183 protein-coding genes and 1 riboswitch (1 of these 184 only partly in view) are annotated in these 197056 nt (G+C 72.0%); of the genes, 98 read left to right on the forward strand and 85 right to left on the reverse strand.

Annotated elements, in window-relative coordinates:
- Together ACOJV9_RS09845 and ACOJV9_RS09850 are read left to right on the forward strand one after the other, a co-directional pair.
- On the forward strand, window positions 1-329 hold the 3' end of the coding sequence (locus ACOJV9_RS09845; protein ID WP_420185205.1) for a ParA family protein. The gene continues 937 nt to the left of window position 1, outside the view; 329 of the gene's 1266 nt are visible here — the last part of the coding sequence; its start codon lies beyond the left edge, outside the window; its stop codon occupies window positions 327-329.
- Window positions 326-1465: a ParB/RepB/Spo0J family partition protein gene (locus tag ACOJV9_RS09850; protein WP_420185029.1), complete on the forward strand. Its 1140-nt coding sequence runs from the start codon at window positions 326-328 to the stop codon at window positions 1463-1465. The genes ACOJV9_RS09845 and ACOJV9_RS09850 overlap by 4 nt, the downstream gene beginning before the upstream one ends.
- Before the next feature lie 252 nt (window positions 1466-1717).
- Here the strand turns inward: ACOJV9_RS09850 and trxA (ACOJV9_RS09855) are convergent, their stop codons facing one another.
- The 6 genes from trxA (ACOJV9_RS09855) to ACOJV9_RS09880 all read right to left on the reverse strand — a co-directional run bounded on the left by trxA (ACOJV9_RS09855) (window position 1718) and on the right by ACOJV9_RS09880 (window position 7280).
- A complete protein-coding gene (gene trxA / locus ACOJV9_RS09855) occupies window positions 1718-2044 on the reverse strand; it encodes a thioredoxin (protein WP_420185030.1) in 327 nt (108 codons plus the stop codon).
- A gap of 54 nt (window positions 2045-2098) precedes the next feature.
- Entirely contained in the window at window positions 2099-3145 is a 1047-nt protein-coding gene (gene trxB, locus ACOJV9_RS09860; protein WP_420185031.1) for a thioredoxin-disulfide reductase, read from the reverse strand.
- A 101-nt stretch (window positions 3146-3246) separates the two neighbouring features.
- Window positions 3247-4002, reverse strand: a complete 756-nt coding sequence (locus ACOJV9_RS09865) for a hypothetical protein (protein ID WP_420185032.1) — start codon at window positions 4000-4002, stop codon at window positions 3247-3249.
- Window positions 4003-4087: 85 nt separating this feature from the next.
- On the reverse strand, window positions 4088-4651 hold the full coding sequence (gene sigM / locus ACOJV9_RS09870; protein WP_420185033.1) for an RNA polymerase sigma factor SigM: 564 nt from the start codon (window positions 4649-4651) through the stop codon (window positions 4088-4090).
- Between the two features lies 1 nt (window position 4652).
- Window positions 4653-6737 (reverse strand): hypothetical protein, encoded by a 2085-nt coding sequence (locus ACOJV9_RS09875; RefSeq protein WP_420185034.1) that lies wholly within the window; start codon window positions 6735-6737, stop codon window positions 4653-4655.
- A 60-nt stretch (window positions 6738-6797) separates the two neighbouring features.
- A complete protein-coding gene (locus ACOJV9_RS09880) occupies window positions 6798-7280 on the reverse strand; it encodes an NUDIX hydrolase (RefSeq protein ID WP_420185035.1) in 483 nt (160 codons plus the stop codon).
- Between the two features lie 75 nt (window positions 7281-7355).
- Here ACOJV9_RS09880 and ACOJV9_RS09885 point away from each other — a divergent pair, with 75 nt between their 5' ends.
- The 11 genes from ACOJV9_RS09885 to ACOJV9_RS09935 all read left to right on the forward strand — a co-directional run bounded on the left by ACOJV9_RS09885 (window position 7356) and on the right by ACOJV9_RS09935 (window position 32188).
- Window positions 7356-8807 carry a CCA tRNA nucleotidyltransferase gene (locus tag ACOJV9_RS09885; protein WP_420185206.1) on the forward strand — a complete coding sequence of 484 codons (1452 nt, stop codon included), beginning with the start codon at window positions 7356-7358 and terminating at the stop codon, window positions 8805-8807.
- 181 nt (window positions 8808-8988) lie between these two features.
- The gene (locus ACOJV9_RS09890) at window positions 8989-9468 is read left to right on the forward strand and encodes a hypothetical protein (protein WP_420185036.1); all 480 of its coding nucleotides are present in this window, start codon (window positions 8989-8991) and stop codon (window positions 9466-9468) included.
- Window positions 9465-10280: a PP2C family protein-serine/threonine phosphatase gene (locus ACOJV9_RS09895; protein ID WP_420185037.1), complete on the forward strand. Its 816-nt coding sequence runs from the start codon at window positions 9465-9467 to the stop codon at window positions 10278-10280. Before ACOJV9_RS09890 ends, ACOJV9_RS09895 begins: the two co-directional genes overlap by 4 nt.
- Before the next feature lie 10 nt (window positions 10281-10290).
- A complete protein-coding gene (locus ACOJV9_RS09900; protein WP_420185038.1) occupies window positions 10291-11724 on the forward strand; it encodes an FHA domain-containing protein in 1434 nt (477 codons plus the stop codon).
- Window positions 11721-13211: a serine/threonine-protein kinase gene (locus ACOJV9_RS09905; protein WP_420185039.1), complete on the forward strand. Its 1491-nt coding sequence runs from the start codon at window positions 11721-11723 to the stop codon at window positions 13209-13211. Before ACOJV9_RS09900 ends, ACOJV9_RS09905 begins: the two co-directional genes overlap by 4 nt.
- Window positions 13212-13215: 4 nt before the next feature.
- The gene (locus ACOJV9_RS09910) at window positions 13216-13908 is read left to right on the forward strand and encodes an FHA domain-containing protein (protein ID WP_420185040.1); all 693 of its coding nucleotides are present in this window, start codon (window positions 13216-13218) and stop codon (window positions 13906-13908) included.
- A 315-nt stretch (window positions 13909-14223) separates the two neighbouring features.
- Window positions 14224-15192 (forward strand): AAA family ATPase, encoded by a 969-nt coding sequence (locus ACOJV9_RS09915; protein ID WP_420185041.1) that lies wholly within the window; start codon window positions 14224-14226, stop codon window positions 15190-15192.
- Between the two features lie 2 nt (window positions 15193-15194).
- Complete coding sequence (locus ACOJV9_RS09920; RefSeq protein WP_420185042.1) at window positions 15195-16865, forward strand: DUF58 domain-containing protein; 1671 nt, start codon at window positions 15195-15197, stop codon at window positions 16863-16865.
- Window positions 16862-19267: a transglutaminase family protein gene (locus tag ACOJV9_RS09925; RefSeq protein WP_420185043.1), complete on the forward strand. Its 2406-nt coding sequence runs from the start codon at window positions 16862-16864 to the stop codon at window positions 19265-19267. The genes ACOJV9_RS09920 and ACOJV9_RS09925 overlap by 4 nt, the downstream gene beginning before the upstream one ends.
- Complete coding sequence (locus ACOJV9_RS09930) at window positions 19264-25662, forward strand: Ig-like domain-containing protein (RefSeq protein ID WP_420185044.1); 6399 nt, start codon at window positions 19264-19266, stop codon at window positions 25660-25662. Before ACOJV9_RS09925 ends, ACOJV9_RS09930 begins: the two co-directional genes overlap by 4 nt.
- A gap of 115 nt (window positions 25663-25777) precedes the next feature.
- Complete coding sequence (locus ACOJV9_RS09935; protein WP_420185045.1) at window positions 25778-32188, forward strand: Ig-like domain-containing protein; 6411 nt, start codon at window positions 25778-25780, stop codon at window positions 32186-32188.
- Between the two features lie 12 nt (window positions 32189-32200).
- On the opposite strand, the gene ACOJV9_RS09940 is transcribed toward ACOJV9_RS09935, so the two are convergent.
- The gene (locus ACOJV9_RS09940; protein ID WP_420185046.1) at window positions 32201-32416 is read right to left on the reverse strand and encodes a biotin/lipoyl-binding carrier protein; all 216 of its coding nucleotides are present in this window, start codon (window positions 32414-32416) and stop codon (window positions 32201-32203) included.
- Window positions 32417-32576: 160 nt separating this feature from the next.
- Here ACOJV9_RS09940 and ACOJV9_RS09945 point away from each other — a divergent pair, with 160 nt between their 5' ends.
- Window positions 32577-33350 (forward strand): hypothetical protein, encoded by a 774-nt coding sequence (locus tag ACOJV9_RS09945; RefSeq protein ID WP_420185047.1) that lies wholly within the window; start codon window positions 32577-32579, stop codon window positions 33348-33350.
- Window positions 33351-33457: 107 nt separating this feature from the next.
- On the opposite strand, the gene ACOJV9_RS09950 is transcribed toward ACOJV9_RS09945, so the two are convergent.
- The 3 genes from ACOJV9_RS09950 to ACOJV9_RS09960 all read right to left on the reverse strand — a co-directional run bounded on the left by ACOJV9_RS09950 (window position 33458) and on the right by ACOJV9_RS09960 (window position 36174).
- On the reverse strand, window positions 33458-34549 hold the full coding sequence (locus tag ACOJV9_RS09950; protein WP_420185048.1) for an inositol-3-phosphate synthase: 1092 nt from the start codon (window positions 34547-34549) through the stop codon (window positions 33458-33460).
- Between the two features lie 86 nt (window positions 34550-34635).
- Window positions 34636-35232, reverse strand: a complete 597-nt coding sequence (locus tag ACOJV9_RS09955; protein WP_420185049.1) for a PadR family transcriptional regulator — start codon at window positions 35230-35232, stop codon at window positions 34636-34638.
- Between the two features lie 252 nt (window positions 35233-35484).
- Window positions 35485-36174, reverse strand: coding sequence for an alpha/beta fold hydrolase (locus tag ACOJV9_RS09960; RefSeq protein ID WP_420185050.1), 690 nt, complete (start codon window positions 36172-36174; stop codon window positions 35485-35487).
- Window positions 36175-36278: 104 nt separating this feature from the next.
- Between ACOJV9_RS09960 and ACOJV9_RS09965 the strand changes: the two genes are divergently transcribed.
- The 11 genes from ACOJV9_RS09965 (at window position 36279) to ACOJV9_RS10015 (ending at window position 48091) form a co-directional block, all read left to right on the forward strand.
- Window positions 36279-37256: a helix-turn-helix transcriptional regulator gene (locus ACOJV9_RS09965; RefSeq protein WP_420185051.1), complete on the forward strand. Its 978-nt coding sequence runs from the start codon at window positions 36279-36281 to the stop codon at window positions 37254-37256.
- 110 nt (window positions 37257-37366) lie between these two features.
- Complete coding sequence (locus tag ACOJV9_RS09970; protein ID WP_420185052.1) at window positions 37367-39598, forward strand: transglycosylase domain-containing protein; 2232 nt, start codon at window positions 37367-37369, stop codon at window positions 39596-39598.
- A gap of 3 nt (window positions 39599-39601) precedes the next feature.
- Window positions 39602-40852: a hypothetical protein gene (locus tag ACOJV9_RS09975; protein ID WP_420185053.1), complete on the forward strand. Its 1251-nt coding sequence runs from the start codon at window positions 39602-39604 to the stop codon at window positions 40850-40852.
- A 138-nt stretch (window positions 40853-40990) separates the two neighbouring features.
- On the forward strand, window positions 40991-41278 hold the full coding sequence (gene rpsF / locus ACOJV9_RS09980; RefSeq protein ID WP_420185054.1) for a 30S ribosomal protein S6: 288 nt from the start codon (window positions 40991-40993) through the stop codon (window positions 41276-41278).
- An 84-nt stretch (window positions 41279-41362) separates the two neighbouring features.
- On the forward strand, window positions 41363-41956 hold the full coding sequence (locus tag ACOJV9_RS09985) for a single-stranded DNA-binding protein (protein ID WP_420185055.1): 594 nt from the start codon (window positions 41363-41365) through the stop codon (window positions 41954-41956).
- Window positions 41957-42048: 92 nt separating this feature from the next.
- Window positions 42049-42285, forward strand: coding sequence for a 30S ribosomal protein S18 (rpsR, locus tag ACOJV9_RS09990; RefSeq protein WP_035904052.1), 237 nt, complete (start codon window positions 42049-42051; stop codon window positions 42283-42285).
- A gap of 34 nt (window positions 42286-42319) precedes the next feature.
- Window positions 42320-42766, forward strand: coding sequence for a 50S ribosomal protein L9 (gene rplI / locus ACOJV9_RS09995; protein ID WP_420185056.1), 447 nt, complete (start codon window positions 42320-42322; stop codon window positions 42764-42766).
- A 207-nt stretch (window positions 42767-42973) separates the two neighbouring features.
- A complete protein-coding gene (gene radA, locus ACOJV9_RS10000) occupies window positions 42974-44365 on the forward strand; it encodes a DNA repair protein RadA (RefSeq protein ID WP_420185057.1) in 1392 nt (463 codons plus the stop codon).
- A gap of 259 nt (window positions 44366-44624) precedes the next feature.
- Window positions 44625-45677, forward strand: coding sequence for a DNA integrity scanning diadenylate cyclase DisA (gene disA, locus ACOJV9_RS10005; RefSeq protein ID WP_420185207.1), 1053 nt, complete (start codon window positions 44625-44627; stop codon window positions 45675-45677).
- A 15-nt stretch (window positions 45678-45692) separates the two neighbouring features.
- Window positions 45693-46607: an HhH-GPD family protein gene (locus ACOJV9_RS10010; protein WP_420185058.1), complete on the forward strand. Its 915-nt coding sequence runs from the start codon at window positions 45693-45695 to the stop codon at window positions 46605-46607.
- A complete protein-coding gene (locus ACOJV9_RS10015; protein WP_420185059.1) occupies window positions 46604-48091 on the forward strand; it encodes an MFS transporter in 1488 nt (495 codons plus the stop codon). Before ACOJV9_RS10010 ends, ACOJV9_RS10015 begins: the two co-directional genes overlap by 4 nt.
- Before the next feature lie 26 nt (window positions 48092-48117).
- Here the strand turns inward: ACOJV9_RS10015 and ACOJV9_RS10020 are convergent, their stop codons facing one another.
- The 3 genes from ACOJV9_RS10020 to ACOJV9_RS10030 all read right to left on the reverse strand — a co-directional run bounded on the left by ACOJV9_RS10020 (window position 48118) and on the right by ACOJV9_RS10030 (window position 51018).
- Window positions 48118-48609: an amino-acid N-acetyltransferase gene (locus tag ACOJV9_RS10020; RefSeq protein WP_420185208.1), complete on the reverse strand. Its 492-nt coding sequence runs from the start codon at window positions 48607-48609 to the stop codon at window positions 48118-48120.
- Window positions 48610-48772: 163 nt separating this feature from the next.
- Window positions 48773-49342: a zinc metalloprotease gene (locus tag ACOJV9_RS10025; protein ID WP_420185060.1), complete on the reverse strand. Its 570-nt coding sequence runs from the start codon at window positions 49340-49342 to the stop codon at window positions 48773-48775.
- A gap of 251 nt (window positions 49343-49593) precedes the next feature.
- Entirely contained in the window at window positions 49594-51018 is a 1425-nt protein-coding gene (locus tag ACOJV9_RS10030; RefSeq protein WP_420185061.1) for an LVIVD repeat-containing protein, read from the reverse strand.
- Between the two features lie 179 nt (window positions 51019-51197).
- Here ACOJV9_RS10030 and ACOJV9_RS10035 point away from each other — a divergent pair, with 179 nt between their 5' ends.
- On the forward strand, window positions 51198-51881 hold the full coding sequence (locus ACOJV9_RS10035) for a DUF305 domain-containing protein (RefSeq protein ID WP_420185062.1): 684 nt from the start codon (window positions 51198-51200) through the stop codon (window positions 51879-51881).
- A gap of 159 nt (window positions 51882-52040) precedes the next feature.
- Here the strand turns inward: ACOJV9_RS10035 and ACOJV9_RS10040 are convergent, their stop codons facing one another.
- The 4 genes from ACOJV9_RS10040 to ACOJV9_RS10055 form a co-directional block, all read right to left on the reverse strand.
- Window positions 52041-54554, reverse strand: coding sequence for an ATP-dependent Clp protease ATP-binding subunit (locus ACOJV9_RS10040; RefSeq protein ID WP_420185063.1), 2514 nt, complete (start codon window positions 54552-54554; stop codon window positions 52041-52043).
- A gap of 412 nt (window positions 54555-54966) precedes the next feature.
- A complete protein-coding gene (locus tag ACOJV9_RS10045) occupies window positions 54967-55803 on the reverse strand; it encodes an Fpg/Nei family DNA glycosylase (RefSeq protein ID WP_420185064.1) in 837 nt (278 codons plus the stop codon).
- Window positions 55804-55806: 3 nt separating this feature from the next.
- Window positions 55807-56736 carry a non-homologous end joining protein Ku gene (ku, locus tag ACOJV9_RS10050; RefSeq protein ID WP_420185065.1) on the reverse strand — a complete coding sequence of 310 codons (930 nt, stop codon included), beginning with the start codon at window positions 56734-56736 and terminating at the stop codon, window positions 55807-55809.
- A gap of 42 nt (window positions 56737-56778) precedes the next feature.
- Window positions 56779-57117 carry a hypothetical protein gene (locus tag ACOJV9_RS10055; RefSeq protein WP_420185066.1) on the reverse strand — a complete coding sequence of 113 codons (339 nt, stop codon included), beginning with the start codon at window positions 57115-57117 and terminating at the stop codon, window positions 56779-56781.
- Window positions 57118-57163: 46 nt separating this feature from the next.
- On the opposite strand from ACOJV9_RS10055, the gene ligD (ACOJV9_RS10060) reads away from it, so the two are divergent.
- Together ligD (ACOJV9_RS10060) and ligD (ACOJV9_RS10065) are read left to right on the forward strand one after the other, a co-directional pair.
- Window positions 57164-58105, forward strand: a complete 942-nt coding sequence (ligD, locus tag ACOJV9_RS10060; RefSeq protein ID WP_420185067.1) for a non-homologous end-joining DNA ligase — start codon at window positions 57164-57166, stop codon at window positions 58103-58105.
- Window positions 58098-58979, forward strand: a complete 882-nt coding sequence (gene ligD, locus ACOJV9_RS10065) for a non-homologous end-joining DNA ligase (RefSeq protein WP_420185068.1) — start codon at window positions 58098-58100, stop codon at window positions 58977-58979. Before ligD (ACOJV9_RS10060) ends, ligD (ACOJV9_RS10065) begins: the two co-directional genes overlap by 8 nt.
- A gap of 9 nt (window positions 58980-58988) precedes the next feature.
- On the opposite strand, the gene ACOJV9_RS10070 is transcribed toward ligD (ACOJV9_RS10065), so the two are convergent.
- The 7 genes from ACOJV9_RS10070 to ACOJV9_RS10100 all read right to left on the reverse strand — a co-directional run bounded on the left by ACOJV9_RS10070 (window position 58989) and on the right by ACOJV9_RS10100 (window position 63956).
- Window positions 58989-59360 carry a (2Fe-2S)-binding protein gene (locus tag ACOJV9_RS10070; protein ID WP_420185069.1) on the reverse strand — a complete coding sequence of 124 codons (372 nt, stop codon included), beginning with the start codon at window positions 59358-59360 and terminating at the stop codon, window positions 58989-58991.
- 287 nt (window positions 59361-59647) lie between these two features.
- On the reverse strand, window positions 59648-59986 hold the full coding sequence (locus ACOJV9_RS10075) for a histone-like nucleoid-structuring protein Lsr2 (protein ID WP_420185070.1): 339 nt from the start codon (window positions 59984-59986) through the stop codon (window positions 59648-59650).
- 43 nt (window positions 59987-60029) lie between these two features.
- Entirely contained in the window at window positions 60030-60206 is a 177-nt protein-coding gene (locus tag ACOJV9_RS10080) for a lysyl-tRNA synthetase (RefSeq protein WP_420185071.1), read from the reverse strand.
- Window positions 60203-61723 carry a lysine--tRNA ligase gene (lysS, locus tag ACOJV9_RS10085; protein WP_420185072.1) on the reverse strand — a complete coding sequence of 507 codons (1521 nt, stop codon included), beginning with the start codon at window positions 61721-61723 and terminating at the stop codon, window positions 60203-60205. The genes ACOJV9_RS10080 and lysS overlap by 4 nt, the downstream gene beginning before the upstream one ends.
- Window positions 61724-61766: 43 nt before the next feature.
- On the reverse strand, window positions 61767-62297 hold the full coding sequence (locus ACOJV9_RS10090) for an OsmC family protein (RefSeq protein ID WP_420185073.1): 531 nt from the start codon (window positions 62295-62297) through the stop codon (window positions 61767-61769).
- Window positions 62298-62570: 273 nt separating this feature from the next.
- On the reverse strand, window positions 62571-63122 hold the full coding sequence (locus ACOJV9_RS10095) for a helix-turn-helix domain-containing protein (RefSeq protein ID WP_420185074.1): 552 nt from the start codon (window positions 63120-63122) through the stop codon (window positions 62571-62573).
- 93 nt (window positions 63123-63215) lie between these two features.
- Window positions 63216-63956 carry a GntR family transcriptional regulator gene (locus ACOJV9_RS10100; protein WP_420185075.1) on the reverse strand — a complete coding sequence of 247 codons (741 nt, stop codon included), beginning with the start codon at window positions 63954-63956 and terminating at the stop codon, window positions 63216-63218.
- Between the two features lie 90 nt (window positions 63957-64046).
- Here ACOJV9_RS10100 and ACOJV9_RS10105 point away from each other — a divergent pair, with 90 nt between their 5' ends.
- Genes ACOJV9_RS10105 through ACOJV9_RS10140 form a run of 8 tightly spaced genes read left to right on the forward strand, consistent with a single transcriptional unit; the run spans window position 64047 to window position 73252 of the window.
- Entirely contained in the window at window positions 64047-65075 is a 1029-nt protein-coding gene (locus ACOJV9_RS10105; protein WP_420185076.1) for a Gfo/Idh/MocA family protein, read from the forward strand.
- Window positions 65072-66019 (forward strand): TIM barrel protein, encoded by a 948-nt coding sequence (locus tag ACOJV9_RS10110; RefSeq protein ID WP_420185077.1) that lies wholly within the window; start codon window positions 65072-65074, stop codon window positions 66017-66019. The genes ACOJV9_RS10105 and ACOJV9_RS10110 overlap by 4 nt, the downstream gene beginning before the upstream one ends.
- A complete protein-coding gene (iolC, locus tag ACOJV9_RS10115; protein ID WP_420185078.1) occupies window positions 66012-66971 on the forward strand; it encodes a 5-dehydro-2-deoxygluconokinase in 960 nt (319 codons plus the stop codon). The genes ACOJV9_RS10110 and iolC overlap by 8 nt, the downstream gene beginning before the upstream one ends.
- On the forward strand, window positions 66971-67849 hold the full coding sequence (locus ACOJV9_RS10120) for a Cgl0159 family (beta/alpha)8-fold protein (protein WP_420185209.1): 879 nt from the start codon (window positions 66971-66973) through the stop codon (window positions 67847-67849). Before iolC ends, ACOJV9_RS10120 begins: the two co-directional genes overlap by 1 nt.
- On the forward strand, window positions 67846-68757 hold the full coding sequence (gene iolB, locus ACOJV9_RS10125; protein ID WP_420185079.1) for a 5-deoxy-glucuronate isomerase: 912 nt from the start codon (window positions 67846-67848) through the stop codon (window positions 68755-68757). Before ACOJV9_RS10120 ends, iolB begins: the two co-directional genes overlap by 4 nt.
- Window positions 68750-70693 (forward strand): 3D-(3,5/4)-trihydroxycyclohexane-1,2-dione acylhydrolase (decyclizing), encoded by a 1944-nt coding sequence (gene iolD, locus ACOJV9_RS10130; RefSeq protein WP_420185080.1) that lies wholly within the window; start codon window positions 68750-68752, stop codon window positions 70691-70693. Before iolB ends, iolD begins: the two co-directional genes overlap by 8 nt.
- Window positions 70690-71721 carry a Gfo/Idh/MocA family protein gene (locus tag ACOJV9_RS10135; RefSeq protein WP_420185081.1) on the forward strand — a complete coding sequence of 344 codons (1032 nt, stop codon included), beginning with the start codon at window positions 70690-70692 and terminating at the stop codon, window positions 71719-71721. The genes iolD and ACOJV9_RS10135 overlap by 4 nt, the downstream gene beginning before the upstream one ends.
- A 28-nt stretch (window positions 71722-71749) precedes the next feature.
- The gene (locus ACOJV9_RS10140; protein WP_420185082.1) at window positions 71750-73252 is read left to right on the forward strand and encodes a CoA-acylating methylmalonate-semialdehyde dehydrogenase; all 1503 of its coding nucleotides are present in this window, start codon (window positions 71750-71752) and stop codon (window positions 73250-73252) included.
- Between the two features lie 72 nt (window positions 73253-73324).
- Here the strand turns inward: ACOJV9_RS10140 and ACOJV9_RS10145 are convergent, their stop codons facing one another.
- From ACOJV9_RS10145 to ACOJV9_RS10250, 22 genes are all read right to left on the reverse strand, one after another.
- A complete protein-coding gene (locus ACOJV9_RS10145) occupies window positions 73325-73828 on the reverse strand; it encodes a hypothetical protein (RefSeq protein ID WP_420185083.1) in 504 nt (167 codons plus the stop codon).
- Window positions 73825-74166, reverse strand: a complete 342-nt coding sequence (locus ACOJV9_RS10150) for a type IV toxin-antitoxin system AbiEi family antitoxin domain-containing protein (RefSeq protein ID WP_420185084.1) — start codon at window positions 74164-74166, stop codon at window positions 73825-73827. The genes ACOJV9_RS10145 and ACOJV9_RS10150 overlap by 4 nt, the downstream gene beginning before the upstream one ends.
- A 133-nt stretch (window positions 74167-74299) precedes the next feature.
- Window positions 74300-74803 carry a DUF427 domain-containing protein gene (locus ACOJV9_RS10155; RefSeq protein WP_420185085.1) on the reverse strand — a complete coding sequence of 168 codons (504 nt, stop codon included), beginning with the start codon at window positions 74801-74803 and terminating at the stop codon, window positions 74300-74302.
- Window positions 74800-75579, reverse strand: a complete 780-nt coding sequence (mnhG, locus tag ACOJV9_RS10160) for a monovalent cation/H(+) antiporter subunit G (protein WP_420185086.1) — start codon at window positions 75577-75579, stop codon at window positions 74800-74802. Before mnhG ends, ACOJV9_RS10155 begins: the two co-directional genes overlap by 4 nt.
- Window positions 75576-75869, reverse strand: coding sequence for an MrpF/PhaF family protein (locus tag ACOJV9_RS10165; protein ID WP_420185087.1), 294 nt, complete (start codon window positions 75867-75869; stop codon window positions 75576-75578). Before ACOJV9_RS10165 ends, mnhG begins: the two co-directional genes overlap by 4 nt.
- Window positions 75866-76390: a Na+/H+ antiporter subunit E gene (locus tag ACOJV9_RS10170; protein WP_420185088.1), complete on the reverse strand. Its 525-nt coding sequence runs from the start codon at window positions 76388-76390 to the stop codon at window positions 75866-75868. The genes ACOJV9_RS10165 and ACOJV9_RS10170 overlap by 4 nt, the downstream gene beginning before the upstream one ends.
- Complete coding sequence (locus ACOJV9_RS10175; protein ID WP_420185089.1) at window positions 76387-77988, reverse strand: Na+/H+ antiporter subunit D; 1602 nt, start codon at window positions 77986-77988, stop codon at window positions 76387-76389. Before ACOJV9_RS10175 ends, ACOJV9_RS10170 begins: the two co-directional genes overlap by 4 nt.
- Entirely contained in the window at window positions 77985-78476 is a 492-nt protein-coding gene (locus ACOJV9_RS10180; RefSeq protein ID WP_420185090.1) for a Na(+)/H(+) antiporter subunit C, read from the reverse strand. Before ACOJV9_RS10180 ends, ACOJV9_RS10175 begins: the two co-directional genes overlap by 4 nt.
- Window positions 78473-81328 (reverse strand): Na+/H+ antiporter subunit A, encoded by a 2856-nt coding sequence (locus tag ACOJV9_RS10185; protein ID WP_420185091.1) that lies wholly within the window; start codon window positions 81326-81328, stop codon window positions 78473-78475. The genes ACOJV9_RS10180 and ACOJV9_RS10185 overlap by 4 nt, the downstream gene beginning before the upstream one ends.
- A 220-nt stretch (window positions 81329-81548) precedes the next feature.
- Complete coding sequence (locus tag ACOJV9_RS10190) at window positions 81549-82580, reverse strand: ribonucleotide-diphosphate reductase subunit beta (RefSeq protein ID WP_420185092.1); 1032 nt, start codon at window positions 82578-82580, stop codon at window positions 81549-81551.
- Window positions 82577-84967: a ribonucleoside-diphosphate reductase subunit alpha gene (locus ACOJV9_RS10195; RefSeq protein ID WP_420185093.1), complete on the reverse strand. Its 2391-nt coding sequence runs from the start codon at window positions 84965-84967 to the stop codon at window positions 82577-82579. The genes ACOJV9_RS10190 and ACOJV9_RS10195 overlap by 4 nt, the downstream gene beginning before the upstream one ends.
- Window positions 84968-85122: 155 nt before the next feature.
- A riboswitch (cobalamin riboswitch) is annotated at window positions 85123-85350 on the reverse strand.
- A 140-nt stretch (window positions 85351-85490) separates the two neighbouring features.
- Window positions 85491-86804, reverse strand: a complete 1314-nt coding sequence (locus ACOJV9_RS10200; RefSeq protein WP_420185094.1) for a fatty acid desaturase family protein — start codon at window positions 86802-86804, stop codon at window positions 85491-85493.
- 78 nt (window positions 86805-86882) lie between these two features.
- Window positions 86883-87995: a ferredoxin reductase gene (locus tag ACOJV9_RS10205; RefSeq protein WP_420185095.1), complete on the reverse strand. Its 1113-nt coding sequence runs from the start codon at window positions 87993-87995 to the stop codon at window positions 86883-86885.
- 71 nt (window positions 87996-88066) lie between these two features.
- Entirely contained in the window at window positions 88067-88954 is an 888-nt protein-coding gene (locus ACOJV9_RS10210; protein WP_420185096.1) for an alpha/beta fold hydrolase, read from the reverse strand.
- Between the two features lie 40 nt (window positions 88955-88994).
- The gene (locus ACOJV9_RS10215; RefSeq protein ID WP_420185097.1) at window positions 88995-90566 is read right to left on the reverse strand and encodes an ABC transporter ATP-binding protein; all 1572 of its coding nucleotides are present in this window, start codon (window positions 90564-90566) and stop codon (window positions 88995-88997) included.
- Between the two features lies 1 nt (window position 90567).
- Complete coding sequence (locus ACOJV9_RS10220; protein WP_420185098.1) at window positions 90568-91557, reverse strand: ABC transporter permease; 990 nt, start codon at window positions 91555-91557, stop codon at window positions 90568-90570.
- Window position 91558: 1 nt separating this feature from the next.
- The gene (locus ACOJV9_RS10225; protein WP_420185099.1) at window positions 91559-92761 is read right to left on the reverse strand and encodes an ABC transporter permease; all 1203 of its coding nucleotides are present in this window, start codon (window positions 92759-92761) and stop codon (window positions 91559-91561) included.
- Window positions 92762-92920: 159 nt separating this feature from the next.
- Window positions 92921-93970, reverse strand: coding sequence for a BMP family lipoprotein (locus tag ACOJV9_RS10230; RefSeq protein ID WP_420185100.1), 1050 nt, complete (start codon window positions 93968-93970; stop codon window positions 92921-92923).
- Window positions 93971-94064: 94 nt separating this feature from the next.
- Complete coding sequence (locus ACOJV9_RS10235) at window positions 94065-94514, reverse strand: cupin domain-containing protein (protein WP_420185101.1); 450 nt, start codon at window positions 94512-94514, stop codon at window positions 94065-94067.
- Between the two features lie 5 nt (window positions 94515-94519).
- On the reverse strand, window positions 94520-94990 hold the full coding sequence (locus tag ACOJV9_RS10240) for an amidohydrolase family protein (RefSeq protein ID WP_420185210.1): 471 nt from the start codon (window positions 94988-94990) through the stop codon (window positions 94520-94522).
- On the reverse strand, window positions 94897-95910 hold the full coding sequence (locus tag ACOJV9_RS10245) for an amidohydrolase family protein (protein ID WP_420185102.1): 1014 nt from the start codon (window positions 95908-95910) through the stop codon (window positions 94897-94899). The genes ACOJV9_RS10240 and ACOJV9_RS10245 overlap by 94 nt, the downstream gene beginning before the upstream one ends.
- On the reverse strand, window positions 95907-96680 hold the full coding sequence (locus tag ACOJV9_RS10250) for an S-methyl-5'-thioinosine phosphorylase (protein ID WP_420185103.1): 774 nt from the start codon (window positions 96678-96680) through the stop codon (window positions 95907-95909). Before ACOJV9_RS10250 ends, ACOJV9_RS10245 begins: the two co-directional genes overlap by 4 nt.
- Window positions 96681-96716: 36 nt before the next feature.
- On the opposite strand from ACOJV9_RS10250, the gene ACOJV9_RS10255 reads away from it, so the two are divergent.
- Window positions 96717-98243 (forward strand): gamma-glutamyltransferase, encoded by a 1527-nt coding sequence (locus ACOJV9_RS10255; RefSeq protein WP_420185104.1) that lies wholly within the window; start codon window positions 96717-96719, stop codon window positions 98241-98243.
- Here the strand turns inward: ACOJV9_RS10255 and ACOJV9_RS10260 are convergent.
- Window positions 98240-99598 carry an MATE family efflux transporter gene (locus ACOJV9_RS10260; RefSeq protein ID WP_420185105.1) on the reverse strand — a complete coding sequence of 453 codons (1359 nt, stop codon included), beginning with the start codon at window positions 99596-99598 and terminating at the stop codon, window positions 98240-98242. The two genes, ACOJV9_RS10255 and ACOJV9_RS10260, sit on opposite strands and share 4 nt — an antisense overlap.
- Before the next feature lie 107 nt (window positions 99599-99705).
- On the opposite strand from ACOJV9_RS10260, the gene ACOJV9_RS10265 reads away from it, so the two are divergent.
- The 4 genes from ACOJV9_RS10265 to ACOJV9_RS10280 all read left to right on the forward strand — a co-directional run bounded on the left by ACOJV9_RS10265 (window position 99706) and on the right by ACOJV9_RS10280 (window position 108035).
- Window positions 99706-99981 (forward strand): DUF2277 domain-containing protein, encoded by a 276-nt coding sequence (locus tag ACOJV9_RS10265; protein ID WP_420185106.1) that lies wholly within the window; start codon window positions 99706-99708, stop codon window positions 99979-99981.
- A 407-nt stretch (window positions 99982-100388) separates the two neighbouring features.
- Window positions 100389-104276, forward strand: coding sequence for a replicative DNA helicase (locus ACOJV9_RS10270; protein ID WP_420185107.1), 3888 nt, complete (start codon window positions 100389-100391; stop codon window positions 104274-104276).
- Between the two features lie 481 nt (window positions 104277-104757).
- Complete coding sequence (locus ACOJV9_RS10275) at window positions 104758-105777, forward strand: NAD(P)H-binding protein (RefSeq protein ID WP_420185108.1); 1020 nt, start codon at window positions 104758-104760, stop codon at window positions 105775-105777.
- Window positions 105778-106340: 563 nt separating this feature from the next.
- Window positions 106341-108035 carry an amidase gene (locus tag ACOJV9_RS10280; protein WP_420185109.1) on the forward strand — a complete coding sequence of 565 codons (1695 nt, stop codon included), beginning with the start codon at window positions 106341-106343 and terminating at the stop codon, window positions 108033-108035.
- A gap of 135 nt (window positions 108036-108170) precedes the next feature.
- On the opposite strand, the gene ACOJV9_RS10285 is transcribed toward ACOJV9_RS10280, so the two are convergent.
- From ACOJV9_RS10285 to gntA, 6 genes are all read right to left on the reverse strand, one after another.
- On the reverse strand, window positions 108171-109169 hold the full coding sequence (locus ACOJV9_RS10285; RefSeq protein ID WP_420185110.1) for a YeiH family protein: 999 nt from the start codon (window positions 109167-109169) through the stop codon (window positions 108171-108173).
- Between the two features lie 360 nt (window positions 109170-109529).
- Entirely contained in the window at window positions 109530-109955 is a 426-nt protein-coding gene (locus ACOJV9_RS10290; protein WP_420185111.1) for a hypothetical protein, read from the reverse strand.
- A gap of 171 nt (window positions 109956-110126) precedes the next feature.
- Window positions 110127-110903 (reverse strand): isocitrate lyase/PEP mutase family protein, encoded by a 777-nt coding sequence (locus ACOJV9_RS10295; protein WP_420185112.1) that lies wholly within the window; start codon window positions 110901-110903, stop codon window positions 110127-110129.
- Between the two features lie 72 nt (window positions 110904-110975).
- Window positions 110976-112295 carry a DUF2252 domain-containing protein gene (locus tag ACOJV9_RS10300; RefSeq protein ID WP_420185113.1) on the reverse strand — a complete coding sequence of 440 codons (1320 nt, stop codon included), beginning with the start codon at window positions 112293-112295 and terminating at the stop codon, window positions 110976-110978.
- Window positions 112296-112600: 305 nt separating this feature from the next.
- Window positions 112601-113227 (reverse strand): DUF1989 domain-containing protein, encoded by a 627-nt coding sequence (locus tag ACOJV9_RS10305; protein WP_420185114.1) that lies wholly within the window; start codon window positions 113225-113227, stop codon window positions 112601-112603.
- Window positions 113224-113922 (reverse strand): guanitoxin biosynthesis heme-dependent pre-guanitoxin N-hydroxylase GntA, encoded by a 699-nt coding sequence (gntA, locus tag ACOJV9_RS10310; protein ID WP_420185115.1) that lies wholly within the window; start codon window positions 113920-113922, stop codon window positions 113224-113226. Before gntA ends, ACOJV9_RS10305 begins: the two co-directional genes overlap by 4 nt.
- Before the next feature lie 160 nt (window positions 113923-114082).
- On the opposite strand from gntA, the gene ACOJV9_RS10315 reads away from it, so the two are divergent.
- Both ACOJV9_RS10315 and ACOJV9_RS10320 read left to right on the forward strand, forming a co-directional pair.
- On the forward strand, window positions 114083-114304 hold the full coding sequence (locus ACOJV9_RS10315; RefSeq protein WP_420185116.1) for a hypervirulence associated TUDOR domain-containing protein: 222 nt from the start codon (window positions 114083-114085) through the stop codon (window positions 114302-114304).
- Between the two features lie 3 nt (window positions 114305-114307).
- Window positions 114308-115222, forward strand: a complete 915-nt coding sequence (locus ACOJV9_RS10320) for an Fpg/Nei family DNA glycosylase (RefSeq protein WP_420185117.1) — start codon at window positions 114308-114310, stop codon at window positions 115220-115222.
- Here the strand turns inward: ACOJV9_RS10320 and ACOJV9_RS10325 are convergent.
- Together ACOJV9_RS10325 and ACOJV9_RS10330 are read right to left on the reverse strand one after the other, a co-directional pair.
- Window positions 115154-115393, reverse strand: a complete 240-nt coding sequence (locus ACOJV9_RS10325) for a YqcI/YcgG family protein (RefSeq protein ID WP_420185118.1) — start codon at window positions 115391-115393, stop codon at window positions 115154-115156. The genes ACOJV9_RS10320 and ACOJV9_RS10325 overlap by 69 nt on opposite strands.
- Before the next feature lie 59 nt (window positions 115394-115452).
- Window positions 115453-115674: a hypothetical protein gene (locus tag ACOJV9_RS10330; protein ID WP_420185119.1), complete on the reverse strand. Its 222-nt coding sequence runs from the start codon at window positions 115672-115674 to the stop codon at window positions 115453-115455.
- A 131-nt stretch (window positions 115675-115805) separates the two neighbouring features.
- Between ACOJV9_RS10330 and ACOJV9_RS10335 the strand changes: the two genes are divergently transcribed.
- Entirely contained in the window at window positions 115806-116342 is a 537-nt protein-coding gene (locus ACOJV9_RS10335; RefSeq protein WP_420185120.1) for a glycine cleavage system transcriptional repressor, read from the forward strand.
- 9 nt (window positions 116343-116351) lie between these two features.
- The gene (locus ACOJV9_RS10340) at window positions 116352-116858 is read left to right on the forward strand and encodes a 2'-5' RNA ligase family protein (RefSeq protein ID WP_420185121.1); all 507 of its coding nucleotides are present in this window, start codon (window positions 116352-116354) and stop codon (window positions 116856-116858) included.
- A gap of 2 nt (window positions 116859-116860) precedes the next feature.
- Here ACOJV9_RS10340 and ACOJV9_RS10345 read toward each other — a convergent pair whose 3' ends face one another.
- On the reverse strand, window positions 116861-117301 hold the full coding sequence (locus tag ACOJV9_RS10345; RefSeq protein ID WP_420185122.1) for a cytochrome b/b6 domain-containing protein: 441 nt from the start codon (window positions 117299-117301) through the stop codon (window positions 116861-116863).
- Between the two features lie 81 nt (window positions 117302-117382).
- On the opposite strand from ACOJV9_RS10345, the gene ACOJV9_RS10350 reads away from it, so the two are divergent.
- The 10 genes from ACOJV9_RS10350 to ACOJV9_RS10395 all read left to right on the forward strand — a co-directional run bounded on the left by ACOJV9_RS10350 (window position 117383) and on the right by ACOJV9_RS10395 (window position 126991).
- Complete coding sequence (locus tag ACOJV9_RS10350; protein ID WP_420185123.1) at window positions 117383-118942, forward strand: fused MFS/spermidine synthase; 1560 nt, start codon at window positions 117383-117385, stop codon at window positions 118940-118942.
- 114 nt (window positions 118943-119056) lie between these two features.
- A complete protein-coding gene (locus ACOJV9_RS10355; protein ID WP_420185124.1) occupies window positions 119057-120148 on the forward strand; it encodes an acyl-CoA dehydrogenase family protein in 1092 nt (363 codons plus the stop codon).
- Window positions 120145-121515, forward strand: a complete 1371-nt coding sequence (locus ACOJV9_RS10360; RefSeq protein WP_420185125.1) for a PIG-L family deacetylase — start codon at window positions 120145-120147, stop codon at window positions 121513-121515. The genes ACOJV9_RS10355 and ACOJV9_RS10360 overlap by 4 nt, the downstream gene beginning before the upstream one ends.
- Window positions 121512-122246, forward strand: coding sequence for a glycosyltransferase family 2 protein (locus tag ACOJV9_RS10365; protein WP_420185126.1), 735 nt, complete (start codon window positions 121512-121514; stop codon window positions 122244-122246). The genes ACOJV9_RS10360 and ACOJV9_RS10365 overlap by 4 nt, the downstream gene beginning before the upstream one ends.
- A gap of 69 nt (window positions 122247-122315) precedes the next feature.
- Window positions 122316-122858: a hypothetical protein gene (locus tag ACOJV9_RS10370; RefSeq protein ID WP_420185127.1), complete on the forward strand. Its 543-nt coding sequence runs from the start codon at window positions 122316-122318 to the stop codon at window positions 122856-122858.
- Window positions 122855-123241: a hypothetical protein gene (locus ACOJV9_RS10375; protein ID WP_420185128.1), complete on the forward strand. Its 387-nt coding sequence runs from the start codon at window positions 122855-122857 to the stop codon at window positions 123239-123241. Before ACOJV9_RS10370 ends, ACOJV9_RS10375 begins: the two co-directional genes overlap by 4 nt.
- A gap of 13 nt (window positions 123242-123254) precedes the next feature.
- Complete coding sequence (locus ACOJV9_RS10380) at window positions 123255-124325, forward strand: glycosyltransferase (protein ID WP_420185129.1); 1071 nt, start codon at window positions 123255-123257, stop codon at window positions 124323-124325.
- The gene (locus ACOJV9_RS10385; protein ID WP_420185130.1) at window positions 124322-125389 is read left to right on the forward strand and encodes a glycosyltransferase; all 1068 of its coding nucleotides are present in this window, start codon (window positions 124322-124324) and stop codon (window positions 125387-125389) included. The genes ACOJV9_RS10380 and ACOJV9_RS10385 overlap by 4 nt, the downstream gene beginning before the upstream one ends.
- The gene (locus tag ACOJV9_RS10390; RefSeq protein WP_420185131.1) at window positions 125382-126299 is read left to right on the forward strand and encodes a glycosyltransferase family 2 protein; all 918 of its coding nucleotides are present in this window, start codon (window positions 125382-125384) and stop codon (window positions 126297-126299) included. Before ACOJV9_RS10385 ends, ACOJV9_RS10390 begins: the two co-directional genes overlap by 8 nt.
- Entirely contained in the window at window positions 126296-126991 is a 696-nt protein-coding gene (locus ACOJV9_RS10395) for a helix-turn-helix transcriptional regulator (RefSeq protein ID WP_420185132.1), read from the forward strand. The genes ACOJV9_RS10390 and ACOJV9_RS10395 overlap by 4 nt, the downstream gene beginning before the upstream one ends.
- Before the next feature lie 15 nt (window positions 126992-127006).
- Here ACOJV9_RS10395 and ACOJV9_RS10400 read toward each other — a convergent pair whose 3' ends face one another.
- The 3 genes from ACOJV9_RS10400 to ACOJV9_RS10410 are packed head-to-tail and all read right to left on the reverse strand — an operon-like array spanning window position 127007 to window position 131346.
- Entirely contained in the window at window positions 127007-128014 is a 1008-nt protein-coding gene (locus ACOJV9_RS10400; RefSeq protein WP_420185133.1) for an SDR family NAD(P)-dependent oxidoreductase, read from the reverse strand.
- The gene (locus ACOJV9_RS10405; RefSeq protein WP_420185134.1) at window positions 128011-129189 is read right to left on the reverse strand and encodes a zinc-dependent alcohol dehydrogenase; all 1179 of its coding nucleotides are present in this window, start codon (window positions 129187-129189) and stop codon (window positions 128011-128013) included. The genes ACOJV9_RS10400 and ACOJV9_RS10405 overlap by 4 nt, the downstream gene beginning before the upstream one ends.
- Window positions 129190-129240: 51 nt before the next feature.
- Window positions 129241-131346 (reverse strand): catalase, encoded by a 2106-nt coding sequence (locus ACOJV9_RS10410; RefSeq protein ID WP_420185135.1) that lies wholly within the window; start codon window positions 131344-131346, stop codon window positions 129241-129243.
- 202 nt (window positions 131347-131548) lie between these two features.
- On the opposite strand from ACOJV9_RS10410, the gene ACOJV9_RS10415 reads away from it, so the two are divergent.
- From ACOJV9_RS10415 to ACOJV9_RS10425, 3 genes are all read left to right on the forward strand, one after another.
- On the forward strand, window positions 131549-132004 hold the full coding sequence (locus tag ACOJV9_RS10415) for an SRPBCC family protein (protein WP_420185136.1): 456 nt from the start codon (window positions 131549-131551) through the stop codon (window positions 132002-132004).
- Complete coding sequence (locus ACOJV9_RS10420) at window positions 131997-132485, forward strand: pyridoxamine 5'-phosphate oxidase family protein (protein WP_420185137.1); 489 nt, start codon at window positions 131997-131999, stop codon at window positions 132483-132485. Before ACOJV9_RS10415 ends, ACOJV9_RS10420 begins: the two co-directional genes overlap by 8 nt.
- A gap of 61 nt (window positions 132486-132546) precedes the next feature.
- Window positions 132547-134151, forward strand: a complete 1605-nt coding sequence (locus tag ACOJV9_RS10425; protein ID WP_420185138.1) for a phytoene desaturase family protein — start codon at window positions 132547-132549, stop codon at window positions 134149-134151.
- 24 nt (window positions 134152-134175) lie between these two features.
- On the opposite strand, the gene ACOJV9_RS10430 is transcribed toward ACOJV9_RS10425, so the two are convergent.
- The 5 genes from ACOJV9_RS10430 to ACOJV9_RS10450 form a co-directional block, all read right to left on the reverse strand.
- Window positions 134176-134655, reverse strand: coding sequence for an SRPBCC family protein (locus tag ACOJV9_RS10430; RefSeq protein WP_420185139.1), 480 nt, complete (start codon window positions 134653-134655; stop codon window positions 134176-134178).
- 2 nt (window positions 134656-134657) lie between these two features.
- Complete coding sequence (locus ACOJV9_RS10435; protein ID WP_420185140.1) at window positions 134658-135620, reverse strand: SDR family NAD(P)-dependent oxidoreductase; 963 nt, start codon at window positions 135618-135620, stop codon at window positions 134658-134660.
- A 72-nt stretch (window positions 135621-135692) separates the two neighbouring features.
- Entirely contained in the window at window positions 135693-136214 is a 522-nt protein-coding gene (locus ACOJV9_RS10440) for an SRPBCC family protein (protein WP_420185141.1), read from the reverse strand.
- Window positions 136215-136359: 145 nt separating this feature from the next.
- Entirely contained in the window at window positions 136360-137274 is a 915-nt protein-coding gene (locus ACOJV9_RS10445) for an NAD(P)H-hydrate dehydratase (RefSeq protein WP_420185142.1), read from the reverse strand.
- Window positions 137267-138019, reverse strand: coding sequence for a histidine phosphatase family protein (locus ACOJV9_RS10450; RefSeq protein WP_420185143.1), 753 nt, complete (start codon window positions 138017-138019; stop codon window positions 137267-137269). The genes ACOJV9_RS10445 and ACOJV9_RS10450 overlap by 8 nt, the downstream gene beginning before the upstream one ends.
- Window positions 138020-138098: 79 nt before the next feature.
- Between ACOJV9_RS10450 and ACOJV9_RS10455 the strand changes: the two genes are divergently transcribed.
- The 3 genes from ACOJV9_RS10455 to ACOJV9_RS10465 are packed head-to-tail and all read left to right on the forward strand — an operon-like array spanning window position 138099 to window position 139279.
- A complete protein-coding gene (locus ACOJV9_RS10455; protein WP_420185144.1) occupies window positions 138099-138488 on the forward strand; it encodes a DUF1304 domain-containing protein in 390 nt (129 codons plus the stop codon).
- A gap of 2 nt (window positions 138489-138490) precedes the next feature.
- Window positions 138491-138853 (forward strand): UBP-type zinc finger domain-containing protein, encoded by a 363-nt coding sequence (locus ACOJV9_RS10460; RefSeq protein ID WP_420185145.1) that lies wholly within the window; start codon window positions 138491-138493, stop codon window positions 138851-138853.
- Between the two features lie 15 nt (window positions 138854-138868).
- The gene (locus ACOJV9_RS10465) at window positions 138869-139279 is read left to right on the forward strand and encodes a PPOX class F420-dependent oxidoreductase (protein ID WP_420185146.1); all 411 of its coding nucleotides are present in this window, start codon (window positions 138869-138871) and stop codon (window positions 139277-139279) included.
- Here the strand turns inward: ACOJV9_RS10465 and ACOJV9_RS10470 are convergent.
- The 3 genes from ACOJV9_RS10470 to ACOJV9_RS10480 form a co-directional block, all read right to left on the reverse strand.
- Complete coding sequence (locus ACOJV9_RS10470) at window positions 139251-139733, reverse strand: SRPBCC family protein (protein ID WP_420185147.1); 483 nt, start codon at window positions 139731-139733, stop codon at window positions 139251-139253. The genes ACOJV9_RS10465 and ACOJV9_RS10470 overlap by 29 nt on opposite strands.
- 33 nt (window positions 139734-139766) lie before the next feature.
- The gene (locus ACOJV9_RS10475) at window positions 139767-142697 is read right to left on the reverse strand and encodes a helix-turn-helix transcriptional regulator (protein ID WP_420185148.1); all 2931 of its coding nucleotides are present in this window, start codon (window positions 142695-142697) and stop codon (window positions 139767-139769) included.
- 67 nt (window positions 142698-142764) lie between these two features.
- Complete coding sequence (locus ACOJV9_RS10480; RefSeq protein WP_420185149.1) at window positions 142765-142953, reverse strand: hypothetical protein; 189 nt, start codon at window positions 142951-142953, stop codon at window positions 142765-142767.
- A gap of 240 nt (window positions 142954-143193) precedes the next feature.
- Here ACOJV9_RS10480 and ACOJV9_RS10485 point away from each other — a divergent pair, with 240 nt between their 5' ends.
- The 9 genes from ACOJV9_RS10485 to ACOJV9_RS10525 all read left to right on the forward strand — a co-directional run bounded on the left by ACOJV9_RS10485 (window position 143194) and on the right by ACOJV9_RS10525 (window position 151155).
- Window positions 143194-143772: a TasA family protein gene (locus ACOJV9_RS10485; RefSeq protein WP_420185150.1), complete on the forward strand. Its 579-nt coding sequence runs from the start codon at window positions 143194-143196 to the stop codon at window positions 143770-143772.
- A gap of 144 nt (window positions 143773-143916) precedes the next feature.
- Window positions 143917-144495 carry a signal peptidase I gene (locus tag ACOJV9_RS10490; protein ID WP_420185151.1) on the forward strand — a complete coding sequence of 193 codons (579 nt, stop codon included), beginning with the start codon at window positions 143917-143919 and terminating at the stop codon, window positions 144493-144495.
- Window positions 144496-144654: 159 nt separating this feature from the next.
- Window positions 144655-146469, forward strand: coding sequence for an Ig-like domain-containing protein (locus tag ACOJV9_RS10495; RefSeq protein ID WP_420185152.1), 1815 nt, complete (start codon window positions 144655-144657; stop codon window positions 146467-146469).
- Entirely contained in the window at window positions 146469-146834 is a 366-nt protein-coding gene (locus ACOJV9_RS10500; RefSeq protein WP_420185153.1) for a hypothetical protein, read from the forward strand. The genes ACOJV9_RS10495 and ACOJV9_RS10500 overlap by 1 nt, the downstream gene beginning before the upstream one ends.
- A 28-nt stretch (window positions 146835-146862) precedes the next feature.
- The gene (locus ACOJV9_RS10505) at window positions 146863-147573 is read left to right on the forward strand and encodes a response regulator transcription factor (protein WP_420185154.1); all 711 of its coding nucleotides are present in this window, start codon (window positions 146863-146865) and stop codon (window positions 147571-147573) included.
- On the forward strand, window positions 147566-148828 hold the full coding sequence (locus ACOJV9_RS10510) for a HAMP domain-containing sensor histidine kinase (protein WP_420185155.1): 1263 nt from the start codon (window positions 147566-147568) through the stop codon (window positions 148826-148828). Before ACOJV9_RS10505 ends, ACOJV9_RS10510 begins: the two co-directional genes overlap by 8 nt.
- 126 nt (window positions 148829-148954) lie before the next feature.
- Entirely contained in the window at window positions 148955-149749 is a 795-nt protein-coding gene (locus ACOJV9_RS10515) for a hypothetical protein (RefSeq protein WP_420185156.1), read from the forward strand.
- An 11-nt stretch (window positions 149750-149760) separates the two neighbouring features.
- Complete coding sequence (locus ACOJV9_RS10520; RefSeq protein ID WP_420185157.1) at window positions 149761-150501, forward strand: class F sortase; 741 nt, start codon at window positions 149761-149763, stop codon at window positions 150499-150501.
- 75 nt (window positions 150502-150576) lie between these two features.
- Window positions 150577-151155 (forward strand): NADPH-dependent FMN reductase, encoded by a 579-nt coding sequence (locus tag ACOJV9_RS10525; protein ID WP_420185158.1) that lies wholly within the window; start codon window positions 150577-150579, stop codon window positions 151153-151155.
- Here ACOJV9_RS10525 and ACOJV9_RS10530 read toward each other — a convergent pair.
- Window positions 151152-152015, reverse strand: a complete 864-nt coding sequence (locus tag ACOJV9_RS10530) for an SDR family oxidoreductase (RefSeq protein ID WP_420185159.1) — start codon at window positions 152013-152015, stop codon at window positions 151152-151154. The genes ACOJV9_RS10525 and ACOJV9_RS10530 overlap by 4 nt on opposite strands.
- Before the next feature lie 65 nt (window positions 152016-152080).
- On the opposite strand from ACOJV9_RS10530, the gene ACOJV9_RS10535 reads away from it, so the two are divergent.
- The 3 genes from ACOJV9_RS10535 to ACOJV9_RS10545 are packed head-to-tail and all read left to right on the forward strand — an operon-like array spanning window position 152081 to window position 154633.
- Window positions 152081-153571, forward strand: coding sequence for an LLM class flavin-dependent oxidoreductase (locus tag ACOJV9_RS10535; RefSeq protein WP_420185160.1), 1491 nt, complete (start codon window positions 152081-152083; stop codon window positions 153569-153571).
- Window positions 153540-154220: a DUF2461 domain-containing protein gene (locus ACOJV9_RS10540; protein ID WP_420185161.1), complete on the forward strand. Its 681-nt coding sequence runs from the start codon at window positions 153540-153542 to the stop codon at window positions 154218-154220. Before ACOJV9_RS10535 ends, ACOJV9_RS10540 begins: the two co-directional genes overlap by 32 nt.
- Window positions 154220-154633 carry an MmcQ/YjbR family DNA-binding protein gene (locus ACOJV9_RS10545; RefSeq protein WP_420185162.1) on the forward strand — a complete coding sequence of 138 codons (414 nt, stop codon included), beginning with the start codon at window positions 154220-154222 and terminating at the stop codon, window positions 154631-154633. Before ACOJV9_RS10540 ends, ACOJV9_RS10545 begins: the two co-directional genes overlap by 1 nt.
- Window positions 154634-154670: 37 nt before the next feature.
- Here the strand turns inward: ACOJV9_RS10545 and kynA are convergent, their stop codons facing one another.
- On the reverse strand, window positions 154671-155540 hold the full coding sequence (kynA, locus tag ACOJV9_RS10550; RefSeq protein WP_420185163.1) for a tryptophan 2,3-dioxygenase: 870 nt from the start codon (window positions 155538-155540) through the stop codon (window positions 154671-154673).
- 54 nt (window positions 155541-155594) lie between these two features.
- Here kynA and ACOJV9_RS10555 point away from each other — a divergent pair, with 54 nt between their 5' ends.
- Both ACOJV9_RS10555 and ACOJV9_RS10560 read left to right on the forward strand, forming a co-directional pair.
- A complete protein-coding gene (locus tag ACOJV9_RS10555) occupies window positions 155595-157373 on the forward strand; it encodes an ABC transporter ATP-binding protein (RefSeq protein ID WP_420185164.1) in 1779 nt (592 codons plus the stop codon).
- A 59-nt stretch (window positions 157374-157432) separates the two neighbouring features.
- Window positions 157433-158104, forward strand: coding sequence for a sirohydrochlorin chelatase (locus tag ACOJV9_RS10560; protein ID WP_420185165.1), 672 nt, complete (start codon window positions 157433-157435; stop codon window positions 158102-158104).
- 165 nt (window positions 158105-158269) lie between these two features.
- Here ACOJV9_RS10560 and ACOJV9_RS10565 read toward each other — a convergent pair whose 3' ends face one another.
- Window positions 158270-159355, reverse strand: coding sequence for a GNAT family N-acetyltransferase (locus tag ACOJV9_RS10565; RefSeq protein ID WP_420185166.1), 1086 nt, complete (start codon window positions 159353-159355; stop codon window positions 158270-158272).
- Window positions 159352-160113, reverse strand: coding sequence for an HAD-IIA family hydrolase (locus ACOJV9_RS10570; protein ID WP_420185211.1), 762 nt, complete (start codon window positions 160111-160113; stop codon window positions 159352-159354). Before ACOJV9_RS10570 ends, ACOJV9_RS10565 begins: the two co-directional genes overlap by 4 nt.
- Window positions 160114-160196: 83 nt before the next feature.
- Between ACOJV9_RS10570 and fumC the strand changes: the two genes are divergently transcribed.
- The gene (gene fumC, locus ACOJV9_RS10575) at window positions 160197-161600 is read left to right on the forward strand and encodes a class II fumarate hydratase (protein WP_420185167.1); all 1404 of its coding nucleotides are present in this window, start codon (window positions 160197-160199) and stop codon (window positions 161598-161600) included.
- 22 nt (window positions 161601-161622) lie between these two features.
- Here fumC and ACOJV9_RS10580 read toward each other — a convergent pair whose 3' ends face one another.
- A complete protein-coding gene (locus ACOJV9_RS10580) occupies window positions 161623-162048 on the reverse strand; it encodes a DUF5990 family protein (protein ID WP_420185168.1) in 426 nt (141 codons plus the stop codon).
- A gap of 64 nt (window positions 162049-162112) precedes the next feature.
- Between ACOJV9_RS10580 and ACOJV9_RS10585 the strand changes: the two genes are divergently transcribed.
- Both ACOJV9_RS10585 and ACOJV9_RS10590 read left to right on the forward strand, forming a co-directional pair.
- Window positions 162113-163930, forward strand: coding sequence for an alpha-amylase family glycosyl hydrolase (locus ACOJV9_RS10585; RefSeq protein WP_420185169.1), 1818 nt, complete (start codon window positions 162113-162115; stop codon window positions 163928-163930).
- 44 nt (window positions 163931-163974) lie between these two features.
- Entirely contained in the window at window positions 163975-165126 is a 1152-nt protein-coding gene (locus tag ACOJV9_RS10590; RefSeq protein ID WP_420185170.1) for a polyprenyl synthetase family protein, read from the forward strand.
- On the opposite strand, the gene ACOJV9_RS10595 is transcribed toward ACOJV9_RS10590, so the two are convergent.
- A complete protein-coding gene (locus tag ACOJV9_RS10595; RefSeq protein WP_420185171.1) occupies window positions 165095-165454 on the reverse strand; it encodes a lycopene cyclase domain-containing protein in 360 nt (119 codons plus the stop codon). The genes ACOJV9_RS10590 and ACOJV9_RS10595 overlap by 32 nt on opposite strands.
- The gene (locus ACOJV9_RS10600) at window positions 165451-165798 is read right to left on the reverse strand and encodes a lycopene cyclase domain-containing protein (RefSeq protein WP_420185172.1); all 348 of its coding nucleotides are present in this window, start codon (window positions 165796-165798) and stop codon (window positions 165451-165453) included. The genes ACOJV9_RS10595 and ACOJV9_RS10600 overlap by 4 nt, the downstream gene beginning before the upstream one ends.
- A gap of 33 nt (window positions 165799-165831) precedes the next feature.
- Here ACOJV9_RS10600 and ACOJV9_RS10605 point away from each other — a divergent pair, with 33 nt between their 5' ends.
- Genes ACOJV9_RS10605 through ACOJV9_RS10625 form a run of 5 tightly spaced genes read left to right on the forward strand, consistent with a single transcriptional unit; the run spans window position 165832 to window position 170816 of the window.
- On the forward strand, window positions 165832-166704 hold the full coding sequence (locus ACOJV9_RS10605; protein ID WP_420185173.1) for a YihY/virulence factor BrkB family protein: 873 nt from the start codon (window positions 165832-165834) through the stop codon (window positions 166702-166704).
- The gene (locus tag ACOJV9_RS10610; protein WP_420185174.1) at window positions 166701-167384 is read left to right on the forward strand and encodes a hypothetical protein; all 684 of its coding nucleotides are present in this window, start codon (window positions 166701-166703) and stop codon (window positions 167382-167384) included. The genes ACOJV9_RS10605 and ACOJV9_RS10610 overlap by 4 nt, the downstream gene beginning before the upstream one ends.
- Entirely contained in the window at window positions 167381-168184 is an 804-nt protein-coding gene (locus ACOJV9_RS10615) for a carotenoid biosynthesis protein (protein ID WP_420185175.1), read from the forward strand. The genes ACOJV9_RS10610 and ACOJV9_RS10615 overlap by 4 nt, the downstream gene beginning before the upstream one ends.
- Entirely contained in the window at window positions 168181-169332 is a 1152-nt protein-coding gene (locus ACOJV9_RS10620; protein ID WP_420185176.1) for a glycosyltransferase family 2 protein, read from the forward strand. Before ACOJV9_RS10615 ends, ACOJV9_RS10620 begins: the two co-directional genes overlap by 4 nt.
- Window positions 169329-170816, forward strand: coding sequence for a phytoene desaturase family protein (locus ACOJV9_RS10625; protein WP_420185177.1), 1488 nt, complete (start codon window positions 169329-169331; stop codon window positions 170814-170816). The genes ACOJV9_RS10620 and ACOJV9_RS10625 overlap by 4 nt, the downstream gene beginning before the upstream one ends.
- Here ACOJV9_RS10625 and ACOJV9_RS10630 read toward each other — a convergent pair.
- From ACOJV9_RS10630 to ACOJV9_RS10645, 4 genes are all read right to left on the reverse strand, one after another.
- Complete coding sequence (locus tag ACOJV9_RS10630; RefSeq protein WP_420185178.1) at window positions 170770-171525, reverse strand: CDP-alcohol phosphatidyltransferase family protein; 756 nt, start codon at window positions 171523-171525, stop codon at window positions 170770-170772. The genes ACOJV9_RS10625 and ACOJV9_RS10630 overlap by 47 nt on opposite strands.
- Window positions 171526-171533: 8 nt before the next feature.
- Entirely contained in the window at window positions 171534-173180 is a 1647-nt protein-coding gene (gene crtI / locus ACOJV9_RS10635) for a phytoene desaturase family protein (protein ID WP_420185179.1), read from the reverse strand.
- A complete protein-coding gene (locus tag ACOJV9_RS10640) occupies window positions 173177-174106 on the reverse strand; it encodes a phytoene/squalene synthase family protein (RefSeq protein WP_420185180.1) in 930 nt (309 codons plus the stop codon). The genes crtI and ACOJV9_RS10640 overlap by 4 nt, the downstream gene beginning before the upstream one ends.
- A 76-nt stretch (window positions 174107-174182) precedes the next feature.
- On the reverse strand, window positions 174183-175550 hold the full coding sequence (locus ACOJV9_RS10645; RefSeq protein WP_420185181.1) for an aspartate aminotransferase family protein: 1368 nt from the start codon (window positions 175548-175550) through the stop codon (window positions 174183-174185).
- Window positions 175551-175774: 224 nt separating this feature from the next.
- Here ACOJV9_RS10645 and trxA (ACOJV9_RS10650) point away from each other — a divergent pair, with 224 nt between their 5' ends.
- Window positions 175775-176152 carry a thioredoxin gene (gene trxA, locus ACOJV9_RS10650; protein WP_420185182.1) on the forward strand — a complete coding sequence of 126 codons (378 nt, stop codon included), beginning with the start codon at window positions 175775-175777 and terminating at the stop codon, window positions 176150-176152.
- A gap of 33 nt (window positions 176153-176185) precedes the next feature.
- A complete protein-coding gene (locus tag ACOJV9_RS10655; RefSeq protein ID WP_420185183.1) occupies window positions 176186-177163 on the forward strand; it encodes an SGNH/GDSL hydrolase family protein in 978 nt (325 codons plus the stop codon).
- Between the two features lie 66 nt (window positions 177164-177229).
- Here the strand turns inward: ACOJV9_RS10655 and ACOJV9_RS10660 are convergent, their stop codons facing one another.
- Window positions 177230-177403: a hypothetical protein gene (locus tag ACOJV9_RS10660; protein ID WP_420185184.1), complete on the reverse strand. Its 174-nt coding sequence runs from the start codon at window positions 177401-177403 to the stop codon at window positions 177230-177232.
- 93 nt (window positions 177404-177496) lie between these two features.
- Between ACOJV9_RS10660 and ACOJV9_RS10665 the strand changes: the two genes are divergently transcribed.
- Complete coding sequence (locus ACOJV9_RS10665; protein ID WP_420185185.1) at window positions 177497-178417, forward strand: LysR family transcriptional regulator; 921 nt, start codon at window positions 177497-177499, stop codon at window positions 178415-178417.
- 37 nt (window positions 178418-178454) lie between these two features.
- On the opposite strand, the gene ACOJV9_RS10670 is transcribed toward ACOJV9_RS10665, so the two are convergent.
- Window positions 178455-178808: a DUF952 domain-containing protein gene (locus ACOJV9_RS10670; RefSeq protein ID WP_420185186.1), complete on the reverse strand. Its 354-nt coding sequence runs from the start codon at window positions 178806-178808 to the stop codon at window positions 178455-178457.
- Between the two features lie 71 nt (window positions 178809-178879).
- Between ACOJV9_RS10670 and ACOJV9_RS10675 the strand changes: the two genes are divergently transcribed.
- The gene (locus ACOJV9_RS10675; RefSeq protein ID WP_420185187.1) at window positions 178880-179386 is read left to right on the forward strand and encodes a GNAT family N-acetyltransferase; all 507 of its coding nucleotides are present in this window, start codon (window positions 178880-178882) and stop codon (window positions 179384-179386) included.
- Between the two features lie 40 nt (window positions 179387-179426).
- Here ACOJV9_RS10675 and ACOJV9_RS10680 read toward each other — a convergent pair whose 3' ends face one another.
- The 5 genes from ACOJV9_RS10680 to ACOJV9_RS10700 form a co-directional block, all read right to left on the reverse strand.
- Window positions 179427-180581, reverse strand: coding sequence for a luciferase domain-containing protein (locus tag ACOJV9_RS10680; RefSeq protein ID WP_420185188.1), 1155 nt, complete (start codon window positions 180579-180581; stop codon window positions 179427-179429).
- Entirely contained in the window at window positions 180578-181087 is a 510-nt protein-coding gene (locus tag ACOJV9_RS10685) for a VOC family protein (RefSeq protein ID WP_420185189.1), read from the reverse strand. Before ACOJV9_RS10685 ends, ACOJV9_RS10680 begins: the two co-directional genes overlap by 4 nt.
- A gap of 164 nt (window positions 181088-181251) precedes the next feature.
- The gene (locus ACOJV9_RS10690) at window positions 181252-183324 is read right to left on the reverse strand and encodes an NAD(+) synthase (RefSeq protein WP_420185190.1); all 2073 of its coding nucleotides are present in this window, start codon (window positions 183322-183324) and stop codon (window positions 181252-181254) included.
- 311 nt (window positions 183325-183635) lie between these two features.
- On the reverse strand, window positions 183636-184601 hold the full coding sequence (locus ACOJV9_RS10695; protein WP_420185191.1) for an NADPH:quinone oxidoreductase family protein: 966 nt from the start codon (window positions 184599-184601) through the stop codon (window positions 183636-183638).
- A 105-nt stretch (window positions 184602-184706) separates the two neighbouring features.
- Window positions 184707-185141, reverse strand: a complete 435-nt coding sequence (locus tag ACOJV9_RS10700; protein ID WP_420185192.1) for a hypothetical protein — start codon at window positions 185139-185141, stop codon at window positions 184707-184709.
- Between the two features lie 130 nt (window positions 185142-185271).
- Between ACOJV9_RS10700 and ACOJV9_RS10705 the strand changes: the two genes are divergently transcribed.
- From ACOJV9_RS10705 to ACOJV9_RS10755, 11 genes are all read left to right on the forward strand, one after another.
- Entirely contained in the window at window positions 185272-186210 is a 939-nt protein-coding gene (locus ACOJV9_RS10705; RefSeq protein ID WP_420185193.1) for an ArgP/LysG family DNA-binding transcriptional regulator, read from the forward strand.
- Window positions 186211-186235: 25 nt separating this feature from the next.
- On the forward strand, window positions 186236-187426 hold the full coding sequence (locus ACOJV9_RS10710; RefSeq protein WP_420185194.1) for an MFS transporter: 1191 nt from the start codon (window positions 186236-186238) through the stop codon (window positions 187424-187426).
- Window positions 187427-187456: 30 nt separating this feature from the next.
- Complete coding sequence (locus ACOJV9_RS10715; RefSeq protein WP_420185195.1) at window positions 187457-188269, forward strand: crotonase/enoyl-CoA hydratase family protein; 813 nt, start codon at window positions 187457-187459, stop codon at window positions 188267-188269.
- Between the two features lie 4 nt (window positions 188270-188273).
- A complete protein-coding gene (locus ACOJV9_RS10720) occupies window positions 188274-190406 on the forward strand; it encodes a molybdopterin-dependent oxidoreductase (RefSeq protein WP_420185196.1) in 2133 nt (710 codons plus the stop codon).
- On the forward strand, window positions 190403-190627 hold the full coding sequence (locus tag ACOJV9_RS10725; RefSeq protein ID WP_420185197.1) for a hypothetical protein: 225 nt from the start codon (window positions 190403-190405) through the stop codon (window positions 190625-190627). The genes ACOJV9_RS10720 and ACOJV9_RS10725 overlap by 4 nt, the downstream gene beginning before the upstream one ends.
- An 80-nt stretch (window positions 190628-190707) precedes the next feature.
- On the forward strand, window positions 190708-192135 hold the full coding sequence (locus ACOJV9_RS10730; protein ID WP_420185198.1) for an HNH endonuclease signature motif containing protein: 1428 nt from the start codon (window positions 190708-190710) through the stop codon (window positions 192133-192135).
- Window positions 192136-192181: 46 nt separating this feature from the next.
- Window positions 192182-193450, forward strand: a complete 1269-nt coding sequence (locus ACOJV9_RS10735; protein ID WP_420185199.1) for an acyl-CoA dehydrogenase family protein — start codon at window positions 192182-192184, stop codon at window positions 193448-193450.
- Window positions 193447-194238 (forward strand): SDR family NAD(P)-dependent oxidoreductase, encoded by a 792-nt coding sequence (locus ACOJV9_RS10740; protein WP_420185200.1) that lies wholly within the window; start codon window positions 193447-193449, stop codon window positions 194236-194238. Before ACOJV9_RS10735 ends, ACOJV9_RS10740 begins: the two co-directional genes overlap by 4 nt.
- Window positions 194231-195349, forward strand: a complete 1119-nt coding sequence (locus tag ACOJV9_RS10745; protein WP_420185201.1) for a phosphotransferase family protein — start codon at window positions 194231-194233, stop codon at window positions 195347-195349. The genes ACOJV9_RS10740 and ACOJV9_RS10745 overlap by 8 nt, the downstream gene beginning before the upstream one ends.
- On the forward strand, window positions 195346-196035 hold the full coding sequence (locus tag ACOJV9_RS10750) for a histidine phosphatase family protein (RefSeq protein ID WP_420185202.1): 690 nt from the start codon (window positions 195346-195348) through the stop codon (window positions 196033-196035). Before ACOJV9_RS10745 ends, ACOJV9_RS10750 begins: the two co-directional genes overlap by 4 nt.
- Window positions 196036-196066: 31 nt before the next feature.
- Entirely contained in the window at window positions 196067-196822 is a 756-nt protein-coding gene (locus ACOJV9_RS10755) for an SDR family oxidoreductase (protein ID WP_420185203.1), read from the forward strand.
- The last annotated feature ends 234 nt before the right edge of the window (window positions 196823-197056 follow it).

Genomic DNA, 197056 nt, shown 5'->3' on the forward strand with positions numbered 1-197056 from the left:
TGTCGCAGCTGCTCAAGAACATCGAGCTGATTCGCGACCACCTCAACCCGACGCTGCACGTGTCGACGATCCTGCTGACGATGTACGACGGGCGGACCCGGCTGTCGGCGCAGGTGGCCGACGAGGTCCGCAGCCACTTCCCCGACCAGACGCTCAGGGCCACGGTCCCGCGCTCGGTGCGGATCTCCGAGGCCCCGAGCCACGGCCAGACCGTGATGACCTATGACCCCAACAGCAGCGGCGCCCTCTCGTACCTCGAGGCGGCGTCCGAGATCGCGGAGCAGAACGTCGCGACCCCTGCCGCAGAGAAGAACGAGGAGCGCTCATGAGTGACAAGCGACGTGCCCTGGGCCGAGGCCTCGGAGCGCTCATCCCGCCCGGCGGCGCCGGCATGGGGGCGACCCGACCGACGGACGTCTTCTTCAAGGAGCGCACCGACGGCGAGGCCGCCGCCGACGTCGCTCAGCGCCCCGCGGACGAGCCGCGGGACACCGGGCATGGATCGTCCCCGACGCCACCGGCGACGAGCGCCGACGGGGCATCGTCGCAGGTCAGCGCCCAGAACGGGACCCCGCCGTCCCGCGACCAGGAGTCCTCGAAGGACGCCCTCTCCGTGGGACCCGAGCTCCTCGCCGTGCCCGGTGCGCAGTTCGCCGACGTTCCGCTCGACGCCATCCTTCCGAACCCCCGCCAGCCACGCACGGTCTTCGACGAGGACGACCTCGCCGAGCTGGTCCACAGCATCCGTGAGATCGGCGTGCTCCAGCCGATCGTCGTCCGTCGCGTCCCCGAGGACGCCACCGACGTCCCCGAGGGTGTGCAGTTCGAGCTCATCATGGGCGAGCGCCGCTGGCGGGCCAGTCGCGAGGCCGGCAACACGACCGTCCCCACGATCATCAAGGCCACCGAGGACGACGACCTCCTGCGGGACGCCCTCCTCGAGAACCTCCACCGCAGCCAGCTCAACGCCCTCGAGGAGGCGGCCGCCTACCAACAGCTCCTCGACGACTTCGGGTGCACCCAGGACGAGCTCGCCACCCGGATCGGCCGCTCGCGGCCGCAGATCAGCAACACGCTCCGGCTGCTCAAGTTGCCGCCGCTGGTCGCGCGGCGGGTCGCCGCAGGGGTCCTGTCCGCCGGCCACGCCCGGGCGCTCCTCGGTGTCGGTGACGGCGCCGCCATGGAGCGGCTGGCCCAGCGCATCGTCGCCGAGGGCCTCTCGGTCCGCTCGGTCGAGGAGATCGTCTCCCTCGGCGTCGAGGACGAGAAGCCGGCCCGGCGTCGCCCCCGAGCCGGGAGCCGCCACCCCCAGCTCGACGACATCGCCGCCGGCCTCTCGGACCGCCTGGAGACCCGCGTCGGCATCACCCTCGGCAAGTCGCGCGGCAAGGTCACCATCGACTTCGCCTCCGTCGAGGACCTCAACCGGATCCTCGACGCCATGAACCTCCGCTCCTCCGGTTGACCGCCCGTCTGGCAGGCTTCGTCGCTGCCCACGTCGCGCTCACACGTCCGTTCGCCGCAGTCCCATCCGCCGCTCGCGCGCTACGCGCACTCCCGGCTCCCGCCAGGCCCAGCCAGCGGCGAACGGACGTGTGCTCGCTCCGCTCGGTCGTGTCCTGCTCGCCAGAAGCGTTGGGACACAACGGTATTCGCTTCGCCCATGACGAAGCCCCCGGCCACTGGTCGGGGGCTTCGTCTCTGTGCTGGGGCTGCGTCAGGCGAGGAAGGGCTCGAGCTCGCGGAGGAGCTTGGGCTTGGGCATGGCGCCGACGATGGTCTTGACGATCTCGCCGTCCTTGTAGACGTGCATCGTCGGGATCGAGGTGATGCCGAGCTTGCCGGTGACGGCGGGGTTCTCGTCGGTGTTGAGCTTGACGACGTCGAGGGTGTCGGCGTGGTCACGCGCGATCTCCTCGAGGACCGGGGCGATCGCCTTGCACGGGCCGCACCAGGGCGCCCAGAAGTCGACGAGCGTGACCTTGCTGTTCTTGATGACGTCGGCGTCGAACGACGCGTCGTCGGTGGTGCGGGTGGCTCCCATGTCGGGGGTCCTTCCTGGGTTGGGGCGGGTCAGGTATGAGGGGAAGCAGGAGGGTCAGGGGGCGACGAGCGTCGCGACGAGCGCGGCGTCACGCGCCGGAACGTGGTCCTGCTCGAGGGAGGCGAGGAAGCGCTCGGCGTCGAGGGCGGCCGCGCACCCGGAACCGGCGGCGGTGATGGCCTGGCGGTAGGTGTGGTCCACGAGGTCACCGGAGGCGAAGACACCCGGCAGGTTGGTGCGGGTCGAGCGACCCTCGACGAGGACGTAGCCCTCGGCGTCGAGAGCCACGCGGTTGACGTCGTCGGTCTTCTGGAGCAGCTCGTTGCGGGGGTCGTGGCCGATGGCGACGAAGAGGCCGGTGACGTCGAGCTGTCGTGTCTCACCGGTCTGGGTGTCCCGCAGGGTGACGCCGGTGAGCTTGTCGTCACCGTGGATGGCCGCGACCTCGCTGTTCCAGGCGAAGCGGATCTTGTCGTTGGTCAGGGCCCGCTCGGCCATGATCTTCGAGGCCCGCAGCTCGCCGCGGCGGTGCACGATCGTCACGGTGCGGGCGAACTTCGTGAGGAAGGTGGCCTCCTCGACGGCCGAGTCGCCACCACCGACGACAGCGATGTCCTGGTCGCGGAAGAAGAAGCCGTCACACGTCGCACACCACGAGACGCCGTGACCGGACAGGCGCTTCTCGTCCGCGAGGCCGAGCTCGCGGTAGGCGGAGCCCATGGCGAGGATGACGGAGCGGGCGCGCCACGTGCGGCCCTCGCCGTCGACGACGCTCTTGACCTCACCCTCGAGCGTGACGGACTCGACGTCGTCGGTCACGAGCTCGGCGCCGAAGCGCTCGGCCTGCGCACGCATCTCGTCCATGAGGTCCGGGCCCATGATGCCGTCGCGGAAGCCCGGGAAGTTCTCGACCTCGGTCGTGTTCATCAGGGCGCCACCAGCGGTGACGGCACCCTCGAACAGCACGGGCCTGAGGTTGGCGCGCGCGGCATACACCGCAGCGGTGTAGCCGGCCGGGCCGGAACCGATGATGATGACGTCGCGGACGTCCTGGTCGTCGGTCGCGATCGTGGTCGCGTCGGCGGGGGAGCTCACGAACACCGTCCCTTGTGTCTGATCTGGAGGATCACCGCTACATACGGTGGTCTGGTTCAACCGATCCTAGGCGCTCGGGATTCCCGACCCGCGTCCCGACCCGCGGGTCAGCCCACCGGGACGGGACCCGCGAGGAGCGCCGGGTTGCCCGTGGTGCACTCACGACGCACGGCGTATGCCGTCCGCTTGCCGTCCGCGCTCACGAGGAGGACCGCCCCCGGTGTCCCGTCGACGCTGGCGAGCTCGACCTCGGCAGCCGTCTCGCGGGGCAGCCCCAGCGCCTCGAGACACGAGCGCACCCCGAGCTCGGTGCCGATCGGCCCGATGCCCGGCGACTCCGCGGTGAGGGGGAAAGCCACGGGACCCTTTCCTGCCTCCGCCGGCCGGTCCTTCAGCTCGGCCGCCAGGCCGCTCGAGGTGTAGTCGCGGTCGGAGAGTCGCACGACGACCGCGCCGGGCACCGCCGCTGCTCCGGGCGCGCCCTGACCCGAGTCCTCACCGGAGTCGCCGGCCGCGGCTCGCTGGTCCTCGCTGCTGCCGCCGGCCGTCGACTCGCTCGACATCCCCGAGCCGGCGAGCAACCCGAGCTGGCCGCTCGCGACGGCGCCGCCACCGACGACGACGACCGCCGCCACGGCGAGCTTGCCGCCGTGCCGGGCCAGCCAGGAGCTCCGGCTCGACCCGTGCGTTTCACGTGGAACGACGCCCGAGGAGGTGTCGCCGCTGTCGTCGAGGGGGTCGAGGTCCGCCAGCGACGCCTGGATCCGGGCCACGAGGTGGTCCGGCATCGGCCCGGGGTCCGGCAGGGACCGCAGGAGCCGGCGCATGCCCGTGGGGTCGGGCTCGTCGTCGTGCATGCTCACCACCTCCTCCTCGCCCGGATGCCTCGTGCCTGCACCGGGTCCGCACGAAGGCGTTCGGCGGCCCGGAGCTGTCGGAAGTAGGACGTCATAGGCTCGCTCCTGGTTCCCGCACCGCTCCGAGCAGCTGGGCCAACGCCTCGCGGCCCCGGGCGCACCGGGACTTGATCGTGCCCTCGGCGACGCCGAGCGTGGCAGCGGCCTGGCTCACCGGCATACCGTGCATGTCGACGAGCACGAGCGCCAGCCGCTGGTGCTCAGGGAGGCGGGCGAGGGCGGCGCGCACGTCCAGCCCGGTCTCGGCCTCGCCGTGCCGGTCGTGCAGGTCCGCGATGTCGAGCTCCGCCGCGTCGCCGGCCCGCCGCAGGACGTCTCGCTCGCGCCTCAGCCGGTCGATGCAGGCGTTGACGACGATGCGGTGCAGCCACGTCGACACCGCGGCATCCCCGCGGTAGGACCCCGCGCGCCGGAAGGCGTTGACGAAGCCGTCCTGGACGGCGTCCGCCGCGAGCTCGCGGTCGCCCGTCGTACGGACGGCGACGGCCCAGAGACGGTCCCGGTGCCTGCGGAAGATCTCACCGAACGCGTCCGGGTCCCCGGCGACGTGGCGGGCCATGAGGTCGCGGTCGTCGGCGTCCTCGAGCCCGGCCATGTCAGTTCTTGACCTCGACCTCACCGAGAATGGCGCGGTAGCGGCCGTTGTCGTCCTGGGTCAGGCTGGTGAACCAGACGATGACGTACTGGCCCGTGGTGCCGGCGGCGACCGGGAAGGTGACGGTGCCGTCGGCGCCCGCCTTCTCACCGACCTTGGTGGCGCCGCGCAGCCGGCGCTCACTGCTGACGTAGACCTCGACGTCGGCCTCGTTGCCGAGGGTGAGGCTGATCGAGCGCGCGGTCACGTTGGGCCCCAGGTCGACGCTGACGCCGACCCCGGACTTGAGCCCGCCGAGCCGGGCGGAGCCGTAGCCCTCGGACTGCCAGGCGGTGGAGGGGTTGCCGTCGAAGACGCGAGGAGCGCGGGTGCCGTTCTCGCGCCCGTCGCCCTCGGGGTCGAAACCGTCGGCCGCAAGGATCTGCAGCGCCTCGCCGGTGGTCGCGCTGGCGCTCGGGGTGGGCGTGCCGCTGCCGGGGCTGGCGCCGGCGGACGGTGAGGTGCTCGCCGAGCGGCCGGGGACCCCGCCGAAGTCGAGGTCGGTGTTCGACCCGATCTGCAGGACGCCCTTGATGCCGATGAAGAGGGCCAGGATGAGGAAAGCGGCGACGATGCCGAGCGCCAGGCGGGACTCCCGCCGGTTGAGCGGCTGCGCGGGCACGAGGGGCGCGGGCGGCTCCAGCGTGGTGTCCCGGCCGGTGCCCGGGCGGACCCGCTCGCCGTCCGTCGTGAACGCGGGGGCGTTCGGGGCGGTGATGCGCTCGCGGAAGCCACGGCGCTCGGCAGCCTTCTCGGCCGCCCGCTCGCCGACCTGGCGGCTGAGCGAGCCGACCCGTGAGCCCGCGCGGTTCACGGCGCCGGCGACGACCGAGCTCGCACCGGCGAGTGCGGCTCCGGTCGCGGCCGCAGCCGCCGCGGCGCTCTCGGCGGCCCGGGCCCCGTTCTGCCTGGGGACGTCGGGTGAGGAGCCCACGTCGGCGTCGGCGTCGGGGGCCTCGCCCGTGTCGGGCAGGACGACCGGAAGGGTCTCCGTCGGCTGGGGGTCCGCGGTCGGGATGACCTCGGTGGCGCCCGTGCCGACCGCGGGGCGGTGCATGACGCGCGTCGGCACGTCGGCCTCCGGGTCGTGGTCGTCGTCCTCGTCGTCCTCGTCGTCACGCCGCTGCGGCTCGAGGGCCCGGGTCTCGTCCTCACCGGGCTCCGGCTCGGGCGCCCCAGGCGCCGGCGTGGCCGGGGACAGCGCAGCGGGCGTGAGCGCGGGAGGCTCGCTCGGCCGGTTGACCCGGGGGTCCTGCGCCGCGGTGGTGGTGAGGGTGGACCGGCCGGCGACCTGCCGCGAGGGCCACGGCGCCACCTGGCGGGCGAAGTCGCCGGGGGAGGTCGGCCCCTGGTCCTCGCCCAGGGTGAGCCGGCACAGGGTGTCGAGGTCCCGCGGCACGCCGGCGGCGATCTCGGACGGCGCGGCCACGCCGCCCATCACGAGGGGGGCAGGGCCCAGCGAGGTCTCACCGGCACCGGGCCACAGACCGGTGAGGCCGGCATACGTGAGGCAGACGACGCCGATGGCGTCGCGACGGGACGCGACCTCGGACTCGAGGTCGTCGAGCTCGATCAGGGCCGCGCTCGTGGCGACACCGCGCAGCCGGATCTCGCCGTCGATGGTGCGCAGGACGTCGTCGGGGCGCAGGTCGAGGTGGTGCAGGCCGCGGTGGCGGGCCGACTCCAGCGCCGTGGCCACCTCTCCGACGATGCGCCGGACCTCGTCGGCGGGCAGGCCGCCCTCGTGGACGAGCTGGGTGAGGGTGCGGGCCTCGGAGTCGTCGGACTCGACGACCCAGGCGACGCCGTTCTCACGACCGACGTCGAGGACCCGCTGCAGGGTCGGTGCGTCGAGGCCTGCGGCGCGGCGGGCGGCGTCGAGCAGGGCGCTGGCGCGGTGGTCGTGCTCGGGAAGGCAGAGGACGACGACGGAGCGGCCCAGGGTCGTGTCGTCGGCAGCCCAGCGCTCAGCGCCGCCGCGCTGCTCGATCCTGCGCTGAGTGGTGTACCGCCCGTCGAGGGTGGTTCCGGGTCCGACGCCCTCCAACGGGTGCCCCTTCCGATCGGTGTCGGCCCATCCTAGGCGGGGACACCGGCCATCCCGGGCTCACTCTCCGGCGAGCCGCTGCCACGCGAGACGGGCGATGCGCCGCTCGTTGGGGAAGGTCAGGTGGCGGTGCGCTTCGCGCAGCAGGAACCACGCCACGTCGATGGCCTCGTGGTCGGGGTCGTTCTCGATGGTGAGGTCGCCGCCGACCGCCTCGAGGAGGTAGTGGTGGACGTACTTGTGGATGCGCCGGTCCCCGACCGCGAACCAGTAGTCGATCGTCCCGAGCTCGATGAGGACCCTGCCCTCGATGCCGGTCTCCTCCGCGACCTCGCGAGCCGCGGTCTGGGGCAGCGTCTCGGCGCCCTCGATGTGGCCCTTGGGCAGGCACCACTCGACCCGACCGGCCCGGTTGCGCCGCGCGATGACGGCGATCCGGGCCTCACCCTCGTGCACGTCGACGACCACGCCGCCGGCCGAGCGCTCCTCGACCGCAGGCAGCCGCCGGGTCACCCGGGGCGGCTCGGCGGGGGCATGGCTCATGCCGTCACTGTAACCACGCCGTCTGGACACCTACTCTTGTTCCTCGTGTCATCCTCCCCGCCGTCCGCGCCGCTGATGAAGCAGGCCGTCGCCCGTCTCGCGCCGGTGCTGCCGCTGCTCACCGAGCTCGGCGGGTGCTTCTCCCGGGCGGGTCACGAGCTGGCTCTCGTCGGCGGTCCCGTGCGGGACGCGTTCCTCGGGCGGACCCCTCCCGACCTCGACTTCACCACCAGCGCGTCACCGGACGAGACCGAGGCGATCCTGCGCGCGTGGGGGTCGGCGACCTGGGACATGGGGCGCGACTTCGGGACGATCGGGGCGGTGCGTCGCTCGGACGGGTCGGAGACCACCGTCGAGGTCACGACCTACCGCGCCGACGCCTACGACGGGGTGACCCGCAAACCGGTCGTCGCCTTCGGCGAGTCGCTCGAGGAGGACCTCGTCCGGCGCGACTTCACGGTCAACGCGATGGCGATGCGGCTGCCGTCGCTGGAGTTCGTCGACCCCCACGGAGGGCTGGCCGACCTCGAGGCCGGGGTCCTGCGCACGCCCTCGACCCCGGAGGTGAGTTTCGGGGACGACCCGCTGCGGATGATGCGTGCCGTGCGGTTCGTCGCTCAGCTCGGGCTCGTGCCGGCGCCGGAGGTGTATGCCGCAATGCAGGCGATGGCGGGCAGCCTCGCCATCGTCTCCGCGGAGCGGGTGCGCGACGAGCTCGTCAAGCTGCTCCTCGCCCCCGCGCCGCGCGCCGGGCTGGAGCTGCTCACCGAGAGCGGGCTCGCCGCCCACGTCCTGCCGGAGCTGCCGGCCCTCAAGCTCGAGGTCGACGAGCACCACCGCCACAAGGACGTCTACGACCACTCGCTCATCGTCCTCGACCAGGCCATCTCGCTGGAGGGACCGGCCGGCGGCCCACCAGAGTCGGTGCCCGGGCCCGACCTCGTGCTCCGGCTGGCCGCGCTGCTCCACGACATCGGCAAGCCGGCCACCCGCCGGTTCGAGCCGGCCGGCGGCGTGAGCTTCCACCACCACGAGGTCGTCGGCGCCAAGATGACCGCCAAGCGGCTCAAGGCCCTGCGCTTCGACAAGGACACGGTCAAGGCGGTCGCGCGGCTCGTCGAGCTGCACCTGCGCTTCCACGGCTATGGCGACGGGCAGTGGACCGACTCCGCGGTGCGCCGCTACGTCACCGACGCCGGGCCGCTCCTGCCGCGGCTGCACCGGCTCACCCGCGCGGACTGCACCACCCGCAACGTCCGCAAGGCCCAGCGGCTCTCCCGCACCTACGACGAGCTGGAGCGACGGATCGAGGTGCTCCTCGAGCAGGAGGAGCTGGCCGCCGTGCGGCCCGAGCTCGACGGCAACGAGATCGCCCAAGTGCTGGGCATCTCGCCGGGACCGGTGCTGGGCCGGGCGTACAAGCACCTGCTGGCGGTGCGGCTCGACGAGGGCCCCATCGGCAAGGGGGCCGCCGCCGACCGGCTGCGCACCTGGTGGGCCGACCAGCCCGAGTCGAAGCAGGGCTGACCGGCGCCCCTGCCGGTCCCGTGGGGAAGATCGCGGGGTCGGGGCACCGGTGACCCTCCCCACGAGGCTGCGCCGACCGGGGAAGGCTCCCCATCGCGACCCCCTCCAGCCGGGGATAGGGTTGTGCGGTCCACGCGGGCGCCCGGTTCGGGCGCCCCCACCAACCCCCTCGGAGGTGGCCATGCCCACGGTGGGCCATCCCAGCGCAGTGAGCCCGGCGATCCCCCACCTCGAGCTCGAGCTGCCCGACGACTGGGTCGCCGAACCCGGCGGCGACGCGCTCTTCCTCGCCCACCGCAGCAGTGGTGGGGACAGCGCACCGCGGCTCACGGCATACGTCCACACGTCGCGCGAGGTGAGCACCGACCACCTGCTCGACGTGCTCGCGGGCGAGGCCACGGCGCACGACGAGGGTGAGTCCGACCCGGCGTTCGAGGTCGACATCGCCGACCGCACGTGGACCGGTCTCAACGTGTCGTGGCTCGAGGACGGGCAGCCCGTCTACGTGGTCCACCTGGTCACGCCGATGGAGGCCGGCGCGGTCACCCAGCACGTGCGCCTCACCGGGCGCGTGGCCGGCCCGGACTCCGAGAGCGACTACGAGCTGATCCAGCAGGTGATGGAGACGACCCTCGTCACCCCGATGGGCGGCGGCGCGTGAGCGGTGGTCACCATGCGTCGCTGACCGGCCCCGAGGTCCGCATCCGCCACGGCGCCGCCACCCACGTGGGCCGCGTCCGTGACCACAACGAGGACAGCCTCCTCGCCCAGGGCCGCGTCTACGTCGTGGCCGACGGCATGGGCGGCCACGCCGCGGGAGAGGTCGCCAGCGGGATCGCCGTGCAGACGCTCGGGGAGCTCAACGCGCGCGACCGCGTCCGCTCGGAGGACGTCGTCTCGCTCCTGCGCACGACCAACGCCCGCATCCTCGAGTCGGCCGCGCAGAACCCCGAGCAGACCGGGATGGGCACGACCGTGGCCGGGCTCACCGTCGTCGACGCCGGGGGAGCCGACCACTGGATCGTCTTCAACGTCGGCGACTCGCGGGTCTACCGCTTCCTCGGCAACCGGATGAGCCAGGTGACCCAGGACCACTCCGAGGTCCGCGAGATGGTGGACGCCGGGCTCATCACCGCCGAGGAGGCCCTGCGGCACCCGCTGCGCAACATCATCACCCGCTCGCTGGGCACCGACCCGGGGCCGAACCCCGACGTCTGGGTCTTCCCGCCGCACCCGGGGGAGCGGTTCGTCCTGTGCAGCGACGGCCTGTCCAACGAGATCGACGACCGCGCGATCATGGTGGCGCTGCAGCGTCACGACGACCCGCAGGACGTCGCGGACGCCCTGTGCCATGCTGCCGTCGAGGCAGGGGGCCGTGACAACATCAGTGTCGTCGTCGTCGCGTTCGACTCGGACGAGGACGACGGCGACGAGGCCGACACGGCTCCACGCCACACCCTGTTGCCGACCTGAGGACGACATCGTGAGCAGCACCGAGGTCACGACCCGGACCCTGCGGGGGTGGGTCGCCGTGTCCGCGGACGAGCGCCACCTCCTCGTCCAGGGTCCCGCCTCGGTCGCCGACGAGCTCCGGGGGCCGCTCGAGGCCGGGCTCGTCCAGGTGCTCGACGCCCTCGCCCGCGACGGGCTCGGCGGGCTGCCGGACTTCGCCCTCGTCGACACCTCCGGTGACCGGGCGCGCGTCCTCGTCCGTGGCGCCGGTCTCGTGCGTGCCGACGGTTCCGACGTGGCCGCCGACGGTCGTGTGCCGTGGCGTGACGTCGACGTCGACGCTGCGGTCCTCGAGCTGACCGCCGCCGGTGCCCGGGGTGGGTGGCGGCGGCCGAGCCGGCTGGGCCGCCCGGTTCCCGCCACCGCCGATGACGCTGCCGCCGTCGCTGCGGCCCCCGAGCCGGAGGAGGCGGTCGCGGCGGAGGTGTCGCCCTCGGAGGACGTGTCGCCCCAGGCGGACGTCGAACCCGACGTCGCCCCCGAGGACGTCGTCGCTCCCGCCGCCGAGGCCCCCGTCGTGCCACCGGCCGACCTCACACTGCCGCCGTCCGAGGAGTACGCCGGCGCGCCGCCGGCCGAGCGCATCCCCGAGCCGGAGCGGCCGGTCCCGGCCAAGAAGGTGCTCATCGACAGCGTTCCGTGGCGGACGCTGCCCGACGACTCCGGCGCTCCCGAGGTCGCGCCGCCACCCCCGGCCGCGCCCGCAGCACAGGAGCCCGCCGGGTCGCCGGCCGACGGGCCGACCGGTCCCGACAACTGGGGGATGACCGGACCGGCGCCGCACCAGCAGGCGTCCCCCGTTGCACCCGACGAGCCAGAGGCCGGCTCCGCCCCCGAACCGCCCGAAGGAGACTCCGCGCCGTCGCCTCCCCCCGTGCCGGTTCCGGACGTGACGATGGACCGCAGCTCGCTCTCGCCCGGCCTCGACGGACCGGCCGACAGCCCGATCGTCCTCGCCGTGCTCTGCCCCGCGGGCCACCACTCCTCGCCGCACGCCAGCACCTGCCGGGTGTGCGAGCGCGACATCCCGACCCAGCAGCCGTTCCAGACGCCGCGCCCCCAGCTCGGCGTCCTGCACGTGTCGGCCGGGGGCCAGGTTCCGCTGGACCGGGGCATCCTGCTCGGCCGCTCGCCCAAGGTGAACTCCGACCTCCCGCCGAGCAGCCGCCCCCACCTCGTGCGGCTGGCCTCGAAGGACAACGACATCTCGCGCAACCACGCCGAGGTCATCCTCGAGGGGTGGCACGTCCTCGTGCGCGACCTCGGCTCGACCAACGGCACCACCGTCACCCTCCCCGGGCAGGAGCCGGTGCGGCTGCGGCCCACCGAGGACTTCGGGATCGAGCCCGGAGCCGTCGTCACCCTCGCCGACGAGGTCTCCCTGACCTACGAGGTCTCCGAGTGAGCCGAGAGGCCCCAGGCACGCCCCCGGAGATTCCCGGGCTCGTCTACCGGCAACCGCTGGGGTCCGGCGGCTACGCCGACGTCTTTCTCTACGAGCAGCAGCAGCCGCGCATGCCGGTCGCCGTCAAGGTGCTCAAGCGTGAGGGGCTGACACCGGCCATCCTGCGCCAGTTCGTCGAAGAGGCGAACACGATGGCCCAGCTCGCCGACCACCCCTACATCGTCCAGGTGTTCCGCAGCGAGCAGCTCGCCGACGGCGGCGCCTACCTCGTCATGAAGTACTACCCGCCGCCGAACCTCGCCACCCGCGCCAAGCGCGAGCGGCTCGGCGTCGAGGAGGTCCTGCGCACCGGCATCCAGCTGGCCAGTGCGGTCGAGACCGCTCATCGGGCCGGCATCGTCCACCGTGACATCAAGCCGGCCAACGTGCTGGTCAGCCAGTACGGCGCCCCCGGCCTCACCGACTTCGGGATCGCCGGGCGCGCGGTGGGCCAGGAGGAGCACGACGAGGACGTCGGCGTCTCGGTGCCGTGGTCCCCGCCCGAGGTCCTGTACGGGCAGAGCAACGGTGACGCCCGCAGCGACGTCTACTCGCTGGCCGCGACGCTGTGGCACCTGCTCGTGGGACGCTCACCGTTCGAGCAGCCGGGAGGTGACAACTCGGCGTACGCCCTCATGCCGCGCATCCGCGCGACGCCGGTGCCGCAGACCGGTCGGGCGGACGTCCCGCTCAGTCTCGAGCGGCTGCTGGGCCACGCGATGGCCAAGAAGCCGGACGCCCGCCCGCAGACGGCCATCGACCTGGCCCGCGGGCTGCAGGCGATCGAGCAGGAGCAGCGGTTCGCGCGCACCCCCATCGTCGTGCTCGACGAGTCCGGCCACACGACCGTCGCCGACAGCCGCCCGACCCGGGCCGCGGCCGAGCAGCCGGACCCCGAGCGCACGAGCGTGCGCGCACCCAAGGTCGCCTCCGCGCAGCCGTACACCCCCGCCCCGTCCTCCCGGCCCGCGACGGACGCCACGGTCGACGACGGGCCGCAGCCGGCGACGATCAGCGGTGGCGCGCTTTTCGCCGGGGTGGGCGTCCTCGTCCTCGTCCTCGTCGGCGCCCTCGTGTGGGCGCTCGGGCTGCGTGACGGCGACGGGTCGACCGAGGCCTCGACCCCGGCGCCCTCGGCCTCGGTGCCGTCGGGCGTCGGCGGGCCCGTGGTGGACATTCCCGACCCGCCGGCGATCGACGGGCGCCCGGTGGCGGGTGGCGTGGCCTTCACCTGGCAGTACGCCGGGGTGCGCAAGGGCGACTTCTACCGGATGCGGATCGCCACGAGCGAGGCCGAGGTGGCGAACGCCGAGGTGACCACGGTCCGCACGCTGCCCCACACGGTCACGGCCCGTGCGGGGGACCAGGTGTGCGCCCAGGTCGCCGTGGCGCGCACGGCAGGTGCCACGTCGGCATACTCACGCATCAAGTGCGTGACGGGAGGGTGAGCACATGTCCGTGACCGTCGAGTTCTGTGGCGAGGAGTTCCGGGCGTCGCAGGACGCCCCCCTGACGATCGGCCGCGTCGCCGACGTCGAGATCGACGACAACCCCTACCTGCACCGCGTCTTCCTGCAGGTCCACCGCGAGCACGACCTGTGGTGGCTGACCAACGTCGGTTCGACGCTCACCGCGACCGTCGGTGACCGGCAGGGCCTCTTCCAGGCGTGGCTCTCGCCCGGTACGCGCATCCCGCTGGCGCTGGAGGCCTTCACGGTGTGGTTCACGGCGGGCCCGACGACCTACGACTTCGACATCACCGTCGAGGACGCGACGTTCACCTCGATCGTCACCGAGCCGGAGCCCGAGCCCGAGGAATCCCCCGGCGAGACGACCGTCGGCCGCGTCTCGATGACTCCCGACCAGAAGCTGCTCGTGGTGGCCCTGTGCGAGAGCTTCCTGCGGACCACGTATGCCGGCCAGGGCCAGATCCCGTCCTCCGCCCGGGCCGCCGCCCGGCTGGGGTGGACGACGACCAAGTTCAACCGCAAGCTCGACAACGTCTGCCAGAAGCTCGCGGACGCCGGCACCCGCGGCCTGCACGGTGGTCCGGGCAAGCTGGCCAGCAACCGCAAGTCGCGGCTCGTCGAGCACGCCCTCTCCACCCGCATGGTGACCGAGGCGGATCTCGTCCTGCTGGACTGACCTCCGAGCCGAGCGGACGGCATACCGCAGCCGCTACTGCACCGTATGCCGTGGAATCCCCCCGCCTACGGTGCAGTAGCAGGGGGGAAAGGCGCCGAAAAAGCGGACCTTTCAACCACCTCGTTTCCGCGGAAGCGTGGGGGGAAGCGGCGTGAGGCACCCGGTAGCATTCGTGGCGGCATACGGGGCACTGTGCGACAGGGGGCTCTGCGTGCCGAGGCACCCACGGGGGGTGGCGCCACCCGGCGCGGGGCCGAGCGGTCCGGGACGGGTGCGAGGTTCCTCCCACCACCGCGAGGAGAGGACCCGGACCCGATGACGGTCACCCACGACCAGGCTGCCTGGTTCACCACGACCTTCGAGGCGATGGTCAGCAACGTCGACAAGGCGGTGCTCGGCAAGGAGCACGTCATCCGGCTGGCGCTCACCTGCATGCTCTCGGAGGGGCACCTGCTCCTCGAGGACTTCCCGGGCACGGGCAAGACCCAGCTCGCCCGCGCGGTCTCCAGCACCGTGCACGGCACCAACAGCCGCATCCAGTTCACGCCGGACCTGCTGCCGAGCGACGTCACGGGCGTGACGATCTACGACCCCAACATCAAGAAGTTCGAGTTCCACCGGGGCCCGATCTTCGCGACCATCGTCCTCGCCGACGAGATCAACCGTGCCTCGCCCAAGACGCAGTCCGCGCTGCTCGAGGTCATGGAGGAGGGCAAGGTCACCGTCGACGGCGTGCGTCACGAGGTCGGCGAGCCGTTCATGGTGATCGCGACGCAGAACCCGATCGAGCAGGCGGGAACCTACCGGCTCCCCGAGGCCCAGCTCGACCGCTTCCTCATGAAGACGACGCTCGGCTACCCCGACCACGAGGCCACCGTCCGGGTCCTGCGCGACGCCAAGACCCGCGACCGCACCAAGGCGCTCGAGGCGGTCGTCACCTCGCAGGTCGTCCTCGACATGGCCGAGCTCGCCGACGAGGTGCACGTCGACGACGCCATCCTCGACTACGTCTCGCGCCTCGCCGAGGAGACCCGGCGCCACGTCAGCGTCCGCCTCGGCCTGTCCGTGCGCGGCTGCCTCGCGTTCATCCGCTGCGCCAAGACCTGGGCCATCGGTCAGGGCCGCACCCACGTCATTCCCGACGACATCAAGATGCTCGCGCACCCGGTCCTCAACCACCGCCTCCTCGTCACCGCCGAGGCGCAGTTCGCGGGCATCACCGTCGACCAGGTCATCGACCAGATCCTCGGCGAGGTCGCTCCTCCGACCGAGCGGGTCGCCTGACGATGTCCGACCCGGGGGGGCCCGACCACGACGAGTTCGCGACGGTCCGGCGATCGGACCTGCGCGGGTCGTCGGCGGCTGCCCCTGCCCCCGTCCGCACCACCGACCAGGACGAGTCGACCGTCTCGCGGTCCTCGCTCAAGGTGCGCCCCGCGCAGGACCAGCCCGGCCGGCGCCGGTCCTCCGGCGCGACGGCCACCGGCGGCTCCCGCTGGCGGACCCTGCTGGGCCGACGCCCCTCGGACGAGGACACCCGGTCCGTGCGGCGCAACGATGCCCGGCCGGGCGGCCCGGGCGGCCCAGGTGGCCCGAGCAGCCCGAGCGGCTCGAGCGGCTCAGGCGGCTCGGGCAGCCCCGGCGGCCGCTCCACCCGCAGGCGCCCCGAGCTCCCGACGATCACCCTCCCGCGGGTGCAGATCCCCACCACCATCACGCAGACCGGCGCCCGCCTGCTCGACCTCACCGGCGACCGCATCCGCCCGCTGGCCGAGCGCTCCGAGCCGGTCTGGCGCCCGGTGCTGCGCACGATCGCCTGGGTCTCGGCGCTGGGCTGGACCGTGTTCGCCCTCGGGCTGCTCGCGTGGTTGCTCGCCAGCCGCTACGAGTGGACCGAGCTGGCGATGATCGCCGTCGCCTGCCTCGTGCTCTTCCTCGCCTGCGTCGCGCTCGCGGTGGGTCACGCCAAGGTCGAGATCCGCACCGACGTCGACCCGACCCGGGTCACCGTCGGCGACCCCGCGACCGGCCGCATCGAGGTCCGCAACCTCTCCGGCCGCGGGATGCTCCCGCTGCTCGTCGAGCTCCCCGTCGGCCGCTCCGCCGCCCGCTTCACCCTGCCCTCGCTCGGCTCCGGCTCGTCGCACGAGGAGCTCTTCGTCGTGCCGACCGAGCGCCGCGGGGTCATCCAGGTGGGTCCGGCGACCACCGTGCACGGCGACCCGCTCGGCCTCGTCCGCCGCACCATGGAGTGGACCGAGCAGACCGAGCTCTTCGTCCACCCACTGACGACCTCGCTCGAGCCGCTCGGCGCCGGTCTGCTGCGCGACCTCGAGGGCCAGGTCACCCCGGACCTGTCCATGTCGGACCTCGCCTTCCACGCCCTGCGCGAGTACCAGCCCGGCGACGACCGCCGCTACATCCACTGGCGCTCGACCGCCAAGCACGGCCGGCTGCTCGTGCGGCAGTTCCTCGACACCCGCCGCTCGCACCTCGCGGTCGTCGTCGACACCTCGCCCGAGGTCTACACCGGTGAGGACGAGGCGGTCGAGCTCGCGATCTCGTGCGCCGCCTCGCTCGCTGTCCGCTCGATCCTCGACGAGCAGGACACCACCGTCGTCTGCCACGACCGGCGGATCTCGCGCTCGACCGCACCGCTGACCCTCGACACCTTCGCCCGCGCGGCCGTCGGCCCGATCGACGTCTTCGCCGCCGCCGGGGACGCCTCCGCCCTGGCGCCCGACGCGAGCGTCGCCATCCTCGTCACCGGCTCGCACCGCCCCTTCATCCAGGTCCAGCGCGCGCTCGCCCAGTTCGAGGTCGAGGTCATCAAGGTGGCGCTCGTCATCGACCCCGACGCCCAGGTCGGGGTCCGCCACGCCGGCGGGCTGACGATCCTCACGGTGCGCGAGCTCGCCGACCTCCGCCGCGTCCTCTTCAGTGGAGCCCTCGCATGAGCGTCGACGCAGCCGTCCGCCCGCGCTCGGGGGAGCGCGTGTCCCGCGACCGCTCCGGGCGTCCGTCCCTCGTCGGTATGCCGTCGCGCGAGGCCCTCGTCGACCTCGCCTTCTCCCTCGTGCTCGTCACGACCACCCTCGTCGGCTTCCGCACCGGCTTCCTCGGGTGGGAATGGGTCGCCGCCGCTGCGGCAGGCGTGGTCCTCGGCACCCTGGTGGCGCACGCAGCGACCGTGCGCGCCTGGCCGCTCCTGCTGACCGCGTTCGTCCTCGTCGCCATCCACTTCGTGCTCGGCGGCCCCGTCGCCGTCCGGGGCGACCTCGTCGCCGGCATCATCCCGAGCCTGCAGACGCTGACCGACCTCGCCGTCGCGCCGGTGACCGGGTGGAAGGAGTGGCTGACGCTGCTCCCGCCGGTCGACGCGCGCGGTCCGCTCGTCGCCCTGCCGTGGGTCACCGGCCTCGTCGGCGCCGCCGCGACCTACGGCGTGGCCCGCCGCTTCGGCGGGGTCGGCTCCGTGGCCGTCGTCCCGGTCGTGCTCCTCGTCGGCAGCATCGCGCTCGGCACCCAGCAGCCCGCGGCCAAGCTCGTCCAGGGCGTGCTCTTCGCCCTTGTCCTCATCCTCTGGCTCGTCGTGCGTGCCGGACGGACGCGAGCTGCCATGCAGAACGGCGCCGGGCGCCAGGCCCGGGTCGTCACCGGCGTCGCGCTCCTCACCGTGGCGGCGCTGTCGGGCGCCTTCCTCGGCCCCTTCCTCCCCGGCACCGACGAGACGTCTGCGCGAGCCGTGGTGCGCACGCAGCTGACGCCGCCCTACGACGTCGCGCAGTTCACCAGCCCGCTCTCCGGGTTCCGCCGCTACACCGAGCCGAACTCCGCGGACCTCTTCGACACCGAGATCCTCCGGGTCACCGGGCTGCCGCAGGGCACACCGGTCCGCTTCGCGACGCTCGACAGCTACGACGGCCTCGTGTGGGGGGCGGCCGACCGGGCGACCGACGGCACGCCGTTCCAGCAGGTCGGCTCCCGCATCGCCCCCCGCACCCAGGGTCGGACGGCGACGGCCACCGTGACCGTCCCCGAGGACGGCTACGAGGGAGCGTGGCTGCCGCTCGCCGGGTCGACGACCGGAGTGCGCTTCGAGGGCGCCCGCGGCGACGCCCTGGCCGACGCCCTCTGGCTCAACACCGCCACCGAGACCGCCGTGGTCCCGGCGCTCGTGCAGCCGGGCGACTCCTACACCTTCGAGACCGTCCTCGGCGACGACGTCTCCACGACGCTCCCCGCCGAGCTCGACGTGGCGGGCGGTGCGCAGCTCGCGGAGGACACGAGCTTCCTCGACGCCAAGCTCGACGCGTGGTCCGGCCAGGCCGGCAGCTCGTGGCAGAAGCTCGCCGCGGTCGCCAAGGTCATGAGCCAGGACGGTGCCTACACCGACGGCGGGACGGCCAACTCCTACGAGAAGGTCTACCTCCCCGGGCACGGGCTCGGCCGCCTCGGCCGGTTCGTCGGCTCGACCCAGCTCGCCGGCAACGACGAGCAGTACGCCGCGACGCTCGCCCTCGCCGGCAACCGGATCGGCATCCCGACCCGCGTGGTCATGGGGGCCATCCCCGCAGCCGGCGGAGTGGTCAAGGGCAAGGACGTCCATGCCTGGGTCGAGGTGCAGCAGGACAACGGCACGTGGCACACCCTGCTCCCGTCCACCTTCCTGCCCGACCGCAACAAGAAGCCCAACGAGCAGCAGCTGAAGTCCGAGGAGCAGAAGGTCGGCGCCCAGGTGCCGCCGCCCGCAGGGGTCAACCCGCCGTCGGTGCTCCAGGGCCCCGACCAGGCGCAGAACGCCACGGACATCAAGAAGAAGAAGCGCAGCCCGCTCGACTTCAGCGCTTGGCCGCTGTGGCTCAAGCTCCTCGTGGCCGCCCTCGTCCTGCCCGTCCTCCTGGCCCTCACGGCATACGCGCTCATCCGCTGGCTCAAGGCGCGACGGCGACGCCGGCACGCCACGACGGGGCCGACCGCGTCACGGGCGGCGTGGGTCTGGCGTGACCTCGTCAGCGACGCCCGCAGCCTCGGCATCACGGTGCCACGGGGCGCCACCCGCCTCGAGCAGTCGGTGGCGCTGCCCCCGACGGTCACCGCCACACCCATCGCCGTCGGCGCCAACGCCGCGGTCTTCGGCCCCGGGGACCCGGAGCCGGAGGTCGCCACCGCCCTGCTCGCCGAGGCCGACGACGTGCGGCGCCAGCTGCGGGGCTCGGTCTCGCGGTGGCGCCGGCTGCGCTCGGACATCAGCGTGCGCCCCCTGCTCGAGCGTGACCGACGTCCGCGTGGCCCCGGCCGCCGACTGCCCTCCCTGCCCACACTGCGCCGCCCGACCGGCGCCGAAGGATCCGCGTGAACCCGTTCCGTCGTCCTGCTCGACCCACCGCTGCCTCTTGGTCATCGCGTCGTGGGCGCAGCCGGGGCCGCGTCGCCTCGACGATGGTCGTCGTCATCGCGGCGGTGACGATGGGCTACGCCGCGGTGACCTCGCAGGGCGCGACGGTCCACGAGGCCGACGTCGGGGACGGAGGCGTCTGGATCACCTCCGACGCGCAGGCGAAGTTCGGGCGCCTCAACAAGGCCGCCGCCCAGCTCGACGCGGGAGTGGCGGCCGACGTGGCGCCCGGGTCCGGCCTCGACGTCCTGCAGGACGGCCTGGCCGTCGTGGCCTGGTCCAAGGCGACGGCCCAGCTCCAGCCGATCGACGTGCGCACCACGCAGTTCCGCGAGGAGACCGCGACGGCGCCGGGTGTCCCGGCCCGCCGCCCGGGCCGGGTGTCGGCGACGCTCGTCGACCTGCGCGGGGGCGTCCTCGCCGCCGTCGACCCGACGTCCGGCAAGGTCTGGGCGCAGCACGTCGACACCCGCCGCGGCATCGAGAGCCTCCAGGGCCTCGGCACCGGTGCCAAGCCGCTCGCCACGGTCGGTGCCGATGCCGTCCTCGCCGTCGGTGAGGACGGCGCCATCCACGTCGCCTCCGGGCAGAAGGGCACGGTCACGACGATTCGCCCGACCGCCGAGGCGTTCGCCAAGCCGGTGACCGAGGACAGCGGCGCCACCGGCAGCGAGCTCCAGGTCACCGCCGTCGGCGCCGCGTGGGCCGTCTACGACCCTGCACGCGACGCCCTGCACAGCAGCGGCCGGGCCGAGGGCGTGCCCGCCGGCTTCGCCGCCGCCGAGGGCGAGCGCGCGTATGCCGCGGTGCAGCTCCCCGGCCCGCGCGCCGACGCCGTGGCGATCTCCGGTGGCAACGGGCTGCGGATGGTGCGCCTCGACGGTGGCGCAGCGACCGGCGGCATCGAGATCGAGGAGCGGGTGAACCGCAGCGGCGCGGTGCCGCTGCCCGCCCACCCGGTCGTCCTGCGCGGCTGCGTGCACGGCGCCTGGTCCGAGACCGCCAAGGTCTTCTACGGCGTCAACTGCGGCCGCGAGCAGCCGGTGCCCACCGGCACCATCGAGAACGTCAGCGAGACCCCGCTGCGCGACGGCGTCGCCTTCCGCGTCAACCGCGGCGTCATCGTGCTCAACGACCTCGACAACGGCAGCGCCTGGGACGTCGAGCAGGACAAGCAGAAGATCGACAACTGGGACGCCCTCATCCCGCCGCCGCAGCGCGACGAGGACAACAAGAAGAAGGACAGGAACGTCGTTGACGACGCCGTCGCGCAGCAGCCGCCCACCGCGAAGCCCGACAACCTCGCCGTCCGGCCCGGACGGACGAGCAAGCTGCACGTCCTCGACAACGACACCGACCAGGCGGGCTCGGTGCTCGCCATCGACCCGCGCGACGTCAGTGCCACCTCCGACCCGGACGTGCGCGCCTCGGTGTCGGCCGACGGCCAGAGCATCGACGTCACCGTCCCGGCGGGTGCCACGGCGCCCTTCCAGTTCACCTACCTCGTCGGCAACGGCAAGGTGAAGGCCAAGGCGCGCGCGGCCGTCAGGGTCACCGTCGTCACCGACCAGACCAACAGCTCCCCGTTCCTGCGCGAGGGACAGGCGAAGCTGGCCAGGACGGCATACCCCGTCCTCGCCGGCAAGCGGCTCAGCGTCCCGGTGATCGCCGACTGGCGCGACCCCGAGTCCGACCCGGTCATCGCCACGGTCGAGGGCGACGGGCTGAGCATCGACGGCCAGGGACGCATCGCCTACCTCGCGCCCCCGGTGCCGGGGAAGGGCGACCTCGGCTACGTCGTCGACGACGGGCGCGGCGGCCTGACCAAGGGCGCCGTGCCGGTCGAGGTGGTGGCCCTCACCGAGACCCGCGCCCGACCGCCCGTCACCCAGCCGGACGTCATCCGGGGAGTGGTCGGCAAGTCGCTGCAGATCGAGCCGCTCGGCAACGACATCTCGGGCGCCGACCCGGGTGACCCCGACGACACGATGCACCTCGCCGGGGACGTGCGCGCCGTCGCCAACCTCACGGTCGACACCAACCGCGACACCGGTGTCGTCACCGTCACCCCGAGCGGCCCCGGCAGCTTCGAGCTGTCGTATGCCGCCCAGGTCGGCGGCGGCGTGGCTCCCGGGCGGATCCGGGTCGACGTCATCGAGGCCGCCGACCCCGACGCGCCACCCGTCGCCGTGGGCGACACCGCGACCCTGCGCGACCAGTCGCCGACACTCGTCGACCCGCTCGCCAACGACTACAGCCCTCGCGCGGACGTGCTCGTCACCCAGGGCGTCACCACGGCGACGAGCGAGGACTCCTGGCTCCAGGCCTCGATCTACCAGGGTCGCTGGATCCGCGTGGTCGCGCTCGACCCCGCCGGCGCCGCGGAGGACGCGTCGCGCCGCGGCACCATCCGCTACACCGTCAGTGACGGGTCGAAGACGGCGACGGGTGAGGTGTCGCTGACCCAGAAGCCGGCCCGTGACCTCGACCCCGTCGTCGAGGACGACAAGGCGGTCGTGCGTGAGGGAGACACCGTCGCCGCGCCGGTCCTCGACAACGACACCATGGCCGACGGCATCCCGCTGCGCCTGGACCCCAACAGCGTCAAGGTCCTGGGCAAGGGTGTCGAGCAGACCGCGTTCGCGTCCGGCAACGTGGTCCGCTTCGTCCCGTGGGCCACCGGCCTGAGGACCGAGCAGCTCGTCACGATCGAGTACGCCGCCCACCCCGAGGGTATGCCGGAGCGCGCGCAGACGGGCCGTCTCACCGTCCGCGTCACTCCTCTGCCCACCACGGCCGTGCCGAACCAGGCGCCGGTCGCCCGCAGCTTCTCGTCCTCGGTCACCGCCGGTGACCCGCTCACGATCACCGTCCCGACCACCGGGGTCGACCCGGACGGTGACACCGTCGGCGTCGTGGGTGTCGTCGCCACGGGTGGACGAGCCGTCGACCTCGAGCTCGGCCGCATCGTGGCCACCGGCCCGTCGACGATCCGCTACGAGTCCTTCCCGACGGCCAGCGGCACCGAGGTGGTCCACTACGAGGTCGTCGACCGCTTCGGTGCCGTGAGCCGTGCGTTCGTGCGGATCGGCGTCGTCGCCCCCGGTGACCCGCAACCGCCGGTCGCCATCGACGACACCGTCACGGCGGCCCCCGGCAAGACGGTCACCGCGCCCGTCACGGCCAACGACCTGATCGCCCGCGGCGACTCGGTCGAGCTCCAGCACGAGGAGCTCAACCCGGCCTCCGAGCGGTCGCGGTGGAAGGTCGACCTCGAGGAGTCCACCGTCACGACGACGGTGCCCGAGGAGGGCGCCGCCGTCCACGACTTCGTCTACGGCATCAGCAACGGGATGTTCGACCCGTCGCGCGCCAGCCTCCTCGTGCGGGGACAGAAGGGGTTCCTCAACCGCCCGACCGCCCTCGACGACGTCGCCAGGCCCAAAGCCGGGGAGGCGGCCACGGTCACCGACGTCCTCGCCAACGACAGCGACATCGACTCCGACCCCGCGACGCTCAAGGTCGTCGAGGTGCTCTCACCGCACGGGAGCATCGTCGGCAACAAGGTCTCGGTGCAGGTCCTCGACCACCCGTACTCCGTCCCCTACGTCATCGAGGACGAGGACGAGGCGCGCGCCATGGCGGTGGTGCACGTGCCGCGGGGCAGCGGCGGCACTCCCTTCGTCGTCGAGGGCGCTCTCATCGAGATGGACGAGGACGCCACGAGGACGGTGCGCCTCGACGACTACGTGAAGTCACCGCAGTCCCGCGTCCTCGGCATCACCTCGGCGAGCACCATCTCGACCGCGCCGCAGGCCCGCCTGGCCATGACCGCCGACTCCGACGGCACCCTCACCCTCACCTCCTCCGGCGGCTACGTCGGACCGGCGAGCGTCATGTTCGAGGTCACCGACCAGCAGAGTGACGACCAGGTCGACGTCCACACCGCCTACGTGTCGATCCCGGTGCAGATCGGCCCCAGGGTCCCGCTCCTGCGCTGTCCCTCCAGTGGCGTCACGCTCCTCGCCGGTGGTCTCGAGCGCACCCTCGACATCCCGACGCTCTGCCGCGCCTGGCTCCCGGTCGGGCTGACGATGGACGACGTCGAGTTCATGACGTCGTGGGAACGCGAGGCCGACGACGTCCGGCTCGAGCAGTCCGGCGCCGGCCGTCGCACCGTGAGCCTGAGCGCCGGCCGCAACGCCCGCTCGGGTGAGGGCGTGCTCCGCATCGGCTCGCGGGGCTCCGACGTCACCGCCCCGGTCAAGGTCACCGTCATCGGCGCCCCGGTGCAGGAGCAGGCCTCCGACGTGGGCCCCGACCTGACGCTTCCGCCCCCGCGCCTGCGCCCCATCGCCGTCAACGGCCTCCGGGGCGGGGACAGCCAGCAGGTCGACGTCCGCTCCTACCTCGACTCCCCGCTCCGGGACCCGACCTGCACGATCACCGCGGCGACCGTGACGAGTGGGGACGGGCTCACGGTGACCCGAGACGGTTGCCTCCTCACCGTGACCGCCGGTGACCGCCCCAGCCCGACCGGTCGCGTGTCGATCGCCGTGTCCGACGGGCCCAACCGCTCCGCCAACGGTGCCGTGGCCGTGACGATGCTCGGACGCCCGGACCCACCCACGGCCGTCGCCGCCCAGGCCGACCGTGACGCCGGTGGCCGGGCGCGGGTGAGCTGGTCGGCCCCCGCCTACGACGGTGGCGCCCCGATCCGCACCTTCACCGCCTCGTGGACCGGCGGCTCGAGCGGCAGCCTCGACTGCAGCGCCTCCCCGTGCACCATCGACGGCCTCACCAACGGCAAGGACTACGTCTTCACGGTGACGGCGACCAACGTCGTCGGTGAGTCCGACCCCGGTGGCCCCAGCACCGCGGCCCGTCCCGACACCAAGCCCGGTCCGGTGCCGGGCGTGACGATGCTGGGCCGTGGCGACGGCACCCTCGACGTGGGCTGGGGCGCTCCCGAGAACAAGGGCAGTGCCGTCTCCAAGTACGTCCTCCGGCTCGTCCCGCTCGACGGAGGCGGCTCCGCCCGCACGGTCGAGGTCGCCGCCCCCGGCTCCCGGGCCCAGGTCGCCGGCCTCGAGAACGAGGTTCAGTACTCCGTCGCGGCCCAGGCGTGGAACGAGGCCGGACCCGGACCCTTCGGGCCGGCCGTGACGATGCAGTCCGCGGGCACCCCGCCCGCTGTCACCGGTCTGACGCTCGCCCCGGACGGTGCCGGGGCCAACAAGGACCTCGCGTCCATCGCCATCTCCTGGGACACCACCCGCCCCAACGGCCCGCCGCTGAAGGGCTACACCGTGTACCGCCGCGTCGACGGTGGCGGCTGGACGGCGATCCGCACCACCGCCCCGGGGAGCACGAGCACCAACGACCAGGTGCAGTACGACGGCCGCCGCTACGACTACGTCGTCACCGCCACCAACGGCGCCGACCTCGAGTCGCCGAAGACCAACACCCAGTCGTTCACGTCGATCGGGATGCCGTCCACGCCGTCGGTGAGTGCCGCGACTCCGGACAACGACGAACGGGTCCGGCTCACGGTCACCCTCGGCCAGCCGCGCGCCGGGGGCTTCACCTCCGTCACCTGGCGCTCGTCCGCGGGGGGCAGCGGCACCCATTCGTGCGGGTCCTGCCCGTCGGGCGGCCAGGTCACCATCATGACGAGCCAGCTGAGCACGACCCCACAGACGTTCACGGTGACGACCGACAACGGCACCCGCTCGTCCAACCCGTCTGCGGACAGCAACCGGGTCCAGCCCTACGGCCCGACTCCGCGACCCAACCCGGACGGCGGCTCGACCTCCGGCCGCTCGGTCACCTACAACTGGACCCTGCCCACGAACGGCCGCCCGATCACCCGGGTCGTCGTCACCGGAGCGGCCAACCACGACGGTGACCCGATCACCTCGATCGGTGCCAGCGGGAACTTCGCCGAGGACCTCACGATCACCATCCGGGCCTTCTCCGAGGGTGGCGAGTCACCTGTCCTGCAGATGACCCGTCGCACCGACAACCCGCCGGACCCGCAGGTGCTGAACGTGAGGCAGAGCCCCGATCTGCACACGGCGACCACACCGGGCAGCTGGGGGAACTGCGCCCCCGGGGGGCGTGGGTGTCCGAAGGTGGTCTTCGACTACAGGGACTTCGCCGTGGGCTCTGCCAGCTACCGGTGCCAGTCCGAGAACTACGGCACCGTCGGTCCGTTCGCATGGCAGATTCCTGCCCAGGCCGGAACCCACACGACCCACTGCCTCTTCGGCGTGAACGTGGGCAGGGTGCGGGTCGTCGTCGTCCAGAACGGCGTCGAGCGCCCGTCGGCGTGGGCGCCGTGGCCGAGCTACTGATGGACCGCGGGACGACGCGGCGGGGAGTGCTCCCCCTGCCCAACGACGCCGCGGCATGCGAAACTGGGCGCCGTCGGGGTGGGGGTGGGACCGCCCACTGGAGCGGGGTCGGGTCATGAAGCAGGCACCACGTCGGGTCGCTGTCGCGCCCCGCGGACGTCGGGGGGTCGCCTCCGTGGGGGTCGTCGCCATTGCGGCGTCCCTCCTGACGTATGCCGCGATGACCAGCAACGGCTCCACCGTCCACGAGGCCGACGTCGGCGACGGCGGCGTGTGGGTCTCGTCCTCGGCCCAGGCGAAGTTCGGGCGCCTCAACACCCAGGCCCGCCAGCTCGACGCCGGGGTCTCGACGGCCCTGGCCGACGGGTCGAGGGTCGACGTCCTGCAGGACGGCGCGGCGGTCGTCGGGGTGGCCACCGGCAACACCCTCCTGCCCATCGACGTCCGCACGGCCACCTCCCAGGAGTCCGGCGTCGCCGCACCGGCCCCGCTGCCGAGCACCCCGGGGCGCTTCACCCCGGCCACGGTCGACCTCCGCGGGGGGACGATCGCCACGGTCGACCCGAAGACGGGCAAGGTCTGGGCGCAGCGCGTCGACACCCGTGAGGGCGTGGAGTCCCTCCAGGACGTCGGCTCCACCGCCAAGCCGCTCGCGACGGTCGGCGCCAACGCGTCCGTGACCGTCGACGTGCACGGTTCCGTCGTCGCCATCAGCGGCGCCACCGGACGGGTCGTCACCATCCCGGCGGCCGGCGGAGGGCTCGGCAAGCCGGTGACCACCGCGTCCCCCGTCCGCGCAGGGATGCTCGACCTCACCGCCGTCGGGGACCGGTGGGTGGCCTACGACCCGGTCAAGGACGAGCTGCACGTCGAGGGGCGCGACGAGCCGGTCGGCGCGGGGGCAGCGCTCGGCGACGGGCCGGCATACGCCGCCCTCCAGCAACCGGGACCGGACGCCGACTCGGTCGTCATCGCCAACACCGTCACCGCTCGACCGGTCCGTCTCGACGGCGGCGAGGGCGCCGGCGGGGTCGAGGTGCGCGAGCAGGTCAACCGGGCCGTCGAGCCGCCGATGCTCGCCCGCCCGGTCGTCCTGCGCGGCTGCCTGCACGCGGCCTGGGCCGAGACCGGCAACGTGTTCTACGGCGCCAACTGCGGGCGCACCGACGCGGTGGCGGCCGGCGCGGTCGGTGCGCCGAGCAAGGGCATCGTGCGCGACGGCGTGGCCGTCCGCGTCAACCGCGGCAACATCGTGCTCAACCAGCTCGACACCGGCGACGTCTGGGACCTCGACTCGACGAAGCAGAAGATCGACAACTGGGACTCGCTCATCCCGCCCACGAAGAAGGACGACGACAACGACAAGAAGGACGAGAACGTCGTCGACGACCAACAGGTGAGCCAGCCGCCCAGGGCGATGCCCGACAACCTCCGGGTGCGCGCCGGTCGCACGAGCAAGATCTACCCGCTCGACAACGACACCGACGCCAAGGGCTCGATCCTCGCCATCGACCCCAGGGACCTCACGGCCCCGAGCGCCACGGACGTGCGGGCCACCGTCTCGTCCGACGGGCAGACCGTGGACGTGACCGTGCCCGCCAGGCCGTCGACGTCGACGATCACGTTCTCCTACAAGGTGAGCAACGGCAAGGCCAAGACCAAGGGCACCGCCAGGGTGGTCCTCACCGTCGTCGGCGAGGAGGTCAACACCCCGCCCAGGCTGCGGGAGGGCCGCGCCGACCTCGCCAACCTGTCATACCCCGTCGTCGCCGGTGGCCGGGTCGCCGCCTCCGTCCTCGGCGACTGGCGTGACGGCGAGAGCGACTCGCTGACCGTCGAGTCGGTCGACGCGAGCACGGTCATCGACGGCCAGCGCCGCGTCGGCATCGTCGCACCGCCGAAGCCCGGCCCCGCCTCGGTGCCCTACGCCGTCACCGACGGCACCGCGAGCACGAGGGGCGACGTCGACCTCACGGTCCTCGACCTCGCACAGCCCAACGCCGTGGCCCCGCGCACCCAGCCCGACGTCATCCGCGCCGTGCTCGGCAAGCCGGTCCAGATCGAGCCGCTCGGCAACGACATCCCCGGCGCCGACCCCGGTGACCCGGATGCCCGCATGCGTCTCGCCGGTGAGGTGCTGCCCTCCGGTGCGCTCGACGTCGACTCCAACCTCACGACCGGCGTGGTGACCATCACGCCCAACGGTCTCGGGACGAGCGAGCTCGCGTATGCCGCGCAGTCCGGCGGGACGGTCACGCCGGGCCGCATCCGGGTCGACGTCGTCGAGCCGGCCGACCCCGAGGCGCCCCCGGTCGCCGTCCCCGACAGCGCCACGGTGCGCGACCAGGCACCCAGCATGGTCGACGTCCTCGCCAACGACTACAGCCCGCGCGCCGACGTCGTCGTCACCCAGAGCGCCTCGGTGGACGGCGAGAACACCTGGCTGCGGCCGACGATCTACCAGGGCCGCTGGGTGCGCATCGAGGCCCTCGAGCCCTCGCCCGTCAGTGGGGCCGGAAGCCGTCAGGGTGTCGTCCAGTACTCCATCAGCGACGGCACCAAGCGCACCACCGGCGTCATCAACGTCGTGCAGCGTCCGCCGGTCGCCGGAGCCGCCCCGACGGTCGAGGACGACCGCGCCGTGGTCCGTGAGGGCGACAGCGTCTCGGTGCCCGTGCTCGACAACGACACGATGGCCGACGGCATCCCCCTCGTGCTCGACCCCGGCAGCGTGAGCGTCGTGGACGGCGGCGCGGAGGAGCCCAACGCCTTCGCGTCGGGCAACCTCGTGCGCTTCGTCCCGCAGGCCAAGGGGCTGGTGGCACCCCAGGACGTCGTCATCGAGTACGCCGCCCACGCCGAGGGGTCGCCCGAGTCGGCGAAGACCGGCCGCCTCACGGTCACCGTCATGCCCCTGCCCTCCCGTGCCACGCCCAACCAGGCGCCGATCGCGCGCAGCTTCGCCGGGTCGGTCACCGCCGGTGAGTCCGTGACGCTGACCATCCCCGCGACGGGGGTCGACCCCGACGGTGACTCGGTCACGCTGCGGGGGATCGTCGGCAAGGACGCCGACGCCCTGGACCTCGTCCATGGCCGGGTCGTGTCGGTGGGGCCCTCGACGATCCGCTACGAGGGCTACCCGGGTGCGGCGGGCACCGAGCTGATCCGCTACGAGGTGCAGGACCGCTTCGGTGCGACGAGCCAGGCCTTCGTGCGGGTGGGCGTCGTGCGTCCGGGCGACCCCCAGCCGCCGGTGGCCGTCGAGGACGAGGCCGTCGCCGCCCCCGGCAAGCGGGTGACCTCCTACGTCCTGCGCAACGACCTCGTGGCCCGTGGCGACGCGGTCGACCTCACCTGGAAGGAGCTCAACCCCTCTGCCACCCTCAGGCAGTGGCAGGTGGACGACGAGGACAACACCGTCAGCACGATCGCCCCGGCGGCCGACCAGCCGGCGCAGCAGTTCGTCTACGGCATCGACAACGGCATCTTCGACCCCTCCCGCACGAGCGTCCTCGTCCGCGGCGTCCCCGGGCACGTCAACCCGCCGATCGCGCAGGACGACGTCGCCAAGCCGGCCGCCGGTGAGAGCACCGCCCTCGTCGACGTGCTGGTCAACGACACCGACATCGACTCCGACCCTGCGACCCTCAGGGTCACCCAGGTCCTCTCCCCGCAGGGCAGCGTCGAGGCCGGCAAGGTGCGCGTGAAGATCCTCGAGCACGCGCACACCGTCCCCTACGTCGTCGAGGACGAGGACGGCGCCAGGGCCATGGCCCTGGTCTTCGTCCCGGCCGGCGACAAGGGCGCGCCCTTCGTCGTCGAGGCCGCCCTCATCGAGATGGACCAGGACTCGAGCAGGACCATCTCGCTGGACGCCTTCGTGAAGTCCCCACGAGGGCGCTCGGTGGGCATCACCGCTGCCGCCACCGTGTCGGTGTCGCCCTCGAGCAGTCTCGCCGCGCGGGTGGACGGGCGCGACGCGGTCACGCTGACCTCCCGCGGCGGCTACATCGGCCCCGGCGCCCTCATGCTCGAGGTGAGCGACCAGGAGCAGGCGGACGACCGCGATGCGCGGACGGCATACGTCTCGATCCCCATCCAGGTCGGCCCCAAGGTGCCGTTGCTGCGGTGTCCCGAGGCGCCGCTCGTCGTGCTCGCCGGTGGGCGCGAGCGCGAGGTGGACATCCCGACGTACTGCCGGGCGTGGCTGCCGCTCGGCATGAGCCTCGACGAGGTCGAGTTCGGTGCCGAGTGGGCGCCGCGGGCCGACGGCGCCGACCTCGAGCAGAGCCAGACCGGTGGTCGCCTGGTGGCGGTGCGCGCCGACGGCGACGCGGTCTCCGGACGTGGCCGGATCGCCGTCAGGTCGCCCAAGATGCCACCCGCCTCCATCGAGGTGCGCGTCATCGGCCGTCCCGCCGCCAAGGACGACCCGAACACCCCCGAGGACGAGTCGATCGCCCTGACGCGGACGGCCGACGCCAAGGACGAGTCCGCCCTGGGTCCGCCCCGGATGCGGCCGATCGCCGTCGACGGCCTCGACGAGGGTGAGTCCCAGGCCGTCGACGTCCGTCGCTACCTCGACTCGCCGCTGGCCGAGCCGGGCTGCGACATCCTCGCCGCCGGCCTCGAGAGCGGGTCGGGCATCACCGTCGCCCGGTCCGGCTGCACCCTCACCCTCACCGCCACGACGCAGCCGTCTCCCCGGGCGACGATCTCGCTGCTCGTCTCCGACGGGCCAGGCCGCCAGGCGGCGGGCCGGGTGACCGTGACGATGCGCGGCAGGCCGGGCGCCCCGACCAACGTCTCGGCCATCGCGGACCGCATCGCCGGCGGCCAGGCCCGTGTGTCCTGGTCGGCCCCGGCCTACGACGGCGGCCTTCCCATCTCCTCCTACCGGGTGCGCTGGACCGGAGGCAGCTCCGACGTCCGCGAGTGCTCGTCGTCGCCGTGCACGATCCCGGGCCTGACCAACGGCGCCGACTACACCTTCACCGTGGTCGCGACCAACGGCGTGGGCGACAGCCCGCCGAGCGCGGCGAGCAACGTCGTGCAGCCCGACACCAAGCCCGAGGCCACGAGCGGCGTCCGCATGGTCACCCGCGGTGACGGCTCGCTCGTCGTCGGCTGGTCACCGGCCCCCAACAAGGGGTCGGCCATCACCAAGTACGTCGTCCGGCTCGTGCCGACCTCCTCGGGCGCCTCGTCGGTGTCGGTGCAGGCGGCGGCCGGGGCGACCCAGCAGTCGGTGTCGGGGCTCAACAACGAGGTGCCGTACTCGGTCTCGGTCCAGGCGTGGAACAAGGCCGGCGCCGGTCCGTTCGGGCCCTCCGTCGAGATGCAGTCGGCGGGCACGCCCCCGGCCGTCGGCGGGATCAGCCTCGCCCCACGCGGACCGGGCGCGGCCTACGACTCCGAGTCGCTCACGGTGAGCTGGGAGGCCACCCGCCCCAACGGTCCGCCGCTGAAGTCCTACCAGGTGTTCCGCAACGTCGACGACGGCGGCTGGACGTTGATCGGCACCGTCGGCGCGCAGACGCGCAGCCTGCCCGACACCATCCCCTACGACGGCCGCCGCTACGGCTACACCGTCACCGCGACCAACGGCGCCGACATCGAGTCGGCCAAGGCCAACGTGGCGACCTACACCTCCGTGGGGGTGCCGTCGAACCCGTCCGTCAGCGCCGAGACGCCGCGCGCGAACAAGGCCGTCGTGGTGAACGTGGCGGTCGGCCAGCCGCGCGCCGGAGCCTTCCAGGCCATCCGCTGGCGTGGCGGTGGCCGCTCGGGGACCTACGCCTGCGGCTGCGCGCCAGGCTCGACGGTGACGTTCACGCTGCCCACCATGGGGATCGACCCGCTGACCGTCAAGGTGCGGACGGTCAACACCGGCGGCCGCGAGTCCAGCGAGGCGACGAGCAACCAGGTCCAGCCCTACGGCCCGACGCTGTCCCCCAACAACCTCGCGGTCGCGGTGGACGGTCGCACGATCACCTGGACGTGGGACCTGCGGACCAACGGCCGGCCGATCGACGACGTGCAGATCCGGCTCAACGACGGCCGCGGCTGGCGGGCGCCGGACGGTCGCCAGCGCCACAGCCAGACGTTCGACTTCTCCACGACGCGCGAGCTCGAGGTCCGGGCCCACAGCGTGGCCGGCTGGAGCGACCCGGCCGGCCCCCGCCGGGCCACGACCGTCGACCCGCCACCGCCGCCGGACCCCGAGATCTACAACGTCCGCTCCAACGGCACCGGCACTGGCACGGGGAGCTGCGCGGGCGGGTGCCCGAAGATGGACTTCGACATCCGCAACTTCCCCGGCAACACGTCGTGGACCATCACCTGCCAGCACTCGTCGCCCAACGCCAGCGACTTCACCAGCGGCTCACCGGTCAACGTCGGGCCGGCCGGAGCGGGGTACTCGTGGGGCGGCTACTGCGTCTTCGACAAGGCGCTCGTTGGCAACGCCCGGATCAAGCTCGTCCGTGGCGGGCAGACGGTGCTGTCACCGTGGGTCGCGTGGTGACGGGAGTGGCGGTCAGGCGATGACCGCGAGGATGTCGCCCTCCTGGACGACGTCGCCGACCTCGACCTTGACCTCGGTCACCGTGCCGGCCTCCTCGGTGAGCACGGGGATCTCCATCTTCATGGACTCGAGCAGCGCGACCTCTGCGCCCACCTCGACGGTGTCCCCGACATGGACGGCGATGCTGAGGACGTTGGCGACGAGGTCCGAGACGACGTGGTGCGGCATACGCCGAACCGTACCGACTACGCACGGGTAACCCTGACTTCCGTATGCCGGCCCGCCCCCATGACGTGCACGTTTCGACGTTCCGGGGGAGTCGCCGTTAGCGTGGACGGCTTGATCGGGCACCCCCGCGGGTGCCGGCCCCATCCCGAAGGACGCTGCCATGCCGCCCTGCCGCTCGTGCGGAACCTCGCTCGCCCCTGACGCCGCGTACTGCTCGCGGTGCGGTTCCCGGGTCGAGCTCGGGTCCGTGCTCGGTGTCGGCACCGACCTGCCGCCGGTCCCGCGCCGTGACGCGGAGCCGGCTCCCCTGGACCGGACGGCCGAGCTGCCGCGCGTGGAGACGGCGCCGACGAGCCTCGCCGCCACCGACCCGCCGAGCCCCACACCGTCGCACTCGCGGGGGAGCATCGTCGCGATGCTGGCGACCTTCCTCGTGCTCACCGTCATCGGCACGTTCGCCCTCACCCGGCTGACCGGGTCCGGGGAGCCGGGCGTGGCCGCCGGCGCCCCGGCCCGCGTCCCCGCCACCGCCCCGGTCGAGGAGGAGGCGGTGCCGGATGCCGCCTCGCCCAGCGCCACGACGACGCCATCGCCGACGCCTTCAGCGCCTTCACCGTCGGCGTCGGCCTCGCCCGAGCCGTCGCCCGAGTCCTCGTCGGACGCCGCGGGGTCGGTGCCAGCCGACGCGACTCGCTGCTCGAGGATCGGCGACGACGCCGTCGCGACCGCCTATGCCGGCACCGAGCGGACGTCGTGCGCGTTCGCGGGAGCCGTGCGGACGGCATACCGCAAGGCCGGGACGCCGAGCGATGCGACGAGCCTGCGGGCCTTCAGCCCGGTCACCGAGAAGTGGTACTCGCTCACCTGCGACGGCGGCGAGCCGGTGCGCTGCACCACGACGACCGGTGCCGTCGTCGTCCTCACCGCCGCCTGAGGCCCCCCGACTCCTCCTCACTGCGTGCCCGCAGACCACCGCCGGACCCCCGACAAGGGGGCCCGGCGGTGGTCCGTGGGCAAGGAGTCGAGCGGGAAGCGGCTGGGTCAGCGCTCCTCGGTGCCCGCGATGAACGCCTCGAGCTTCTCGCGACCGAGGTCGTCGGGACGCTGCTCCGGCGGGGACTTCATGAGGTAGGACGACGCCGACAGCAGGGCGCCGCCGATGCCGCGGTCCTTGGCGATCTTCGCCGCACGGATGGCGTCGATGATGATGCCCGCCGAGTTGGGGGAGTCCCAGACCTCGAGCTTGTACTCCAGGCTCAGCGGCACGTCGCCGAAGGCGCGACCCTCGAGGCGGACGTAGGCCCACTTGCGGTCGTCGAGCCACGCGACGTAGTCGGACGGGCCGATGTGCACGTTGCGGCTGTCCGTGAGGCCGGCCAGCGAACCGGTGAGGTTCGAGGTGACGGCCTGGGTCTTGGAGACCTTCTTGGACTCGAGGCGCTCGCGCTCGAGCATGTTCTTGAAGTCCATGTTGCCGCCCACGTTGAGCTGGTAGGTACGGTCCAGCGTCACGCCGCGGTCCTCGAACAGCTTGGCCATGACGCGGTGCGTGATGGTCGCACCGACCTGGCTCTTGATGTCGTCACCGATGACCGGGACGCCGGCGTCCTCGAACTTCTGGGCCCACTCGGGGTCGGAGGCGATGAAGACCGGCAGGGCGTTGACGAAGGCCACCTTGGCGTCGATGGCGCACTGCGCGTAGAACTTGTCGGCCTCCTCGGAGCCCACCGGAAGGTAGGAGACGAGCACGTCGACGCGGGCGTCCTTGAGCACCTGGACGACGTCGACCGGTGCGGCGGGGGACTCGTCGATGGTCAGCGCGTAGTACTTGCCGATGCCGTCGAGGGTGTGCCCGCGCTGGACCTCGACGCCCGTGGTGGGGACGTCGGCGATCTTGATCGTGTTGTTCTCGGAGGCGTTGATGGCCTCGGAGAGGTCCTTGCCGACCTTCTTGTCGTCGACGTCGAACGCGGCGACGAACTCCACGTCGCTGACGTGGTAGTCGCCGAATGTGACGTGCATGAGGCCGGGCACTGTCGCGGTGGCGTCAGCATCCTTGTAGTACTCGACTCCCTGCACGAGCGAGCTCGCGCAGTTGCCGACGCCGACGATGGCGACGCGGATCGATCCCATGGTGGTGCTCCTTCGGTGATGTGGTGGTGCTGTGGTGCCGTTCGTCCCGCGGGTTCCGGGTGGCGGTGGTGGTCAGGCGGCCGGCCTCAGGGCTGGGGGCCGGGGTCGGTGGGATGTCGGCGCTCGGCGTCGATGAGCTCGGTGAGCCAGCGGACCTCGCGCTCCGTGCTCTCCTCGCCGTGGCGCTGCAGGGCGGCCGTCCACGAGTCGAGGCGCTCGCGACCGCGGCCGGCGTTGCGGCGCACGGTCTCGAGCTGCTCCTGCACCCGTGAGCGCCGTCCTTCGAGGATGCGCATGCGGACGTCGGCCTCGGTGCGGGCGAAGAAGGCCAGGCGGACGCCGAAGCCGTCGTCGTCGTACGCGGCCGTGTCGGTGCGTCGAGCCGCCTCCTCGAACGCCTCCTTGCCCGCGATGGTGATCTCGTAGACGATCCGGTTGCGACCGGGGGAGCGGCCCGACGGCGCTGACCCGGGGCGCAGGGCCGGTGGCACGGACGACGGCTGCTGGGCGATGAGGCCCCGGTCGAGCAGGCCCGACAGCGCCGGGTAGAGGGTGCCGTACGACAGCGCCCGGAACGCCCCGAGGGCCTCGTTGAGCCGGCGGCGCAGCTCGTAGCCGTGGGTGGGGCCGTCGTGGAGGAGCCCGAGGAGGGCGAAGTCGAGCAGCTCGGAGCGCTTGCTCATGCCGTCACCTCTCGTCCGCCGCGGGCCTGACTGACAAACTCAGCCTTTGTCACCCGCACTGTACCTGAGAGTTATATCGGCCCGATACATGTCACCGCACGCAGCGACCCCTGACCCCGCTGTGCACTGCTGCGCCCCATCAGAGCAGTGCAGAGTCCCCCTGTGCAGTGCTGCAGCCAAGCGCAGCAGTGCAGAGTCTGGCTGTGCACTGCTGCGGCCCAGCGCCGCAGTGCACAGCGCACAACGAGGACGTCAGCGCAGGCTGGGGACCGCCTCCACGAGGAGCTCGGCCAGGCGCCGTGGCTGGGTGAACATCGGCCAGTGCCCGGAGTCGATGTCGACCAGCTCGAGCTCGGCGATGCGGGCCAGCTCGGGCACGTCGCCACTGTCGATCCACTCCTGCGCCTGCGCCGGTGAGAACTCCGGGCAGACCAGCACCGAGCGGATGCCGTAGCGCCGCTCGTCCCGCAGGTGGACCACGCCACGCGTCACCGCGACGGGCACGGGGACCGCGAGGGCGTCGAAGCGCGCCTTCGCCTCGTCGTCCATGTCGTCGGAGTCGGGTCCGGCGAACGTCTCCCAGCCGGGGAACGGCACGGCGTCGCCGGTCGGCTCGAAGAAGTCCGCGTACGCCTGGCCGTCCTCGACCGGGTAGCCCCCGATGAAGACGACGGCGGCGGTCCGGTCCGGCCGGGCGTCGGCGGCGACCCACGCCAGGGTCGAGGCGGCCGAGTGGCCCACGACGACGACGTCCTCGGGCGCGGCGTCCACGGCAGCGACCACGGCGGCGGCCTGGTCCTCGAACGTCGCCCGCGCCGACCCGTCCCCCTGACCGGGCAGCGTGACCGGGACAGCCGTGTGGCCGAGGGCCTCGATCTCCGGGACGACGGCGTCCCACGCCGATCCGTCGAGCCAGAGCCCACCGATGAGGACGAGGTGCATGTCGATCTCCTTCGCTGCTGGTCAGGTCGCGTTGCGGCCCCACCGTAGGAGGTGTTCCGGACGAACCCCTTCCGGTATGCCGTCCCGCGTGCCACCGTGTCGGGGTGAGCTCCGGGACGTCCGAGACCAGCCCCACCGCGCGGGCGCTGCGCACCCTCGAGATCCTCCAGAACCGGCCCGGGGTCACCGCCGGCGAGCTGGCCCGCCGACTCGGGGTGAGCGAGCGGGCCACGCGACGGCACATTGCGATCCTGCGGGAGGCCGGCATACCCGTGGTGTCGACGCGCGGACCGCACGGGGGCTATGCAATCGGGCGTGGAGCGGCGCTCGCGCCGGTCGTCTTCACCGAGACCGAGGCGCTGAGCCTCGTCATGGCCGTCATCGACAGCCACCCGAGCGCCGCCACGTCGGGCGGCGAGGACGACGTCGGCTCGGCGCTCGACAAGGTGGTCCGCGCCCTGCCGCGAGGCGCCGCCCGTGAGGCCACCGCGCTGCGAGACCACGCCTGCGCCACCCCGGACCGGTACCCCAGCCGACCGGACCCCACGACGACGAGTGCGCTCGTGTCCGCGAGCGCCCGGCAGCGACAGGTGCGCCTCACCTACGCGAGCGAGTCGGGGTCGACCTGGCAGGACGTCACTGACCCCTGGGCCGTCGTCGTCCGCCACACGCGGTGGTACCTGCTGTGCCGCTCGCACCGGGCCGCGGCCGTGCGCACCTACCGGATCGACCGGGTCCGCGAGGTCGTCACGCTCGAGGCGCCGTTCGAGCCGCCCTCCGACCTCGACCCGGTCGCCTCGCTCGAGGAGCACCTCGGCATCGGCTGGGAGCACGAGACCCGGGTCGTCCTCGAGGCCGCCCCGGAGGACGTCGAGCGGTGGGTGCACCCGGCCATGGGGCGGCTCGAACGGCATACGTTCGGGTGTGTGCTCGTCGGCAGCACGAGCAACCCGGCGATGTACGTCAGGGAGTGGCTGGCGCGGGTCCCCGTGGCGTTCCGCATCGAGGGCGGGACCGCCCTGTTGGAGGAGGCGCGCGCGGTCGCGGCCCAGCTCGCGGCGGCGGTCGCGAGAAGCACCTGAGAGTTCCCTGAACAGGGCATACAGGTTCGGCACGTCATACTGGATGCGGCCGCCCTGAGGTGATAGGGGCGTCCCACCCTGCCCGCACCCGGTCGTCCCGAAAGTTCTCCATGAGCACCACACCCCGATCCCGCTCCGAGGCTCGCCGTCGCGAGACCCCCTCCCGGAGGTCCCAGGGCGGCCCCCGCCGCCGGTGGCCGCGGCGGATCCTGTGGACCCTGCTCGCGCTCTTCGTGCTCGGTCTGGCCGGCCTCGGGGTCGCCTACGCGATGACCGACGTGCCCAAGCCCAACGAGGTCGCCACCGCGCAGACGTCGGTCGTCTACTACTCCGACGGCAAGACCGAGCTGGCCCGGATCTCCGAGTACAACCGCGAGTCGGTCGAGCTCAAGCAGGTGCCGGTCCACGTGCAGCGGGCCATGCTCGCCGCGGAGGACCGCAACTTCTACAAGAACAACGGCATCTCCCCGACCGGCATCGCCCGGGCCGTCTGGGTGGCGGTCAAGGGTGGCCAGGCGACCCAGGGTGGCTCGACGATCACGCAGCAGTACGTGAAGAACTACTTCCTCAGCCAGGACCGGACCCTGCAGCGCAAGGCGCGCGAGATCCTCATCTCGGTCAAGATCGACGGCCAGCAGTCCAAGGACGAGATCCTCGAGAACTACCTCAACACCATCTACTACGGCCGCGGGGCCTACGGCATCCAGACGGCCGCCAAGGCCTACTTCGGCAAGGACGTCTCGAAGCTGACCCCGGCCGAGGGGGCGTTCCTCGCCTCGGCCATCCGGGGGCCGTCGTTCTACGACCCGCGCCTGGGCGAGGAGCAGGTCAAGAACGCGCAGACCCGCTCCAGCTACATCCTCGACGCGATGGTGGCGCAGGGCTGGCTGACGCCGCAGCAGCGGGCGGCGGCGACGTTCCCGAAGTTCGCCGAGTACAAGCCGCCGTCGGCCGGGGGGACCAACGGCTACATCGTGCAGCTGGTCAAGGACGAGCTGGCCAGGAAGATCAAGCTCACCGAGGCCGACATCTCCAGCGGTGGCCTGCGGATCACGACGACCATCGACCGGCCCAAGCAGCAGGCGGCGGTCGAGGCGATCCGCGAGCGGATGCCCAAGGGCTACGCCGGGCTCAACGTCGGCCTGGTGTCCATCAAGCCGGGCGACGGCGCGGTGCAGGCGCTCTACGGGGGCGCCGACTACGCCAAGAACCAGTTCAACACCGCGACCGACGCCACCATGCAGGCCGGCTCGGTGTTCAAGATCTTCACACTGATCGCCGCCCTCCAGGGTGGTGACGTCAGCATCCGCAACAGCTTCGACGGCTCGAGCCCGCAGTACTTCGACGAGTTCGAGAACCCGGCGGGCGAGACCGACTTCAACCAGCGCGGTGGCGTGCGCAACTTCAACAACCGCGACTACGGCCGCGTGACCGTCCCCGAGGCCACCGCCGACTCGGTCAACACCGTCTACGCCCGGCTCAACATCCTCGCCACACCGCAGAAGACGGCGGCGGCGGCGACGGCGGCCGGCATCACGACCAAGCTGAACCCCAACTTCGCCAACGTGCTCGGCAGCGACAGCGTCAAGGTCATCGACATGGCCAACGCCTACGCCACCCTCGCGGCGAAGGGCGTCAGGGCCACCCCGTACTACGTCAAGGCCGTCGCCTCGACCGACGAGGCCTTCGACTACAAGGCCAAGCCCGCAACGAAGCGCGTCTTCGACGAGGACCTCGTGTCCGACGTCGTATACTCGATGCAGCAGGTCGTCGAGCGCGGCAGCGGCGAGTACGCCGGTGACCGCCTCGACCGTGAGGCCGCGGGCAAGACCGGCACCTCGAGCGACAACTACTCCGCGTGGTTCGACGGGTTCACCCCGCAGCTCGCGACGGCCGTCGGGATGTACAAGGGCGACGGCTCCGTCAAGGAGGCGAACCAGATGGACGACGTCCCCGGGTGGGGCGCGATCACCGGTGGCACGATCCCGGTGCGCATCTGGACCGACTACATGCGAGTCGCGACCGAGGGCATGGAGGAGCTCGACTTCCCGGAGCCGGCCTACATCAACAGGGACGCCGCGCCGAAGCGGACCGAGCGGCCGCGCACCACGGAGAACGACAGCAGCACCAACCAGCCGCGCCCGACGACCCGGGAGCCGGACCCGACCCCGACCCGCACCGTCGAGCCGACCCCGACACCCACGCCCACGCCCACGCGGACGGTCGCACCCGAGCCCACGCCAACGCCGGAACCGACCCGGCCCAAGCCGGGCAAGCCGACGGCCACCCTGCCGCCGTTGCCGGAGCCGACACCCACGACCGGTACCGAACCCCAGGGCTGAGCCGTGCCCGCCCGGCGCGGTGGACCGCTCGCAGCACTCGCCCCCGTCGCCCTGCTCGCCGCACTGCCGGTGCTCGCCTCCCTCTGGAAGCAGGCGCCGTGCCTGGACCGGGGGTGGGGAGGGCAGGAGCCGTTCTGGCGCTTCTGCTACTCCGACCTCGCCGTCGGGGTGCAGACCAGCGGCGCGCAGCGGGGGGTCGCGGCCTGGTTCTCGGGGGACGTGCCGCTGGACCACCCACCGCTCACCGGGGCCGTCGTGTCGCTCCTCGCCGGGCTCGCCCCCGGTGAGGGTGCCCTGGGCGCCCAGCGCTGGGTGCTCGGCGTGTGGGCCGTGCTCGCCGTCGTCGCGCTCGTGCTCATGGCGTGGTGGGTGCTGTCGGTGCCCGGCCACCCCGGGGCCGACCCGCTGCAGGTCGTCCTCGCGCCGGTCGCGGCACTGACGCTGCTGCTCTCCCCGGACCTGCTGGGGGTGGTGCTCGCCACCGGTGGCCTGTGGGCGTGGAGCCGCCGGCACCCGGTGCTGGCGGGCGCCCTGCTCGGTGCCGGGCTGATGGCACGGACCTATCCCGTGCTGCTGCTCGTCGTCGTCGCGCTCCACGCCTGGCGCACCGGTCGCGAGCGTGAGCTGGTCCGCGTCGTGGGTGGCGCGTCGGCGGCGGTGGTCGTCGTGGCAGGCCCGCTGCTCCTCACCTCGCCGTCGACGCTGACGCGGGCGTGGTCCGCCTCGTTCGAGAACGCCGCCGGTCTGGGTTCGCTGTGGTACCTCCCGACCCTGGCGGGTGCGTCCTGGTCGCCGTCGGTGCTCACCACCGTCTCGCTGCTCGGGGTGCTGCTGGCGCTCGCGCTGGCGGGGGTGCTCGCGCTGGGGGCGCCGCGCACGCCGCCCGTCGGCGCCGTGGCATTGCTCGTCGTGGCGGTCGTGCTCGCCACCGGGCGCTCGTTCCCGGTGCAGTCCTCGCTGTGGCTCGTCCCCCTCGTGGCGCTGGCCGGCCTGCGGTGGCGCGACCATCTCGTGTGGGCTCTCGCGGAAGCGGTCCATCTCGTCGCGGTCTGGCTCCACCTCGGCGGGCTCCAGGACACGGACCGCTCGCTGCCGGGCAGCTGGTATGCCGTGGCCGTGCTCCTGCGCGTCGGCGCCGTCGTCTTCCTCGCGGTCCGGGCTTGGCAGGTGGCGACGCAGCTGTGCCGCGACGAGGACGTCACCCTCGAGAACGCCCCCGGACCGGCGGTGGACGTGGGGTCGGGCCGGATTTAGCCGTATGCCGTCCTGCCGGTACCCTTGGGCACGTTGCCTGTGCCCTGTGGACAACTCCACGGCGGTGTCGGCAGCGCTGCATACCCTCCTGTCACGGAGAGACCGTGACCGTTCAGACCGAAGGAGGCGGGTTAACGCATGCGTCAGTACGAACTCATGGTCATCCTCGACCCGGAGCTCGACGACCGCACGGTCCAGCCGTCGCTCGACAAGTTCCTCACCGTCATCACCAAGGACGGGGGCACCGTCGACAACGTCGACATCTGGGGCCGCCGTCGCCTGGCCTACGAGATCAAGAAGAAGGCCGAGGGCATCTACGCCGTCGTCAACTTCACCTCGGAGCCGGCCACCGCCAAGGAGCTGGACCGCCAGCTCGGGCTCAACGAGTCGATCATGCGGACGAAGCTCCTTCGTCCCGCTGCCTGACTCCACCTCGGCGTCTCGACGCCGACCCCGCCTCACGGCACCACGCACCGCCCTCATCGCACCGGACCAAAGGGGATCTGATCCATGGCAGGCGAGACCGTCCTCACGATCGTCGGGAACCTCACCGGGGACCCCGAGCTGCGCTTCACCCCCTCGGGTGCTGCCGTCGCGAACTTCACCGTGGCCTCCACGCCGCGCACGTTCGACCGGCAGAGCAACGAGTGGAAGGACGGCGAGACGCTGTTCATGCGCTGCTCGGTCTGGCGTGACGCGGCCGAGAACGTCGCCGAGTCCCTCGCGAGGGGCACGCGCGTCATCGTCACCGGCCGTCTGAAGTCTCGTTCCTACGAGACCAAGGAGGGCGAGAAGCGCACCGTCATCGAGATGGACGTCGACGAGGTCGGCCCCTCGATGAAGTACGCCACGGCCAAGGTCAACAAGACCTCGCGCGGTGGCGGCGGCGGTGGCGGCTTCGGCGGCGACAGCGGCGGGGGCCAGCAGGACCCGTGGGCGACCGGCGGCTCGGCACCTTCGGGTGGCGGCGCGCAGGGCGGCCAGGGCGGCAGCTGGAACCAGCCGGCCGGCGGACAGTCGCAGGGTGGTCAGCCCCAGGGTGGCCAGCAGGGTGCTCAGGGAGGCTGGGGCAACGCCCCGGCCTACGACGAGCCCCCCTTCTGAGCGACCACAGCACCACATCCCACACGTTCCACACCATCCCTGGGCAACCAGGGCTCATCCGCTGAGGACCTCAGCAGAAGGAGAGCACCACGATGGCCAAGCCAGTTGTGCGCAAGCCCAAGAAGAAGGCCAACCCGCTCAAGGCGGCGAAGGTCGAGAACATCGACTACAAGGACACGGCGCTGCTGCGCAAGTTCATCTCCGACCGCGGCAAGATCCGCGCTCGTCGGGTGACCGGCGTGTCAGTCCAGGAGCAGCGTCTGATCGCCAACGCGGTCAAGAACGCGCGTGAGATGGCGCTCCTTCCCTACTCCAGCTCGTCCCGCTGACGCGGCGACCCTGCACCGATCGGAGAGCTGAACAATGAAGGTGATTCTCACGCACGAGGTCTCCAGCCTCGGCACCGCCGGTGACGTCGTCGACGTCAAGGACGGCTACGCCCGCAACTTCCTCTTCCGTCGCGGCCTCGCCACGGCGTGGACCAAGGGCGGACAGAAGCAGGTCGACTCGCTCGCCAAGGGCCGCGAGGTCCGCGAGGTGAAGTCGCTCGAGGAGGCCAAGTCCATCAAGGGCAACCTCGAGTCCAAGCCGGTCACGGTTCCCGCGCACGCCGGCAAGGGGGGACGTCTCTTCGGTGCCGTCTCCACCGCCGACATCGCTGCCGCGGTCAAGGACGCGATCGGCACGACGCTCGACAAGCGCAAGATCGAGGTCCCGACCCCGATCAAGAGCACGGGTGCCCACGAGGCCCTCGTCCGTCTGCACCCCGAGGTGCAGGCCAAGGTGACGCTCGACGTCGTCGCCGGCTGACGAGCCCGCTCGCACCGACAGCGCCCGGTTCCCCTCGTGGGACCGGGCGCTGTCGCGTGCCCGCCCGGCGCCCCCAGCTTTTGCTCCTCATGAGGGGACGTTGAGGGTCCGGGTTCGGTTCCCTCCGCACCCCCAACCTTCCCTCGGGTGGACCCACCTCGTATGCCGTGCAGCCGGCTGTCGGTCGGCTCGCCTAGGTTGGCGCGCATGGCAGCGAAGGGCACGCGACCGGCATACCGGTGCACGGAGTGCGGGTGGACGACGGTCAAGTGGGTCGGTCGGTGCGGTGAGTGCCAGGCCTGGGGGTCGGTGACGGAGGTCGGCGCGGTCAGCGCCAGGACGACGGCCGCCAGGAACGTCGAGCGGCCCGCCATCCCGATCGGCGAGGTGGACGTGACCCGGGCGGAGGCACGCCCCACGGGCGTCTCCGAGTTCGACCGGGTGCTCGGCGGCGGGCTGGTGCCCGGCGCCGTGGTGCTCGTCGCCGGCGAGCCCGGCATCGGCAAGTCGACCCTGCTCCTCGACGTCGCCGGTCGCGCGGCCCGCGGCGGCGAACCCGGGCACGAGCGGCGCGTCCTCTACATCAGCGGCGAGGAGTCGGCGGCGCAGGTGCGCAGCCGCGCCGAGCGCATCGAGGCGATGGCCCGCACCCTCTTCCTCGCCTCCGAGACCGACCTGGCGACGGTGCTCGGCCAGATCGACCAGGTCCAGCCCGACCTCGTCATCGTCGACTCGGTGCAGACCATCAGCAGCGCCGACGTCGAGGGCGCCGCGGGCAACGTCGCGCAGGTCCGCGAGGTCGCCGCCAGCATCATCGCCACGGCGAAGTCGCGCGGCATCGCCGCGATGCTCGTCGGGCACGTCACCAAGGACGGTTCCATCGCCGGGCCACGGGTGCTCGAGCACCTCGTCGACGTCGTCGTGCAGTTCGAGGGCGACCGGCACAGCCGGCTCCGTCTGGTCCGTGCGGTCAAGAACCGTTACGGCCCCACCGACGAGGTGGGGTGCTTCGACCTCTCCGACGTCGGCATCACCGGCCTGGCCGAACCGAGCGGGCTCTTCCTCTCCAACCGCACCGCCGCCGTCCCCGGCACCTGCGTCACCGTCACGCTCGAGGGGCGTCGCCCGCTCGTCACCGAGGTGCAGGCCCTCGTCGACCAGACCGAGATGCCCAACCCGCGGCGCGCGACCAGCGGCCTGGACTCCGCCCGGGTCGGCATGATCCTCGCCGTGCTCGGGGCCCGCGCCAAGGCGCCGATCGGTCGCAAGGACGTCTTCGTCTCCACCGTGGGTGGCGTCCGGATCAGCGAGCCCGCTGCGGACCTCGCGATCACGCTGGCCCTCGCCAGCGCGATCAACGACCAGCCCCTGCCGACGGGCACGGTGGCCTTCGGCGAGGTGGGGCTTGCCGGGGAGCTGCGCCCGGTCACGGGGTCGCACCGTCGGCTGGCCGAAGCGGCGAGGCTGGGGTTCACCAGCGCGATCGTCCCGCCCGGGGTCGTCGGTGGCGGGCCGGTGCCGGACGGGATGCGGGTCCTCGAGGTGTCGAGCGTCCTCGAGGCCGTGACCCTGTCTGCCGCCCCTGCCCACGCCCGCTGAAGCGCACCCCACCCGGTTCGCGAACCGCTCAGCTGCTCGACAGCCTGATCGATCCGGTTCGCGAATGCCGCAGTGGTTCGCGAACCGGATCAGGCAGCGGCCCGGCCACGACTCGACCGCGGTCGCGACCGGGACGTGATCGGACGGGCGGGCCGGCACCGCGGCTCGCGCCGTTAGACTCGCGACCGAGGCGGGGGAACCTGACCTGGACGACTCCGAAGGGACCCACGTGGCAACGCCGCTGCACGAGGACGAGCTGATGCGCACGACGCTCGCTGCCGTCGCGCCCGGAACCGAGCTGCGTGACGGGCTCGAGCGCATCCTCCGTGGCCGCACCGGTGCCCTCATCGTCCTGGGCACCGACCGGGTCATCGACGAGATCGCCACCGGCGGCTTCCCGCTGGACGTGGAGTTCTCCGCCACCCGGCTGCGCGAGCTCGCCAAGATGGACGGCGCCATCGTCTGCGACCGCGACGTCACCAAGATCCTGCGTGCCGCGACCCAGCTGGTGCCCGACTCGAGCATCGAGACGAGCGAGTCCGGCACCCGTCACCGCACCGCCGAGCGGGTGGCCAAGCAGTCCGGCTTCCCGGTCGTCTCGGTGAGCCAGTCGATGCGCATCGTCGCCCTCTACGTCGGCGGCAGCCGCTTCGTCCTCGAGGACTCCAGCCAGATCCTCTCGCGCGCCAACCAGGCGCTGCAGACGCTGGAGCGCTACAAGCAGCGCCTCGACGAGGTCACCGGCACCCTGTCGGCCCTCGAGATCGAGGACCTCGTCACCGTGCGAGACGTGGCCAACGTCCTGCAGCGTCTCGAGATGGTGCGTCGGATCAAGGACGAGATCAGCGACTACGTCCTCCAGCTCGGCACCGACGGTCGCCTGCTCAGCCTCCAGCTCGAGGAGCTGACCGGTGGGCTGTCCGACGACCTCGGCCTCGTGATCCGCGACTACCTCCACGAGTCCCGCGGCGAGCCCGACCTCCCGCAGGCCATCGCCAACCTCACCGCCATCGACGCCACCGAGCTGCTCGACCCGGTCGCGGGTGCCAAGGCGCTCGGGTTCCCCGTCGGCGGCGACGCCCTCGACTCGTCGGTGAGCCCGCTCGGCTTCCGGATGCTGAGCAAGGTCCCGCGGCTGCCGGGCGCCATCGTCGACCGGCTCGTCGAGCACTTCGGCAGCCTCCAGAAGCTGCTCGCCGCCGGTGTCGACGACCTCATGGGCGTCGAGGGCGTCGGCGAGGGCCGGGCCCGCCTCGTGCGAGAGGGGCTCTCGCGTCTGGCCGAGAGCAGCATCCTTGAGCGCTACGTCTGACCCGGGCCTGACCTCGTGAGCGCCGCGCTCCCGGCCCCGTCGGACGTCGCCGTCCTGCACCACACCCTCCTGCGCTGGTATGCCGTCCACTCCCGACCGCTCGCTTGGCGCCAACCGGCGTGCTCGCCCTGGGGGGTGCTGCTGTCGGAGGTGATGTCGCAGCAGACCCCGGTCGCCCGCGTGGAGCCGATCTGGCGCGAGTGGATGGAGCGCTGGCCGACCCCGGCCGACCTCGCCCGCGAGTCGCCCGGCGAGGTGGTGCGGGCCTGGGGCCGGCTCGGCTACCCACGACGCGCGCTGCGCCTGCACGAGAGCGCAGCCGCCATCGTCGAGCGGCACGACGGGGTGGTCCCGCGCGACCAGGCCGAGCTGCGGGCCCTGCCCGGGATCGGCGACTACACCGCGGCGGCCGTCGCGGCCTTCGCGTTCGGGGACCGCTCGGTCGTCGTCGACACCAACGTCCGTCGCGTCGAGGCGCGCATCGTGAACGCTCTCGCCCAGGCCGCGCCGACCCTGACCCGCGCCGAGGTGGCCCTCGCAGAGGCCCTGCTGCCGGAGGACGACGCAGACGCGAGCACCTGGAACGTCGCGGTCATGGAGCTCGGCGCGCTCGTGTGCACCGCCCGGGCCCCCCGCTGTGGGGACTGCCCGGTCAGCGGCAGCTGCGCGTGGCTGCTCGCCGGCCGGCCGGCACACGACGGACCGGTCCGGCGTGGTCAGGCCTGGCACGGCACCGACCGGCAGGTGCGCGGCGCCATCCTCCAGACGCTGCGCGAGCGTCCGGCTGCCGTCCGGCGGTCGGAGCTCGCCCCGACCCATGACGAGGCGCAGGTCGAGCGCTGCATCGCCGGGCTCGTCGAGGACGGGCTGCTCGAGCCGCTGCCGGGGAACCGGTTCGCCCTGCCCGGCCTGACCGAGGCCTCGGCGTGAGCTCCGCAGACGAGGGCTCGCGGCGGCACGACCCCGACGCGCCCGAGGCCCCCGGGCCGCCGCGACCGGGTGGGCGCAAGCCACCACCGGACCCCTACCACGTGCGCGCCGGCACGGCGAAGGCCTTCAGGGCGCTCGGACGCACCACCGTCGGAGGCGCCCGCCTCGCCGGTCGTGGCAGCCGGGCCGGCACCCAGCGGGCCCGCGACTTCGCCCGCTCCTCGGGGGCCGGCGAGAGCGGGCTGTCGCGCCTCGTCGAGCTGCACTTCGTCAACATCTGCGGCGACGCCGCCCTGACCGTGAGCCTTGCCGGCACGATCTTCGCGATCCCGACCGACGAGGCTCGCTCGCAGGTCGCCCTGTTCCTGCTGCTCACCATGGCGCCGTTCGCGCTGCTCGCACCCTTCATCGGTCCCCTGCTCGACCGCTTCCGGCAGGGCCGCCGCTGGGCCATCGGCACCACGCTGGCCCTGCGCGCCTTCCTCTGCTGGGTGCTCGCCGGGGCGGTGGCGACGGACTCGCCCTGGCTGTTCCCCGCCGCGCTCGGGTGCCTCGTCGCGTCCAAGGCCTATGGGGTGACCCGGTCGTCGGCGATCCCGAGGCTGCTCCCCACCGGCCTCACCCTCGTCAAGGCCAACTCGCGGATCGCGCTGGCGGGAGTGGCCGGCATGGCCGTGGGCGGTGGCCTCGCCGGCTCGGTGTCCAGGATCGGACCCGAGTGGTCGCTGCGCCTCGCCTTCGTCATCTACGTCGTGGGCACCGTCCTCGCGGTCCTGCTGCCGGCGCGGGTCGACTCCTCGGTGGGCGAGGCCGACCTCGACGACACCCTCCCGCTGTCCACGCCGACCACGTCGCGCGACGTCGTGCGCGCGGGCGAACCCGCCGGCCGGGTCGTGGGGCTGGGCGCCCGCCTGCGGGCCCGGGTCCTGGCGCTCCCCGTCACGGTCCGGGCTGCGCTCGTCAGCGCCATGGGAGGCCGGCTGCTCACCGGCTTCCTCACGCTCTTCATGGCGTTCCTCATGCGGGAGAACCCGATCCCGGGCTACAGCGGGACCCTGGTGCTGGCCCTCGTCGTCGGCGCGGCCGGCGCGGGCAACGCGCTCGGCACGGTGGTGGGCAACGCCGCCCGCCGGCTGCCCCCCGACCGCATCGTCGCCGCGGCGCTGCTCGTCATCGTCGGCGCCGCGCTCGCGACAGCGCTCGCCTACTCCCTCCTCACCCTGCTCGTCCTCGGTCTCTGCGCGGGCCTGTGCTCGCAGGTCATCAAGCTCAGCACCGACGCGATCATCCAGCGGGACGTCACCGAGAGGGTCCGGACCAGCGTGTTCGCCTGGTCCGAGACCGTCCTCCAGATCGCCTGGGTGATCGGCGGGGGGCTCGGCATCGCGCTGCCGCTCGAGCCGCGGCTCGGGTTCGGGGTGATCAGCGGGCTGCTCGTCGTGGTGCTGCTGCTCTCGGTGCAGGTCCGCCGCTCCCGCGCCTGACCGCACGACCCGGACGGCGCGGCGGCTCAGAGCACGCGCAGCATGCGGGTGTTGCCGAGGGTGTTGGGCTTGACCCGCTCGAGGTCGAGGAACTCCGCCACACCCTCGTCATACGACCGCAGCAGCTCCGCATAGACCTCGGGCTCCACGGCCTGGCCCTCGATCGGCGTGAACCTGTGCCGCGCGAAGAAGTCGGTCTCGAAGGTGAGGCAGAACAGCCGCGCGACCCCGAGCTCCTCGGCCCGCGTGACCAGCTGCCGGAGGATCCGCGACCCGATGCCCAGGCCCAGCGCCGACGACGAGACCGCGAGCGTGCGGATCTCGGCGAGGTCCTCCCAGAGGACGTGCACCGCACCGCAGCCGACGACCTCGCCGTCACGCTCGGCCACGACGAAGTCTCCGACCGACTCGTAGTACGCCACCGCCTCCTTCTGCAGCAGCACCCGCTGCTCGGCCAGCGGGGAGACCAGGGCGCGCATCGCCCGGACGTCCGCCGTGCGAGCCGGACGGATCCGTATGCCGTCCGGCCCGGTCCCGCCGGCCCGTCCGGTCGTCGCGGCGTATCCCTCGGGGCGCTGTGCTGCGGTGCTCACGCGCACCAGTATCGCGGCATACGCGAAGGACCGGCCGCCCGTGCACGCTGCACGGACGGTCGGTCCGACGGGACGCCCCGGGGGCGTCTCAGTTGGTCGTGTACGCGGTGCGGAGGCGCGCGAGGTCGGTCGACGTCGGCGTCCAGGCCGTACCGGCCAGCGCCGCGCTCTTGGAGATGAACGGCCGCATGATGTGCGGGTCGGACGCGTGGTCCCAGTGCCCGAGGCAGTGCCCGACCTCGTGGGTGACGATGGCTGCCAGCCACTTGCCGTAGGGGCGACCGACACCACCGACGTGCGTGTTGACGTTGACGATGCAGTCACCGATCTCGAAACCGCCGTTGGTTCCGGTGGAGGACCAGGTGGGGACCTCGACCCACCCGCCGACCTTGGTGCCGGCCCGGGCCGAGCTCCACGTGATGGTGATGCCACGTGAGGGCTCGGAGGACACCGGGACGAGGTCGATGCCGGTTCCCACCTCCCAGCGGTGGGCTGCAGTGGTCGTCCCGGTGACGCCGAGACGGTTGTAGACGGGGACGGTGTCCTTGTAGAAGGGGTAGTCCACCCACGCCGTGGCGGCGACCGCGCTCGGTGGGGCGAGCAGCGTCATGGCACAGGTGATCAGCGCAGCGAAGACTGCTGTGGTCCACGTCTTCATGGGGGTGGTACTCCTTCGCACGGAGGCAGGCGACGCTCTGCGTCGTGGTCGTCGGGCCCGGAAGGCGGGTCACGACATGCTGGCCCAAAAGTGTGCGGAAGTGGGTAAAGGCCGGGCAAATTTACTAGTCATTACGCCACGATGGGGACGCAGCGGCAGTGGTGGGGCAGACACCAAGGACCGGCCGCCCGTGCACGAGGCACGGACGGCCGGTCCGGGGGAACCCGTCCAGCGGGTCCCGGGGGTGCAGGTCAGCGCGTGGCGAAGACCGGCGGGGTCTGCGGGTTGTACTCGCCCATCTTCACGTCGGCAGCCTTCTTGAGGCTGGGGTCGGTGATCTTGAGGACGTCGAAGCCCTTGCCCAGGTCGGACGAGAAGACGTGGCCGTTGTAGTAGTACGACGACCAGGTGCCGCCGCCACCGCCACCGACGTTGCCGTTCGGGCCGCGCTCGAAGTAGCCGATCTCACGCGGGTTGTCCGAGTCGGTGAAGTCCCAGAAGGACGTGCCACCCATGTACCAGGACTGGACCATGACGTCGCGACTCGCCACCGGGATCATCGAGCCGTTGTGGGCGACGCAGTTCTCGCTGTCGTTCTGGTGGCGCGAGATCTTGTAGTAGGACTTGAAGGTCAGCTGGTTGTCGGCCGACAGGTCGTAGATGCCGTTCGCGCCGCGGGTCGGGCCGACCGTGGTGTTGCAGGTCGCGCGACCGCCGCCACCGAGCTCGTCGGTGAAGACGACCTTGGTGCCCTTGTTGTTGAAGATCGCCGAGTGCCAGAACGCGAAGTTCGCCGTGTCCTGGATCCGCTCGATCACCTTCGGGGCGACCGGGTTCGAGATGTCCATGATGATGCCGTCGCCCATGCAGGCGCCCGCCGCGATCTTCTTCGCCGGGAAGGCCGTGATGTCGTGGCAGCCGGTCGTCGCCGAGTAGCTGTCACCGGACGGGTGACGGCCACCGGGGTTGCCGCCGTCGGGGAACAGGTTCGGCACGGCGACCACGCTGGCCGTCGTCGGGTCGGCCTTGGGGACCTCGACGATGCTGATCGAGTCGTGCGGCGGCGCGCAGTCCGGGTAGTCCGCACGCGGGGAGTAGGACGACACGTAGATGAAGTCGCTCTTCTCGCCCGGGACGAGGGTGTTGGTGTGCGAGCCGCAGTTCGTCTCGACGGCCTTGATGTACTCCGGGTTGCGCGGGTCGGACACGTCGAAGATCTTGATGCCCTCCCACGAGGCCTTCAGCGTCGTCGGGGAGGACGTCGAGTCGCACGATGAGTCGCTGCGGGAGGAGTCGGTCGAGAGGTACAGCAGGTCGCCCGAGATGGTGATGTCGTTCTGGGAGCCGGGGCAGAGCACGCGGGCAAGCACCTCGGGCTGGGCCGCGTTGGTGACGTCGTAGATGACGAAGCCGTCGTAGTTGCCGACGAACGCCTTGTTGCCCGAGAACGTGATGTCGCTCCCGGTGCTGTCGACGGGCATGACGTGGGGGGTGTTGAACAGGTGCTGCACGTTGGCGCTGCGGCCGACCTGGTCGGGGGCGAGCTGGGTGCCCGACTTGCCCACTGCCTCGGGTTCGACACTGGCGACACCGGCGGCGCCGGCCGACGCCACGCCCCAGCCGCTCGCGGCGAGTGCGGCGACAGCCGCGACTCCCACTGTGCGGAAAAGCCTCATGGTTCCTCCTCCGTCGGGCGCGACCGCGTGCGGTATCACCCAGATGAATGTGCGGTGCGCTCATGCTGGACGAGAAAGTCCCAAGGTGGGGTAAAGGCCGGGTAAGGAAGTTCCTACCCACGAGTTCTGTCCGGTCGATGATGTCCTGGACCCCAGAATGGCCAACTACAGTGCCGCGCATGCCCACTCGCCGCCCTGTCGTCGCCACCCTCGCCCTGACCCTCGCGCTGGGCGTGGCCGGGTGCAGCGGCGAGGAGGACCCGCAGCCCGTGCCCGCGACCCCCGGCGTCACCTCCAGCGACCCGGTGATCCAGCCGGGTCTGCCGGGCGAGCCGAACGCCACACTCAGTGGCAGCACCGCGGCGACCGCGCAGCCGAGGGCCACCGTGGCGGCCGGCGACGTCACCTTCTACCAGGACATGATCGTCCACCACTCGCAGGCGATCGTCATGGTCGAGACCGCCCTGCCGCGCCTGACCGACACCCAGGTGAAGTCGCTGGCCTCGCGCATCGCCGACGAGCAGAAGCCCGAGATCCTCGCGATGACGACCTGGCTCGAGGACCGCAAGCAGGAGGTGCCACCTCAGGCGACCAACCCCCGGCTCGGCGAGCACGACCACGGCGACATGCCCGGCATGGCCACCGCCGAGGACATGCGCCGGCTCGCCACCGCCTCCGGCGTCGAGGCCGACCGGCTCTTCCTCACCCTCATGACCAGGCACCACGAGGGCGCCCTCGACATGGTCGGCGAGCACGGCAGCACCGCCGGCGAGGAGAACGTCAGCGAGATGGCCGACGACATCAACGTCACCCAGCTCAAGCAGATCCAGCAGATGCAGGCCATGCTCCAGCGCCTCGCCTGACCCGGCGCACTTTTCGACCAATAGGTCACGAATGGTCGCCGCCGTTCGTGACCTATTGGTCGAAAAGTGACGCGGGGTGGGGACGGCGACAGGCGGGGTATGCCGTGAGCTGGCGCTCGCGGCATACCCCGCCTGTCGTGGTCCGGCCGGGCCGGGAGGCTACTCGGTGCCGGTGCCGGCCGTGATGACCGGGACCTCGATCGCGGAGGCGTGGCGCGCACCCTCGAAGGTGAAGGTGGCGTCCTTGCCCTCGCCGGTCGCGTCGACCGCGACGATCTCGCCGGCCTTGAGCTCGCCGAAGAGGATCTTCTCGGACAGGACGTCCTCGATCTCGCGCTGGATGGTGCGCCGCAGCGGACGCGCACCGAGCACGGGGTCGTAGCCGCGCTTGGCGAGCAGGGTCTTGGCCGCGGGCGTGAGCTCCATGCCCATGTCCTTGTCCTTGAGCCGCTTGTCGAGCTTGGCGATCTCGAGGTCGACGATCTGGATGATCTCGTCCTGGGTGAGCTGCGGGAAGACGATCGTGTCGTCGACCCGGTTGAGGAACTCGGGGCGGAAGTGCTGCTTCAGCTCGTCCGTGACCTTGTTCTTCATCCGCTCGTAGCCGCTCTGCGTGTCGGGACCCGCCGAGAACCCGAGGGCTCCCTTGGAGATGTCCCGCGTGCCGAGGTTGGTCGTCATGATGATGACGGTGTTCTTGAAGTCGACCACCCGACCCTGGGAGTCGGTGAGGCGACCGTCCTCGAGCACCTGCAGCAGGCTGTTGAAGATCTCCGGGTGGGCCTTCTCGACCTCGTCGAAGAGCACCACCGAGAACGGCTTGCGCCGCACCTTCTCGGTGAGCTGGCCGCCCTCCTCGTAGCCGACGTAGCCGGGAGGCGACCCGAAGAGCCGCGACACCGTGTGCTTCTCGCTGTACTCGGACATGTCGAGCTGGATGAGGGCGTCCTCGTCACCGAAGAGGAACTCGGCGAGCGTCTTGGCGAGCTCGGTCTTGCCGACACCCGTGGGCCCGGCGAAGATGAACGACCCACCCGGACGACGCGGGTCCTTGAGGCCGGCGCGCGTGCGACGGATCGCCTGCGAGAGAGCCTTGATGGCGTCGTCCATGCCGACGACCCGCTTGTGCAGCTCGTCCTCCATGTGGAGCAGCCGCGAGGACTCCTCCTCGGTGAGCTTGAAGACGGGGATGCCGGTCGAGGCGGCCAGCACCTCGGCGATCAGCTCCTCGTCGACCTCGGCGACGACGTCGAGGTCACCGCTCTTCCACTCGGTCTCGCGGTGCGACTTCTCGGCGCGCAGGTTCTTCTCGTCGTCGCGCAGGCGCGCGGCCTTCTCGAAGTCCTGGCCGTCGATGGCCGACTCCTTCTCGCGCACGACGTTGGCGATCTTGTCGTCGAACTCGCGCAGGTCCGGCGGGGCGGTCATGCGGCGGATGCGCAACCGGGCGCCGGCCTCGTCGATGAGGTCGATGGCCTTGTCGGGGAGGAAGCGGTCGTTGACGTAGCGGTCGGCCATGTTGGCGGCCGCGACGAGCGCACCGTCGGTGATCGAGACGCGGTGGTGCGCCTCATAGCGGTCGCGCAGGCCCTTGAGGATCTCGATGGCGTGGGCCAGCGTCGGCTCGGCCACCTGGATCGGCTGGAAGCGGCGCTCGAGCGCGGCGTCCTTCTCGATGTGCTTGCGGTACTCGTCGAGCGTCGTCGCGCCGATGACCTGAAGCTCACCGCGGGCGAGCATCGGCTTGAGGATGCTCGCGGCGTCGATGGCGCCCTCGGCCGCACCGGCACCGACGAGGGTGTGGATCTCGTCGATGAAGAGCACGATGTCGCCGCGGGTGCGGATCTCCTTGAGCACCTTCTTGAGGCGCTCCTCGAAGTCGCCGCGGTACCGGCTGCCGGCCACGAGCGCACCGAGGTCGAGCGTGTAGAGCTGCTTGTCCTTGAGCGTCTCGGGCACCTCGCCACGCACGATGTCCTGGGCGAGGCCCTCGACGACGGCGGTCTTGCCGACGCCGGGCTCACCGATGAGCACCGGGTTGTTCTTGGTGCGGCGGGACAGCACCTGCATGACCCGCTCGATCTCCTTCTCACGCCCGATGACCGGGTCGAGCTTGCCCTCGCGGGCCGCCACGGTGAGGTTGCGACCGAACTGGTCGAGCACGAGCGAGCCGGCGGGAGCGCCCTCGGCGGGACCGCCCTGACCGACGCCGGTGGAGGCACCCTCCTTGCCACCCTGGTAGCCCGAGATGAGCTGGATGACCTGCTGGCGCACGCGACCGAGGTCGGCGCCGAGCTTGACGAGGACCTGGGCGGCGACGCCCTCGCCCTCGCGGATCAGGCCGAGCAGGATGTGCTCGGTGCCGATGTAGTTGTGGCCGAGCTGGAGGGCCTCGCGCAGCGACAGCTCGAGGACCTTCTTGGCGCGCGGCGTGAAGGGGATGTGACCGGTGGGGGCCTGCTGGCCCTGGCCGATGATCTCCTGCACCTGCTCGCGGACGGCGTCCAGGGAGATCCCCAGGCTCTCGAGAGCCTTGCTCGCGACACCTTCACCCTCGTGGATGAGACCGAGCAGGATGTGCTCGGTGCCGATGTAGTTGTGGTTGAGCAGCCGCGCCTCTTCCTGGGCGAGGACGACCACCCGGCGGGCGCGGTCGGTGAACCGTTCGAACATGGTGCTGGCTCCTGACTGATTCGAGTCACCTCGATGCTATCCCCGCTGCCTGTATGCCGGAGTGGCCCGTTCACAGGAGTTGTCCGGTCGTGCAGCGGCGAGGTGTGTCATGCGATCCAACGCGGCACACCCGCACCGTGTTCCACGCCTGAGCCGAGGCGGCTCATGTTCGCTGTGGGCGGACGTGCGCAGCGCCGACGCGGCGGCCCTGCGCGGCACGGGTCTCAACACGGACCGGTCCCGCGCAGGACTCCGCGGAGGATGATGGCGCCGGTCGAGGGTCGCCACCCACGGCCCGGGTGCCCCTGTACACCCGACCGTTGGGGCGTCCGCTGCCCGACCGGCGTCATCCGTCCGTCATCCAGTGTGACCGCGCAGGCGTGCCCGCCGCCACCCATTTCCGCCCGACGGGTCATCCTCGACGCTGGCAGTTCCCGCACCAGAAGAGGTTGCGGCCGGCAACGACCTGGGTGCGGACCTTGGACCCGCAGACGTGGCACGCCTCGCCGGCCCGGCGGTAGACGTAGGAGTCGCGCGACGTCAGACGCACGTCCTCGCCGGACTCGAGCGCCCGGGACACCTCGTCGACCTGCTCGTGCACCGTGACGATCTTGCTCGTGGCGACGCCGAGCGGGAGCAGCGCCACGAGGTCGGCCCAGATGGCCCGCCAGGTCTTGCGCTGGAGCTTGTTGCCCGGCCGGAACGGGTGCACCCGCAGGCGGAACAGCACCTCGGACCGATAGACGTTGCCGACCCCCGCGAGCACCGCCTGGTCCATGAGCAGCTCGGCGACCGGCTTGCCGGAGCGCGAGATCCGGGTCCACGCGAGGTCGGGGTCGGAGCGAGGATCGTCCGGCCGCAGCGGGTCCGGGCCCAAGCGCGCGAGGATCTCGTCGACCTTCTCGGGGGTCACGACGTCGCACACCATCGGGCCGCGCAGGTCGGCGACGTGGTCGTCGGTCGCGAAGCGGCACCGGACCTGGCCGACGACCGGCAGCTCACCGGCATACGACGTCGTGTCGATCGTGAAGGTGCCGATCAGGCCGAGGTGCACCCAGAGGATCCGGTCACCGGCGAACTCGACGAAGAGGTGCTTGCCCCACGACGTCGCCTCGAGGAGCTCGTGCCCGGAGAGGAGCGCCGCGCCGCCGGCGAACTTGCCCTGCGGGCTCGTCACGGTGGGCGAGGTGCCGCGGAAGGCGGTGTCGAGGTCGCGGGCGAGCGCGAAGAGGGTGTGGCCTTCGGGCATGTGTCAGGAGGCCTTCTTGGTGGCCTTCTTCGCCGCCGCCTTCTTGGTCGTGGTCTTCTTGGCCGCCGCCTTCGTGGCGGGCGCCTTCTTCGCCGCGGCCTTCTTGGTCGGCTTGTCCTCGGACGCCTTCGCGGCCGGAGCGGACGGCGCCTCCCCACGCGACGCCTTGGCCTTCTCGACCGACTTCGCCAGGGCGGCGAGCAGGTCGACGACCTCGCCCGACTCCTCCGCCTTGGCGGCCGGGGCGCGGACCTCGCCGCCCTCGACCTTGGCGCGGACGAGCTCCTGGAGTGCGATGGCGTAGTCGTCCTCGTAGTCGTCGGCCTCGAAGTCCCCGGCGAGCTGCTCGATGAGGAGCCGAGCCATCGCCATCTCCTTGTCGGTGGCCTCGCCGGCCTCCTCGACGTGGGCGAAGTCGGGCTGGCGGATCTCGTCGGGCCAGAGCATCGTCTGCATGACGATGACCCCGTCGCGGACCCGAAGCACCGCCATCGTCATCCGGGTACGGATCGAGACGGTGACGACGGCCATCCGGCCCTCGGACTCCAGCGCCTCGCGCAGCAGGACGTAGGGCTTGGTCGCGGTCTTGTCGGGCTCGAGGTAGTAGCTCTTGTCGAGGAGCATCGGGTCGATCTGCTCGTTCGGCACGAACTTCTCGACGTTGATCTCCTTGGAGGACTTGCTCGGCAGGTCCTTGAAGTCCTCATCGGTGAGGATGACCATGTCGCCGTCCTCGGTCTCGTAGCCCTTGGCGATGTCGTCGTAGGCCACCTCCTCACCGTCGATGCTGCACGTCCGCTTGTACTTGATGCGGCCGCCGTCCTCGCGGTGCACCTGACGGAACTGCACGTCGTGGTTCTCGGTCGCCGAGTAGAGCCGCACGGGGACGTTGACCAACCCGAACGACACCGCGCCCTTCCAGATCGCACGCATGAAGGCATCGTATGCCGCGTGCTTGCCCCGCAGGGGCGGTCGTCACCAGCCGAAGGTGGCGCCCGCCGAGAGGAGGGCGACGCCCATCAGGACCGGGGCGGCGAGGACGAGCAATGCGAGGGTGGCGGCCGCGAGGGTCCAGCCGACGAGGCCGCGGGCCACGCGCTCCCGGGGTGACCACCGCAGGTGCGCCTCCCCGACCAGCCAGACCAGCGCGAAGGGCGCGACGAGGAGGACGAGCCCCGCGACGGCGTACGTGACCCGGGTCGTGCCGAGGGCGTCGACCAGGGGAAGCCCGACGAACCACGTCACGAGCAGCGCACCCGCGAGGGTCAGCGCCCAGCGCAGGTTTCCCCTCTGCTGCGGTCGCACTGCCTCCATGACTCCATTCCACACCCTCGGTGTGCGGTTCGGCGAGGATGGGCGGATGCAGCCCATGCTCGCCTCCGTCGCGGACGGCATCCCTCGCGGCCCCGAGTGGGTGCACGAGGTGAAGTGGGACGGCATGCGCGCCCTCGCCGACGTGCGCGACGGCCGCCTCGTGCTGTCCAGCCGCACCGGGCGTGACGTCTCGGTGAGCTTCCCCGAGCTGCAGGGGCTGGCCGAGACCTTCGACGACCTCCTGCTCGACGGTGAGGTGGTCGCGCTCGATGGTGGGCTGCCGTCCTTCGCAGCGCTGGCCGAGCGGATGCACGTGTCGTCGGCGCGCAAGGCCGCGCAGCTCGCCACCACGCGGCCCGTGACGTTCATGGCGTTCGACCTGCTGCGCCTCTTCGGGTCCGACCTCACGAGCCAGCCGTGGTCGGCCCGGCGTGAGCTGCTCGAGCGGCTCGAGCTGCACAGCGCCGCGTGGCAGGTGCCGCCGGTCTACGACGACGGCGAGGAGCTGTTCGAGGCGACCCGCGACCAGGGCCTCGAGGGAGTCGTGAGCAAGCGGCGCTCCGCGTCGTATGCCGCGGGGCGGCGGTCCCCGGACTGGCGCAAGTCCCCACACCGCGCGACCCTCTCGGTCGTCGTGGGCGGCTGGCGTCCCGAGACCGGGACGACCGGACGGATGGGCGCGGTGCTCGTCGGGACCCCGGACGGTCGGGGCGGGTGGGAGTATGCCGGCCGGGTCGGTGCGGGGCTGGCGGGCACCGCCGGCGCCCGGGTCGGCAAGCTGCTGGAGCCGTTGCGGCGCAACGCCTCTCCCTTCTCCAACGACGTCCCGCGGGAGGACGCCGCCGGCGCGACGTGGGTCGAGCCCCGGGTCGTCGTCGAGGTGCAGTCGCTGGGGCGCGGCTCGACCGGCAAGCTGCGCCAGCCGGCATACCTCGGCATCCGCACCGACCTGACCCCCGACGACCTGCACGAGGTGAGCGATGCCTGAGAAGTACGTCCCCGAGATCACCCGCGTCGAGGTCGAGGGGCGCACCCTCAAGCTGTCGAGCCTCAGCAAGGTGATGTACCCGTCGACGGAGACGACCAAGGCCGAGGTGCTCAACTACTTCGCCACCGTGGGGCCGGTCCTGTTGCCGCACATCGCCGCCCGCCCGGTGACCCGCGTGCGGTGGCCGCACGGGGTCGCGGACCAGAGCTTCTTCGAGAAGAACCTGCCGAGCGGGGCGCCGTCCTGGCTGCCGAGGGTCCAGGTCGACGACGTCACCTACCCGCTCGTCGCCGACCTCGCGGACCTGACCTACCTCGTCAACCTCAGCTCCCTCGAGGTGCACGTGCCGCAGTGGACGGTCACCGAGGACGGCGGGACCGAGAACCCGAACCGGCTCGTCGTCGACCTCGACCCGGGCAGCCCGGCCGGGCTCAAGGAGTGCGCCGAGGTGGCCCTCCTCCTGCGCGAGCGCCTCGACGCGCTCGGCCTCACGCTCTACCCGGTGACGTCCGGGAGCAAGGGCATGCAGCTCTACGCCTCGCTGGGCGGCGACCTCACCAGCGACCAGGTGCGTGACCTCGCGCAGCAGCTCGCGCAGGAGATGACGAAGAAGCACCCCGGCCTCGTCCTGTGGAAGATGACCAGGTCGCTGCGCCCGGGCAAGATCTTCCTCGACTGGAGCCAGAACGTCGCCGCGAAGACGACGATCAGCCCCTACTCGCTGCGGGGACGGGAGCTGCCGTGCGTCGCCGCCCCCCGCACGTGGGACGAGGTGGAGGCGGGCGCCGCGGGCGAGACGTTCGAGCAGGTGATGTTCGACGACATGCTCGACCGGCTCGACACCCACGGCGACCTTCTCGCCGACCTGCTCTGAGCGGGGCGGTCAGCGCGTCGCCGGCGTCCGCGGGCAGCCGGCGCACTCGTGGCAGCCCGGCAGGGCGTAGATGAAGCAGCACGACCGGCGCTCCACCGCCGGTGCGACCTCCCCGGCGATGGCGCCCCGCGCCTCGCGCAGCGCCATCTCCCACAGGTCCTCGACCATCCCCAGGCGCTGCTGGCTCGAGATCCGGACCCGCGAGGGATAGTCCTCGGCGATCGCCCGGCCCACGCTCCGGTATGCCGTCCGCGCACCGTCGACCCGTGTCTCCAGGTCCGCGTCGGCGGGGCTTACGGAGAGGAAGCCCAGCCGCTCGGGGTAGAGCCCGGGTGCGAGGTCGCACGAGATGCGCGCGTCGTCGAGGGTGCCGAGGTCCACCTGCCACGGGCCGGCGAGCGCGGTGAATGCGGCGAGCTGGGCAGGAATGCTCAGCAGGTGCTGGAGGACGAATGCGGCAGCGACGCGGGGAGGTGACGGGACGGCATACAGGCGGCTGTTGTGGGTGGTGAGCAGCGACTGCCACTCCGGCGCAAATGCAAAGGCGCTGGTCAGGGTCGTGGAAAGGTGGTTTCCACCCGTAAACGAGAGATATCCGTGGTGGTGCGACAGCAGTGAGGCGACGGCTCCCGGATCGGGTGCCGCCGCCTCGCCGAGATCTGCTGAGATCAGCGGTTGGCCTTGTCGTAGGCCTCTTGGACCGCCGCCGGAATTCGACCGCGCTCGCTCACGTCGTGGCCGTTCTGACGGGCCCATTCGCGAACTGCCGACACGTCCTTGCGGCGCGAACCGGCGCCGCCGCCACTGCTGGAGCGGCTCGTGGCCTTGCGGCCACCGGCGCGGCGGGCGTGCCCGACCCACGTCGCGAACTCGTCACGGAGCTTGGCCGCGTTGGTCGCGTTGAGGTCGATCTCATAGGTGACGCCGTCGAGGGCGAACGTCACCGTCTCGTCTGCATCGCTGTTGTCGATGTCGTCGACGAGCAACACCTGGACACGCTGTGCCATCTGACAATTCCCTTCACACGTCGAATATGACGGATGGAGACTATCAGCGCTTCTCGTCCTCGGAAGAATTCTTTTGCTCCGATTCGAACTGGCTTTGCGCGATGCGTTCACGACGATCGCCTTCGAGGATCGTCTTCATCAGGAAGTAGAACAACACGGCCACGACAATCGTGGGGATGATGGCGGCGATATATGGCCAGATCGAGTCCCACATGGTCATGCCTCCGGCTTGAGGTGGGGGAAAAGAATGGTCTCGCGAATGTTGGCGCCCGTGAAAAGCATGACGAGGCGGTCGACGCCGAGGCCGAGGCCGCCCATGGGTGGGGCGCCGTACTCCAGCGCCCGCAGGAAGTCCTCGTCGAGCTGCATGGCCTCCGGGTCGCCGCCGGCCGCGCGGTGCGACTGCTCGGTGAGCACCTCGCGCTGGACGACGGGGTCGATGAGCTCGGAGAACCCGGTGCCGCGCTCGACGCCGCCGATGACGAGGTCCCACGCCTCGATGAGGCCGGGCTCACTGCGGTGCGGGCGGGCCAGCGGCTGCGCGCTGGCGGGGTAGTCGCAGAGGAACGTCGGCTGGAGCAGTCCGGGCTCGACGAGCTCGCCCAGGAGCTCGAGGAAGACCTTGTCGCGCTCCCAGCCCGGGTCGACGGCGACGTCGTGCCGGGCGGCGAGGTCGCGCAGGGTCGCGGCGTCGGTGTCGATGGTGACGCGCTCGCCGACCGCCTCGCTGACGGCCTCGTGCACGGGCAGCCAGCGCCACTCGCCGTCGAGGTCGATGGTGCCGCGGTCGGTCTCGACCTGGCGGGAGCCGTGCGCGTCGGCCGCCGCGAGGTAGAGATCCTGGATGAGCCGGGCGATCGTCGTCTGGTCGCCCCACGCCTGGTAGGCCTCGAGCATCGTGAACTCGGGGGAGTGGGTGGCGTCGACACCCTCGTTGCGGAAGATCCGGCCCATCTCGTAGACGCGGTCGACCCCGCCGACGACGGCCTTCTTGAGGTTGAGCTCGAGGGCGATGCGCAGCGTCATCTCCTGGTCGAACGCGTTGAGGTGGGTGCGGAACGGTCGGGCCGCCGCGCCGCCGTGGATGAGCTGGAGGATCGGCGTCTCGACCTCGAGGTAGCCCTGGCGCTCGAGCTCGCGGCGCATGGCGCTGAGGATGCGGGCCTTGGTGCGCACCATGTCGCGCGCCTCCTGCCGCACGATGAGGTCGGCGTAGCGCTGGCGCACGCGGCTCTCCTCGGACAGCTCCTTGTGCAGCACCGGCATCGGCCGCAGCGCCTTGCTCGCCATCGTCCAGCCGGTGGCCATGACGGAGAGCTCGCCGCGACGGCTGCTGATGACGCGGCCGGTGACCGAGACGTGGTCCCCGAGGTCGACGTCGGACTTCCACGCGGCGAGCGGCTCCTCGCCCACCTCGGCGAGGCTGAGCATCACCTGGAGCCGGACGCCCTCACCCTCCTGCAGCGTGGCGAAGGCGAGCTTGCCGGTGTTGCGGACGAAGACGACCCGGCCGGCGACGGCGACGACGTCGTCGGTCTCCTGCCCGGTCTCGAGGTGCGCCCACTCCTCGCGCACCTCGGCCAGGCTGTGCGTCCGGTCGACCGAGACGGGGTATGCCGGGATGCCGGCTCCCAGCAGGCGCTCGCGCTTCTCGCGGCGGATTCGCTGCTGCTCGGACAGGTCCACGTCGGGGGCCGTGACGGTCGCGGTCGTGGTGTCGCTGGGAGTCTGGCTCACGCCCTCAAGGGTACGAGGGGTCGCTGGGTGCTCCTGACCGGCGTCATCCGGATGAGCGGTCCGACTCCGGTGACCGACGACGGACGTGGACGCTCGGCGGGTGGGCCAGGCTCTGGCCGACGACGCAGTAGCGCTCGGTCGCCATGGCGAGCCGGGCGAGCTCGTCGTCGGTGGCCCGGGTGGTGAGGGTCGCGGTGATCGTCAGGCCGCTGATGCCGACCGGCGCGGCACGGTCGATGCCCAGCGTGCCGCGGGCGTCGAACTCGGCCTCGGCGGAGAGGTCGGCTGCCGTGATGACCAGGCCCATGCTCGTCGCGACCGCGCGCATCGTCACGCCGGCGCAGGCGAGGACGGCCTCGAGGAGCATGTCGGCGGAGCAGGCGTCGTCGCCGTCGCCGCCCGTGGCCTCGTGCAGGCCGGCCCGGGTGCGTCCGGACCAGGTGTCGACGCTCGTCGTCACACCGGACCCGCGCCAGTCGGCCCGGGCGCTCACCGAGGTGAGGGCCGACTCGACGTCGCTGCGGTACTGCTCCTTGAGCGGCGCCTGCCGGGCGCGGAGTTCGGTGGCGTTCATGGAAGAAGTCTCCTCCTCCCAGAGGGCGGCGAGGGCCGGTTGGTCGATCTCGCGTCCGGGCGGGACGGCGAGGCGCCTGTGGCGGGGCGACGTCTCCTCATCCTCGTCGGGTCAGCGCTCTGCACTGCGGCGCTGGGGTGAGGCAGTGCAGAGTCTGGTGACGTGGGGCTGTGCACTGCTGCTGTGGGGTGAGGCAGTGCAGAGTCTTGGTGACGCGACACTGTGCACTGCTGTGGTGGGGTGAGGCAGTGCAGAGCGGGTCGAGGGACGGTGTCAGCTGGCCTCGTTGCCCGGGCAGGCCATCGGTGCGGACTCACTCGGCGACGGGCGGCCGACCGGTTCATCGTGCTTGCCCGCGTCCGAATGGCTCGCCTCCCACTCGAGGGTTCGTAGCCACTCGGCTCGACTCGCGTCCTCGGTCTGCCGGCGGAAGGACAGGCCCGCAGCCGACGGGGACGGGTTCCCCCGGTGCCGTGTCCAGTTCCAGGTCGAGAGGGCATTCTCCGAGCAGAGGACCAGATGGGCCGGGAACCGTCGACCTCCGCGGTCGGCCACGTGTTCGGCGGGGTGGTCCCATGCCGCCCATCGACTCGCCTCGGGGTCGGTGACCGCCAGTCCGAAGCCCAGCACCCGGAGGAGGGCCACCACCTCGTCGAAGCCGGCGGGCACCTTGCCGCACTCCCAACGCGCCACCTTGGAGCGGTCCCAGGCCAAGGCGTCCGCCAGGGCTCGCTGGCTCAGCCCGAGGCGTCTCCTCGCCAGCCGCATGGCCACGCCCACGGCCTCACCGCTCATGTCCGACCCGCCCAGCTCCTCGCGATCCATGCCCTCACGTCAGTCCATGCGGCACCGCCGGTCCAGCCCGACCCGGCCAGCTGTGGACGGCAGACGCCGCGGGTCGCAGGCTGTGGACGCGCCTCAGCGCTCGTCGACCATGAGGTCGATCGTGTAGTCCTCGGCGCGGTAGCTGTGGTCGCCGTACTCCACCGCGGTCCCGGCGCCGTCGAAGGCCATCCGGGTCATCGTCAGCACCGGCTGGGTGCCACGGATCCGCAGGTGCCGGCGCTCGGCCGGTGTCGGCATGCGGGCCGAGATCGACTGGTGCGCCACCACGGCGTGGACGCCGCGGCTGCGCAGGGCGGCATACAGCCCGGTCTCCTCGAGCTCCTCCCGCGAGATGTCCCCGTATGCCGGTGGCAGCCAGTTGCGCATCACCGCGAGGGGGGCGTCACCGGCCAGGCGCAGGCGGACGATGGCCAGCAGGGGCGTGTCCGGGTCGAGGTCGAGTGCCGCGGCGGCGTCGTCGTCGGTGAGGATCTCGTGCTCGAGCAGCACGGTGCGCGGGGTGCGGCCCTCACGGGCGAGGTCGTCGTAGAGGCTGCTCAACGCGACGCGGCGGTGCACCTTGCGGTTGGCGACGGTCGTCCCGAGGCCGCGCCGGCGCACCAGCAGGCCCTTGTCGACCATCTCCTGGATGGCCCGGCGCACGGTCGGCCGCGAGAGGGAGAGGCGCTGTGCCAGAGCCACTTCGTTCTCGAACGGGTCACCGGGCTGGAGGCGGCCATCGGCGATCGCCGCGCAGAGCTGCTCGGACAGCTGGTGGTAGAGCGGGACCGGAGAGGCCCGGTCGATGCTCACGTTCACCTGGTGCGCTGCCATGACCGGCAGAGTAGCCATACCAACGTGCATATGGCCATATGTCCTAACAAAGGTTGACAGGACCGGGGGCGGCGCGGAACAGTTCAGGTCATGAGGATCGGACTGGCCGGAGTGGGCCGCATCGGGGCGTTCCACGCGAGCACCCTCGCCGGGCTCGACGCGGTCGACGAGCTGGTCGTCGCGGACCTCGACGCCGCGCTCGCCGAGAAGGTCGCCACCGACCAGGGGCTGTCCTTCGCCCCGGACCTCGACGCCCTCCTCGCCTCCGGCATCGACGCCTTCGTCATCGCGACGGCCACACCGGGGCACGCGCCCCTGCTCCGCAAGGCGCTCGCGGCCGGCATACCGACGTTCTGCGAGAAGCCGGTCGCGGCGACGCTCGACGAGACCGTCGCCCTCACCGAGCTCGCCGACGCGAGCGACACCCCCGTCCACATCGGCTTCCAGCGACGGTTCGACGTCGGCTACCGGCGCGCGCGGGACGCCGTGGCGTCCGGCGAGCTCGGAACGGTCCACGCCATCCGCGCCCAGACGCACGACCAGGCACCGCCACACGCGTCCTACATCCCGACCAGCGGCGGCATCTTCCGTGACTGCTCGGTTCACGATTTCGACATCGTCCGGTTCGTCACCGGCCGCGAGGTGGAGACCGTCTACGCGACCGGGGCGAACAAGGGTGCCGACTTCTTCTCGGCTGCGGGAGACGTCGACACCGCGGCCGCGATCCTCACCCTCGAGGACGGCACGCTCGTCTCGGCCACCGCCACCCGCTACAGCGGCGGCGGGCACGACGTGCGGATGGAGGTCATGGGGTCCGAGGGCGCCATCGCCGTGGGCCTCGACGACTCGCTCGCGCTGCGCTCGGCCGAGGACGGCGTCCTCTTCCCCGGCGGCCCGGCCCACGCCAACTTCATGCAGCGCTTCCTCCCGGCCTACCGGGCGGAGCTCACCGCCTTCTTCGACGTCGCCGCAGGACGGATCCCGAGCCCGTGCACCGTGCGCGACGCCCTCCAGGCGTTCCGCACCGCCGAGGCCTGCGAGCTCTCCCGCGCGCAGCGACGCCCCGTGTCCATGACCGAGATCCCCGACGCCCCCTCGACCGCGAAGGCCATCGCATGACGACCCCGTCCACCCCCACGTCGACCGCGGCGACCACACGCCCCCCGCTGGCCCAGCGGATCGCCGGCGCGCCCATCTCCTGGGGCGTCTGCGAGGTCCCGGGCTGGGGCCACCAGCTCGACGTCGACACCGTGCTCGGCCAGATGCGGGAGGTCGGCATCGTCGCCACCGAGTTCGGCCCCGACGGCTTCCTCCCGGCCGAGCCGGTCGAGAAGGCCGAGGCGCTCGAGGCCGCGCACCTGCGTGCGGTCGGCCAGTTCGTGCCCGTCGTGCTGCACGACCCGGGCCACGACCCCATCCCCGAGGTCGAGTCGGCGATCGAGGCGCTCACCGTCGCCGGCGCCACCACGGTCGTCGTCGCGGCCGCCACGGGCGTGGAGGGCTACGACGCGCGACCCGACCTCGACGACAGCCAGTGGGAGACGCTGCTCCAGAACCTCGACCTCGTCGCGGCCACCGCCGAGGCGCACGGGCTCACCGCCACCCTCCACCCGCACGTGGGGACCATCGTCGAGTCGGGCGCCGAGACCGAGCGGGTCCTCGCGGGCTCGCGCATCGGCCTGTGCCTCGACACCGGCCACCTGCTCATCGGCGGAGGCGACCCGGTCCGGATCGCCCGCAGCCACCCCGACCGGATCGGCCACGTCCACCTCAAGGACGTCCGGTCGGACGTCGCGCAGCGGGTCCGCTCCGGTGAGCTGACCTACACCGACGGCGTCAGTGCGGGGATGTACGTGCCGCTGGGCGCGGGGGACGTCGACGTCGCCACCATCGTCGAGTCGCTCGAGGACAGCGGGTATGCCGGGTGGTACGTCCTCGAGCAGGACACCATCCTCACCGGTCCGCCGGCGGAGACGGGCGTCGACCCCACGGCCGACGTGCGGACCTCCATCGCCCACATCACCGCCATCGCGCAGCGGCTGGGGAGCCGCAGCCATGGGTGAGCGGCCGGCATATGACCTCGTCGCCGTCGGGCGGACCGGCGTCGACATCTACCCGCTGCAGCACGGGGTGGGGCTCGAGGAGGTCCGCACCTTCGAGAAGTTCCTCGGCGGCAGCGCGACCAACGTCGCCGTCGCCGCGGCCCGGCACGGCCGCCGGGTCAGCCTCGTCACGAAGGTCGGCCAGGACGCGTTCGGGCGCTACGTGCGGCTCGAGGCGGAGCGGCTCGGGGTCGACCCGGTGCACATCGGGGTCCTCGAGGGTGACGGCCCGCCCACCCCGGTGACCTTCTGCGAGGTCTTCCCGCCGGACAACTTCCCGCTCTACTTCTACCGCTACCCCGCGGCGCCGGACCTGCTGCTCGAGGCGTCGGATCTGCCGCTCGACGACATCCGCGGTGCGCGGATCCACTGGTCGACGGTGACCGGGCTCTCGCAGGAGCCCTCCCGGTCGGCGCACTTCGCCGCCTGGGAGGCACGAGCCCGTCGGGAGCACACGATCCTCGACCTCGACTACCGGCCGATGTTCTGGGCCGACCCGGCGGAGGCGCGCGAGCAGGTCGGCAAGGCGCTCGAGCACGTGAGCGTCGCCGTCGGCAACCGTGAGGAGTGCGAGGTCGCCGTCGGTGAGACAGACCCGCACCGCGCCGCCGACGCCCTCCTCGAGCGCGGGCTCGACCTCGCCGTCGTCAAGCAGGGGCCCAAGGGCGTCCTCGCCGCGACCCGTGACGAGCGGGTCGAGGTCACGCCGTTCCCGGTCGAGGTCGTCAACGGCCTCGGCGCCGGTGACGCGTTCGGCGGCGCGCTCGTCCACGGGCTGCTGTCCGGGTGGGACCTGCGACGGGTGGTCGAGTTCGCCAACGTGGCGGGCGCCATCGTCGCGGGCCGGCTCGAGTGCTCGACCGCCATGCCCACGACCGACGAGGTCGAGACCGCCCTGAGGGGGAGGGCGTGATGGACCTCGCCGAGATCTCGCGCATCCGCACGACCGAGCCCGGCCGCATCGCCAAGGGCTGGGCGGAACGGCGCCGTCGCCCGCTCGTCCGTGACGACGGCCGGATGCTCCTCGTCGCCGCCGACCACCCCGCCCGGGGCGCCCTCGGCGTGCGGGGCGACACCACCGCCATGGCCAGCCGCAGCGAGCTGCTCGACCGCCTCGTCACGGCGCTGGACCGGCCCGGTGTCGACGGCGTCCTCGGCACCGCCGACATCCTCGATGACCTGCTCCTGCTCGGCGCGCTCGACGACAAGGTCGCCATCGGCTCGATGAACCGCGGTGGCCTCCAGGGCGCCGTCTTCGAGCTCGACGACCGCTTCACCGGGTGGACCGCCTCCGAGCTCGCGGCCCGTGGGCTCGACGGCGGCAAGATGCTCACCCGCATCTGTCTCGGCGACCCGGGAACCGCGGCGACGCTCGAGTCGAGTGCCCGCGCCGTCACCGAGCTCGCCGCGCACGAGATCATGGCGATGGTCGAGCCCTTCCTGTCCGTCGTCGACGACGGCCGGGTGCGCAACCTGCTCGACCCCGACTCCACGATCCTGTCCATCGCGATCGCGAGCGGGCTCGGCTCCAGCAGCGCCCACACCTGGCTCAAGCTCCCCGTCGTCGACGACCTCCCGCGGGTCATGGACGCGACGACGCTGCCGACGCTCCTCCTCGGCGGTGACCCCCAGGGCGACCCGCACGACACGTATGCCGCGTGGTCCGACGCGCTCACGCTCCCGTCCGTGACCGGCCTGGTCGTCGGCCGGGCCTTGCTCTACCCGCCCGACGGCGACGTCGCGGCCGCGGTCGACATCGCCGCCGGGCTCGTCCACGGGGGTGGCGCATGACCGGCGCCGACAACGCCCGCTGGCACCTGCCCTCCGGCTCGACGGCGGGTGGGGGCTTCGGCGTCGCCGTCACCGACGCCGTCGAGGGCTGGCAGCACACCTCGCTGCGGGTGGCCGAGCTGGCGCCCGGCGGCTCGCTCGACCTCGACACCGCCGAGGAGGAGCTCGTGGTCGTGCCCCTGCGAGGATCGGTGACGCTCCAGGTCTGCGGCTCCGAGCCCATCCGCCTCGACGGCCGGGCGACCGTTTTCGACGGACCGAGCGACACGGCATACCTGCCGCGCCGGCGCACGATCACTCTGTGGGACAACGGGACGGGTGCACGCGTGGCGTTGTGCGGTGCGCGTGCGGCGACCGACCGCCAGCCGCGTCGCATCGCGGCCTCGGAGGCCCGGGCGGAGCTGCGGGGCGCCGGCGTCGCGAGCCGCGAGGTGCGGGCGTTCGGCCTGCCGCCGGTGCTCGACGCCGACGCCATCCTCGTCTGCGAGGTCCTCACGCCCGCCGGCAACTGGAGCTCGTGGCCGCCCCACAAGCACGACGAGGACCGCCCCGGCGAGGAGTCCGAGCTGGAGGAGATCTACTACTTCGAGGTGCGCTCGACCGACCCTCGCGGCACCGACCCGGTCGGCTACCAACGGGTCTACGGCACCACCGACCGGCCGATCGACGTGCTCGCCGAGGTGCGCAGCGGTGACGTCGTCCTCGTGCCGCACGGCTGGCACGGCCCGGCGATGGCCGCCCCCGATGCCGACCTCTACTACCTCAACGTCATGGCCGGCCCGGGCAGCGAGCGGGCCTGGCTCATCTGCGACGACCCGGCCCACGCGTGGGTGCGCGAGGGCTGGACCGACGACGCGGTGGACCCGAGACTTCCCTTCAGCAGCGACGGAGGTGCTGACGATGAGTGAGACCGTGCGGCTCACGGTGGCCCAGGCCACGATCCGCTTCCTGGGCCGGCAGTGGGCCGAGCGCGACGGCGAGCGACAGCGGCTCTTCGCCGGCTGCCTCGGGATCTTCGGTCACGGCAACGTCGCCGGGATCGGGCAGGCCCTGCTCCAGGAGGAGCTGGCGGCCTCGGACGAGGGCCGCGTTGCGGACCTGCCCTACGTCCTCGCGCGCAACGAGCAGGCAATGGTGCACACGGCCGTCGGCTACGCGAAGCACAAGGACCGTCTCCAGACCTGGGTCTGCACGGCGTCGGTGGGCCCCGGCTCCACGAACATGCTGACCGGTGCCGCCCTCGCGACGATCAACCGACTCCCGGTGCTGCTGCTGCCCTCGGGCACCTTCGCGACGCGCGTCTCGGCGCCGGTGCTCCAGGAGCTCGAGGCGCCGTATGCCGGTGACGTCACCGTCAACGATGCCTTCCGTCCGCTCTCGCGCTTCTTCGACGAGGTCGTGCGGCCAGAGCAGCTGCCGTCGGCGCTCCTCTCGGCGATGCGCGTCCTCACCGACCCGGCCGAGACCGGCGCGGTCACGCTGTCCCTGCCGCAGGACGTGCAGGCCGAGGCCTTCGACTGGCCCGTCGAGCTCTTCGACGAGCGGGTCTGGCACGTGGCCCGGCCGGTGCCCGAGGCGTCGCGGATCGCCGCGGCGGCCGAGGTCATCCGCTCGGCCCGCCGGCCGCTGGTCGTCGCGGGTGGCGGGGTCCACTACTCGGGGGCGGAGGACGCGCTGGCCGCGTTCGCCGAGGCCACCGGGATCCCTGTCGCGGAGACTCAGGCGGGCAAGGGGTCGCTGCTGCACGGGCACGACCGGCTGCTGGGGGCCATCGGATCGACCGGGACGACGGCCGCGAACACCGTTGCCGCCGAGGCCGACGTCGTCATCGGCATCGGCACTCGCTGGGGTGACTTCACCACGGCCTCGCGGACGGCCTTCGCCCGCGACGGGGTGCGCTTCGTCAACATCAACGTCGCCGGCTTCGACGCGGGCAAGCAGTCCGGGGTCGGCGTGGTCGCCGACGCCCGGGAGGCACTGACCGCGCTGACCCAGGCGCTGTCCGGCTGGACGGTCGCACCGGACTACCTGCAGCGCCAGGCGACGCTGTGGGGCGAGTGGGACGCACAGGTCGACACGGCATACGACCCGCCGTCGTCGGTCACCGACGCCCTGGCCGACGGGCTCCTCACGCAGGCGAGCGTCATCGGCGCGGTCAACGAGCTCAGCGACCCGCGCGACGTCGTGCTCTGCGCGGCCGGCTCCATGCCCGGCGACCTGCACAAGCTGTGGCGGGTGCGCGACCGCAAGGGCTACCACGTCGAGTACGGCTACTCCTGCATGGGCTACGAGGTGCCTGCCTCCATCGGGATCCGCCTGGCCGACCCGACGCGGGACGTCTTCGCGATGGTCGGCGACGGTGGTTGGCTGATGATGCCGACCGAGCTCGTCACCGCGGTGCAGGAGCGCGTCAAGGTCGTCGTGGTCCTCGTCCAGAACCACGGGTTCCACTCGATCGGGTCGCTCTCCGAGGGGCTCGGGTCCCAGCGGTTCGGCACGGCGTACCGGATGCGGGACGCGCAGTCGCACCGGCTCGAGGGAGACGTGCTGCCCGTCGACCTCGCGGCCAACGCCCGCAGCCTCGGCGCGCACGTCATCGAGGTCCACTCACGGGACGAGCTGACGGCCGCCATCACGGAGGCCAAGGCGTGGCCGTCGGACGGCGGACCCGTGGTCGTCCACGTCGAGACCGACCCGCGGGTCTTCGCCCCCGACAGCGCGAGCTGGTGGGACGTCCCGGTCGCCCAGGAGAGCACCCTCGCGTCGACGCGGTCCGCCCACGCCGACTACGTCGAGCACAAGCGCGGACAACGCAGCCACCTCGCGCCGGGGGAGGTCTCATGAGCGAGAGCCTGCGTGTCGGAGTCATCGGCGTCGGCATCATGGGCGCCGACCACGCCGAGCGGCTGGCCCGACGCACGGCCCGTGCCCGCCTCGTCGCCGTCGCCGACCCCGACGAGGTCCGGGCCAAGGAGCTCGCCACCCGGTTCGACGGCGTGCGCTCGGGCGCCGACCCGCTGGAGCTCATCGATGCCGACGACGTCGACGCGGTCGTCATCGCCTCGCCCGGGTTCGTCCACGAGGAGCAGGTCCTCGCCTGTCTCGCCGCAGGCAAGCCCGTGCTGTGCGAGAAGCCGCTGACGATGGACTCGGACTCCTCCCTGCGCCTCGTCCGGGCCGAGCAGGAGACCGGGCGGCGGCTCGTCCAGGTGGGGTTCATGCGGCGCTTCGACCCGGAGTACGCGCAGGTGCGCTCCGTCCTCGCCGGCGGCTTCCTCGGCCGGACGCTGCTGCTGCACAACGTGCACCGCAACGCCTCGGTCCCGAGCACCGACTTCCGCTCCGAGATGATCGTGCGCGACAGCCTCGTCCACGAGGTCGACGTGGCCCGGTTCCTCTTCGGCGAGGAGGTCGTCGCGATCCAGGTCCTCTCGCCCGCACCCACCTCCCACGCGGCCGAGGGCGTGGTCGACCCGCAGGTCGCCATCTTCACCATGGCCGGCGGCGGTCTCGTCACCAACGAGGTCTTCGTCAACAGCCAGGTCGGCTACGAGGTGCGGTGCGAGGCGGTCGCCGAGCGCGGGTCGCTCGTCATCGGACGCCCCTCCACCGGGCTCTACTCCACCTCGCTCGCCGCCGACGGTGTCGGCCAGTGGGGAGGACGCGTACCGGCGGACTACCGCACGCGGTTCGCCACGGCATACGACCTCGAGGTCCAGGCGTGGGTCGACTCGGCCCTCGGTGGCGAGGACGTCGGTGCCACCGCCTGGGACGGGTACGCCGCGACCGCCGTCTCCACCGCCGGCATGGCCTCGCTCGCCACCGGCGAGCGCGTCACCGTCGACCTCGTCGATCCAGCAACGTTGTCCTGAAGTCACTTCCAGCACGAAGGAGCCTGCCGTGAGCACGCCCACCCGCATCACCCACCTGTTCGGTGGCCAGTCCTGGGACGGCACCGCCGCCCGCACCAGCCCCGTCTTCAACCCGGCGACGGGCGAGGAGACCGGCGCGCTGGACCTCGCGTCCGCCGACCTCGTCGGTGAGGCCGTCGCGGTCGCCAAGGAGGCGTGGGCCTCCGGCTGGGGCGACGCGTCGCTCGCCAGGCGCAGCCAGGTGCTCTTCCGCTTCCGCGAGCTGCTCAACGAGCGCAAGGAGGACATCGCCGCCCTCATCACCGCCGAGCACGGCAAGGTCCTCTCGGACGCGCTCGGCGAGGTGACCCGCGGCCTCGAGGTCGCCGAGTTCGCGTGCGGCATCCCGCACCTGCTCAAGGGCGGGTTCACCGAGAACGCGTCGACCAAGGTCGACGTCTACTCGATCCGCCAGTCGCTCGGCGTCGTCGCGGTGATCTCGCCGTTCAACTTCCCGGCCATGGTGCCGCTGTGGTTCGTCCCCGTCGCGATCGCCTGCGGCAACGCGGTCATCCTCAAGCCGAGCGAGAAGGACCCGTCCGCCGCGGTCGCCGTGGCCGAGCTGTGGCGCGAGGCCGGGCTGCCCGACGGCGTGATGAACGTCGTGCACGGCGACAAGGAGGCCGTCGACGCGCTGCTCACGCACCCCGACGTCAAGGCGGTCTCGTTCGTCGGGTCGACCCCGATCGCCCGCTACGTCTACGAGACGGGGACCTCGCACGGCAAGCGCGTCCAGGCCCTCGGCGGTGCCAAGAACCACATGCTCGTCCTGCCCGACGCCGACCTCGACCTCGCCGCGGACGCGGCCGTCAACGCCGGCTTCGGGTCCGCGGGGGAGCGCTGCATGGCGATCTCGGCGCTGCTCGCGGTCGAGCCCATCGCCGACGAGCTCATCGAGAAGATCAAGGACCGGGTCGGCAAGCTCGTCACCGGCGACGGCACCCGCGGCACGGACATGGGCCCGCTCGTCACCGCGCAGCACCGCGACAAGGTGAGGTCCTACCTCGACGCCGGGGTCGAGGCCGGGGCCGAGCTGGTCGTCGACGGTCGCGAGGCGGACTTCGACGCGGACGGTGACGGCTACTTCCTCGCGCCGACGCTCTTCGACAAGGTCTCGCCGGACATGTCGATCTACCAGGACGAGATCTTCGGGCCGGTGCTGTCGGTGCTGCGGGTGCAGTCCTACGACGAGGGGCTGCAGCTCATCAACGCCAACCCCTACGGCAACGGCACCGCCATCTTCACCAACGACGGTGGGGCCGCACGCCGCTTCCAGCACGAGGTGGAGGTCGGCATGGTCGGCATCAACGTGCCGATCCCCGTGCCGGTGGCGTACTACTCGTTCGGCGGGTGGAAGAACTCGCTCTTCGGCGACAGCCACGCGCACGGCATGGAGGGCGTGAACTTCTTCACCCGCGGCAAGGTCGTCACCTCGCGCTGGCTCGACCCCAGCCACGGTGGCATCGAGCTCGGCTTCCCACAGAACACCTGAGCTGGCGCGGCCTGCCCCTCCGTGGGGAGGATCGGCGGGACCATCACCCGGGCGACCCTCCCCACGACCGCGTCACCTGGTCCGCGAGTCTCGGAGGATGCACCCCCGACGCCGGCACGGTCGAGCCAGGCCCACCCATCCCCCTCGCCGGAGCAGGCCCGCGACGTCGCGAGCGGTGTCGCAGGCCCCGAACGTCACGTCCGGCCAGAAGACCCGTGAGGTGATCGTGCCGTCGACGGCGACGCTGCGGTCGCGTCGGCCGTCACGCACCCGGTCCTCCCATCGCTCGTGTCCCATGCGTCCGTCGACCTCGACGATGAGCCCGTATGCCGTGTAGCGGTTGTCGTGGTACCGACGCCTTCCGCGATCGGAGGCACCGTGCCGCTCGGCCACGGGTAGTGAGTGCGCGCGCTCGACGTCACGGACGTAACGCACCTCGGCGGGGCTCTCAGCGCCGTCCTCGACATCCCCGAGGACCTCATGCAGCAGGGCGCCGTGCCGGTGGCTCCGTCGTTTGTCGAGCTCCTGCTCCAGCTGTCGTGCGGTGGCCAGACGCTGGCGCACCGCCGACGTCACGATGCCGAGGGTCGGCGGGCGTGGGGGACGACGATCTCGGTGACCGCCGGTGGACGTGGGCGAAGTCCCCAGAGGAAGGCCGCCGCGTGACCGGCATACGCCGCTCCGCACGCAGGGGAGGAGGTGTCGACGGCGAGCAACGCCGCCAGTGACGTCGTCCTCCAGTCGTCCCGTCCCGGCGTGGTGAGATAGACCCCCTCGTGCAACCGGACCCAGCGATGTGAGTCGGCCCGCCACTGGAGGGCGTCATCGCTGAGCCCGGCGTCGAGGCACTGGGCGCGGGTCAGAAGGCCTCTCTGTTGGTCGGCGAGGCGTCTCAGGGTGGACCAGTCCGTCACCGGTCCAGCGTGGCTCAGGTCGGTCGGGCAGCCTGGCGGTTCTCCACAGCTAGCGCCTGACCGGGTGATGGGGAGGAACTGCGGGGCCATCATCCCGGGGATGATCCCCACGAGGGGGTTCAGGCAGCGGAGGTCACCAGCCGCGGGTGCCGGGACCGCCCTTGAAGGGGCCGGTGACGCGCCTCGTCACCCAGCCGCCGTAGAAGCCGCCCTCCTGCGGGACGACGACCTCGCCGTCGACGGTGCACTGGTCCATCGCGGCGGGCATGACGGCGACGTGGTCGACGAGCGCCTCGAACCCGGGCGAGGGGCGGGGGTAGGACCAGCCCGCCCGCGCCGCGACGGCCGATCCGGCGACGACGTCGACGTAGGACGCAGCGCCCTTGAACTCGCACCAGCTCGATCCCGCGGCGGGCCGGAGCGCGCCTGCCACGAAGTCCCCGACGGGGACGTAGTAGGTCGGCGGGTGGCTGGTCTCGAGCACCCGCAGGGCCCGGGTCGTGTGGGCGACGACGACGCCCCCGAGCCGGATCTCGACGCGCTCACCGGTCGGCTCGACCCGGGGCGGACGCGGGTAGTCCCACACCGACTCCTGCCCGGGGCCGGGGACGTCGGGGACGGGCCAGGACGAGCTCATGCGGCACCGGCGAGCGAGACCAGGGCCCTGCGGAGAGCCGCGTCGAACGCCTCGACCGAGCCGTCCAGGGCCGCGAGCTCCGCGCGGCCCAGCAGCACGTGGTGCTCCCCGGTCCGGGTGACCGCGAGCACGACCGGGAGCCCGACGGACGCCCAGGCGGCCCGCTCGGAAGCGGTCACCTCGTTGCGGTGGACGAGGCGCACCGGCACCGGCAGCCGTGAGGCCATGGCGTCCCACTGCGCCTTGCGGCGGACCAGCGAGTGGGTGACGTCGCACAGCGAGCACTCGGTCCGGCCGAGCAGGTGCCCGACGACGTAGGACAGCTCGCCCCGGAGGCCGCCGTCCGCGTCGTAGACGCCGAGGACCTCGACGATGTCAGCCATGCGGGCAGGCTGGTCGCGGTCCCTGTGGGTCGGCGCCGTGCCGCCCGCCGCCGGGTCCGGCCTCGTCTCGGCGTCGTGCCCGAAGAGGTCGTCACGACTGAGCCGGGCCCGGTCGATGTGGCCGGCGCGCAGGGCCGAGCGCCCGAGCATGTGCGCCGACACCGGAGCCGTGACCAGCTGGAAGACCGCAGCCAGGCCGATGACGGCGAGGACGCTCTTGTCCTCCACGCGCAGCGCCAGGCCGAGCAGGATGAGCAGTACGCCGAGCGTCTGCGGCTTGGTGGCGGCGTGCATCCGGGTGAGCACGTCCGGGAAGCGCACCAGGCCGATGCCGGCGACGAGGGCGAGCAGCGATCCCAGGATCAGGCAGGCGCCGGCGAGGACGTCGGTCACGGGAGCTCACCGTCCTCGAGGTGCGGGCTGCCGTCTCCGTCACGCGCGGCGAACCGCGCGATGCTCACCGAGCCGAGGAAGCCCACGAGCGACAGGGCGAGCAGGACCGAGACCGTGCTCGAGTAGCGCCCGACCGCGGCGTGCACACCGACGGCCCCGACGATGGCCGCGACGAAGACGTCGGTGGCGACCGTCCGGTCCAGCATCGACGGGCCACGGACGACCCGGATGAGGCAGAGCACCCCGCTCCCGGCGAGCAGCGCGGCGCAGACGATGCCGACGATGGTCATGCCCGCACCCCGCTGCACACGGCGTCTCGCTCGACGCGGGGGGCGAACGCCCGGACGACGCGCCGCTCCTGCTCGAGGACCGACAGGCGGAAGGCCTCGATGTCGGCGTCGGTCGCGGCCGACATGACGTGCAGGTAGATGGCGCCCTCCTCGGAGTCGAGCTCGACGAGCAGCGAGCCGGGGACGAGGCAGACCAGCTCGGAGGTGATGGTCATGAGCAGCTCCGAGCGGCTCCGCAGGTCGATCCGCAGCAGCGCGCTGGGCGGCGGACCGCTGGGACGCAGCGCGAACCACGACACCTCGATGCTCGCCCGCACGAGGTCCCAGAGGAAGCGCGCGGTCAGGACGAGGGTCGGCCACGGGCGGACCACCCAGGTCCACGGCGCCTTGGGGAACGGGAAGACGGTGACGACGAGCAGCGCCGCCAGGACACCACCGACGACGATGGTCGGGGTCACCGCTCCCCAGAGGAGGACCCAGATGACGGTGAGGACCACGACCATCGGCCAGGAGCCACTCATGGCTGGCTCCTGTCGCCGAGGACGGCCTCGATGTAGGGCGTGCGCTGGAGGAGCTCTGCCGCGGCCCGGTCGGTGACCTCGAAGAGCGGTCCGGCCATCACGGTGAGGCCGACGCTGAACGCCACGAGCAGCACGGTCGGCAGCCCCATCGCGAGCGGGATCCGCTGGGTGGTCGCGACCTTCTCCCACATCGTCATGACCTGCGTGCCGGTGGACACCTGGTCATGGCCGTGGAGCGGTCCGTGCGACCAGTCGTCGTCGTCCTCGTGCTCGGCGTCGGGGTCGACGGGCTGCCAGAAGGCGCGGTTCCACACCTTGGCGATCGCGTAGAGGGTGAGCAGGCTGGTGAGGATCGAGGCCGCCACGGCGGTGATGGCGAGCCAGTCACCCGCGGCGATGCCCGCTTGGCCGAGGGCGACCTTGCCCAGGAAACCGGAGAACGGCGGTATGCCGGCGAGGTTCATCGCGGGCACGAAGAAGATCACCGACAGCACGGGCGCCGACCGGGCCAGGCCCCCCAGACGGCTGAGGTTGGTCGTGCCGGTGCGGTACTCGATGAGGCCCGCGACGAGGAAGAGCACCGTCTGCACGGTGATGTGGTGGGCGATGTAGAAGATCGCCCCGGAGAGCCCGAGCTGCGTCGCGTAGGCGATGCCGAACAGCATGAACCCGATGTGGCTGACGAGGGTGAACGAGAGGATTCGTTTGACGTCCGACTGCGCGACGGCGCCGAGGATCCCGATGACCATGGTGAGGATCGAGGCCCACAGCAGCAGGCTGCGCAGGTTGTCGCCGGGGAAGAGCAGGGTCTGGGTGCGCACGATCGCGTAGATGCCGACCTTGGTGAGGAGGCCGGCGAAGACGGCAGTCACCGGTGCGGGTGCGGTCGGGTAGGAGTCCGGCAACCACGCCGAGAGCGGGAACACCGCCGCCTTGATGCAGAACGTCGTGAGCAGCAGCAGCTGGAGCATCTGCGCGACGCCCGGAGGCAGGTCGCCGAGGCGGCCGGCCAGCTCGGCGAAGTTCACCGTGCCGGTCGCGGCATAGACGCAGGCGAGACCGATGAGGAAGATCGTCGACGAGATGAGGCTGACGATGACGTAGATCGTGCCGGCCCGGATCCGCGCCTCCGTCCCACCGAGCGTGATGAGCACGTAGCTCGCGGCGAGCAGCACCTCGAAGCCGACGAAGAGGTTGAAGAGGTCGGCGGAGAGGAAGGCGTTGGACACCCCGGCGCTGAGCACGAGGAAGGTCGGGTGGAACACCGACAGCGGGGTCTCCCTGCCGTACTCGACGATGCCCTGGCCGAACGAGTAGAGCAGGACGCAGAGCGTCACGAACGTCGAGACGAGCAGCATCAGCGCCGAGAGCCGGTCGGCGACGAGCGAGATGCCGATGTCGGGTCCCCACCCACCGATCGAGACCGACTGCGGGCCGTGGCGGTCTGCGCGCACGAGCAGCGTCGCCGCGGTGACGACGACCGTGCCGAGCACGATGACGGAGATCAGGCGCTGGGCCGCGGCCGAGCGACCGAAGACGAGGCAGAGCCCGGCGCCCAGCAGGGGCAGCAGGACGGGCAGGACGACGATCTGGCTCACGCGTCCTCCTTGGCGGGCGCCGCAGGCGACTCCGGGGCGGCGGGGGCCTCGTCGACCGCCGACGGCTCGTCGCCGCCCTCCTCGTCCGGCATCCCGGCGGTGACGTCGTCGAACGAGGCGGACGGGTGGTCGAGGTCGGCCCGCCGGATGACGAGGTCGTCCTCGACGTCGTCCTGCACGTCGTCGTGACCGGTCAGCTGCCACGCCCGGTAGGCCAGGGCCAGCCCGAACGCCGTGACGCCGAGGGTGATGACGATGGCGGTGAGGACCATCGCCTGGGGGAGCGGGTCGGTCATCGTCCCCTCGCCCAGGCCGATGATCGGGGCGCGCCCGGCCGGGCCGGAGGCGACGAGGAAGACGAGGTTGACGCCGTTGCCCAGCATGACGAACCCGACGAGGATGCGGGTGAGGCTGCGCTCGAGGACCAGTGTCGTGCCGCAGGCGACGAGCACGACGATGGCCGCGACAAGCACGATGTTGGTGCTCATGGGACGGTCACCGCCTCGGGGGCGGGCTCCACGTCGCCGCTCTCCTCGCCCTGCTTGTCGATGCCGCCACCGAGGCTGCGCAGCACGTCGAGCGAGAGGCCGACGACGACGAGGTAGACCCCGATGTCGAAGAAGAGCGATGTCACGAGGTGGACCGTGCCGAACGGGCCGACGGGGATGTCGAAGATCCCGCTCTGGAAGGCGTTGAAGCCTATGAGGGCCGGCACGATGCCGGACAGGGCAGCGATGACGAGGCCGGACCCCAGCACGACGCCGGCGTCGATCGGGGCGGCGGTGTCGAGCTCGGCGCGACCGCCGGCGAGGTAGCGGACCATGAGCGCCAGCCCGGCGATGAGCCCACCGGCGAACCCTCCGCCCGGCAGGTTGTGCCCGGCGAACATGAGGTAGATCGAGAACATCATGAGCACCGGGAAGACCACGCGCGCCACGATCTCGAAGACGACCGAGCGCCGGCGGTCGGCGATGAGCCCGGCCCCGCGCAGCCAGCCCGACTCGGCGGCGGCCCGGACGCGCCGGCTCTCGCGGTGCGAGGTGGCCCGGTCGGTGAGCAGGAAGATGAGGCTTGCGACGCCGGTCGCGGCGACGACGAGCACGGCGATCTCGCCGAAGGTGTCCCAGACGCGGATGTCGACGAGGGTGATGTTGACGATGTTGTTGCCGCCGCCGTAGTCGCGGGCCGGTCCCGCGAAGTCGTTGCCCACCGGCGAGGCCGTGCGCGCGTCGGCCGCGAGCAGGGCGTAGCCACCGACCGCCAGCCCGGTGAGGCAGCCGACGGCGACCCGGATGCGCCGCGCGGCCGTGAACGGTCGGTCGGAGAAGAACGGCGGCAGCCGGCGCATGACGAGCACGAAGGTCACGACCGAGAAGGTCTCGACGAGCACCTGGGTCAGGGCGAGGTCCGGCGCGCCGTGCGCGACGAACAGCAGGGCCGTGCCGTAGCCGGTGACCCCGAGCAGCAGCACCGCGCGGAGGCGGCGTCGTGAGCGCACGGTGAGGATGGCGGCGACGATGACGACGACGACGATCGCCACCTGGAGGAGGTTGTCGGGGCCGCGGAGCGCGACGCCCTCCCACGTGCGCACCAGCGTGATGCCCGGGACGATGACGAGGACGAGCAGGATGATGCCGAGGTAGACCGGGAGCGAGCCCCGCTGGGTTCGCCCGGTGACCTCGATCGACAACCGGTCCACCGCCCGGATGACGCCGTGGTAGACGATCTCGGCCTCGGGGACGTGCAGCCGGTCGACGAGTCGGCCCTGCGCCGCCGACACCGGGCGCCGGGCGACCCACAGCAGGAGACCCGCGCTGACGGCGAGCACCGACAGCCCCAGGGCGGGGGTGAAGCCGTGCCACAGCGTGAGCACCGGCTCGTGGGCACCGGCAGGGAGCTCCCCGGCATACGCCATGAGCCGGGAGGTGAGCGGGCCGCCGGCGAGACCGCCCACGAGCGAGAGACCGGCGAGGACCACCGGGGCCGCGAGCAGACCGGCGCGCGCCGGCGTCACCGAGAGAGGCGTGACGTCGCGGACGCCGAACGCGCCCCACAGGAAGCGCGCGGTGTAGGCCACCGTCAGCGTCGAACCCAGGACCAGCCCGACGAGCGCGACCGGCCCCCAGACCCCCAACGACGCGTCGGCGCCGAGGTCGAGGAAGGCGGCCAGTGCGGCCTCCTTGGCGGTGAACCCGAGCAACGGCGGCAGGCCGGCCATCGAGGCGGCGGCGAGCACCGCGGCACCGAAGAGCACCGGCAGCGACCGGGAGAGCCCGGTGAGCTCGCGCAGGTCACGGGTGCCGGTGCTCCGGTCGATGACGCCGACGACGAGGAAGAGGGCCGACTTGAACAGCGCGTGCCCCAGCACGAGCGCCAGGCCGGCGAAGGCCGCCGCCTGCGTCCCGGCGCCGACGACGGCGATGAGGAAGCCGAGCTGGCTGACCGTGCCGTAGGCGAGGAGCAGCTTGATGTCGTGCTGGCGCAGCGCCCGCAGCCCGCCGAGGAGCATCGTCACGATGCCGGTGACGAGCAGCAGCGGGCGCCAGCCGGGGATGTCGGAGAAGGCCGGAGCGAGCAGGGCCACGAGGAAGACGCCCGCCTTGACCATGGCGGCGGCGTGCAGGTAGGCGCTCACCGGGGTGGGCGCGGCCATCGCCCCCGGCAGCCAGAAGTGGAACGGGACGAGGGCCGACTTGCTGATCGCCCCGACGAGGATGAGGAGGACCGCGACGGTGGTGGCGGTGCTGCTCGGCGGGGCCGCGACGATCTCGGTGATCCGCGACGTGCCCGCCTCGTGGCCGAGGACGAAGAGGCCACCGAGCATGACCAGGCCGCCGAAGGTCGTGACGATGAGGGCGTTCATCGCCGCCCGGCGGTTGGCCTTGCGCTCGGGGTTGTGGCCGATGAGGAGGAACGACAGGACGGTCGTGAGCTCCCAGAAGACGTAGAGCACGTAGAGGTTGTCGGCCACGACCAGCCCGAGCATCGACCCGGCGAAGGCGGTGAGCACCGCCGAGAAGCGCCAGATCTCGCGGTCGCCCTCACGGAAGTACCACGCGCAGTAGGCGATCACGAGCGCCCCGACCCCGGTGACGACGAGCGCCATGAGCGCGGTGAGCGGCGTCAGGGCGAGGTCGATCTGCACGTCGATGGACGGGATCCACGACACCCGCTCGGTGCGCACCTCGCCGTCGAACGCCGCCTCGGCCGGACCGATCAGCCAGACGAACGACCCCAGCGGGACGAGTGCCAGCAGCAGGAAGGCGCGTCGCTGGAGGCGGCGGACGAGCACAGGCGCCAGTGCAGCGGCGAGGAAGTGCAGCGCCACGATCGTGATCATCGTGTGTGCCTCCATCCGCGCAGTGGTCTGTGTGATGGGGGTTGACTGAGGTTCCTCGTCGTGGACAAGCGCCCCGGGACAACATCCCTGGTCCGTCGATTATGACGGCTCGGGGACGGGCTCGCCGACGCCGGGTGCGGAGCGGACACGACCCACGCGTATGCCGTGTGCCCACCTCTGCGGGGGCACACGGCATACGCGCGTCGTCAGTCGGACGTGGTCAGAAGTCCTCGTCGAAGCCGACCGAGCCGCTCACCCCCACCTGGTAGGCGGAGACCCGGCGCTCGAAGAAGTTCGACAGCTCCTGCACGTCCTGCAGCTCCATGAAGCCCAGCGGGTTCGGCGAGCCGTAGATCGGCTCGAGGCCGAGGCGCTCCATCCGGCGGTCCGCGACGTGCTCGAGGTAGCGGCGCATGTCGGCGCTCGACAGCCCGGCGACGCCGCCGCCGAGCAGGTCGTCGGCGAACTGCGCCTCGGCCTCGACGCCCTCGACGAGCATCTGCCGCACCTGCGCAGCCATCTCGTCGTCGAACAGCTCCGGCTCCTCCTCGCGCACGGTGTCGACGACGTCGAACGCGAACGCCATGTGCATCGACTCGTCGCGGAAGACCCAGTTCGTCCCCGACGCCAGCCCGTTGAGCAGCCCCCGCGAGCGCAGGAAGTAGACGTAGGCGAACGCGCCGTAGAAGAACAGCCCCTCGATGACGGCGGCGAAGCAGATGAGGTTGAGCAGGAAGGCCCGCCGGTGCTCGCGCGTCTCGAGGGCGCCGAGCTCGAAGACCGAGTCGATCCACCGGAAGCAGAAGTCCGCCTTGTGCTTGATCGACGGGATCGTGTCGACGGCCGCGAACGCCTCGTGCCGCTCGGCCTCGTCGGGCACGTAGGTGTCGAGCAGGGTCAGGTAGAACTGCACGTGCACCGCCTCCTCGAACAGCTGGCGCGAGAGGTAGAGCCGGCCCTCGGGCGAGTTGACGTGCTGGTAGAGGTTGAGGACGAGGTTGTTCGCGACGATCGTGTCGCCGGTGGCGAAGAACGCGACGAGCCGCGAGACGAGGTGCCGCTCGGCGGCAGTGAGCCGCTTGAGGTCGGCGAGGTCGGAGTGCAGGTCGACCTCCTCGACGGTCCACGTGTTCTTGATGGCGTCGCGGTAGCGGTCGTAGAAGTGCGGGTAGCGCATCGGCCGCAGGGTGAGGTTCATCCCCGGGTCGAGGAGCATCCGGGTCGCGCTCGTGGTCGCCGTGGGGGTGCTCATTCGCAGGCCTCGCAGGTCTCGGGGTTCTCGAGGGAGCAGGCGACCGCTGCCTCGGCGGTGGTGGTGGCGCTGGTGATGGGAAGGGGCGCGACGGGCTCGGTGACGCTCGTCGTCGCCTGCTGGATCCGGGTGGCCGGGCGTGAGCGCAGGTAGTAGGTCGTCTTGAGCCCGGCCTTCCAGGCGTAGAGGTACATCGACGAGAGCTTCCCGATCGTCGGCGACGCGAGGAAGAGGTTGAGCGACTGGCTCTGGTCGATGAACGGCTGCCGGGCGGCGGCGAGGTCGATGAGGGCCTTCTGCGGCAGCTCCCACGCGGTCCGGAACAGCAGCCGGACGTCCGCGGGCAGGGCGGTGACGCCCTGCACCGACCCCTCGGCGCGCTTGACCTGCTCGCGCACCTCCGGCGTCCACAGCCCGCGCGACTTGAGCTCGCGCACCAGGGCGCTGTTGACCTGCAGGAACTCGCCGCTGAGGGTCTCGCGCTTGAACAGGTTCGACACCTGCGGCTCGATGCACTCGTAGCAGCCGGCGATCGAGGCGATCGTCGCGGTCGGGGCGATGGCGATGAGCAGGCTGTTGCGCAGCCCGTGCTCGGCGATGCGCTCGCGGACCGCGTCCCACCGCTTTGTCTGCGTGCCGGTCACGTCCCAGAGGTCGGGCTGCAGCATGCCGGTGCTCGCCCGCGTCGAGTCGTATGCCGGGTGCGCACCGTGGCGTTCGGCGAGGTCCGCCGACACCTCGAGCGCGGTGAGGTAGATCTCCTCGGAGATGCGGGTCGAGAGCTCCTTGGCCTCCGCCGAGTCGAAGGGCAGGCGCAGGGCGAAGAAGACGTCCTGCAGCCCCATGAGGCCCAGCCCCACCGGGCGCCACCGAGGGTTGGAGGCGGCCGACTCTGGCGAGGGGTAGTAGTTGATGTCGATGACGCGGTCGAGGAACGGCACCGCGGTGCGCACCGTCGCCCGCAGCCGCTCCCAGTCGACGGCGTCGCGCTCCTGCGTGAGGTGCGCGGCGAGGTTGACCGACCCGAGGTTGCAGACGGCGGTCTCGCCGTCGGAGGAGACCTCGAGGATCTCGGTGCAGAGGTTGGAGAGGTGCACGACGGGGGCACCGACGCCGCCGTCGTCGGAGGTCTGGTTGCAGGTGCGGTTGGCCGCGTCCTTGAAGGTGATCCAGCCGTTGCCGGTCTGCGCGAGAGTGCGCATCATCTTCGCGTAGAGGTCGCGGGCCTTGACCTGGCGCACCCAGCGGCCCTCGGCCTCGGCCAGCCGGTAGGCCTCGTCGAACGCCGGACCCCACAGGTCGACGAGCTCGGGCGCCCGGTCCGGATCGACGAGCGACCACGTCTCGTCCGCCTCGACCCGGCGCATGAACTCGTCCGGGATCCAGTTGGCGAGGTTGAGGTTGTGGGCGCGGCGGGCGTCCTCACCGGTGTTGTCACGCAGCTCGAGGAACTCCTCGACGTCGGGGTGCCACGGCTCGAGGTAGACGCAGGCGGCGCCCTTGCGGCGGCCGCCCTGGTTGACCGCGGCCACCGACGAGTCGAGGGTGCGCAGGAACGGCACGATGCCGTTGGACGTCCCGTTGGTGCCGCGGATGAGCGCTCCCCGGGAGCGGACCCGCGAGAAGCCGATGCCGATGCCACCGGCGAACTTCGAGAGCCGGGCCACCTGCTGGTAGCGCGAGTAGATCGAGTCGAGGTCGTCCCGAGGGCTGTCGACGAGGTAGCACGAGGACATCTGCGGGTGCGCCGTGCCGGAGTTGAACAGGGTCGGGCTCGATGGCAGGTAGGCCAGGCTCGACATGAGCCGGTAGAAGCCGATCGCCTCCCTGGCCGAGGTGGCCAGGCCGCACGCGACCCGGAGCAGGAAGTACTGCGGCGTCTCGATGACGAGGCGCGAGGTGGGGTGGCGCAGCAGGTAGCGGTCGCCGACGGTCCGCAGCCCGAAGTACTCGAAGCGGTGGTCGTCGAGCGGGTCGACCGCCGAGTCGAGCTTGCGGGCGTGGTCCTTGACGAAGCGGGCGGTCGCGTCGCCGATGAGGCCCTCGGCGTGCCCGAGCGCGACCGACTGGCTGAACGACGCCACGCCCTGGCCGCGCACCTCCTTGTCGAGGTAGCCCGCGAGCAGCCGGGCCGCGAGGCGCGAGTACTGCGGCTCCTCACCGATCATCTGGGCCGCCGTCTGGATCGACAGCTGGTCCAGCTCCTGCGTGCTCGCCCCGTCGTAGAGGCCGCTGATGGTGCGGGTCGCGACCCGTAGCGGGTCGACCTCGAGCAGGTCCCCGCTGACCCGTTCGACGGCCCGGACGATCTTGCCGACGTCGACCGGCTCGTTGTCGCCGTTGCGCTTGCGGACGTGCATCTGTGGGCGGTGCTCCACCACTGTCATGACTCTCTCCTCGCGAGACCAGACCTGGAGGTCCGGGGCACGCGGGAGGACGACGGTCACGAAAGGGGAGCGGACGGCATACCCGGGAAAGGCGGTGCCGACGAGGTCCTGACCTGTCGTCGGCCGTCCCACGAGGCCTCGGACCACCGTGCCCGGGCGGGCACGGTGCGCTGGCAGGTCTTCGGACTCGTGGGCCCGGCCGAAGCCGCCTACTGGCCATCGCTTCCCACGCCCGGGGGCGCAGTGCTGATTCCTCGGCGGATGCCGGGGAGATGGCGGTCGTTCCCACTCACCGCTGCGGGGCAGTCCCGGTCTTGCACCGGGTTCCCTGTTGCCTCGCCGCTCCTGGATGGGGCGGCGAACCAGCTGCGGCGCCACCATATGTGGACCTCGGGCCGGAGATGGGGACCACATCTGGTGCCCGCGTGTCGCGGGGTGTCGGCCCGCCGCGCGAACGGCCGCGGGGAGGATCACCGGGACCGGGGTCCCTGCGATCCTCCCCGCGAGCGGTTCGAGGCTGGCGTCAGTAGCGCCGGCCGGCCCCGCCCTTGCCCTTGAGCGCGCGCTTGGCGGCCTTGAGCACGGTGGCGCGACGGGTCGTGCCCTCGCGCCTGGGCGGGAGCGACAGCTCGACGACCTTCCAGTAGACGCCGCCGACCTGCTTGGCCAGGCTGCCCGTGACGTACTTGAGGTCGTTGCGCTCCATGAGGTCGCGGATGCGCGGGGCGATCTCGGCGTAGCGGTTGCTCGGCATGTCCGGGAACAGGTGGTGCTCGATCTGGTGGCTGAGGTTGCCGGTCATGACGTGCATCGCCTTGGAGCCGGCGATGTTGCCGGAGCCGAGCATCTGGCGGAGGTACCAGTCGCCGCGGGTCTCGCCCTCGATCGAGGTCTTCTCGAAGGTCTCGATGCCGGGCGGGAAGTGGCCGCAGATGATGACGGTGTTCGTCCAGACGTTGCGGACGAGGTTGGCCACGATGTTGGCCGTGAGGGTGTGGCGGGTGGAGCCGGTGAAGGTCGCCGCGGACATCGCAGGGTGGACGAGGTAGTCCTTGGTGGCCTGGCGCTTGATCTTGCCGACGACCTCCTGGGCGTCCTTGCGGAACGTCGCCTTGTCCTCGTCGCTCAGGCGGTTCTTCTTGGCGAGGTAGCCGCCGAGCTCGAGGTCGTAGGCGGCGATGGAGTACTCGAAGAGCAGCGCGTTGGCGACGTGCCAGATCGGCTGGAAGAGGTAGAAGAGGGTCCACTTCTGGTCCTCGTCGACCCGCAGGATGCCGTAGCCGAGGTCGTTGTCGCGGCCCAGCACGTTGGTGAAGGTGTGGTGGATCTCGTTGTGGCTGTGCTTCCACTGGCTCGACGGGGAGGCGTTGTCCCACTCCCACGCGGTCGAGTGGATCTTCGGGTCGCGCATCCAGTCCCACTGGCCGTGCATGACGTTGTGGCCGATCTCCATGTTCTCGAGGATCTTGGAGACCGAGAGGCCGGCCGTGCCGACCCACCAGAACGGGCGGACGCCCTTGTACTTCACGCCGGAGAACAGCAGCGCGGCCCGGCTGCCCATCTCCAGGTAGCGCTGGGTCTTGATGACCCTGCGGATGTATGCCGCATCGCTCGCTCCGCGTGAGTCCATCACCTCGGCACGGATCGCGTCGAGTTCACGGCCGATCTCCTCGATCTGCTCCGGGGAGAGGTGGGCGGCCGGGTTCGGGCGGCCCGACTTCTTGAATTCGGGGCGCTGCGGCCGCGGCTCGGCGCTCGTCACCGAGAGGCGCGAGTTGATGCCGTGGTTGGCCTTGGAGGCGGACGTGGTGCGGGGGCGTTCAGGGGCGAGGGTCATGGTGTGCTCCTACTCGACGCCTTGTGTGCCTCAGCGGAAGTTCTGGGTTCCGGTGGGGCACACGCGGCAGGGTGGGGGTCAGAGTTCGATGTCGCAGCGACCGGCAACGGCGCTGACGCAGGTCTGGATCTTGGTGCCGTCGGCGGACTCGTCCGCCACGGTGATGTCGCCGCTGCGCAGGTCGCGCACGGCGCCGTCGCGCATGGTGACGACGCAGCCGAAGCAGATGCCCATCCGGCAGCCGCTCGGCATGAGGACGCCGGCGGCCTCGCCGGCGTCGAGGATCGGGGTGGCCCCGTCGGCGTCGACGACGACGCCGCTGGCCTCGAAGGTCACCGTGCCGCCCTCACCGGGCTCGACCACGCTGGGGCGGAAGCGCTCGACGTGGAGCCGGTCGGCCAGGCCGGCGTCGGCCCAGTGCGCCTCGGCGGCGTCGAGCAGGCCGGTGGGGCCGCAGACCCACACCTCGCGCTCGCGCCAGTCGGGGACGAGGTCGTCCAGCGAGGCGAGGTCGAGGATCCCGTCCACGTCGTCGTGGTTCTCGTGCAGCGTGAGCCGGCTCGAGGCGGCATACCCGCGCAGCTCCTCACGGAAGATGACGTCGGCCTCGGTCGGCGCGCAGTGGACGTACGCGACGTCGGGCAGCTCAGCGAGGGAGTTGCGCAGCATGCCGATGACCGGCGTGATGCCGGAGCCGGCGGTGAGGAACAACGTCTTCGCGGGCGGCGCCTGCGGCAGGGTGAAGTCGCCGGTCGCCTGGTCGAGCATCACGAGGGTGCCCGGCGTGGCCGCGCGGACCAGGTGGTTGCTCACCTTGCCGTCGGGGATGGCCTTGGTGGTGATGCTGACCAGGCCGTCCGAGGCGTCGGCGCGGTGGGTCAGCGAGTAGGCACGCCAGTGGCGGACCCCGTCGATGTCGATGCCGATCCGGATGTACTGGCCGGGCCGGTGGCCGAGCCAGCCCTTGCCCGGACGGATCGTGATGGTCGCGGCGTCGGCGGTCTCGTGGGCGACGGAGACGATCCGGCCGCGCAGGTCGGCGCCGGCGCGCAACGGGTCGATGAGGTCGAGGTAGTCGGCGGGCACGAGCGGGGTCGCGATGGCCTCGGCGACCTTGCGCGCGCCGTCGAGGAGTCCGGCCAGGCGCGCGGGACGCCGGCTCGGAGCGAGGCGGTTCAGCGTTGCAGTCACGTACGCCAGCGTAACCTACGTTTGCGTAGGTTACGAGTCCGTAGGTCGTGACGTGTGGCACTCCGGGCGGTTCAGGGGTGCGCCAGCACCTCGGTCAGCCGTGCCCCGAACTCCACGGACCTCCCCGGCCACGGGCCCTGCGCACTGGCGAACCCACCGTGGTGGCTGGGGAACACCGTCACCGCCAGCCCGAGCTGGTCGGCGACCCCGCGGGCGGTGCGCGCCGTGATCGCGTCGCCGGTCTCCTCCCCCACGGCGAGCACGAGGCGGGGCGTCGCGCGCCGCAGCGCGTCGAGGTCCGGCCGGGTCCGCGTCACGTCGTGCGAGCGCGTGGACAGGAGCGGGTCGTCGCGGGACCCGTCGTCCTCGGTGGGCAGCCCGAACTGGGCCGGGTCGGCCGGCGGCTGCGCGAAGTAGTCCTCGGTGAACTCGCCCTGCCAGTTGGCCATCCTGATGAAGGCGGCCATCCCTGCGCCGAAACCGCGCTCGGCGTAGGCCCGCGCCACCTCGTCGGACGCGCGCGCGGCGGCCTCCGCGTCGGGGAGGGCCCACATGGCCGGCGGCTCGTGCGCGACCACGGTGGCGAGGTCGTCGGGGTGGGTGGCCGCCCAGGTGAGCGCCGTCACCGCGCCGCCGCTGCTCGCGAACAGGTCGACCGGTCCGGCGCCGAGGTGCTCGACGAGGGCGTGCAGGTCGGCCGCCTGGTCGACGGGGTTCTGGTCGGTGCGTCCGTCGCGCCGCGTCGTGCTGCGGCCGAGCCCTCGAGGGTCGTAGGTCACCACCGTGCGGTCGGGAAACTCGGCAGCGAGGGCCTCGAAGCCGTCGGCGCACATCGGCTGCCCGATCATGAGCAGCGGCGGACGGCCGTCGGCGGCGGGCAGGGACCCTCGGATGTCGTGGACGAGGTCCACCTCCGGGAGCTCGAGCGTCCGGGTCACGACCGTCGGTGCCTCTGCCATGGGCCCAGCCTGCCAGTGGGTGGGGCGCACGTGAAGAGGGTCAGTGCGAGTCGGTGTCGCCCGCCATGAGCCGGCCGATCTCGGTGCGGTCCGCGTCCTTGCCGGCGACCTCGGCGACGACCCTGCCGCCGTGGATCACGGCGATCCGGTCGGCGAGCGAGAGCACCTCGTCGAGCTCGGCGGACACGAGCAGGACGCCCGCGCCCGCGTCGCGGGCCTCGACGATGCGGCGGTGGATGAACTCGATCGAGCCGACGTCCACGCCGCGGGTCGGCTGGGCAGCCATGAGCAGGCGCGGCTTGGCCGACATCTCGCGGGCGACGACGACCTTCTGCTTGTTGCCGCCGGAGAGCGAGCCGGCGGGCGCCTCGACGTGGGGCGAGCGGATGTCGAACTCGGTCCGCAGGCCCTCCGCGTACTCGCGCACGGCCCCGAAGTCGCGGATGAAGCCCTTGGCGAACGGTGCCTCGTCGAACCGGTTGAGGACGAGGTTGTCGGCGATCGAGTAGCCGCCGACGATGCCGTGCTTCTCGCGGTCCTCGGGCACGTGACCGACGCCGGCGTTGTTGGTGTCGCGGGCGTTGGACCGGGTGATGTCCACCGCGTCGGCGCCCGAGCCGAGGTGCACCGAGCCGCTCACGGGCGGGCGCATGCCGGCCAGGCTCTCGACGAGCTCGCGCTGGCCGTTGCCCTCGACACCCGCGACGCCGACGATCTCGCCGGCCCGCACCTCGAGGTCGAAGCCGTCGACGGCGGGCAGGCCGCGGTCGTCGCGCACGTGCAGGTCCGTGATCGACAGGACCGTCTCGCCGGGGGTGGCCTCGGCCTTGTCGACGCGCAGGACGACGTCGCGCCCGACCATCATCGAGGCCAGCTCGCTCGTCGTCGTCGTGGCCAGGTCGTCGACCCCGCCGACGACCTTGCCCTGACGCAGCACGTAGCAGCGGTCGGCCACGGAGAGCACCTCGCGCAGCTTGTGCGTGATGAAGACGATCGACGTCCCGCCGGCGGCGAGCTCCTTCATGACCCCGAGCAGCTCGTCGGTCTCCTGCGGCGTGAGCACCGCGGTCGGCTCGTCGAGGATGAGCAGGTCGACCTTGCGCGAGAGCGCCTTGAGGATCTCGACGCGCTGCTGGGTGCCGACCGGCAGGTCCTCGACCTCGGCGTCCGGGTCGACCGAGAGGTTGTGCCGGGCCGACAGCTCGCGGACCATCTCGCGGGCACCGTCGAGGTCGAGCATCCCGCCACGGGTGCTCTCGTGGCCGAGCATCATGTTCTCGGCCACCGTCATGACCGGCACGAGCTGGAAGTGCTGGTGGACCATGCCGATGCCGCGACGGATCGCGTCCTTGGGGTCCTTGATCCGGGACGAGTCGCCCTTGATGGTGATCGTCCCGGCGTCCGGTGTCATGAGGCCGAAGATCTGCTTGACGAGGGTCGACTTGCCGGCGCCGTTCTCACCGAGGAGCGCGACGATCTCGCCGCGGTCGACCCGCATCGAGATGTCCTCGTTCGCGCGGACGGTGCCGAAGGCCTTGGAGAGACCCTCGATCTCGAGCAGCGTCTCGCGCGACCCGGCGGCCGCGCGTCCCTGCACTGCGGTGTCGGTCATGTCAGTCGCCCTTCACGAACGGTTGCCCCACGGCGCCAGGCGCCCGGACCCGACCGGCGGCCGCGGCGAGCACGACGAGGGTGAGGACGTAGGGGAGCAGGTTGATGAACTGCTGCGGGATGTCGACGACGTTGCTCGCCTGCAGCTGCGAGGCCGACGCCGACATGAAGCCGAAGAACAGCGCGGCCGCCAGCGCGCGCAACGGACGCCACGCCCCGAAGATGAGGATGGCCAGCGCGAGGAACCCTCGGCCCGAGCTCATCCCACGCTCGAAGGTGCTCGTCGCCTCCATGGAGAGGTAGGCGCCGGCGATGCCGGCCAGCGACCCGGCCATGGTGACGTTGAACAGGCGCAGCGCGATGACGTTGATGCCGGCCGTGTCGGCCGCCGAGGGGTACTCGCCGACGGCCCGGGTCCGCAGGCCCCAGCGCGTCCGGAAGAGCAGCACGTGCAGCACGACGGCGATGACGAGGGCGAAGAGCGCGATCGGCCCGTCCGAGAAGAACACCGGCCCGATGAGCGGGATCTTCGACAGCAGTGGCACGTCGAAGTTGGGCAGGCCGCGCGGGATCGTCTTGCCGGACTCGTAGTAGAACGACGTGATCCCGGTGGCGACGATGTTGATGACGACACCGGCGATGATCTGGTCGAGCTGTCCCTTGACCGTCGTGAAGGCGAGGAACGCCCCCATGACGATGCCGGACAGGGCACCGACGATGACGCCGACGACGACGGACTGCGCAGCGGCCGCGGCGAAGAAGCCCGCGAACGCCCCGACGAGCATCTGCCCCTCGATGCCGATGTTCACCACACCCGAGCGCTCACCGATGACGCCGACCATGGCGCCGAGGACGAGCGGCACGGCGAGGAACCAGGCGTTGGAGAACATCGAGACGGCGATGTTGCCGTTGGCGAAGTAGAACGCGTATGCCGCGATGAGGACGACGACGGACGTCCCGACCCACACCTTGTTGCGGTTCAGCCACTCCATGTCAGGACCCCCAGCTTCCGGCGAGCTGCGTCTGTTTCACCGCGTGGCGGCGGAAGATCCACTTCGCCAGCACGGGCAGCGACACCATGAGCAGCGTGATGGCCAGCAGGACGTCGACGACCTCGGGGCGGATGCCGAGCTCGAACTGCAGCGTCGGGGCGCCGGCCCGCATGCCGCCGACGAGCAGGGCCGCCGGGATCGTCCCCAGCGGGTTGCCCCGGGCGAGCAGTGCGATGGTGATGCCGTCGAAGCCGAGCGAGCCGGCGATGCCGTTCTGGTAGCGGTACGGCTCGATCTGGAGCAGCTCGAACGCCCCGGCGAGGCCGGCGAGGCCACCTGACATCGCCATGGCGATGAGGGTCGACTTCGTCGCCGAGATGCCGGCATACCCGGCGGCGAACTTGTTGCGTCCCACGGTCTGGAGCTCGAAGCCCAGGGTGGTGCGGCGCAGCATCCAGGCGACGAGGACCGCGAGGAGCAGCGCGACCGGCAGGCCCCACGGCAGCACGCCGAGCGGCGCCAGCCGCGCTCCCTCGGGCACGGCCCGCGAGGCGGGGAACGGCTGCGCCGGGTCGGCGAGCGGGCCGCCGTTGATGAGCCAGTCGATGATGCCCACGGCGATCGAGTTGAGCATGATCGTGGAGATGACCTCGTGGACGCCACGGGTGGTCTTGAGCAGGGCGGCGATCGAGGCCCACATCGCACCGAACAGGACGGCGACGACGACCGCGGCGACGACGAGCAGGGGCCCGGGCAGGTCGCGCAGCGCGTAGCCGACCCATGCGGCGCCGATGCCACCGGCCATGAGCTGGCCCTGGCCACCGATGTTGAAGAGCCCGACCTTGAGCGGGATCGCGACCGCGAGGCCGACGAGGATCAGCGGCGTCGTCTTCTGCAGGGTCGCGAGCAGACCGCTCTGCGTGAGGAACGAGTGCTCGAAGAGCCGCTGGTAGGCGTAGGTCGGGTTGTAGCCCTGCGCACGGATGAGGATCGCACCGATGGAGAAGGCCAGCACGACGGCGATGAGCGGGACGACGATCGCCTGGTGCCGGACGAGGAAGCCGAGCACCCCTGTCGGGGGCGGCGGCGCACCGCGCTCCGCGACGACGGGGACCGCCGGCGGCGCCTCGGCGGGGGCGTCCTGCGAAGGCTCCTCGGGCGCCGGGGGCGCACCCTTCGCCGGCGGACGGGCGGGGTCAACCATGACTCTCCGTGGTGGTGGGAACGGAGGAACGGGTGCCCTCCGGAGAGGGCACCCGTTCCGTCGAAATCATGCTCGGACTGTAGCGGACCGGGTCACCGGGCCGACGGTGTCGGCGGCTCCGGTGCAGCACCGTGCGCAGTGCCGAGCGGGTGGTGCAGGTCAGGCGACCTTGAGCGACCCGTCCTCGAGCTGCTTGACGATGTCGGCGACCTTGGTCTTGACGTCGGCGGGGATCTTGGAGTCGAAGTCGTGGTACTCGGAGAGGCCGGTCTTGCCGACGAAGTTGCCGCCCTTGATGGAGCCGTCCTTGGCCTGGTTCAGCAGCTCGGCGGTGCCGTCGGTGAGCTTCTTCTCGGCGGAGGTGATGAGGCACGGGTGCGCCTCGGGGACGGTCTCCCACTGGTCGACGTCGACGCCGATGCAGAAGATCGACTCGCCTGCACCGGAGGTCTTGGCGGCCTCGCCGAGGGCGCCGTTGCCGGTGCCGCCGCCGGCGCCGAAGATGAAGTCCGCACCCTGCGCGAGCATCTTCTTGGCCTCGCCGGCGCCCCACGGGGAGTCGGAGAAGGCGTTGTCGCCGGCCGGGTGGTAGACCTTCGCGACCGTGACCTTGGGGTTGGCGGCCTTGGAGCCCTGCTCGTAGCCCTTGGCGTAGTTCTGGGTCGGGGGGATCTCCTGACCGAGGACGACGCCGATCTTGTTGGTCTTGGTCATGAGCCCCGCGAGGTAGCCCGCGGCGTAGCCGGCGTCGGCCTCCGGGAAGATCAGGCCGGTGACGTTCGGGGCGGTGGCCTTCTCGTCCTGGAACTGGTCGACACCGATGAACTTGACGTTGGGGTTCGCCTTGGCGGCGGTCACCGTGGCCTCGGCCATGAGGAAGCCGACCGTGACGATGGCGTCGTACTTCTGGTCGGTGAACTGCTTGAGGTTGTTCGCGTAGTCCTTGGCGTCCTTGGTCTCGATGAACTTGGTCTGGACACCGTCGCCCTCGAGCTTCTTGACGCCCTCCCACGCGGCCTGGTTGAAGTTCTTGTCGTCGACCGAACCGGTGTCGGTCACGAGGCCGATGCAGAAGACGTCCGCCGAGGAGCAGTCCTTGGGGGCGGCCGAGCTGCCATCTGAGCTGGTGTCGCCGGTGCTACCGCCACAGCCAGCGAGAACGAGGGCGAGGGCGGCGGGGGCCGCGACGAGGAAAGGCTTGGCCTTCATAGGGGTCTACTCCTTGGGGGTGTGCAGGATGCCCCCGAACTGTAGCCGCCCGCCTCGCACCGTGAGACGGCCTTGCGAAGTCGTTGCCGTCTCGTTACTGGCGGGTCAGCGTGGCGATCTCGACGGCATACTCCGGGAAGCTCTCAGTCAGCGCAGCGCGCTCCCCGAGGGTGAAGTGCTGAGGGCGGTATGCCGGGCTGCACCAGCACGAGACCAGACTCCAGTCCCCCATGGTCGCGGCCCCCTGCCACACCCCCCGCTTGACGAGCACCTGCCGTCGCCGGCGGCCGAGCAGGCTCAGGCGGCCGTGGTTGCGCCTGCGGCCCTCGCGCAGCCGGAGCAGGGCGACGGGTGCGCCGTCGAGCCACTGCCAGCCCTCGTCGACGGTGAGCCGGTGCATCGCCGAGAACCCCTCGGGCCCCGCCGTGAGCAGGACGAGGACGGAGGAGAGCTCCTGGGTGCGCGGGCCCTCGACGTAGTAGGCGCCCTCGTCCGGGAGCGGCTTCATCCCCAGCTCGTCGATGATCTGCTCGGCGGTGCGCATGCGGGTCAGGCTTCCTGGGCGGCGAGGGCGGCGGCTGCTGCGTCGCGAGCCCGGGTGCGACACCGCTCGAGCAGGTGGCGCGTGTCCAGCAGGGTGCTGCGGCGCTCGCTGACGACGATCCTGCCATCGACGAGGACGTGGCTGACGTCGCCCCGGCCGGCGGCGTGGACCAGCAGCGCTGCGACGTCGTGCACGGGCGTGAGGTGGGGCTGCTCCAGGTCGAGGAGGACGAGGTCGGCCCGCTTGCCGACCTCGATCGAGCCCAGGAGCCCGTCCAGGCCGAGGGCTGCGGCGCCGTCGATGGTCGCGGCCCGCAGGACCGCCGTGGCGTCGACGTCGGGCCGGCCGCTCGTGAGGGCGGCGAGGTGGGTGGCCTGACGCATCACCTGCCACATGTCGAGGTCGTTCGAGCTCGCGCAGCCGTCGGTCCCGATCCCCAGGCGTATGCCGTCCGCCCGCCAGCGCTCCCAGTCCAGTCCCCCGAGGCGAGCTTGAGGTTGGAGCCGGGGCAGTGCGCGACGGAGGCACCCGACCCGGCGAGGTGCGCCCGGTCCGAGGCCGAGAGGTGCACCCCGTGCCCCGCGACGACCCGGGGGCGGGCCGGGTCGGTGACGCCGTTCGGGGTCCCGAGGACTCCTGCGGCGACGAGGAGCTCCGTGGGGGAGGCGCCCAGCCGGGCGACGACGTCGGCGTTCTCGGCGGCGTTCTCCGAGACGTGCGTGTGCAGGACCGGGGCCAGGCCGTTCGGCTCCCGGTCCGCGACCTCGGTGAGGACCCGGGCCACCTCGGCGAGGTGCTCGACCGAGCACGTGTAGGTGCTGTGCGGCATGGCGGCGACCGGCACCAGCGGCCCGCCGGCCCCGCGCAGCACCTGCGGCCAGGCGCGCAGGCCGGCGATGCGCTCGTCCCAGGAGAGCCCGTCGGGACCCGGGCCGAAGAAGAAGGTCGGTCCACCGACGTGGCGCGACCCGGCCGCGACGGCGCCGCGGTGCGCCGGCTCGTGGTGGAAGTACATGTCGAGCTGGGTGGTGCAGCCGGCGAGCAGCGACTCGAGCGCTCCCAGGGTCGCGCCGAGCTCGACCGTCTCCGGGTCCATCACCGCGCCCTCGGCGGCCCAGACCCGCGCGAGGAAGCCCTGGAGGTCGACGCCCTCGGCGATGCCGCGCAGCAGGGTCATCGGCAGGTGGGTGTGCAGGTTGACCAGGCCCGGCAGGGCGAGGTGCCCTCGGCCGTCGATGACGACGTCCTTGCGGCTCCCGACGGCACCGTTCCCCGCGCCCGGGCCGACGGCCGTGATCACGCCGTCCTCGACCACGACGGACACGTCCCGCAGCACCGTGTCCTGCGGGTCGACCGTCACGACGAGGGCGAGGTCGCGGACGACGACTCGGCTCATGCGTCGTCCTCGACGGCGAGGACCGCCCGGGTGTGGACCAGCTCGTCGAGGACCGCGAGGACGCGCGGCACGCCGGTCCCCATCACGGCCTCGATCTCCTCCATCGTGATCGGCTCCTCGGGCCGCACGCCTGCTGCCGGGTTGACGACGAGGCTGATGGCGGCATACCGCAGGCCTGCTTCCACGGCCAGGGTCACCTCCGGGACACCGGTCATCCCGACGACGGTGCCGCCGGCGAGGGCGGCCAGGCGGATCTCGGCGGGCGACTCGAAGCGTGGCCCGTCGAAGCACGCGTAGACGCCGCCGTCGACGACCGTCTCGCCGGCGGCGCCGGCGGCGTCGAGGAGCTCACGCCGCAGGACAGGGTGGTACGCGTGCGTCATGTCGGTGTGGACGACGCCCCCGGCTCCCTCGTTCTCGAAGAAGGTCGTCTCGCGTCCCCGCGTCAGGTCGAGGAAGTCGTCGACGCAGACGAGGTCACCGGGCTCGAGGTCCGGGTCGATCCCGCCGGTGACGTTGACGGCCACGACGTCACGGACCTCGAGGTCGGCGAGGGCGCGGATGAGCGCGCGGTGGTCGATGCGGTGCGGAGGGACGACGTGCCCGACGCCGTGCCGGGGGACGAAAACGACGGGGAGCCCGTGCCAGGTGCCCCGGGTGAGCGCCACCTCCCCGTATGCCGTCCGCACCCTCTCGTGGACCACCTCGTCGAGCGCGTCGATCGAGGCGAAACCGGTGCCGGCGACGACTCCCAGCGGCTGGCGGCTCACGGGCGCCACCGTACCGGTGGTGCGAGGATGCGTCGCATGAGGAGGCGGGTGGCGGTCGCGGCGACGGGTCCGGCGTCGCTCGCCGCCGGGCAGGCGGTGGTCGCCGACGGGGGCAACGCCGTCGATGCCGCCATCGCCGCCGCCGTCACGTCGATGAGCACCGAGCCGGGGATCGTCAGCCTCGCGGGGGGCGCCTTCGTCACGGTGTGGCCGCCGTCGGGCGACCCGGTGGTGCTCGACGGCAACGTCGTCATGCCCGGGAGGGGGCTGCCGCGAGAGGCGTTCGGCGGTGGCGTCCGTGAGGTCGTCACGGACTACGGCGGCGGCGTGACGATGCATGCCGGCCACGGCTCGGTCGCCGTCCCCGGCGCCCTGACGGCGTGCGAGACGGCGGTCGCCCGGCACGGGTCGCGGCCGTGGTCCTCGGTCGTCGAGCCGGCCGCCGCGGCCTGCCGTGACGGGTACCCGATCGGTGGCGCAGCCGCCCGCTACCTCGCGATCGTGGGAGACGTCCTCTTCGGCGACGACGACGGAGCGCGGGCGGTGACCCGCCGGGTCGACGGCTCGCCGTTCTCCGCCGGGGACCTCGCCCGCAACGCCGAGCTGGCCGACGTCCTCGACGAGGTCGCCCGGGCGGGAGCCTCCCTCCTCACGACCGGCGACGTGGGGCGGACGCTGGTGAGCGAGATGGCTGGGAACGGTGGGCTGGTCACGGAAGCCGACCTCGCGGCATACGAGGTGCTCGTCCGCACACCGCTGAGGCGGGCGGTGGGCGACTGGGACATCGCGGTCAACCCGCCCCCGTCGGTGGGTGGGCCGATGCTCGCGGTCATGCTCGGCGAGCTGGCCCGCGCGGGCTCGCCCTCGTGGGACGACGTCCTCCGGATCCAGCGCGCGGTGCTCGCCTACCGGGTCTCGGTCCACGACCACTCGCGCGACCTCGAGGCGGACGGTCACGAGCTGCTCGCCTCGGTCGACCGGCACGGGCTGGCAGGTCTGCCGACGTCCGCGTCCACGGCCCACATCTCCGCGGTCGACAGCGACGGGCTGGCCTGCGCGGTGACGATGTCGAGCGGCTACGGAGCAGGGGTCACCGTCGCCGGGACGGGCCTGCTCCTCAACAACGCCCTCGGGGAGCCCGAGCTCAACCGGCTGGGGCTGCACGCCCTCGAGCCGGGCACGCGGCTGGCGTCGAACATGGCCCCGACGGTGGGCAGGACCTCCGACGGGCGGGTCCTGGCGGTCGGGTCACCGGGTGCCGACCGCATCACCACCGCGCTGATGCAGGTGCTCGACCAGCTGTGCCTGCAGGGCGCCGACCTCGACACGGCGATCCGGGCGCCGCGGATGCACGTGCGCTTCGGGACCTCGGGCGCCGCGCTCGTCGAGCACGAGGCCGACCCGGAGATCGCGCTCGCGGTCATCCGCGCCGGACTGCCCGGCCTCGACCACGGGGACCTGTCGATGTACTTCGGCGGCGTGGGTGCGGCCCACCGCGACCGCGACGGTGGGCTCAGTGCCGCCGGGGACCCCCGGCGCGAGGCGGCGGTCGGCGTCGCCTAGCGGGTGGCGCCGGGGACCATCCACCGGTCGGTGCGCACGCGCGCCCACATGAGGACCCCGCGGATGGCCATGAAGCCGGTGAACGCCAGCCACAGCCAGGTCACCGCGTTGCTCGTGCCGCGCTCGGAGTCGCCCTCGAGGAGCCAGTCGCCGAGCAGGTGGACCCCGAGGATGAGCGGCAGGTAGGCGAGCAGGTTGCCGAGCATCGCCCGCGCCAGCCAGCGCCCGTCGCCGGCGCCGATGAGCACGCCGTCGATGACGAAGACGTAGCCGCTGAGCGGTTGCGACAGGGCGACCACGAGAAGCGCGGCCCCGATGGCGGCGCGCACCTCCGGGTCGCCGGTGAACACCTGCGGCAGCACGGTGTGGAGCAGGAGCACGAGCACCCCGAGGGCGGCGCCGCCGATGACGCCCCACCGGATCATCAAGGTCGTCGTGGACCGGGCGCGCTCGAGGTCGCCGGCGCCGAGGGCCTTGCCGGTGAGGGCCTGGGCCGCGATCGCGATGGCGTCGAGGGCGAAGACGAGGAAGCTCCAGATGGTCGCCGACACCTGGTAGGCCGCGAGCGGCACGTCCCCGAGGCCGGCCGCGACCCACGTGGTGACGAGGAGGACGGCGCGCAGCGCGAGCGTGCGCACGAGCAGCGGTATGCCGGTCCGCGCGGCTCCGAGGATCCGTCCGGGGTGGGCGCGCAGGGTGACGGCGTGGCGGCGGGACTCCCGCACGAGGACGACGACGAGGGCCGCCGCCATGCCGGTCTGGGCGATGACGGTGCCGAGGGCGGAGCCGGCGATGCCCCAGCCGAACCCGTAGACGAAGAGCACGTTGAGGGCGATGTTGCTCGTGAAGCCGAGGGCGCTGGCCGCGAGCGGGGTCTTCGTGTCCTGGAGCCCCCGCAGGACACCGGTGGTCGCGAGGACGACGAGCATCGCGGGGATGCTGATGGCGGAGATGCGCAGGTAGGTCACGGCATGGCCCAGCGCCTCGGGCGACGCGCCGAAGAGCCGGCAGATGGGTCCGGCGAGCATGGCGACGAGGACGGCGGTCACGGCGCCGAGGCCGACGGCGAGCCAGGTGCCGTCGATGCCGGCGGCGATGGCACCGTTGCGGTTGCCGGCCCCCAGCTGCCGGGCGACGACCGAGGTGGTGCCGTAGGCGAGGAAGACGAAGACGTTGGCCGCGGTGAGGAGCATCGCGCTGGCGACACCGAGGCCCGCGAGCTGCGGGGTGCCGAGGTGGCCCACGATGGCGGAGTCGGTGAGGAGGAACAGCGGCTCGGCGACGAGGGCGAGGAACGCGGGGAGGGCGAGCCGCAGCACCTCGCGGTGCTGGGACTGCTCGGCCGGCGTCGTCACGGAGCGAACCTAATCCGTCGCCGGGGCCGGTCCGTGAGCCACGCGGCCGCCGCCGACCTGTCCGGCGAGGGGTGTCGGGTCGCGAGCGGGCGGCATACGCTGAACGCATGTGCCGAAACATCCGTCAGCTGCACAACTTCGAGCCTCCCGCCACGGACTCCGAGGTGTATGCCGCCGCGCTCCAGTACGTGCGCAAGGTGAGCGGGGCGACCAAGCCGTCGCAGGCCAACCAGGACGCGTTCGACGCGGCGGTGCGCGAGGTCGCGAACGCGACCCAGCACCTGCTGGACCACCTCGTGACGACGGCGCCGCCGAAGGACCGTGAGGTCGAGGCGGCCAAGGCCCGTGCACGCTCCGCGGAACGCTACGGACGCGCCGGCTGATTGCTCTCGAACTGTCGCGCGTCAGGGCTTGACGCGCCCGGGTTACCGCGTGGTATTGGGGCGTGGGGGTGGCCCGACAGGGCCGGGCGGGCCCCTCCCGGTGAGCGGGTCCATGTGGACAGGACACGCCCGGAACTTTCTTTCCGCACACCGGCGGATCCGCATCCTTGCAGGTCAGCGCCCTGCGTTCGCCGAAGAAAGTTCGTTGTCCACAGGACTGTCCACCGACTGTGCACAACAAGGTCGGGCGTTTTGCACCGTGGGTCCACACGTTGTCCACAGGGGCGAAAGACAGGTCCCGTCGCAGGCCTTAGGTTGGCCCGAGCCGCGCGGGTCCGTGGCGTGTCAGAGGCGGCTGTTGCACTGGGCGACACGGCGTACAGAGGTTCGGACGGAAGGGTGCACGGGTGTCGATCGCTGAGCTCAGCAACGGCTACACCGGCTCCAGCGACGGTCCCTCCGACGACCGGTTGCCGCCCCAGGACCTGGGCGCCGAGCAGTCCGTCCTCGGCTCGATGCTCCTCAACAAGGACGCTATCGCCGACTGCCTCGAGGTGGTCCGGTCGGTCGACTTCTACCGGCCCGCCCACGAGCTGATCTACGACGCGGTCCTCGACCTCTACGGGCGCGGTGAGCCCGCAGACGCGATCACCGTCGCCGACGAGCTGTCCAAGCGCGGCGACCTCACCCGCGTCGGCGGGCAGGCCTACCTCCACCAGCTGATCCAGTCGGTGCCGACGGCTGCCAACGCCGGCTACTACGCCGAGATCGTCCACGAGCGTGCGGTGCTGCGCCGGCTCGTCGAGGCCGGGACACGCATCGTCCAGATGGGCTACGGGCAGGGCGAGGGAGACATCGACGACATCGTCAACCGCGCCCAGGCCGAGGTCTACTCGGTCGCCGAGAAGCGCGGCGGCGAGGACTACCACCAGCTCGGCGAGCTCCTCAACGCGACGATGGAGGAGATCGAGGCAGCCGCCGGCCGCACCGACGAGATGATCGGGGTGCCGACCGGCTTCATCGAGCTCGACAACCTCACCCACGGTCTGCACGCCGGCCAGATGATCGTCATCGCAGCTCGACCCGCCGTCGGGAAGGCCCTCGCGCTCGATACTCCACTTCCCACTCCCACGGGCTGGACGACCATGGGCGCGTTGGCGGTCGGTGACCAGCTGCTCGACGCGTCAGGGCGTCCGACGCGCGTGGTTGCAGCGACGGAGGTCATGACGGGACGACCGTGCTATGAGGTCGAGTTCTCCGACGGGTCGGTGATCGTCGCCGACGCGCAGCACCAGTGGCTGACGGACACCCGAGCGTCGAGGAAGTCGTTCCAAGCGTCGCGCGACGGGGTGAACAGGACTCGAAACCAGAAGACCTGTGCCGCCGTTCGAACCACCGAAGAGATTGCCGCGACCCTGCGGACAGCCACGTCTGAGGCGCGGCTGAACCACTCGGTGGCCCTCGCTGAGCCCCTTCAGCTCCCCACGGCGGATCTCCCGCTGTCGCCCTACGTCCTCGGTGCATGGCTGGGTGACGGGACCACGGCGGCGGCCCAGCTCACGACGGCCGACGACGAGATGGTGATGCTTCTCGAGGCGGAAGGGCTCGTTGTCACTTCGACTGCTGCCACGATGCGCTACTCGCTGCGGCTCCCCGTGGAGGAGGTCAGCGCCCGCCTCTGTGTCGTGTGTGGCGCGCAGTTCGTTACTCGCACGAACGCCGTCAAGACCTGCGGCCGGTCCTGTGGTGGTCGTTCCAAGGGCACCGACCGCCTGGTGGCCCGATGTGTGGACTGCGGTGCGGCCTGCACCGGCCTACGCCAGTGCCAGGAGTGCCGCGCGGACCACGGAACAGTGGTCGCCCTGCTGCGCAAGATCGGGGTGCTGGGTCACAAGCACATCCCTGCGGCGTACCTGCGAGCGAGCGAGGCCCAACGCCGCGCATTGTTGGCGGGGCTCCTGGACACCGACGGGACGGTGACGGCTGGCGGGTGCCCACAGTTCACGACCACCGATGCTCGCCTGGCCGACGATGTCTGCGACCTGCTTGCAGGCCTTGGCTATCGCTTCGGGGTCAGCCGCAAGGACGTGCGAGGTCGGACGGAATCCTCGTCCACGGCATTCACGATCACCTTCTCCTCGGACGAGGACGTCTTCCGACTCTCGCGCAAGAAGATTCGTCACAAGGAGCTGCGGACGCGCACCTTCCAACGGCGCAACTCCCGGTTCATCGTGGACGTTCGCGCCGTCGACTCGGTGCCCGTCCGCTGCGTCGAGGTCGACAACACCGATCACCTGTATCTGGCTGGTCGCTCGATGATCCCCACCCATAACTCCACGCTGGGGATCGACATCGCGCGTGCGGCGGCGATCAAGCACGGCATGGCGACCGCCGTGTTCTCGCTCGAGATGAGCCGCACCGAGATCACCATGCGCATCCTCTCCGCCGAGGCGACCATCCAGCTCCAGGACCTCCGCAAGGGCCTCAAGGGCCAGGAGCAGTGGAACAAGCTCGCCCGGATCATGGGCAAGATCTCGGACTCGCCGCTCTTCATCGACGACTCGCCGAACATGTCGCTGATGGAGATCCGAGCCAAGTGCCGCCGCCTCAAGCAGCAGCACAACCTCAAGATGGTCATCATCGACTACCTCCAGCTGATGAGCTCGGGCAAGAAGGTCGAGTCCCGCCAGCAGGAGGTCGCCGAGTTCTCCCGTGCCCTCAAGCTCCTGGCCAAGGAGCTCGAGGTGCCGGTCATCGCCATCTCGCAGCTGAACCGTGGTCCCGAGCAGCGCACCGACAAGCGCCCGCAGATGTCCGACCTCCGCGAGTCCGGGTGCCTGCCTGCCGAGACGCGAATCCTGCGGGCTGACACCGGAGCCGAGACGTCGATCGGCGAGATCGCCAGGTCCGGTGAGAAGGACCTCACGGTGTGGGCGCTCGATGACGGGCTCCGCTACACCAAGCGCACGATGACGCACGCCTTCTCCACCGGCGTCGCACCCGTCTTCCGGCTCACGCTGGCGTCCGGCAAGACGGTTCGGGCGACGGAGAACCACCCCTTCCACACCTACGAGGGGTGGAAGCCGTTGGCGTCACTGCGATCGGGAGACCGCGTAGCCGTTCCGCGTCACGTGCCGTCACCGCTCCTCGTCAGTGACTGGGCGGACTCCGAGGTGATCATGCTGGCCCACCTCATCGGCGACGGATCGTTCGTGAAGCGTCAGCCGATCCGGTACGCAAGCATCGACGAGGCCAACCTGGACGCCGTGACCAAGGCTGCCCTCGTCTTCGGGATCTCGGCCGTGCGCGATGAGTATGCCGCTGCGCGCTGCACCACGTTGAGGCTCCCGGCCCCGTTCCAGCTGGCTCGGGGCCGGCGCAACCCGATCGCGGAGTGGCTCGACGAGCTGGGTCTCTTCGGGGCCCGGTCACACGAGAAGTTCGTTCCCTCGGACGTGTTCACCCTGCCGAAGGAGCAGATCGCCCTCTTCATCCGGCACCTCTGGGCCACGGACGGTTCTGTGACGGTTCAGAAGAACGGCCGAGGGGGGCGGGTCTACTACGCCTCGACCTCGCGCCGGCTCGTCGACGATGTGTCGCGCCTGCTCCTCCGGTTCGGCATCCAGACCCGCGTGCGTGTCACCAAGAAGGCCGGCTATCGCGACGGGTACACCCTCGACATCTCGGGCGTGGACAGTCAGCGCCGGTTCCTCAGGGAGATCGGTGTCCATGGAGCGCGGGGCGTCGCTGCCGAACGTCTGCTCCAGATCGTCCTCGAGATCACCGGCAACACCAATGTGGACACCGTCCCTCGGCAGGTGTGGGATGACGTGCGGGACTCCATGTCCGAGAGGGCCATGACGACCCGCGAGCTCCAACGTGCGTTGGGCACGCAGTACTGCGGTTCCGCCCTCTACGCCAGCAACCCTTCACGACAGCGGCTGGCGAAGGTTGCCGAGGTGCTCGACGATGCAGCTCTGGAGCTGATGGCCGTCAACGACGTGTTCTGGGACTCGGTGGTCGCGATCGAGCCCGACGGCATCGAAGAGGTCTACGACGCGACCGTCCTCGACTGCCACAACTTCATCGCGAACGGCATCTCCGTGCACAACTCGATCGAGCAGGATGCCGACCTCGTCATCCTGCTCCACCGCGACCGCTCCGACCCCGAGCGCGACGGCGAGGCCGACGTCATCGTGGCCAAGCACCGAAACGGCCCGACCGCCGACCTCGTCCTCGCCTTCCAGGGCCACTACAGCCGCTTCAGCAACATGGCCAAGGACGGCGGCTTCTGACGACACGAGGAGATTTTGCGTTCTCGTCCCAGAAATCACATTTCGACGCAATGTCCGACGGACCTGTGCAACGACACCGGAGTGTCACCGCTCGCGACATCGAGTGTCACCAGTGACGACACGGAAGTGTCACCGGTCAAGGGACCACCCGCAACCGTGGACAGCACCAACACGACCGGCGCTCGACCCCGCACAGTCGGCGTGCAGCGCCAAGGCCGATGGGAGGTTGTCGGCTCCGCATCGGCATCCCTGATCGATCAGCCGGAGGAGCGCTCGGACGCATGTCACCGGTGACGGAACGTGGCACTATCGCCAAGGGACACGACGAGGCCCCGATCCGCCGCATCGGGGCCCTGTCTGGTTCGTGAGGAGAACGCGGATACGTCTCTCGGCAGCAGTTGGCACGGGGGACGGTGCAGAATCAGGCGGTCGGAACCAGCCCCAACAGTCCTTCCTCAGGCCGAGAGAACACGGAGACACGATGCGGATCTTGGTCACGGGCGCGACCGGATACGTTGGCGGCAGGTTGGTGCCTCTGCTGGTGGATCTCGGGCACGCCGTGCGCACCACGACGAGCGACCCCGCCCGGTCACAGCCGTGGTGGCACGACCGAGTCGAGACCGTCGTGATGGACGCACTGGAGGACGATCAGGTCGCGTCGGCGTGTGACGGCATGGACGCGGTGTACTACCTCATCCATGGCATGGGTGGTGATGACTTCGTCGAAGCGGATCGAAAGGCCGCCGCCAACTTTGCCCGTGCAGCGACGGCGCACGGCGTATCCCGAGTCATCTACCTGTCGGGGTTCGTTCCCGACGTCGCAGACGACGACCTGTCCGAGCACATCACATCCCGCCGCGAGGTTGAACGCATCCTCGCGGAGTCGACCGCCACCGTCATCGTCCTGCGTGCAGCCATCCTCCTCGGAAGCGGCTCCACATCCTTCGAGATCATCCGCCAGGTCAGCCAGCGGATGCCCGTGCACACGGTCCCGTCCTGGATGAATTCGCTCGTGCAACCCATCGCGGTCGTCGACGTCCTTGAAGCGCTGACAGGCGCCCTCGACTACGACGGCCCTTCCCGGCACTTCGACGTCGGCGGACCAGACCGGCTGCGGTACGCGGATCTGCTTGCCGCGTACACCGAACACGCGGGTTTGACCCGGCCGCAGGTCACAGTCCCGCCGCTGCCGACCGCACTCGTAGGCACACTCGTCGGAAGCCTCACTGACGTCCCACGAGCCACCGTCGAAGCCCTCACCGAAAGCCTGCACCACGACATGGTCGCCACCGAGGACGAGTTCCGCGCCCTGCTGTTGCCACGTGGGTATCACCTGATCGGCCTGGAGGAGGCATTCCACAGATCCCTCGCCACCCCAACCACGGATGCCGAGCACGCGGACCCCATGGGTCCGATGCCGCAAGACCCCGCTTGGGCGAGCGGCGGCGACGATCGACCCGTCCTCGCCAAAGTGGCTGACGCCGTCAGGGACGTTCTCTAGCCACCGCTGTGGACAAATGACATGAGGTGTCACCGGTGACAGTTGATGTCGCCGGCGGTAACACTCCCATGTCGCTACACACGACTTTGAACCGAAGTTCACGACTTGTCGCGGTTTGTGGCGAGGTGGCGGCGTTGGACTCATACGTGGCGGACGACATCAATGTGTGGAGGGTGGCCGACCTGCGCGCCTTCGCCGAGTCGCATCCGAATGCTCCGACGGTCGTGGTCTTGACCAGCACCTTGACTGTGACGTCAGCGGCCGAGTCGACCATGGTCTGACGGGTGGCGCCACCTTGGCTGCTGTGAGTCGGCCAGCCTGGTGAACGAGGAAGGCGGCCCCACCTCGCCGCCCCCAACGGCCCGGCGCAGCGGGGGTCGCTTCCGCGACCGTCACGGCGCGGCCCCCCCGGCTCCGCATCGTCCGCCGGAGTCGGGGGCCGCTGCCTCCGACCCTATGGCTCCGGCCTACAGGACTCCTTGAAGCGTCCTAGTCTTGGTCGAGAACGACTCGACCCTCCTCCGTTCTCCGGAGATGACGATTCTGTGCACGACGGGATGTAGATGGCCGGCGCTAAGCGTTCATTCAAGCCTCTGGATGCCAGCATCGCGAATGCTTTGGCGGCCCTGCGCAGCGGCGACATCACGGCCGTTTCGCTCACTCGGTGCCATCTGGATCGCATTGAGACCTTTGACCGTGGCGCGGGCGGGCTGAACTCCATCGCGGTGCTCAATCCGGACGTCATGGTCGAGGCCGCTGAGTCAGACCGACGCTGGCGTGCAGGCATCCCGAGGGCACTCGAAGGGGTGCCCTACACGGTGAAGGACTCCTACTGTGTCAAGGGGCTGACGGTCGCGGCTGGCTCACCGGCGTTCGAGCACTTGGTCGCCCGCCAAGATGCGTTCTGCGTCGAGAAGCTGCGTGGGGCCGGCGCCGTGCTCATCGGGAAGACCACCATGCCGCCCATGGCCGACGGCGGCATGCAGCGCGGCCTGTACGGACGACCCGAGAGCCCGTACAACCGGGACTTTCTCCCCGCCGCCTACGCATCCGGCTCATCCAGCGGCTCCGGGGTGGCAACCTCGGCGAACTTCGCCATGTTCGGCATGGCAGAGGAGACCGTGTCGTCGGGCCGCAGTCCGGCGTCGAACAACGCTCTGTGCGCCTACACCCCCTCATGGGGTCTCATCTCCATCCGCGGCAACTGGCCGTTGCACCCTGCACGCGATGTCGTGGTGCCGCACACCCGGTCGATGCCGGACATGCTCCGAATTCTCGATGTGCTGGTGCGGGACGATCCTCATACGCGAGGCGACTTCTGGCGCCACCAGAAGGTTCTGGATCTTCCCCGCCCGAGCGAACATCGGCCGGGCTCATACCTTGAGCTGCTCGATCCGCGCGCCTTGCAAGGCAAGCGGCTCGGTGTCCCGGCGGTGTTCCTGAATCAGGACCCGCGAGCGCCGATCGCGATCCGCCCGTCCGTTCTCGACCTGTGGAGAGCGGCCCGTCAGCGCCTCGAATCCCTTGGCGCGGAGGTTCTCGTCACCGACTTCCCGCTCATCGAGAAATACGAACAACCCAGGCGTCCCGGGGTGCCGCACGTGCTCGACCTGCTGCCGGCTACGTGGCCCTCCGCCGAGCAGGAGCATCTTCTGCCGTTCGGCTGGGACGACCTCCTGCGCGTCAACGCCGATCCCACCTGCAGCACCCTCGCCGCCGTCGACCCCCATCAGATCGCGCCCCGCCCACCCGGCACGCTGCCAGACCGGTTCGACGACGAGGCCGACAGATTCGCCAACGCCGTGTCATTCGCCCGCGAAGGCATCCCCGACCCCCGCGGACGCAAGGACTTCGCAGCCGGACTCACCGTTGTGCACTCGTTACGCGAGTCCCTCTTCGAGAACTGGCTTGCCGAGCGGGACCTGGATGCCATCGTGTTTCCCGCGAACGCCGACGTGGGAGCCGCGAACGCCGATGTCGACCCAGCCGCCGCCGACCACGCCTGGTCGAACGGTGTCTACTTCTCTCACGGCAACCTTGCCCTACGTCACCTTGGCATCCCCACTGTGACCGTGGCGATGGGGGTCATGTCCGACATCGGCATGCCGATCGGCCTGACCTTCGCGGCCGCCGCGTACGCAGACCGGGACCTGCTGCGCTTTGCAGCTGCGTTCGAGGCGGGCGGCTCCGGTTCTCTGCGCCGGCCGCCCGCGTCAACCCCGGCGCTCGTTCCCACCACACTGACCTCGACGAGCTGAGCTCGCGGGGCCGCGCGCTGCCAGCGTTGTCAGGGATGCGTGCCGAAAACTCCGCCACGGGTAGGTGTCGGGGTGAGAGGACTCTCATGCGGCTGGTGTCGCATCACTGAGGGGATGAGGGTGGCAGGCAGCTCCTCAGCCGATGAGCAGTACGCCGATCGTGGCGATCGCGAAGACCCAGGCCGTGGACAGGGTAGCGAGAACAACCGGACGTCCACCGAGGGTCTTGACCATGCTGATCCGTACTCCGCAACCCAAGGAGAACATCGCCGCCGACAGGAGGATGGTCTGAGCAATCCTGCCGCCCTCAAGCACCGGCGCGCCGAGCGGCAGAAGTGTCCGGGCGAGCGCTGCCACAAGAAAGCCGCCGACGAACAGGGGCAGCAGGGCAGGACGCTTCCCTGCGACGGGCGCGACCAGACGCCGCCGGGCCAGCCCGATCATCAGGATGACCGGTGCGAGCATGAGGACCCGTGCCAGCTTGACGACAACGGCTGCGGTAAGCGCGCCGCCACCCATGATGCCGCCTGCGGCGACGACTTGGGCCACCTCGTGAATCGACCCTCCCGCGATCAAACCCTGTTCGCGGGAGGTGAGATCCATGACGCCGAGGACGGCTGGGACGACGCCGATCATGGCGGTCCCGAAGACGACGACGAGCCCGATGGCGGAGGCGACGTCCTCCTCTTCCGCCCCGATGGCGCCGTCCACCGCCGCGACCGCCGCAGCGCCGCAGATGGAGAAGCCGCAGGCAATGAGCAGCCGCTGCATCGGCGGCACCCCTAGAGTTCGGCCGATGAGGACGGTACCGGCGATACCGAGTCCCACGATGAGCAGAACCACGAGAATCATCCCGGGGCCCAGCGCGAGGATGTCGCCGAGCGCCAACTGCAGTCCAAGCATCACGATTCCGAGCCGCAAAAGCCGCTTGGCCGCTACCTGCAGGCCGGGGGCCAAGGACTGTGGCACCGTCCACAGGTTCGTCAGAGCGACGCCCAAGACGATGGCCACCAGAAGTGGGCTGACCGCCGGCAGTGCCTGCTGCGCCAGCAGGGCGGCTCCCGCGGCAGCGAAGGCCAGAGTCAGTCCGGGCCAGATGGAGGGGGCTTTCTCGTCGAGCTCGTCACCGGTCACAAGTCCGTCCAGAGCATGTCTCATTCTGGCTCGTGCATTTGCGAACGGAATGTTCTTCCCCGGCCTGTCTGTTCGCAGCATCGACGCTGCCCGCTCCATTCCTCGACGTCACGTGCCCTCACTCAAACGCCCTGACGTCACGTACCTTCCACCAACGGGGGACACCAGGCCCCATTCAGCTCGACTCACGTTGCGTCGCCGCACCGGAAGGCGTTAACGGCACCTGGGGGTCCAGTTGACGCGGGCATACGGACCAGAGCCCGTATGCCGTTCCGCGGGGACGGTGACGTGACCGGCCAGACCAACTGACCCGCCCCGGGGCTCAGTGCCCGGGGCGGGCCAGGTCCTGCTGGTGGCGTCTCAGACGGCGGAGCAGTCCACCGACGCTGCGCCCTCGATCCAGGTGCCGACCATCTGGAACGGCAGCTCGGAGCCGGCCTCGAAGTACTCGAGCCCGGCACCGTTGGCGCCGTTGGGGTTCATGCGCCCCTCGTGCTTCGGGTCGCCGATCGTCATCTTCTCGAAGATCTTGATGCCGACCGGCAGGCCCGCGGCGTGGAGGGCGGCGTAGCCCGCGTCGACGGCGGCGTCGCACTCGGTGACATAGCCCTCGAACCCGGCACCGTCCTGGGCGGTGAGGGGGAACCAGTTGGCCGACGCGGGAGCGTCGAGGCTGTACATGGGGACGAAGCAGTGGTGAGCCATCGCTGGCGCAGCGGCGAGCACGGCTGCCGTTCCGGTGGCGGCGACGGCGAGTCCGGCTCGGCGCAGGGAGCGTCGGGACATCATGGTGTTCCTCCTGGGACGTGCGGCTGGTCCCGTGTGGAGCAGCCGTCTGTGTCCCACCACCGTGCTGCTCCGGCTGTCCCGGGCGACAGGGGCGGGTGTCCCGTCATGTCAGGAACTTCTCCCCGCACCCGGGCACCTTGGCACCCGGGCGGCAGCGTCCCAGGTCCGTCAGTTGAGGATGCGGATCGAGGCGGGCACGCCGCCCCCGCGCTGGACCTCCTCGGTCAGCTCCTGCAGGGCGGTGAGGGCGACGTTCTGCGACAGCGGACCGTGCGAGACCCGGGCGACGCCGAGCTCCTGCTGGCGCGCGAGCGACGGCGTCCCGGGGATCGCGATGGTGGTCAGGCGCTGCGGACCGAAGGCGTCGACGAGGGTGATGATCTCCTCCTCGGTGAGGATCGCCGGCACGAAGACGACGGGGGCCCCGGCATCGAGGTAGGCCTTGCCTCGCTCGACGGCCTCGGCCAGCACGACGGACCGGTCACGGTCGCGTCCGAGGTGGAACGCGTCGGTGCGGGCGTTGAGCACGAAGTCGGGCACCCCCTCGGCGGCCGCGGCGGCCATGACGGCCTCCACCTGGGCGGCGGCCTCGGCCAGGGGCTTCATCTGGTCCTCGAGGTTGGCCCCCACGACCCCGACACCGATGGCCCGGCGGACGGTGTCGGCGGCGTCGCCGTAGCCGCCCTCGAGGTCGGCGCTCACCGGCAGGTCCGTCGCGTCGACGATGCGGCGGCACATGTCGAGCATCTCCTCGACCGGGATGACCTCTCCGTCGGGGTGACCGAGGGTGGCGGCGATGGAGTGGCTCGCCGTCGCGAGCGCCCTCGTGCCGGGTACGTCGGCGACGACCTTGGCGGAGATGGCGTCCCAGACGTTGACGACGGTCAGGAGCTCGGGGGCTCGGTGGAGGGCGAGCAGGTCGGTCGCGCGTGCGGAGGCAGTCATGTCAGGCAACAAAGCGGGAGAGACGGTTCCTATTCCCTTGGCGGTGCCGGCCGCCCCGGCGGTCGAGCCCGTTCAGAGGGCGTCCAGACCGACGCGGCCCTCCTTGAAGGCCTCGACGAAGAGCCGGTAGTCGGTGTGCACCTGCGCGGCATACGCCATCGCCTGCTCGACCACCCACGTCGTGAACTCCGAGCGCCTCCCCGTCAAGGGACCGGCAATCGCCTCCTCGACCTGGAAGGTCACGAGGTGCTGGTCGCTGTCCTCGTCGGAGGCGCAGTGGATCTTGGCCGTGGCCTGCCCCAGCTGTCGCACCACCACACCGATCTCCTCCGGTTCGTCGAGGTCCGACCAGGCCAGTCCCACCTCGTAGGGCGAGATCTCGGACAGGACGAACCCCACACCGTCCATGGTCGTGTGCCCGAGGAGAGAGTCGGTGTGCGCCTGGAGGGCCCGCTGGCTCACCACCGTGCGGTGCGCCTCGTGCTCGAAGGCGGCGTCGATGTCGCCGCTCTCGACGAAGCGGCTCAGCGCCGGCACGTTGGCCTGCTTCATCTGCACGACGACGTCGTTCTCGAGGGCCTGGCTGTGGCCCTCGAGCAGCAGGTTGTAGCTCGCCAGGCCGGCACTCCCGATGCCATGGGTCACGGTGGCCACGACGTCACGCACGTCGTAGAAGACGGGTACCCGGCTGCGCTTGTCCGACGGGATCGTCGTGAGGTAGTCCTCGTACGCTTCCATCACCTGGGCGCGCTCGGCCTTGCCGAGGCGGCGCACTCCCTCCTTGGTGGCGAAGATCCGGTGGTGGTCCTCGACCGTGGTCAGCTCGTCGAGCAGGTCGACCCGACGCACCTCGCGCGCCCGGTGCAGGGCCGTCAGGACGGGGCCGCGCGCGTTCTCGAGCCGGATCGCGAACTCGGTGTCGTCGGGTGTGCTCCGGTAGTGGCCGACCTGGCGCAGGTAGGAGCGCAGGTAAGTCTCGATGAGGGCTCGGACCTCCTCGTCGGGGATCGCCTTCTGCCAGCCGTGCAGGGCCAGCGACGCGGAGAAGCGCAGGAGGTCCCACGTGAAGTGCCCGACGTAGGCCTCGTCGAAGTCGTTGACGTCGAAGACCAGCCGCCCCGCGGAGTTGAGGTAGGTGCCGAAGTTCTCGACGTGCAGGTCCCCGTGGACCCAGATCCGCGAGGACCGCTCATCGACGTAGGGGGCGTCCATCCGGGTGACGTCCCGGTAGAACAGCCCGGCGGACCCGCGGTAGAAGGAGTGCGGGTCGTGCGCCATCCGCCGGAACTTGTGCCGGTATGCCGTCGGGTGCGCAGCCATTGCGTCACCGAACGACTCGCGTAGGACGTCCACGATGATGCGGGTGCGGCTCTCGGACCTCGTCGTCGGCATGGGTCGGACCCTAGTGCGGGAAGTGGCTCAGGACCCCTCGCGCGCGGCCACCCCGTGGAGACGCAGCCGGGTGCGGAGTCGGGTCGGGGCAGCCCAGGAGCAGCCCGGCCGGGGCGTCCGCCCTTTGGGGTGGTGCGACACCCCCGGCACGCATGCGAGATTGGCCCGCATGAGTCCCCTCCAGATCCGCCCCGTCGGGGGCGCCGCCGGCTGCCTCGCGATGATCGCCATCTCCGTCGTCCTGTCGATCCTGCTGACGGTGGTGCTCAACCTCATCGTCCGGTGACCGCGCGTGCGGTAGCGGCTCAGGACGAGCTCGCGCCCGCCCGGGTCACCGACCAGTCGATCGGCTTGCACACGCCGCCGTTGGACTTCTCGGCGGAGCACGCGGTGATCGCGACGTGCAGGTCCATCTCGGCCCGCACCGAGAAGCGGTCACCGGCGCGGCTCGGCGGCGGGTCGATGTGCAGCTCCCCGTCGCCGTCGGCCCACACGTTCATGAAGATGTTGAGCGTCGTCCCGATCTGGTCGGGCTGGACGCCGTGCGGTGACAGGGCGGCGACGAGGTTGGCGAAGCAGCTCGGGTGCGGCGCTCCGCCGAGGTCCGGATAGAGGATGTCGAAGGTCTGCTGGCTGCACGGCGTGAGCAGGAAGTCGTGGGTTCCGCAGGTGTCCTCGACGACCGTGAGCATCGGTCGGCTGCGGTTGCTCCAGAGCCGGCTGCCCTCGCGGAAGCGGATGGTGTTCTCGAAGTCGATGGAGCGGCCCGACGACAGCGTCTCGGCGACGTCGTCGGCGGCGACGCAGTAGAGGTCGCTGACCTGGACCCCGCTCGGGTCGACGACCGTGAGGACGTCGCCGGGGGACAGCCGGACGTGGGTGCCGGTCTGTGGCTCGAGGCGGGTGAAGCCGGGCTGGAGGTCGAGGGTCATGACGTCGAGGATGCCGGGTCGGTGTCGGGAACGACGTCCAGGGGTGCCTGCCACGAGTCGGGAACCGCGCGACCGGAGTACTGACGGGCCTCGGAGATCGTCCCGTGGTCAGCCACCATGGGGTTCACCGAGCCCTGCAGCTCGAAGTCGCGCGACCGGATCGTGTCGCGCATGTGGGCGTAGCGCTCGGTCTGCTTGAGCTGCTCGAACTGCGCGTGCAGGTTGAAGGTGAGGATCGGCCACGGCGCACGCCGGGCGATGCGCGAGGCGTTGGGGTGCAGCCCCACGACGAAGAACGCCGTGCCCCCGATGCTGAACGAGAAGTTGACGTCGTCGGGGTCGCTGGAGACGTCCGGGTTCCACGGGCTGTCGTCGAAGTCGCACAGGTGCTGGAGGGTGCGCCACAGGGCGTCCTCGAACGCCCGCTCGGTCGGGGGCGGCGGGCCGCCGAACGCCGCCATGAGGGACGTGAAGCCGGCGTCCGGGTCGGCCGACTCCCCGAAGTCGCGCAGGGCGCAGTAGACGTCGAAGCTGCTCCTGACGTGCCCGAGCCGGCCGGTCGTGGCGATGTGGGCCCGGTCGCGGTTGAAGACGGCGCGCGCGCCCAGGCACGGGTAGTCGGCGTCGAGCACCCAGGCCCTCATCTGGGCCCGGACGTCGTCCGGGGTGGGTGACGACGTGGCGTCGCTCGGCACGGCAGGTCTCCTCGTGGTCGTGAATCAGCCGCCGCATCGGGTTGGACGGGCGCGCTCACCCTGACCGTAGGCAAGAAGAGCCACGCTCACCACCCCCCTGCGGGTGGCTGGCCACGCGTGGACGCCCCCACTGACGGTGGTCTGCCCCATGCTGGGGTCCATGGCGATGCGCAAGGGAACCAGGGTCAGGTGGACGTGGGGCCGGTCCTCGGCCGAGGGCACGATCGACGAGGTGCACCACGACGACGTCTCGCGCACGACCAAGGGTGAGGAGGTGACCCGGCACGGCACGGACGACAACCCGGCATACGTCATCAGGCAGGACGACGGGACGGTCGTGCTCAAGCTCGCCAGCGAGGTGGAGCGGGCGGACGGGGACTGAGCGGTGGCGGAGGGGCACGCCGTCCACGGCATCGCCGGGCGGCTGCGCCAGTTCGTGGGGCAGCCCGTGCGTTCGCGCTCGCCCAACGGCACCTTCGAGGCCGAGGTCTTCGACCGACGGGTGATCGCCGACGCACAGGCGGTGGGCAAGCACCTGCTCGTCACGGCGGTCGGCGTCGAGCCCACCGTCCACCTGCACCTCGCAATGGACGGCGCGGTGTCCGTCCGGCGACACACGCGCGCGCTCGAGGGCGGCTTCCCGCGGACCGAGCCGCCCCTGCACGGCAACGTCGCGTGGCGGCTGCTGTCGGCCACGCACCACGGCGAGCTCACCGACCCGGCGGTCTGCGAGCTCCTCGACGCCGAGGGTGTCCTCGCACTGCGCGCCCGACTGGGCCCCGACCCCTTGCGCGACGACGCCGACCCGGACCTCGCCCGTCGTCGCGTCCAGGCCTCGAGGCGCGCCGTCGGCGCCCTGATTCTCGACCAGAAGGTGATCGCCGGCATCGGCAACGTCTATCGCGCGGAGCTGCTCCACCGGGCGCGCCTGGACCCGTTCACGCCGGGCCACGACGTCGACGACGACACGTTCGACGCCCTCTGGCAGGACGCCGTCGACCTCATGACCCTGGGTCTGGGCGCCGGGTGGATCGTCACGGACGCGGACCAGATGGCCGATGCCCGGGCTGCGCTCGTGCGCGGGGAGCGGGTGCCGCGGTGGCCCAAGCGGTATGCCGTCTACGGCCGGGCGGGACGCCCGTGCCACGTGTGCGGGACGACCGTCCGCGCGGAGCGGATGGGGCAGCAGCGCATGTTCTGGTGCCCGGTCTGCCAGGCGCCGGGACGGCGGTCAGCCGGCGAGCGGGAGGGGCCGGACGACGAGGACAGGCCACGGCGAGCGACGCGCACGCTCGGGTGACTGCGGGTGCAGCAGCTCGACGGACCAGACGGTGCCGTCGACTACGAAGGTGTGCGGGGCGCGGTCGAGGGAGCGCACCACCGTCTCGTCCCACAGCCCGTCGTCGAAGTCGCTGAGGTGCTGCAGGGTGTGCCAGAGGCGGTCCTCGAGAGCCTGCTCGGAGACGCGCACCGGCCCCTCGAGGACGGCGACCAGCGAGCGGGTCCCGCCGTCGGAAACGTTGCGGGAGGTCAGCTCGCGGACGGCGCCGTAGACGTCGAAGCTGCTGTTCGGGCTGCCGAGGCGTCCGTCGTCACGACCTCGACGCCCTCGCCGTCGATGCCGGCCCGGGCGCCCGGAAACGGCTCGGGGACCCGAGCCAGCCAGGCGCTGACCTCGGTCAGGGGCTCGGTCGGGACGAGGGAGAGGACGGGTGCGGGCGATGAGACGGGGGCGAGGGCGGTGTGGGACACGATCGGCTCCTGGTGTGGGCTGGCGGAGCGCCACGAGGTCCGGGCGTCGTCCACCGACCGTCCGAACCTAGGGTCCTCATGCGGGTGCGGCTACCTCCCTTGGGGTGACGGGGACGCCGCTACGATCGAGCGTGACCTCTCTCGTCCTCACCGTCATCGGCGACGACCGCGCCGGACTCGTCAAGGCCCTCGCCGACGTCATCGCCGAGGGCGGCGGCAACTGGGAGCGCAGCCACCTGTCGGAGCTCGGCGGCAAGTTCGCCGGCATCGTGCTCGTGACCGTCCCGCAGGAGCGGGCCGACGCGTTGCGCGCGGCGCTGGCCCCCCTCGACGGGCTGCTGGACGTGTCCGTCCACACCGGCTCGAGTGCGGGACCCGGCGCTGCCGGCGACCCGGGGAACGTGCGGCACGTGCGCATCGAGGTCCTCGGCAACGACCGCCCGGGCATCGTCGGCGCCGTCTCGGGCGTCCTCGCCGACCACGGAGTCAGCGTCGCCTCGCTCGAGAGCGACACCCGCGACGCACCGATGGCCGGCGGTCGCCTCTTCGACGCCCGCGCGGTCGTCGCGGTGCCGAGCGGAGTCGACCTCGCCCGAGTGCAGTCCGACCTCGAGGAGATCGCCGGCGAGGTCATGGTCGAGGTGTCCCTCACCGCCGAGGACGCCTGACCCCTCGTCATGCAGGCCCTCGAGCTGCTCGTCGACGACGAGACCGACGACGCCGTGCGACGGGAGTGGGTCGCGCTCAGCCGGGCCGGCCTGCCCAGCCAGGCGGACCACACCGGCACCACGAACGCCCCGCACATCACGCTGCTCGCCACGGGCGAGCTCCCGGCATGCGACGAGGAGCTGACGGCGGCCCTGTCCGGGGCGCTCCCCCTCGCCGTGCGGCTGGGACCGGTCGTCGCGTTCCCCGGACGGCGGCTGGTCCTGGCCCGCCTCGTCGTCGCCGACGCCGCGCTGCTCGAGCTGCACGCCACGGTGGTGACGGCGAGCAGGGCCGTCCCCAGCCCGCTCACCACCCCCGGACGGTGGGTGCCCCACGTGACCCTTGGCCGCGGCATACCGATGGGCGACCTCGGCGCGGCCCTGTCACTGCTCCGGGCCCCCGGCCTCGACGGCTCGGCGACGCGTCTGCGTCGATGGGACAGCGTTGCGAAGCAGACCTCCGCCGTCGTCGGCTGAGGTCAGAGCATGCGCCGGAGCTGTCCGTGGCGGGCGTGCGCCACCATGAGGGCGACGTGCACGGTGAGCGCTGCGAAGAACGTCACGTGGGCGGCGATGTGGAGGCCGAGCCAGCCGCCGCCGGCCTCGAGGAGCAGCAGGCCGCTCAGAGGGATGGCGAAGAGCAGGCTCAGGAGGACCTTCTCGGTGACGGCCGAGATGCGCCTCGCCGTCTGGTCGAGGTGCTCGGCCCACGGCGGCAGCCCCACGCGCCTCCACAGCACCCGGACCACGCCGAGGGCCAGGACGAGGAGGCCGAGCGCGATGTGGGCCCGGGGCACCGAGGGGTCGGCAGCGTCGATGCTCCAGCCGACGACGAACTGCGTGGCGAGGACGGGCACGGTGACCCAGTGCAGGGTCTTGGACATCACCTCGTAGCCGTCGGGGCCGTTGCGCCAGCGCATGGACTCGACTCTAGGGCTCCGGCACGCGACCGGGTCGCGGCGGCAGCCGTCGGTCACCGGCCGATGCGCGAGGATGCTCCGGTGGACCCCATCGAGCAGGACGACATCGCGACCGGCGCCGCCGCGGAGACGGCTGCCGCCGAGCCGCTCGGGTCGCGCGCGGCAGCGGCCCTGGTGTTCGGGTCGAGTGCAGCGGTCCTCGTCGTCGAGCTCGTCGCACTGCGCCTGCTCGCGCCCTACCTCGGTCTCACGCTCGAGACCAGCACCCTCGTCATCGGCGTCGCCCTCGCGGCCATCGCCGTGGGCGCGTGGGTGGGGGGACGGGTGGCCGACGGCACCGATCCGCGCCGCCTGCTGGCACCCCTGCTCGTCGCCTCCGGGATCTGCGTCTCACTCATGCCGGTCGTGGTCCGCGGAGGGGGTGAGCTGGCCGGAGCGGGTGTCTTCGTCATCGCCGCCGTCGCGATCTTCGTGCCGGGTGCCCTGCTCTCCGCCATCTCGCCGATCGTGGCGACGCTGCGCCTCACCGACCTGGCCCGCACCGGAAGCGTCGTCGGAGGGCTCTCCGGCGTGGGGACCCTCGGCGCCATCGCCGGGACCGTGCTCACCGGGTTCGTGTTCGTCACGGCCGTGCCGGTGAGCCTCATCCTCGTCGGCCTGGGCGTCCTGCTCGTCCTCGCGGGGGTCGTCGTGGCCGCCCGGTTCGGCCGTGGAGCGCGCTCGGGACTGCCCCGGTCGGCGCCGGCCGCGCTGCTGCTCGTGCCGGGCGTGCTCGGGGCCGCGTGGGGGCCGGGCAGCTGCGACGTCGAGACGGTCTACCACTGCGCCCAGGTGGTGGGCGACGACGAACGGCCCACCGGTCGCGTCCTCGTGCTCGACGGGCTCCGTCACTCCTACGTCGACCTCGAGGACCCGACGCACCTCGAGTTCGACTACATCGCCGCCCTCGCGTCGGTCGCGGACGCCTCCTTCCCCGCCGCCGAGCCGGTGGCGGCCTACCACCTCGGAGGGGGTGGCCTCACCCTGCCGCGCTACCTCGCAGAGCTGCGGCCCGGGACGCGCAGCATCGTCTCGGAGATCGACGCCGGCGTGCTCGAGGTCGACGTCGAGCAGCTGGGCCTCGTGACCGGCCCCGACCTCGAGGTGCGGGTCGAGGACGGCCGCCTCGGGCTCGGCCGGATCCGGTCCGGCAGCCAGCAGCTCGTCGTCGGTGACGCCTTCGGTGGGGTGTCGGTGCCGTGGCACCTCACGACAAGAGAGGCGATGAGCGAGGTGCGTCGGGTGCTGGACGTCGACGGCCTGTATGCCGCGAACCTCATCGACTTCGGGCCCATGGACTTCGTCCGCGCCGAGATCGCGACGCTGCAGGCCGTGTTCGACCACGTGGTCCTCGTCGCCGAGACCGACGTGCTCGAGGGCGAGCCGGGCGCCGGGGGCAACGTCGTCGTCGTCGCCTCACAGGCTCCCGTGGACCGGGCGGCGCTCACCGCGCGCCTGGGCGAGCGGGTCCCGGACTGGCGGCTCCTCGACGGCGCCGCCCTCGACTCCTGGGTCGGCGACGCCATGGTCCTCACCGACGACCACGCGCCCGTCGACCAGCTGCTCACGCCGTACGCCGCCTCGGCCTCCGCAGCCGGCTGACACTTCGATGGAAGCGGCGTGCGACGCGAGGCTGCCCATTGGGGTGAGCCGCACCGGCCCCGGCCGCACGTACGGTCGAGGCGATCCCGCCCCCACAACCACCCGGAGGCCCTGATGTCCGACGACCCGACCCCCCTCGACCGAGCCCTCGTCGCCCGGGATCAGGCGCAGGCCGAGCGCGCCGCAACGTTCACGTTCCTCGACTGGGCCGACCCGACGCTCGTCGCCGCGGCCCGGGGGGCCGGGCCCGACGTCGGCGCCGCCCTCGCCCTCGCCCGCGGTCTGGGCCGCGTGTCCGGCGAGCTGGGCCGGAGCACGTGGACCGTCCTGCAGGCGCTCGCGTCGCTCGGGGCGGGCGACCTCACCGTCGCCCGTGTGGTCGAGCCGCACCTCGACGCGCTCGCGATCCTTGCCCAGTCCGCCACCTCCGACGGTGCCGTGGCGCCGTCGCCTCCTCCGCCGGGGAGCACCTTCGGCGTGTATGCCGCCCACGCACCGGGTGCCCAGCTGCGGGCCACCGAGTCCGGGAGTGGGTGGGTGCTGGACGGCACCAAGCCGTGGTGCTCGCTCGCCGACCGGGTGAGCCACGCGGTCATCACCGCCCACGTCGACGACGTGCAGCGGCGGGCGTTCGTCGTGGACCTGGCACATTCCGGGGTCCACCTCTCCGACGCCCCCTGGGTCTCGCGTGGGCTCGCCGCCGTCCGCAGCACCGGCCTGCGCCTGGAGGCCGTCCCGGCCACCCCCGTCGGCCCGGCCGACTGGTACCTCACCCGCCCCGGCTTCGCCTGGGGCGGTGTCTGCGTGGCCGCCGTGTGGTTCGGGGCCGCCGCGGCGCTGGCCCAGACCGTCCTCGACGCTGCGCGGCGACGCGAGCCCGACCAGGTCGCCGGGCTGCACCTCGGACGCCTCGACGCGGCACTGCGCGCTGCCGAGCTCGAGCTGCGCGCGGCGGCCGGTGCGATCGACGCAGGCACGGCCGTCGGCGCGGCCGGCGAGCTCGTCGCCGCCCGGAGCCGCAACGCCGCCGCCGCGGCCGCCGAGCTCGCCCTCGGCGAGAGCGCCCGCGCCCTGGGGCCGGGTCCGCTCACCTCGCACGAGGAGCACGCGCGCCGGGTCGCGGACCTCACCGTCTACGTCCGCCAGCACCACGGCGACCGCGACCTCGCCCGCACCGGGAGCCTGCTCATCGGTGCACGCGGATGACGGGCGCAACTCGTCTCGACCACCCGGAGGGAGAGCTGCGGTGGGTCCGGGATCCCCGTTGGGGCTCGGTCGCGACGCCGAGCACGGAAGCCGTCCTGGCGGCATACGAGCACCTCCTCGTCGTGGCGGCACACCCCGACGACGAGTGCCTCGGTGCCGGTGCGTTCGTCGCCGACGCCGCCTCCCTCGGGATCGAGGTCACCCTGCTGGTGCTCACCGACGGCGAGGGGTCGCACCCGCACTCGCCCACCGTCGGGGCCGACGACCTCGGTCGCCGGCGCAGGGTGGAGGCCGACCGGGCGGCCGCCGTCCTCGCCCCCACGGCCCGAGTCGTCCACGCCGGCCTGCCGGACGGCGGGCTGTGCGGCCGGCCCGACGAGGTCGTCGCCGCGGTCCGAGACCTCGTCCGCCCGGGCACGCTCGTCCTCGCGCCGTGGACGGCCGACGGGCATCCCGACCACGACGCGGCCGGTCGTGGGGCGGCCGCCGCGGTCGCCGACATTGCCGCGGTCGCCGACGGCGGCGGGCGGACCGGCATCGGGCACTACCTCGTGTGGTTCTGGCATTGGGGGAAGCCCGACGACCTGCCGTGGTCGGACGCGGTCGCGGTGGACGCCACGCTCGACGGGCTCGACCGCCGCGCGCGTGCGCTGGTGCACCACCACAGCCAGCACACCGCTCTCTCGTCCGCGGACGGTGACGAGACGCTGCTGACCGACGGCGTGCTCGCTCCCTCACGGCGGGGGTTCACGACGGTGGTCCTCCCCGGGCACGACCGCGCCCGGGCCGACCCTGTCGCGCACCAACCACGGTCCGCCACCTTCGACGAGATGTTCGACGCCGGGGACGACCCCTGGTCGAGCACGAGCTGGTACGAACGCCGCAAGCGGGCGCTCACCCTCGCAGTCCTGCGCGCCGAGCACTACGCGCGCGTCCTCGACCTGGGGTGCTCGACCGGCGCCCTCACGCGGGGGCTGGCCGCCCGGGCGGACGCCGTCGTCGCGGTCGACGTGAGCCGGCGGGCGCTGGACGTCGCGCGCCGCGACGCTCCCGCGACCATCGTCTGGGTCGAGGGTGAGGCGCCGCGGGTCGTCGAGCAGGTCGACGGCCCGCTGGACCTCGCCGTCCTGTCCGAGGTCGGCTACTTCCTCCGGCCGCTCGAGCTGTGGCTCACCCTCGGGCGGCTGCTCGAGCGCCTGTCGCCCGGTGGCGAGCTGGTCCTCGTGCACTGGCGCCACCCGACCCGGGACATCCCTCTCGACGGGCCATCCGTCCATGAGCAGGTCAGTGCGGTCCTCGCGCCGTGGTCGACCCTCCACCACGTCGAGGACGACGTCCTCCTCGACACCTATGTGGTCCCGCGATGATCCGCGCGGTGCACGTCGTCATCCCGGCCCGCGACGAGCAGCGGCGACTGCCGCGCTGCCTCGCGAGCGTCGCGGCGGCGCGGGCAGCCCTGCGGGCGAGCCGTCCCGACCTCACCGTCGAGACGACCGTGGTCCTCGACCGGTGCGTCGACCGGTCGGCCGGCGTCGCTCGCCGCGCGGGTGTGGCGACGCTGACCGTCGACCACGGCAACGTCGGCGCCACCCGCCACGCGGGTGTCCGCGCCGCGCTCGCGCGGGCCGCCTCCGACGGCGTCGCGCCGCGCGACCTCTGGATCGCGGGCACCGACGCGGACACCGTCGTGCCGCCGCACTGGCTCGTGGGACAGGTGGCGCTCGCCGAGAGCCATGACGCCGTCGTCGGCACCGTGGAGCCGCTCGGGCTGGCCGACGCGGCGGTGCTCAGCGCGTGGCGGGCCCGGCACCTCCTCGTCGAAGGGCACCCGCACGTCCACGGGGCGAACCTCGGCCTTCGCGGCAGCACCTACCTCGAGGTCGGGGGATTCCGGCCGATGCCGGTCGACGAGGACGTCGACCTCGTCCGCAGGATCCGCGCCGGCACGACACGGTGGGTGGCCACCGACCGGGTGCGGGTCGCGTCCTCGGCTCGGCGCAACCCACGCTGCCACGGGGGCTTCGCCGACTACCTGAGCGACCTCGCGGACGAGGTCCGCCAGGAGGGTGGCTCCACGGTCCGGCGCGACGCCGGCTGAGCTGCCACCGCGGTGACCGCCCCCCTTTGGGGTGAACCGTCGCGGAGGCCACGCAGCTACGGTCGAGGCATGACCGCCTACAGCACCACCGTGCGTGCCCTGCACCTCGTGACCAACGCCGCTTGGTTCGGGGGTTCGCTCATGGGGGCCGTCGGCCTCAACCCGGCTGCCCAGGAGGGCGACGACCTCAAGGAGCGCGCGGAGATCGCCGACCGGGGCTGGAACGCGTGGGGCCCGGTGCAAGGCGGCGCCATCGCGCTGCACCTGCTCAGCGGCATCGCCATCCTCGGTGACAACAGGCGTCGCACCAGGACCCACACACCCACCACGGTCGCGGTGGTCGCCAAGACCGCGCTCACGGGAGCAGCGCTGGCAGCCAGCGCTGCGGCATACCTCAACGGAGCACGCCTGGGTGAGGCGCGCGAGAAGGCCGACCACGACCCGGTGGCGCGACGCCGTTCCCGCGAGCTGTCCCAGCGGCTGTCGTGGCTGCAGTGGGCGACGCCCCTGACGACGGGCGGCCTGCTCGTGCTGGACGCCTTCCTTGGCGAGCAGCAACGGGGGGTCGCCGGCCTCCTCGACGACCCGACGTCGCTGCTGCGGCGCCGGTGAGCACGCGCTTCGAGTTCGCGTTCGCCGCGGCATACCGCCTGCCTGCCCTGGCCTTCGGGGTCGTCCCGGCGACGGCGCACGTGGACGTCGCCGATCGCGAGCTGCGGGTCCGCTTCGGGCCGTGGAGCCTGGTGACCGGGCGCGACAACGTCGTCGGCGCCGAGCTGACCGGCGACTTCCACTGGCTCAAGACCGCCGGCCCGCCGCACCTCTCCTTCTCGGACCGGGGGGTCACCTTCGCCACCAACGGCGACCGGGCGGTGTGCGTGCGGTTCGCGACGCCGGTCCCCGCGATCGACCCGACCGGGACGATCCGGCACCCGGGCGCCACCCTCACCGTCGCCGAGCCGCAGCGGCTCCTCGACGTCCTGACGGGCGGCTGAGGTGCGGATCGCCATGTTGGCGACCTCCCGACACCCCATCGTCGAGCCGTATGCCGGCGGGCAGGAGTCGCACACCGCGCTGCTCTCACGTGGGTTGCGTCGGATGGGCCACCACGTGCGGTTGTACGCGTGCGCGGGAACCGACCCGGAGCTCGCCGACGAGCTCGTGCCCTACGTCGAGCTGCCCGAGCTGAGCGAGGTCGCCGGACTCGACTACGCCCTGCCGATGGACTTCCTCGACGACCACGCCGCCTTCACCGGCGCCGTCGGTCACCTGCTCGAGCGGGGCGACGTCGACGTCGTGCACAACCAGAGCCTGCACTTCCTCCCGCTGGCCCTGAGCGGTGCCCTGTCGGTGCCCGTGGTCACCACGCTCCACACCCCACCGCTGCCGTGGATGGAGATGGGCGTCGCGCTGGCGGGCCCCCTCGCCGCCTATGTCTGCGTCTCGCGTGCCAACAGCGCGGACTGGACCACCCTCCCGACCCGGCCCCGGATCATCCACAACGGCGTCGAGGACGACGGCGGCGGTCCCGGCGAGGGTGGCGAGCACTTGGTGTGGACCGGGCGCCTCACGCCCGAGAAGGGCACCGACCTCGCCATCCGCGCGGCCCGGGCCGCTGGACGACGGCTGCGGATCGCGGGTCCGGTCAGCGACCGCGCCTGGTTCGACGCAGTCGTCGCGCCGGAGCTCGACGACGACATCGAGTACGTCGGGCACCTGTCGCACGCGGAGCTCGCCGCACTGGTGCGCGCCAGCTCCGCCGCACTCGTCACCCCTCGATGGGACGAGCCCTTCGGCCTCGTCGCCGCCGAGGCGGTCATGTGGGGCACTCCCGTCGTCGCCCTCGACCGGGGGGGCCTGTCCGAGTTTCTCACCGCCGACCTCGGGGTGGTCGTCGACGCCAGTGGCGACGACGAGGAGGCCGTGCAGGCCATCGCCGACGGGGTGCCGGTGGCCGAGGCGATGCACCGGCCCGACGTGCACACCGCTGCCCGAGAGGCGCTCGGGGCTCACCGGATGGTCGGCGACTACACCGCGCTCTACCGCGAGCTCATCCTCGGACAGGACGCCGGGCGATGAAGGTCGGCTGGTACGTCCACCACCACGGCGCCGGGCACCGCACCCGGGCCATGGTCGTGGGCCAGGAGCTCTTGGCGCGCGGCGCGGACGTCACCCTCCTCGGGTCCGCCCTCGACGGTGACGCCGCCCGGCGAGGCCCGGTCACGTCGGTCCGGCTCGCGATGGACGCACCGCTGTCCGACACGGAGGACGAGTCGAACGTCGACGTCACCGTGCACGGCCTCATGCACTGGGCGCCGTTGTGGCACAGCGGCTTTCGCGAGCGCATGACCACCATCGCCCGCTGGGTCCAGGTCGAGGAGCCGGACGTGGTGGTCGTGGACGTCTCGTGCGAGGTCGCCGTCATGGTGCGGCTGCTCGGCGTCCCCGTGGTCGTCGTCGCGCAGCCCGGCTCGCGCACCGACTCGGCGCACGCGGCGGCCTACGACGCCGCCACTGCCGTCCTCGCGCCCTGGCCGGCCTGGGCGACCGAGGACATCTGGCACACGGCGCGCACCCCCGACCGGGACGACCGGCCGGGACCGCGGGTGGTCGCCGTCGGCGGGATCACCCGCAACCCGACCGGCGCCGTCGAGGGAGCGTCGGCCGCCGCGGCGTCTTCGCCCACGGCGTCGTCGCACCGGCCCCGCGGTCTTGTGCTCGCCGGCTCCGACGGGTTCGACGACCCGGACCTCCCCGACCTCATCACCGGCTCGGTCCCGGACCTCGACTGGACTGTCGTCGGTGGACGGGCCTGGGTGCCGGACGTGCGCCACCACCTCGCCCACAGCGACGTCGTCGTGACCCACGCGGGCCAGAACGCCATCGCGGACGTCGCTGGGTGGGGCCTGCCCGCCGTGGTCCTGCCCCAGAGCCGGCCCTTCGACGAGCAGCACCACCTGGCAGCGGTGCTCGCGAGCTCGGGCATCGCGGAGGTCGTCCACGGCGACGACGTGCAGGGGGCGCGGTGGGGAGACCTCGTCGCGCGGGCTCGCACGCAGGGAGGTGGCGCCTGGAGCACCTGGGGGTGCGAGGGAGCGGCGGCGCGGGCAGCCTCCCTCGTCGAGGTGGTCGCGGGTGCCTGACACCGTCGCGGTCGTGACGATCGTCAGGGGGCGTCACGGCCACCTCCGCGAGCAGGTCCGGGTGCTGCGCCACGTCGCCCCACGGGTCCCGCACGTCGTCGTCGCGATGGGCGACCCCGAGGTCGCCGACGTCGTCGACCGGGTCGCGGGCGCCCACGACTGGACGACCGTCGTGCACGTCGACGACGACCGGCGCGGACTGCCGTTGGCCCGCGCCCGCAACACGGGCGTGCGCACGGCCCTGGCCGCCGGCGCCGGGCTCGTCGTCCTGCTCGACGTCGACTGCGTGCCCGGTCCCGGTCTCGTCGACGCCTACCGCAGGGCGTCGGACCTGGCCCCCGACGCGCTTCTCGCCGGTCCGGTGACCTATCTGGGTGAAGGGGTTCCTGTGCCCGCCCACCCCCGTGACCTCGACGCGCTCCGGTTCCCGCACCCGGCGCGGCCGGACCCGCCACCGGGTGAGGTGGTGAGGGGCGGTGACCATGACCTCTTCTGGTCGCTGAGCTGCGCCGTCACCGCCTCGACGTGGGACACCCTCGGTGGGTTCCACGAGGGCTACGTGGGCTACGGCGCCGAGGACACCGACCTGGGCCGGGTGGCCCGCAGCCGCGGCGTAGACCTCGTGTGGGTCGGCGGCGCCGACGCCTTCCACCAGTGGCACCCGGTCACGCAGCCGCCGGTGGACCACCTCGAGGACATCGTGCGCAACGCCGCCACCTTCCACGCCCGCTGGGGCGAGTGGCCGATGCCCGGGTGGCTGGACGAGTTCGAGCGACGAGGACTCGTGAGCCGGGACGGCGGAAGGCTGACGCTGGTTACGCAGCCTCCTCCCGCCTCACCGCGGGCGTCGACCCCGACGTCGGTGAAGGTTTCCGGGTCGTCGCTCGGCACAGGTACCGTTCAGCCATGACTCCGGCCCCCGACCGCCCCCTGACCGTGGCGGTGGTCAACGACCACGAGCTCATCGTCCGCGGGGTGGCCGCCATGCTGGAGCCCTTTGCGCACCTCGTGCGGGTCGTCGAGCTGGACGCGGACCTCCTCCCGGAGACCCCGGTCGACGTGGCGCTGTACGACACGTTCACCCACACCAGCCTCGACGAGCCCGACCTCGACGACCTGGCTCAGAGCCCGCTGATCGGTCGGCTCGTCCTCTACACGTGGGTCCTGACCGAGGAGCTGGTCGTCATTGCACGCGCGCGCGGGGTGCAGGCCGCGCTGCCGAAGTCCCTCGACGGCGAGGCTCTCGCCTCCGCCCTCGTCAAGGTCCACGAGGGCCTGCTCGACCTCGTCACCGTGAGCGAGGAGCCGGTCATGGCCAGCCAGTCGTGGCCCGGGCGCGACCAGGGGCTCACCCCCCGCGAGTCGGAGATCGTCGCCCTGGTCACCTCCGGGCTGAGCAACAACGAGATCGCCGAACGCACCTACCTCAGCATCAACTCGGTGAAGTCCTACATCCGCTCGGCCTACCGGACCATGGACGTCACGACCCGGAGCCAGGCCGTGCTGTGGGGCATCGACCACGGCATGGCCCCGACCCGCATGCGCGTGCTGCTCTCGCAGCCCGACGACGCGATGGCGGTCGGCTCCTCCTCCGACGCCTGAGCGGCCGCGGACCGGCTACTCCTCGCGGCTCCCCTCCTCGTTGAGCCGGGCAGCCGCCCGGTCGCCCAGGACGCTGACGCCGTCGACCAGCCGGGAGTCCAGCGCCTCGCGTGCCTCCGCACCCTTCACCGACTCGGTCCGCCCGCTCAGCGACGGCCCCTGCTGGCGACCGTGGGGGAGGGCCCGGGCGACGAGGCCGAGCAGCCGTGAGGTCGGCCCCGGGAACAGTCCGTGCACCCGCCGCCCCACCCAGGTCAGCGGGGTCAGCTCGACCTGCGAGCGGCCGGCGAGTACGCCGTCGACGATGCGCCGGGCCGCCCGCTCGGCCGAGACTGACAGCAGTGGCAGCGAGGCGCCCGGGGCGAACCACGCGTAGTCCTTGGCCGCGTCCCCGACGAACTGCGCGTGCACGTGCCCACCGGTCCGCATGAGCCCGGGGACGATGGTGGTCGCGGTGACCCCCGTGCCACTCAGCTCCGCCTGGAGCCCCTCCGTCAGGCCCACCGCGCCGAACTTGGCGACGGAGTAGGGCAGGAGGTGCGGCACCGAGACCACGCCACCGACCGAGCTGACGACACCGATCCGCCCGGTGCCGGCCTCGAGCATCGTCGGCAGGACGGCGAGGCACAGGTGGACCGGTCCGAGGAGCATCGTGTCGATGGCGGCGCGGAAGTGGCCGAGGGTGGTCGACTCCACCGGGCCGACCTGGATGATCCCCGCGACGTGGATCGCGACGTCGATCCGGCCCTCGGCGGCGCGGACCCCGTCGACCCACGCGGCGACCGCCTCGGCGTCGGCGACGTCGCACACGTGCCCGACGAACTCGCCGCGCGGCGGGGTGCCGTCACCGGCCGCCGGGGGGCGCGGACCCACCTCACCACCGTTGACCAGCCGCTCGGCGCGGTCGAGCTCGTCCCGGTCGCGGGCGCACCCGTGGACCCGGTGGCCGCGGGCCACCAGCTCGGCGCTGACGAGCAGGCCGAGCCCACGGGAGGCGCCCGCGACGAGCGCGACACCGGTCATGGCTTGAGGACCACCTTGATGCAGCCGTCCTCCTTCTTCTGGAACATGGAGTAGGCGTCGGGGGCGGACTCGAGGGGCAGCCGGTGGGTCGCGAGGGTCTCGAGACCGAGCGGGTCGCCGTCCTCCATGACCACGGGGATGATGTCGTCGACCCAGCGCTTGACGTGGCACTGGCCCATCCGCAGGGACAGCCCCTTGTCGAACATCTGCATCATCGGCATCGGGTCGGCCATGCCGCCGTAGACGCCGCTGATCGACACGGTCCCCCCACGGCGCACGGCGCCGATGGTCGACCGGAGGGCGGCGAGGCGGTCGATGCCCATGGTCTTCATCATCGGCTTGGCGAGCTTGTCGGGGACGAAGCCGACACCTTTGATCGCGGCCTCGGCCACCGGGCTGCCGTGCGCCTCCATGCCGACGGCGTCCAGGCCGCCGTCCACGCCGCGACCGTCGGTGAGGTCACGGATCGCGGCGGTGACGTCGTCGACGTCGGAGCTGACCACGGCCGCGCCGTACTGCTCCGCCTTGGCCATGCGCTCGGGCACGTTGTCGATGCCGATGACCTGCAGACCGCGGTGCACCCCGATGGCCACGGCCAGCAGGCCCACCGGCCCGAGGCCGAAGACGGCGAGGCTGCCGCCGTCGGGGACCTCGGCGTACTCGACGCCCTGCCACGCGGTGGGCAGGATGTCGGAGAGGTAGAGGAAGCGCTCGTCGGCGACGCCCTCGGGGACCTTGATCGGCCCGAACTGGGCCTGCGGCACACGGAGGTACTCCGCCTGGCCGCCGGGCACCGAGCCGTACAGCTCGGTGTAGCCGAAGAGGGCGGCACCCTTGTCCTGGGCGCGCACCTGGGTGGTCTCGCACTGCGCCATCAGGCCGCGCTCGCACATCCAGCAGTGGCCGCAGGAGATGTTGAACGGGATGACCACGCGGTCGCCGGCCTTGATGTGGGTGACCTCCGGACCGACCTCCTCGACGACGCCCATCGTCTCGTGCCCGAGGACGTCGCCCGGCGCGAGGAACGGGCCGAGCGGGTCGTAGAGGTGCAGGTCGGACCCGCAGATCGCCGTCGACGTCACCCTGATGACGGCATCGTTGGGCTGCTCGATGCGCGGGTCGGGGACCTCCTCGATGCGGAGGTCCTTCTTGCCCTGCCAGGTGAGTGCCTTCATGTGGTGCTCCTTCGTGTCGTGGAACGGGGGAGTGCGTGGAGCTGCGAGATCTCAGGCCGACAGGTCACGTACCCACTGTCGGGGTCCGGCTATCCGGGTGACGTATGCCGTGGTCTCGGCCGCGGTGCCCACGGCGAGGCAGGCGTCGTCGAGCTTGCCCGTGAGGCCGGCCGCCTCGACGAGGGCGTCGGTCGAGCCGCCCAGCCCGATGACCTTGAAGTGGGTGAAGGCATCGGTGAGGAAGTCGCGAGCGGCCGGCTCGTCGGCGAGCACCTGACCGCCGTCCGCCCCGGCCAGGACCGCCACGGTGTCGTAGAGCACCGACGGCGCCCCGGCCACCGCCTGCTGGGCCTCGAGCAGCGACCCGTCCGACAGCGTCGCGCCGCCGACCTTGGCCGCGATGACCTCGACGGTGCCACCGGCCTTGGCCACGGCCTTGCTCAGGCGCTTCACCGCGGCCGCGTCGGCGCCGTCGCCGACGAGCAGGCCGAGCTTGCGCCCCTCGAACGTCTCCTTGGCGTTGGCGAGGATGCTCAGCGCAGAGGACGGCTCGGTCTCCACGAGCGGTGCGGCGGCCTCGGACGCCGCGGGGAGCGGCATACCCAGGCCGTCGGCCACGCGCGCGGCGAGCGACTCGTCGACGTTGCGCAGGTTGGCGACCATCCGCTGCCGGATCGCCGGCATCTCGCACTTGCCGAGCTCGAAGACGTAGGCCGCGACGATGTGGTCCTGCTCGACGTCGGTCTGGCTGATCCAGAACTGACGGCCCTGGCTGTAGTGGTCGCGGAACGACTCGGCGCGGATGCGGCGGGTGACTCCCTCGACCGGCTCGGCGAAGGGCACGTGCCCGTCGGGGCCGGCCTCGCGTGGCCCACGGTCGCTGCCGGTGAAGGAGTTCGGCTCGTATGCCGCCCGCCCCGGTTGCCTGGACGTCTGCATGTGGCCGTCACGCTGGAAGTGGGCGACCGGGCATCGCGGTGCGTTGACCGGCAGCTGGCTGAAGTTGGTGCTACCGAGCCGCTTGAGCTGGGTGTCGAGGTAGGAGAAGTTCCGGCCCTGGAGCAGCGGGTCGTTCGTGAAGTCGATGCCCGGTGGCACGTTCTGCGTCATGAACGCGACCTGCTCGACCTCGGCGAAGACGTTGTCCACCACCCGGTTCAGGGTCATCGTCCCGACCGTGCGGACCGGCACGAGCTCCTCGGGAACGATCTTGGTCGCGTCGAGGATGTCGAAGTCGAACGCGTCGGCGAAGGCGTCGTCGAAGACCTGGACGCCGAGCTCCCACTGCGGGAAGTCCCCGGCCGTGATGGCGTCGAAGAGGTCGCGACGGTGGAAGTCGGGGTCGGCGCCGTTGATCTTCACGGCCTCGTTCCAGACGACCGACTGCATGCCGAGGACCGGCTTCCAGTGGAACTTGACGAAGGTGCCCTCGCCGGCGGCGTTGACGAAGCGGAAGGTGTGGACCCCGAAGCCCTCCATCATCCGGAACGAGCGGGGGATCGCCCGGTCGGACATCTGCCAGAGCGTCATGTGCGTCGACTCGGGCATGAGCGAGGCGAAGTCCCAGAAGGTGTCGTGCGCCGACTGGGCCTGCGGGAAGCCGCGGTCGGGCTCCTCCTTGACCGAGTGCACGAGGTCGGGGAACTTCACCGCGTCCTGGATGAAGAAGACGGGGATGTTGTTGCCGACGAGGTCCCAGTTGCCCTCGTCGGTGTAGAACTTCGTCGCGAAGCCGCGCACGTCCCGGGCGAGGTCGAAGGAGCCGAGGTTGCCCGCGACCGTGGAGAAGCGGACGAACGTCTCGGTCTTCTTGCCGGCCTGCGCGAAGACGCTCGCGCGGGTGATGTCGGAGAGCGACTCGTGGCACTCGAAGACGCCGTGGGCGCCGTAGCCACGGGCGTGGACGACGCGCTCGGGGATGCGCTCGTGGTCGAAGTGGAAGATCTTCTCGCGGAAGGCGTGGTCCGCCATGAGGGTCGGTCCGCGGTCCCCGGCGCGCAGCGAGTTGTTGTCGTCCTGCACCGGCGCCCCGTGGGCGGTGGTGAGGACGGGGCTGTCGCCACCGGCGAGCTGGTGCAGCTCGCCACCGTTGCCGACCTCGTCGGCGGGTCCCTGGGTCGTGTCTCGTGCGGCGGACGTCGTCTTCTTCGTGGTCATCCAGATCTCCCTGTTCGGACATGGGGTGCCCGGGAGCCGACCGACCCGCGAGCACGCGGACGTTCTGTCGACGTTACGCCCGCCCGGCCGGCCCTGCCCCCTCCCTTGGGGTGGCTGGTCGCGCGGGAGCCGGGCTGCGTCCTCGCCGGTGGATGGCCGGATCGATGACCTACGGTGGGAGGAACCAACCCGAGGAGCACCCGTGGTGCACATCGTCCGAGAGTTCGACGTCCCCTGCCCCCAGGAGGATGCGGTCGCCTACCTGGCCGACTTCGCCAACGCCGTCGAGTGGGACCCGGGGACGGTGTCGTGCGTCCGCAACGGGGACCAGTCGGCCCCGGCGCTGCCGGGGGCGACCTGGACCAACACGAGCAAGGTGCTCGGCCGTGAGACCCAGCTGCAGTACGAGCTGGTGACCCTGGAGCCGGACCACGTCGTCCTGCAGGGCAGCAACACGACCGCCGACTCGACCGACGACATCGGTGTGACCGGTCTCGACGGTGGCCGCAGCCGGATCCGCTACGAGGCGACGATCACCTTCAAGGGCGCGGCGCGCTTCGCCGACCCGCTCATGCAGCTCGTCTTCAAGAAGGTCGCCGACGACACCGTGCGCGACATGACCGCCGCCCTCACCCGCGTAGGAGCACAACATGGCTGACCAGGACCCCAAGGACCTCATCGCCCAGATCATGAAGGAGACCCGGATCGCGACGCTCACCTACGTCGACGACGCCGGCCGCCTCGTGTCGACGCCGATGGGCACGCAGGACTTCGAGGACCCCGGCACGGTCTTCTTCATCACCGAGCTCGACACCGACAAGGTCGCGGCGATCCGCCAGCGACCGGCGGTCAACGTCGCCTACGCGAGCGACAGCGGCTGGGTGTCCCTCGCCGGCAACGCCGTCGTGAGCGAGGACCGCGCCAAGCTCGAGGAGCTCTGGGACCCGTCGGTGTCGGCCTACATGAAGGGCGATGCGCAGACCCCCAACAACGGGCTGCTCGAGATCACGGCCGACACGGCCGAGTACTGGGAGTCGCCGGGCAAGGCGGCGATGCTCGTGCACCTTGTCAAGGGACTGGTGACCGACGACAAGGCCCAGGACGAGGACGACGACAGCAGCGGCGTCGTCACCCTCTGAGCACGAGCTGACGGCGGACGCGGACGGGACGGGGCTGGCGATGGTGACCTCGGTGGGCACGATGGGATCTGTGGACACGGCGGACGCGGTGGTGGTCGGCGCGGGACCCAACGGGCTCGTCGCCGCGAACGCGCTCGTCGACGCCGGCTGGGATGTCGTGGTCGTCGAGGCCAACGACGACGTCGGAGGTGCCGTCCGCAGTGCGGAGGTGACGGCCCCGGGCTACCTCAGCGACCTGTTCAGCGCGTTCTACCCGCTGGCCGCGGCGAGCCCGATCATCCGCGATCTGCACCTCGAGCAGCACGGGCTGACCTGGCGCAGGGCGCCGCACGTGCTCGCTCATGCCCTCGAGGACGGCAGCGGTGCGGTCCTGTGCGACCGGGCCGAGGACACCGCGGCCGGGCTCGACGCGGTGGCGCCCGGCGACGGCGACGCGTGGCTCGAGCTCGTGCACGGGTGGGACCGCATCCGCGACCCGCTGCTCGACGCCCTCTTCACCCCCTTCCCGCCGGTCGTCTCGGCAACGCGGATGCTGCGCCGGCTCGGCGCGGCCGACACTCTGGACTTCGCCCGCCTCGCGGTGACACCGGTCCGGCGAATGGCCCACGAGCGGTTCACCGGACCGGGGGCCGGCCTGCTCCTCACCGGGAACGCCATGCACAGCGACGTCCCGCCGGACGCCGCGGGCAGCGGGATCTTCGGGTGGCTGCTGTGCATGCTCGGCCAAGACGTCGGCTTCCCCGTGCCCGAGGGTGGCGCCGGCGAGCTGGCGCAGTCGCTGCGGCGGCGCGCCGAGAGCAAGGGCGCCCAGGTGCTCACCGGGACGGCCGTCACCGCCGTCACCGTCGACGGCGGCCGCGCGAGCGGGGTGCGCCTCGCCGACGGCCGCACCATCCGCGCGCGCCGTGGGGTGCTTGCCGACGTCCCCGCTCCTGCGCTCTACCAGGACCTGCTCGCCGGCCAGCCCCTGCCGAGCAGGTTGCTGCGCGACCTGGACCGCTTCCAGTGGGACAACCCCACGATCAAGGTCAACTGGGCCCTGGACCGTCCGGTGCCGTGGCGGCTCGACGGCGCCGCGGGTGCCGGCACGGTGCACCTGGGCGTCGACACCGACGGCTTCGTCGACTTCGCGGCGGACCTGTCGGTCGGCCGGGTGCCGGAGCGCCCGTTCCTCCTGTTCGGGCAGATGACGACCTCGGACCCCAGCCGTTCGCCGGCGGGTACGGAGTCGGCGTGGGCCTACACCCACGTCCCCCACGGCCACGACTGGACGGGTGAGCGCCTCGAGGCGCACGTCGAGCGCATCGAGGACGCCGTCGAGCGGGTCGCCCCCGGCTTCCGGGAGACGCAGGTGGCACGTCACGTCCAGTCCCCCGACGACCTCCAGCGCGAGGACGCCAACCTCGTCGACGGGGCCGTCAACGCCGGCACCTCGGGGCTGCACCAGCAGCTCGTCTTCCGCCCGACCCCTGGTCTCGGCCGACCCGAGACGCCGGTGCCCGGGCTCTACCTCGCGAGCGCCTCGGCGCACCCCGGTGGGGGCGTGCACGGCGCCTGCGGCTGGAACGCCGCCCGGGCCGCCCTCGGCGCCAACGGCCGGCTCACCGGAGGCGCTCGTCGCGCCCTGACGAGGACGGCCTGGAACCGGCTCCTGCCCCGCGACTGACGAGGCGAGCCGGGTCCCCTTGGTTCAGGCCGGGGGTCGGTCCCCGTTGCGGTGACGGCCCTCGGCGAGGAACGCGAGGCGCTTGAGGGCCTCGACGTTGCGCGGCCCAATCGCGAGCTGGCGCGCCGGCTTGGGGATGAGCGTCCCCGGGCCGCTGGAGGCGTCCTCCTCGATCTTCACCGTGCAGGCGTCGTCCCCTCGGGGTGTGATCGAGATGGAGACGCGGGCCTCGCCGGCCGGCCAGCCCCGCGCCGTGAGGACCATCCGGGAGGGCTCGGTCGAGCGCTCGACCTTGGTCGTGTCGTTGATGAGCAGCGGCCACAGGCCGAACGAGTGATGGATCCGAGAGCCCTCGGCGGGCCAGTCGTTCTCGACCTCCCGCACGCGTGAGGCACCCACCACCCAGGTCGCGTAGGACCACCCGTCGGCGAGCACGTCCCACACGGCTCGCGCGGGGGCGTCCACGTCGCGCGTGACGGTGATGACTCCGTTGTTCTGGTCCATGGTCAGCTCCTTCGAGGGTTCACGGTTCGGACGATGCCGGCGCCGGCGCCGAGCGCCGCTCCGGCGAGGGTGGCTCCGCGCATCCAGTGTCGACCCCACCGGCCGTGCACGGCCTCACCCTCGGTGACGGGGGACAGGACGTTGCCCGGGGAGTTCTCGACCTCCTCCCGGGAGAGCCCACCGACGCGCATGAGCGGGGTGACGATCGCGTCGAAGACCGCGGGAACTGCGCGGAAGCCCGTGACGACGAGGTGGTTCGCCAGGCCGACCGACACCTCGCGCTGCGGGCGGTCGAGGGCGCGCACGACCGCCCGGGCGACCTTCTCCGGGGGGTCGACCGGCGGCGGCGGTCGACCGTGCCGCTCGAGGTAGGTCCCGGCCTGGAGGTAGACGGGCGTGTCCACGCCACCGGGCCAGACGAGGCTGATGTCGATGCCGGGAGTGCTGCGCGCCTCGATCTGGAGGGTGCGGACGAGTCCATGCACGCCCCACTTCGCCGTGACGTAGGAGCTCATGAACGGAGTGCTGATCTTGCCCAGCAGCGACCCGATGACGACGAGGCTGCCCCCGCCGGAGGTGGCGAACGACTGCAGCGACTCGCGCGCGACGTTGGCGGTGCCGGTGAGGGTCGTGTGGATGGCGGCGTCGAAGACCTCGGCGGGGACGTCCTCGAAGCGCCCGTAGGCGAGGACAGCCGCGGAGTGCACGACCCCGTCGAGCGGCCCGAACTCCTCTTCCGCGTCCCGGAACGCCGCCGCGAGAGACTCGGGTTCGCCCACGTCGGCGACCGTGACGAGGGTGCGAGCCCCCAGCGCCTCGCACTCCTCGCTCACGGCGTCGAGCGTCTCGCGCGAACGGGCGAGGAGGACGAGGTCGGCGCCCTCTTCGGCGAGCTGGAGTGCGGTTGCCCGCCCGATGCCGCTCGAGGCTCCGGTGATGAGCACGGTCCTGCCTGGGCTGGTCATCGCCCCATTCTGCGTGCTGGCCCGGCGCAAATGGACCTTGGCCCCACGCCGGTCGGAGACCGTGGGCCCCGGTCAGGCCAGCTGCGCGCGGTAGTGCCCGGTCATCGCGGGGAAGTACGCGTCGAAGTCGATGGCGCCGAGGTCCCCGCCGGCCTCCGCGGCGACGAGCCGGTCGAGGTAGTAGTCCCATCCCGGCCCGACGCTCTCCGCGAGGGTCACGTCGACGACCTCCTGGGCGAAGGTGAGCGTCGTGACGCCGCCGGACTCGACCAGGTCCACCTGCCAGACCCACAGCAGGCCCTGGTCGTCCGGTCGCGCCGACCGCATCCGCAGCCGGGTCGGCTCCTCGCACTCGTCGACGTGGACCGTCTCCTCGGGCACGTCCCCCTCGGCGGTCATGCGGAACTGGACCGACCCGGACGCGGGGTCACCGGTCCACGTGCCGATCCAGCGCTCGAGTCGCTCCGGTGCGGTCACCGCCGCCCAGACGTCCTCGACCGGGGCGCGGAACGTGCGCTCGAAGACGAGGTATGCCGTCCCGTCGCGGTCCTCGCGACGTCCCGTCGGTCGGGGGGTGCTGGATGTCGACGTCATGCGGTCTCCTCGGTCGGGGCGGTCGGTTGGTCAAGCATCGACCTATAGGTCACGAACTGCGCCCTGGGTGGCCCGGGCGGCGGTGACAGCTTTCGACCTATTGGTCACGAACTGCGCCCTGGGTGGCCCGGTCGGCGGTGGCCGGTCAGTTCCCGCGAAGCGACCTGAGCACCCGCGGCAGGTGCGCGGCCAGCTCGCTCGCGAGGTAGCCGACGCGCCCGTGCGTCATGACGAGGTCGTCACCGGCGGCGGCGTGGACGTGCTTGCCCCAGACGAGCGCCTGCACCGGTGTGGCGCCCCGGCTCAGCAGGCCCAGCGTCGCCCCGGCGACCACGTCACCGCTGCCCGACGTGCCCAGACCCGTGTCGCCGGTCGTGATCTGCCAGATCCGGCGCTCGGAGACCACCCAGGTGCCGCAGCCGACGACGGCGCCGTACTGGCGCGAGACCTGGAGCGCCCCCTCGACGACGTCCTCGTCGGCGACCTCGTCCTGCCCCAGCAGGCGGGCCAGCTCGCCGGAGTTGGGGGTGAGCACGAGCCGGTCACGCAGGCCTCCGCTCGTCGCCTTGTCCACCTGCGGCAGGACGGTGACGCCGTAGGCGTCGAGGACGACCGGCGTGCCCCGGGGAAGCTCTGCGACGAGCTCGGTGAGGAGCCGGGCAGATCCCTCGGCGCCGTCGAGCCCGGGCCCGACGAGGAGCGCGTCGGTCCGGTCGAGCTCCTTGGCCAGCTCGGACCCGGCTCCCACCCCGGTCACCGAGCCGTGCTCGTCCTCGGCCAGACCGGTGGCGCCGCACTCCGGGAGGGCGACGGCGACGTGCTGCGCGACGCTCTCGGCGACCGCGACGCTGAGGCGCCCCGCTCCCATCCGCAGGGCCGACCGGCCGGCGAGGAGCACCCCACCGGGCGTGCGCCGGGCCCCCCCGACGACGAGGGCCTGCCCTCGGCTGTACTTCGAACCGCTCGGCTCGGGCAGCGGCCACTGGTCGAGGACGTGTGGCGTGACGAGGCGGGGCGCGCGCCGGGTCCCGCCCCGTGCCCCCTCGGGGACCTCAGCCACGGCCGTCGCCGACCTCGTCGGTGGCGCCCGGTTGCGCCGTCACCTCGACGCCGAGGTCACGCAGGTGCGTGTCGATGTTGTAGTCCGTGACGACCCAGCCGGTGGGCGACTCCTCGTCGCGCTCGAGCCGGCAGATGGCGGCGTTCTTGAGGCCGTCGGTCCGCGCCCGGGACAGCACCGCCTCCTCGTCGAGGCCTTCGGCGACATAGGTGAACAGCATGATGACGACGTCGTGGGCGGTCACGAGCACCCGGTCGTGGCGCTCGGCGTGCGCCATGTCGGTGAGGACCCCCCGCACCCGCTGTGCGACGTCGGCCCACGACTCGCCGCCCGGCGGGCGGTAGTAGAACTTCCCGAGCCACTGCCGGCGCTCCGCCTCCTCGGGGTGCGAGGTCCTGATCCCGGCCCCGGTCAGCATGTCGGTGATCCCCATGTCACGGTCGCGCAGCCGCTCGTCCACCCGGAACGCCAGCTCGGTCCGCGCGACCTCCAGGGCCACCTCGGCCGTCTGCCGCGCCCGGCGGTAGGGGCTGGTCCAGACGACCTGTGGGCGCTCGTCCTCGGGGAGCGCCTCGAGCCAGCGGCCGACCGCGCCGGCCTGCTCCCGGCCGAGCTCGGACAGCGTGATGTCGGGGTCGCGCGCCGGCACCGCGATCCGCTCGAGCCGCTCGCGCTCGGCGGACTCGGCGGCGACGTTGCCCTCGGACTGGCCGTGACGGACGAGGATCAGGCTGCGCGCGGGCATGCCCCGAGGCTATGTGAGCGGGGGCGGGTCATGGCCCGGAAGCAGCGGCACACCTCGCCGCGGTCACTAGGCTCGGGCCATGCTCCCGCTCGCGTACGTCCTCGCCGGCCTCGCCGCGCTGGTCCACGTCTACATCTTCCGGCTGGAGTCGCTCGCCTGGACCGATGTCCGCACCCGTGCCGTCTTCGGGACGACGGCCGAGACGGCGGAGACCACCCGGCCGTTGGCCTACAACCAGGGCTTCTACAACCTGTTCCTCGCGCTCGTCACGGTCATCGGCATCGTCGGGTCGGCGACCGAATCCGAGGACGTGGGGGCGGCCCTGATGTATGCCGGGTGCGGCTCGATGGTCGCCGCGGCGCTCGTGCTCGCCACGAGCGACCGCTCGAAGCTGCGGCCGGCGCTCATCCAGGGTGTCGCCCCGGCACTCGCGGTGATCACCCTGCTCCTCGCTGGGACGGGGGAGTAGCCGTGCCGGTCACCTTCCACGCGTCGGAGCACCTCGACCCCACCGTCCCGCCCTCGGGTGAGGGCTGCGCCACCTGCACCACGGCACAGGGCTGGTGGGTCCACCTTCGCCGCTGCACCACCTGCGGCACGGTCGGCTGCTGCGACAGCTCGCCGGGCCAGCACGCGACTGCCCACTTCCGCGAGACCGGCCACCCGATCGTCGCGAGCTACGAGCCGGACGAGGCCTGGTTCTGGAACTACGCCACCAGGGAGATGGGACGGGGCCCGACGCTTGCCGAGCCCCGGTCGCGCCCGGTCGACCAGCCCGTCCCCGGGCCGCAGGGGCGCGTCCCGCACGACTGGCGCGACCGAATCCACCCGTGAGCGGACGGCATACGCATGTCTGACACCACGACGCTGGGGCAGCACCGCTACGTCCAGCTGACCACCTTCCGCCGCACCGGAGCCCCGGTGCCGAGCCCCGTGTGGATCGCACCGGACGGCGACGACCTGCTCGTGGTCACCGTGGACCGGACCGGGAAGACGAAACGGCTGGCCCACACCGCCCGGGTCGAGCTCCGCCCGTGCGACGTGCGCGGGAACGTCCCTGACGGGGCTCCCACGTATGCCGCGACGGCGACCGTGCACCGGGACCGCGAGGCGGTCGCCCGGGTCAAGCGAGCCCTCGGAGCGAAGTACGGCTGGTGGTACCGCGTGCTGACCGTCGTCGAACCGGTGCTCGACCGGCTGCCCGGTCGCCAGCCCCGCGCGGCGATCGTCGTCAGGGACGTCGCCCTTCTCGAGCCGTGAGCTCCTTCTCGATCGACCGTCCGAAACCGGTGCCCATCGCGGCGAGCACGCCGTGCATCGCTACCTGCACCGCCGGCCGGGCCAGGCGCGGGAAGGGCAGGTCGACCGTCACGGTGAGGTCGATGCGGAGACCGGTCTCAGCGCCGCCCTCGGTCTCGTCGAGGTCGTAGCGACCGTCCGTGCCGGCCCGCTCGTCACCACGAGGGGCGTGGCGGAAGGCGATGCGCCTCGGCTCCTCGTAGGACATCTCCTCCGTGAAGGCGAGCTCGAACGACCTCCCGAGCACCGGGATGCGGGTGAGCTGCCAGCGCCAGGTGCTCCCGTCCTGCGTGATCGACGCGACCATCGGCGTCAGCCGGGCGACCGTCGCGGGGTCGGTGAGAACCTCCCACACCAGCTCACGCGGGTGCGCGACGGTCGCGTCCGAGGTCTTGCTCGCGGAGAAGGTTGCCATGGCGCCCATCATGTCGCCACGGGCGCGGTGTCGTCAGTCGAGCAGGCTGCGGGCGTGCGCGATGGCGGCGGCCTCGGTGCGGGAGGCGGCGCCCAGCTTGGCGAGGATCCGCGAGACGTGGACGCTGGCGGTCTTGGTCGAGATGAAGAGCTGGCTGCCGATCTGCCCGTTGCTCAGGCCACGCGCGACGAGCTCGAGCACCTCGCGCTCGCGGGCGGTGAGGCCGTCCGCCTCCGCCCCGGCGGTCCGTGCTGACGCCGCTCCGACGAGGTCGTCGACCTCGCGCAGGAGGGGGGCCGCCCCGAGCCGCACCGCCACCTCGCGCGCCGCCGCCGCCTCCTCACCGGCTCGGGCGCCGTCACCGGCAGCGCGCAGGGCGGCGGCGAGCCGCACCCGGGAGCGCGCGGTCTCGTAGGGGTGCCCGTAGCGCTCGAAGGCCTCCACCGAGGCCACCCACGCCTCCACGAGGGACTCGATCGTCGGGTTGGTGGAGCGCGGGTCGCGCCACTGCAGCCGGAGCAGCTCGGCCCGTAGCCGCCGGTCCCACGCCCAGGTCTCGGTGTTGCTTCGAGCGAGGCCCGAGTCCTCGACGGGACCCACCGGGTCGCGCACCTCGCCCTGCGGACTCCCGACGATCGCGTCGGCCCGCTCGGTCAGCGACTCGAGCTGGGCGAGCGCCCGGCGGCGCAACGCCTCGTCCAGGCGGGGAGCCGCGCTCGCGACGTGCCCGGCGAGCAGCGCGGCGAGACGGACGACTGCGTGGAAGCGCCCCCAGGTGCGCTCGAGCTGCGCGACCGCGTCCTGGGCGATGTCGAGGGCGCGGGGGAGCTCCCCCCGCTGGCCGTAGCCGTCGACGGCCGGCATGACGAGCTGGACGACGCCGAAGCCGTCGGCTGGCCACCACTCCCGCACCGCCGCGATCTCGTCCTCGGGCAGCGGCTCGCCCCGGCCGGTGCGCACGGTCATCAGCGCGCTGTCGAAGAAGGATCGTCCCGGCTGGGGCAGGAGCGGGTCGTCCACCGCCAGCCGACGCTGCGCACCGTCCCAGTCCCCGATCTCGTATGCCGTGAGCCCGCCCAGGAGCCGCGACTCCAGCCCGAACGGGGCCCAGTCGAGATGGAGGCGGCGCGCCATCGCGGCGCCGCGGTCGTAGGACTCGAGCGCCCGGTGGAGGTCGCCGCGCCGATGGTGCATCGTCGCGGCCTGGTGGTGGATGCGGATGAGGAGGGGGTCGGGCCGGTTCCCGAGGTCGGCGAGCAGCCGGTCGATGTGCTGCTCGAGAGCGTCGAGGTCGTCGTGGACCTCGATGACGCGCGACATCACCGTGCGGATCTCGTGGTGCGCCGCGGAGAGTCCGAGACGCTCGGCGAGGTCGCTCGCGTCCTCCCCGAGGGCCGCGGCCTCCGCCCAGCGCCGGCTGTCGACGAGCTGCTGCGTGTGCGCGGTGAGGACGAGGAGCCGATCGGGGCCCTCCTCGTCGGTCACCAGCGACATGGCCTCACCGGTCATGGTGATCCCCGCGTCGGGCTCGAGCAGGTCGGTGAGGCGGGTGCGGTTCGCGCAGGTGGCGAGCAGCCGGGCACGCACCGCCGGCGGCTGCTCCGGGCCGGGGTGCTGGATCCGGTCGAGCAGCAGCTGGACCGAGCGGACCACGTCGCCGGCGTCGAGGGCGGCGTCCGACGCCTCCAGGCTGACCTCGTCGCGCTCCGGTGCCGACTCGTCCATCCACGACAGCGCCAGCTCCAGGTGCTCGAGCGCACCGGACGGCCCGCCGACCGCGAGGTCGGCGCGGGCGGCGTCGCGGGAGGCGCGGACCGCGGTCGCGAGGTCACCGGCGGCAGCGGCGTGCCGGGCCAGCTCGGACGCAGGGCCGAGCGTGGGATCGGCGGCCAGCGCACCGGCATACGCGCGGTGGAGACGGAGGCGCTCACCCGGCAGGAGGTCGTCGGTGGCGGTCTCACCCAGCAGGGCGTGCCGGAAGGCGTAGGCGGGCGGCCAGCGCGCCTCGACGACGTGGTGCTCGACCGCATCGGCGAGCGCGGCCTCCAGCTCCTCCTCGGCGAGGCCGGTGACGCGCAGGAGCAGGTGGTGGCCCACGGTGCGCCCGGCGAGAGCCATGGTCCGGACCACCTGCTGGGCGGGCGGCGTCAGCTGCTCGATGCGCGCGCCGAGTACCCGGCCCAGGCCGCCGGCGACCCGGCGACCGGAGACCGCGCCGGCCGCCAGCTCCTCGGCGAAGAACGGGTTGCCCTCGGCCCGGCGGGCGATCTCGGCGGCCGCCCGCTCGTCGAGCCGTCCCCCGGCGTCGCGGGTGACGAGGTCGCGGATCGCGGTGTCGGCGAGGGGGCGCAGGTCCAGCTGCTCGACACCGGCGATCCGCGCCCACACGGCGAGGGTCTCGTGCAGCGGGTGCCGTCGGTGCAGGTCGTCCGAGCGGTAGGTGACGACGAGGGCCACGGGGGTGGAGAACCCCCGGGTGAGCAGGAGGGTGAGCAGGTCGCGGGACGAGTGGTCGGCCCAGTGGGCGTCCTCGACGAGCACGAGGAGCGGGGCGCGCTTCCCGACGGCGGTGAGCAGCGCGTGCACGCCCTCGGCCACGCTGCCGGGGGACTGGGGCGAGGCCGGCTCCGCCAGGCCTCCGGGGAGCAGGACACCGAGGGCCGGCCGGGTGGCGACCTGCTCGGTGACCACGTCGGCGGCGACCTGCTGGAGCCGGGTGACGATCTCGGTGAAGGGGAGGTGGGCGACCCCGCGACCGCCCTGGCCGACGCAGTGGCCCCAGGCGACGGCCCATCCCGACGCCTCGGCGTCGCGGGCCACCCGGGCGAGCAGGCTCGACTTGCCGATGCCGGCGTCGCCGGACACGACGACACCGACCCCGTGCGGGTCGTCGAGCCCGAGGATCCCGGTGACCCGCGCGAGGTCGGCGTCGCGGCCGACGAGCTCGCGCACGGTGGGAGTCATGCTGGCGATTATCGACGACTCCCGGCGCTGCGCGAGGCTTCGTGGTGACGGTGCCCGCACGCCCACGTCACCGGGCCGAGCGGGCTGCCTGGACGCGGGCCCGCACCCGGCGGATGACGTGCAGCGACGAGCCGGGGCGCTCGTGCGTCTCGGGGAGGAGCCCGTAGCGGGCGTGGATCTCGGCCCTGACGAGCTCCGGGGTGATGAAGGCGTTTATGACGGGTCCTTTCGTGACCGGTTCTGCTGACTCCTCCACCGTCGTCGGGTGAGGTAGCGGGCCACATCGGGCGTATGCCGTATCTCTGCGGTGGCTGCCACCTCAGGGGCCGGTGCCCGCTACCTCAGACGGGCGATGTGCCCTTCCGTTGCCCTCGGTACCGATGAGTAGCCATCTCGTTGCGAAGTGGGGAGATGCGGGGGCACTCGCGTGGAAGTCCTGTGGAACAGGCCTCCGTAGCGTTTTCCCCATCAACCCCCACTCATCGGGAACACCCCGATGGACTCGATCCAGGAGTACGACATGAGCGTCAGCCGCACCAAGAAGATCCTCGTCCCGCTCGCCACGCTGACCGTCGCCGGCGCCATCGCCGTCGGCTCGGGTGCGACCTTCACCTCCACCACCGGCAACACGATCAGCTCGGTCACCGCCGGTTCGCTGACGCACACGAACTCCAAGAGCAACGCCGCGATCTTCAACCTCACGAACATCAAGCCGGGCGACACCGTCATCGGCTCCGTCACCCTCACCAACACCGGCACGCTCCCGGCCAACTTCAGCCTCACCGAGACCCTGTCGAGCAACGCGTTCAGCGACAAGGTCGCGGGTGACAACTACCTCAAGCTGGCCATCCACAACGTCACGGCCAACACCCCCGTCTACTCCGGCAACTTCGGCGGCATCATCGACGGCAGCGCGACCACCCTCGGCGAGTTCGCCCCCGGCGCCGTCAACACCTTCCGCTTCACCGTCACGCTGGACGCGGACGCCCCGAACAGCGAGCAGGGCAAGGTCGCCAACGCCACCTACCGCTGGGACTCGGTCCAGGGCGCGGCGACGGTCACCGACCAGTCCTGACGCCTGAGCACGACGATCGACATCCGGGTTGAGGCAGGGCGTCCCGCGGGGCGCCCTGCCACCGGCCCAGCCGCACCACCCGCCCGACCCGCACCCGCTCGCCCCGCCCGACCCTCCCCGCACGCCCCACCGAAGGAGCCCGAGATGCACCGCTTCGTCCAGGTCGCCCGCCGCTCCCTGCGCGTGCTCGGCTCCCTCGCCCTCCTGGTCGTCACCCTCGGCGGTGCGGCCTACATCGTCCCCGGCCTGCTCGGCTACGAGCGCTACGTCATCACCGGCGGCTCCATGTCCGGCGCGATCGAGCGCGGCTCGGTCGCCTTCGAGAAGCGCATCCCCGTCCAGGACCTCGCCGTGGGTGACGTCATCACCTACCTGCCCCCGCCCGACAGTGGCGTCTCGGACCTCGTGACGCACCGCATCACGAAGGTCGAGCCCGGCCAGGCCGGCTCCACCGTGTTCAGCACCCAGGGTGACGCCAACCCCGACCCCGACCCGTGGACCTTCGCCCTGACCGAGGGGACCCAGCCGGTCGTGGCCCACACCGTCCCCCTGGTCGGCTACGTCTTCGTGGCCCTGGCGGACCCGCAGGTGCGCATGGCCGTCATCGGCGGTCCGGCCGCGGTCATCGCCCTGCTCGCCCTGCGCGACCTCGTCGGAGCCGTGCGCCCGGACCGGACCCGCCCTCACGTGCCCACCCGCTCCGGGGCTGGTCTCCCCGTCTGAGCCAAGCCCCAGGCGTTCCCCGCCGCAGTAGCAAACCGGGGAACTCCTGGGGCATTTCTGTGGAGGAGCAGTGGAGCCCTTCTCACTAGCGTTGACCCCAACGCGACAGCTGCTGCCGTCCACCCACCCACCACCCAGGCCCACGAGAAGGAGGACCCCGTGACGCGACGTCCGCGCCTCCTGCAGCTCCTCCTCCTCGCCGCGCTCGCCGGTGTGCTCACGATCGCGTTCCCGGTCTTCTCGTCCGCGAGCTTCACCGCCCAGACGCAGGCCAGCGCCACCGTGCGGGCCGCTGCCGACTGGACGCCTCCGAGCGTCTCGGTCGTGAGCCCCGGCACCGCCGTCAAGGGCACGGTGACGGTGTCGATGACCGCGGCCGACGGCGAGACCGGGATCGCCTCGGTCACCCTGGAGGTGTTCGCTCCCGGGGCCTCCGACTGGGCGACGATCTGCACCGACACCGTGGCGCCGTACTCCTGCTCCTGGAGCACCTCTGCCGCCGGCGTGGTCGACGGGCAGTACTCGCTCCGCGCCCGCGCCACCGACAACGCCGGCTACGAGAGCGTCTCCGACGTCGTGCGCACCACCGTCGCCAACAACGTCCTCGTCGTCCTCGCCTCACCCGGTGACGTCGTCCGCGGCACCGTGGCGCTGGCCACCTCGGTCTACAACGCGCCCGTCACCAACACGGTGAGGGTCGAGTACGCCCCCACGGGCACGACGCGCTGGACCTCGATCTGCACCAACCTCACCAGCCCCTACGCCTGCAGCTGGAACACCACGGGCCTGGCTTCCGGCGACTACGACCTCCGCTCGGTCCTCACGTCCGGCAACCTCACCGCCACCTCGGCCCTCGTCGAGGCCGTCACGGTCGACAACACGGCACCGAGCGTCACCATGGTCGACCCCGGCACGCCCCTGAGCGGCACCCGCACCTTCACCGCCACGGCCGCCGACGCCGACTCGGGAGTCGCCCAGGTCGTCATCCAGCACCTGCGCAGCGGCACCTCGACCTGGCAGGACCTGTGCACCATCTCCACCGAGCCGTGGAGCTGCCGCGTCGCCACCTCGCCCCTCCTCGACGGGACCTACTCCTTCCGCGCCGTCGCCACCGACGTCGCCGGCAACCAGGCCACCTCGACGGCCGTGACCAACCGCGTCGTCGACAACACGATCTCCTCGATCACGGTCGACGTCCCCCCCACCCTCAACGGCACGGTGTCCGTCACCGCAGCGGCCAGCTCGTCCGCCGGTGTCGCCTCCGTCCGCATCCAGGTCGCCCCGACCGGGACGAGCACCTGGACCGACCTCTGCACCGACACGACGTCGCCCTACGCCTGCACGTGGGACACGACCACCGTGGTCGACGGCCTCTACGACGTCAGGGGGATCCTGCTGGACGGCAAGGGTCAGACACTGACCTCCGCCGTCGTCAGCGCACAGCTCGTCGACAACGCGCCCCTGCGCGGCGCCGACGTGCAGAGCGCCAACGGTGGGGCGTCGATCGGCCGCGCCGACACCGGTGACACGCTCACCTACACCTGGACGACCCAGGTCGACCTCACCAAGGTCAGCTCCTCGTGGAACGGTGCAGCGAAGGCCGTCACCGTCCGCCTGCGCGACGGCGCGGTGCTGGGCAGGACGGCGACCGACGACACCGTCGACGTCCTGTCGGGCACCACCCCGGTCACCCTCGGATCCGTCAACCTCCGGCGCGACTACGTCAAGACCGGCAAGACGGCGACGTTCAACGCGACCATGACCGCCGGCACGGTCACGACGAGCACCGGTGTCGTCCGGACCACGGTCACGCTGCGGCTCGGGACGATCGCCACCGGCAACAACACGCTGAAGACCACGAGCACCAACGGCGCGATGATCTGGACCCCGTCAGCCACCGTGACCGACCTCCAGGGCCGCCCCTGCTCGACCACCCCGGTCACCGAGACCGGCACCTCCGACAGGGACCTCTGATGCCCCGCCGGCTGACCCGGTCGTCGCGGTGGGCCGCGGTCGCCGCGATGGTCCTCGCCCTGGTGCTGGTGGAGCGAGCCGTCAACGCCGCCGCCACCAGCACGATGGTGTTGCTGGGGGTGGTCGCCCTCCTCGCCCTGCTCGGGGGCATCAAGATGTGGCTGCACAACTGCTTCGAGTCGCACCTCGTCGTCGTGCTCGTCGTCGCGGCGACGAGCATCGGCACCCTGTTGAGCCTCACGCTCGGCATGCCGGGCAACGACCCCACGGAGCTGTCCGCGACCCACGTCGTCACCCTCCTTCTGTCGGTGGCCATCGGGCTGCTGCTCGTGATCGACGCGCGTGAGCGACGCGCTGACGGCTGACGGGGGCGGAGCCGTATGCTCTCGCCCCATGGCCGTACGGGTACTGGTCGTCGAGGACGACGACAAGATCGCCGCGCCGCTGGTGCGGACCCTCGAGCGCGAGGGCTACGAGGTCGAGCGGCTCGCCGAGGGGCTGCCGGCTCTGCCCCGCCTCGCGTCCGGGGAGATCGACCTGCTCCTCCTCGACCTCGGCCTGCCCGACGTCGACGGGCTGGACGTCTGCCGCCTGGCGCGTGAGGGCGGGTTCCCCGGCGGCATCATCATCCTCACGGCGCGTGACGGTGAGCTCGACCTCGTCGTGGGCCTCGACGTGGGCGCCGACGACTACCTGTCGAAGCCGTTCGGTCTCTCCGTCCTGCTCGCCCGGGTCCGTGCCCTCGTGCGGCGGGGCACGGGAGCCGTCGCGGTCGAGCCCGTCGTCGAGGCGGCCGCCACACCCCACGGCAACGGCCTGCGGGTCGACCTCAACGCCCGGCGGATCTGGGTGGGTGACGCCGAGCTCGTCGCGACGTCAAAGGAGTTCGACGTGCTCGCCCTCCTCGACGTGAGCCGTGGAGCCGTGGTCAGCCGCGAGAAGCTCATCAGCGAGGTGTGGGACGAGAACTGGTACGGCTCGACCAAGACGCTCGACGCCACCATCGGACGGCTCCGTCAGAAGCTCGACGAGGCCCGGGCCCCCGCCCAGGTGACCACGGTGCGCGGAGTGGGTTTCCGGCTCGAGGACGCTGCCGGTGCGTGAGCGGCTCGTCGCAGCGCTCGTCGGCATGACCATCGCGATGATCGTCCTCTACGGCGTGCCCCGGGCGTACCTGCTGGCCGACCTCGTGACGACGCAGGAGAACCGCAAGGTCGAGAGGTCCGCGGACCTGGTGACCGTCGTGATCGCCGAGCGCACCACGGCTGCCTCACCGGTGACCTCGGAGTTCCTCGAGGGCCTGCTGGACGAGGGCGAGGGCATCGAGTACGTCGCCCCCGACGACACCGTGGTGCGGGCCGGAGAGCAGTCCCGCGGCTCCTCGGACGACATCGTGCAGACGCGACGGCTCGAGGGTGGGGGCTCGCTCACCATGACCCGCTCGGGCGCCCTCGTCGACTCTCGGGTCTCGGCGGCGCTGCTGCCGCTCATCCTCATCGGCCTCGGGCTCGTGGCACTCGCCGCCGTCCTGGGCTTCCTGCTCGCCAAGCGGCTCGCGCGGCCCTTCGGGGAGCTCGCGGACGCCGCCGACCACCTCGGGGAGGCCCGGTTCGACGTCGCTCTGCCGCACTACTCGATCCCCGAGGCCGAGGCCATCGGCGCGGCGCTGCGCCGTGCGTCGACCCAGCTCGACTCGCTCGTCGAGCGCGAGCGCGAGTTCGCCGCCAACGTCTCCCACCAGCTGCGCACCCCCGTCACTGCCCTGCGACTGACCCTCGAGGACCTGTCGATGTGGCCGGAGACGCCGCCGACGGTCGCGGCGGAGCTGACCGACACGATGTCGGAGCTGGACCGGCTCAGCAGCGCCATCACCGAGATCCTCGACCTCTCACGCGGCCGCCGCCTCGGTGACGCCGTCGACGTCGACCTGTCGGACCTGGTGGCGGAGGCCATCGCCCGGTGGAGGCCGAAGTTCGTCGCCGCAGGCCGCGAGCTGGTCCATGAGCCCAGCGACCCGGTCAACGCCCACGTCGTGCCGGGGCCGGTCGCCCAGGTCCTCGACGTCCTCCTCGAGAACGCCTGCGCTCACGGGCAGGGTCAGGTCGTGGTCGGCGCCAGGGACCTCGGCAAGTTCCTCCACCTCGGCGTCGCCGACGAGGGCGAGCGGGGCGTGGGCACGGAGGTGTTCCAGCGGGGAACCAGCTCACGCGACAGCGAGGGCCACGGGCTAGGGCTCACCATCGGGTCACAGCTGGCGACCTCTGTCGGCGGCTACCTCACCCTCGCCGACGCCCCCACGACGACCTTCGTGCTCGTGCTGCCGGCCAAGGCCGACGCCCTGATCCGCACCGCCATCTGAGCCGGCCGCGCTCCCGTCGCTGAAGGTCACCGGCGCCGTGACCAATCCGTGACCCCCGTGGCCACGAATCCCTTCGCGCAGGTCCCGGGCCGACATCTCGGTCTGACCCCACGAAGGAGCAGCACCATGCGATTGACAACGAAGTCCGCCCTGGCCATCCCCGGCTCCGCGTTCCTCATCCTGGCCGGCGCCGCAGGGGCGAGCGCTGAGGAGAGCTACCAGATGGAGCTGACCGACACCTCCGGCAACGAGAGCGGGTCGTCGTCGACGGCCCAGCTGACGGTGGACGGTGACAGCTTCACCATCAAGATCGAGGGCAAGGGGTTCACCCCGAACTCGCCGCACGCCCAGCACTTCCACGGGTCGTTCACCGACGACAAGAAGTTCACCTGCCCGACGTCGGCGGCGGACAAGGACGGAGACGGACAGGTGGACACCGAGGAGGGTCTGCCGATGTACGGCGACGTCATCCTGTCCCTCACGACCAAGGGGGACACCAGCCCGAAGAGCGGACTCGCGATCGACCGCATGCCCGTGGCCGACGCGGACGGCAACCTCTCCTACTCGCGCACCATCGAGCTGCCTGCGGGGGCCGGTGCGAAGCTCAAGAACCTGCACGTCGTGCAGCACGGGCTGGACGCCAACGGCAACGACAAGTACGACCTGGAGGCGCTGGGCGAGTCCAGCTTCGCCAAGTCGCTCGGCGTCAACGGCATCCCGGAGGAGGCCACCAACCCGGCCACCTGCGGCACCGTGACCGGTGCGTCGGCCGGGGAGATGCCCAGTGGCGGCGTCGACACCGGTGACGGCACGACCGGTGGCATCGAGGCGGTCGGCACCTTCGGCCTCGCCGGTGCGGCGTTCGCTGCGGCAGGTGGCGCGCTGATCTACCGTCGCCGCCTCGAGACCGTGCGCGGCTGAGCGGATCTCTCATGTCAGACGACACCATGACCCGCAGCCGGCGCCTCACGGCGTCGGCTGCGGCCGTGGTGGGTTTTGCGGTCCTCGGTGTGGGCGCCACGGGTTTCGCGCTCGCCCAGCAGGAGACCCGGACCCCACCCACCGTGACCGACCACTCAGGCCATGGCGGCACGGCTGCCCCCGGCCCCTCCCCCTCACCGTCCGGGTCGCCGACGGCGCCGGCCGGCGACCCGCACTCCGGTCACGGCGCGAGCGCGGCACCCGCGCCGCAGTACCGGACCGCTCAAGGGCCCCGACTGGAGCGCTCGCGACCCATCCGGGTGACCCTCCCGGAGATCGGGGCCAGCGCGCCGATCATCGACCTGGCTCTCGGCCCCGACAGGCGGATGGAGGTGCCCGACAACGGCACGGATGCCGGATGGTTCACCGGAAGCCCCACGCCCGGTGAGCTCGGACCGGCGATCATCGCCGCCCACGTGACGCACCGGAGCAAGCCTGCGGTGTTCTTCGACCTGGGTGCGATGCGCAAGGGAGACCCGATCGAGGTGACCCGCGAGGACGGCACCACGGCGACGTTCAGCGTCACCGAGGTCGGTCAGTACCCGAAGTCGGACTTCCCCAGCAAGAAGGTCTACGGCTCCGTCGACCGCGCAGCCCTTCGCCTGATCACCTGCGGCGGGGTCCTCGACGGCGAGACCGGAAGCCACGTGGACAACGTCGTGGTCTACGCGCAGCTCACCGAGGCGAACTGACCTCGCACTGACGGCGTGGGCGGCGGAGGGGCCGGCCCACGCCGGCACGGGCAGACTCGGTGCAGACTGACCGACATGTCCACGCCCCTGAAGATCGCCGTCGTCATCGCGTCGTCCCGACCTGAGCGGGCTGGACCCACGGTGGCCGACTGGGTGATGGAGGGGACCCGCAACCGCCAGTCGGCGACGTACGAGCTCGTCGACCTCGCCCGGCAGGACCTGCCCAACCTCGATGAGCCGGAACCGGCCAGCTCGGGCACCTACACCCGGGCGCACACGCAGGCATGGGCCGCGCGGGTCGCCGCGTTCGACGCCTTCGTGTTCGTCACCCCCGAGTACAACCACGGCATACCCGGGCAGCTCAAGAACGCCCTCGACTTCCTCTACGCGGAGTGGAACGACAAGGTCGCCGGCATCGTCTGCTACGGCAGCAACGGCGGGTTCCGTGCTGCCGAGCAGCTCAAGCTCAGCCTCAACGAGCTCCAGGTCGCCGTCGTGCGGGCACAGGTCGAGCTGTCGACCTACGACGACATGGATCCCTCCGGGGCGATGAGCCCGCGCGAGTACCAGAGCGCGAAGCGCAGGACCATGCTCGCCGCCGTCGAGCGCTGGGGCGGAGCGATGCGCCGTCTGCGCGAGAGCGTCCCGGCCTAGAAGACCGGACGCCCGCCGGTGACACCCACGACCGTCCCGGAGACGTAGCTCGCCTCGTCCGAGGCGAGGAAGACGTAGGCCGCGGCGACCTCGACGGGGTGACCCGCGCGGCCCAGTGGGGTGTCGCTGCCGAAGCCCTCGACCTTCTTCTCCGACATCGTCGCAGGGATGAGCGGGGTCCAGATCGGGCCCGGCGCCACGGCGTTGACCCTGACCCCACGCGGCCCGAGCTCGCCGGCGAGGTTGACGACCAGGTTGTTGAGCGCGGCCTTGGTCGCGGCGTAGTCCAGCAGCTGCCCGGACGGCTCGTAGGCCTGGATCGAGGTCGTGACGATCACCGACCCGCCGTCCTGCTCGAGGTCCTTGGCCAGCGCCTGGACGAGCCAGAACGTCGAGAAGACGTTGGTGGCGAAGGTCTGCTTGATCTGCTCCGGCGGGAAGGCCTCGAGGTCGTCGAACGTCATCTGGTAGGCCGCGTTGCAGACGAGCACGTCCAGCCCGCCGAGGACCTCCACGGCGTCCCTGGCCAGCTGCTGGTTGGCGGCGAGCTCGGTGAGGTCGGTCGCGAAGAGGTGCGCGGTGCCGCCACCCCCGCTGATGACCTTCACGGTGTCCTCGGCGTCGGCCTGCTCCTGCGGCAGGTGCGCGATGGCCACCGACGCGCCCTCCTTGGCCATGGTGATCGCAACGGCGCGACCGATGCCGGAGTCGCCACCGGTGACGAGGACCCGCTTGCCCTCGAGACGGTTCCGCGAGGTCCAGGACGTCTCACCGTGGTCCGGTGCCGGTGTCAGCTCCTCGGTGGTGCCGGGCCAGTCCTGCGTCTGGCTGGGGATCTCGGTGAGCTCCGGGCGCGTCATGGGTCCTCCTGGGGTCGGTGGTTGTCACGTCCTGTCCTACCCAGCCTGCCCTGTGACAATGCCTCATGCCCGACTACGGTCTCGACCTCGAGTTCGGCATCTTCCCGAGCCCCGACGCCACACGCCACCGCGAGGTGCTCGAGCTGGCGCAGCTCGCCGACGTCCTCGGGCTGGAGCACGTCAGCATCCAGGACCACCCCTACCAGGCCGCCCACCTCGACACCTGGACGCTGCTCTCGCTGATCGGGTCGCGCACGAACCAGGTCCGGCTCTCCACCAACGTGGCCAACCTCCCGCTCCGGCCTCCGGTCGTGCTGGCCAAGGCGGCGGCCACCCTCGACGTCCTCACCGGTGGTCGCGTCGAGCTCGGCCTGGGGGCCGGGGCGTTCTGGGACGGGATCGTGGCGGCGGGAGGTCGGCGGCTGACCCCCGGGGAGTCCGTGGACGCGCTGGCCGAGGCGATCACGGTGATGCGTGGCTTCTGGGCGGGCGAGCCGGGGCGCTTCGAGGGGAGGCACTACTCGAGCCGCGGGCTGCGGCCCGGGCCGCGACCGGTGCACCACATCCCCGTGTGGCTCGGTGCCTACAAGCCCCGCATGATCCGCCTCACCGCGCGCGTCGCCGACGCGTGGGTGCCGAGCATGGGCTACGCCGACCCCCCGGCCCTGCCGGACCTCAACGCCCGGCTCGACGACGCCGCCGTCGCGGCCGGCCGGGCCCCGCAGGACATCCGCCGGATCTACAACGTCTTCGGCCGGTTCGGCGCGAGCTCGGATCTTCTCCGGGGCACGCCGAAGGACTGGGCGGAGCAGCTCACCGACCTCGCCGTGGGTATCGGTATGAGCACCTTCATCGTCGGCGCCGAGGACCCGGGATTCGTGCGCCGCTTCGCCGAGGAGGTCGTCCCCCTCACCCGTGAGCTCGTCGCCGCCGAGCGGGAGGGTGACACGGAGGAGCGCACCCCCGCCGAGGACATGACGAGGCACGTGCCGAAGGACCTGTCGGACGGTGCACCGGCGAGCATCTCGACGGGGTCGGTCCGACGCTTCACGCCCCAGCAGCTGGCGATCCCGGCACATCTCGTCGAGGTCCACGACCACCTGCGCGCCGAGCTCGAGCAGGTGCGCGACATCGTCCGTCAGGTCCGTGAGGGCCACGCGAGCGTCGGCACCGCACGGTCGGCCATCAGCACGATGACGATGCGTCAGAACAACTGGACGCTCGGGGCCTACTGCGAGTCCTACTGCCGCATCGTCACCGGCCACCACACCAACGAGGACCTCGGGATGTTCCCGCACCTCCTGCGCTCGGACCCGACGCTCCGACCCGTGCTCACCCGCCTGCACGACGAGCACGAGGTCATCGCACAGCTCCTCGACGGCCTCGACCGGGCACTGGTCGCGCTGGTGGCCGAGCCCGGGCACGAGAGCTCGGGGCAGCGTCCGCTCGACGCGCTGTCTGACGCCCTCGACGACCTGTCCGACTCCCTGCTGGCCCACCTGACCTACGAGGAGGAGGCGCTCCATGACCCGCTCGCCGTCCACGGCTTCGGCTGACGTCCCCGGCATCCCGCTCGACGCCGCCGAGTTCTACCGCACGCTCGAGGAGTCGAACTCCCGGGAGTGGTGGGTCGCCCACAAGGAGCGGTATGCCGTGAGCGTCCGTGAGCCCATGGCCCACCTCGGTGACGTGCTCACCGAGGAGTTCGGTGAGCCGAAGCTCTTCCGACCGAACCGGGACGTGCGCTTCAGCAAGGACAAGTCGCCCTACAAGAACCACCAGGGACTGTTCGTCCCGACCTCCGCCCGGATGGGCTGGTACGTCCAGATCGGGGCCGACGGGCTCCGGACCGCCGGCGGCTTCTATGCCTCCGCGTCCGACCAGGTGGCTCGCTACCGCACCTCGGTGGCGGACGACATCGCCGGCGACCGGCTCGTCGCGGTCGTCGCGACGTTGTCGGACAACGGTTTCGAGATCGGCGGCGACGTCCTCGCGACCCGACCACGCGGCATACCCGCAGACCATCCACGGCTCGAGCTGCTGCGGCACCGGACCCTCACCGCGTCACGGGACCACGGCACTCCCGAGTGGCTGGAGTCCGACGAGGTCGCGGACCGGGTGCGCTCGGACTGGGTGGCCCTGCGGCCGCTCGTCGAGTGGTGCGACCAGTACGTCGGCGCGAGCGAGCTGCCCGGGCGGCGGTGATGACCCGCCGCGCCAGACCGAGCGACGTCGACGAGATCGCCGGCGCGCTGCCCGGGGCCGAGCTCGGCATCTCGTGGGGCGACCGACCGACGTGGAAGGTGCGTGGCAAGGGGTTCCTGCTCTACCGGATGCCGCACAGGACGGCCGTCGACCCCGAGACCGGGCAGATGTGGGACGACCTGCTCGTCGTGTTCGCCCCCGACATGGGTGCCAAGGAGGCGCTCGTGCAGGGGGACAACCCGTTCTTCGACATCCCGCACTTCCGGAACCACCCCGGGGTGCTCGTCCAGCTGTCCCGCCTCGACGAGATCGACCGGGACGAGCTCGAGGAGGTCATCACCGAGGCGTGGGCGGCGCAGGCCCCCAAGAAGCTCGTCCGCGAGCACCTCGGCCCCGACCCGTCGGGTGCGTGAACGGTCACCGACGCCGACGCCCTGCGTCGGTCGGCGGTCAGGAGGGGGTCGATCCGATGGCCGTGCGCACCGAGAACAGCTCGGGGAAGAAGGTGAGCTCCAGCGCGCGCTGGAGGAAGCCGACGCCGCTGGACCCGCCGGTCCCGGTCTTCATCCCGATGACCCGCTGCACCGTCTTGAGGTGCCGGAAGCGCCACAGCTGGAAGTTGTCCTCGAGGTCGACGAGCTCCTCGCACGCCTCGTAGACGTCCCAGTGGCCTTCTGCGTCCTCGTAGATCCCGGTGAAGAGGCGCACGAGGTCCTCGTTCGGGACGTGCGCGACGGTGACGTCGCGGTCGAGGACCTCGCGCGGGACGGCATACCCCCGCCTCGCGAGGTGGCGCAGGAACTCGTCGTAGATGCTCGGCGACTCGAGGAGCTCCTCGAGCATCGCGTGCGCCTTCGGGTCCGCCTCGTGGACCTTGAGCATGCCGCGGTGCTTGTTGCCGAGCATGAACTCGACCCCGCGGTACTGCCAGGACTGGAAGCCCGACGCATGGCCGAGGTAGCCGCGGAACTGGCTGTACTCGGTCGGTGTGAGGGTGGCGAGCACCGACCACTGGTCGGTCAGCGTGCGCTGGATGTGCTTGACACGGGCGATGCGCTTGAGCGCGACGCGCATCTCATCGGCGGCGAGCAGGGCTGCGGCGGAACGCAGCTCGTGCAGGACCAGCTTGAGCCAGAGCTCCGACGTCTGGTGCTGGATGATGAAGAGCATCTCGTCGTGGTGCTCGGGGTCGCTCACCGGGTGCTGGGCGCTGAGGAGCTCGTCGATCGCGAGGTAGGAGCCGTAGCTCATCTCCTTCGCGAAGTCGGTGTGGATGCCCGCCTCGATCGGCCGGGTGTTGCCCTTCGACGTCTCGCTCATGCGCCAACAGTAGGGCGATGCCGCGTCGACCCCTTCGCGACCTATGGTTTCCCGGTGACCCGTCTCGCCGCCCCGGACCGTCCGCTCAGCGCCCTCTGGGAGAGGCACCGGCGCTACCGCGGGCGTCTCGTCGCCGCCGTGACGATGTCGACCGTCAACAAGGTGGCCGACGTCGTGCCCGAGCTGCTCATCGGGGCCGCAGTGGACGTCGTCGTGCGCGGGACCGACTCGTACGTCGGCACCCTGCTCGGCGTCGAGTCCCGCTACGCCCAGCTGGCCTGGCTCGCCGCGATCAACGTCGTCGTCTGGGTCATCGAGTCGCTGTCGCAGTACGTCGCCGACGTGCTCTGGCGAGGCCTGGCCCAGGGCATCGAGCACGACCTGCGGGTGGAGGCCTACGACCACGCGCAGCACCTCGACATGTCGTGGCACGAGGGCCGGGCGAGCGGGACGACGCTCGCGACGCTCAACGACGACGTCAACCAGCTCGAGCGGTTCCTCGACGTCGGTGCGCCCGCGATCCTCCAGACGGCGCTCAACGTGCTGATCGTCGGGGCGGTCTTCGCGGCGGCGAGCGGTCAGCTCTTCGTCCTCGCGTTCCTGCCGATCCCGCTCGTCATCGGCGGGTCGATGCTCTTCCAGCGCCGGCTGGAGCCGCTCTACGCGCGGGTCCGCGAGACCGTCTCGGACCTCTCCGGTGCCCTGAGCGCCAACCTCGCCGGCATCTCGACGATCAAGGCGTTCACCGCGGAGTCCCGTGAGCGGGACCGGATCGCGACCCTCTCCACGGCCTACCGGCAGGCCAACGTCGATGCGATCCGGTCGAGCGCGGCGTTCGTCCCGCTCGTGCGGATGGCCATCCTCGCCGGCTTCACCTGCACCCTCCTCTTCGGCGGATGGGCGACCCTGCGCGGCGACCTCGAGGTGGGGCTGTACTCGGTGCTCGTCTTCATGACCCAGCGGCTGCTCTGGCCGCTCACCGAGGTGGCGACCGTGCTCGACCTCTACCAGCGCGGGCGGGCCTCGGCGAGCCGGATCCTGCGCCTGCTCGACGAGCCGGTCACCGTCCCCGCCGGGACGGGCGCGCTGCAGCGCCCGGTCCGCGGCGCCGTCGAGCTGCGCGGGGTGAGAGCGGGGTACGGCGAGGGTCCGGAGATCCTCCACGGCATCGACATGGTCATCCCCGCGGGCCAGACCCACGCCGTCGTCGGGTCCACCGGTGCGGGCAAGTCCACGCTGCTCCGGCTCGTCCTGCGCTTCGACGACCCCCGGGACGGGGCCGTGCTGCTCGACGGCCGGGACGTGCGCGAGCTCGACTGGGACTCGCTGCGCGGGTCGATGGGCTACGTCGCCCAGGACGTCTACATCTTCTCCGGGTCGATCGCCGAGAACATCGCGTACGGCCGCCCCGACGCCAGCCCGGAGGAGATCCGCGAGGCCGCGGTGGCCGCTGCCGCCGTGGACTTCATCGAGGCCCTGCCCGCGGGGTTCGACTCGCTGCTCGGGGAGCGGGGGGTCAACCTGTCGGGCGGCCAGCGGCAGCGCGTGGCGCTGGCCCGGGCCCTCCTGCGCGACCCCGCCGTGCTCGTCCTCGACGAGGCGACGAGCGCCGTCGACAACGAGACCGAGGCGGCCATCCAGGCGTCGCTGCGACGGGCGACGCTCGACCGCACCGCGATCGTCGTCGCCCACCGGTTGTCGACCGTCCGGCACGCCCACCGGATCTGGGTCCTCGACGCCGGGCGGGTGGCCGAGGCGGGCACCCACGACGAGCTGCTGGCGACCGGCGGCATCTATGCGTCGCTGTGGAAGGTGCAGACCGGCGAGCTCTGAGGGGTCCACCGGCTGGCGAGGGACGGACGGACGTTCCGGCGTGTGCTGGACTGGCACGCATGGAGCAGAGCGCCGTCGTCCTCGTCGCCCACGGGACCCGGGACCCCCGAGGCGCCGACACGGTGCGTCGCCTCGCGGACCGCGTGGCCGAGTCGCTGCCCGCGCGCGAGGTGCGCCTGGCCTACGTCGACGTCCAGGAGCCGCTCGTCGGCGAGGTCCTCGACGACGTCATGACCCGCCACGCGTCGGCGGTCGTCGTGCCGCTCCTGCTGAGCCGCGGCTTCCACGTCGACGTCGACATTGCGGACGCGGTCGCCGCGCACCCGGGCTCGCGCGCTGTCGCCCAGCTCGGCCCCGACCCTCTCCTGGCGGAGCGCATGGTGCAGGGACTCCGGGCGGAAGGCGTGCCGCCCACGGCACACGTCGTCCTGGCCGCGGCGGGGTCCAGCAGGACCGAGGCGGCCGAGGACGTCGAGGTGGCCGCGGACCAGCTCGCGGACCGGTGGGACGGCCCGGTGACCGTCGCCTACGCCGCCGGCACGCCCCCCACGGTCCCCGACGCGGTCACCGCCGCCCGGGCCGACCGTGCGAGCACGGTCGCGGTGGCGTCCTACCTCCTGGCCGAGGGCTTCTTCCACGACCGGCTCGCCGACGCGGGAGCCGACCACGTCACCCCGCCGCTCGGTGACGACGACGCCGTCCTCGCCGTCGTCCTGTCCCGCCTCTCCTGACGCCAGGCGCCAAGCCGGAACCGTCGCCGCGCCAGCCCCCGACCACCACTTTTCGACCAATAGGTCACGAATTGCCCGAGAGCGCCGACACGTCGTGACCTATTGGTCGAAAGCTGCGCGGGCACGACGGGACGGGGTGGGTGCCGCCGTCAAGGGTGGGGAGGGTCAGGTGGTGATGTCGCGGTGCCAGGACTCCGTCCGGTATGCCGTGACCCAGCCCATCGCGCCGTAGAGCCCGTCCGCGCCCGTGGGCGAGTCGGCGTCGACCTCCAGGCCCACCCGGTTGTGCCCCCGCTCGGCGGCGTCGCGGATGACGGTGTGCAGCAACGACTTCGCGACCCCACGTCCACGGGACAGTCGGTGCACGCCGATGTAGTCGACGTAGCTGCCGAGGGCGCCGGTGGCGTCGGGCGACAGGATCGTCGCGACGAGCGCGCCACCGGGCACGACCTCGCCGTCGACCTCGACCTCGGCGATCCACCAGTGGTCCCAGCGGTGACCGGGGTCCTCGCGCAGACGCGACAGGAACTCGGGGAAGGACTCGCGATAGCTGTTGAAGTGGTCGGCGAACGACTCCTCCAGCATGCGGTGCACCGTCTGCAGGTCGGCGGCGACCGGGAGACCGTTGTCGTGCTTGGCCACTCGCCGGATGCTCACTCCCTCACGCGGCCCGGGCAGGGCGCCGGCCTGCGCCTCCTCGGGGCGCACCGGTCGCGACATCTGCAACCAGGTGCGGGTCCGGCGGTAGCCGGCCGCGGCCAGCCAACGACGCTGACGCTCGTCGTCGGCGTACGCGCCCGAGTCGAGCTGGGTGCCATGGAGGTCGCGACCGGTGGCGATGACCCGTCCGGCCTCCTCCGACCAGGCAAACAGCGAGGTGGCGAGGAGGCCGGCGTCGTTCTCCGACAGCGTCTCCGTGTCCACCAGCACCTCGACGAGCGTCCGCCCGGCGGCCCGGTCGTGGATCGACGCCCAGCCGACGATGCGGCCGCCGGTGTCGGTGACGACCGCCTGGTGGCGCGTCCACGACCCGGTCCCGGCGACGTTGCTCTCGACCGCGTCGACGTCGACCGACCCCCACCCCTTGGCCGTCCGCTGGTGCGCCTCGGACAGGGCCACGAGGGCGGCCACGTCCTCACCCGACGGGACGCGCGCGACCCAGCCGTCCGGCATACCGGAGAGATCGGGCAGGCCGGACTGGTGGGGCGGGATCACGGTCTCGGACAACGGGTCCGGCGTCGGGTCGGTCACGCGATCGGCCCGCCGCTCTCGACGAGCGGCACGAGGTCGGCGATGGACTCCAGCACCGCGGTCGGCCGGTAGGGGAAGAGCTCGACCTGTGCCGGAGTCGTCGACCCGGTGAGGACGAGCACGGTCCGCAGCCCGGCCTCGAGGCCGGACACGACGTCGGTGTCCATGCGGTCGCCGATCATCACCGTCGACTCCGAATGTGCGTCGAGCCGGTTGAGGGCGCTGCGCATCATGAGCGGGTTCGGCTTGCCGACGTAGTAGGGCTGGCGCCCGGTCGCCGTCGAGATCAGCGCGGCCACCGACCCGGTGGCCGGGAGGATGCCCTCGGGGGACGGTCCGCTGACGTCGGGGTTGGTCGCGATGAACCGCGCGCCCCTCTCGATGAGGCGGATCGCCTGGGTGATCTGCTCGAACGAGTACGTGCGCGTCTCACCGAGGACGACGTAGTCGGGCTTGCGGCTGGTGAGGATGTAGCCGACGTCGTGCAGCGCGGTGGTGAGACCGGCCTCGCCGACGACGTAGGCCGTCCCCTGCGGTCGCTGGTCGGACAGCAACTGTGCCGTCGCCATCGCGGAGGTCCAGATCGCCTCCTCCGGCACGTCGATGCCGCTCGCGAGCAGTCGGGCCCGCAGGTCCCGGGCGGTGTAGATCGAGTTGTTCGTGAGGACGAGGAACGGGCGACCGGCGGCCTGCAGCGCGGCGAGGAAGTCGGCGGCCCCGGGGATCGCATGCTCCTCGTGCACGAGGACGCCGTCCATGTCGGTGAGCCAGGTCTCGATCGGCTGACCCGTCACTGCGATGCCTCTGTCATGCCGCCATTGTCGCGCCTTACGGTGGAGGCATGGCGCAACCGACCGCACACCGCACCGAATCCGACACGATGGGGACCATCGAGGTCCCCGCCGAGGCCTACTGGGGCGCACAGACCCAGCGCAGCATCGAGAACTTCGACATCGGGCGCGACACGTTCGTGTGGGGTCGCCCCATGATCCGAGCCCTCGGCATCCTCAAGAAGGCTGCGGCACAGGCGAACGGCGAGCTCGGCGAGCTCCCCGCCGAAGTCGCCGACCTCGTCGCGCGCGCCGCCGACGACGTCATCTCCGGCTCGCTGGACGCGCAGTTCCCGCTCGTCGTCTTCCAGACCGGGTCTGGCACGCAGTCCAACATGAACGCGAACGAGGTCGTGTCCAACCGGGCGATCGAGATCGCCGGGGGCGAGCGCGGGTCCAAGACCCCGGTCCACCCCAACGACCACGTCAACCGCGGCCAGTCGAGCAACGACACCTTCCCGACGGCCATGCACATCGCCGTCGTCCTCGAGGTCGTCGAGCGCCTGGAGCCGGCGGTGGCGGAGCTGCGCGCGGTCCTCGACGAGAAGCGGACGGCATACGCCGACGTCGTCATGGTCGGGCGAACCCACCTGCAGGACGCGACCCCGGTGACGCTCGGGCAGGTCTTCGGCGGCTGGGTCGCGCAGGTCGACGAGGCGATGCTCGCGCTGTCGTATGCCGTCGAGTCGGCTCGCGCGCTCGCCATCGGCGGCACGGCGGTCGGCACGGGGCTCAACGCCCACCCGGAGTTCGGGCGGCTCGCGGCCGAGAAGATCGCGGCGGAGACGGGGCAGGCCTTCCGCCAGGCTCCCGACCTCTTCGCGGCGCTGTCCGCCCACGACGCCCTGGTCGGGGTCAGCGCCGGCCTGCGCACGCTCGGCGGCGTCCTCATGAAGCTCGCCAACGACGTCCGCTGGTACGCCTCCGGCCCGCGAAACGGCCTGGGCGAGCTGCGGATCCCCGAGAACGAGCCGGGCAGCTCGATCATGCCGGGCAAGGTCAACCCGACCCAGGCCGAGGCACTGACGATGGTCGCGACGCGGGTGTTCGGCAACGACGCGACCGTGGCGTTCGCCGGCTCGCAGGGCAACTTCCAGCTCAACGTCTACAAGCCGGTCATGGCGCATGCGGTGCTCGAGTCGATCCGCCTGCTCGCCGACGGCTGCCGCTCCTTCACGGCGCACTGCGCCCGCGGGATCGAGCCGAACGCGGAGCGGATCGAGGCCAACCTCGAGAGCAACCTCATGCTCGTCACGGCGCTCAACCGCCACATCGGCTACGACAAGGCTGCCGCCATCGCCAAGAACGCGCACAAGCAGGGCCTCAGCCTGCGCGAGTCGGCGCTCGCCTCGGGCCACGTCACCGGCGAGCAGTTCGACGAGTGGGTCGTCCCGGAGGACATGACGCACCCCTGAGGTCGGACCCCGGGCCTTCCGGTCAGCGACGGACCAGGGTCCAGCGGATCATGGGCGGGCGCACGGCGGCGCAGACCGGGCCGCCGTGCGCGTCGGTGAGGGGCAGGCGTGCCTCGAGCACCGCGCCGGGCCGCGACGTCGCCATCTCGGCCGGGTCGAGGACGCCGAGCAGCAGCTTGGCGCGGCGGTCGGTGACGAACCCGGCGCCGTCGTCGTGGCCCCAGCAGAGATAGAGGAAGCGATCACCGCGGCGTCCGTGGACCCACGGCCCGCGGTAGTCGATGCCGTCCGGGGTGACGGTCACGTCGAGCTCGGCCGCGAAGGTCATCGTGCTGCCGTCGACCTGGCGTCGCCCGGGCACCTCCCGCCCACGCTGGAGGCCGACGAGGACCTCGCGTCCGGCGACCACCGGCGCCGGCAGCGACGAACCCACGACGCGCACGTCCATGTCGCCATCCTGCCGTGTGCCGACGGAGGAGCCGAGGGTCGGCACCCCGCACTAGGTTGACGCCATGGACTTCACCGCTCCCTCCCCCCACGCCGGCATGGGCGCGGTCCCGGTCGACGCCGGCGTGACCTTCCGGGTCTGGGCCCCGCACGCGACCCAGGTGTGGGTCATCGGCGACTTCAACGGCTGGGACAGCGGCAACAACCCGGTGCTGGCCCGCGACGGTGACGGGTCCTCCGAGCTGTGGTCGGTGCACGTGCCGGGCGCCAAGGCCGGGCAGGAGTACCAGTTCCAGCTCGACACCGGCTCCGAGGTCGTGTGGCGCGCCGACCCCTACGCCCGCCAGATGACGAGCTCGGTGGGCAACTCCGTCGTCTACGACCCGGCGGGCTTCGACTGGGGTGGACACGAGTTCCGTATGCCGGAGTGGGACGACGTCGTCATCTACGAGCTGCACATCGGGACCTTCTCCGGCGACGGGCAGTCGCGGGGGAGCTTCGACTCGGCGATCCACCGGCTCGACCACCTGCGCGACCTCGGCGTCTCCGTCATCCAGGTGATGCCCCCGTTCGAGTACGCCGGTGACATCTCCTGGGGCTACAACCCCAGCCACATGTTTGCGGTCGAGTCCGGCTACGGCGGACCCGACGCGTTCAAGGCGTTCATCAAGGCGGCACACGAGCACGGCATGGCCGTCATCGTCGACGTCGTCCACAACCACATCGGCCCCTCCGACCTCGACCTCTGGCGCTTCGACGGATGGCACGAGAACGACGGCGGTGGCATCTACTTCTACAACGACCACCGCGCGCAGACCCCGTGGGGCGCCACCCGGCCCGACTACGGCCGGCCCGAGGTGCGCGGCTTCCTGCGGGACAGCGCCATGCTCTGGCTCGAGGAGTTCCGGTGCGACGGCCTGCGGTTCGACGCCACCGGCTTCATCCGCTCGATCCACGGCGCCACCTGGGACGAGGGCTCAGTGATCGAGGACGGCAACGACTACCTCGCCTGGCTCACCACCGAGGTCCGCAACGCCCAGCCGTGGAAGCTCCTCATCGCCGAGGACCTCCAGGACGACCCGGGCGTCACCCAGCTCCCCGAGCAGGGCGGTCTGGGGTTCCACGCGCAGTGGGACGCCGGCTTCGTGCACCCGGTCCGCAAGGCGCTGACCGAGCTGAGCGACGAGCACCGCGACATGGGCGCCGTCGGCCGGGCGATCCTGGGCGAGGGCCGCGGGCCGGCGGGGACGAGGGTCGTCTACACCGAGTCCCACGACGAGGTCGCCAACGGCAAGACCCGCTTGCCGGAGGCTGTCGCGCCCGGCGACGCCGACTCGTGGGCGGCCAAGAAGCGGGCGGCGCTCGGCTTCGTCACCGTGATGTGCGCACCAGGCATACCGATGCTCTTCCAGGGTCAGGAGTTCCTCGAGGACCGCTGGTTCGACGACTCGGTCGCCCTCGACTGGGGCAAGTCCGACCTCCACGACGGCATCGTGGCGCTGCACCGCGACCTCATCCAGCTGCGCCGCAACGCCGACCACGTCAGCCGCGGCCTGCGCGGGGCGGGCGCGAGCCTGCTCCGGGTGGACGACGACGCCAAGCTCTTGGCGGTGCACCGCTGGGCCGAGGGCGGCGTCCACGACGACACCGTCGTCGTCCTCAACTTCTCGACCCGGGTGCACGACGCCCTGCCCTTGGGGCTGCCCTTCCCCGGCCTGTGGAAGGTCCGGTTCAACTCGGACTCGCCGCACTACGCCCCGGAGTTCGGTGGCATGGACGCGTTCGACGTCGAGGCGGACGGGCCGGCCATGGACGGCTGCGAGCAGAGCGCCGTGCTCATGCTCGGCCCCTACAGCGCGGTGGTCCTCACCCGGGAGGCCTGAGCCTGCTCTCCTGACGTGCGATTTTCGACAGGTACCGTGTCGTCATGCCCGCCCTCGGTCCCTCCTCGGTGAGGAGCACCGTGGGGCTCGCCCCCGCGGACCTGAGCGCCGTCGACGAGGCGCTCGTGCGCACGGTCGAGGAGCAGGCGCAGGCACTCTCGGCCGTGAGCGACGAGCTGACCGACCTCCTCGGCGCGGTCCGCGCGCTCATGGTGGGCGGCAAGCGGCTGCGTGCGGCGTTCTGCGTGTGGGGCGCCCGCGGCGTGACGGGTCACTCGTCCGCTGCCGACGGGCACCCGGCCGCCGGTCCGGCACCCGCCGGCCCCGGAGTGGTGGAGGCTGCCGCCGCCCTGGAGATGTTCCACCTCGGGGCCCTGGTCCACGACGACGTCATGGACCGCAGCGCCCTGCGACGGGGCGTGCCCACCGTGCACCGCAGCTTCGCCGACCTCCACCGCACCTCCGGGGCCTCGGGTGACGCCGACGCGTTCGGTGACTCCGTCGCCGTGCTGGTCGGGGACCTCTGCTTCACCTGGGCCGACGACCTCCTCGACCGGGCCGCGCGGGCCTGCCTCGCGGCGGGTCGGGAGGCAGCCGGCGCGCACGCCCGGGTCGTCTGGGAGCGCATGCGGACCCAGACCCTCGCCGGTCAGTACCTCGACCTCGTGGCGCAGAGCCGCCCGGACACGACCGCGTCCGCGGCCACCGCCGTCCTGCACTACAAGAGCGCCAAGTACACCGTCGAGCACCCGCTCATGCTCGGAGGCGCACTCGCCGGTGCCCCCGACGCCCTGCTCGACGCCTACGCGGCGTTCGGGCTGTGCGTCGGCGAGGCGTTCCAGCTGCGCGACGACGTCCTGGGCGTCTTCGGCGAGTCGACGGTCACCGGCAAGTCCACGTTCGACGACGTCCGCGAGGGCAAGCGGACGATGCTCGTGGCCTATGCCGAGGAGGCGGCCACGCCCGAGCAGCTGGTGCAGCTGCGTCGGCGCCTCGGGGACGAGGACCTCGACGCCGAGGGCCTCGCGGCGGTGCGCACGCTGCTCACCGACACCGGCGCCCTCGACCGCGTCGAGGCGCGCATCGAGGAGACGGTGACGCAGGCCCTCGCCGGTCTCGAGCGCATGCCGGTGCCTCAGGACGCGCGTGAGGCTCTGGCCGAGCTCACCGAGGCGAGCGTCTGGAGGACCGCATGAGGGCCGGGTGCGGGCCCGGCCCAGGCTCGGCCTGGACCCCGCGACAGCCCCACCAGACCCACCAGATCATCGACTGGGCCACGAGGCCGAACCCGAAGAGGAAGTCCTCCACCGGGGCGTGCCCGACCCGCCACCCGAGGATCGACCCCTCGTCGTACCGGAAGACCCCCCGAGACGTGAGCCACTCGTTGGTGAGCAGCTGGAAGAACAGGACGATCGCATACGACACCCAGAAGGCGCGACGGGTCAGCAGCCGGGTGCGCAGCACCCAGAGGTCGAGCACGACCGTGACGGCGATGCCGAGCAGGGAGGCCTCGGTGTGGCTCACGGTTCCTCCCGCGGGAGCTCGTCGCCCACCGGCCACGCCCGCCCGCGCACGCTCCGCACGGCCTCCAGGGTCATGACGGAGGCCAGCGGCACGACGATGAAGAAGAGGATCTCCTCGAGCGGTAGACCGGCCAGCCCGACCCCGAGCGTGAGCGACTCGTCGAACGACCAGTGCCCCGCCCGCACCGCCGCGACGTCCCACACCGCGAACGGCAGCCCCACGCACAGCAGGACCAGCCCGAGCCGCCGCAGCCGCGCGTACACGCGGGTGCGCAGCAGGATCTCGAGCGGCAGCGTGACGACGACGACGAAGGCCAGCATGACGGCATACGTCAGCTCCTCCATGGCGTCATCCTCCCCGACCGCCGGGGTGCCCCGATGACGACCCCTCGGCGTCGGCGTGCCGGCGCGGAGCTGCGCGCCCTGCGGGACGGCACCCGCGAGCGCATCTCCGGGCAGCGGCTGCCCTCGGCGGCGGCCACCCTCACCTACTTCTCGGCGATCGGCATCGTGCCGTGGCTGCTGCTCGGTCTGTGGGCCTCGACGTGGACCCGTGGCGACTCGGCGGCGCGCGCCCGGCTGCTCGAGCTGCGGGTGCTCGTGCCGCCCGACATGGGGGCCCGTCCGGTCTTCGACGACCTCGTCGGTGCCGCGACGGGCCTTGGTGTCGTCGGCGCGCTCGTCACCCTGCTGCCGGCCTCCGTCTACGGGGAGGGCCTGCGTCGCGCCTGCCTGGCCCTGAGCCCGCAGCCCGACCGCCTGACCGGCTGGCGGGCCCGGGTGCCGGTCATGGCGCTCCTGCTCGTCGCTCCTGTCCTCAGCTGGTCGGTGCTTCGCGTGGCCGACGCCCTCGTGCCGCTGACGCCCGAGGGGGGAGGCGGCGGTCCGCTCGACCTGCTCGTGCGGGTGGTCGCGGGCTTCACCGTCCTGTGGCTGGCCCTCGGGGTAGTGCTGACCTGGGTCTTCCGGACCGTGGCCCCGGGCCGGCCCCGCTGGCGGGTCGTCGCCGTCGGCGGCTTCGCCACCGGTTCGTTCCTCGCGGGCTTCCTGCACGGGTTCCTGCTGTTCCTCTCCCTCCCGATCGACCTCGGGGTGCCCTTCGGCGGGCTGCGCACCGTCGGCGGCGTGGTCGCGACCGGGCTCTGGCTCTACCTGCTGCACGTCGTCGTGCTCATCGGCTGGACCGTCACCCAGGCGCTCGAGGCGCAGGTCGCCGGCTGGTCCGCCGACCGGGTGCGGAGCCCGGCGTGAGCACCCCGGTGGTCGACCTGCGCGTCTGGCGCGTGGAACGCCTGGCGCCGGCGCTGCTGCGCATGGCGACCGGCAGGCGACAGCTGCGCGATGCCAACGGGCTCCGCTTCGCCAAGCTGCTCGGGACCGGGTCCGGGCGCACCTTCACCCCGGGGGACGCCGACCTCCAGCACTGGGGGTTGCTCACCGTCTGGGAGGACACGCGCGCGTCCGATGCGTTCGCCGGCCACCGGGTGCCCCGCGGCTGGGACGAGGCAGCCGCCGAGCGACTCCGGGTCCGCATGGAGCCGATCGCCGCACGAGGGCAGTGGTCGGGCGAGGAGCCCTTCGAGCCCGCCGCGCCGGGACGGCACGAGGGGCCGGTGGCCGCCATCACCCGTGCGCGACTGCGGCCCTCGCGGGCCCTGTCCTTCTGGAAGGCGGTGCCCCCCGTCGTCGACGCGCTCACGGTGGCCCCCGGGCTGCGGCTCGCGATCGGCGTCGGCGAGGCACCGATCGGCCTCCAGGGCACGTTCTCTCTGTGGGACTCGGGCCGGGACCTCGTCGACTTCGCCTACCGCAGCCCGGCGCACGTCAGGACCATCGAACGCACCCAGCCGTCCCGGTGGTACACCGAGGAGCTGTTCGCCCGCTTCGCGGTGCTCGAGGTCGAGGGCACCCACCGCGGGAGCGCACCATGACTCCCACCGACACCCGGGTGCGGCCCGTCGCTGCTCGGCTCGACCGCTGGTACGTGGCGTCGGTAGTGCTCGCCACGCTTGCCGTGCTCGTCCAGATGGCCTTCCCGTTCACCGACGGCGGCACCCCGACGCTGACCACCGCCAGCGTGGTGCTGCTCTCGGGTGCGGGGCTCGCGCACGCGCGGGCCACCCGGGGGATGCGGGCGGTCGCCGCGCTGCTCCTCGTGCCGGGCCTCGGCGGGCTCGTGGCCGAGGCGGTCGGGGTGCGCTCCGGCGTGCCCTTCGGGGAGTACTCCTACACCGGCACCCTCGGGTGGGAGGTGCTCGGCGTGCCGGTCCTCGTGCCCCTGGCCTGGGTGATGATGACCTGGCCGGCGCTCGTCGTGGCCCGCTTCCTCGCGGGGCGGGGCCGCGTCGTCCGCGCCCTGGTCGCAGCGTGGGCGCTCATGGCGTGGGACGTCTTCCTCGACCCGCAGATGGTCGACGCCGGCCACTGGACCTGGCGGTTCCCCGAGCCCGCCCTCCCCGGTGTCGAGGGGATCCCGCTGACCAACTTCGCCGGGTGGTTCGTCGTCGCCGTGCTCTTCTGCGGGCTGCTCGACCGGGTCGTCGACGACGCCCCTCTCCCGCTCGCGCGCGAGGGGGTCGCCCACGCGGTCTACCTGTGGACCTACTTCTCCTCGGTGCTCGCGCACGCCGCCTTCTTCGGGCGCCCCTCCGTCGCGGTGGTCGGTGCCGTCGTCATGGGCGTGGTCGCGGTGCCGCTCGCCGCGAGGCTGGCTGCCCGGGTGCGCCGGTGAGGACTCGGCCCCTGCGTGGCCTGGTCGTGGCCGGCACGGCTCTCTCGGTCGCCTCCCTGGCCCTCACCGTCGACAACCTCCGGCGGGTGCGTGAGCCGCGGGTGTCGCCCGTGGGTGGCCGCAAGCCCGACGAGGTGGCCGTGCTCCTGCCCGTGCGGGACGAGGTCGACGACGTCGAGCGGTGCGTCCGCCACCTGGTGACCGCCGCCCGCCACTGGCGCGGTCGTGCCCGGGTCGTGGTGCTCGACGACGGCTCGACCGACGGCACGACGGAGGTCCTCGCCCGGCTGGCCGCAGAGCTGGGAGCCGGCCCGGACGACGTGCTCAGGGTCGTCACCGGCGCGCCGGCCCCGGCCGGGTGGCTCGGCAAGCCATGGGCCTGCCAGCAGCTCGCCGACGCCGTGCCCGACGCCACCGTCCTCGTGCTCGTCGACGCCGACGTCAGCCTGGCCGAGCACGCGGTGACGGCGACCGTGGACCTGCTGCGCAGCTCCGGCCTCGACCTCGTCTGCCCGTACCCCCGGCAGGAGGCCCACGGTCTCGCCGAGCGGCTCGTGCAGCCGCTCCTGCAGTGGTCGTGGATGAGCACCCTGCCCCTGGGTCTCGCGGAGCGGTCACCGCGGCCGTCGCTGACCGCGGCGAACGGGCAGCTGCTCGTCGTCGACGCCGGCGCGTACCGCCGGGCGGGCGGGCACCACGCCGTGCGCGCCGCGGTGCTCGAGGACATCGCGTTGCTGCGGGCCGTCAAGCGGTCGGGGGGCCGTGGTGTCGTGGCCGAGGGCAGCGCGGTCGCGTCCTGCCGGATGTATGCCGGGTGGTCCGACCTGCGGGCCGGCTACACCAAGTCGCTCTGGGCCGCGTTCGGCTCGACGCCCGGGGCCGCGGCGGTCTCCGCGGTGATGGTGGTGACGCACGTCGTCCCGGCCGTCGCTGCGCTGCGGGGGTCGCGGACCGGCCTGCTCGGCTACGCCTGCGGGGTCGCGGCACGGGTCCTCGTCGGTCGGCGGACGGGGACGCGGGTGCTCCCGGACGCCTTCGCGCATCCGGTCTCGGTCGCCGTGTTCACGGCGCTCACCGCCGACTCCGTCCTGTCGCGTCGCCGAGGGTCGCTGCGGTGGAAGGGTCGCCCGGTCGAGGTGCCCCGGTGAGCCGCGTCGTCGTCGTCGGCGCCGGGGTGGGCGGGCTGGCCGCAGCGGTCCGGCTCGGGGCACTCGGCCACGATGTGACGGTGCTCGAGCAGGCCGACGAGGTCGGCGGGAAGCTCGGGACCGAGATCCATCACGGCTTCGTCTTCGACACCGGCCCCTCGCTGGTGACGATGCCGCACGTCTTCGAGGAGCTGTTTGCGGACACCGGGGCGCCCCTGCGCGAGGTCCTGCCGCTGCAGCGGCTCGACGTGGCTTGCCGCTACCGGTTCCCCGACGGCACCGTGCTCGACGTGCCCGGAGACCTGCGGGACGTCTCGGCTGCGCTCGACGCCGCCCTCGGCCCGGGCCGTGGAGATCAGTGGAGCTCGTTCCTGCGGAGGGCCGAGCGCATCTGGGACGTCACGCGGGGGCCCTTCCTCGAGGCCCCGATCTCCTTCGGCGAGATGGTGCGGCTCTCGCGGCGGGTCGACCGGGTGCTCACCGTGGCGCCGTGGCGCAGCCTGCGTGGACTGGGCAGGGCACACCTCGACGACCCCCGCCTGCGGATGATGCTCGACCGCTACGCCACCTACACGGGCTCGGACCCGCGCCGGGCCCCGGCCGCCCTGGCCGCAGTGCCGTGGGCGGAGCAGGCCTTCGGGTCCTGGTACGTCCCCGGCGGACTGCACCGCATCGCGCAGGCGCTGCTGGCACGAGCGCAGGAGCACGGCGCGTCGGTGCGCACGGGCGCCGAGGTCGTCGAGGTGCTGGTGGAGCAGGGGAGGGCCGCCGGGGTGCGGCTGGCCGACGGCTCCACCGTGGTGGCTGACCTGGTCGTGGCGAACACCGATGCGGGCCAGCTCTACTCGCGCCTCGTGCCGGGGACCCGGGCCGGACGGCAGGCGACCCGCATCCGACGCTCCACACCGTCGCTGTCCGGCTTCGTCCTGCTGCTGGGCCTCGACGAGGTGCCCTCCGGGACGCCGCACCACCAGGTGCTCTTCGCCGAGGACTACGACGCCGAGTTCGACGCCGTCTTCGGTCGACGAGGCCGGGCGCGGCCGGTGGATCGACCGACCGTCTACGTCTCCGCGCCGGACGACCCCGCCCTCGTGCCGCACCCGGGCGCCGGTGCGTGGTTCGTCCTCGTCAACGCGCCGCGGCACGACCCCGCCGGCGGGGTCGACTGGGACGAGCCGGGCCTCGCGCAGCGCCATGCCGACCATGTCCTCACGGTGATGGCCGACCGCGGCCTGGACGTGCGGCGGCAGGTCCGCCACCGCACGGTGCTCACGCCGGCCGACCTCGCCCGACGGACTCTGACCCCGGGCGGCTCGATCTACGGCACCTCGTCGAACGGTGCCGCCGCCGCCTTCCTGCGCCCGGCCAACCGCTCGCCGGTGCTGGGCCTCTACCTCGTCGGGGGATCGGCCCATCCCGGCGGCGGGCTGCCGCTCGTCACCCTGTCGGCCCGGATCGTGGCCGACCTCGTCGGTCCGGCCTGACCGAGGGCGCTCCCGAGGTTGCGTCGCGCAGCTGCACCCGGACGCTGACGAGGAGCTGGGCCAGCCCGACGACGCCGAGCACCGTGCCCACGGTGGTGAGCCCCGTCGCGACCACCGCGCCGTCCACGGCCGGCCACAGGTCGACGCCGACGCGACGCGCCCACCACTCCAGTCCGCAGAACAGCAGCGCGAAGGCCGTGACGAGCACGCGCGCCGGCCGTTCGGCCACCGTGACCGACCCCGGCCCGGTCATGCCGGCGGCCTGGGCCGACGCCCGGACCGACTCGAGCAGCAGGACAAGCGCGCCGAGGACGGCCGCCAGCTCCCACGGCGCACCGAGCACCACGAGCGTGGCGACGAGGAAGAGGTCGCTGACCCGGTCGGCCATGCCGTCGAGCACCTGACCCCACCGCGAGGTGGTGCCGGTGCGGGAGGCGAGGGCGCCGTCGACGCCGTCGAGGACCGCCGCCGCGACCACGACCGGGACGGCGGCCAGTGGCCAGGCCGCACCGACCGCCGCGAGCGAGGGCACCGTGGCGGTGACCAGCACCCCGAGCGCCGTGACGGTGTGGGCCCTCACCTCCCGTCGCGCGAGCGGCCGGGCGACGCGGTCGGTGAGGGTGACCCAGCCGGCGACCCATCCCGAGCTCCGGGCGTCGAGGCCGCCGTGGCGCTGCGACCACTGGACGTGGGCGTCGTCGTCGGCCACCTCCCGCATCACCCGGGCCCGGAGGCGGTGGCGCGAGACAGCTCTGTGGGGTCGGGAGGCGTGGGCTCCACGGAGGGGCCGGTCGACCGGTCACCGCGGAGGCGCTTGAGCACCAGCTCGGCGCTGATGAGGCACATGGGCAGCCCGATGCCGGGCACGGTGCTGTAGCCCGCGTAGTAGAGGCCGGACACCTTGCGGGAGGAGTTGCCCGCACGGAAGAAAGCGCTCTGGCGCAGCACGTGGGCCGGGCCAAGGGCGCCACCCGACCAGGAGTTGTATTCGTCGACGAAGTCGGCCGGCCCGACCGTCCGGCGCACGACGACGCGCTCGGCCAGGTCGGGGACTCCCGCCCAGGCGGCGACCATGGCGATGGCCCGGTCGGCGATCGCCTCGACCTGCGGCGAGCCGGCGCCGTCGACCCCGCCTGCCCCGATTCCCGGGTCGGCCGGCACCGGGACGAGGACGAAGAGGTTCTCGCACCCCGCAGGAGCCACGGAGGCGTCCGTCGCCGACGGCTTGCAGACGTAGATCGAGGCAGGGTCCGGCACGGTGGTCGGCCTCTCGAAGATCGCGTCGAAGTTCGTCTTCCAGTCCGCGGTGAAGAAGAGCGAGTGGTGCGCCAGCTCGGGCAGGCTGCCGCGGACGCCGAGGTTGACGAGCACCGCACCAGGGCCGGACACGGCGCGGTCCCACCACGACTGCGGATAGGTTTGGAGCGGCTCGGGCAGGAGCCGCGTCTCGACGTGGTGCAGGTCGGCAGCGCCGACGACGACGTCCGCGTCGAGGGTGTGCACGCTCCCGTCGCGACCGGCATACGTCACACCGGTGACCACCGCGGCAGGTCCGCGCCGCCCCGACCGCGGTGTGGTCTCGATCGCGGTGACGGTCGCGCCGGTGACGAGGCGGGCGCCGCGGTCGGCCGCGACCGAGGCGACGGCGTCGATGAGCCGCGTGAAGCCACCCTGCGGGTAGAGCACGCCCTCGGACAGGTCCAGCCAGCTCATGAGGTGGTACATCGCGGGCGCCCGCTCCGGGGAGGACCCGAGGAACACCGCGGGGTAGCCGAGCACCTGCCGCAGCCGCGGGTCCTCGAAGCGCGCGGCGACGTACGACTCCAGTGAGCGGGTGAGCAGAGTCGCGAGCCGGGGACCGTTGCGCAGCACCCGTCGCCCCGCGAGAGCCGACGCGTTCTGGAAGCTCGTGTAGAGGAAGTGCTGGACGGCCAGGTCGTAGACCTCGCGCGCCGAGGTCAGGTGCTCGGCCAGCGCCTGCCCGGCGCCGGGCTCGACCTCCTCGAAGACCCGGCGGTTGCCTTCCTCGTCGGTCGCCACGTCGAGCGGGTCATCCCGACCCTCGAAGAAGACGCGGTATGCAGGGTCGAGCCTCACCAGGTCGAGGTGCGCCTCCGTCGTCGTACCCACGAGACGGAAGAAGTGGTCGAACACCTCCGGCATCAGCCACCAGGACGGGCCCGTGTCGAAGCGGAAGCCGTCGTGCTCCCACGACCCCGCGCGGCCGCCGAGGGCCTCGTTCTTCTCGAGCAGGTGGACGTCGTGACCGTCGTGGGCGAGCAGCGCGGCCGTGGCCAGACCGGCGATCCCGCCGCCGATGACGACGACGCGCTGTGGCCCGCCGGCAGCCGGGACGGCGCTCACGGCGTGGCCGCCAGGACGGAGCGGGGACGGCCCCCACGCAGGAGGGCCGCCGCGACGAGCCGAGCCTTGACCGGGTTCGGGATCCGCACCCGGTGCTGGTGCAGTGATGCGGCAGGGGTCCGTCGCAGTCGCGCCGAGAGGTCGGCGAAGAGGTCGTGGGCGGCGCACACGGCCGTGCGGGCGGAGTCCGGCAGGGCGGGGATCACCGTCGCGGCCGCGTGGAGGTCGCCGTCGATGTCGTCGAGGAGCGCGTCGCGCTGCTCGTCGCTCAGTCGGCGAGGGTCGACCCCCGGGAAGTAGGCGCGGTCCAGGCCGTCGAGGTCCTCGCCGAGGTCGCGCAGGAAGTTGACCTTCTGGAACGCCGCGCCGAGCCGTCGCGCGCCGGGCGCGAGCTCGGCGTAGCGCGCCGCCGGGTCGTCCTCTGCGGCGACGAAGGTGCGCAGGCACATGAGCCCCACGACCTCAGCGGACCCGTAGACGTACTCGGCGAAGCTGTCCTCGTCGTGCTCCCGGCGCTCGAGGTCGGTGTGCATGGAGGAGAAGAACGGGGTGACGAGCTCGGGCTCGATGCCGCACGCGGCCGCCGTCCTGGCGAAGGCGTGGACCACGAGGTTGCTGCTCTGGCCGGTCCCCAGGGCCGTCAGCGTCTCCTCACGCAGTGCCGACAGCGCCCGGGCGCGCTGGGAGACGTCCTGGCCGGGGCGCGGCGCGTCGACGACCTCGTCGGCCACCCGGACGAGCGCGTAGACGTTGCGCACGTGCGAGCGGACCGGGCGGTGGAGCAGCCGCGAGGCGAGGGCGAAGGACGACGAGTACGCGTCGATGACGAGCGCCGCGCTGGCGTCCGCGACCTCGTCGTACTGGACGTGCGGAGCGCGGGCCCTGCCCGAGGACCGGCGCAGGGGTCGCGACCGGGCTCCCCGCATGTGTTCTCCTCCGACTCGCCGAGACTGCATTGTCACCCGGCCCGCTGTGGGACGCCAGAGCGCTTCGTGGTCGGCGTCAGTGCGTGAAGCCGTCCGCCACCTGCAGCGATGCGTCGAGGATCTCGAGGCCGCGGCGCATCTCGTCGGCGGTCGTCGTGCACGGCGGCACGACGTGCGTCCGGTTGAAGTGGACGAAGGGCCACAGCCCGCCCTTCTTGCAGGCCGCGGCGAACTGCGTCATGGGCGCGGCTGCCGCACCGCTGGCGTTGAACGGGACCAACGGCTCGCGCGTCTCCTTGGAGCGCACCAGCTCCACGGCATACATGAAGCCGACGCCACGGACCTCGCCCACCGACGGGTGCCGCTGCGCGATCTCCTCGAGCCCCGGGCGCAGGACCGTCTCCTCGACGCCGCGCACGTGCTCGAGGATGCCCTCGTCGCGGAAGATGCCGATCGAGGCCACCGCGGACGCGCAGGCCAGGGGATGCCCGGAGTAGGTCAGTCCTCCCGGGTAGGGCCGGTCCGCGAACGTCGCCGCGATCTCGGCCGAGATGACGACCCCGCCGAGCGGCACGTAGCCCGAGTTCACGCCCTTCGCGAAGCAGATGAGGTCGGGCGTGACGCCCCAGCGGTCGACGGCGAACCACTCGCCGCAGCGGCCGAAGCCGGCCATGACCTCGTCGGCGATGAAGACGATCCCGTGCTCGTCGCAGATCCGACGCACGCCCTCGAGGTAGCCGTCCGGCGGCACGAGGACGCCGTTGGTGCCGACGACCGTCTCGAGCATGATCGCCGCGATCGTTGACGCGCCCTCGACCATGACCGTGTCGCGCAGGTGCTGCAGCGCACGCTCGCACTCCTGCGCCTCGGTGCTCGCGTGGAAGGCCGACCGGTAGAGATAGGGGCCCCAGAAGTGCACGGCGCCGGGCATCGCCGGCTCGGAGCCCCAACGGCGGGGGTCGCCGGTCGCGGCGATGGCACCGGCCGTGGCGCCGTGGTAGCTGCGGTAGGTCGTGAGCACCTTGTGGCGACCGGTGTGCAGCCGGGCCATCCGCATGGCGTTCTCGGTGGCCTCGGCGCCCCCGTTGGTGAAGAACACCGTGTCGAGGTCCCCGGGCGCCAGCTCGGCGATGAGCCGCGCGGCCTCCGAGCGTGCGTCGTTGGCGAAGGCCGGGGAGACGGTGAGCAGCTTCGCCGCCTGCTCCTGGATCGCGGCGACGAGCTTCGGGTGCTGGTAGCCGATGTTGACGTTGACGAGCTGGCTCGAGAAGTCGAGGTAGCGGGTGCCGTCGGCCGTCCAGAAGTGCGAGCCCTGTGCCCGCGTGATCTCGGCCGGGGAGATCTGGGCCTGCGCCGACCACGAGTGGAAGACGTGCGCGCGGTCGGCTTCGGCCGTCGAGAGGGAGGGCGGGTGGGGGCTGGTCGTCGTCACCCTCGTCAGCATAGGAGGGCCGCGCCTGCGCGGCGCGCGTCACATGGTTGATTCCTGTTCACAACGCCTGAGTTCTCGCTAGGGTGGGTGACAGCCGGGCGCGCGTCGTGAACCCCTGTACCGACGCGCGCCCGTGGCGTGTCCTCATCCGGTCGGAGCCGTGCGGATGATCCGGGCGCCGACGCGTGTTGACATCGGTGTTGCACCGACCCGCACCCGTTCCGAGGAGATCCTGCATGTCCACCGTCGAGCTGACCGCCGAGACGTTCGAGAAGACCGTGACGAGCAACGACATCGTGCTCGTCGACTTCTGGGCCGACTGGTGCGGCCCGTGCAAGCGCTTCGCCCCCGTCTTCGAGGAGTCCTCGGAGAGGCACCCGGACGTCGTCTTCGCCAAGATCGACACCGAGGCCGAGCAGCAGCTCGCCGCGGCCGCGCAGATCACGTCGATCCCCACCCTCATGGCCTTCCGTGACTCGATCCTCGTCTTCTCGCAGCCCGGCGCCCTCCCCGGCCCGGCGCTCGAGGGCATCATCGAGCAGATCAAGGGCCTCGACATGGACGAGGTCCGGGCCAAGGTCGCCGCGTCCTCGCCCGGCCAGCCCGGAGCCTGACCCACGGGGGGACCCGGCTGGTTGGATGGCCGGGTGCCCCTTCCCTATGTCGCCCTCGGAGACTCGTATGCCGCGGGCGTGGGTGGCGGAGCCAGGCTCGGCGAGTGCTGGCGCACGACCGGGGGGTACCCCGTCCTCGTCGCGCGTGCGCTTGGGCAGGACCTCGCCCACCAGGCGTGCCTCGGCGCGACCGTCGCCGACGTCGCGCGCGACCAGCTCTCGGTCCTCGGTCCGCAGACGACCCACGTCTCGCTGACCGTCGGCGGGAACGACGTCGGCTTCGTGCCCGTCATCGTCGAGTGCGCGAAGCCCTCGTGGATGGTCGACTCCGACGCCGTCATCGACGACGCCTTCGCGCTGCTCACGACCGAGCTCCCCCGTCGGCTGACCCGTCTGGTGGCGAGCATCCGCGAGCGTGCGCCCCGAGCGGAGCTGGTGATCACGGCATACCCGGTGCTGTTCAACGGGGAGGACTGCAACGCGTTGACGTTCTTCAGCCCGTACGAGATGAGCCGCCTGGAGCAGGGCGTCGCCGACCTGGCCGCGGTGATCGAGGGTGTGGCGGGGGACGCGGGCGCGGTGTTCGTCGACCCGCGCGCCGACTTCGACGGGCATGCGGTGTGCGACCAGGAGGAGTGGGTCAGCGGGGTCTCGTGGCCGCTGGAGGAGTCGTACCACCCCAACGTCGAGGGGCACGCGGCGTACGCCCGGCTCGTGCTCGGGGCGTTCGGGATGTCCGAGGGCGAGGTGCGGACGCCCCCCGCCGAGGTGACGGTGCACCACGGGCCGCAACGGCGTGGTTCGGCACCCGTCTTCCGTCTGCCCGACCTGCTCTCACCGCAGAGCCTCGAGGGGGCCCGTCGCAGCGGTCTCGACCCCGACCACATCGCCGCCCTGGCCCGTCGGGCGGCGTTCCCGGCTCTCGGCGCGGAAGCGGAGGCGGCGAGCGCCGAGCTGCACGCGATCGACCGGCTCGTCGGTCAGCGCAGTCCCCAGAGAAGTCAGCGCTGAACCGGGCGTCGGTTCAGCGCTGGGTGCCGGCGCGGCGTGGAGCCGCCGCGGGCTCGGGCCTGCGGGTCAGATCGAGCGGTGGTGGTGCTGGAACTGCGAGGCGACCATGAGCTCGTGGCTCGCGCGGGTCTGGTCCATGTCGACGGTGGTGGACCAGCCGGAGTCGCCCTGACGGCGGAGGTTGCGCAGGCGGTCGGCGATGCGGTGGGCGGTGGACAGGGTCTGCGTGCGGGGGATCATGGAGTCAATGATGCAACCTTCAACTCGTTAGCACAACGTGACTTTGCTACATGGTGGTTAAGTACGGATTAAGAGTCGCAGTAGGCTCGGGTCATGTTGGACCCCCACCGCCTCAGCGTCTTCCGGGCCGTCGTCGGAAGCGGCTCCGTGCAGGCCGCTGCCGACAACCTCGGGCTCACCTCGAGTGCCGTGAGCCAGCACCTCAGCGCGCTCGCGCGTGAGACGGGGCTCGTGCTCTTCCAGCGTCAGGGGCGCGGCATCGTCGCCACGGCCGCCGGGCTGGAGCTCGCCGCCCAGAGCGAGGAGGCGATGAGCCAGTGGGGGCGTCTGGACTCCGTCGTCAGTGACCTCAGGGAGGGTCGGAGCGGTCGGCTGACGATCGGGTACTTCGCCTCCGCGGGCGCCGCGTGGATGCCCGGGCTCGTCAAGCGCCTCACCTCCGAGCACCCCCACCTCACGGTCGACCTGATCCTCTCCGAGCGGACGGGTCGCAGCGTGACCCCGGACATCGACGTCGTGTTCGACCCGGCGGATGGGGAGGGGCGCACGCCACGCCCCGGCTATCGCCAGGTGCCGCTCACCACCGACCCGTTCGTGGCCGTCCTCCCGAGGGACCACGAGCTTGCGGGGGCGCGCACCATCGGTCTGGCCGACCTGCGAGGCGAGACGTGGGTCTCCAACGACTTCCACGGCAGCCTCGTCCACCGCATGGTGGTCTCCGCGTGTGCCGCAGCCGGATTCACGCCGCGGTTCACCGTCCAGGCCCAGGAGCACTACTCGGCGATCCAGTTCGTCGCGGCCGGCGTGGGCATCTCGGTCATGCCTCGCCTCGCTGCGCGCGCCCTTCCCCCCGAGGTCGTGCGGCTTCGCCTCAGCGAGCCGACGCCGGTCCGTGAGATCTCGGTCCTGGTCCGCGAGACGGGTCGCGCCAACCCCGCCGCCGAGCGGCTGCTCGAGATGCTCCTCGAGCTCAACACGCATCCTGCTCGGCGAGGCCGGTCCACCGTCGGGTGATCAGGGCCCGGGTGCGCTGGGCGCGCTCGGCGCGCGGTCAGGCCCGGGAGTGGGGCGGGTGCAGCACCCGGGTCTCGATGACCGCGTCCGGGTTGAGGGGGCCGTAGACGTGCGGGAAGGTCTCGCCCGTCTTGGGGTTCCCGACCTCACGCACGAGTGGTGCGGTGAGGAGCTCCGGGTCAATGGTGAGCAGCAGCAGGTCGTGCGGGACGTCCGCGTAGAACATCGTCAGCACACCGTCGAGCTGCGCAGGGTCGCAGCAGTGGATGAAACCCTCCTGCTCGAGGCTGCGTCCGAGGGTCGACTCGGTGAAGGAGCCCTCCTCCACCGCGCGCGACCACGTCTGCTCCGAGGTGACGTGGTGGATGCGGGCGTCGCCGATGACGCTCACGGGTGGACGGTCTGGTCGGTGTGAGGTGTTGCCATGGCTGCCAACCTACGCGGCGGCATACAGTCGCGCGCATGACCATCCGCGAGGCCACCTCGGCCGACGTCCCCGCCATCCTGCAGCTCGTGCGCGACCTCGCGACGTACGAGAAGGAGCCGGACGCGGTGAGGGCGACGGAGGCGCACTTCGAGGCGGCACTCTTCCCCGAGAGCGGCACCCCCACCACCTTCGCCCACGTCGCCGAGGTCGACGGGCGCGTCGTCGGGATGGCCGTCTGGTACCTCACCTTCTCCACGTGGACCGGCGTCAACGGCATCTGGCTCGAGGACCTCTTCGTCGAGCCCGAGCAGCGCGGCGCAGGGCTCGGCCGCGAGCTGCTCGCCACGCTCGCGCGCACCTGTGTCGACCGTGGCTACCAGCGGCTCGAGTGGTGGGTGCTCGACTGGAACGAGCCGAGCATCGGCTTCTACGAGAGCCTCGACGCCCGGGCCCAGGACGAGTGGACCGTCTTCCGCATGGACGGCCCGGCCCTCGAGTCGCTTGGCGCCGCACCCGGTTCGGGAACGCACCGCTCCGCTTGAGGGCCGGCCGGCGGTGTCACCGTCGCGGGCGCGTCTGCGCTCAGCCCTCGACGGCGCTCGACGCATAGGCGTGGCTCGCTGCGACGATCCCGGCGACGACCTCGAGCTCCTCGGCGTCGCGGGGACCGAAGACCATCGTGAAGCCGAGGCTGAGCCGGCTGCCCGCCCACGGGTGCGGCGTGCCCCACCCGTGGGCCACGACATCCGCCGCCTGGGCGGCGGGCAGTGCGAGGTGCAGCGACCCGTCGTATGCCGGGTGAAGGTGCGCGAACTCCCTCACCTCCGGCACGAGGAAGGCCTCGTCCGGGCCGGTCGACCCGCCGAGCACCAGGCCGCGAGCCCCGGGGACGGAGATCTGCGACTCGCCGCTCGACACCTCGCCCAGGGCGGAGATCCGCGCGAACAGCTGCTCCTGGACCTCGACCGGAGAGGTGTCGGACTGCTGCTGCTGGGGGATGCGCCAGGACACGTCCGGGCGAGCGCCCCGGCGGTCGGACAGCCGACCCTCCGGCAGGGTCGGCCAGGCGACCTCGGAGGCGGGGCTGGGGCTCGGGTGCGTGAGCGCGTAGGAGAGCCGGGCGTGCAGCCAGCCGGCCAGCTGCTGGAGCGCGGCCGGGGTGATGCCGTGGCCGCCCGGGTCACGGTGGCCCTGGGCCGGCGCTCCCGACTCGGTGTGCAGATAGCTCCACGTGCGCGCGAGCAGCTCGCCCGGAATCACCGTGTCGCTGTCCCCCTGCGCCACGAAGACCGGCAGGAGCGCCAGGCGCGACGGGCTCGTCGGCACGCCCGCGTCGAAGGGGAGCGTGCCGTAGAGGATGGCCGCACCGGCATACCGGGTCGGGTCCGAGAGCACGAGGCCACCCGCGAACGCGGCCCCGCCGCTGAACCCCACGAGCACGACGGGGCGCCCGGCCGGGGCGACCCCGTCCAGCCAGGTGCGGAACCACGCCATCATGGCGGCCAGCGACTCGGCGACCGGCCGCCCGATGCCACGGTTGGCGAACCAGGCGTAGCCGCCACCCTCGGCGATGGGTGCGCGGACCGCGACGTAGGTCGCACCCCGGGGGAGGTGCGGTGCGAGCGAGAGGATCTCGCGCTCGTCCGACCCGCGTCCGTGCAGCAGGACCACGAGCGGCTGCTCGGGCAGGTCCTCCCCGTGGAAGGCGGCGACCGGAGCCGCGAAGGCGCCGCTCATCGGGCGGTCTGGGGGACGAGCTCGGCGGCGGTCCCGGTGCCCGCCCAGCGGGCGATCTCGCCGTCGAGGTCGAGGCGGTCGATGGGCGCGCTGTTCTCGTACTCGCCCCAGCTGGCGCGCGGGAGCATCCACATGACCTCGAACTCGTTGCCGTCGGGGTCCTGGCCGTAGATGCTCTTGGTCGCACCGTGGCTCGACTCGCCACCGTAGGCACCGAGCTCGAGGAGGGTCGTTCGGGCCTGCGCGAGGTCCTCGATCGTGTCGACCTGCCAAGCGAGGTGGTAGAGGCCGATGGCTCCGCGAGGGCGCGGCGGCTGGGCGCCCACGCCGAAGAGGCCGAGGTCGTGGTGGTTCCCGGAACGGGGCATCCGCAGGAACGCCGCGTTCGCGCGGGGCTCGCGGGCCACGATCTCGACACCGAAGGCGGCCTTGTAGAAGGCGAGACTGCGCTCGAGGTCGGAGACGAAGAGGACGGCGTGGTTGAGGCGGACGGCGGAGATGGGCATCGGGACTCCTGTGACGGTGGAGATGGTGGCTGACACTTTCCACAACAGTGCCAGAGCAATAGTTGTTCCGTCAACCAATTAGCCAACCTCGGCCGGGCCGGCAACCGACGGGCCCCGGATGGTCGCGCCCCGATCCTGCGTCTCGTCCCCCCGGAGGCGAAGGCTCAGGCCATCGGGACGTTGCGCTCGATCTCGGCCAGCCACGCCGCGGACGAGACGTCGGACGGCATACGCCAGTCGCCGCGAGGCGACATCGTCCCGCCGGCGACGACCTTCGGGCCGTTGGGCAGCGCCGAACGCTTGAACTGGTTGGCGAAGTAGCGCTTGACGAAGATCTCCAGCCAGTGCCGGATCGTCCGGAGGTCGTATGCCGGCCGCTCGCCTTCCGGGTAGCCCGCCGGCCAGTCCCCGCTCGCCGCGTCGGACCAGGCGTGGCTGGCGAGGAAGGCGATCTTCGAGGGCCGGTAGCCCCAGCGGAGCACGTGGAAGAGCGTGAAGTCCTGCAGCGCGTAGGGACCGACGGACGCCTCGGTGGACTGGACCTGCTCACCCTCCTTGGTGGGGATGAGCTCGGGGCTGATCTCCTGGTCGAGGATCTCGGTGAGGGTCGCGTTGACCTCGCCCTCGAACTGCTGCGACGAGACGACCCACCGGATGAGGTGCTGCATCAGCGTCTTGGGGACGCCGGTGTTGACGCCGTAGTGGCTCATCTGGTCGCCGACGCCGTAGGTGCACCAGCCCAGCGCCAGCTCGGACAGGTCGCCGGTGCCCAGGACGATGCCCCCGCGCTGGTTGGCGGCGCGGAAGAGGTAGTCGGTGCGCAACCCGGCCTGGACGTTCTCGAAGGTGACGTCGTAGACCTCCTCGCCCCGGCCGAACGGGTGCCCGAGGTCGGCGAGCATCTGCGTCGCGGCAGGACGGATGTCGAGGGTCTCGAAGCTGATCCCCAGCGACTCCATGAGGTGGATCGCATTGGACTTCGTGCCCTCGCTCGTCGCGAAGCCCGGCATGGTGAAGCCGATGATGTCGGTGCGCGGGCGGCCGAGCCGGTCCATCGCCTTGGCGGCGACGATGAGGGCGTGGGTGGAGTCCAGGCCGCCGCTGACGCCGATGACGACCTTCGGCTGGCCGATGGCGCGCAGCCGCTGCTCGAGCCCGGACACCTGGATGTTGTAGGCCTCGTAGCAGTCCTGCGCGAGCCGGGCCTCGTCGTCGGGGACGAACGGGAAGCGGTCGACCTTGCGGCGCAGCCCGATGTCACCGGTCGGCGGGTCGAGCTCGAAGGCGACGACCCGGAAGGTCTCGCCACCCGGCTCGCCGATGCCCTCGACGCGGCGGTTGTCGTCGAAGCTGCCCTGGCGGATCCGCTCCTGGCGCATCCGGTCGAGGTCGACGTCGACGACGGTCGCCCGGGGACCGGTCGGGAAGCGCTCGCTCTGCCCGAGGAGGCGGCCCATCTCGTAGACCATCGTCATGCCGTCCCACGACAGGTCGGTCGACGACTCGCCCTCGCTCGCCGCGGCATAGAGGTAGGCCGCGTTGCAGCGCATGCTCGCCGACTGCGCGAGGAGGTGGCGGTCGTCGGCCCGACCGACGGTGATGGGTGAGGCGCTGAGGTTGAGCAGGACGGTCGCACCGGCGAGCGCGGCGCGGTGGCTGGGCGGGACCGGCACCCACAGGTCCTCGCAGACCTCGACGTGCACGGTGAGGCCCGGGACGTCGACCGCCTCGAACAGCAGGTCGGTGCCGTAGGCGATGTCACCGTCCTCGTCGGCGCCGGGCCAGTGCGGGCGGTTGACGAGGGTGTCGACGGCGTCGTCCCCGGCGGCGAACCAGCGCTTCTCGTAGAACTCGCGGTAGTTGGGGAGGTAGGACTTGGGCGCGACACCGAGGACACGTCCGCCCTGGATGATGACGGCGCAGTTGAGCAGACGGTTGCCGATGAGCAGCGGGCCGCCGACGACGATGACCGGGGTGAGCTCGGCACTCGCCTGCGCGATGGTGACGATCGCCCGGTCGACCTCGTCGAGCAGCACGTCCTGCATGTGGAGGTCGTCGATCGCATAGCCCGACAGTCCGAGCTCCGGGAACAGCGCGACCGCGACACCGTCCTCGTCGAGGGCGCGCGCCTGCTCGATCGTCGCCTCCGCGTTCCTCGCTGGGTCCGCCATGACGACGGGCAGGGTGCAGGCGGCGACCCGGGCGAACCCGTGCGCGTAGGCGTTGCGGAAGTCCATGCGCCCGAGTCTGTCAGAGCCCGAACGGGTGCTCCGTTCGCGCTGTGCACTGCTGCGCCCCAGCGCGGCAGTGCACAGCGGGGAGTGTGCCCTGCTGCGGCGCGGCGCAGCAGTGCAGAGCGCTGCGCCGGAGGTGTCCGGGGTCGGAGGCACCCCGAACCGGGTGCTCATCCACGCCGATGCAGACGCATTCCTCACCTCGGTCGAGCAGCACGACCACCCGCACCTGCATGGGCAGCTGGTGGTCGTCGGTTCGCGGGTGGCGCCTGTGCGAGCTACGAGGCGCGAGCGCTCGGCGACCGAGGAGCCCGTCAGGGCGTGAGGAGCACCTTCCCGGTGGCGCGGCGCTCGTCGATGTCGGCCAGCGCGACCGCCACCTCGTCGAGGTCGCGCACCGAGCCGATGACCGGGTCGAGGTCGCCGGCCTCGAGCAACGGCACGAGGTCGTCCCACTGGCGGCGGACGAACCCCGGCCGCCCCATCCAGTAGGCACCCCACCCGACGCCCACGACGTCGAGGTTGTTCAGCAGCAACCGGTTGACCTTCACCTCGGGGATCGACCCGGCGGTGAACCCGATGACGAGCAGGCGGCCGAGAGGCGCCAGGGAGCGCAGCGAGTCGGTGAACCGGTCGCCGCCCACGGGGTCGACGACGACGTCCACGCCGCGGCCCGCGGTGAGCTCGGCCACCGCGTCCCTGAACCCCTCGGCCAGGACCACCTCGTCGGCACCGGCTGCGCGCGCGACATCGGCGCGCGCATCGTCGGACACGACGGCATACACCGTTGCACCCCAGGCCTTGGCGAGCTGGACGGCGGCGGTGCCGACCCCACCCGCCGCCCCGTGGACGAGGACCTTCTCCCCCTCGGCCAGGCGTCCGCGCTGGCGCAGGGCGAAGTGGCAGGTGAGGTAGTTCATCGGCAGCGCGGCGCCCTGGTCGAAGGTCACGCCGTCGGGCAGGGGGAAGACCAGGTCGGGGTCGCACACCACCTGCTCTGCGAAGCCGCCGAGGAACGGGAAGGCCGCGACCCGGTCGCCGACCTCGAGCCCGCTGCCGGCCGGTGCCACCCTCACGAAGCCGGCCACCTCGCTGCCCGGCGTGAAGGGGGGTGGAGGCTTCATCTGGTACTGCCCGCGGGTGAGGAGCACGTCCGGGTAGGAGACCCCCGCCGCGGCCACGTCGAGAAGGACCTGCCCGGCCGGCACCTCCGGCGCGGGGAGGTCGACGACCTCCACGGCGTCGGGTCCGTCGAGCCGGGTCACCTGGGCTGCGCGCATGGGCCGAGTCTAGGGAGGCGGCGGCGTCCCCGGGTCGGCCCCGGACAGGGAGCGGGGACCCACCCGGCCCCTGGTCCGTGTGGGTCCCCGCCGTCCCCTGACGAGTCAGTCGCAGGATGTCGACGAGGCGGCCTGCACCCAGGTCATCAGCATCTCGTCGGCAAGCGTGGAACCGGCGCCGAAGTACTCGAGGCCCTTCCCGTTGGCCCCGTTGGGGTTGCTGCTCCCACCGGTCTCGTCGCCCTTCGGGTTCCCGATCGTCATCTTCTCGAAGATCTTGATGCCGACCGGCAGCCCCTCGGCGCGCAGCGCCGCGTAGCCGGCGTCGACCTGGGCATCGCACTGCGCAGTGAAGATCCCGAAATCGGCGGCACCGGCCTCTGCGGAGAACACCAACCAGTTGGAGCTCGTCGGCCCGTCGAGCGAGTACATCGGGATGTAGCAGTGGTGCGCTGACGCCGCGCTGACCCCGAGCGCGAGCGCCCCCACGGCCCCGACGCTCGAGAGGACCGCCCGGCGGCCCCACCTACGTACAGACATGTCGTTCCTCCTCCTGTGGTCGCTGCCCCCGTGGCGGCGACCCTCCCGAACGTAGGGTCGGGCCGCCGGGCGCCGGAGCAGTTTCGGCCAACCGCCGACGAATCCTGCTTACGGGTGATGAGATGGATTCATGAACCTGGAGCAGGTTCGCGCCCTGGCGGCCATCGGGGAGACGGGCAGCTTCGAGCTCGCTGCTCGACGCCTCCACCTCACCCCCTCGGCGGTGAGCCAGCGAGTGAAGGCCTTGGAGACGAGCACCGGTCAGGTGGTCGTCCGCCGCGGCTCGCCCTGCACCCTGACCGAGGCAGGTGCGGTGCTGGTGCGCTTCGCCCGGCAGGTGGAGCTGCTCGAGGCGGAGTCGCAGGAGCTCCTCGGGGTCACCCGGGCCGCCCCGGCCGAGATCCCCGTCGCCGTGAACGCCGACTCGCTCGACACCTGGTTCGCGCCGGTGCTCCGGGAGGCGAGCGGCTGGGCCGACACGAGGCTGTCCCTCGTCATCCGCGACGAGGACCACACCCTCGACGTGCTGCGCCACGGCGAGGTCGTCGCCGCGATCACGTCCTCGGCCGACGCGGTGCCGGGGTGTCGACAGGTGCTCCTGGGGGCCATCCGCTACGTCGCCGTCGCGAACCCCGGTCTCGCCCGCCGCTTCTCGCGCGGCGGCGAGGTCGACTGGGAGAACCTCCCGGTCCTGCGCTACGACTCCAGGGACGACCTGCAGGAGAGCTACCTCGCCGCCCGGGGGCTGTCCTCGACCCTTCCGCCCTCGACCGTGCCCTCCGCGTCCGGGCTCCGGTCCGCCGCGGTGGCCGGTCTGGGCTGGATCCTCGTGCCGGAGGTCTCGGTGACCGCCGAGCTCGCGGACGGACGCCTGGTCTGCCTGTCCGACGAGACGGTCGAGATCCCGTTGTACTGGCACGCGTGGAAGGCTCCCTCCCACCGGCTGGCGCGACTGACCGACGCGGTGGTCGCCGCCGCTGCCGCCGCCCTGCGCCCCGTCCACGCCGGTCGCGACGGCGCGCTCCGGGTCGCGACCCGTCCTCTCGCCCGGTCGCCGCGGGGAATGTGAGCGGCTCGTCACGGCTTGTCCAGGTGTGCCCGTACCCCGTCATGCCCTTTTCGCGACCATCGCCCTGATCGTCGGCGGCTTCGCCATCGGCACGACCGAGTTCGTCACCATGGGGCTGCTCCCCGACATCGCCGAGGGTGTCTCGGTCACCATCCCCGAGGCAGGTCACACCATCTCGGCGTATGCGGCCGGGGTCGTCGTGGGTGCCCCGCTCCTCGCCGTGATCGGCGCGACCTGGCCGCGCAAGGCTCTCCTCGTCGGGCTCATGGTGGCCTTCGTCATCGGCAACATCGCGACCGCGCTCGCGCCCGACTACGAGTGGCTCCTCGTCGCCCGCTTCGTCGCCGGTATGCCGCACGGCGCCTTCTTCGGTGTCGCCGCGCTCGTCGCGGTGGACCTCGCGCGGTCCGGCCAGTCGGGCCGCGCGGTCAGCCGGGTCATGCTCGGCATCCCGTTCGCCAACGTCGCCGGCGTCCCCGGTGCCACCTGGCTCGGCCAGAACCACGGCTGGCGCTCGGCCTACTGGCTGGTCGTCGTGCTGGGTGTGCTCACGGTCGGCATGCTCCTCGCCTACGTCCCGCACATCGAGCGCAACATCGAGAGCACCATCCGGCGCGAGCTCAAGGGGTTCGCGACGACCCAAGTGGCGCTGACCCTCCTCGTCGGCGCCATCGGCTTCGGCGGCATGTTCGCCATGGCCAGCTACATCGCGCCCACGGTCACCGACGTCACCGGGCTCGACGCGAGCGCCGTCCCCATCTTCCTGCTCGCCTCCGGCATCGGCGGGCTCGTGGGCACGCCCCTGGCGGGTCGCCTCGCCGACTGGTCCGTGCTGAGGTCGATCACCATCGGCTGCGTCGGCATGGGCGCCAACCTCGTCGCCTTCGCCCTCACGGCGCAGTGGTGGCCGACGGCGATCTTCTTCTACTTCCTGTCGTCCGTGCTCGCCGGGATCCTCGTCGTCAACCTCCAGCTGCGCCTCATGCAGGTCGCCGGTTCGGCACAGACCTTGGCGGCCGCGAGCAACCACGCCGCGCTCAACGCGGCCAACGCGCTCGGCGCCTGGCTCGGTGGCCTCGTCATCGCCGCCGGGTGGGGCTACACCGCGCCCAGCTGGGTCGGCGCAGGGCTGTCCGTCCTCGGCGCCGGCGTCCTCGGGCTCAGCCTGATGAAGCACCGCTCCGACACCCGACCAGCCCCCGCGCCGGTCGGCTGACGCGGGGAACCTCCGCCTAGAGTCGGCCGCATGACCGTACTCGTCACCAGTCGCACCGAGGCCGGTGTCGCGCACGTGGCCCTGAACCGTCCGGACAAGCTCAACGCGCTCACCCTCGACACGCTCGAGCAGCTCGTCGACACCGCTCGTCGGCTGCGCGAGGACCGCACCCTGAGGGCCGTCGTGCTCTCCGGAGCCGGTGACACCTTCTGCGCCGGACTCGACTTCGCCGCCGTCCTGCGCGAGCCGCGCCGGGTCGCGGCAGCCTTCGCGCCGCGCCCGTGGCGCGGCACCAACACCTTCCAGGAGGCGTGCTGGGCCTGGCGCCGCCTGCCGGTGCCCGTCATCGCCGCCGTCCGCGGCCACTGCCTCGGCGGCGGCCTCCAGATCGCGCTCGCGGCCGACTTCCGCATCACCGCGCCGGACGCGACGTGGAGCGTCCTCGAGGCCAAGTGGGGGATCATCCCCGACATGAGCGGGATCCAGGCCCTCTCGCAGCAGGTCGGCATGGACGTCGCCAAACGGCTGACGATGACCGGTGAGACGGTGTCCGGCACCGAGGCGGTGCGGATCGGTCTCGCGACGCAGGAGCACTCCGACCCGTATGCCGGCGCGCTGGCTCTCGCATCCGCCATCGCCGAGCGCTCGCCGGACTCCGTCGCCGCCACCAAGCGCCTCTTCAACCGGACCTGGACCGCCGGCGACCGCCGGACCTTCCGCTGGGAGCGCCTCGAGCAGGCCCGCCTCCTCATGGGCGCCAACGCCGCGGAAGCCCGGCGCGCGGCCACGCGACGGGAGCGGCCGGCATACCGACCGCGTGCCGGCATCGACCCGAGAGGCTGACGCCGTGGCGACGACAACGGAGCCGCAGGTCACGACGCGGCACATCACCTGCGTGCTCTGCGAGGCGATGTGCGGGCTGGAGGTGCAGGTCCGTGGCCCTGAGATCGTCAGCATCAGGGGTCACCGGGAGGACCCGCTCTCGCGCGGGCACATCTGCCCCAAGGGGGTCGCGCTGCAGGACCTCCACACGGACCCGGACCGCCTGCGCCGCCCGGTCCGGCGGGTCGGCGACGAGTGGGTCGAGATCGGCTGGGACGAGGCGATCGACCTCGCCGCCGACCTGCTCCACGGCGTGCAGGAGCGGCACGGCAGGGACGCCGTCGCGACCTACCTCGGCAACCCCAACGTCCACAGCCTCGGTGCACTCACCCACGGCATCTCGGTCCCACGCACCCTGCGGAGCAAGCACGTCTTCAGCGCGACGAGCGTCGACCAGCTGCCGCACCACGTCGTGGCGTGGGCGATGTACGGGCACCAGTTCCTCCTGCCCGTCCCCGACATCGACCGCTCGCGCCTCGTCGTCCTCGTCGGCACCAACCCGATGGCCTCGAACGGGTCGCTGTGGACCGTGCCGGACTTCCCCAACCGGGTGCGAGAGATGCACGGCCGAGGCGGCCGGCTCGTCGTCATCGACCCCCGACGGACCGAGACTGCGGCCGTCGCCGACCAGCACCTCTTCATCCGCCCGGGCACCGACGCGACGGTGCTCCTCGCCCTCGTCCACGTGGTCCTCGCTGAGGGCCTCGCCCGCCCCGCCGAGTGGGTCGACGGGATCGAGTCGCTCCGGATGCTCGTCGCCGACTTCACCCCTGAGCTGGCGCACGAGGTCAGCGGCGTTGCGGCGCAGTCGATCCGCGAGCTCGCTCGCGACATCGCAGCGGGCGGAGCCGCCGTCCACGGTCGGATGGGCGTCTCCACGCAGGAGTTCGGGGTGCTCTGCCAGTGGGCGATCCAGTGCCTCATGGCGATCACCGGCAACCTCGACCAGCCGGGCGGGACGATGTTCACGACCCCGGCCGTCGACATCGTCGGTCGTGGACTCATGGGCCGGGGTCACCGCGGACGGACGACCTCCGCGGTGCGCGGCCTGCCGGAGTTCGGCGGGGAGCTGCCGGTCTCGGTGCTCGGCGAGGAGATGGAAGGCGAGTCGCCCGCGGTCCGCGCCCTGCTCACCATCGCCGGCAACCCGGTCTCGTCCACTCCCGCGGGCGGGCGGCTCTCGGAGCGGATCGCCTCGCTGGAGGCCGTCGTCGCCATCGACCCCTACGTCAACGAGACGACCCGCCATGCGCAGGTGATCCTGCCGCCGACGGGTCCTCTGGAGCGCGACCACTACGACCTCATCTTCCACACGCTCGCGGTGCGCAACACGGCACGCTTCTCGCCGGCCCTCTTCGAGCGACCCGAGGACGCGCGCCACGACTGGGAGATCGCGCGCGACCTCACCCTGGCCCTGCTGCGCCGGCGCGGTCAGCGCCCGTCGCTCCAACAACTGCTCCGGCTCAGGGCATCGCCGCGCCTGTCGGTCGACCTGCTCCTGCGATCGGCCCGGTCGGGACTGTCCGTGCGCCGCCTGACCCGCACGCCCGGAGGCGTCGACCTCGGACCGCTCCAACCGTGCCTGCCCGGCCGGCTGCGGACCCCCGACCACCGCCTCTCGCTCATGCCGGAGGTGCTCACCCAGGGCCTCGCCCTGCTGCGGTCGCGCCTGCCCGCCCTGCGTCGCGCGGCGACGAGCGGCGACCTCCTCCTCATCGGCCGGCGCCACCAGCGCGACAACAACTCGTGGATGCACAACAGCGCGCGCCTCACCCGCGGGCGGCCGCGCCACCAGCTGCTCATGCACCCCGACGACCTCGCGTCGCGCGGGATCGAGGACGGCTCGCTCGTCACGGTCACCTCGGAGGTGTTGTCACTCCAGGTCGACGTGCGCGCCAGCGACGAGGTCATGCGGGGCGTCGTCTCGCTGCCACATGGCTACGGCCACCGCCGACCCGGCGTGCGCCTCGCCCGTGCCGTCGAGCTCCCGGGGGTGAGCATGAACGACCTCACGGACCCGGCCCGGGTCGAGGGCGTGTCGGGCAACGCGGTGCTCAACGGCATACCCGTCGTCGTGACACCGTCGGTGGCCGTGTGACCGCGCCGGGTGAGGACTCAGCCACCTCGCACGGGTTGGAGGTCGAGCTCGTGGACGAGGTGCGGCGCAGGCTCGTCGGACGCGCATCTGACGGGCGCCCGTGGAAGGTCAAGGTCTACCGGCCCCGTCTCGTCAACCGCCGAGTCCACTCCGAGGTGCTGCCTCGGGGACAGGAACCAGAGGCGCGGATGCACGGCCTGCTCGAGCAGTTCACCTCCTGACGGCCGAATGTCCTGTGCGACAGAGGAATTCGCTGTGGACAACTCGAGTAGACGTCGTCGAACAGGTGTACTATTGATGCATGGGAGGGACAGCGAGACAGAGCAGCGGACCCGGGGTCCGGATCCGCTCCGTCGTGTCCTCGTTGGGCGCAGTGTCCGCCGAGGGACTCACGGAGGCCGAGCGGGTCGAGGTCGTGTCGGCGCTGGAGTCGCTCAAGGGCGCAGCCGCCGCGGCGCAGGCCCGGTTGACCGCTGCTGCCGTGGTAGACCGCGAGCAGCTGGGTGAGGACTCCCGGAGTGTGCGCGCCGACCTGGCCCTGGCGCGACGGTGCTCCCCGACGCTGGCCGACCAGCACGTCGGAGTGGCTCGCGCGCTGGTCGAGGAGATGCCGGCGACCATGGCCGCGCTCGAGCGGGGCGAGATCACTGAGCGGCGCGCCGTGATCGTCGTCCGCGAGACCGCCTGCCTGAGCCGGGAGCACCGGGCCGAGGTCGACCGCCGGCTCGCATCGACGATCAGCTCGCTGGGTGACAAGGCCCTCACGGCGGCGGCCCGTCGCGCGGGCGCAGCGCTGGACGCGGAGTCCCTCGCCGAGCGCAACCGGCGCGCGGTCGCCAGCCGCCGGGTCAGTGTCCGGCCGGCCGCCGACGGCATGGCGTGGCTGTCGATCCTCGGCCCGATGGCGGACGTGATCGGCGCGCACGTCGCGCTGACTGCCGAGGAGGGGCGTCGCCACGTCCTCGACGCCACCCTTTCCGCCGAGGAGTGGGAGGCGGCCGCAGCGGCAGCTCGCGCGGACACCCGCGGCAAGGGTGCCTGGCTCGCCGATCGCGCGCTCGAGCTCCTCTCCGGCCGGGCCCACGGCCAGCCCCAGCCGGTCGAGGTCAGTCTCGTGATGACCGACCGGGTGCTGCTGCCCGCGGCCTTCGGCGGCGATGTCCCCGCCGACGACGTCGCGGTGATCCCGGGCTGGGGCGCTGTCCCCGGGTGCGAGGCGCGCGGAAGGGTTGTCGGACTCGACGACTCCGGCTCGGTGACCTGGCTCCGCCGCCTCTTCACCGACCCGAGCGGCCGCGACCTCGTCGGCATGGACTCGACGCGACGACGCTTCCACGGCGGCCTGCGCCGGTTCCTCGAGCTGCGCGACCCCACGTGCCGGATCCCGTGGTGCGACGCACCCGCCGGGCAGACCGACCACGTGACAGCCGTCCGCGCCGGTGGGGCCACCTCGGGCGCCAACGGGGAGGGACTGTGCCAGCGGCACAACCTCGTCAAGGAGCTCGACGGCTGGCACGTCCGGGTGGAGTCGAGCGGTCTCGACGGACGGGGACCACACGGCATACGGATCCAGACCCCGACCGGTCGAGTGCACGACTCGACGGCGCCGCCGATCCTCGGCGACGGCTGGACCCCACCTCCCGTCGAGGCACACCCGCCCGATGACGTCGCAGAGCGCTTCGGCGACTGGCTCGAGGAGGCGCGCGAGGGTCACTACTGGGCCGCGTGAGTCAGCCCACTTCCCGGCTAAGCGTGCGCTCACCTAGGGTCGGGGCATGGACTTCTCACCGTCGGAGCGTTCACTCGACCTCGCGCAGCGCGTGCGGAACTTCATCGACAGCGAGGTCGAGCCGGCCGAGCGGGTGATCGCCGCCGACATCGCCGCCCGCCGCTCCGCGGGCGAGGACCCGTGGCCCGCGCACCCGCTGATCGGCGAGCTGCAGGGCAAGGCGCGCGGGCAGGGACTGTGGAACCTCTTCCTGCCTGCCGGCCACGAGGGCCCGTATGCCGTCCGGTTCGGCACCGACGGCGGCGCCGGCCTGACGAACGCCGAGTACGCCCCGATCGCCGAGCAGATGGGCCGCTCGTTCTCCGCGCCGCTCGTCTTCAACTGCAACGCCCCGGACACCGGCAACATGGAGGTGCTGCTCAAGTACGGCACCGACGAGCAGAAGGAGCAGTGGCTCGAGCCCCTCCTCGACGGCCGGATCCGCAGCGCCTTCCTCATGACCGAGCCGGGGGTCGCCTCGTCCGACGCGACGAACATGGAGGCCACGGCGACGATCGACGGCGACGAGGTCGTCCTCAACGGCACCAAGTGGTGGTCCACCGGCGTCGGCAACCCCGACTGCAAGGTCGCCATCTTCATGGGGGTCACCGACCCCGGGGCGCACCGCCACGGTCGCCACTCGATGGTGCTCCTGCCCTTCGACCATCCCGGCGTCAGGGTCGAGCGGATGCTCTCGGCCTTCGGCCAGCACGACGAGCCGATCGGGCACGGCGAGGTCTCGCTGACCGACGTCCGGCTGCCCGTGAGCAACATTCTCGCCGGGCCGGGCCGGGCGTTCGAGATCGCGCAGGGACGCCTCGGACCGGGTCGCGTCCACCACTGCATGCGCCTCGTCGGGCTGGCCGAGCGTGCCCTCGAGCTCGCCTGCGAGCGCTCCACGTCGCGGACCGCCTTCGGCAAGCCGCTCGCCAACCTCGGCGGCAACCGCGAGCGGCTCGCCCACGCGCGCATCGCCATCAACCAGGCCCGGCTGCTCGTCCACCACGCCGCGTGGAAGCTCGACACCGTCGGCGCCATGGGTGCGATGAGCGATGTCAGCGAGATCAAGGTCGCCGTGCCGCAGATGGCCTGCGACGTCATCGACATGGCGATCCAGCTCCACGGTGGCGCCGGGATGTCCGAGGACTTCCCGCTCGCCGCGGCCTACGCCAACGCGCGGTCGCTGCGCCTGGCCGACGGGCCCGACGAGGTCCACCTCGGCGTCATCGCGCGCATCCTGCTCCACCCCTACGCAGAGAAGGCGAGCCGCTCATGAGCCGTCGTGTCCTCGTCACCGGTGGTGCGTCCGGCCTCGGCCTGGCCCTGACGAAAGCCTGCCTCGGCCGTGGGGACCGAGTGCTCGTCGTCGACCTCGCCGAGTCACGCCCGGCCTCCGTGCCCGAGGCGGCCGACTACCTCCGCCTCGACGTCCGGAGCCAGCAGGACTGGGACGCCGCGCTCGCCCACGTCCGTGCCGTGTGGGGCGGCCTCGACGTGCTCGTGAACAACGCGGGCGTCGCGACTGGTGGACGCATCGACGTCGAGTCGATCTCCGACTGGGAGCGGGTCATCGACATCAACCTGCTCGGTGTCGTCCGTGGCTGCCAGACGTTCACCCCACTCCTCAAGGAGCAGCGCTCCGGGCACATCGTCAACACCGCCTCGCTGGCCGGGCTCATCCACGGCCCCGGCATGTCCTCCTACAACGCCGCCAAGGCCGGCGTCGTCGCCCTGTCCGAGACGCTGGGCTTCGAGCTGGCACCGTGGGGAATCCACGTGTCGGTCATCTGCCCGGCCTTCTTCAGGACCAACCTCCACGAGTCGCTGCAGGGCAAGGACACCGCGATGGAGGAGACCGCCCTCAAGCTCATCACCCGGGCGTCGATGAGCGCGGACGAGGTCGCCCAGGTCGTGCTCAAGGGGATCGACCGCCACAAACGGGTCATTCTCACGGACCGTCTCGGCCGCCAAGCCTTCTGGACCAAGCGGCTGGTGCGGCCGGCATACGACGCCATGGCGACCAGGGCGGGGCAGAAGCTGGCCCGGAAGTCCGGCGATGCCTGAGCGGTCTCCCACGACACCGGGCAACGCGTCAGCCGTGCGCGACGAGGACGCGTTCGACGTCGAGGCGCTGGCGGACTGGCTGCGGACGAACGCCCCCGGCGAGCCGGGCCTCGAGGGCACCCCCGAGGTGCGCCAGTTCACGGGCGGCGCGTCCAACCTCACCTACCTGCTGCGCTACCCCGGGCGCGACCTCATCCTGCGCCGGCCCCCGATCGGCACCAAGGCCAGGGGAGCGCACGACATGCGACGGGAGAGCGACATCCAGGCGGCGCTGGGTCGCGTCTACGACCGTGTGCCGCGCATCGTGGCCCACTGTGGCGACACGTCGGTGATCGGCTCCGAGTTCTACGTCATGGAACGGATTGTCGGGACCATCCTGCGCCGTGACGTGCCCGCCTCGCTCGGCCTCTCGCCCGCGGACGTGAACCAGCTGTGCCGCAACGCCCTGGACACCCTCGTCGACCTGCACCGCGTCGACGTCGTCGCTGCCGGGCTCGAGGCGCTCGGCCGCGGCCCCGGCTACGTCGAGCGGCAGGTGGCAGGGTGGTCGGCGCGCTACCGCAAGGCGCGGACCCCGAACGTGGGGTCCTTCGAGCCGGTCATGCGCTGGCTGGAGGCCAACCGCCCGTCCGACGTGGGCCAGGTCCTCATCCACAACGACTTCCGCTTCGACAACCTCGTGCTCGCCGAGGACGACCCCACCCGCATCGTCGGTGTCCTCGACTGGGAGATGGCCACCGTCGGTGACCCGCTCATGGACCTCGGCGGGGCGATGGCCTACTGGGTGCAGGCGGGCGACGACCCGGCCGCCAAGGCGCTGCGCCTCCAGCCGACGCACACCCGCGGGATGCTCACCAGGGTCGAGGCCGTCCGCTACTACTGCGACCGCATGGGCATTCCGATGGACGCGGAGCGCTGGGCCTTCTACGAGATGTTCGGCCTCTTCCGCCTCGCCGTCATCGCGCAGCAGATCTACCTGCGCACCTACCGCGGTGAGACGACCAACCCCCGCGCGAAGCGGATGCGCTGGTTCGTCCTCTACCTCGACCTCCGGTGCCGTCTGCTGCTCCGCCAGCAGCGTCGCGCGAGCCGTCGCGCCGGTCGCCGATGAGCCGGATCATCCTCGTCCGTCACGGCCAGGCATCGTTCGGGAAGAAGGAGTACGACCGTCTGTCCTCGCTCGGGCGCACCCAGGCGCGGCACGTCGGGCGTGCCCTCGCCGCACGTGGTGTCCAGCCGTCGCGGGTGATCAGCGGGTCGATGCAGCGCCAGGTCGACACGGCCGCCGCGCTCACGGAGGCCGCCGGCTGGGTGGTGCCGACGGTGGCCGACGGCGCCTGGGACGAGTACGCGCACGGGCCGATCCTCACGGCGTACAAGCCGGCCTACCGGTCCATGACGGTGATGAAGGCCGACCTCGCACGCACCCTGCGGCCCATACGGGCCTTCGACGAGATGTATGCCGTGGCGATGGACCGCTGGGTCGCCGGCGACCACGCGAGCGACTACGACGAGCCGTTCGAGGCGTTCGGCCGGCGTGTGCTGGCCGGTCTCGAGGCGGTCGCCGAGGACCTCGGTCGCACCGAGACGGCGGTCGTCGTCAGCTCTGCCGGCGCGATCTCGTGGGTGACGGCCTCGGCGCTGCACGGTGGCGCCCCGGTCTGGACCCGCCTGCAGCGCGTCATCGCCAACACCTCGGTCACGACCCTCACCGTCGGCCTCAGCGGCCCGACACTGCGGACCTTCAACGACACCTCGCACCTCGACCAGCACCCCGACCTGCTCACCCTGCGCTGACCCCACCCCTCCGAGACCCCAGGACCTGCACATGACGACGACCCTCATCACCGGCGCCAGCTCCGGCATCGGCGCCGAGCTCGCCCGCCAGCTCGCCGACCGTGGGCACGACCTCGCCCTCTGCGCCCGACGCACCGAACGCCTCGACGAGCTGCGCTCCGAGATCCTCGCTGCCCACCCCGACCGCGTGGTCGCGGTCAAGGCGCTCGACGTCACCGACGACGACGCGGTCTTCCGCGTCTTCCACGAGTTCGACGCCGAGCTCGGTGGGGTCGACCGGGTGGTGGTCAACGCCGGCCTCGGAAAGGGCGCCCCGATCGGTGTCGGCGGGTACGCCGCCAACCGGGCGACGGCCATGACGAACTTCATCGGAGCGCTGGCCCAGTGCGAGGCGGCGATGGAGATCTTCCGGGCACGCAAGCGCGGTCACCTCGTGGTCATCTCGTCGATGTCCGCGATGCGGGGGATGCCCAAGACCGTGACGACGTATGCCGCCACCAAGGCGGGCATCGCCCACCTCGCCGAGGGCATCCGCACCGAGATGCTCGGCAAGCCCGACCTCGACATCACCGTCTCGACCATCTACCCCGGCTACATCCGCTCGGAGATGAACGAGAAGGTCGAGCAGCAGACGAGGTTCATGGTCGACACCGAGACCGGCGTGCGCGGCATCGTCGAGGCCATCGAGAAGGGCGTCGACTCCGCCCGCGTCCCGGCCTGGCCGTGGAAGCCGCTCGGAACCGCGATGCGCCACCTCCCGCTCGGGCTGGTCCGCAAGCTCACCTGACGCGGATCCACCCCTCGCCGGTGCGTGGTCGAAGGGGCGGCCGGGGGGTGTTACGCTTGGGTAGTTCCACACCGACAACGGCGGAAACGCACGGTCGGGGTAGCGCCGCAAGGCGGCTACGCTGGAACCACCCCCCACTGGGCCAGGAACGCGGGAATCGCGGGTTTGGCCGGTTGCCGGAAGGCTGCTACGGTGGGTGCCCCGCTGAGATCCAAGCGCGACGAGGACCGGTTC

Origin of the sequence: Knoellia terrae (genome assembly GCF_048606435.1) — a bacterium.
In the GTDB taxonomy this organism is placed as follows: domain Bacteria; phylum Actinomycetota; class Actinomycetes; order Actinomycetales; family Dermatophilaceae; genus Knoellia; species Knoellia terrae.

Bases quoted from the DNA above. Each gene is read 5' to 3' on its own strand.
- ACOJV9_RS09850 (WP_420185029.1), top strand. From the start codon at position 326: ATGAGTGACAAGCGACGTGCCCTGGGCCGAGGCCTCGGAGCGCTCATC.
- trxA (WP_420185030.1), bottom strand. From the start codon at position 2,044: ATGGGAGCCACCCGCACCACCGACGACGCGTCGTTCGACGCCGACGTC.
- sigM (WP_420185033.1), bottom strand. From the start codon at position 4,651: ATGGCCGGGCTCGAGGACGCCGACGACCGCGACCTCATGGCCCGCCAC.
- ACOJV9_RS09880 (WP_420185035.1), bottom strand. From the start codon at position 7,280: ATGAGCCATGCCCCCGCCGAGCCGCCCCGGGTGACCCGGCGGCTGCCT.
- ACOJV9_RS09885 (WP_420185206.1), top strand. From the start codon at position 7,356: ATGAAGCAGGCCGTCGCCCGTCTCGCGCCGGTGCTGCCGCTGCTCACC.
- ACOJV9_RS09890 (WP_420185036.1), top strand. From the start codon at position 8,989: ATGCCCACGGTGGGCCATCCCAGCGCAGTGAGCCCGGCGATCCCCCAC.
- ACOJV9_RS09910 (WP_420185040.1), top strand. From the start codon at position 13,216: ATGTCCGTGACCGTCGAGTTCTGTGGCGAGGAGTTCCGGGCGTCGCAG.
- ACOJV9_RS09915 (WP_420185041.1), top strand. From the start codon at position 14,224: ATGACGGTCACCCACGACCAGGCTGCCTGGTTCACCACGACCTTCGAG.
- ACOJV9_RS09920 (WP_420185042.1), top strand. From the start codon at position 15,195: ATGTCCGACCCGGGGGGGCCCGACCACGACGAGTTCGCGACGGTCCGG.
- ACOJV9_RS09925 (WP_420185043.1), top strand. From the start codon at position 16,862: ATGAGCGTCGACGCAGCCGTCCGCCCGCGCTCGGGGGAGCGCGTGTCC.
- ACOJV9_RS09935 (WP_420185045.1), top strand. From the start codon at position 25,778: ATGAAGCAGGCACCACGTCGGGTCGCTGTCGCGCCCCGCGGACGTCGG.
- ACOJV9_RS09940 (WP_420185046.1), bottom strand. From the start codon at position 32,416: ATGCCGCACCACGTCGTCTCGGACCTCGTCGCCAACGTCCTCAGCATC.
- ACOJV9_RS09945 (WP_420185047.1), top strand. From the start codon at position 32,577: ATGCCGCCCTGCCGCTCGTGCGGAACCTCGCTCGCCCCTGACGCCGCG.
- ACOJV9_RS09950 (WP_420185048.1), bottom strand. From the start codon at position 34,549: ATGGGATCGATCCGCGTCGCCATCGTCGGCGTCGGCAACTGCGCGAGC.
- ACOJV9_RS09955 (WP_420185049.1), bottom strand. From the start codon at position 35,232: ATGAGCAAGCGCTCCGAGCTGCTCGACTTCGCCCTCCTCGGGCTCCTC.
- ACOJV9_RS09960 (WP_420185050.1), bottom strand. From the start codon at position 36,174: ATGCACCTCGTCCTCATCGGTGGGCTCTGGCTCGACGGATCGGCGTGG.
- ACOJV9_RS09970 (WP_420185052.1), top strand. From the start codon at position 37,367: ATGAGCACCACACCCCGATCCCGCTCCGAGGCTCGCCGTCGCGAGACC.
- rpsF (WP_420185054.1), top strand. From the start codon at position 40,991: ATGCGTCAGTACGAACTCATGGTCATCCTCGACCCGGAGCTCGACGAC.
- ACOJV9_RS09985 (WP_420185055.1), top strand. From the start codon at position 41,363: ATGGCAGGCGAGACCGTCCTCACGATCGTCGGGAACCTCACCGGGGAC.
- rpsR (WP_035904052.1), top strand. From the start codon at position 42,049: ATGGCCAAGCCAGTTGTGCGCAAGCCCAAGAAGAAGGCCAACCCGCTC.
- rplI (WP_420185056.1), top strand. From the start codon at position 42,320: ATGAAGGTGATTCTCACGCACGAGGTCTCCAGCCTCGGCACCGCCGGT.
- radA (WP_420185057.1), top strand. From the start codon at position 42,974: ATGGCAGCGAAGGGCACGCGACCGGCATACCGGTGCACGGAGTGCGGG.
- disA (WP_420185207.1), top strand. From the start codon at position 44,625: ATGCGCACGACGCTCGCTGCCGTCGCGCCCGGAACCGAGCTGCGTGAC.
- ACOJV9_RS10025 (WP_420185060.1), bottom strand. From the start codon at position 49,342: ATGAAGACGTGGACCACAGCAGTCTTCGCTGCGCTGATCACCTGTGCC.
- ACOJV9_RS10030 (WP_420185061.1), bottom strand. From the start codon at position 51,018: ATGAGGCTTTTCCGCACAGTGGGAGTCGCGGCTGTCGCCGCACTCGCC.
- ACOJV9_RS10035 (WP_420185062.1), top strand. From the start codon at position 51,198: ATGCCCACTCGCCGCCCTGTCGTCGCCACCCTCGCCCTGACCCTCGCG.
- ACOJV9_RS10040 (WP_420185063.1), bottom strand. From the start codon at position 54,554: ATGTTCGAACGGTTCACCGACCGCGCCCGCCGGGTGGTCGTCCTCGCC.
- ACOJV9_RS10045 (WP_420185064.1), bottom strand. From the start codon at position 55,803: ATGCCCGAAGGCCACACCCTCTTCGCGCTCGCCCGCGACCTCGACACC.
- ku (WP_420185065.1), bottom strand. From the start codon at position 56,736: ATGCGTGCGATCTGGAAGGGCGCGGTGTCGTTCGGGTTGGTCAACGTC.
- ACOJV9_RS10055 (WP_420185066.1), bottom strand. From the start codon at position 57,117: ATGGAGGCAGTGCGACCGCAGCAGAGGGGAAACCTGCGCTGGGCGCTG.
- ligD (WP_420185067.1), top strand. From the start codon at position 57,164: ATGCAGCCCATGCTCGCCTCCGTCGCGGACGGCATCCCTCGCGGCCCC.
- ligD (WP_420185068.1), top strand. From the start codon at position 58,098: ATGCCTGAGAAGTACGTCCCCGAGATCACCCGCGTCGAGGTCGAGGGG.
- ACOJV9_RS10075 (WP_420185070.1), bottom strand. From the start codon at position 59,986: ATGGCACAGCGTGTCCAGGTGTTGCTCGTCGACGACATCGACAACAGC.
- ACOJV9_RS10080 (WP_420185071.1), bottom strand. From the start codon at position 60,206: ATGACCATGTGGGACTCGATCTGGCCATATATCGCCGCCATCATCCCC.
- ACOJV9_RS10090 (WP_420185073.1), bottom strand. From the start codon at position 62,297: ATGAACGCCACCGAACTCCGCGCCCGGCAGGCGCCGCTCAAGGAGCAG.
- ACOJV9_RS10095 (WP_420185074.1), bottom strand. From the start codon at position 63,122: ATGGATCGCGAGGAGCTGGGCGGGTCGGACATGAGCGGTGAGGCCGTG.
- ACOJV9_RS10100 (WP_420185075.1), bottom strand. From the start codon at position 63,956: ATGGCAGCGCACCAGGTGAACGTGAGCATCGACCGGGCCTCTCCGGTC.
- ACOJV9_RS10105 (WP_420185076.1), top strand. From the start codon at position 64,047: ATGAGGATCGGACTGGCCGGAGTGGGCCGCATCGGGGCGTTCCACGCG.
- ACOJV9_RS10110 (WP_420185077.1), top strand. From the start codon at position 65,072: ATGACGACCCCGTCCACCCCCACGTCGACCGCGGCGACCACACGCCCC.
- iolC (WP_420185078.1), top strand. From the start codon at position 66,012: ATGGGTGAGCGGCCGGCATATGACCTCGTCGCCGTCGGGCGGACCGGC.
- ACOJV9_RS10120 (WP_420185209.1), top strand. From the start codon at position 66,971: ATGGACCTCGCCGAGATCTCGCGCATCCGCACGACCGAGCCCGGCCGC.
- iolB (WP_420185079.1), top strand. From the start codon at position 67,846: ATGACCGGCGCCGACAACGCCCGCTGGCACCTGCCCTCCGGCTCGACG.
- iolD (WP_420185080.1), top strand. From the start codon at position 68,750: ATGAGTGAGACCGTGCGGCTCACGGTGGCCCAGGCCACGATCCGCTTC.
- ACOJV9_RS10135 (WP_420185081.1), top strand. From the start codon at position 70,690: ATGAGCGAGAGCCTGCGTGTCGGAGTCATCGGCGTCGGCATCATGGGC.
- ACOJV9_RS10155 (WP_420185085.1), bottom strand. From the start codon at position 74,803: ATGAGCTCGTCCTGGCCCGTCCCCGACGTCCCCGGCCCCGGGCAGGAG.
- ACOJV9_RS10165 (WP_420185087.1), bottom strand. From the start codon at position 75,869: ATGACCATCGTCGGCATCGTCTGCGCCGCGCTGCTCGCCGGGAGCGGG.
- ACOJV9_RS10170 (WP_420185088.1), bottom strand. From the start codon at position 76,390: ATGAGTGGCTCCTGGCCGATGGTCGTGGTCCTCACCGTCATCTGGGTC.
- ACOJV9_RS10180 (WP_420185090.1), bottom strand. From the start codon at position 78,476: ATGAGCACCAACATCGTGCTTGTCGCGGCCATCGTCGTGCTCGTCGCC.
- ACOJV9_RS10185 (WP_420185091.1), bottom strand. From the start codon at position 81,328: ATGATCACGATCGTGGCGCTGCACTTCCTCGCCGCTGCACTGGCGCCT.
- ACOJV9_RS10190 (WP_420185092.1), bottom strand. From the start codon at position 82,580: ATGAGCACCCCCACGGCGACCACGAGCGCGACCCGGATGCTCCTCGAC.
- ACOJV9_RS10195 (WP_420185093.1), bottom strand. From the start codon at position 84,967: ATGACAGTGGTGGAGCACCGCCCACAGATGCACGTCCGCAAGCGCAAC.
- ACOJV9_RS10200 (WP_420185094.1), bottom strand. From the start codon at position 86,804: ATGACCCTCGCCCCTGAACGCCCCCGCACCACGTCCGCCTCCAAGGCC.
- ACOJV9_RS10210 (WP_420185096.1), bottom strand. From the start codon at position 88,954: ATGGCAGAGGCACCGACGGTCGTGACCCGGACGCTCGAGCTCCCGGAG.
- ACOJV9_RS10215 (WP_420185097.1), bottom strand. From the start codon at position 90,566: ATGACCGACACCGCAGTGCAGGGACGCGCGGCCGCCGGGTCGCGCGAG.
- ACOJV9_RS10220 (WP_420185098.1), bottom strand. From the start codon at position 91,557: ATGGAGTGGCTGAACCGCAACAAGGTGTGGGTCGGGACGTCCGTCGTC.
- ACOJV9_RS10225 (WP_420185099.1), bottom strand. From the start codon at position 92,761: ATGGTTGACCCCGCCCGTCCGCCGGCGAAGGGTGCGCCCCCGGCGCCC.
- ACOJV9_RS10230 (WP_420185100.1), bottom strand. From the start codon at position 93,970: ATGAAGGCCAAGCCTTTCCTCGTCGCGGCCCCCGCCGCCCTCGCCCTC.
- ACOJV9_RS10235 (WP_420185101.1), bottom strand. From the start codon at position 94,514: ATGCGCACCGCCGAGCAGATCATCGACGAGCTGGGGATGAAGCCGCTC.
- ACOJV9_RS10245 (WP_420185102.1), bottom strand. From the start codon at position 95,910: ATGAGCCGAGTCGTCGTCCGCGACCTCGCCCTCGTCGTGACGGTCGAC.
- ACOJV9_RS10255 (WP_420185104.1), top strand. From the start codon at position 96,717: ATGAGGAGGCGGGTGGCGGTCGCGGCGACGGGTCCGGCGTCGCTCGCC.
- ACOJV9_RS10265 (WP_420185106.1), top strand. From the start codon at position 99,706: ATGTGCCGAAACATCCGTCAGCTGCACAACTTCGAGCCTCCCGCCACG.
- ACOJV9_RS10275 (WP_420185108.1), top strand. From the start codon at position 104,758: ATGCGGATCTTGGTCACGGGCGCGACCGGATACGTTGGCGGCAGGTTG.
- ACOJV9_RS10280 (WP_420185109.1), top strand. From the start codon at position 106,341: ATGGCCGGCGCTAAGCGTTCATTCAAGCCTCTGGATGCCAGCATCGCG.
- ACOJV9_RS10290 (WP_420185111.1), bottom strand. From the start codon at position 109,955: ATGTCCCGACGCTCCCTGCGCCGAGCCGGACTCGCCGTCGCCGCCACC.
- ACOJV9_RS10295 (WP_420185112.1), bottom strand. From the start codon at position 110,903: ATGACTGCCTCCGCACGCGCGACCGACCTGCTCGCCCTCCACCGAGCC.
- ACOJV9_RS10300 (WP_420185113.1), bottom strand. From the start codon at position 112,295: ATGCCGACGACGAGGTCCGAGAGCCGCACCCGCATCATCGTGGACGTC.
- ACOJV9_RS10305 (WP_420185114.1), bottom strand. From the start codon at position 113,227: ATGACCCTCGACCTCCAGCCCGGCTTCACCCGCCTCGAGCCACAGACC.
- ACOJV9_RS10315 (WP_420185116.1), top strand. From the start codon at position 114,083: ATGGCGATGCGCAAGGGAACCAGGGTCAGGTGGACGTGGGGCCGGTCC.
- ACOJV9_RS10340 (WP_420185121.1), top strand. From the start codon at position 116,352: ATGCAGGCCCTCGAGCTGCTCGTCGACGACGAGACCGACGACGCCGTG.
- ACOJV9_RS10345 (WP_420185122.1), bottom strand. From the start codon at position 117,301: ATGCGCTGGCGCAACGGCCCCGACGGCTACGAGGTGATGTCCAAGACC.
- ACOJV9_RS10355 (WP_420185124.1), top strand. From the start codon at position 119,057: ATGTCCGACGACCCGACCCCCCTCGACCGAGCCCTCGTCGCCCGGGAT.
- ACOJV9_RS10360 (WP_420185125.1), top strand. From the start codon at position 120,145: ATGACGGGCGCAACTCGTCTCGACCACCCGGAGGGAGAGCTGCGGTGG.
- ACOJV9_RS10365 (WP_420185126.1), top strand. From the start codon at position 121,512: ATGATCCGCGCGGTGCACGTCGTCATCCCGGCCCGCGACGAGCAGCGG.
- ACOJV9_RS10370 (WP_420185127.1), top strand. From the start codon at position 122,316: ATGACCGCCTACAGCACCACCGTGCGTGCCCTGCACCTCGTGACCAAC.
- ACOJV9_RS10380 (WP_420185129.1), top strand. From the start codon at position 123,255: ATGTTGGCGACCTCCCGACACCCCATCGTCGAGCCGTATGCCGGCGGG.
- ACOJV9_RS10385 (WP_420185130.1), top strand. From the start codon at position 124,322: ATGAAGGTCGGCTGGTACGTCCACCACCACGGCGCCGGGCACCGCACC.
- ACOJV9_RS10395 (WP_420185132.1), top strand. From the start codon at position 126,296: ATGACTCCGGCCCCCGACCGCCCCCTGACCGTGGCGGTGGTCAACGAC.
- ACOJV9_RS10400 (WP_420185133.1), bottom strand. From the start codon at position 128,014: ATGACCGGTGTCGCGCTCGTCGCGGGCGCCTCCCGTGGGCTCGGCCTG.
- ACOJV9_RS10405 (WP_420185134.1), bottom strand. From the start codon at position 129,189: ATGAAGGCACTCACCTGGCAGGGCAAGAAGGACCTCCGCATCGAGGAG.
- ACOJV9_RS10410 (WP_420185135.1), bottom strand. From the start codon at position 131,346: ATGACCACGAAGAAGACGACGTCCGCCGCACGAGACACGACCCAGGGA.
- ACOJV9_RS10420 (WP_420185137.1), top strand. From the start codon at position 131,997: ATGGCTGACCAGGACCCCAAGGACCTCATCGCCCAGATCATGAAGGAG.
- ACOJV9_RS10425 (WP_420185138.1), top strand. From the start codon at position 132,547: ATGGGATCTGTGGACACGGCGGACGCGGTGGTGGTCGGCGCGGGACCC.
- ACOJV9_RS10430 (WP_420185139.1), bottom strand. From the start codon at position 134,655: ATGGACCAGAACAACGGAGTCATCACCGTCACGCGCGACGTGGACGCC.
- ACOJV9_RS10435 (WP_420185140.1), bottom strand. From the start codon at position 135,620: ATGACCAGCCCAGGCAGGACCGTGCTCATCACCGGAGCCTCGAGCGGC.
- ACOJV9_RS10440 (WP_420185141.1), bottom strand. From the start codon at position 136,214: ATGACGTCGACATCCAGCACCCCCCGACCGACGGGACGTCGCGAGGAC.
- ACOJV9_RS10450 (WP_420185143.1), bottom strand. From the start codon at position 138,019: ATGCCCGCGCGCAGCCTGATCCTCGTCCGTCACGGCCAGTCCGAGGGC.
- ACOJV9_RS10455 (WP_420185144.1), top strand. From the start codon at position 138,099: ATGCTCCCGCTCGCGTACGTCCTCGCCGGCCTCGCCGCGCTGGTCCAC.
- ACOJV9_RS10465 (WP_420185146.1), top strand. From the start codon at position 138,869: ATGTCTGACACCACGACGCTGGGGCAGCACCGCTACGTCCAGCTGACC.
- ACOJV9_RS10470 (WP_420185147.1), bottom strand. From the start codon at position 139,733: ATGGCAACCTTCTCCGCGAGCAAGACCTCGGACGCGACCGTCGCGCAC.
- ACOJV9_RS10475 (WP_420185148.1), bottom strand. From the start codon at position 142,697: ATGACTCCCACCGTGCGCGAGCTCGTCGGCCGCGACGCCGACCTCGCG.
- ACOJV9_RS10485 (WP_420185150.1), top strand. From the start codon at position 143,194: ATGGACTCGATCCAGGAGTACGACATGAGCGTCAGCCGCACCAAGAAG.
- ACOJV9_RS10490 (WP_420185151.1), top strand. From the start codon at position 143,917: ATGCACCGCTTCGTCCAGGTCGCCCGCCGCTCCCTGCGCGTGCTCGGC.
- ACOJV9_RS10500 (WP_420185153.1), top strand. From the start codon at position 146,469: ATGCCCCGCCGGCTGACCCGGTCGTCGCGGTGGGCCGCGGTCGCCGCG.
- ACOJV9_RS10505 (WP_420185154.1), top strand. From the start codon at position 146,863: ATGGCCGTACGGGTACTGGTCGTCGAGGACGACGACAAGATCGCCGCG.
- ACOJV9_RS10515 (WP_420185156.1), top strand. From the start codon at position 148,955: ATGCGATTGACAACGAAGTCCGCCCTGGCCATCCCCGGCTCCGCGTTC.
- ACOJV9_RS10520 (WP_420185157.1), top strand. From the start codon at position 149,761: ATGTCAGACGACACCATGACCCGCAGCCGGCGCCTCACGGCGTCGGCT.
- ACOJV9_RS10525 (WP_420185158.1), top strand. From the start codon at position 150,577: ATGTCCACGCCCCTGAAGATCGCCGTCGTCATCGCGTCGTCCCGACCT.
- ACOJV9_RS10530 (WP_420185159.1), bottom strand. From the start codon at position 152,015: ATGACGCGCCCGGAGCTCACCGAGATCCCCAGCCAGACGCAGGACTGG.
- ACOJV9_RS10535 (WP_420185160.1), top strand. From the start codon at position 152,081: ATGCCCGACTACGGTCTCGACCTCGAGTTCGGCATCTTCCCGAGCCCC.
- ACOJV9_RS10540 (WP_420185161.1), top strand. From the start codon at position 153,540: ATGACCCGCTCGCCGTCCACGGCTTCGGCTGACGTCCCCGGCATCCCG.
- ACOJV9_RS10545 (WP_420185162.1), top strand. From the start codon at position 154,220: ATGACCCGCCGCGCCAGACCGAGCGACGTCGACGAGATCGCCGGCGCG.
- kynA (WP_420185163.1), bottom strand. From the start codon at position 155,540: ATGAGCGAGACGTCGAAGGGCAACACCCGGCCGATCGAGGCGGGCATC.
- ACOJV9_RS10560 (WP_420185165.1), top strand. From the start codon at position 157,433: ATGGAGCAGAGCGCCGTCGTCCTCGTCGCCCACGGGACCCGGGACCCC.
- ACOJV9_RS10570 (WP_420185211.1), bottom strand. From the start codon at position 160,113: ATGGACGGCGTCCTCGTGCACGAGGAGCATGCGATCCCCGGGGCCGCC.
- fumC (WP_420185167.1), top strand. From the start codon at position 160,197: ATGGCGCAACCGACCGCACACCGCACCGAATCCGACACGATGGGGACC.
- ACOJV9_RS10580 (WP_420185168.1), bottom strand. From the start codon at position 162,048: ATGGACGTGCGCGTCGTGGGTTCGTCGCTGCCGGCGCCGGTGGTCGCC.
- ACOJV9_RS10585 (WP_420185169.1), top strand. From the start codon at position 162,113: ATGGACTTCACCGCTCCCTCCCCCCACGCCGGCATGGGCGCGGTCCCG.
- ACOJV9_RS10590 (WP_420185170.1), top strand. From the start codon at position 163,975: ATGCCCGCCCTCGGTCCCTCCTCGGTGAGGAGCACCGTGGGGCTCGCC.
- ACOJV9_RS10600 (WP_420185172.1), bottom strand. From the start codon at position 165,798: ATGGAGGAGCTGACGTATGCCGTCATGCTGGCCTTCGTCGTCGTCGTC.
- ACOJV9_RS10605 (WP_420185173.1), top strand. From the start codon at position 165,832: ATGACGACCCCTCGGCGTCGGCGTGCCGGCGCGGAGCTGCGCGCCCTG.
- ACOJV9_RS10615 (WP_420185175.1), top strand. From the start codon at position 167,381: ATGACTCCCACCGACACCCGGGTGCGGCCCGTCGCTGCTCGGCTCGAC.
- ACOJV9_RS10640 (WP_420185180.1), bottom strand. From the start codon at position 174,106: ATGCGGGGAGCCCGGTCGCGACCCCTGCGCCGGTCCTCGGGCAGGGCC.
- ACOJV9_RS10645 (WP_420185181.1), bottom strand. From the start codon at position 175,550: ATGCTGACGAGGGTGACGACGACCAGCCCCCACCCGCCCTCCCTCTCG.
- trxA (WP_420185182.1), top strand. From the start codon at position 175,775: ATGTCCACCGTCGAGCTGACCGCCGAGACGTTCGAGAAGACCGTGACG.
- ACOJV9_RS10660 (WP_420185184.1), bottom strand. From the start codon at position 177,403: ATGATCCCCCGCACGCAGACCCTGTCCACCGCCCACCGCATCGCCGAC.
- ACOJV9_RS10665 (WP_420185185.1), top strand. From the start codon at position 177,497: ATGTTGGACCCCCACCGCCTCAGCGTCTTCCGGGCCGTCGTCGGAAGC.
- ACOJV9_RS10675 (WP_420185187.1), top strand. From the start codon at position 178,880: ATGACCATCCGCGAGGCCACCTCGGCCGACGTCCCCGCCATCCTGCAG.
- ACOJV9_RS10680 (WP_420185188.1), bottom strand. From the start codon at position 180,581: ATGAGCGGCGCCTTCGCGGCTCCGGTCGCCGCCTTCCACGGGGAGGAC.
- ACOJV9_RS10685 (WP_420185189.1), bottom strand. From the start codon at position 181,087: ATGCCCATCTCCGCCGTCCGCCTCAACCACGCCGTCCTCTTCGTCTCC.
- ACOJV9_RS10690 (WP_420185190.1), bottom strand. From the start codon at position 183,324: ATGGACTTCCGCAACGCCTACGCGCACGGGTTCGCCCGGGTCGCCGCC.
- ACOJV9_RS10695 (WP_420185191.1), bottom strand. From the start codon at position 184,601: ATGCGCGCAGCCCAGGTGACCCGGCTCGACGGACCCGACGCCGTGGAG.
- ACOJV9_RS10700 (WP_420185192.1), bottom strand. From the start codon at position 185,141: ATGTCTGTACGTAGGTGGGGCCGCCGGGCGGTCCTCTCGAGCGTCGGG.
- ACOJV9_RS10705 (WP_420185193.1), top strand. From the start codon at position 185,272: ATGAACCTGGAGCAGGTTCGCGCCCTGGCGGCCATCGGGGAGACGGGC.
- ACOJV9_RS10715 (WP_420185195.1), top strand. From the start codon at position 187,457: ATGACCGTACTCGTCACCAGTCGCACCGAGGCCGGTGTCGCGCACGTG.
- ACOJV9_RS10730 (WP_420185198.1), top strand. From the start codon at position 190,708: ATGGGAGGGACAGCGAGACAGAGCAGCGGACCCGGGGTCCGGATCCGC.
- ACOJV9_RS10735 (WP_420185199.1), top strand. From the start codon at position 192,182: ATGGACTTCTCACCGTCGGAGCGTTCACTCGACCTCGCGCAGCGCGTG.
- ACOJV9_RS10740 (WP_420185200.1), top strand. From the start codon at position 193,447: ATGAGCCGTCGTGTCCTCGTCACCGGTGGTGCGTCCGGCCTCGGCCTG.
- ACOJV9_RS10745 (WP_420185201.1), top strand. From the start codon at position 194,231: ATGCCTGAGCGGTCTCCCACGACACCGGGCAACGCGTCAGCCGTGCGC.
- ACOJV9_RS10750 (WP_420185202.1), top strand. From the start codon at position 195,346: ATGAGCCGGATCATCCTCGTCCGTCACGGCCAGGCATCGTTCGGGAAG.
- ACOJV9_RS10755 (WP_420185203.1), top strand. From the start codon at position 196,067: ATGACGACGACCCTCATCACCGGCGCCAGCTCCGGCATCGGCGCCGAG.